Here is a 230686-nt window from a genome sequence, read left to right on the forward strand (position 1 = left end):
GGTGGATGGGCAGGTCCCTGATCGGGACGTACACGTCGCGCGCGGACCCGGCTTGCAGCTCCCGCTCGCCCACACATCCCCACATGATCCGACCGCTGTGGAGCGCGATGGTGAGGCTCGGCCCCACAGGAGCGCCCTCGACGACGACCGGCTCGTCCGGACCGCCGTGCGCCACGAGCGCACCGATGGGCGCCTGGGGCGCTGCGGTTGCGAGCTCCTCGCATGTGGACTCGGCGACAACGCTCGCGGTCCAGCTCTTCGCGACGCGCGTGCCCTGGTAAACCGGGATGACGCGCAGCGTGCCGAAGCCCTCCGCGCTCACCGACACGCCGAGTTCGGCGGCCGGGCCATCCTTCGTGGCGGCGCGGAGTCGAAACGTGCTCCCCAGGTTCGAGGCGTGGAGCTGGACCGAGGCCCTGCCGTTGGCGTCCGCGATGGCCGTGGTGCGGTCGACCCACGCGCCCGCGGCCTCGCCGAGGAGGGTGAAGCTGATCTCGTAGGGCGCGGGCGGCTTGCCCCGGATCCAGAGCGTGCGCAGCTCCCCCGGCACGAGCTGAAGCGTCCCTTGCTGCTCGAACGCCAGCGTTCCCGGCCGAGGGACATCCGTGGGAACATCGGCGTCCTCTGCCGACCCGTCGGTCAGACGAAGCGAGCAGGACGCCAGTCCGACCATAAAAATCCGGAGCGCCCAGTGTTTCGAAGGCAAGTTCACCCGTGGAGTGTACCTCGCACCTCCCCCGGCGGAAAGCCGAGGGCCGAGCGCATGGCGGCTCACCCGGCGAGCCGTGGCCAGCGACGCTGCCGAGCGTCGGCGCGCGAGGTCAGCGGGCGCACACCGGACGAGCCCGCGAGCAACGCCGCGACGCCAGGGGCTCGCGAGGCGCGAACGGCGGCGCCGCGCGGGGCCGCGGGATGCGTGGCAGGCGGCGTCGAGCCGCGGGATGCGGCTACTTCACGTAGATCTGGGCGACGGCGAGGCCGCTGCCCCGGACGGTCATGACGGCCTTCGCAGGGCCGCCGACGGGGAGCGGGTTCTTGAAGCACTGCCCCTTGCCGCCGAGCGTGGCGTTCGGTCCGGTGGTGTTGTCCTGCGAGAGCACCACCGGCGGCAGCATCGGCGCGGGCTGCGCGACGATCTGCAGGTTGAGCTCCTGGATGCCGAGGCCCACGCCGATGACCGAGTAGCACTTGCCCGGCTGGATGTTGAACGGCTGCTCGAGCGTCTGGCCGTCCTGGAACTGCCCGGCAAAAGCGCCGCCTTCCGGTTGCATGCCCTGGACCTCGGAGGCCGCCATGGCCGTGAGCACCGGGGTCGCGGCGCTTACCGCCGCGGGCGCGATCGGGGTCGCCTGCCCGGTGCTCGTGCCCGTCTGCGTCGGGGCGGGGGTCGTCGTGGGGGTCGTGGGGGCAGGCTGCGTGTATCCCGGCTGGGGGGGCGTCTGACCGTACTGGCCCGGCTGCTGGGGGGTCGGAGCGTACTGCCCGGGGGGGTACTGGCCGGGCGGGGCCCCGTACTGGTTCTGCATCTGCGACGGGTTGTTCGGCTCCGGGTCGCTGCCTCCGCAGGCGAGGGGCGCGAGGCCGAGCAGGGCCGCAGGGATGAGGACGTACAAGCGCATACGAGGCTCCTTCAGGGTTGTGCGGGGTGAGGCCACGACATTGGGACGCTCGCCGCACCCGCGGCGGCTCACGGCCGCTGGTCACGGGCGGTAAGACGGTTGAGGTGGGGGCGTGTTCTACAACGACTTGGCGGCGCGAGGCCAGACGCTGAGGTGCGGCCAGGCTGAAGCGTGCAGAGCCAGGGGAGAGCGGAGGTCGCCGCGGCTGGGCCGCGGACCGAGGAGCACGTTGCCGACCGGCGTGCGTCTCCCGTGCCCACGGAGAGAGGAGGGCACCGCATCGCGTCGACGATGCCCCCCGGCCTCCCTGGCTGCGGCCGTTCGACCCTCGCCGGATGCGCTGAGCTCGCCTGGCGTCCCAGCGCGCCGCCGCTCATCGCCCCGCTGTGTTGAACGATAAGGAGGCACCCTGCCGTCGTCGCATCCGCCCGCGAGGCGCGCGCCGGCCCCCTATCTCACCGCACTGGAAGCCCTGCGGCGCTTTCGCCCAGTTGACGCGGGCGAAAGGCGACACCAAAAACCCGGTCCACAACTGCGCGTCCGGGGCGCGGCGGTCACGTGGTCCGCCTGGCGATCCAAGGCCGATACCGGCGCGAGCCCCGCCGGCCGGCCCATGCGCGGTCCGGCAGGCACGCGCCGCTTCCCTGTAGATTGAACAACGGGCGATCCCGCTCGCGGCGGGAGATCAGGAACGAGCCATGAGCGACATCCACCAGGCGATCAAGGATACCGTCGAGAGCAACCGCGTCGTCCTCTTCATGAAGGGCACCAAGACCTTCCCGCAATGCGGCTTCTCGGCCCGGGCCGTCGACATCCTGAAGAAGTGCGGCGTGGAGTTCAAAGACGTCAACGTTCTGAGCGACCCCTCGCTGCGCCAGGGAGTCAAGGACTACTCGCAGTGGCCGACGATCCCGCAGGTCTACGTGGACGGGAAGTTCGTGGGCGGCTCGGACATCCTGATGGAGATGTTCCAGTCGGGTGATCTGCAGAAGATCCTGTCGAAGCAGGGCTAGCCTCCGGATCGCTCCAGGGCACGCAGCCCCGCTGCCTCCAGGGCGCGGCGCAGGACCGCGTCGAACATGTCGCCGGTGAGCCGCCCGGTCTGGGTGTTCTGCTGGCTCACGTGGTAGCTGCCGAAGAGCCGCGCCTCCCCGGCGCCGCCGCGCGGGTCGGGGAGGCGCGCCTCCACGCCGTGCGCGAACGGAGGGAGGTGCGGGGCAGCGTCGGCGCCGCGCTGCGCGCCCTCACCGGCGGCGGACGCGCTGCGCGAACGGGCGAGCGCGCCGACGGCGTCGTAACCGATCTTGCCGAGCGCGAGGTAGACGCGCGCGCGCTGCAGGGCCGCGAGCTCTCGCTCGATCCAGCCGCGGCACGCCGCGAGCTCGGCGGGCATCGGCTTGTTGTCCGGGGGAGCGCAGTGGCAGGGGGCGGTGATGAACACGCCCTCCAGCGAGAGCCCATCGTCGCGCGCGGTGCTCGTCGGCTGCGAGGCGAGCCCCGCGCGAAAGAGCGCCGCGTAGAGGAAGTCACCCGAGCGATCGCCCGTGAACATCCGGCCGGTGCGGTTCGCGCCGTGCGCCGCCGGAGCCAGCCCGACGATCACGAGCGGCGCATCCGGATCGCCGAAGCCTGGCACGGGGCGACCCCAGTAGGTCTGGTCCCGGTAAGCGCGCCGCTTCTCCCGCGCGATGTCCTCGCGCCACGCCACGAGCCGCGGGCACCGACGGCACTCGACGAGCTCCGTCGCGATCTGCTCGAGCGCGCGCGCTGCGCCGCCGCCGCTCACGCGGCGGGCTCTCCGCTCGATCCCGTTGAGGCGCCGCCCTGCGCCATGTCCACCAGATCGCGCTCCACCACGCGCGTCTCCACGACCGGGCGCGGCGGCGCCGCCGCGCGCTCCGCGCTGCTCTGCTCGCCGGCCACCATCCCGGTCACGATCCGGTCGAGCACCGCGTCGAAGCGCAGGCGATTGAAGCGCGCGCCGCTCGCCAGCCAGTCGATGTGCCCGCCCTTGCCCGGAAAGTGGCCGACGATATCCAGGTGGTCGGCCTTGCCGGCCCAGATGAGGTCCCCCCAGACCTGCGAGGCGAGCGGGACCACGCCGTCGTTGGCGTCCGGCGGCGGCAGCTCGCCGAGGAGGCGCGCGAGCTTCTGCTCGATCGAGCCGTCATGCGAGCGACACGGGTAGTGCTCGTTCAGTCGCGCCGTGATGTTCGAGAGCGCAGTGAAGATGGCGGCCGACATCGCGCCCCACGGCGACCGGAGCGCCGACACCCAGTCGCGGACGGCGTTGCGCGGCGCGTACGTCGCGACGCTCTGGTAGCGCAGGCCCGCGCGGTCCACCAGGCCGGCGTGGAGCAGGTCCATCGCCTCGGGCATCAGCTGGACGATGGCGCCCTGGTCGTCGCGCAGGAGCTTCAACCAGGCGCGCAGATCGCGGCTCGAGGCGTCGTCGAGCACGCGGATGAAGCTCTCGATCGCGCGATCGATGAGCTCGATCTCGAAGAAGCCGAGCTGCGCCCGGCCGAACGCGGCGACGAGCGCAGACGCGGCCGCGAGCGGCGGCGCGCCGAGCTTGAGGCCCGCCACCGTGAGCGCCGTGATGGCGTAGAGGAGGCGCTGGCCGCTCACCGTGGCGAAGAACGCGGCGAGCGGCGTGCCGAAGTGAGGCGTGTTGATCGTGGTGACGGACCGCAGCCGGATCGTCCAACCGAGCCGGCGGTGCGCGTTGCCGGGCAGGCGCACCGTGGGTGAGGCGACGAGGCGGGCGTCGAGGCCTCCCGTCGAGTGGCCGACGATGTGGATCGGGCCATCGTCGTCCCCGGCGCTCTCGTCCACGAGGCGGGCGAGCTTCGCGGCGCGGCGGAGGATGGAGGCCGTCGGATGCACCTCGCAGACGTGGATCTCGACGATGCGGCCGCGATCACGGAAGCGCTCCTCGAGCGCTCGGATGAAATGCTCGAAGTACTCGAGGGAGGCGAGGGTCGCGAAGCCGAACATGCCTGGCGATAGGTAGACGCGCGTCTTCTGCACGCGCGAGAATGTGCCATTTTCATCGCCCCTCCGCGGCATTTCCCGCGCTGCCCGGCCGCCGGCCGCGTCCGCGTCCGCGTCCGCGTCCGCGCCCTCCGCGAAGAAGCGGCGGCATGCCGGCCGCAAATCCGGGTAACCTGCGATCGTGGACGACTCCAGCGCGCGGGAAATCGAAGCGGCTGTACAGGAGGCCTTGGGCCTGTTCGGAACCTCGGGCGCGGTGAGCGTCCAGGGAAGGCAGATCGCGCTGCATGGGCGCGGGGCGCCGGTGGCGATCGATCTGGAGCAGCTGGTCGAGCAGTGGCCGCTCCTGCCGCGGGACCTGCGCACGCGCAAGGCGTCCGACCTGGCGCGGCGGCTCGCGCAGGCGCACCGCGCGGTCAGCTCGCTGGCCCCGCCGGCGCCGACCGTGCCGATCCGGCCGGTGCGGCACGTCGTGATCCCGATCGGCGCGGTGCTGCTCGCGGTCGTCGGCGTGCTCGTCGCGGTGCGCCTGCTTCGATCGCGGGAGACGCCGGCCACGCTGCCGGCGGCGCCGGAGACGGACGTCGGCGAGGACGCGGCGCGGAACGCGCGCACCTGTGAGGCGGCGCGCAAGCGCATCTACTCGGGCGCGTCGATGGGACCGTTCGAGCTCGCTGGCTGGGTCGCCGAGCTCTGGCTGGCGACGCCCCGCGGCGGCGCGGCGCAGGCCGCCGCCGGTGCCGCGGGGCAGGATGCCCTGTCCGCCGAGTCCGTGGGGCTGGGCGCGTTCATCTCCCAGGGGAAGCTGACAGCGGCCGCCGACGCCGAGCTCGCGGCGGTCACCGACGGGCTCGTCGAGATCGTCCCCGGGTTCGACGAGGAGGAGGCGGGGCGCTCGCCGTCGTGGCGCGCGATCACCGCGCGGTTCTCCAGCGGGTACGCGCGAGCATACTTCGATCCCGCGCTCCGGGCGCGCTTCGTCGCGCTCGCCGACCGCATGGCCGATGGCGCGTCCGCTGAGCTCGGCGCCCTGTACGCGCGCTGCGCGCACCTGCCTTATCACGACGCGGGCGCCTGGTTCCGCGGCCCGGATCCGGCCGCTGCGGCGACGGCGCTCGTCTATGCGTCCGGCGTCTTCGCCGAGATGCCGGCGGTCGATCGAGGGGCGCTGGCCGCGCTGCGAGGGGCGGGGCCGATCGACGCGCTGCGAGGCGCCGGCGCCTCGCTCGACGCGGCGAGCCTGGGTAAGCTCGTGGGGGCGCACGGCGGCGGCATCACGAAGGGCGGGGCGGGCGCCGTCGTCATCACGTTCCCTGTCGGCGGGCCGACCCGGGCGACCAGCGCGAGCCGCATCGTCGCGCGCAAGCTGCAGGTCGGCGTGGGGCAGGACTGAACGATCACTCGCCCGCGGCGAAGTGCACGATCGAGTAGACCCGGGCCGCGTCGCCGGCGCGCTGCGCGAGGAGCGCCCGGCCGCCGAGGAAGTCGAGCTCGACGACGAAGGCGAAGCCGGCGACCTCGCCGCCCTGATTGCGCGCGAGCTCCGCGGCGGCCGAGGCCGTGCCGCCGGTCGCGAGCAGGTCGTCCACGATGAGGACCCTGGCCCCGGGCTTGATCGACCCCTTGTGCATCTCCAGCTCCGCCGTGCCGTACTCGAGCGCGTACGCCACCCGATCGGCCGCGGCCGGGAGCTTGCCGGGCTTGCGCACGGGCACGAAGCTCGCGTTGAGCCGGGCCGACAGCGCGCCGCCGAAGATGAAGCCCCGGGACTCGACGCCGACCACGACGTCGACGTGCTCGCCGATGTAACCCTGGGCCAGGAGATCCAGCGTGATGTGGAGCGCCCGCGGGTCGGCGAGGAGCGGCGTGATGTCCTTGAAGAGGATGCCCGGCTTCGGAAAATCCGGGACGTTGCGGAGGCGGGCCTTGAGGTAGCGGAGCGCGTGCTCGGAGGGCAGGGCGTCGTGGTTGAACATGGCGCCGAGCGTAGGCGAGCGCACCCGAGCCGGAAAGCGCTGCCAGGGCGACGCGCGCGCCGTCAGTCGGTGCGACCGTCGTTGAGCTCCGCGGCGAGCTGGAGCGCGACGCCCTCGTGCTGCGCCGCGAACAGGTCGAGCGTCAGCGGGGTGACGCTGACGGCGCCCTCGTCGTAGGCCTCGGTGTCCGAGCCGGGGACGAGGTCGTGGCGCACGCCTGCGCCGCCGATCCAGAGGTACTCGTGCCCGCGGGGATCCCGGCGAAAGATCACCTCTTCGGTGTAGAGGCGCGCGCCGATGCGCGTGGCGCGCACGGGCCAGCTGCTGCCCGCGGGGATGTTGACGTTGAGCAGCGGCGCCGGCCGGCGCCCCTCCGGCCTGGCGGCGCGGTGGAGGGCGAGGGCTAGCTTCACGCCGAGCGCCGCCGCGGCCGGGCGCGACGCGCCCGCGTCGGCGGAGAGCGCGATCGAGGGGATGCCGCGGAGCGCTCCTTCGCGCGCTGCGGCCACGGTGCCCGAGTAGAAGATGTCCGAGCCCAGGTTGAGCCCGTGGTTCATGCCCGACACGACCAGATCCGGGCGGCGCGGCAGCACGCGCGTGCCGGCGTGGAGGGCGACATAGATGCAGTCGGCGGGCGTCCCGTCGACCGCGAACACGCCGGGCGCGGCCTCCTGCAGCCGGAGGACGCGGTGCAGGCTCAGGGAGTGGCTCGTCGCGCTCTGGTTGACCGCGGGGGCGCACACGACCACGTCGGCGTGCAGGGCGAGCTCGTCGCGTACCGCGATCAGACCCGGGGCCGAGTAGCCGTCGTCGTTGGAGAGGAGGATCAGTGGGCGCATGCGTTTCGCTCGATGGCCCCCGCATCAGCTGCCGAGCAGGCGCCTCGCGAACGCGGCGACGAGCTCGACCAGGGCGCTCATGCGGCCGAAGAAGCCGGCTCCACCTCGCGCCCGCGCCATCGCGAAGGCGACGGTCCGGAGCGCCGGAGTATAAGGATACCACCACAGCTCGCTCTTCGCTCTGCTGCGGTCCTCGAGGAAGAAGCGCGGCCGCGTCAGGCCCGAGAGCGCGTGCGGGCTGCTCGTGATACCGGAGCCGCTGTCGCCCGTCCCCGTCCACGGAGCGGCCGGGAGCGCGCCCGTGAAGCCGTGATTGTTGATCGTCACCACGCCCGAGCGCAGCCGCCGCGCGAGCGCATGGGCTCGCTCGTAGCCGCGGGTCCAGAGGCTCGTCGTGAGCGCGAAGCGGGACGCGTTGGTGCGGGCGATCGCCTCCTCGGCGTTCTTCACGACCATGACGGGGAGGATGGGGCCGAACGTCTCGTCCTGGAGCAGCGGTGTGTCCTCGCGCTCGATCTTGACGACCGTCGGCGGGAAGGCGAGCGATCCTGCTGCCGGCGCGCCGCCGGCGAGGACCTCCGCCCCGCTCTCGACGGCCGCGTCGAGCTGATGCCGCACGATCTCGGCCTGCCGCGCGGTCGTCATCGCCCCGACGTCGACGCCGGCCCGGAGCTGCCCGGTGAGCGCGACGACGCGCGCGATGAAGCGATCCGCGATCGCCTGTTCGACGTAGACGCGCTCGATGGAAGCGCAGTTCTGTCCGGCGTTCGTGAAGGCACCCCAGACGACGCCGCGCGCGGCGCGCTCCAGGTCGCAGTCGTCCAGCACGATGGCGCTGTCCTTGCCACCGAGCTCCAGCGACGTCGGGACGAGGCGCTCGGCGCACGCGACGGCGATCTTCTTGCCGGTGGCGACGCTGCCGGTGAAGACGACGAGATCGACGCCGGCCTCGATGAGCGCGGCGCCGACGTCGCTGCCGCCCTGCGCGACGCCGAGGACACCCTCCGGGAGCAGCCCGTCGAACAGCGACGCCACGAGCGCGCCGGCGCGCGGCGTGACCTCGCTCGGCTTGAAGACCACGGCGTTGCCCGCGAGCAGCGCTGGCACGATCGTGCGCAGCGGGATCGCGACGGGGTAGTTCCAGGGCGTGATGAGCGCGACGACGCCGCGCGGGTCCCTCCGGATGCGCCCGACTTTGCCGGGGTAGGCGAGCGCGTCGAGATCGACGGGGGACTCGTCGAGCAGCTCCTCGATGGACAGGGTCCAGTAGTCGACGAGATCGGCGTTCGGCAGCACCTCGGCCAGCGCGGCTTCCTCGATCGGCTTGCCGCACTCGCGATGCAGGAGCGCTGCGATCTCTTCGGCCCGCGCGAGCAGGCGCTGCTTGACCCTCGCGATGAGCTCCGCCCGCTCCCGGATCGGGATCTCGGCCCAGGTGACCTGCGCCGCCCGCGCCCTCTCGACGATCATCGCGACGGCGCTGGGCTCTGTCCCCGCGACGGCGTCGAGGGGCTCTCCTCCTGCCGGGCTGCGCGTCGGGAAAGGTCCAGCGCTCGCCGTCCTGCCGGACGCCGGCGAGGCCGCCGCTTCGCTCGCTGCCGCGCAACCCTCGCCGATGGCAGCTGTCTTGGATTCCATGGGGCGCCGAGCCTAGCACCGCGCTTCTGCCCCCCTGCAGGGCGTGTGGGCCGCCCTCGAGGGGGGCAGGGGTTCTCGAGCGGACCAGCGCGGGGGGCTGCTACGGGGCGGGGTCGGCCGTCGAGGCGGGAGGCGTGGCCTCTTCGGCGGGGGCCGGCGCCGAGCCCTCGTCGTCAGGAGCGGCGGTGCCGGCGGGGTTGGCTTTCCGCTTGGCCGGCGGGTCCGTCGACGGGGTTGCCATGGTGGCAGCGATCGACAGGACCGTCTTCTTGCGGCAGCCGACGATGACCGCCTGACCCGAGGAGAGCCACGCGGGGCTCGACACCTTCTCCGTCGTCAATTTGCCGAGCCGCACGTAACGCGTCCCGCAGGGCACGTCGAGCGTCTCTCCCGTATTTCCGGCGAGTGAGCCGTTCACGTACACGGATGCCTGCTGGGGCGAGTTGACCAAGAGATGACCACGGTTCGGCGGCAGATCCTCGGCGCTACCCGCAGCAGGCGCCGCGGTCTCGGCCGGCGCCGCGGTCTCGGCCGGCGCCGCGGTCTCGGCCGGCGCCGCGGTCTCGGCCGGCGCCGCGGTCTCGGCCGGCGCCGGTGCGGCCGCGGTCTCGGCCGGCGCTGCGGTCGGCGTCGGAGGCTGCGCCGTCACGTCCTGCGTTGCGCCCGGGGTGGTGTCGGGGACGACGTTCGGGAGGGGCGCGGGCTCGGAGCCGAACAACCCGAGGCGATGCGCAACCGCTGCGCCGCCCACGAGGAGCGCCACGGCCGCGATGAGGATGCCCACGCGGGAACGCGGGCGCGGAGGCGGGCGATCGGTGACGCTTGCGTCGGCGGGCGGACGCGCGGTGACGCGCTCGGACGGCTTCAGCCCCTTCTCCGTGGTGATGGGCGGGTCCTTGGTGATGACCTTCGGGAGGAGATCGCGATCGACCGGCTTCGACCTGGAGTTGCGATCCGCTTCCTCGCGCGCGTCCTTGGGCAGCACCCCCGGCGGCGCCTCGACGGTCTCTTGATCCTGGATCGAGCGAGCGATCGCCTGGGCCTCGGACCGCGCGGATCGCACGGCCGTCTCCTCGTCTTCAAGGCCTTCGGGGCGAGAGCGAATGACGGTGGCCTCGTCCTCGAGCATGCCGCGGATCACGGTCGGCTCGTCGTCGACCATATCGCGGCTGAGCTCGCGCTCGGTGGCAGGCTCTCCGAACGCGCGCCGTGTGGCCGCGGTGACCTGCTCCGCCTTGGGGGTGACCGGTTCCGCGGTGGACGCCACGTGGGCCGTGACCGCGTCCAGCGCGAAGGCGCCTTCCTTCCCGACAGGCGTGGTCGTGGCGGGCGCCTCGGCGCGGTCGGGCAACGACCTGCGCTCGGCGCGCGCCTCGTGCGCTGCGGCTTCCGGCGTCTGCCTGCGCTCGACGGGGATCTTCAGCGCTGCAGCCGACCTCTGCGCGGGCTCCGGCTCGTCGGGGAGGAGCCCCGCGAACGAGAGCTCGCTGTCGCTCTCCGCCACCATCTTCCTTCCCGCGGTGTCCTCGTGCGGGAAGAACGGCTTCGTTTCTGCGCGCGGACTGGAGCCGCGGGCGGGGGGCACTGCCGGACCGGCAGAGAGCGCGTCCCTGCCCTGGCCTGACCTGGCGGCCGGCGCCGTGACCTTGGCCGCGGGTCGGGTCGCCTCTCTCGGCCTGGGCTCGGCGGGCTCCGCGGGCGGGCGGAAGGTCTCCTGGGGGCCGGCGTCACGGGCTTCGCCCCGCGGGAGATCGAGGGAGGCCCCGGGCCTCGCGGCCGGCTTCCCGGGGTAGCTGGGAGGCGGCGCCGGAATCCGCGCCGGGGTCGCGGCCGCCGGCTTGCCGGCCGGCGTCTTGGCTGCGCTCGCGGCGGGCGTGGCCGCTGCGGCCGTCCTCACCGCAGGCTGTGGCGGCGTCTTCGCGGCAGGCTGCTGCGGCGCCTTCGCGGCCGCGGAAGGATGCCTCGCGACCCCGCCGGCCGCGGTCTGCGGCGCCTGAGCGGCGGGCGGCGCGGCAGCCTGGCGCGCATCGCCGGGCAGGCCCGAACCGTCGATGCTGCCGACGTCGTCCAGGAACGGCTCGGGGGCGCGCGGCGCGGACGGCCCGCCCAGGGCGACCGCGCTGGCCGCACCTGCCGGCCGTGCTTCGTTCGCCGGCGACGTTTCTGGCGCGATCAACCTGACGTTGGGCAAGGCCGCGCCCGCCGTGGCGATGGCGCCGGGCGCTTCGCCGCGGTGCGGGACGAGCTCCGCGGAGACCGGGAGCTGCGACCGGGTTCGAGGCGCAGCGGTGTTCCGCTGCACCCGCTGGAGGAGCGCTTCGAGGGTGGCGACTTTTTCGGCGACGTTCACGCCGCGTCAGCATATCGCGGCTCGGCGCTCGTTACATCATTCGCGGTGAGGGAGGCGCGATCGGGCAGATTCCCCGGCGAAAATCCAGCCGGGGGGCCGGTGGGGCGGGGGATCAGAGGGTCTCGAGGTAGGCGACCAGATCGTCGATCTGGTCCTCGGCGAGGTGGGACGTCTTGCCGTGCAGGTCGCCGCCGCCGCAGGCGGGGTTTGTGAACCGGTCCCTCAGCGACGTGGCGCATCCGTCGTGCATGAACGGCGCGCGCGTGCCGATGCGGACCAGCGACGGCACCTGGAAGGCCTTGCCCGTGCCGACGTCGAACGACTCGTTGCTCGTGAGCTGAGCGCCCGCGTGGCACCGCGCGCAATCCACGGTCTTGTCGTGGAAGACGGCTTCACCTCGCGCCACGGCGCCCTGGTCGGGCCCCAGCGACACCGGCGGAGCGGGGAGGCTGTCGATCCACCGGGCGAAGAGGTTCACCCGGCGCGGCCCCTGGTGCACGCCGCCCATGCGGCGCTCGAAGACCTCGTTCATGATGGCCTCGATGCCCGACATGTCGCCGTCCCAGTGGAACGGCGCGGTGTTGAGGATCCCGCCGCTCACGAACTGGGTGCGCCGGGGCCCGATGGGGTTGAAGACCCAGGTATGGCCGTCCTCGCCGCCTTCCGGATGGCACGACGCGCAGGCCATCGGACCGGCCGCGTTCCGATGGAACATCTCGTGGCCGGTGTCTCTCCGGCTCTCCCCGGGGAGCGTGATGACGCGGTTGCTGGAGATGCCGGGGATCCCGAGCACGTGGATGCCCGCCGGCTCGCGCGTCTGCACGATCACGGCGTCGCCGGCGAACGCGACGGCGGTGGGCTCGCCGTTCACCGCCATCCGCTGCTGCGCATCGATGCAGGTTCCCTCGCCCTCGAAGCCCATGTTCGCGTTCAAGGTCGTCGGGGTGGTGATGAGGATCTCGTTCGTGCCGGCCGCGACGACGGCGTACGATGCGCCGTCGGCCGACACCGCGAGGTCGACCGGGAGGGTCGCGGACGGGAGGGCAGGGGATGCTCTCGGCCCGTCGCCGGAATCGGGGGTCCCGACCTCTGACACCGTGCTGTGCACGATGCTCCCGTCGCATCCGCCGGAGCTGTAGCCCCCCTCGACGATCTCGACGGGCGCGATGAGGGCGCGCTGGTGCACCATCGCGACGCCGCCGGACGGCAGGCCGACCGTCCGCCAGGCGACGGTCGGAACGAACTCCTGTCCGAACAGGTTGAACTGCGGGATCTTCTGCCGCTCCGCGACGCTGCCGTCCGCGTCGACGGTGAGCAGCTCAGCCGCACGGAACTTGCTGACCAGGAGCCGCTCTCCATCCACGACGACATCGCGCAGGTCGCGATCGAGCTGCAGGCGGCGCGTCGCGTCTCCGGGGCCGGCCGGGAGCGTCACGAGCTCGCCGCCGAGGCAGGCGACGTGGAGCTCGTCGGTCCTCGCGTCGTAAGCGATCCCCCTCGGGGCCGGGCACGCCGCGCGCCGCTCGACGATCTTCCCGCTGTCCGCGTCGACCGTGACGATCGCGCCGCCACGGCGGAGCGCGACGTGGAACCGCCCCGCGTCGTCCTCGACGACCCGGCCCGGCTCATCGCCTTTCTCCAGCACGATCTCCGCGGTCAGCTTCTGCGCCTGCAGATCGACGATCCACACCCGGTCGCGATCCGGATCCGAGGCCACGGCCCTGACAGCGCTCCTGCTCACGGCGAGCGTCCCACCGCTGATGGCGGGCGGCGGCTCAGCCGCGATCGCGACGCTCCCGGGATCATCGACCTGGGGGGGCTCGTCCTCACCGAGATCCCAGGGAGCGCAGGCGGCCAACGATGATGCGCTCGCGAGGATGGCGAGCATCGGGGAGAAGCTGCAGCGCGATGCAAGCAGTCTATGCATTGAGGCCTCCGGTCAGCCGCCAAGCAAGATGGCGGCCACTTGATGAGATGTTCTTCCATTCGATCGAGCGCCGCAATAAGCGTTGCCTCCGAGTGAGCGACGGATTTCTGCCGTCCACGACGCGCGTGAACGGGTACGAACGCTGTCTTGGACGAGGGGCCCCCCTCCCGGGAGCCGGTCGTCATGTCCCGGCTGTCCTGGCCCAGTGCGGCACGGCATGACGAACACGTCAGACCATGGTGCCAGCGCGGTCTTGGACAGCGCGGGGCGCCATCACGCGTTCATGTGCGCCTGCGCCGCCACGGGCGTCGTGGGACGAGAGCGCAGGCTGCGCGGTCACGTTCGTGGGACGGTGGCGCGAGCGATCGCCGAGGCGCGATGGCGCGGGATCGCCTGCGATCTTGACGGGTGCTGTCACCGCCCATAAGTGACCGACCGGTCATGAAAAGCACCGCAATCCCGTCTCGACGCAGCCTCTCGCTCGCTTCGACGCTCGCCGGGCTGCTCGCCCTCGGGCTCATCGCACAGCCCGCCGCCGCGCAGCCGGTCGCCCCGCAGCCCGCGCCGGCGCCTTCCGCCCCGGGGGAGCCGCAGCCCCTGCAGGCTCCCGTCGCTGCGGCCCAGCCGGCGGCGCCGAAGGCCGATCCGCTCGCCACAGCGCTCGCGCCCCAGCCAGGAGGGCTGACGCCGGACGACGTCGCGAAGGCCGCGCTGCGGACGCGCGCGTCGCTCCGCGCCAAGCAGGCCGACCTCCGCGCGGCGTCGGCGAGGGTCGACCAGGCGATGGTCAATTTCTTTCCGCGGGTCACGGTAACGGCGACGTACACCCGGCTGTCCGAGGTCGAGAACCCGCTCGCCGACCTGTTCGCGAGCATTCCGGGGCCGGGCGGACAGCCTGCTATCGAACCCTACAACGCGGTGAACACGTACGCGCTCACGGCCAACCTCGCCGTGCCCATCTCGGATTACGTGCTCCGCCTCTCGCAGGCGTATGCATCGGCTTCGCACGCGGAGAGCGCGAAGAAGCTCGAGCTGCAGGCGGAGACGCTGCAGGCCGCCGCCGACGCGAAGCTCGCGTTCTTCAACTGGGTCCGCGTGAAGGGCCAGGTCGTCGTTGCAGGCGAGGCGGTGTCTCAGGCCAGAGCCCACGTCGAGGACGCGCGCCGCACCTTCGAGGTGGGGCTGCTCTCGCGCGCCGACGTGCTCCGGCTAGAGGCCCAGGTGGCCGGCGCGGAGCAGGTGCTCATCGAGGCCCAGGCCGCGCTCCTGGTCGCGGACGACCAGATCCGGATCGCGCTCGGGGCGGCGCAGGACAGGCCGCTCGCCCTCGGGATCGACGTGATGGGCAGCGCGCCCGCGAAGCCGCCCGCCGAGGCGCTCCCGGCGCTGTTCCAGGAGGCGCTCCAGAAGCGCCTCGAGATCCGCGCCCTCGACGAGACGCAGTACTCGCTCGAGAAGGCCGAGGCGGTCACGCGGGCCGGCTACTTCCCGCGCGTGGACGCGTTCGCCGACCTCACCTACGCGAACCCCAACCAGCGCGTCTTTCCGTCGCAGAACCAGTTCGACATGACGTGGGCCGCCGGCGTCCGCGCCACCTGGGTGCTCAACGACGTCTTCACCACCGCGGCCGCCTCCGCCGAGGCGAACGCCCGCACCACGCAGGTCGCCGAGCAGAAGGCCGTGCTGCGCGACGCCCTCCGGCTCGAGGTGGCGTCGGCGTACGCCGAGCTGAGCAAGGCCGCGAGCAGCATCGAGTCCGCCGAGCGCCAGCTCGCGGCGGCTGCGGAGTCGATGCGCGTCAGGTCCGAGCTGTTCCGGGCCGGGCGAGCCACGAGCGTCGACGTGGTCGACGCGGAGACCGAGGTCACGCGCGCGCGGCTGCAGCAGCTCAACGCGCGCGTCGGCGCGCTCGCCGCAAAGACCCGACTGGACCACGTGGTCGGACGCGATGCGAATGACGTGAAATGACCGAGCTGCGCGCGTCGTCTTCGCTTGCACGGCCCACCTGGCCGGAGTAGGGAAGGCGTGCGTCGCTGCACGCGTGGGTTCCTGCGGCGTTTCCGCGGGCACCGCCCGCACTATCCCTCACCGGCCGAGGTAGCGCGTCCACGGTGCGCGCCCGGTCCGCCCGTCATGACGGAGCTTGCGCTCATCCTCAGCGGCGGCCTGATCGGGCTCGCCTTTGCGGTCTACCTCGCTCGCTGGGTCATCGCGCGCCCCGCGGTCGAGCCCGAGATGCAGCGGGTGGCCGCGATCATCCAGGGGGTCGCCGAGGCGTACTTTCGCCGCCAGAGCAGCGTGATCGGCGCGGTCTCCGCGATGCTCGGCGGCGCCATTTTCCTCGCGTACGGCCTCCTCCGGCGCGCCGGGGAGAATAACCCGGTCCCGGCGCTGGAGCTCGGGGTCTGGCTGACGCTCTCCTTCGCGGTCGGCGCGGCCAGCGCGGTCGCGACGGGCCGGGTCGCCACCTGGATCGCGCCCCGCACCGGCGTGCGCGTGGCGAGCGGCGCCCGCCGCTCGCTCGACCTCGCGCTGCAGATCGCCCTCCGCGGGGGGGCCGTGTCGGGGCTCTTCGTCGTCAGCATGAGCCTGCTCGGCCTGGGCGGCCTGTTCGCCGCGGTCCTCGCGTTCCGCGGCGGCTTCGGGTCCGAGCCGGCCGAGGCGCTCGCGCTCGCGCCGACCATCCCCTGGGTCATCGCCGGCTACCCCCTCGGCGCCTCCTTCGCCGCCCTGATGGCGCAGCTCGGCGGCGGCACGTTCGCCAAGGCGGCCGACCTCGGCGCCGATCTCGCGGGCGCGGAGGTCGGCCTCGACGAGGACGACCTGCAGAACCCGGCCACGATCGTCGACCTGGCCGGCGACACCGTCGGCGACTGCGCCGGGCGCGCGGCGGGCGTCTTTGCCTCGACCGTCGCCGAGAACGCGGGCGCCATGGTGGTCGGAGCCATGCTCTTCCGCAGCAACGCCGGGCTCCCGAGCGCCCTCGCCGTCGTGCTCTTTCCGCTGGTCAGCCGCGCGTTCGGCCTCATCGCGACGCTCTTCGGCGTGATGGTCGTCAAGACCGACGACCGCGAGGACGCCTCCAACGCCCTCCTGCGGGGGCTCTACGTCACGGCCATCCTGCACGCCGTCGGCATCGCCGGGGCCGCCAAGTGGCTGCTCGGCGCCCACTGGGTGGTCTTCTTCGCGTGCGGCGTCATCGGCATCGTCACGGGCATCGGCGTGCTGCACGTGACGCAGTACTACACCGAGCAGCGGCACCGCCCGGTGCGCGAGCTCGCCGAGGCGGCCCGCAGCGGCTCCGCGATGGCGGTGCTGCGCGGGCTCGCCATCGGCCTCGAGAGCTCGGTGCTCCCGCTCCTCGTCGTCGTCGGCGCGACCTTCGGCTCCTACCTGCTCGGCGCCCGCTCCGGGCTCGCCTGGGGCGGCCTGTTCGGGACCGCGGTCGCCACGATGGGGATGCTGGGCACGGCGGGCTACGTCCTCGCCATGGACGCGTTCGGTCCCATCGTGGACAACGCGGGCGGCATCGTCGCCCTGACGGTCGCCCGCGAGCGGCCGGACGTGCGTGGACGCACCCTCGTCCTGGACGCGGTCGGCAACACGACCAAGGCGCTCACGAAGGCGTACACGGCCGGGGTGGCCGCGCTCGCCTCGCTGCTGCTCGTCGCTGGTTACCTCGACGAGTCCAGGCGGCGCGCGCTGACGTTGAGCGCGCCGAGCAGCGGCGAGACGACCGCGATGGTCGTGCGCCTCGACCGGCCCGAGGTCTACCTCGGCGCGCTGGTCGGGATCCTCCTGGTCTTCTGGCTGGCCGGCCGCTGCATCCGCAATGTGCTCCAGGCCGGCCGCCGCGTCCTTGATGAGGTGAGGCGTCAGACCCGGGCCCGGCCGCCGGGCTTCGTCGGCGATCACGAGCCCTGCGTCGAGATGGTCTCTCGGGCGGCGCTGCGCCATATGATCGTGCCGGCCCTCGTCTCGGCGGCGGTCCCCGTGGTCGTGGGACTTGCCTTGCGCTTTGCAAGGACGGAAGATAATCCTCTGGTCGCGGCGGATTCAGTCGCGGCCCTGCTCATGGCCGCGACGGTCGCAGGCGTCCTCGGGTCGCTCTTTTTGGGGAATACCGGGGCGATCTGGGACAATGCGAGGCAGTACATCGCTACCGGCGCGCACGGGGGGCGCTACCTCGTCGACGAGACCGGGGCGCGGGCGGACAACCCCACCTACGGCGCCGCCGTCGTGGGCGACACGATCGGCGATCCTCTCAAGGATGCGGCCGGCCCAGCGATCCACGTGCTCATCAAGATGCTCCCCGCCGTGACCATCGTGTTCTTGCCGTTCTTCATCTGATGACGGTTCTTCATCCAGCGGGATCCGCCAGGGATCCCGTCCACCCGACCCATCCCGGCGAATTGCCGCCGCACCCGTATCCCGAGCCCACGACGTGCCGCCTCCGATCTCCGACGCACTCTCCACCCTCAGCGATCGTGGCCTGCGAAGGCTCCTTGGCGCCCGCACTTTTCTCCGCGGGCTGGAGTACTTCCGCCGCCGCGTCGTCGAGGACATCTCCATCAACGAGACGATGGCGAGCGGCACCGTCCGCGCCGCCGACTCCGAGCCGTATCCGGTCAAGGTCGAGCTTTCACCCGATGGAATCCAGTCGCAGTGCTCCTGTCCGGCCTTCCAGAAGGCTGGCCAGCATTGCAAGCATGTCGCGGCGCTGCTCATCAGCATCCGCGATCAGGCGCGAGGCGCGCAGCCCCGGCGCGAGCCGCCGAGCCCGGCGCTCGTCCCGCAGACCGCCCACGCCGGCGGTGACGCCCTGAAGCGCGTGCGCCGGCGTGACCGCCGCGGGCGGCTGGCGATCACGCCGTCGGTGCCGGTCCCGACCGTCGTCGGCACCCACGGGCCGCCGGGCTCCGGCGTCGCCTTCACGGCGCCGATCCTGGACGCCACGGCCAAGCAGACCGGGATCGGCGCCTGGCTCCCGCCCGAAGGGGTCAGCGGAGCCCGGCGCGTGGAGTTCCGCCTCCACGTCCGGCAGGGGGCGCTGACCGTCACCGTCCTCGACGCCGAGGCGCGCGTCCCGGTGCTGCCCTCCGCGGCGCTCGCCTGGCAGGCGCTCTATCCGACGCCGGACCGGGACGCGCTCCGGCTGCTCGCCCGGTTCGAGAGCGGCAACCCGCGCCACCCGGCCGTCGACATCCGTGGCGAGGACGTGGCCGAGCTGCTCCCGCTGCTGGAAGGCCAGCGCGTGCTCCTCGAGCCGGCGCTGATGCAGCTCCGCTTCGGCGAGGACAGCCTGCGGCCGCGTTTCGACCTCGAGACCGTCGGCGGCGACACCATCATCGTCAAGGCGAGCTTCGAGCGGGGGAACGACAAGCGCCGCTTCTCGCTCTTGCAAGGCGGGTGGTTCGAGGGCTGGCCGGGCTGGCACATCGACACGCAGGAGGGGCTCGCGCGCCGCATCGACAAGCGCGTCTCCCCCGCGGCGATGCGCCGCCTGCTCCGCTCGCCCACCATTGGCGAGCCGATGAGCGAGCTGCCCCGCATCATCATGCAGGGGCTGCCCAAGATCGCGCTCGAGGTCGGCGCCGAGCTGCCCGACCTGAACCAGATCGCCGAGGTCGTCGACCTCGTTCCCACGTTCCGCATGCGCGCGGGCGGCTCGCTCATCGAGGCGCGCGTCACGCTGTTCGCCGCGTACGGCGACGCGGAGGTCGCCGTGCGCGCCGACGGCATGTCGCCCCCGGTCCTCGTGCAGCCGCCCGAGGAGGGGATGAAGCGCGCCCGCTGCATCCGCGTGGACATCGCCGCGCAGCAGGACGCGGCGAGCAAGCTGCTCGCCCTCGGGCTCAAGCCGGACGAGACAGGCCAGGGCTTCATCGCGAACGGCGATCAGGCGCTCACGTTCTGGACCGAGGGGCTCGCCGAGCTCCCCGACGACTGGGATCTCTTCGTCCCTGAGGATCTCGTCGACACGCAGGTGCGCGGCAGGCCGATCGGCGTGTTCGCCAAGGTCACCTCGGGGATGGACTGGCTGAACGTCAAGCTCAGCTTCGAGAGCGAGGGCGTGGGCGTCGATCGCGACGAGCTGCGCCGCTGTCTCGCCGAGGGCAAGCGTTACGTCCGCCTCGAGGACGGTTCGTTCGCCGCGTTCGACCCTGACGCCGTGCGCGCGATGCTCGATCGCGAGGTCGAGCTGATGATGGCGGCCGGCAAGAACGGCCGGCTGCCGCTCGCGCAGGCCGGGCGAGTGCACGAGCTGATCCAGCACGCGAGCGGCTCGAACGTGACCGCCTCCGCGCGCGAGCTCTTCCACAAGCTCAGCAATATCGACGAGATCGGCAGCACCAAGCGGCCCCGGAACCTGAAGGCGACGCTCCGTCCCTACCAGGAGGCCGGCCTGTCATGGCTCAAGTTCATCCATGACATCGGCTCGGGCGGCGTGCTCGCCGACGACATGGGCCTCGGCAAGACGGTCCAGACGATCGCCCTCCTGCTCGCCGTCAAGCAGGAGGAGAAGCACATGCGCGCGCTGATCGTCGCCCCGACGAGCGTCGTCACGAACTGGGAGCGCGAGCTCGCCCGGTTCTCGCCCTCGCTCTCGGTGGCCCTCTGGCACGGCGCGGATCGGAAGGACCAGATCGACGAGGTGAAGGCCGCCGAGGTCGTGATCACGAGCTACGCGCTCCTCCGCCGCGACGAGGACTTCCTCGCGCAGCTCGATCTGACCTACGCCATCCTCGACGAGGCGCAGCACATCAAGAACCCGATGAGCGCCACCGCCGCCGCGGCCAAGCGGCTCCGCGCGAAGCGCCGGCTCGCTCTGACGGGCACGCCCATCGAGAACCGGCTGTCGGAGATCTGGTCGATCTTCGACTTCGTCTCGCCGGGCCTGCTCGGCTCGCTCGACAAGTTCGAGGCGCGCTTCTCGCGGCCGATCGAGGCGGGCGACTACAAGACCGCGCAGCGGCTCCGCGCCGCGATCCACCCGTTCATCCTGCGCCGCACGAAGCAGGAGGTCGCCAAGGACCTGCCGGAGAAGATCGAGATGGACCAGATCTGCGATCTCACCGGCGAGCAGCGGGCGCTCTACATGCAGGTCGCGCGCGAGGTCCGGGCGCAGGTCCTCGGCGAGGTGGAGCGCGTCGGTCTCGCGAAGAGCCAGCTGCAGATCCTCGCGGGCCTCACCCGCCTGCGGCAGGCGGCCTGCGACCCGCGCCTGCTCGGCTTGCCGCGCGAGTTCGGCGACGACGACTCGGGCAAGCTCATCGCGGTCCGCGAGCTCATCGCGAACGCCGTCGAGGGCGGGCACAAGGTGCTCGTCTTTAGCCAGTTCGTGATGATGCTGAAGCTCATCGAGAAGGCGATGAAGGAGGATGGCGTCGCGTACGAGTACCTCGACGGGTCCACGAAGGACCGGCCGGAGCGCGTCGATCGCTTCCAGGGCGATCCGAGCGTGCCGGTCTTCCTCATCAGCCTCAAGGCAGGCGGCACCGGCCTGAACCTCACCGCGGCCGACACGGTGATCCACTTCGATCCGTGGTGGAACCCGGCCGTCGAGCAGCAGGCCACCGACCGTGCCCACCGCATCGGACAGACGAAGGTGGTCACCGCTTACCGGCTCATCGCCGCGGGCACGATCGAGGAGAAGATCCTGCTGCTCAAGGACAAGAAGCGCCAGCTCGTCTCCTCCGTCCTCAGCGAGGACGCAGGCGGCGCCAAGAAGCTCACAAAGGCCGACCTGGAAGAGCTGTTCGCGGTGGACTGACCGGACCACGGCGCGCGCCGGGGGGAGCGCGCCGCTCGCGGCTGCGGGGGCAGCCGGCAGGGCCGGCGGCGGCTACTGCTTGCTGCCGCCGCTCAGAACCATCAGGTGGTACTTGCCGAACTCGCTCTGCCCGAGGGTGAACAGGACCTCGATCAGCAGGCGGTACGGCGTGGTCGCGTCAGCCACGATGACCGCCTCGGACGACGACGGATCGAGCCCCTTCGCGGCGCGGATGGCCTTGTCCGTCTCGCGCGCGTGGGAGAGGGCGTTCGCGAGCGGCACGACGTAGAGATCGTTCGGCCCGCTGCGCTTGTATTTCGCGTCGACGCCGGACTGGGCGAGCTGCTCGCGGTTGGGCAGCACGACGATCGGGGTCGGATCCTCGCCGACCAGGATCTGCGACTTCGAGACGATGACGACCACGCCCTCCTGCGAGGGCTCGGACTGCATCACCGACTTCGGCAGGGTGAGATCCTTCGACTGCGGGATGGATGCCGCCGACGATCCCACGCTCTTCAGCAAGAAGACGAGGATGATCGTCATCAGATCGAGCATCGCCGTGATGTTCAGGAAGTCGATCTCCGGCTCCCGCCGGTTCCTGCGGATCGCCTTCCGGAGGGCCGCCTTGTAGCGGACGACGCTCGCCTTCGGCCGCGGCGGAGGGGGCAGCTCGGCGCTCATCGGGCGACTCCGAAGTGGACCTCCGGGAACAGCTCCTCCCCGTCGTCGCTTCGCAGCGCGTCCATCACGTCGATGATAGTCTTGTAGTCGATGCCCGGGTTCGCCGTGATCGTCACCTGCGTCTCCTCTTTGAACTCGGGGCGGGCGTTCTTGAGGCGCTTCGCGCACGCCATGAGGGCGGTATAGTCGTAGCTGTCGTTCGTCTTTGGCACCGTGACCCCGCTGCCGACGTCCTGGCAGCCGGTCGCGATGTTGCCGCTCGACGTCTTCAGCGAGATCCCCTGGCTGGTGATGAACGCCGAGAGGTTCAACGCCTTGCTGGACAGCTCGCTGCGCACCTTCCCCCCGCCGATGGATGGCGGCGTCGTGTCGATCGACGACACGAATGTCACCGAGACGCTGGCGAGCACGAAGATGAGGATGTTCATGATGATGTCGAGGTACGGAACGACGTTGAGCTCGCCGGCCTCCTCCCCGGCGTCGGGCTCCTTGGGCTGTGATAGGCGCCGGATCTTCGATCGCTGCGCCGAGCTGAGCGGGACGTCTTGCGGGTCCGCCATGGGCTAGTAGCCAGGCTTGCTGCTGATCGTGAGCAGGTTGAAGACGCGCTCCGTCGTCGCCTCCAGATCGTGCTGGATGTTCTTGGAGCGGGTGTGGAGGAGGACGTGCGCGATCATGCACACCACGGCGATGGCGAGGCCGAACGCCGTGTTGTACATGGCCTCCGCGATGCCGTTCGAGAGCATCCGCTGCTTGTCGGCCTGCGAGAGGCCCTGGGCGGCGATGGAGGCGAACGTGTTGATCAGGCCAGAGACCGTCCCGATGAGGCCGATCAGCGTCGCGATGTTCGCGAGCGACCAGAGGGCGCCGACCCGCTTCTCCACGGCGGGTTTGAGCTCGGACAGCTTCTCGCTGAGGGCGGCGTCGATCTCGTCCGCGCCCTTGTTCGCGTGCGTCAGGCCGGCCTTCACGAGCTGCAGGATCGGGTAATCGCTCGCGTCGCACAGCTTGATGGCGCGGTCGATGTTGCCGGCCGCCACCAGCTTCTTGACCTGCGCAAAGAACTCCTTGGAGTTCACGCGGTAGCGTCCCAGCTGGAACGCGGTCCGCTCGATGATGATCGTCACCACGACCGCCGAGACGACCAGGTTCGCGATCAGGAAGGTCGGATTGTGCTTGATGGCCTCCCACATCCCACCTTCGCCACCACCCTCGGCCGCCAACATCAGCAGATGACGCATCCTCGAAGTCCCTTTCTCAGCGTCGTCAGAAGCCCGACAATCTCCAGGCGCGGCGACTATAACTGCCGCCCGATCCCGTGCGCAAGCTCGGCGATGCGGCCACGCCGCGCGGCGAGAGGCCTGGATCGGCGAAAATCCCCGCCGAATCAGCGTGCCTCTCGCGGTGAGCGCCCTCGGGGTACGGCGAGGCAGCGCGGGAGCGGCCGACGCCGGAGGGGTACGGAGCCCCCTGAATCGCTCCGGTCGACGGCGCCCGACCAGGCCACCGTGCTCGGCCGTTCCCGCGTCCGCTTGCCTGCTGAGCCACTGCGCTCCCTCTGGCGTAATGTCGCTCGCACTGCCGCGGTGCGCTGTCGCCGGCGGACGTCGCGCCGGCGCCTCGCCTCCCGAGGTTTCGCGGGATGGGCTGCCGGTGCGCGCGGTGCGCCCGGCGGAACGTTACATAACCCTGCGATTGTTGTAAAGTTTTGCCCGTATCAGAGCGCTCACGTGTGGCCAAATCTCTCTTGACGGCGCCGGGTCTCAATCGCGAAGATGCGCGAGTCCCCCGAGCGCATCGGCGTAGCTCGGCCAGAAGGCGGCACGCTCTGCGGTGACGGGGAGCCGCGCCCAGAGCCATCACGGGCCCCGGGGGTGACGACGCGAAGTCAGTCTTGGACGACAGGTGAGAGAGCTGGGACGGCGCCGGGCGCCGGGACCAGGAGAGACGATCAGGACTCTTGCAGAGGTCAGCGCCGCTCGGCTAGCGTCCCGTGCGCATCTCGCCAGAGAGCGACAGGAGCACGCCGTCCACGGCCAGCGACGCCAAGCGAAATAGGCCTCTCATCCGTTCTTACGTGTGAGTGAAAGACTGCCGCCCCTCGGCAACACGAGTCTGACAAAGGGAACCGATCGAGTTGCGCGAAACCTCATCCCGGGGACGCGAGGCGAACTGGAGGACAGAAGCAATGCACGGAGCATATGAAGCTTTTCAAGAGGGTGGGTGGGCCATGTGGATCATCCTGTTCTGGTCGATCATCGAGATCGGCATCATTGTCGAGCGCGCCCTCTACCTGTTCGGCTCGTCGATCAACAAGGATGTCTTCCTGGCCACCATGCAGAAGTGCATCCTGGCGGGTGACGTTGCCAAGGCCGTGAAGATGTGTTCGGCGGCGAACGCCCCGCTCGCCCGCATCGTCCAGGCCGGCCTCGTCAAGGTGAACCGCCCCGACGAGGAGGTCCAGGCGGCGATGGACGAGGCGGCGCTCCGCGAGCTGCCGAAGATCTCCGCGCGCACCTCGTACCTCGCGCTGTGCGCGAACCTCGCGATGCTCTCCGGGCTGCTCGGGACCGTGCTGGGCCTCATCAAGTCGTTCGGCTCCGTCGGCGGCGAGTCGGTCGACCCGAGCCAGAAGGCGCGCGTGCTCGCGGCCGGCATCTCCGAGGCCATGAACTGCACCGCCTTCGGCCTCGGCGTGGCCATCATCGGCCTCGTCGGCTTCGCCGTGCTGAACGGCAAGACGCAGCAAGTCGAGGACGACATCAACGAGGCGTCGGTACAGATCCTCAACCTGGTCGTCACGAACCGACAAAAGGTGAATGTCGCGGCGGTCGGTCAAGCTGCCTGATGGTCCTCGGCGGGTCCAGGTTGCCGGGCGCTCTTCGTCCCACCTGGGCCCGCTCTCGCGTCACAAATCCTTGGACGGTCGCGTGCGCCGTTCGGGATCCCGGGAACTTCGGAAGGGCGACGAGGTCAGACCCAGCAACGTATCCCTCCGCGCGAGCAGCCGGCAGGGCGTCCCCCGGAACAACTTGAATCTGTGGGCCGAGGCTCACGTTGGGAAGGCATTATGGGCGGCGTAGACGTCGGCGATAATGGCAAGAAGCGGTCGACGAACAGCGAAATCAACATGGTTCCGTTCATCGACCTGCTGATGGTCACGATCTCATTCCTGTTGATCACGGCGGTCTGGGTCACCAACTCGCGCATGAACGCGGACGCGCAGGTCCCCGGCCCGCCGGACCCGAACAAGGAGCTCACCCCGCAGACGCCGGAGAAGGTGCTGAACCTGCACATCGGCGAGAGCGAGTTCGGGCTCGTGTGGAAGCAGGGCGCGACGGTGGTCAACGAGGTCAAGGTGCCGAAGACCCCGCTCGAGGCCGGCGACGGGAGCTCGAAGGTCATCCGCTACCCCGAGCTTGCGAAGCGGATCGAGGAGGAGTGGAAGCAGCACGGCGGCCACCGGGATCCGAGCGACAAGAAGCTCGACCAGGCCATCCTCCACACCGACAACCGGACTCCGTTCAAGGAGATCGTTGCGGTGCTCGACGCGCTCTACTCGCCGAAGCGCGAAATGAAGCTGCCCGAGGGGACGAAGCAGATCCCCGCGTTCAATATGACGTTCTCGGTCCGGTGAGGCAGGAGCGCGCACATGGATAGGTTCACTCGGAAGCACCACAAGGACCCGCACGCCCACGTGATCCACAAGCCGGGCCGCCGGCTGATGTTGGGGGTGCCGCTCCGGTTCGTGTGGAACAAGGTGTCGGGGCACGGCTCTCGCAGCCCGAACGCGGGGCTCAACCTCGTGAGCTTCATCGACTTCCTCGTCGTGACCGTGATCTTCCTCCTGATGTCCTTCTCGGCGTCGGGTGAGATCGCCGTCGACAAGAACGTCAGGCTACCGAAGGCGGAGAACGTCGAGGACATCATCGACGCGCCGATGGTCGCGGTGAACGGCAACCAGATCCTCGTCGACGGCGCCCTGGCCGGGTCGACCCGCGCGATCGAGGAGCTCGGGCGCCTCCAGAAGATCGACGAGCTCTTCAACCTGCTCAAGAACAAGCGCGAGCTGTGGAAGCAGGTGCAGCCGAACAAGCCGTTCCCGGGCGTGTGTATCCTCCAGGTCGATCAGGACGTGCCCGCGCTGGTCGTGAAGAGCGTGTTCCAGACCGCGGCATTCGCCGGTTACCCGAACGTCAGCTTCATGGTCAGCAAGCTCCCGAAGTCGCAGTGATCCTCGCTTCTTGACCTATCGAGCAGAGAAGGACGGGGCGCGCCCGGCGGTGCCTGGCGGCCCCGGCCACCATCGAACGAGGTGGCTCTAGCGGCGCGCTCGGCGCGGCCTTCCCCTCCGCGCAGCTCGTGTGGAGGAGGCTGTTCCGCGCGCCTGATCGGGCTGGTGCCTCCTGCGTGGAGCCTCTCCTATGTCCTCTGAACAGCCGCCCCGCGAACGCGGTTTGCCTTCGGTCTACAAGGCGCGGGAAGCGCGCTCGAGGATGCGCTGGCCCTCGGCGAAGTTCTGGGGTTACACCGCCCTCGTCCTCGCGGTCTCGGCGATCCTGCACTGGAAGTGGTCCCAGGGGCAGATCGAGAGCGCGCGCCAGAAGCTGATGGCGCGCCAGCGCGCCGTCGCCGTCGAGCTCGGCCCGCGCTGGTTCCCGATGCGCGAGCGCGTGGAGGGCTGGACCCTCGAGCTGTCGCAGAGCGCGGGGGCCGAGCTCGTGGATCGGGAGGCGCTCAAGGCGTGGAATTTCCGTGACCTTGCGGGCATTTACCTGCGCCTTCGGGTGGACGAGGCGACGAGCGTCGACGCCATCCGCAAGAACGCGCAGCAGTCGCTCCGCGACGCGTTCACCGCGTGTCTCCTGCGGGTGCCGAACCCGAACCCGCTGGCGGGCGCGGAGTGCAAGCGCACGCGGGATTGCCCTGCGGGCGACTACTGCAACGAGGCCGAGCGCTGCTCGCGTCCCGCGCAGCCGTTCAACCTGCGTGTCGCCTACCGGACGATGCACGTCCTCTCCGACGAGTGGGTGCGCGACGCGCAGGACGCCTCGAACGAGCTGCGGCTGCGGCTCCTGGAGTGGAGCTTCGAGGACACGATGCGCGACGACGTGCCGCTCGCGGCGGAGCTCCTGACGCGGGCACAGTACTACCTCCTCGTTCTCGACGAGCCGGTCGAGGGCGCGACGAGCACCGAGGCGTTGCTCGGGGTGCCGCACATGGCGCGGATCGGGGTGTGGCGGCTGTCGGACGGCAAGCCCATCCTGCGGGTCCGCCGCGAGGCGAGCGGCAATCTCATCGGCGGAACGCCGTCCGTCGAGGGGAGCGTGCTCGAGGCGCGACAGCGGCAGGCGAACAGCTGCGCGCTGGCCCTCGCGGTGCGCGAGGCGATGGGCGACACGACCGCGGCCGCCGTCGAGCCGCAGTGAGGCCGCGCCGGGCAGCGCGGTGAGCGGCGCGCGTGCCGCGGGGCAGCGCGCGCTGCAAGATCAGCGCGCACGCGCGCCGAGCGTGACGTCCCGCGCGACGATGTGCAGGTCCGTGAGGTTGTGGCCTGTCGGCCCGGTCTCGACGCGCGTGCCGAGGGCGCGGTGCGCGGCGGCGTCGTCGAAGCCCGCGAGCGCGGCCTCGATGCCCCGGTCGTCCATCGCGGCGGCCGCCGCGCGGGCGACCACCGCGCCCGCCGCACCGGAGCTGCCGTCGACGCCATCGGAGGCCACGCAGAGGAGCGCGACGTCCGGCGGCAAGTCGCGCACGGCGGCGAGCGCGATCCACCCCGCGCGGCCGCCGGCGCCGCGCTGGGCCGGCAGCGCCAGCGTCGGCTCGCACGGGATCACGACCGCGTCGCCCGGGGCGAGGCTGCGGGCGAGCGCGAGGCGACGCTCCACGAGCGCGCGCGCGTCGCCATCCTCGGCGGGGGCGGCGACCGCGCGCAGCCCTGTCCTGCCGGAGAGCGCGGCCGCCACGCGCTCGGCGAGCTTGTCCGGATCGGCGAGCAGGCGCGCCTCCAGGCGACGCGCGTCCGCTGGCTTCAGCGACTCGCTGAACGCGGGCGCGAGCCGCGCGAGCTGAGGGGCCCGGCGACCGAGCGCGGCGAGCGCCTCCTCCACGTGCGTCAAGTCCGGGACGGTGGGGCCCGAGCTGATGTCGTGCGGGAGCCCGCCCACGACGTCGCTCATGATCAGCGTCAGCACGCGCGCCGGAGCCGCCGCCGCCGCGAGCCGCCCGCCCTTGATCCGCGAGAGATGGCGGCGAACGAGGTTGACCTCCTGGATCGGGGCGCCTCCTTCCAGGAGCGCCGCCACGAGGGCCTGCTTGTCCGCGAGGGACACGCCTGCAGGCGGCGCCGCGAGGAGCGCCGAGGCGCCGCCGGAGATGAGGGCGAGCAGGAGATCGTCGGGTCCGAGCGTGGCCACCGCGGCGAGCGCCGCATCGGCCGCCTCCACGCTGCGCGCGTCGGGGATCGGGTGCGCCGCGCGCATCACGCGGAGCGGGTGCAGCGCGGCCTCCTCGGGATCGGCCGGCGTCATCTGGCGATCGCGCGCGGAGGTCGCGGCGTCCGCGACGGTGACGGCGAGCCCGCCGGTGATCCGGTCGCCCCAGCTGCGGAGCGCGCCCCGGGCCATCCCGAGCGCCGCCTTGCCCGCCGCGATCGCGAGCACGCTGCCGCGGAGCGCGCCTGCCTCGGCGTCGAGCGCGCGCTCGACGAGCCCCGCGGGATCGAGCTCCGCGAGCCCGGTGCGGAACGCGGACACCAGCTCCGCTCGCAGCGCGTCGAGCGCGCCGCTCAACGGCTCCTCGCGCCGGCCTCGCTGCGCCTCGTTGCCACCTGGGCGGGGGCGCGGTCGCCAGCGTCGACGATGTGCGCCGAGACGACGTGGTGCCAGCTCAGCGTGACCGACACGAGCGCCCGCTGCTCGTCGCGCGGGCTCACGCCCCCTGCGAGCTCCGAGCCGCGCCAGCGGAGCGCGCCCCGCACCCCGAGGAACGGGCCCGTGGCGTGGCCCAGCAACGGCACGTCGAGCGACAGCGAGAGCTCGACCCCGGGCTCCGGTGCGAGCCCGGCTCCCGGCGAAGACTCCCAGAACGAGCCCACGCCGAGCGCGACGGAATCGATGAACAGGTCGAGCCACGGCGTGCCGAGCTCGAGGTTGCGCGCGTACCGGGCGAGGAAGAGCGGCTGGATGAAGACGCCGCCCGCGATCGAGCGCGCGACGGTCGCCCCCTGAGCGCCGAGCGCGTCGGTGTAGTGCGCATACAGCCCGGCGGTCGAGAGGTAGGCCGCGGCGCCGTGCGCGCTGAGCGCCGGGCCCCCGTTCGCGAGCGAGGCGCCCGCGCCCGCGCGCAGAGCGAGATCTCCGTCCAGGCGGCCGTACGCGCCGTCGCCGTCCGCGCGCGCCGTGGACGCCGCAGCGATCGCCGCGATCGCCGCGGCGCCGGCGAGCGCCCTGGCGGCGGCGCGGCGCGCGCGCGCGGGCTCGAACGATCCCCGTGCTGGCTTGTTCGTGGTGATCATCAGCGTATCAGCGCCTCCCGCACCGCGTCCCGCAGCTCGGGCGCGAAGAGGATCCGGGTGCGCGTCATGGTCTCGTTGCGCAGCCGATCCAGCAAGAAGGACACCTCGGCGGGGCGTCGCGGGCGTCCTCTGGGGTAAACGACCAGGAGCGACTCGTCCTCGGCGTAGGGCGTGTCCTCGGCGATGTCGACGCCGACGTACACCTCCGGGTCGAGCCCGGCGCCCTGCGCGATCTCGCGCACGGTCTCCAGCGCCGCCGTGCGCCGCGCGTCGCACCCGGCCGGCGCCTCGCCGGGCTCGGGGAACAGCTCGACCGACTTGAAGAGCGAACGCACGCGCAGGCGGCGGGCGAGATCGGACAGCACGGGATCGGACGCCGCCTCCCAGGCGTGGATGGCCCCCAGCAGGACCTGATCGTCGAGCTCCAGGTACTGCTCCAGGGTGGGCATCTCGCCGACGGCCATCGCCTCGACGGCGGCGGGGACCTCGGGGATCCGATCGCCGGCGGCGAGGCGGGCGACGGCGCGCCGGAGGATGGCGCCGATCATCCACTCTGCGCTCCGGGTGGTCTTGTGGAAATAGACCTGCTGGAACATGAAGAAGCGGGCGAGCAGGAACGACTCGATCGCGCTCATCCCCTTCGTTCCGTCGATGGCGAGCGCCGGAGCGGGAGGGGCAGACGCGGCGCCGCCGCCGGGCATCTCCACCTGGACGTCGCTGAACCTGAGGCTGCGCAGCAGCCACGGCAGGTCGTACTCGCCGTACCTGACGCCTGTCGCGTGTGCGTCGCGCAGCAGGTAGTCGCAGCGATCGACGTCGAAGGTCCCGCTCACCGCTTTGGCGAGGTACGGCAGCTCGTGTCGTCCGCCGATGAGGTCGGCGACCCGCTGCGGCAGGTAGGGATCCTGGCGAACGAGCACCTGGTGCACGTCCGAGGCCGGGTCGAGCAGGATGCGCTCGGTCCAGCGCTCATGGTGGAGCGCGCCCGGCATGGCTTCCTCGAAGAGGTGGGACAGTGGGCCATGGCCGAGATCGTGCAGGAACGCTGCGGCGATCGCGTCGCGCGCGCGGTCGCTGGTCACTCTCTGCCAGAATGGAAGGTCGCGGTCGATCTGGCGCAGCCTCGCGATGAGGAGGCGCATCACGTGGGCGGCCCCGAGCGCGTGCGCGAAGCGGGTGTGCTCGGCGCCCGGGAACGCCAGTGACGTCAACCCGAGCTGACGGATGCGCCGCAGCCGCTGCACCTCGCGGGTGCCGAGCAGGCGCGAAACGATGGCCGCCTCGCCGCTCTCGAACTCGATCAGGCCGTGGACCGGGTCGCGCAGGATCAAGATGGATCTCCACGCGACCCCATGGGCGCAAACGGAGCCGGGTCACTCAGGAGTTGCCTGATGGCGTCCAGCTGCGGGCGTGTGCGCGGGGAGGAGGACGCGTCGCTCCGGGCGTGCGGCGTGGAGCACAGCATGATGCACGTCGAACAGGGGCGGGAAATCAAGGAGGTGCGCGACGTTCCCACGCGAGCCTACGGGAAGGCAAGCGCGGCTCGCGGCGGAGCGTTCCTCGTGAGCGAGCCAGCGATCTCCTTGGCTCCCCCGGCGACGAGACGTGCGCGTGAGATCGCGGCGTCCGGAGTGCGCGGCGCGCGACGGAAGCCCGCGGTGGGGGCCAGGCGCGCCGACGCGGAATGATGCAGGGACTTCGAGCGTAACGTTCGATCGTGACGTAAAAACGCGTCATGGCGCGCGTCGCGCAGCGCGGCACCGCGAACGCGCCGACGCATGCGCGCGTACGAGGGCGTGCGATTACGGCTGCGCCGTACGACACGACGCGAGACCGACGAGATCTCGAGACGCCTCAGGACGCCTCCGGTGGAGAGCGACGCGGCGATCGGAATCGGGAATCAGGAATCAGGAATCAGGGAGACCGGCGATGGCGGCGATGCGCGACGCGCGACGCGCGACGCGCGACGCAGACGATGCGCGCTGCCTGCGACCGAAATTGTGAACGGAGAAAATTGTGAACGGAGTAGGAAAGTGCTCGATTTCTTGAAGCTGGACGAGCATCCTGGTGTACGTTAGGAGGCTGGCTATTCCGCTGGTTAATGTGGGTCATCGGATATCCGGGAGATAGGTCGAGCGCATGACCACGACCAACGGACGACAGTCGGGGCGGGGGCATCCTGCAGGTGAGGAGCTAGGTCGGGTGACACGCGAATCGGGAGGCGTGGCGAGCCGTGGCGATGCTGAGCTCGACGAGTCGCCGAGGCGGCTCGACGCGATCCTCCGCGCCCTCCCGGAGTCGGAGCTCAAGGGCCTCATCACCCGCATGGGGATCCGCATCGACGCCGCGAAGCGCATCGACGCGCCTTCTCAGGCGGCGCGGGCTCTGGTCGGCCTCCCCGACGTGCGCGATCCGTCGCGGCTCCCGACCGCCAGCCGCGAGCTGCTCCACCGCATCGCGGAGGCGGGCGGCGTGCTCGTCGTCCCCTCGCTCCCGGCCGGGCTCGAGCCGCTCATCGCACGCGGCGTCGTCTACGCGCGCAAGACCGATGAGGGCATCGAGCTCGTGCTTCCGGCTGCGTTTCTCGTCCAGCTGAAGAGCTGGGAGAGCGAGGACCCCCGGGCGATCCGGGCGCTGCTCGCGCAGGCACCGTTCGAGACGATGAGCGCGATCGCGACGCACTATCTCGGCCGCCCTGCCACGCCACCCATCGCGCTGTCGCTCGAGATCGCGTGGGAGACGCTGAGCGATCCGGACCGGCTCCGCGAGGAGATCGATCGCCTCGCGCCGGTCGAGCGCCGTCTGCTCGAGGCCATCGAGTCGGTCGGCGGCGAGGTCGACACGCAGGAGCTGCTCGATCTGGAGCGGGAGCCGATGCGCCTTCGCAGCGCGAGCGGCGTGACCGCGAGCCGCCGTGGCGCGGGCTTCGCGCTCGAGCGCCGCGCCTTCCTCATCCCGATCCACCCGAACCGCCACGTCGTGCCGACCGAGGTGGCCGCCATCGTGGGCGCGGATCGCCGCCGGATGCGCGAGAAGCGGCGGGAGCAGATCCGGTCGTTCGTTCTCGAGGAGGACCACGCCCCACGGCGCGCCCGCTTCGCCTCGGATCCGGGGATGCTCGCGCTGGCGCTCGCGTACTGCGTGCGCGAGCCGGGGAGCGACGTGCGCCCCGGCGTCGGGACGCCACGGTCGCTGCTCGTCCGGCTGGCGCAGCGCTTCGGGCGTGACGTCGAGGGCGTCGCGCTCGTCGCCGCGCTGTCGCGCGCGGTCGGGCTCTGGGACGCTTCGGCCGCGTCGCCAGCCACGCCCCCCGGCTCGCTCCAGGTGCAGGAGCTGACGCCGCTCCTGTTCACGACGTGGCGCCGCGGCGGCGCGTGGGATGAAGCGCGAGCCGAGCGGGAGGTGCTCCGGGTCGCGTCCGACAACCGCGACGCGAGCCCGATCGGCGCGCTCCGCGAGATGGTGCTCGACGCGCTGCACGACCTCGGCGAGGGCCGCTGGGTGCCGTGGCAGTCGTTGCAGGGCTACCTGGCGGCCGACGAGCGGATCGCCGGGGTCGAGCGGCTGGTCCGTCGCTGGGCCGAGCGCGCCTCGGTCGAGGCGCCGGAGGTCCCCGACATCACGCGGCGGATCGCGCTGGAGTCACTGCCGGCGCTCGGGATCATCGATCTCGGCGGGGCCGAGGACGTGGCCAGCGCGGATCTGGCGCTCCGGCTGACGCCGCGCGGTCGGGCGCTGCTCGCGGGCTCCGCGCCGAGCTCGGACAACGGCAAGAGCAAGTTCGTGGAGGCGCATGCGCTGCGCGTCGGCGCCGGCGCCAAGGTCTCGGCCGTGCTCGGGCTCTCGGCGTTCGCCGAGATCGGCCGCGTCGGCGATCAGGTCGATCTCCTGCTCACTCCGCCCTCGATCGCGCGCGCGCTGTCGGTGGGGCTCGACAGCGACGCCTTGCGCACGCGCATCGAGGCGGTCGCGCCGCTGCCGGACACCATCTCGCGCATGCTCATCCAGGCGAGCGTCGTCATCGGCAAGGCGAGCTTCGTTGGCGCCTCCGGCTTCCTCTGGATCGAGGATCCCGAGATCCGCGAGCTGCTCCGTACGCGGAAGCCGGCGGCCGAGATGTTCGTCGATCCGTCGCCCCCCTCGGGCTTGCTGATCGAGGCGGGGGTCGATCTGGAGCGGCTCATCCGGCGCTGCCGCGCGCTCGGCATCGAGATCGAGGCCGATCTCGGCAACCTCAAGGCGACGCGGCAGACCCCGGCGCACGGCACCGAGGGGCCGCACCGGACCTCCTCGACGGCCAACATGCGCCGCTCCCGGACCCCGCCGGCGCGCACCCGCTGAGCTCGCTGTCAACCGGCATCGCGCGAGCGCGGGCCGATGCCGGGCCGAACGGGCGGCAGGGGACGTCCGCGCCTGCGGGCCGCGTGGAGCGCTGCGCCCGCGGTGCGTCACGAGAGCAGGCAGACCCTGAGCCGCGCTCGCTCCGCCTCCTCCGGACGCTCATCCCACCTCGGAGGCATTTTTTCGCAACACTTTGCATTCCTGCGGCGTGAGGGGAATCGCTTCGGAGAAGCGTGACGTGTATACCTTAGCTCGATGGCGCGCTCCTCTGGTGAGCCGGACTCGACCGAAGGAGTGGACTCCGTCGGTCCGGAGACGGCTGCGTTTCCGCTCGGCGCGGGGGAACCCAAGGCTGACAACGTCTACACGATCGCGCCCGGCACCGTCATTGCGCGCAAATACCGCGTAGAGCGCACGATCGGCCGCGGGGGCATGGGCCTCGTGGTCGAGGCGCTGCACCTCGACCTCGATACGCGCGTCGCCATCAAGTTCCTGCTCCCGGAGTTCATGTCGTACACCGAGGCGGCGGAGCGGTTCATGCGCGAGGCGCGCACCGTCGCCAAGCTGCAGACGCCCCACGTCGTGCGCGTGCTCGACGTCGCCGCGCTCGACAGCGGCGAGCCGTACATGGTGATGGAGCTCCTCGACGGCGAGGACCTCGCGTGCCACGCGGCCGAGACGGGCACGCTCGCGATCGGCGAGTGCATCGATCACATCGTCCAGGCGTGCGAGGCGCTCGCGGAGGCGCACGCGCTCGGCATCGTCCACCGCGATCTAAAGCCGGCGAACCTGTTCCTGACGAGGCGCCCCGACGGCGCGCCGCTCATCAAGGTGCTCGACTTCGGCGTCTCGAAGATCCTCACCGGCGACACGGGCAACGTCTCCCTCACGCAGACGACCACGATCCTCGGATCGGCGCTGTACATGTCGCCCGAGCAGATGCGCTCGTCGAAGAGCGTCGATCCCCGCACCGACATCTATGCGCTCGGCGTGTGCCTCTTCGAGATCATCGGCGGCAGGCCGCCGTACGTCGCCGACAGCTTCCCGGAGCTGTGCGCGAAGATCTACACGTCGCCGCCCGAGTCGCTCGAGGATCTCCGTCCCGAGGTGCCGGAGGGCCTCGTCGAGGTGATCGAGAAGGCGATCGCGCGCGAGCCGGAAGATCGCTTCCAGTCGATCTCGGAGTTCGTGCAGGCGCTGGCGCCGTTCGCCGCGCCGGGCACGCGCACGACCATCGCGGGGATCCTCCGCCTTCACGCCGCCGAGCTCGACTTGCCGCCGCCGGCCTCGCGCGCGGCCATGTCGCGGACCACGTCGCGCGCGCCGCGCGCGAGCAGCGGCGGCCCGTCGGTGAGCGACAAGGCGGCGCGCACCGACGGCTCTGCGCCGCCGGCGGAGGACGAGGCCCCGCGCCGCGGGCGCACGCTGCTCTATGTGGCGGTTGGGGCCGTCGCCGTCGCCGTGGGCGCGTGGGGGGCGCTCCAGTTCCAGAGCCGGTTCGCCAAGGGAACGGGCGACGCGGGCTCGCCGGCGGGCGCGCCTCCGCCGAACGACACCGCGGCTCCCGCCGATCTGGCGCCGCCGCAGCAGCAGGCGCCGGATACAGCGATCACCCTCCCGAAGGTCGTCCCCGCGGACGACCCGGGGGCCGCCGACGCGGGCGCGAGCGACGCGGGTGCAGCGGACGCGGGCGCAGCGGACGCGGCCGTCAGCGCGACCGGGGCGGCGGCGGATGGCGGGGCCGAGCCGTCCGCAGCAAGCACAGCGGCGCCGAGCGCTGGACCGGGCAAGCCGCAGCGCGGGAGCACGGGCGGGCGAGGGCGCTCGCGCGCGACGGGGGCGACAGGCCCGTCGCCCGCCAGCGACCCGGAGCCGGCGCGACCCGTCTCGACCGTGAACAGCGATCTCTCGATGGAGACGTGCACCGCGACGATGCCGGACGGCACCAAGAAGGTCGTCCCCTGCAAGTGACGCGCGTCCGCGCCCCGATCACGCCGGCATCGCAGCCGGATCGCTCAGGATGGCGCCGGTGAAGCCGGGGCGCAGGTAGAAGCCGCGCGGCAGCGCCGCGATCATCTCGCCGTCGCGCCCGAACGCGAGCGTCCGCGAGCGTCCACTCGCGGCCTTCGGTCGCACCTGGAGCCAGCGGCCCGCGTGCGCGGTGAGCGCCTCGATGGCGCCGATGCCGATGAGCCCCATGAGATCCTCGAAATCGGCGCGCAGGACGCGCTCCTGCGCCTCGGTCGGGCGCCAGAGCCGCGGGGCGCCCAGCCGCCGCTCCTCGCTCGGCCGGCCGGGAGCGGCGACGATCGGGACCCAGAGCACGTGGGCGAGCTTCGCGCGAGCGCGCGACGTCCCCCACTCCGCACGATCCGCGTCCGAGAGCGAGATCGAACAGACGAACGTCGACTCCTGCGGCGCCCCGGCCCCGTCGACGGGGATCGTCTTGAGCTCGATGCCGAGGTGGGGAAAATCGGGCCTCGACGTCGATCCGGCCGTCGCGCCGAGCGCGCGTTCGACGAGCGCGCCGGCGGCGCCCTTCGTGCGCACGCCGCCTCGGGGCACCGCGCGTCCGAGCGCGCGCGCGAGATCGGCGAGCGTCAGGCCGGCGAGCGCGGACGCCCGGCCTCGGAGCTCGGCTTCATCGCGAGGCGGTTCCAGCGCGGGGATCAACGACGCCGCCTTAGAGCATCGCGCGGCCCGACTCCAGCGTTCGGCCGCGATCGAGATAGGTTGGCCGCCGGGGTGCGCCGGAACGTCGATGGGAATCGAGCAGCGCTGACCCGGGGGCCATGGCGGCCTGATACACGCGGCCCCCCCGAACGCGCCGCCAAGAGAGAGCCTACTGCCTAAGTCCCCCCTTGCGCCCACAGGATTGAAAGGAAAAAAGCATCAGGAAATTCCTGTATAACCTCTCCGAGGTCCACCGGCGCCGTGCCTTGAGGCCCGCCCGTCGTCGAGCGGCCATCTCAGATCGGCGAGCTGACCGGTAATACGGAGCAGCATCTCGCGCAGGGAGGACGTCGTCGCGCGGTCCTGCGGGTTATGTCGTAGACATGCGTACATGAACGCCGCGATGTCGGCGGTCCTCGGATCGTCGGCGAGGCGCTTGACCGGCGTGGGGAGCCCGTCGTGCGTGATGTGCGCCGTGATGAGCGCGACCTCGGTGGGCGCGTCGAACAGCGTCTTGCCGGTGAGGATCTCGTAGGCGAGGCAGCCGAAGCTGTAGATGTCGGCCGTGAGCGGGGTCGCGGTGGCGCCGGGCGGAACGACGCCCCAGATCTCCGGGGCGCCATAGCAGCCGGTGGCGCAGCCGGGTCGGATGTGGCGACCGGCCAGGCCGAAGTCGACGAGCACGGGCTCCCGTCCCCCGCGCAGGATCACGTTGGTCGGCTTGATGTCGAGGTGCCCGACGCCGACCGCGTGCATGGCCTCGAGCCCGGCGAGGATGCCGTCGAGCAGCGCCACCGCGCTGCGCGAGGTGAGGCCTCGAGCGTCGAGCAGCTTGTCGCAGCGGATGCCCTCGATGAGCTCCATCACGAGGATCGGCTTGGGGCGCGCGCCGGCGTCGAACGTGACGAAGCGGGCGATGTTCGCGTGATCGGGCAACGAGAGGAGCGCGCCCGCCTCCTCCCGGAACAGGCGGAGGAAGTCCGCCTCCGAGACGCTCCGGGCCGCCGTGTGATCGTACTCCGGCACCTTGAGCGCGAAGCGCTCGGCCGACGGATCGTGCCGCTCCTCGGTGCGGGTGACGACGAACACCGTGCCCAGCGAGCCGCCGCCGAGCTGGCGGTGCACGTAGAAGCCGCCGAGCGTGCGGCGGCTCGGCAACCACGCGGGCAGCGGCTGCTCGGGCAGGGCGATCCCGCCCGGCGCGCTCGGCCGCCGGACCGGGAGCAGCATGACGCGCGGCACGACGAGGGCGACCACGTCGGCAAGCGCGCCCGGGATGCTCGCGCGCGCGGCCGAGACGAGCGCCTCGACGGGCGCGGCGACGCTCGGCTCCACGTCCTCTTCTTCCTCCTGCAGCGCGACCTCGATGGCGAGGCGCAGCGGCTCCGTCGCGCCAGAGGGCGCGGAGGGCGGGTGATCCCCGCAGCGCCGGCGGGCGCCGGCGGTCAGCTGCGCGAGCCGCGTCAGGGCGTCCTCCAGAGCGCTCAGCGGCGAGGCGTCCGCGTCGCCGTCGCCCGCGGCGGTCAGCGCGCTGAGCGCGCGGGCCGTGTTCACCACGCCGAGCGCGCGCGCGAGGCGGGCGAGCGCGCCGCGCACGATCTCCGTGCGCTGCGACGCGCCCGCCGGCAGCGCCGTGACGAGCGCGTCGAGGGCGGCGATGCGCTCGAGCGCCGCGCGCGCGCGCTCGGCCTCGGCGAGCTCCGCGTCCAGCGCCCCCTTCCGCGTCGACCGGAGCGACACCGCCGCGTCGTCGTCGTCCCGCGCGCGCGCGCCGCCCTCGCGCCCGCCGCGCGCGAACCGTGCGTACGCGCGCAGCAGCTGGGCGACGTCCGGGTGCATGCTCGCCTGGCCGAGCACGTCGAGGTCGTCGGGGTCGCCGCCGCGCATCGCGGCGTGCAGGAAGATGTCGGCCGCGTCGGCCGCCCCCTCCCGCACGAGCGCGTCGAGGCCCCGGGCGACAGACGCGGCGATGGCGCGGCGGAGCGACGACCCGCGGTCGGCGCGCAGCCGGTCGAGCAGCACGCCGATGGCGCCCGTCCAGCGGGCGAGCACGCGCGCCTTGAGCTCCGGCTCGCCGCCGAAGTCGGTGTTCTCGCCGTCGATCAGGTGGATGAGCGCGCGGAGGTTGCGCTGGTGCACGGTCACGTGCTGCGGCGGCGATGCGCTCGCCCGCGCCGCGGACCCCTCGGCGCGGAGCAGCCACCGCGCGAGCCGCTCATCGAGGTCGTCCAGGGAGGCGACGCCGGTCGAGTCCTCGCTCGGCCGGCGGTTCAGCAGCAAGAGGCCCTTCAGCAGACCGGAGCCGAGCAGCTCGGCGTCGAGCTCGCGCACGAGCCCCACCGCCGCCCTGCGCGCCGCGGTGCTCTGCGCGTCGTCGAGATCGCAGAGCTCGATCTCCTCGAGCGCGCCCACGACCTCGGCCGCCAGGGCGTACGCCTCGAGCGCGCGGCCGTGCGCCTCGCGCGGCCCCGTCTCGACGAACGCCGCCACGGCGCCGTCGAGCGCGCCGCGCAGCAGCGCGACCCCAGCGCCGTCCATCGAGAGGTCGCGGTGGACGACGCGCGCGAGCGCCGCGAGGCCGTCGTCGCGGACGTGCGCGCTGGGCGGCGCCTCGAGCGCGTCCTCCAGCGCGCGGGCGCACCGCGCCGCCGCGCGGGCGCCGAAGGGCTCGCCGCGGCTCATCACGCCGCGCTGGTCGCGCCGGAGCTCGACGATCGCCTCGGCCGTCGCCATCGGGGCCGCGCGCGCGATCTCGTCGAGCAGCGCGTCGGCCGCCTCGGGCTCCGCGTCGGCCGCGACGGGGAGCCCCCACACCATCGCCGTGGCGATGCCTGGATCGTGCGCGAGCAGCGGCCCCCGGAGGAGATCGACGGCGCGGCCGAGCGCGCCGTCCGGATCGACGGCGAGGCTCGCGGCGAGCGACGCCGCGCCGCGCCGCCACTCGGTGGGGGAGAGATCCTGGACGAGCAGGGCGCGCACCTCCTCGGCGAAGTCGGGCAGCGCCCCCGCGAGGAGGCCTCGCGCCGCGGCGATGTGGCGCCACACGAGCGGCTCGCGATCGGCGAGGAGCGTCTGCCAGGCGAGCGCGATCCCGTCGGCGCTGTGGTCGAGATCGCGCTGGCGCCCGTCGCTCACGTTGCGGAACAGCCGGAGCGGGAGGTCGTCGCCCTGCATGGCGCGGCGGGTCGCGTCGCGGGCGGCGCGCTCGAGGAGGCGCGCGGCGAGGCGCCGCTCCGGGAGAGAGCCGGTCGAGGGCGCCGCGATCCAGTCGCGCGACAGCTCGCGCCGCGAGGCGAGCAGGAGCGCGAGCGGATCGACCGGGATGTCGGTGCCCGCCGGGAGCCAGAGCGAGAGCATCACGCGCGCGCGGATCCCCGCCCCGGAGAGGCCCCGGGCCGAGCCGGCGGCCATGCGCGTGGCGAGGGCGACGAACGTCGCCGCGTTGCCGGCATAGAGCTGGTTGAGCACGCGCCGGCCGAGCTCGCGCCGCTCGGGCCCGAGCGGGAGCGCTCCGGCGATCTCGTAGAGCGCCACGCTCGCCGCGGCCGGCGCGAGCCAGCTCAGATCGTCGAGCAGGCCGTCGGCCATGGCGGTCTGGACGCTCCGGAGCAGGGCATCCGGGCTGAGGGAGTCGAGCGGGGTCGAGCCATCGAGCGCGTCGACGAGGGCGAGCGAGGCGATCGTCTGACGGAAGAGCGCGCGCCGGACGTTCGGGTCGTCGTGGGACGTGAGATCGACGAGCCCTTCGAGGTATTCCGCGCGCGGTCGCATCGACAGATGGCGCAGTCTAGCGCGACGGCGCGCCGGCCCCCCTCCCACGCCGCCGCAATCCTCGCGCGTCATGGAACCTCCCACATCGATCCGGAGCGCGAGCCGCTCCACCGGGCTCCGACAGAGCCACTTCCCCCTACGATGATCGGACCTGCCGGGGGCGCGCCCTCGCCGCGCTTTCCGCTGCCTCGCCCGGGTGACCACGTTGCGGACAAGGCCAACGTGCCAGCGCGGTCGTCGCTGGATGCGCGACCAGACTCGGATCCTCTCGCGTCCGGCCGCCTGGGCCGTCGGCGGACGCGACAGCGCGCTCCGGTCGCGCCGCGCGCGCGCCGAGGACGCAATCCGCGCCACGTGCGCGCGGGATGACACGGATCGAGCGGGTGGAAGTGAACGCCGAAGTGGGTTAAGCGGGAGCGCGCGCGGAGCCCTGCCGCCCTGCGCGTCCGTCGCGCGGGTACCGCACCGAAGAGCTGGAATGCAAGGAGACGTGGAACCGGGCCTCTCGTTCGACCTCGACGCGTTCCGTGCCGCATACTCGCGCTTCCTCGCGCCCGCCGAGGACGCGGCGCCGCGCATCCTGCTCACGGGGCACTCCCATCAGGCCTGGCCTGACGTGGCGCGCGACGCGGTCGCCGCGTGCTTCGACGACGCCGCCCGGCTCGTCGACGGCAAGTGGGACGATGCGGTGTTCCCGAGACGCTCGGCGGTCGGCGCGGCGATCCTGGAGCGGATGGGCTTCGAGCGCGGCGACGACATCGCTTTCGGCCAGAACACGCACGAGCTCGTCTACCGGCTGATCACCTCGCTCCCCCGTCGCGGTCGGCAGCGGATCGTCACCACCGAGGGCGAGTTCCACTCGCTCAGGCGCCAGCTCGCGCGTCTCGGCGAGGACGGCGTCGAGGTCGCGTGGGTGAGCGTCGAGCCGCGCGGCTCGCTTCCCGATCGGCTGCTCGCCGCGCTCCAGCCGGGCACCTCGATGCTCGCGATCTCGGCCGTGCTCTTCGAGAGCGCCACGGTGGTGCCGCGGCTCGACGAAATCGTCGCGCGCGCGGCCGAGATCGGCGCCGTCCCGCTCGTGGACGCCTACCACGCCTTCAACGTCGTCCCGATCGCGTGGGGCAGCGCGGCGCCTCACGTCTTCGCCGTCGCGGGCGGCTACAAGTACGCGGCGATGGGCGAGGGGATCTGCTGGATGCGCGTCCCGCGCGGCTGCGCGCTGCGCCCGGTCTTCACCGGCTGGTTCGCCGACTTCGACTCGCTCGCGGGAAGCGGCGGCGGCGTCGCGTACGCGCCTGGGGGCGCGCGCTTCGCGGGCTCCACGTTCGATCCGTCCGCGCTCTACCGCGCTGCCGCCGTGCTCGAGCACTGGGATCGCTTCGGCCTCACCGTCCCGCGGCTGCGCGCGATCTCGCTCCGGCAGACCGGGCGCATCCTCGGCCACCTCGACGCCGCGGGCCGCGGCGACGACGTCGTCTCGCCGCGCGAGCCCGAGCGCCGCGGCGGCTTCGTCGCCGTCCGCGCGGCGCAGGCGGGCGACGTCGTGCGGCGCCTCCGCGCCCGGCGCGTCCTCGTCGACGCGCGCTGCGATGTGCTCCGCGTCGGCCCTGCGCCGTACCTCACCGATGCCGAGATCGACGCGGGCGTGGCCGCCCTCCTCGAGGAGCTCAGCCGCTAGCGCCGTCCCCGACGGCGGCTCATGGTCCCGTTCTCCTTCCTCTCCGACGCCGGCCGCAGGGATCTCGCCTTCGTCGTCGCGGCGCCCGCGGCGACGTCCTCGCCGGGGCGCTCAGGGGTCGCTGTGGACGCGCGGCGCTTCGGGGTACAGCGATCGGAGCCCGCGCCACGCGACGTCGGTCGCGCTCTCCGCGGGCTCGGCGAGATCCCACTCCAGGTAGAGCTTGTCGCCGTCGTAGCAGCCGAAGCTCGTCGAGAGGCAGAGCATCGGCTCGCGCTCGATGGCGTACCCCGTGCGCGCGACGTCGTGCCCGTAGACCGCCACGCGAGCGTCCCGGTCGAGCGCGCGCAGAAAGGCATAGGCGCGCTCGCTCGAGGTGCTCCGCGCCCAGAGCAGCGCGCCGAGCGTCCCCTGCAGGCTCATCTCCGGGAGCGGTATGTCGAGGAACCCGTCGAGCGGGAGCCGCTCCAGGTCCTCCCGGCTCTGGATGCGCGCGTGCGGCGCCGCGTGGAGCATGACCAGCCGGGCCGCGCGTGCGACCGCGACGAACGGCCACCCGCGGAACCAGCTCCGCATCGCCAGCGTGTCCTCCGGACCGAGCAGCTCCTCGAGCCGATGCGCCTCGTCCGGAAAGAACTTCGCCACCACCGGACCCCCCACGTGCGCGTGTTCGTGGTTGCCAAGCAGGTAATGAACCCTGCCGGGGTGCCGTTCCGCGAGGCTCCTCGCCTTTTTCAACAAGGTCACGGAGTCGCCCCGGTAGAATGAGCCCAGGTAGTCGGGCCATTCATCCTCGTCGAGCTCGGGCCCGTGGACCAGGTCGCCCGTAATGACGAGCACCGCGCCGTCAGGGCCGGCCGCCGCCTGGTCGAAGATCTCGGCGATTCGCTCGAAATCCGCGACATTCCCCTGAAAGTCGGTGGCGACGATCAGTCTGCCCCGATCAGGGAGGTCGACGACACGGTGCACGTCTCCAGCATAGCCGAACGTCCCTGCGTTCGCCTCGCGCGAACTGAGCCCGAGCGGAGGCGCCGCGCCGGCCGGCTGCCGATTCACTTGCAATCTGCCAGATCGTCCATGTTTGCTGCAATTCTACAGCGTTACTGTCCCTTGGCGGGGCTTCTCGCCCGGGCTAGGCTCCCAGCTGTATGCAAAACCGGAATCTTTCAGCGTGGGTAGACGAGATCGCGCGCCAGACGCGGCCCGATCGGGTCGTCTTCTGCGACGGCTCGGAGGCGGAGAACCGGACGCTGATCCAGGGGATGCTGAGCGACGGCACGGTCATCGCGCTCAACGAGGAGAAGTACCCCAACTGCTATCTTCACCGGAGCGACCCGACCGACGTCGCCCGGACTGAGCACCTCACGTTCATCTGCACTCGCGATGAAGAGGATACGGGCCCGACGAACAACTGGATGTCGCCGGAGGAGGCCTCGCGGCGGGTCGGGCGGCTGTTCGACGGGGCGATGAAGGGGCGGACGATGTTCGTTGTTCCGTACCTGATGGGCCCCGTCGGGTCGCCCTCGGCGAAGGTTGGAGTCGAGATCACCGATAGTCCTTACGTCGTCGCGAGCATGAGGATCATGACCCGTATGGGCCGGGTCGCGCTCGAGGCGCTGGGCAGCTCCGAGGATTACTGCCGGGGGCTGCACTCGCTCGGAGACCTGAGCCCGGAGCGCCGCTTCGTGTGCCATTTCCCTGCAGAGCGGCTCATCTGGAGCATCGGCTCCGGGTACGGGGGCAACGCGTTGCTCGGGAAGAAGTGTTTCGCGCTGCGCATCGCGAGCACGATGGCGCGCGACGAGGGCTGGCTCGCGGAGCACATGCTCATCCTCGGCCTTGAGGACCCGGAGGGCCGCGTGACGTACGTCTGCGCGGCGTTCCCGAGCGCCTGCGGGAAGACGAACCTCGCCATGCTCGTGCCGCCGGCGTCGCAGAAGGGCTGGAAGGTATGGACGGTCGGCGACGACATTGCCTGGCTGCGGATCGGCCCGGACGGCCGGCTCTGGGCGATCAACCCCGAGGCCGGCTTCTTCGGCGTGGCGCCGGGGACGAGCTCAAGGACGAACCCGAACGCCCTGGCGACGCTGGCCAGGAACTCGATCTTCACGAACGTGGCGCTCACGCCGGAGCGGACGCCGTGGTGGGAGGGCTTCGACGGTCCTGCGCCGCCGGTCCTCACCGACTGGAGGGGCCGCCGGTGGACGCCGGACACAAAGGAGCCGGCGGCGCACCCGAACAGCCGTTTCACGTCGCCGGCCCGCCAGTGCCCATCCATCTCGCCGGCGTTCGAGGCGCCGGCGGGCGTGCCGATCTCGGCCATCATCTTCGGTGGCCGGCGCGCGCGGCTCGCGCCGCTCGTCTGCGAGGCGCGCGACTGGGCCCACGGGGTCTACCTGGGCGCGACGATGGCCTCCGAGACGACCGCCGCGGCCACGGGCCAGGTCGGGGTCGTCCGCCGCGATCCGATGGCGATGCGCCCCTTCTGTGGGTACAACATGGGCGATTACTTCCGGCACTGGATCGAGCTCGGCCAGGGTCGCGCGGCGTTCCCGAAGATCTTCCACGTGAACTGGTTCCGGCAGGGCGAGTCGGGCAAGTTCCTCTGGCCCGGCTTCGGCGAGAATCTCCGCGTCCTCCGCTGGATCCACGCGCGCGTGAACGGGAAGGCGCAGGGACGCGAGACGCCGGTCGGGATCATGCCCACGGACGGCGAGCTCGATACGAGCGGCCTCGACCTGAACGACGAGGTGATGCGCGAGCTCTTCGCCATCGACCGCGACGGGTGGCTGGAGGAAGCGCGCGATCGCGAGGCGTTCCTGGAGTCGTTCGGCGCGCGCATTCCCGAGGCGCTGCTCCGGGAGAACCGGGATCTCGTGGCCCGGATGCAGGCGTGAGCTAGCGCCGTCCCCCCGGGCGACGCATCCGACCCACGCCACCCGCGAGGCCTCGAGCGGCATCGCGCCTGAGGCCGGCCGCCCCCGACCGGAGCGGCCGCCGCCGCGGCGAGCACGTTCTATCCGAGGCGAGCGCGCTCTGTTCGACGCGAGCGCGCCGCGCCGGGAGTCCAGAGAAAGCGGCCTCGCGGTCAGAAGCTTACTGAAAGCCGTCGCGGCCGCGCTCGTCCGTTCTCTGATGAGGACGGTCGGGAATGTCTTGACGCCGGCACAGGTTGGCCCACACAGTTCTTTCAAAGAATTTTGAAACTTTAATGAGCCCTCCCAACGACATCCAGCGCCAGGCGGAGCTGCTCGCTGCGGACGCGATCGGCGACGTCATCGAGCACTGGGGCTTCCGCCGCGTGCTCGGGCGGATCTGGACCGTCCTGTTCATCGCCGGCGGCGCCCTGTCCGCCGCCGAAATCGGTGAACGGCTGCAGGTTTCGTCCGGCGCGATGAGTATGTCGCTGACAGAACTGCAGAGGTGGGGTGTAGTACGAAGGGTATGGAAACCGGGAGAGCGGAAGGAGTTCTTCGAGGCCGAGACGGACTTCTGGAAGATGATTTCCAAAGTGTTCGCCGAGCGCGAGCGGCTCATCGCCGACTCCGTGAGGCAACGCCTCGAGCGGGCGTCCGCGCTGCTCGAGAGCCTGCCTGCCACCGACGCCACCCGGTTCAGCCTCGATCGGGTGGAGCGGCTCCTCTCGTTCGTGATCGTCGCGCAGACGGCGCTCGACGGGTTCATCAAGAGCAGGACCGTGGATTTCTCGCGGTTCGGGGACCTTGTCCGGTTCCCGATCCGGGCCGTTCGGTCCCGGCGAGGCGCCTAGCGGGCTCGTGATTTGGGAGAGCTCGGCCGCTCGTGGGCCCCGCGCGGTGCGGGGAGCGCGTGCGCTCGTGCTTCCAGGTGGAGATGGGATGACTGCGACAACTACGTTTACTGGGACGGTCCAGCGGAGCGATGTCGTCTCGAGCCTCGGAGGCATGTGCGCTGGGCGAGGGCTCGAACCGCTCGCCGCGCGCCTCGCGGAGCTCAGGCGCCTGCTCGACGGGGACCTCGACGACGTCGAGCGCGAGATCGCGAAGGTCGGGCTGGACGGCGAGACGCCGGCGCACCGGAGCGCGCGGCACCTGCTCGGGCTGAACGGCAAGCGGCTGCGGCCGATCTGTGTCGCGCTGGCCTCCCACATCGGGGGCGGCTTCAACGAGGCCGCGCGGACCTTCGCCGTGGCGGTCGAGCTCGTCCACAACGCGACGCTGCTCCACGACGACGTCGTCGACCTCGGCGACCGCCGGCGCGGCGCGGACGCGGCGCGCGTCATCTACGGCAACGCCGCGTCGATCTTCGGCGGCGACTACCTCCTGCTCGAGGCGCTCAGCAAGATCCAGGCGGTGGGCATGCCCGACGTGCTCGAGCGGGTGCTCCAGGTGATTAAGGAGATGGTCGTCGCCGAGGCGCTCCAGCTCGCGTCGCGGGGCCGCGTGCGCACGAGCACGAGCGAGTACTTCCAGATCGTCGACGGCAAGACGGCCTCGCTGTTCCGCTGGGCGATGTTCGCCGGCGCGCGGGCGGGCGGGGTGAGCGAGCCGCTCTGCAAGGCGCTCGAGAGCTTCGGCACGAGCCTCGGCGTCGCGTTCCAGCTCGTCGACGACGTGCTCGACTTCGCGGGCGATCCGGACGCGACCGGCAAGGCGCTGCTCACGGACCTGCGCGAAGGCAAGATGACGTACCCGCTGCTCCTCGCGATGGAGCGCGACCGCGAGCTGACGCCCGCCCTCGAGGCGCACTGCGCGTCGGAGGAGACGGTGGCCCCGCCGGAGCTCGGCCGGCGCATCGCGAAGGTCATGGTCGAGCAGCGCGTCGTGGACGACTGTCTGGAGCTCGCGTCGCGGCTCTGCGGGGACGCGGTGCGGAGCATCGAGCCGCTCCCGGAGAGCCCGGCGAAGGCGGCGCTGGAGGGGGTCGCGATGTCGACGCCCCGGCGGAGGCGGTGAGCGGCGATGACGGATTTCCCGGTACAAGGCGGAGGGCGCGCGCCGCCCTCGCGAGCGCGCGCGGCGCGCGGAGGCGGCCGATGAGCCAGAACGTGTCCAGCCGGATCAGCGGCTTCTACAAGCGGTGCGTCGAGGAGCGGCTCAGCGCGATCCAGGCGCTCGGGCTGCTCGACGAGGACGCGATCGCGCACCTCGCGAGCGGGGGCGGGCTGCCGACGGCGGTGGCCGACCGGATGTGCGAGAACGTCATCGCGACGCACGCGCTCCCGCTCGGTCTGGCGCTGAACTTCCGCGTGAACCAGCGCGACGTGCTGGTGCCGATGGCGGTGGAGGAGCCGAGCGTCATCGCCGCGGCGTCGAACGCGGCGCGCATGGTCCGCCTGTCGGGCGGCTTCTCCGGCGAGGCGGACCCGCCGATCATGACCGCCCAGGTCCAGCTCGACGACGTGCCGGACGCGGAGGCCGCCGCGGGCCGGCTGGAGGCCGCGCGCGCGAGCCTGCTCGCGGCCGGCGACGCGGCGATCCCGAGGATGGTGGCGCGCGGCGGCGGCTGCCGCGATCTCGAGGTGCGCGTCCTGTCGGCGGAGCTCGGCGTGCTCGTGGTGCACCTCTACGTCGAGGTCGGCGACGCCATGGGCGCCAACCTGGTCGACACCGTGGCCGAGGCGGTGGCGCCGCTCGTGCAGCGCATCGCCGGCGGGACGATCGGCCTCCGGATCCTCTCGAACCTGAGCGTCCGCCGCCTCGTGCGCGTGACGGCCGCCGTCGGCGACGACGCGCTCGGCGGCGCGGACGTGGCGAGCGGCATCGCGCGGGCGAGCCGCTTCGCGGAGCTCGATCCGTACCGCGCGACGACCCACAACAAGGGCTTCATGAACGGGCTCGACGCGGCCGCGGTCGCGCTCGGCCAGGACTTCCGAGCGATCGAGGCGGGCGCGCACGCGTACGCATCCCTGAGCGGTCGGTACCGGCCGCTCAGCACGTGGGAGCGCGTCCCCGGCGGGCTCGTGGGCCGCGCGGAGCTGCCGCTCGCCGTCGGGACGGTGGGCGGCTCGACGGTGGTGCACGCCGGCGTGCGCGCCGCGCTGCAGCTCGTGGGCGCGAAGAGCGCGCGCGAGCTCGCGGTGGTGCTGGCCTCCGTCGGGCTCGCCTCGAACCTGGCGGCCCTGCGCGCGCTCGCGAGCGAGGGCATCCAGCGAGGCCACATGCGGCTCCACGAGCGGAAGCGCGCGCTCGCCGTCACGGGGACGGGGAGCGACGAGGCCACCGCGCCGCCGTCCGGCGAGGGCAAGCGGTTCGCGCCCGAGCGGGCCGATGGGTCGCGCGCGGTGCAGCAGGCGGAGGGCGGGACATGAGCCAGACGGATCACGGCGAGGCGCCGCGCGGCGGGCGCCGGTTCGGCACCGGGGAGATGTTCGACGGCATCGCCGAGCGGTACGACCTCTTGAACCGGGTCATCTCGCTGGGGCTCGATCAGGGCTGGCGGCGGCGCGCGGTGCGCTCGCTCGAGCTCGCGCCGGGCGCCACGGTGCTCGACCTGGCGACCGGCACCGCCGACCTCGCCATCGAGATCGCCCGGACGCACGACGTGAAGGTCGTCGGGGTCGACCCGTCGCAGGGGATGCTCGGCGTCGGCCGCCGGAAGGTGGAGGCCGCGGGGCTCGCCGGGCGGATCGAGCTCGAGGTCGGCGACGCGGAGCAGCTGCGGTTCGGCGACGCGAGCCTCGACGGCATCTCGATGGCGTTCGGGATCCGCAACGTCCCCGACCGGGCGCGGGCGCTCCGCGAGATGGCGCGCGTCACGCGGCCCGGCGGGCGCATCGCGATCCTGGAGCTCAGCGAGCCGCGCGGGGGGATCATGGGCAAGCTCGCGCGCTTCCATATCCACACGGTCGTCCCGTACGTCGGCGGCGCGATCTCCGGGCGGGACGAGTACCGGTACCTGCAGGACTCGATCGCGAGGTTCCCCCCTCCGGACGAGTTCGCGGAGCTGATGCGGGGCGCGGGGCTGCGCGTGCTGCGGGTGGAGCCGCTGACGATGGGCGTCGTGTGCCTGTTCGTCGCGACGCCCGAGGGGGCCTGAGGTGCGCGCGGTCGAGGGCAACCGGGGACGGTGATGAGCGGCTCGAACCTCCACTCGGCCTGGGCGCAGCTGTTCGTCCGCGCGCTGGCGCAGGCCGGGGTGCGCGACGTGGTCCTCTGCCCGGGGTCGCGCTCGACGCCGCTCGCGATCGCGGCGGTGGAGAGCGTGGAGGTGCGCTGCCACAGCGTCGTCGACGAGCGCGCCGCGGCGTTCTTCGCGCTCGGGCAGGCGCGCGTCACCGGCCGGCCCAGCGTGTTCGTCTGCACCTCGGGCACCGCCGGCGCCCACGCGCTGCCGGCGATCATCGAGGCGCACCACAGCTTCACCCCGCTCGTCGCGATCACGGCTGACCGCCCGTGGGAGCTCGCCGACGCCGCGGCCTCGCAGACCATCGATCAGACGAAGCTCTTCGGGGACCATGTGCGTCACTTCGCCGAGCTCGGGCTGCCGGATCCGTCGTCCCTCGCGATGCGCGCCGTGGCGCGCATCGCGGCGCAGGCGGTCTCGCGCGCGCTCGCCCCGACACCTGGCCCGGTCCACATCAACGCGCGCTTCCGCAAGCCGCTCGAGCCGGTCGACGCGGCGGGGCCCGAGGCCTGGCAGGCCGAGTGGGAGGCGCAGATGCGCCGCGCCGGGCCGCGGGTCGTGGCGGCGCGCGCCGGGGTCGACGCGCGCGCGACCGAGGAGATCGCGGCGCGGTGCGCGCGCGCCGAGCGGGGGCTCATCGTCTGCGGTCCCGCCCCGAGCCGCGAGGACGACGCGCGCGCGCGCGGCGCGGTGCTCGCGCTGTCGCGGGCGACCGGCTTCCCGGTGCTCGCCGAGGGCACGAGCCAGATCTACTTCGGCGGCCTGGCCGAGGGCGTCGTGATGCCCGCCTCGTTCGATTCGTTCCTCCGCGCGCCCGAGTTCCGCGCGGCGAACGCGCCCGATCTCATCCTCGAACTCGGCGCCCCGCCGACGTCGGGCGGGTACGCGACCTACATCGCCGAGCACGCGGGCTGCCGCCGGTTCGTCGTGGCCGCGCACGGCTGGAACGATCCAACGAGCGCCGCGGCCGCCCTCGTCATGGCCGAGCCTGCCGAGCTGTGCGAGGCGCTCGCGGTCCGCTTCGCCGGGGCGGCGCTGGACCTCGGGCGCGGGCGGCGGGACTGGGCCGCGACGTTCGCGCGCGCCGGCGACGTCGCGGCGGCGCAGTCGGCGCGCGCGTGCGCCGGGGACGAGCTCACCGAGGGCGCGGTCGCCCGGGCGGTGGCGAGCGCGTGCCCGGAGGGCTCGCTGCTCGCGATCGGCAACAGCATGCCGGTGCGCGATCTCGACACGTACTGCCCGCCGTCGGCGCGCGCGCTGCGCGTCCTGCACCAGCGCGGCGCGAGCGGGATCGACGGCCTCGTGTCGGGGGCGGCCGGCGCCCGCGCGGTCGCGGCCGCGCCGCTCACGCTGCTGCTCGGCGATCTCAGCCTGCTGCACGACCTGACCGGGCTGCTGCTCGCCGCGAGGGCAGCGGGAGACGGCGGTGCGCCGCTCGTCATCGTGGTGGTCCAGAACGACGGCGGCCGCATCTTCGAGCACCTCCCCGTCGCCAAGCGCGGCGCCGATCTGCTCGATCGGTGCTTCACCATGCCGCAGCACCTCGACTTCGCGCCCGCGGCGGCGATGTTCGGGCTCGCCTACGAGCGCGCCGGCACCTCCAGCGGGCTCGCCGGCGCCCTCGCGGCCGCGTACCAGCGACCCGGCGCGACGCTGATCGAGGCGGTGGTGCCGCCCCACGACGGCGCCGCCCGCGTCGCGCGGCTCTGGTCCGACGTCCGCCGCGAGGTCGCCGTCCTGAGCAGCGCGCCGGCGGCGGCAGGGGCGGCCGCCGATCTCGAGCCTTCATGAGCGGCGCGCGCGCCGAGAACCCCGAGCTTGCCGAGAGGGATCCACGGTCATGAGCCAGGTCAACGCGAACAGAAGCCCCGGACCCGAGTCCCCGACACCGGCGGCGTCAGGCGAGGAGTCCGCGCGGCGGCGCGATCGCGCCGCCGCGCGCGGGCGCGGCGTCCGCAAGCAGGGGAGGCGCTCGTGAGCGCGGCGGCGGCCTCGCAGGCGGCCGGAGCAGCGGCAGCGGGCGGCGTGCGCCCTGGCTCGTTCCGAGCGTGGCTCCTCGCGTGCCGGCCGGCGACGCTCACGGCCGCGCTCGCGCCGGTGATGGTCGGGACGGCGGTCGCCTACGCGCTCGGCGGCATGCGGCTCGGCCCGGCGCTCTCTGCGCTGGCGGGCGCGATGCTCATCCAGATCGCCACGAACTTCGCGAACGACGTCTTCGATCACGAGAAGGGCGCCGACACGCACGAGCGGCTCGGTCCCACGCGCGCCGTGCAGGCGGGGCTGCTCACGCCGCGTCAGGTGCGCGTCGGGCTCCTCGTCACGATCGCCCTCGCGGCGCCGTTCGGGGTGCACCTTGCGCTCGTGGGCGGGTGGCCCATCGTCGTGATCGGCGTCGCCTCGATCCTCTCCGGCGTCGCGTACACCGGCGGCCCGTACCCGCTTGGCTACCACGGCCTCGGCGATGTGTTCGTGTTCGTGTTCTTCGGCCTCGTCGCCGTCTGCGGGACGGCGTTCGTCCAGCTCGGCTCGGTGCCGCCGCTCGCCTGGGCGGCGGCCGTGCCGGTCGGCGCCATCGCCACCGCCGTGCTCGTCGTCAACAATGTCCGCGATCGCGACACGGACGTCGTCGCCGGCAAGCGCACGCTCGCCGTTCGCTTTGGCCGCAGGGCGGGCGTCCTCGAATACGCGATGCTCCTCGCGGTCGCCTACGCGGTGCCTGTCGCCCTCGCCGTCGGCGAGGGCCGGCGGTGGACGCTCCTCGTCCTCGCGACGTTCCCGCGCGCGGTGCGCCTGCTCCGGGTGCTGGCGACCACCGACGGCCGGCCGCTCAACGACTGCCTCGCCGGGACGGCGAAGCTGCTGCTCGCCTACGCGCTGATCTTCTCGCTGGGCCTCGCGGCCCGGCTGTAGGAACGATGCGCGTCGTCGCCGCCAGCCTTGCGCCACGGGACATCGAGGGCGCGCGCCGGGGCCTCGTGCTGTCGCTCACCGACGACGAGGGGCGCGTCGGCCTGGGCGAGGCCACGCCGCTCCCCGGTTTTTCACCCGACACGGCCGATGAGGACGAGCGCGCGCTCGCCGCGCTGCCCGGGGCGCTCGGCGCGATCGACCTGCCGCTCGAGGACGTGACGTCGACGGCGTCCGCGATCCAGCGCGCGATCGCTCCGCTGTCGCCGCAGCTGCGCGGCCTGCCGGCGGCGCGCTTCGCCCTGGAGACGGCGCTGCTCGATCTGCTCGGCCAGCGCCTCGGCCTCCCGGTGTCGGCGTGCCTCGGCGGACACCGGCGCCATGCCGAGGTCCGGGTCAACGGGCTGCTCACGACCTCGGTCGCCCTGCCGGAGCTGCGCTCGCGCGCTCGCGCGCTCGTCGCGCGAGGCGTCCGGGCGATCAAGGTGAAGCTCCGCTCGCGCGGAGAAGAGGGGTTCGCGCGCGACCTCGAGGCGCTGCGCGCGCTGCGGCAGGAGCACCCGGCCATCGAGCTCCGGCTCGACGCGAACGCGGCCTGGTCGCTGGAGGACGCGCCCCGCCGGCTCGCCCTGCTCGCGCCGCTCGGTCCCCGCTTCGTCGAGCAGCCGGTCGCGCCGGAGCTCCTCCACCTCCTCGGCGCGCGCGAGGTCCCGTGGGCGGCCGACGAGTCGCTCGCCGTCGAGGGCATGCCGGAGCGCCTGCTCGAGGCGGAGGGCTGCGCCGCGTTCATCCTGAAGCCGGCGATGCTCGGCCTCCTGCGCGCGCACGAGCTCGGCCAGAGGGCGCAGGAGCGCGGCCTCGGCGCCGTGGTGACGCACCTCTTCGACGGCCCCGTCGCGCTCGCCGCCTCGTGCGAGCTCGCGCTCGCGCTGCCGCGCCCGCCGCTCGCGTGCGGCCTCGACGCGCACGCCGGCCTGGAGGCGTGGCCCGAGATCTCGATCCCGCAGCTCCGCGAGGGCGGCCTGGTCGTCGCCAGCGAGCAGCCTGGCCTCGGCATCCGACCCTGGACATGGACGGCCTGAGCCTCCTCGAGGCCGTGCGCGATCCTGCGATCGCCGCGCGGACGGCGCTCGTCCATGGCGGCGCCGAGGCCGACGCTCCGCGCGAGATCGACGTCCCCGGCCTCGGCGTCGGCCCCGGCGGCGCCCTCCGCTTCGGCGACTTTGCGCCCGCGGTCGCGGCCGTGTGCGCCCGGCTCGCCCGCGCGGGGGTAGGGCGGGGGGCTCGCGTGGCGCTCGTCGCGCCGAACGCGCTCGGGACCGTCGTCGTCCTCCATGCGCTGCTCGCGCTCGGCGCCGTCCTCGTCCCGATTCACCCGCGGCTCACCGCCGGCGAGGCGGGCGTTCTGATCGACGACGCGCGGCCCGACCTCGTGCTGCGCGAGCCCGCGCTCGCTGCCCTGCTCCATGAGGCCGGACCGGAGATCGCCGCGCTCCGCGATCGCGGGCCGCGCGCCGTCGAGGTCCGGGCGCCGGACCCTTCCGGTGATCTCGCGATCGTCTACACCTCGGGCACCACCGGGCGCCCCAAGGGCGCGGTGCTGCCGCGCCGTGCGTTCCTCGCCGCCGCCGCGGGGAGCGCGGCCAACCTCGGCATGCGCGACGACGATCGCTGGCTGCTCTGCCTGCCGCTCTGCCACGTCGGGGGCCTCTCGATCGTGACGCGCTGCCTGCTCGCGCGGCGCGCCGTCATCCTCGCGCCCCGCTTCGATCCCGCGTCGGTGCTCGCCTCGATCGTCCGCGACCGCGCGACGCTGCTCTCCGTCGTGCCGACCATGCTGCTCGCGCTGCTGGAGGCCGATCGCGACAACGTCCTCGCCCGGCTCCGCGCGGTGCTCGTCGGCGGCGCGGGCGCTCCGGAGCGGGCGCTCGACGAGTGCGCGCGCCGCGGGGTCCCCGCGCTCACCACCTACGGCCTCACCGAGGCGTGCTCGCAGGTCACGGTGCAGCGCCCGCGCGATCCGCGCGCCCGCGAGCCGGGCTCCGGCGCGCCGATCGCCGGCATCGATCTTCGCATCGAGGGCGCCGGCGGCGACGGCGTGGGCCGCATCGAGATCCGCGGCCCGGCGCTGTTCCGCGGCTACTACCGCGGCCCCGCGCGCGCGCCGGAGCTCCAGGTCGACGGCGCCGGATGGTTCAGCACCGGCGATCTCGGCGCGCTCGACGCCGCCGGGCGGCTCCACGTCGCGGCGCGCCGGAGCGACCTCATCGTGACCGGCGGCGAGAACGTCTATCCCGCCGAGGTGGAGCAGGTCCTCGCTTCCTGCGCGGGCGTCGCCGGCGCCGTGGTGTTCGGCGTGCCGGACGCGCGGTGGGGCCACGTCGTCGCGGCGGCGATCGTCCCCGACCAGACCGCGCCCGGCGCGCCGGTCGGCTCCGCGCTCTCGCCCGCGCTGCTCGACGACCTCGCGGCCCTCGTCGCGGCGCGGCTCGCCCCGCACAAGCGCCCGCGGCGTCTCTGCGGCGTCGCGGCGCTCCCGCTGACCTCAGCGGGCAAGCTCGATCGCGCCGGCGCGGCGGCGCAGCTCGCGGCCGCGCTCGCGCCGTTCCCGGCGCGCTAGCGCGCGGCGCCGGCCGCCGGCGCTCGCCGCGGTCATCCGAGCGCGGTGCGCAGCCCGTCCGGGAGCGGACACGGGATGAAGCGCGCCCCGTCGATGCACACGTGCACCGTCTGCCCGATCGCGGCGATCCCGCCCGCGGTCGTCACGCGGTAGCCCACCGTGAACGATGTGTCGCCGAGCTTCGGCGCGAGCACCTCGACCTCGATCGCGTCGCCGAACCGGAGCGGCAGCAGGTAATCGGCCTCGGCGTGGACGAGCGGCAGCTTGATCGCGCCGCCCGCGAGGAGGGCGGGCAGGTCGATGCCCCGCTCCTTCAGCGCGATCATGTACGCGTCGCTGAAGTACTCGAGGACGCGCGGGTAGAAGACGATCCCGGCCGCGTCGACGTCCTGGAAGCGCACGGCGCGGCGCTCCACGGCGAGGCGGGGCGCGGTCTGCTTGAGCTCATCGATGCTGAAGGCGCGCTTCATCGCGCTGCAAGCTAGCGCAGGAGGCGCCGCGCGCGTCACGAGGAGCGCGGCGCGCCGCCGGGAGCGGAGCCCCGCGCTGCCGCACCTCCACGCGCCGGCGCGGCCGGTTTCGCCGGGCAGCCGGCCCGGTGTCACGTGGCCGTTCCGTCCCTTTCTGCTCGCCGCCGTCGCTTTCGCGGTCCATGCTCGCCCCTGATGGCTGACCGATGTCCCGGGGGCCTCGGGCCCGGGTCCCGCAGCCTGGGCCGCGCCACCGGGAAGGACCACGACAGGTGCGCAACGCGACACCTCGGGACCGCCGCGCCGCGCTCCCGCGGCGTGGCCTGCGTGCTCGCTTGCCTCCTGGCAGCGGGCCTCGCGGCGGCGTGCGAGCCTGCGTCGACGTCGCCCCCGACGCCCACGCCCTCCCACAGCCCGCCCATCGCGCCGCTCGCGGCGCTGCCGCGTCCCGCGGTCGCGGAGACCCGAGCGCCGACGGGCGCGGCGCAGGCGTCGAACCCGCTCGGCCTCCCCGCGCACCCGGTCAAGCTCGATCTAGGCCGCCGTGTGTTCACCTTCTCGGACCGGATGCTCGCCGGGGCCAAGCTCGGATCGACGCTCGTGCTCTACGCGGCGACCGTGGTCGGCTTCGAGGGCGACGACCTCATCATCGAGGGGAGGGGGGGACCGTCGTACAAGGTCCACCCGGGCTACGTCGTCCCCGTGCCCGACGCGCCGCGCCTCCGGCCGCACGAGCCGGTGCTCACGGAGTGGAGCGGCGTGATGAAGCACGCCGTCATCACCCGCTTCGTGAAGGACAAGATGGAGGTCCGCTACACCGACATGGACCCGCGGACCCCGCTCGCGCAGCTCAAGGGGGTCCGCTTCGTCGTGCAGACCGAGGGGCTCGCCCCCGGCAACTTCGCCGCATGGAAGGATGGCGAGACGTGGCGCCACGTGCTCCTCGTGTCGCGGCTCGGCAACTCCCCGGCGGAGCCGGGCGCAGTCTTGACATCGCTGCCGAGCAGCTCGGCGCGGTGGTTCGCCCTCGGTTACGGCGGCGCCGCCCTGCTCGCCGACGAATCGGCGCTGCGCCCGCTCCCGGTCAAGCCGCGGCTCAAGATCGGGGCGAGCGTCTGGGCCGAGTGGGTCGGCGCGCTGCGCCCCGCGGTCGTGCAGAGCGCCGAGGAGACGGGGCTGTACACCGTCAAGTTCGAGCGCGCAGGGCGGCCCGTCACGGTCGGCTGGGGGCTGCTCACGCCGCCGCTCGAGCCATAGCCGCGCGCGACGCAGGTGCGCAAGGTGCTACGCGTTTTCGCCCGACATAGAGAGTGGTAAGCGCTGTAGTATGGATCTCAAGAGCGCCTGGCTGATAACGCGCCAGTGGGTTCCTTTCACCCTGAGGACCATGGCCTATGGCACCGTATCGCTGACGCTGGGGCCTCTCACGCCGCAGCGCTCTGCGAGCCTCTGGGCGATGCGGCGCTGGTGCCAGGCGAGCGCACGCGGGCTCGATATCGACCTCCAGGTGAGCGGCCTCGAGAACGTCCCTCCTGGGGTCTTTATCTACTGCTCCAACCATCAGAGCGTGCTCGACATCCTGGCGCTCGGCGCGGTGCTGCCGGGCGACTTCAAGTGGGCAGCGAAGCGCTCTCTCATGAAGATCCCGTTCCTTGGCTGGCACCTCCAGCTCGCGGGCCATGTGCCGGTGGATCGCACGGTCGGCTCCCGCGCCGCGGTCGAGGCGATCTCGCGGTTCGAGCAGGTGCTCCGGAGGGGCAAGCCGCTGCTCGTGTTCCCGGAGGGGACGCGGAGCGAGGACGGCGTGCTCCGGCAGTTCAAGAACGGCGGCTTCTATGCCGCCGTCCGCGCCGGCGTGCCCGTGGTGCCGGTCGCCATCGAGGGCACGCACCTGCTCATGAAGAAGGGGGCGATCGACTCGGGCGACGGCACCCTGCGGCTCGTTCAGGTGCGGGTCGGCGCGCCGATCTCCGTGTGCCCGGACGGCCGCGAGGCAGCGCGGGTGAACGACCTCCGCGAGCGCGCCCAGGCCGCGGTGAGCCAGCTCCTCCGGTCGATCGGCGGTCGCGTCGAGGCACCGGCCGGCGCCGGGGCCGCCTCGGAGCCGCCGGCGAGCGGCGCCCGGACCGAGCAGGCGTCCGGCTGACGCGCCGGCGCGCCCGGATCAATCGCAGAAGCTGGGGAGCTCGTCGATCTCGGCGAGCAGCTCGGCGTAGTCCTCGATACGTCGGCCCCCGCGGGCGTCGTCGTCGAACTTGTAGAGCACGCGCCGCGTGAGGGGTACGCCGGCGTTTTCGTAAGCCTCCGCGTCGGTCGCCGTGTTGCCGAAGGCCCACGCGGGCAGCATCTCCCTCCTGTCGAAGAGCTGCTGCAGCTCCGCTGTCTTGTACTCCGCAGCGGCCTTACCCGTCGCGCCGGTCAGGCCGAGCGTTGTGTGCACGATGCCGGACGGGAAGCCGTAGGCGTCGAGGAAATCGCGCGTTCGCTGGACGAGCCACTCCGGCCGCGCGGTCAGGTACATCGGGCGGTAGCCCTTGGCGACGAGCCGGTGGAACGCCGCCGCGGCGTGCGGCTGAACGCCGGGCAGCTTGCCGACGAGGAGGGAGGTGAACTCCTCGGTCTCCGTGCCGGTCAGCGTCCCATCGACGTCGCTCACGAACATCGGGGCGCCCCGGGGGACGACCTCGAGGAAGAGGTCGGCGCTCGACAGGTCGCCGCGGACGACCATGTGGACCCGGTGCCTGCCCACACCGAGCCGCTGCGCCGCAGGGATCTCGAAGTAGACGCGGCCGCCGTCGTCGCTCACGCCCTCGACCTCGGCGTGCGTCGCGTCCGCTTCCGTCGTGGTCGCCGAGCCGAGGCGCTCCCACTCGCCACCGCAGCCGCGGAGCACATAGATGTCGACCCGCTCACCCTTCAGATCCTTGTCGGTGAGCCCGTAGGCGAACTTCCCGATGATCCACTGTGGCTCATCCAGGGTCAGGTAGAGATCGCGCCCGCGGTGGTTGGGGAACCCAGCAGCGGTGATGATGTACGAAGACGTGTGATTCCATGAGAGCTCCTCGCCCGGATCCGGCGGCGCGGAATCGCACCCGCGAACCAGGTCGCACAGGGGGCCCGGTGGCCCGCCGCCACTCGAGAGGTCGCCGCCCCCACCGCTCGACGGGTCGTCGCCGCTGCCGTCCTGGCCATCACCGCTGCCGTCCTGGCCATCACCGCTGCCGCCCTGGCCATCGCCGGCTCCCTGGCTCGATGAGCCGCCGCCCGGCGGCTCATCGACCGGCGCCCACCCGAGCGTCGCGTCGGCCGATCCGCAGCCGATCGTGAGCATTGTTGTCGCCATGACAAGAAGTATCCTGGTCTGCATCGCGCGCGAGTGTGACGAGTCGACCCCGTCCGAACAACGGCCTTTCCGGTGGATCGACGACCTCGCACGACCTCGCGGCAGATCGCGCTCGCCCCTTGCGCGCGGAGCTGACTCCGGGCAATCGTAGCTGCCCCGACGATGCCCAAGCCCAACCCGAAGGTGCTGCTCCGCCAGGCCGGTGACTACCTCAAGGCTCACCCGGAGGAGATCGTGAGGGCGCTGCGCGGCGCGCTCGGCCTGCGCTTCGGCGTCCCGATCGATGCGCTGCGCTACCTGGCGCGGGAGCTCAGCGGCGGAAAGCGCGCACCCAAGGACATCGTGATCGAGGCCGCGCCCCCCGGCCTGCGCCTCGCGCTCACCGTGAAGGTGATGGGCGCCCCGATCCGGGCCTCGTTCGCCGTCTACGCCGAGGAGCTCGACGTGCGCGCCGACGCCATCCAGGTCGGCCTGCGGATCGCCGACCTCAAGCTCCACGTGATGGGCGACGAGAGCTCGCCGATCGCCGGGCTCATTAACTCGGGGACGATCGATCTCGACAAGCCGGGCAACCTCGTTTCCTTCATGCCGAAGCGGCCCGCCGCGCTGATCGACGCGAAGGATGACAGGATCACCCTGGATCTGCTCAAAATTCCCGCCGTCGGCGGGAATCCGGCGGTCGCGCGGGCGCTGCGCATCTGTGCGCCGGTGCTCGGTGTTCGTGCGCTGAAGACCAAGGATGACCACCTGGACGTGCACCTCAAGGCCACCCCCTCCGGAGTCGCCGCCGCGATCGCCGCGGCGCGCGCGGGCGTCTGAGGGTCTTTCCGGTAGGGGTTGTCGCCCGCTAGACTTCATCGCGCATGTCTCGGCTCCCCGAGCCCTCGCCGGCTGCGCTCTCGCTTCAGTTCCTTGCCGAGATCGCGTCCGGAGCGACCACCCGCGTTGATCTCTGCAGGTCGGTAGGTCCGCACCGGCCCGGGGAGCTGCTCGCCGTCAAGCGTCTGCACCCGCACTTCGCCGAGGACCCGACGGTGTCCACCCGGTTCTTCGACGAGGTGCGCACGACCGCGGCGCTCAAGCACCCGAACGTCGTCGAGGTCGCCGGCTGGGGGACGGACGACCAGGGCTCGTACTTCGCCGTCGAGCTCGTGCAGGGCGTGAGCCTCGCGCGGCTCATGAAGACCGTCTTCGACACGGGCGAGGTCTTCTCCGAGCGGCTCGTCGTCCACATCGGCGCGACGCTCTGCCGCGGGCTCGGCGCGGCGCACGAGCTCCGCTCGCCGAGCGGCGAGCTGCTCAACCTGGTGCACCGCGATCTCACGCCGGGCAACGTGCTCGTCGGGTTCCAGGGCGAGGTGAAGGTCGCCGATTTCGGGCTCGCCAAATCGTCGCTCCGCGTGATGACCACGGCCGTCGGGGCGCGCCGGCGCGTGACGACCTACATGGCGCCGGAGCAGGCCCGCGGGGGCCCCGCCGACAGGCGCTCCGACCTGTTCTCGCTCGGCGTCGTGCTGTTCGAGCTCTTCTCGGGCAAGCACCCGTGGCCGTCGTCGAGCGACTACGAGCTCCTGCGGAACATGACGACGCAGCCCGCGGCCGATCTGCGGGAGCTCCGGCCGAAGATCGACAAGGAGCTCGTCGCGATCGTGATGCGCTGTCTCGAGCGGGACGCGCCCTCGCGCTTCCAGAGCGCGGACGAGATCCTCGCGCGGCTCGAGGGCTGGCTGCACAGCCACGGGTACCTCGAGGGGAACGAGGAGGCGCTCGGCCGGTTCGTGCGGCGCAACGCGATGAGGCAGATGCGCTGGTTCGAGCGCGCCGTCTCCGGCGGCTTCGCCGGGGTCGCCAAGGCGCCGCGCCCCTCGCTTTCGGCCACGACGACGACGCACCCGCGCCGGCCCTCCGCCGACGCCGCGCGAGACAGGGGAGCGAACGCCGCCGACCGGCTCCGCCGGAACGGCGCGGCGCGCGGCCCTGACGACGATGCGACCGACCTCGAGACGCGCGGCGGCGGCACGTCATCGCCGCTGCCGTCGGGCCCCGGCTCGCGCGGAACGGACACGGCGGACGGCAGCTCGCGCCGGCGCGGGACGCTGCCCTCCGAGACGGCCGACGAGAAGACCGTCATCGTCGGGAGCAGCGGCCGCGGGCGCGGCGACCCCGCGTCCAGCAGCTCGGGCGGCGGGCGGCAGCGCGGCAGCCTGCCTTCGTACGGCTCCATCACCGCGCAGGACGCCGAGCCGCGCTCGACGTCCGCGACGACGCCGACGTACGCCGAGCCGCCTCCCTCGATCACCGCCGCGGCCGCGTTCTCCCCGGAGCACGACGCCGGGGCTGCTCCCCTGGCGCAGGGCGCGCCGGAGAGCGCGCAGCAGCTCCACGCGGAGGTCGACCGGCTCACGACCGAGGCGATCCGGAGCCGCGAGGAGGCGCGCTTCGCGGTCGCGCACGCCGAGCGCAAGCTGGCGCTGGCCAAGGTGGCGGCGCACATCTCCGAGATGGCCGCCGAGGTGCTGCGCCTCTCCGCGAGCGCCGGCGCGGAGAGCGCGCAGCGCCGCCTCGACGAGGCGCTCGCGCTCGAGCGGGCGATGCACAAGGTCATGTCGGCGCCGCTCACGCTCGCGCCCGAGACGACCGCGCTGCCTGTCGCGTGGGGCAACGAGCGGCAAGTCATCCTCGCCCAGCTCGGCCTCGAGCACCTCGCGCCCCCCGCGCCGCCGTCGCCCCCCGCCCTCGGCGCCCCCTCGCCTGGGCTCCCTCCGGGGCCTCGGGACGCCGGCGCGGCCCCGCAGATCGCGGCAGCGGCCGGCGCGAACGGGGGCGCTGCGGGCACACCGACCGCTGCGTTCGCCGTCCAGGGCGACGCGTCCGGCCCCGACACGCGGGCCAACCCGCCGAGCTCCGTGGAGGCGGTCGCGTTCCAGGCCAGCCTCCGGCCGATGCTCCTCGGGGTACCGCGCGCGCTCGCCCTCGCGGTCGCGGCGGCGGCCTTCATGGCGTTCGTCCTGCTGGCCTGGCTCTATTCCTGACGCGCCGGCGCGCCGCGCCGAGGAGCCCGCCTCGCGCGGGCGTGCACGTCGAGAGCCCGCTCTTGCGCGGGCGCGCAGCGCCGAGACGTCGCTTGATCCTGGCGGGGCACGGCGGTTACCGTCCTAGGATCATGAGCGAGCAAGGCGACTGGGTGCTGATCGGCCTGGACGAGAACATGGCGCGCCGGCAGGGGATCCCCGCGCGCATGCCGGTGCCTCGGGGCGAGTTCGAGGGGTTGGCCGACAAGGGCCTCAGCATCGACGCCGCCCGCAAGTGGATCAAGGACTTCCTCACGAGCTCCGAGCCCGGCAAGAGCGGTGTCTGGCGCAAGCAGAACAGCACGCTCGTCTCGCAGTTCGAGGCCTTCCTCGACAAGACGCCGGTCTGGGAGCGCGCGCAGAAGGCCTTCGGCGAGCGCGACTACGAGAAGGCGATCTCGGCGCTCAAGCGCATCGTCACCATGGACCCCGACGACCACGCCGCGCGGCTGAACCTCGCCTCGGCGCAGGCCAACATGGGCGACCACCCCGCGGCGCTGAAGAGCTTCCAGGCGATCCGGAAGACGTTCCAGGGGGACGCCGACTATCACGTGGCGGTCGGGCAGGTGCACCTGGCCATGCAGAAGAAGGACGCCGCCCTCGACGAGATGGTGCTCGCGCTCGAGGCGAAGCCCGACTGCCAGCCGGCGCTCGACGCGATGGTGCAGCTCGGGGTCCTCGTGCCGATCTACGAGAACCCGCGCGACGCGGCCTCGCTTGTCTACGTGCGCTCCGACGCGGTGCTCGACTACCTCACGGGCCAGTGGGACGCAGCGCCGCGCGACAGCGCCTTCTATCTCGAGCAGCTCGCCTACCACGAGCGCGAGCTCCGCCACGACGTCGCGCTGGCCGCCGCCGACCGCGCCGTCTCTGGCGAGGGCGAGGGCGAGGGCGTCGAGCGAGCGCACCTCGCGCGGATCGCCGCCCTCCGATCGCTCGGGCGCATCGACGAGGCGCTCGCCGCGGCCGAGGCGCTCGTGAAGACGGCGCCGTCCTCGTCCGGCGCGTGGGTCGAGCTCGCGAAGTGCCTCTCCCAGGCCGGCCGCGGCGAGGAGGCGCCCGCCGCGATCGAGCGCGCGCTCGAGAGCGACCCCGGCGACCTCGCCGCGCTCTCGCTCCGGTTCTGGCCGAGCGACCCCGCGGACATCCAGAAGGTCAACGCGGCGATCCCCGCGCTCGCCGCCTTCGTCGCCGCGCACCCCGACAGCGCCGGCGCGCGCCGCTCGCTCGCCCGCGCCGAGCTCGTCGCGGGCCGGATCGACGACGCGCTCGCCGGCTTCGCCGCGGCCGTCGCGCTCGCGCCCGAGGACGACGATCTCAGGGCCGAGTACTGGAGCGAGCTCGGAAAGCAGCAGCGGTACCAGGAGATCATCGCCGACGCCGGGAGGCTCTCGGATCTCGCGAAGCGCGACTGGAAGCTGCGCTGGAACGAGGCCGAGGCCTACGCCGCCCTCGGCAAGAACATCGAGGCGCGGGCGGCGTTCTCGGCCATCAACTTCGACGAGTCGCTGCACGTCGACGTGCGCCGCAGGGCCAAGCGCGCCGTCAAGACGATGGACGAGACGCCGCCGGTCGTGACGTGACGCGAGGGCCCCGGTCGTGACGTGACGCCGGGGCGCCGGCGGCGCGCGCTCAGAGCGAGCCGGAGACGCCGAGGCCGAGGGTGTCGCCGGTGACGATCGGCTTCACGGAGAGGGCGACGTCGTTGCGGACGAGCTTCTTCTGCGGCGCGGCGAGGCCGCCGATGAACATGGCAGCGCCGGCGACCTGAGCCAGCCCGTCGACCATGAGGACGAAGACGCCGCCGCCCTTCGCGTCGGACGTGCCGATCGTGATGAAGGGGCCGGCGAGGGGGATGTAGAGCGGGATGTAGCTCTCTCCGGTGCCGCCGCTCGCGCGATCCGCGCTCTCCGCGACGAGCCCGACCATCGCCGAGAGGATGTACGTGACGCCGAACGTCACGGCGCCGCCGATGATCAGGCCGCGGCGCGCCCTCTCCTCGACGCGGTAGCCCTCGGGGACCGCCTGCCCTTCCTCGTAGTTCATGATCCTCGGGCCGACGGGATACGTGCTGGAAGGCTGGGCGTATCCGGGCGGCGGGGCATACCCAGGAGGGGGGGCGTATCCGGGCGGCGGGTAGTAGCCGGGCTGCTGCCCGTAGGCGGCGCCGTACGTCGGAGGAGCTCCATAGGGCGCGGCCTGCGGCTGCGCTCCGGCAGGAGCGGGCTCAACCGGAGGGGGCGCCTGCGCGAAGGCGGAGGAGGCGCCGAGCAGGAGTGCGGCGAGAGATGCTGCGCTGGCGAAGAGGGCTCGCGATGGGTGCGCCGAGGCGCCCTGTCCGGGATAGATGTGCATGGTCTACGACGCTAACGCAGCTCGCGCGCAAAGGTCCAGACGAGCGCAGGATCCCGCTCTGCCGCATGTGTGCTCTCGGGCGCCGCGCGGCCTCCATCCCGGGCCCGGTCCGAGCGACGCCGCGAGCGACGCCCGGGCCCGCGGTGGTCGAGCGAGGCGCGCCGCCGTGCCTTGCGCGCGGTCGACCGGCGGAACGGGCCGCGCAGCGGCGTGTCCGGCGGCGCCTAGACGCGCGTGCGCGCGTGCTCCAGCGGCTGGCTCGCGAGCGCGCCGTCGTCCTTGCGCGGCTCGAGCGCCGGCGCGTGGTGGTCCTCCACGAGCTGCGGGGTCTCTCCCGTGATCAGGCGCGAGGCGCGCTGGTAGGTCAGGTACGACAGGGCCCACGAGAACAGCACGAGGAACCGGCTGCGGAAGCCGATCAGGAACACGATGTGGACGAAGAGCCACGCGAGCCACGCCGGGAACCCGGAGAGCTTCACCTTGCCGAAGTCGGCGACCGCAGCGGCCCGCCCGATCGTCGCCATCGCGCCCTTGTCGCGGTACCGGAACGGCAGCCGCGGCAGCCCCCGCACGGTGCGCGCGATGTTGCGCGCGGCGTGGCGGCCTGCCTGGATCGCCGCGGGCGCCACGCCCGGCACGGGCGTCCCGTCCTCCTGCTTCAGCGACGCGAGATCGCCGACGACGTAGACGTCCTCGTGGCCGGGCACGGTCAGGTCCGGCGCAACCAGCACGCGCCCTGCCCGGTCGAGCGGCACGCCGAGGCTGCGGGCGAGGGGTGACGCTGCGACGCCGGCCCCCCAGAGCACGGTCTTGGCCTCGATCCGTTTGTCGCCGATCGAGACCCCCTCGTCGTCGATCTCGGTGACGAGGCAGCGCGTATGCACCTCCACGTTGAGCGCCGCCAGCTGCTCTCGCGCCTTCTCGCCCAGCTCCGGGACGTACGATGGCAGGACCTGCCCTGCGCCCTCCACGAGGAGGATGCGCGCTTCGCGCGGGTTGATGCGCCGGAAGTCGTGCAGGAGCGTGTGCCGCGCGAGCTCCGAGAGGGCCCCGGCGAGCTCGACGCCCGTCGGGCCCCCGCCGACCACCACGAACGTCATCCAGGCGCGCCGCCGCGCCGGATCGGGCTCGCGCTCGGCCGCCTCGAAGGCGAGGAGGACGCGCCGCCGTATCTGGAGCGCATCCTCGATGGTCTTCAGCCCGGGCGCGAACGGCGCCCACTCATCGTGCCCGAAGTAGGAGTGCGACGCCCCGGCCGCCACGATCAGCTTGTCGTAGCCGAGCTCGCCGTCCTCCAAGATCACCCGCTTCTGCGCCGGGTCGATCGCCGTCGCCTCGGCGAGGAGCACGCTCGTGTTCTTCTGCTTGCGGAGCACGCGCCGGATGGGCGCGGCGATGTCGCTCGGGTTCAGGCCTGCGGTGGCGACCTGATACAGGAGGGGCTGGAACGTGTGGTGGTTGCGCCGGTCGATCACGGTCACCCGCACCGGCTCGCGCCGGAGCGCCTTCGCCGCGTAGAGACCGCCGAAGCCGGCGCCGAGGATGACCACGTGCTCCATGCCGTGGCCCTGTTACCTGTGAGCTATCTCAGCAAGCGGGGTTACATAAAATCGCGCGCTTTGACCTTGGACGTGCGGGTCGCGTTCTTCAACCGGGCGAGGGATGGGCGGAGAGACGTCGCTCGCGTTCCTCGCCCGGCGGCGTCGCCCGCCATGCGTCTGGCGGCGCTCGCTTCCGCCTGCCTGGTGGCAGGCAAGCGGGGCCCGGCCGACCGGCGGATGCCTGGGCGGCTAGACCGCTCGGCCCTGGGCGATCCACTTGTTCATGAAGACGGCGCTTTCCTCCCATCCTTGCCGCAGCTCCTTCTCGGCGCTGCTCTCGAGCAAGCCGCCGATACCGAACACCTTCGCTTCGATGATGAGCTCGGCGATCCGACGCACCTTGTTGTCGCCGATCGCCTCGACGCGCACCACGCCCTCGTTGCGCATCTTGTCGGCCAGGGTGCTGGGCGTCAGCTTGAAGCTCCACACCTTCGTGGCTTTGTTCAGCCTGCCCTCCTCGGTATAGCGGAAGCCCGAGCCGAGCAGCTTCTCCACGGGGCCGGGCAGGTTCATCTTCGGCTTCCCGGCCGACTTCCGGAGGATCTCCGTCTCCGTCTCGACCTGCTCCGTGATGGTGTACTCGGGAAAACCGAGCTCCTTCCGGTAGAGCTCCTCGTTGAAGGTCTTGTCCAGGAACAGCTTCCAAAAGGTGTCGACGTTGCAGTTGATCTCGTTCGTGAGGGTGAACTTGCCCATGGATCGTTCCTTTGCGGTGCGGATGAGGTCTTGCTCCGCGTCTACCGCAGCCCGTCCGTGGCGTCCACGTCTCGCCCGGGGCCACTGAACACAGGATCTGCGATGACGAGGCGTCCGTCTTCGCTGTGCGGACCTCGCGCTCACTGCGTCGAGCGCGAGGTCCGGCCGAGCGTTTTCCTGCGAGCGAAGGCGCGAAGCGGACGCGGGATCACGGTTGGGCCGAGGCGACGTCGGCGACGTCCCGAGATGGAGATCCGCGGCGCGCGGCCTTGTGGACGCTCGCTCCGCGCGATGCGGAGACGGGCGGCGGGCTTCCAGCGCTTCCGTATCCATGCAAACATCGTCATGCTGTGACGTGCATCCTCGTCATCGATGATGACACCGCGATCCGAGGCATGTTTGGACGCGCGCTCCGTACGCTCGGGGACATCGAGGAGGCGAACGGCGGGGCGCCGGCGCTGCGCCGGCTCGCCGCGCGCAAATTCGATCTCGTGGTGCTCGACCTGCACATGCCGCTGGTCGACGGCTTCAGCGTGCTCGACTCGCTCTCGGCCAAGGGGGCGCTGAACCGGGACACGCCCGTCTTCGTCGTGACCGCCGATGAGTCGCAGCAGGCCCGCATCCGCGCGCTGTGGCGGCATGCGATCTTCCTGCTCTCGAAGCCGGTGAACCTCGCAATGCTGGTGTCGCTCGCGGAGTCGTCCCTGAAGAAAGCCGCGTCTCGCGCCACCCCGCTGCCCGAGAAGCCGCAGACCGAGAAGCCGCAGACCGAGAAGCCGCAGACCGAGAAGCCGCAGGCCGAGAAGCCGCAGAAGGACTGAGCGCGCCCGCGGCGGCGAAGCTCGCGGCGATGCACCGGTACGCGGAGGGCTGCGGAGGCCGCCGCCGCACCCGGTCCGACGGCGCTCGCTACCGCGGCGCCAGGTCGAGGGGGGGCGGCGAGGCAGGCCCGGGCGAGCGCCGTGGAGCCTGGCCGGGCGCGGGGGCGCGCGGCGGAGGCGGCGTGGGGCGGGGCGGGTTCGACGGCCATCCAGGCCGCAGCACGGGCGCGCCGGTGACAGGCGGCGCCGGCAAGGGCCCCGGGACGCGCGGCGCGGGGGCGGCGCCGCCGGGCACATACGCCGGCTGTCCGCTCGGGAGAGGTGCGGCTGCGTCGGCGGGGACCGCGGCGTCGGCGTCTGCGTCGGCCGGGGTGGCCGCGTCGGCGGCCAGCTCAGCCGCGGCTGCGTCGGCCGAGGCTGCGGCGTCAGCGATGGCGTCGAGCGCGGCCGTCACGGCCGCGTCCTGCGCCGCGGCTGCGTCCTGCGCCGCGGCTGCGTCCTGCGCCGCGGCTGCGTCCTGCGTCACCCCGGCGTCGGGCGGAGCCAGCGTCGGCCCGGACGCGCTTGGACGCGCGAAGGGCAACACCAGCGAGCCGAACGACAGGCCGCCGGAACGCCGGACCAGCAGGAACGCTGCCGCCGCGGCCAGACCCAGAACGATCAGCGTGATCAGCGCCACGCGGACGAACGACCCCCTCGCCCAGCCCGGGCGCGCGCGCTGCTCGGGCGTCGACGTGACCGCGCTCGTGGGCCCGTTCGCGTGCACCGCTGGACCCGCGTGCGCCGCCCCGACGTGCAGCGGACCGACGTGCGCCGCCGGTCGGCCCGCGGGCAGCGGCGGCGGGCCCATCGGCAGGGGCGGCAGCCCTGCCGCGAACTCGAGCGGCGAGCTCGTCGCGTCCGGATGCGACTTGCGGGTCGCGTCCGGGTTCGACTTGCGCATCGGATCCGGGTTCGAGCGGCGCGAGCTGGTCGGCCCCGACATGCGCGAGCTCGCGGGGCCCGACATGCGCGAGCTCGCGGGGCCCGACATGCGCGAGCTGGCCGGCCCCGACATGCGCGAGCTCGCGGGGCCCGCCCCGGCGGAGGGCGGCGCCGCGTCGGCCGGGTCCTCCGGCGCCTCCGGCCCGTCCTGCAGGATCGGCAGCATGGAGATGCGCCGGAGCATCACCTCGGTCGCGTCCTCGGGGCGCGCTGCCTGCGGCCTGTGCGGGTGGGCGCGCTCGGCGAGGATCCGATCGAGCTCGTCGATCGCCTGGTCGATCCGCTCCTTGCGCGCCTCGGCGACCCCGGGGAGCAGCTCGCGGACGAGCTGGCCCACCTGCTTGTCGTTGTAGCTGTCGCGGATGGCGATGCTCACCTGCTCGAGATCGCGGCGCAGCTCCGCGGCCGTCTGGTACCGCTCGTTCGGGTTCTTGGCGAGCGCCCGCATGATGATGCGATCGAGCTCCGGGTGGACCTCGGGCATGATCTCGCGCGGCGGCTGCGGGTTGCGGTTGGCGATCTGCTGCATCGCCTCGAGCGGGCCCTTGCCGCGGAACGGCGTGTGACCCGTCACGAGCAGGTAGAGCAGCACGCCCATGGAGAACAGATCGCTGCGGCGATCGAGCGCGCCGCCCATCACCTGCTCGGGCGAGAAGTACCCCGTCTTGCCCTTGATCGCGCCGACGCGGCTGACCTGCGCGCGCGCCCGCGTCTTCGCGACGCCGAAGTCGACGACCTTCACCATGCCGTCGAAGGTCACCATCACGTTCTCGGGCGTGACGTCGCGGTGGATGAGGTTGAGCAGCTCCCCCGTGTCGTCGCGGACCTCGTGCGCCGCGTGCAGGCCGGCGCACGCGTCGATCATCACGTGGAGCACCCAGCTGAGCGGCAGGAGCGCGCGCTTCGCCTTCTGGTTCGAGAAGATCTTCGCGATCGGGGCGCCGTCGATCCACTCCATCGCGAGGTACGGCCGATCGCGGACCTCGCCGTACGCGAGGATGTGCACCACGTTCGGGTGGAGGATGCGCGACGCGGTGCACGCCTCGTCGAGGAACATCGCGCGCGCGTCGTCGTCCCCGCGCATCGCGTCCGACAGCAGCTTGACGGCGACGATCTGGACGGTGCCGTTGGGCCGCCTGAGCCGCGCGGCCCACACGGCGGCCATGCCGCCCACGGCCGCAGGAAACAGCAGCTCGTAGGGGCCGATGGTATCCCCCGGCTGGAAGTTACCGGGGTCGTCGTCGTTCCAATCACTCCACGGATCTTTGGCCACGCGCTCCCCCACCATGTCGGAAGACGTGCAGCGCGACAAGACCTGGCGCTCGGCCCCGTCTTCCCGCTCCGCTGCGCGGCGCCTCCGGTGTCAGGCCCGGCGACGCTCGCCTACCATGCGCTCGAGCCGCCCGAGCGCCCGGACGAGGACCTCCTCGCTCGGGCCGAACGAAAAGCGGACGTGGTGACGGAACCGTGACGGCCGGCCCGCCCGGCGCTTGCCCGGGTTGACGTCGAAGAATTCGCCCGGCACGACGATGATCCGCTCCCCGAGCGCCGCCCGGAAGAAGCCGTGGCCGTCCGAGAGCCCCGGCGGCAGGTCGGCGACCGAGCCCCAGACGTAGAACGTGCCCTCGGGCGCCACGTCGATGGTAACGCCGATCTTGCGCAGCCCCGCGAGCAAGAGCTCGCGCTTGCGCGAGAACGCGCGGTGGATGGCCGTCGTCTCGGCGCGGGTGTGCTCGATGGTGAGCAACTCTGCCGCGGCGCGCTGCATCGGCTTCGAGCCGCCGCCGTCGAGGAAGCTGCCGGCGCTCGCCACCGCCTCGATGACCTCGCGCGGCCCCAGGGTCCAGGTGACGCGCCAGCCGGGGTAGCGCCAGTTCTTCGTCAGGCCGTCGAAGATCACCACCGGATCGCGGTCGACCTCCTCGACGTAGCGCGCGGCGCTCTCCATCGGGGCGACGTCGCCCATCCCGTAGACGTAGTGCGAGTAGAACTCGTCGAGCAAGAGCGCGCAATCGAGCTCCTTTGCGGTGCGGACCCAGGCGGCGAGCTCCTCGCCCCGCACGTGCTTTCCGGTCGGGTTGCATGGATTCGAGGCGAGGATCGCGCTCAGGCCGCGGCCGAGGATCTCGCGGCGGAGATCGCCGACCGAGAACGAGTAGCCCCGCTCGCCCTCGAGCAGGATCGGGATCGGCGAGAACAGCCGGAAGACGTCGAGCAGCTCCTCATACGCGGTGTAGTCGGGCAGGAAGTGGCCGAGGTTGATCTGCCCGAGCGCCGCCGCGGCGCGGGTGAGGGCGATGCGGCCCCCGCCCGACACGGCGACGTTCTCGGCCGTGTAGCGCGACGGCATGCCACGCCGGTACGCACGGTTGTACAGCGAGGCGATCGCCTCGCGCAGCTCCCACAGGCCGGCCACCGGCGCGTACTCCTGGTCGTCGCCGGCGATCGGCACCGCCGAGCAGCGCTCGGGCGCGCCGGGGAGCGGCCCCGTCTCCGGCTGACCTTGCCCGAGGTTGCACCAGCCGTCCGCCCCCTCGTCGGCGCCCGGATTGAACCCGAGGCGCGCGGCCTCGGTCGTAACGTAGATGACGCCCGTCCGCGGGACCTTCCGGAAGGCGTGGACCGCGCGCTCGTCGCCGCGCTGGGGGGGGCTGTGCTCCCGTTCCGCCGGCGCCCCGGGGTAGCTCGGGCGGGCCTCGTCTCCCTGGAGGTCTCCGGGCTCTTCAGGATGCTCTCGCTCTACGTCCGTCATCGTTCGCTTCCAGGCGTCTCCAGGCGTTCTTGGGGGGGCGGTGTCGCGGGGGGCCAGCGCGGACGCGCGGCGCCTCAGGCCTTCTGGGCCGTTGGCTTCGCCTCCTCGGCGCTCGCCGGCTCGTGGCGCCGCGCCCACGGCATCGGCTTACCCGAGAAGAGGCAGAGCAGGTAATAGCAGAAGGCGAGTGAGACCACGGTGAGCGCCGTGTACTTGTCGTCGTTATAGTGGAACGTGATCCAGATGAACTGGCTGAGCGCCGCCAGGCCGAACAGGGGCACCTCGATCTGCCGTTTCAGCCGGGTGAGCGGCGCGCTCAGGATCATGAACGAATAGTAATAACAGGTGAGCTGCGAGAGCAGAATGACGAAGATCTGGGCCAGGCACTGGGCCACCCACAGCGAGCGGATCCGCCGGCACACGTAGACGAAGCCGGCGAAGCTGGCGGCGATGATCCCGTAGGCGATCCACCGGTATTTCGCGTAGCGCTCGTTGCGCATCCGCTTCCAGACCTCGAACGGATCGACGAGCTTCGTGTCCTTCGTGTACTTCATCCGGCCGGACTCGACGCCGGTCCCGGGCTTGTGGCCGACGAGGACGCGGAGGCCCATGTGGTTCGTCAGCGGCGTCTGGTCGTGCACCTTGAGCGTGTGCTCGTAGAACTGCACGTACGAGTCCTTGCCGGAGACCTTCATGCTCACCGGGATGAGCACGGCGGCCGCGAGGACGCCGCCGATCAGGACCTGCACGTGCGATCGCGCCATCCGCTTGTGGCGGACGAGGTAAATCCCCGCGACGGTCAGCCAGCCGATCACCGGCAGGCCCGGGAAGATGCGCAGGAGGCCGGCGTAGACCATGCTCGCGCCGGCGAGCTTGAAGTAGCGCTTGCGGATGAGGCAGGCCGAGAGGACGAGGTAGAAGAGCCAGTCCTGCCGGAGGAACGCGCCGCCGGTCCAGTAGAACGGCGCCGACGACTGGCAGCCCCAGAAGATCGCCGCGACGGCGAAGACCCGCCATCCGAAGGCCCAGTAGATGGCGGCGAACATGCCGAGCAGATAGAAAATATCGAAGCTGGCGAGGAACTGGAGGTAGCCGGTGCTGGCCGGCTGGAGGTCCCCCCAGAATTTGCCCATGATCGTCCAGACCGGCGGCGGGTTGTAGCCGTGGTCCTTCTGCATGTCCTCCCAGTAGCCCTTGTCGGAGGACGTCCGGAAGAACTGCACGTCGGCCTTGAACTTCTCCCAGCGCTCCGGGGCGAAGTGCGCCTTGCAGATCTCGGGTTTGTCGAGCACCTCGCTCGCCGGCATGAGGAGGTTGTCGCCGCCGAGGTTCCGGATCTTCTTGTCCGGGTGGCGGACCTCCTTCGCCATGTCCAGCTTGATGGACCGCCCGGTGTCCTCGTTCGTGTACGTGACGAGCCCGAGCTCGTCCTGCGCGATCAGCGCGCACTTGTAGAGGCCGTCGTACCCCATCTCGGGGAAGTACTTGGCCCCCATGTAGTAGTGGAACTGATCCCATCGATGGTAATACTTGGGATAGCCGAAGCGGAAGCCGTTGAAGTAGGCGACGATGGCGGCGACCCCGAGGGCCACGCCGACGTACCGCTTCCAGCGCTCCGCGATCGGCCGGCGCATCCCCTCGCGCTGCGTCTCGTAGAAGACGCAGAGCGCGGCGCCCATCGCGATCAGCACCTTCGCCAGGTCCACGGCGCGGGCGTGCTCGTCGATGTACCGGTGCAGGCCATAGAAGAACAGCACGGCGCCCGCGGCGACCGTGCCGTACCGCGCGAGCACGCGAAGGCGAGGGGGGGCGAAGGCGTTGAGCGCGTACGCGGCGCCGAAGTAGGCGCAGAACGCGGCGACGATCTCGATGATTTCTTGCGACGTGAGCTTCATTGCCTGCGGTTCGGGATCGGGATCGAGGTGACGTGGGGGGCGCGCCGGCGGCCTCTGCGCCGGCTGCCGCGACAGCGCGCCCGGCGACGAGCGCTGCTGCCGCCGCCCCGACCCGCCGCTGCGGGCTGGAGCCCGTCGGCCGGGGCGACGCCGTAGGTGCAGAACGCACCCCGTCCCGGACGGGCTCCACGGGGGAGGCGGGGGCCACCTTAGCCGAAATCCAGGGAGTGTGGCGTTCTCGTTGTGGGAACCGTGCCAGGGGAGGGAAGCGCAGGAATCCGACGGGGAAGCACGGGAAGCACGGGAGGCACGGGAGGCACGGGAGGCACGGAGGCACGGGAGGCACGGGAGGCGACGGGAGGCGACGGGAAGCCAAGGGAGGCGGCGAGCGCACCCAGGCACCCTGTGTGACCTGGGCGGAGCCTTGGCGGTTCGACGTGCTGCGCAATCGAGCGGGCTTCCTCCGCCGAGCAGAGCTCGTGTATCGTCTCCCTTCGTGTCGAACGACAGTTTCTCTTCCGCTTCTTCGGGGGGCTCCGAGCGAGAGGGGGCTCGCGGTCCCTGCGGTTTCCTCGTCCGGGTCGACGGCGCGCCGCCGCTCTGGTGCCGGGAGGTGCGGGGCTTCCACCGCGCCGCGGTGGCCGCGGCCGATCCCGACGCCATGCCCCCCGCTCAGCTCGTGCTCGTCGGCCTCGACGAAGCGACGCGTGTGTGGCTCGCGTCGTGGGCCGAGGACAGCGAGCGCGTGCGGCGCACGATGACGATCCGCAGGCTGCTCGACGACCGGGAAGCCACGGCGGTCGTGACGCTGGCGTCCTACGGCTACGGGGTCGAGACGGCGCTCGCCGTCGAGTCGGTCGTGGTGCCGGCGGGCGAGGGGCCCGCGGCCATCCTGCGCAGCGGCGTGCATACGAAGGAAGAGATCGACGCGATGCTCGCGGTCCTCGCCACGGCGCTGCCGGAGGCCGAGGAGCCGAGCTGGTTCATGCACGTGTAGCCGGCGCGCGCTGGCGCCACGCGCGCCGCGGCGCCTCCGCGAGCTCGCCGCGCCCCGGCCGCCGCTGCCGTCCGCGCTGCTGTTCCGCTCCGCCGGACACATTCCGTCGGATGTGCTCCCGTGTCCGGACGCGCTCCGTCCGCTGCTCGCCCGCGCTCTGCGCGCAGCCCCTCTGAACCGCGCTGTGCGCCGTGCGCTGTGCGGCCGTGCGCTGTGCGACCGACGGGCGCTGCGCCCTGTCCGGCCTGGTCGCTCCGAGCGGCTCTGGGCGCTGCGCCGGCGCGCGAGGTGAGGAATGAATGGAAGCGAGTTGCTTTCGATGTTTCAGTGCGTGAGCCCCTTGCTCGCCTGAACAGCGGTGATAGGCTGGTCCTCGGCCTCGGACGGAGCATCAGCTCCAGGATGGTCCTGCCGTGGAGCACCACGGTGCCGGGGTCGACACCAGATCGGCGGGCTCTCCGCTGATCCGCAATCGAACACCCTTGCCATGCCGGACGATCTCTTTCGATCCGGCGCGGGGTGCCGGCACGCCGGAGGAGGGATGGACACCATGCACAGTACCAGTGGCTCTTCTATACCGGAGGCTGGGAACAGCTGACCCTCGTGGAGCGTGACGCAGGGTCATCGGGGCCTTGCGAGACGCCTCCGCGCTCGGCCAGGTCCGGTGCCTAACAACCTGTTGATTGCCATCGCGACCTCCGCGAGACCGGCAGAGAGGGAATCGAGGGAGACTCAGGTCTTCCGGAAACGATTCTCACCGGTTCTACGGGGTCGATCGCTCGTCGCGATGGGGCAGGGGAGGCGCCGCACAGGCGGGATCATGCGGGGTCCAGAAGGCCTCCGGTAGAGGCCCACGGGACGGGTCGGGTGCAAGCGAAGCACCCGACCCGTTTTTTATTTTCATTGCCTGGGGTGCTTTTTTGTCCCTCGCCGGGCCGGTCTGGTAGGCGGGCTCGATGCGGATGCTGCTGCTCGCGTTGCTGTCGGCTGTGCTCCCGGCGTGCGTCGACGCCTTCGGCGACGAGACCGCGGCGCAGGGGACCGCGCTCGGCACCTTCCACGTGGTCGGGACGCAGACGGCGAACACGTGCGGTGAGGGGGCGCTCGGGGCGACGCGCCTGTGGGAGTTCGATGTCGAGCTCGCGCGCGGCGAGGGCGCGCTGTTCTGGGACAACGGCGCCAGCGTCATCGAGGGCGTCCTCGCCGAGGACAACGTGAGCTTCTCGATCGAGGGGCGCGTGATCGCGGACATGCGCACCGGCGACGCGCCGCCAGGGCCGCCGTGCTCCGTCGAGCGGCGCGACCGGGCGAGCGGGGAGCTCGGCGACGCCGGCGACGACGTCGCGCGGTTCAAGGCGCGGATGTCCTACGCGTTCACGCCCACGGCGGGATCGCACTGCGAGAACCTCGTGGCCGGCGAGCTCAGCTTCGCGCCGGTGTTCGCGGCGCTGCCGTGCGGGATGGACTACGACCTCACGGCCAAGAGGGGCGCGTCTCCGGCCGAGTAGCGCCGGGTGGGCGTGGACCTCCGGGCGCGCGCCGCGGTAGGGTGCCGCGAGCGTGATGCACGTCATCCATCATCTGGGCGGGCGCGGAGGGGAGCGATCCATCCTGGTGCACGGCGGCGCGGGGAACGTCGCCCCCAAGCGGCGGCCGCTGCACGCGGCGGGGTGTCTCTGCGCGGCGCGCGAGGGGGCGCGCGTGCTCGCCGAGGGCGGGAGCGCGCTCGACGCCGTCGAGCGCGCGGTGCGCGTCCTCGAGGACGATCCGCTCTTCAACGCGGGCACGGGGGCGGTCCTCAACGAGGAGGGCCACGTCGAGCTCGACGCGTCGATCATGGAGGGCCGCGGGCTGCGGGCCGGCGCGGTCTGCGCGCTCTCGGATTTCGCCGAGCCGATCGCGATCGCGCGCGCGGCGCTGGAGGACGGCAGGCATGTGCTCTACGCCGCCCAGGGCGCCGCGAGGTTCGCGCGACGGATGGGGTTCTCGCCCGTGGGCGAGGCGGCGCTCATCACCGAGGCCGCGCGGGAGGCGCTCGCCGCGGTCCAGCAGGGCGCGGGCCGCGCGACCTCCTGGGCGGGCAGCACGGTCGGCGCTGTCGCGCGGGACGCGAGCGGGCTCACCGCCGCGGCCACGAGCACGGGCGGCACGGTGAACAAGCGGGTCGGGCGGGTGGGGGACTCGCCGCTCATCGGGGCCGGGACGTACGCCGACGACGAGGCCGGGGCCGTGTCGACGACCGGCTACGGAGAGGGGATGATCCGGCTCGCGTCGGCGCACTCCGCCGTGGAGCGGATGCGCGCCGGCTGCAGCGCCGTCGACGCCGCACGGGGGATCATCGCGCACCTGGCAGAGCGGCTCGACGTGACCGGGGGCGTCATCGCCATCGACCGGTGCGGGCGGTTCGGGCTGGCGCGGTCGACAGAGACGATGTCGTGGGCGGCGGCCGGGGACTGGGGTGAAGAGAGCGGTGTGTAAAAGGTCTTTGCAAAGTGCATTCCGCCTTGTTGATTCGATGATCATCGCGTGACGCCGTGGGCGCGCTCGAAGCTCGCCGCAGCGTGGAGCCATCTCTTCGGCAGCGAGCGCGCGGGGGCGCCCGGCGCGGTCACGCCGTCATCTGCGGCGCCGGCGCAGCGCCGCCGAGACGGCGGCGAGCGTCAGCAGGCCGAGCTCCGCGGGCACGCGCGTCCCCGGCCCCGCGGCCGTCGCGATGGCGAGGTGGCAGCCGCCCTTGTCGAGGAACCCGCCGCTCTGCGGCGGCAGGACGCACTCGCCCTCGACATCGCAGACGAAGCCCTCAGCGCAGTGGTGGACCGACTTGCAGGGCCTCGTTTGTTCCCCGGTCTGCGGCGAGCAGGCGAAGGGCAGGTAATCGGGGTGCAGCGACGTGCAAACGCCGTCGGCGGAGGCGCCCCGGAGCGCCGAGCACGCTTCGCAGAGATAGATGTCGCAGACCCGCTCGCAACAGACGCCGTCGGTGCAGTGGCCGCTGCCGCACTCGACGTCCGCCGCGCAGGGGCTGCCGTCCGCCATCGGGTGGAAGATTGTCACGCTGTCGAGCGGTCCTTCATCGCCGCCGCCGGCCACGAGCACCCGGCCATCCTTCAGCCGCGTGGTGCTGTGCCAATACCGGCCCAAGGGCAGGGGCTCGAGACGGAACCACGTCCCGGAGGACGGGTCGAACGCCTCGACGGTGTGGGGCTGCAGGGTAGAAGCCTGGATATTGGCGCCGCCCACGACGAGCACCCGCCCGTCCGGCAGCAGCGTGGCGGTGTGATCGATGCGGGCGGTGTGCATGGACCCGAGCGGCAGCCACCTGCCGGAGTCCGGGATGAACACCTCGGCGCTGTCGAGCGAGCCCGCCGACTCGAAACCGCCGGCGACGAGCACTCGTCCGTCCGGCAGCAGCGTCGCCGTGTGCATCGAACGCGCAGAGATCATGGGCCCGAGGGGCAGCCACCCGCCTGACCCCGGGTCGAACACCTCGGCGCCGTCGAGCGTTCCATCAGGGCCATAGCCGCCGGCGACGAGCACCTGTCCGTTCAGCAGCAGCGTCGCCGTGTGCGACTGTCGCGGAGCGAGCATGGGCCCGAGGGGCAACCACCTGCCTGAAGCTGGGTCGAACAGCTCGGCGCTGTCCAGATAACCGTCCTGATTGCGGCCGCCGGCGACGACCACTTTTCCGTTCTCCAGCAGCGTCGCGGTATGCTTATGCCGGGCGGTGTTCATGGGGATGACGGGCTGCCAGGTACCGGAGATGGGGTCGAACAGCTCGGCGTGTTTCAGCGATCGTATCTCGCTCGATTGGCCATCGAGGTACGCGTAACCGCCGGCGACGAGCACCCGCCCGTCCGGCAGCAACGTTGCCGTGTGCCCGATCCGGACCTGGCCGATGGGGCCGACGACGCGCCATGTGCCGGAGTCCGGGTCGAACACCTCGGTGATGTCGACGAACCCTCCGGGGTGTGCGGCGCCATCGCCGCCGTCTCCGGCGGCGACGAGCACCCGCCCGTCCTGCAGCAGCGTCGCGGTATGCGAGTGCCGCGCGGTCCGCAGTGGGTCGACGGACCGCCACATGCCCGCGTCCGGGTCGAGCAGCTCGGCGTCGTCGATCGTTCCATGCACGGAGCCGCCGGCGACGAGCACCCGCCCGTCCTGCAGCAGCGTCGCCGTGTGCTCGGCCCGGGACATCTGCGTGGATTGGAGCGATAGCCACCTGCCGGAGCCCGGGTCGAACACCTCGACGCCATCGAGCGACCCTTCAGGCCCGTCGCCGCCGGTGATGAGGACCCGCCCGTCCGGCAGCAGCGTCGCCGTGTGCGCGGTGCGGGCGGCGGCCATGCGCCTGACGGTGAGCCATGTCCCCGTGCCCGGGTCGAACAGCTCGGCGTCGTTGGGCGCGCCGTCTGGATCGGCGCCGCCGACGACGAGGACCCGCCCGTCCGGCAGCAGCGTCGCCGTGTGCGCGGCGCGGGCGGCGCTCATGGGAGGCAGCGGGGACCATACGCCGGAGACCGGGGCGAACAGCTCGGCGCTGTCGACCAAGCCGTCAGGCCCGTCGCCGCCGGTGATGAGGACCCGCCCGTCCTGCAGCAGCGTCGCCGTGTGAGCGGTGCGGGCGGTGCCCATGGGAGGCAGCGGGGACCATACGCCGAAGACCGGGTCGAACAGCTCGGCGCTGTCGAGCGCTCCTTCAGGGCCGTAGCCGCCGGCGACGAGGATCCGTCCGTCCGACAGCAGCGTGGCCGTGTGATCGGCGCGGGCAGCGTTCATGGGATCTCCGGTGGACCACCCGCTTGCTTGGCCGGAGTCCGGGTCGAACACCTCGATGCTGTCGAGCGCTCCTTCGAGATCCGGGGCGGCGGTATCGCCCTCGGTGCCGCCGGTATCGCCGCCGATGACGAGGACCCGCCCGTCCGGCAGCAGCGTGGCCGTGTGATCGGCGCGGGCGGCGCTCATCGACCCCTGGACCGACCATTCGCCCGAGGCCGGGTCGAACAGCTCAGCGCTGTCGTGCGCGTCCCAGCGATGATAGCCGCCGACGACGAGGACCCGCCCGTCCGGCAGCGGCGTCGCCGTATGCCGGTAGCGGGGGGAGTTCATCTCTCTGACGGGCCTCCACCGCGGATCCACCAGCACGGTCTCGCCCTCGGCCTCCACCCACAGCTCGATCCGCTCCGCCCGCGCGATGAGCCGCGCGCCGACGGGCCTCCCCCCCGCCGCGTAGGCCTCGGGCGCGGTCACGCGGATCTGCGTCGCGCCGCGCGCGTCCGCCACCTCCACGGCCTCGCCGTCCTGGCGCAGCGCGGCCCCGTCGACCTGCCAGGAGGCCACGGGCGCGTCACGCCGCACCGCGCGCGGCTCGAGCAGCAGCCACTCCTCGTAGCCGTCGTCGAGGGCGGTCCAGAACGATGCTCCGCCCGCCCGCGCATAGGTCACCGCGCCCTCCGCGAGCTCGCCGGCGCCGGTGGCGCCGAGCTCCCTGACCAGCGCCTCGGCGCCGTCCGGCAGGGGGAAACGGACGGCGCCGTCGCCGCGCCGCGGGAACCGGGAGCGCAGCCCGCCAGCGCCGGCGCGGGCGGGGGGCACATCGAGCGGCCGCGGGGCCTCGAACCCATCGTCCGCCGGGGCGAAGGCAAAGGGCCCTTGAAGGATGGCGTCGGCCTGCTCGGGGAACTGCCGCCTGAGGAGGCGCGCATCCATCGGATCGGCCACCTCGCTGCAGCCGAGCAGCAAGGCCAGGGTCACCATCCAGACGAACGCCAGCGTCCACCGGGCAGGTCGGCGCCTCGAACCAGCAATGGGCATATCGAATCCCTCTGTCCTTGTCCGCAGGGCTCGCACGAGCGTCTCTGTCAGTGGAACTCGTAACGAGCGCCGATCCCGGGAGCGACCGTGAGGAGCACGGGGCCGGCGAGCCTCTCGACCGGGAACGTGCCACGGCCGTCTCCCCCCGCGAGCACGGCCTGGGCCGCGTCCCACGTGGGCCGCTCCAGGTCGACGAGCACGGGAAAGGCGATGCCCGCGCTCAGCTGGACCACCCGGCCGATCGGCAGGCCGATCCGCACCTCGGGGGTCACGTGGAAGAAGAACGCCGGGTGCTTCTGGACGAAGGGGGCGAGCTCGTACGGCGCCCCGTCGCCCGTCCGGAACGCGCCGTTCGTGCGCTCCTCCAGGAGCGCGCCGGCGGCGGCGCCGGCGCCGAGGCGGAAGTGCAGCGGGACGCGCTCGCCCAGCGGCAGCGCGAAGCTGATCCACCCGCCGAGGAGCGCGCTGCGCAGCGCCAGCCGATCATCGACGGTGCCCCGGTTGGGCGGCAGGCCCATCGGGATCACCTCCGTGGCGCGGCCCTGGAGGCGCTGCGACACCGCGAGGTAGCCGACGCTGACGCCGAGCCCGAGGCCCATGCCGAGCTCGTAACCCGCATGGATCACGGCGGAGCCGCCCGTGCCGAGCGCCGCCTCGCAGCCGCGGATGCAGGTGCCCGCGACCTCGCCGCCGAAGCTGGGAACGAGCACGGCGCCCGTGACCCCCTCGACGACGAACCGCGCCGGGCGCGCGGGCTTGCGCCAGAAGGGCGAGCGCGGGTCGCGTTCCAGCGTCACGCGCGCGACCTCCGTGTGATCGCGCCCGAGGAGTACGCGGTGCGACTCCGGCAGGAACCCAGGCGCGGCGATCTCCACCCGGTGCGCGCCCGCGCGCAGCCGCCCCTCCCAGACGCCGCGGCCCACGGTCACGCCGTCGACGGCCACGGTGGCGTTGACCGGCACCGGCTCGATCCGCAGCGCCGACGCGAGCTCCTCGGCCGAGAGCGTCAGCGGCACGGTCCTGTCGACCTCGACGTCGACCTGCACCGGCGGCGAGCCGAGGCGGCCCTCGCCGCGCAGCGCGACCGTGTGCACGCCGGGCGCGAGCAGCCCCTCCCAGGGCGCTCTCGCCATGACGCTGCCGTCCACCACGACCTCGAGCGGCCGGCCCTCCCTCTCCATGACCCGCAAGCGCCCCATGCGCGCGAGCGGCCGTAGCCGCGCCCTGACGCGCACCAGCCGGTCGCCCGCGATCTCGATGCGCTGCTCGAAGGGCTCGAACCCCTCCTTGAACACGCGCACCCAGTGGCTGCCGGAGGTGAGCCGGAGCGGCCCGGAGAGCGGCGCCTCGCCGCGGTGCCGCCCGTCGACCGCGATGAGCGCGCCCGGCTCGGCGGCGTCGACCTCGAGGATGCCGACCAGCTGGCGCAGCTCGTCGAGCTGGCGCTGCGCCGCCTCCTTCGCCGCGTCGGGCAGCCGGTGGCTGAACTCGCGCAGCAGCTCCTCGAACATCTCCAGCGCCTCGTCGTGGCGCCCGAGCTGCTTCAGGCACACCGCGGCGCCGGAGGTCGCGGCCCAGCTCGAGTAGAGCTGCCGCGCGGCGAGGTACTCGGCGAGCGCCCGGGACCACTCGCGCCGCTCGTAGAACGCCCGGGCCTTTCCATAGTGCTCGGCCGCCATCTCCCGCGCCGATGGGGCGGCAGGCTGCGCCGGCTCGACCGCGAGATGCGCCAGCTCGACCGCGGGCGGCGCTGGCCCAGCGGCGGGCTGCGGCGGCTCGGCGGGCGCGGCGATCGCGGCGTTCGCCACGGCGAGCAGGAGCCCCGTCACGACGACGAGGCGGCGGCAGCGGGCGCTGCGGTGGCGTTCGGGCTGGGCCCGGCGAGGAAGCAAGAGAGGCATCGTGGCAGGGACTCGGTTCGTGTGGCCCCGTCGAGGGAGCGGCGAGGGGTGGTCGTGACGATTGGGGTTCTTCACGCTGCGATGCGCGCCGGAGCAGCGACGTTCAGAGCAGTACAGCGGCGACGCGTGCGCGGCACGTGCCAGGGAACCCCAGGGCCGTGCTGCCGCACGTAGCCAGCGCTGCCACGAAGATCTAGTCTGCCGGCCCCATGATCCCTGCCGGTCCCTTGCCCATCGTCCCGCTCTCCTCGCCGCCTGAGCTGATCTGGCGTGTCCCCGGCTCGAAGAGCATCACGAACCGCGCGCTCGTGCTGGCGGCGCTGGCCGACGGCGAGAGCACGCTGGAGGGGGTGCTCCACAGCGACGACACGCGGCACATGCGGTCCGCCCTGGAAGCGATGGGGATCGGGATCCAGGACGCCGGGCCCGAGACGCTCGTGGTGCAGGGGGGGCGGCGCCGGCTGCGCGCGCCGGAGCGCGAGCTGTTCATCGGGAACAGCGGCACCACGGTGCGCTTCCTGGCGGCGCTCGCGTGCCTGGTGCCCGGCGAGGTGGTGCTGGTCGGCGACGAGCACATGGCCAAGCGCCCGATCGCCGATCTCGTCGACGGGCTGAGGCAGCTCGGGGTGGACGTGGCGTGCGCGACCGGATGCCCGCCGCTCCGGATCCGGGGCGGCCGGCTGAAGGGCGGCACCCTGACGATGCGCGGGGACCGCTCCAGCCAGTACTTCTCGGCGGTGATGATGGCCGGCCCCCTCGCCGAATCCGCCATCGATCTGCGCATCGCCGGCGAGCTGGTGAGCCGCCCGTACGTCGAGATCACGCGCCGCATGGTCGCGGATTTCGGCGGTCGAATCGACGAGGTCACGGGCGGGTTCACCGTCCATCCCGAAGGAGGGTACCGCCCGCGGAGATACCCGATCGAGCCCGACGCGTCGTCCGCGAGCTACCCGTTCGCGCTCGCCGCGGCCGCGGGCGGCGCCATCACCGTGCCCGGCCTCGGGGAGGGGGCGCTGCAAGGGGACTACCGGTTCGTCGAGCTCCTGGAGCAGGCCGGCGCGCGCGTGAGCCAGCAGGGGGATGCCACCACGGTGCGCAGCGACGGGCGCCTGCGCGGCATCGACGTCGACATGCACCACATCTCGGACACGGTGATGACGCTGGCGGCGATCGCGCCGCTCTTCGAGGGGCCGACGACGATCCGGAACGTGGCGAACATCCGGATCAAGGAGACGGACCGCCTCGCCGCCACGGTCGCGGAGCTCCGCCGCCTGGGGCAGGAGGTGACCCACGGCGACGACTGGCTCCGCATCGAGCCGCGCCCGCTGACGCCCGCGCTTGTGCACAGCTACAGCGACCACCGCATGGCGATGAGCTTCGCGATCCTGGGGCTGTGCCGGCCGGGGATCACGATCGAGAACCCGGCCTGCGTCGCGAAGACGTACCCGACGTTCTGGGAGGACGTCGAGCGGTGCCGCGGCGCGAGCGGCGGCGCGGCGCCGCAGGGGTGACCGCGGGCGGCAGCGCACCGGCCGCTCCCGCCGGTGCCGCGGTCCCCGACCGCCGTGCCCGCCGGTGCCGCGGCTCCCGACCTCACCCTACTGGCACTCGTTCATGTGACAGCGGCCGTTGCAGCACTGGACGTCGAGCGTGCCCAATGGAGTCACCTGATGACCAGTGATCTCCCCATCTTCATGTGAAACCTCTCTGGGCAGATCACAGCACCACCCGACCGAGGGAGGGTGGGTCGCCCAGGAGATGGTCGCTTACTCGGCGGAGCGAGGGTCGACCCTGGGCAAATGGAGGGTCGGCTATGGGCGAATGGAGGGTCGGCTATGGGCGAATGGAGGGTCGGCTATGGGCGAATGGAGGGTCGGCTATGGGCGAATGGAGGGTCGACCCTGGGCGAGCGGAGGGTCGACCCTCCTGCTTGGGTGGGTGCGTGGCGGAGCCTCGGGTGGGGCAGGATCGAGTCCCTGGCTGGGACGTGCCGAGATCTCGGCAGACGGGTGACCCTGCCCTGCCCGCACATCCTTGCGCAATCATGCAACGGTTTGCCGCAACCCGTTGCGCCTCCACGATCGCCCGCGCCTTCGATCGGCCTTGTCGCCAGGCGTGCGCCGGCTGGCATCGTCCTTGACAATCCGCTGCGGAGACCTGCGCGCCGCGCGAGCCATGACGGCGCGGCGGCGCGCGCCCCGCAAGAGGAGATCATGACATCGCGCAAGAAGACGACGACCACGCCGAGCCCCGTGACGCCCGCCAGCGCCGAGCCCGCGCCCGGCGGCGGGCACGCGGAGGCCGACTTCGACGACACCATCGCGAAGAACCGCGCGCTTCCCATCCTCGATCCGGCGAGCGTGCCAAGGCCGCCGGCCGGCTTCCGGCCGACGGATCCGGCTACGCGCAACCGCCGCCTGCGCAAGGTGCCGTCCGAGCTGCGCGCCGAGGCACTCGACGCGCTGCAGGAGGCCGCCGGCCTGGATCTCATGGCGGACCTGGGCAAATACGCGCCCGATCCGCAACGGGCGCCCGCGCTGGCCGAGCGGCTCGAGCGGGTGGGGCGGCTGCTGGCCGCGGTCCAGGGGCTCGCGCTGTATGCCCGCGAGATGGAGCAGATCGCGCTGAGCGACGCGCTGGTGTTCCTGGAGGCGGAGAACAAGCAGCTCACCAACGCGCTGGATCACGCGCCCGAGCTGGCCGAGCGCTACACGGCGCTGCGCACGCTCTTCGAGACGCGGGCGGCGTCCATCGTGGCGGGGCGAGCGCGGGCCGCGAAGGGAGCGGCCGCCGCCGCGCAGCCGGCGGGGGCACGGCCGGCGGGGGCGCAGCCGGCGGGGGCGCAGCCGGCGGGGGCGCAGCCGGCGGGGGCGCAGCCGGCGGGGGCGCAGCCGGCGGGGGCGCGGCCGCTTCAGGAACCGCCGCAGGTAGCGTGATGTGACGCAAAGAGGGCCCCCGACACGGGGCCCTCGTCCTCACCCGGCTCGACCGAGGAAGCCCAGCGTGCGCGCCCCCTGCGGCTCGACCGTCACGCTCCGGCGCCGGCCTCCGCCGGCGGCGCCGGCTCCTTCTGAAACATCCCGGCGAGGATCCGCTCGGCCGCGTCGGCCAGGATGTCGCGCGTGAGCCGGGTCTCCTCGCCGAAGAAGCGCGTGGCCACGCCGGCGTCGAGCGCGTGCGTGGCGAGGAGCGCGAACGCCTCCGCCTCGTCGAACGTCGCCTCGGCGGTCAGCACGCGCTTCCCCGGCCGGAAGCCCTCCTGGTCGAAGCGACCTTGCCAGGTCTCTCCCAGGGTGACCGAGAAGTACTGCGCGGCCACGTTCCCCGGGCGGGCCATGTGCGAGACCGCGACCACGGCCCGGAGCCGCTCGCGCTCCTCGGCGGTCATGTCCCGCTTCCAGGCCTCGACCGTGGCGTGCATCGTCTCGATCTGGTCGCGCGCCGCGTCCTCGGCGTTGAGGAGGACGTCCGGGGTCTGCGCGCGGGTGAAGGCGGACAGCGTCTCGGGCGCGACGCTGCCGGCCGCGCTCGCCTCGTCGAGGAGCGCGAGCGACGCGTCCAGGATCCGGCGCTGGCGGGCGAGCTGCTCCGGGGTGAAGCCGCGGCCGTCGAGGTCGGCCGCGGCCGCGGCGATGCGCTGCCGGAGCTCGGCCAGCCGGCCCTGCGCGTCGCCGTCGAGCGCGCCTCGCCGGCCCGAGAGGAGCGTGTGGACGGCGAGCGGGGCGTGGGCGACCACCTTGAGCTCATGGTAGCGCCGGGTGCGCGCGGGGCCCTCGATCCGCCGGCCGCCGCGCCGCAGGATGAGGCTGTCGTCGATCTGGGCGATGATCGGCTCGATGCTGGCGAGGACGGCCTCCCGGCGCGCGGCGTAGGCGTCGAGGAAGGCCTGGTTGAGGGCGCCGAGCGGGTCGGTGGGGGCCAGCGCCGCGCTCACCTCCCGCGGCGCCCCGGAGGACGCGCGCTCGACCATTGCGCGAGCTCCATAGCACGCGCACGGGCCCGATCTCAGGGGCGCGGCCGCGCGTTCGCGTCGAGCGCGTCCAGCCAGTCGAGCGCCTCATCCATGACCCGCTCGGCGTCCGCATCTCTCCGTGGCGCGCTCCGGGCATCTCCCGAAGTAGCCGATGACGACGAGGTCCTCCGCCTCGCCCCCGCACGCCGCCAGCGCGCTCCGGATGCGCCGGTCCTGCGCCTCGGGGTCGGGCGAGTACTTGCTGAACACGCCGTCGCCTCCGCAGGGCACGTCGCCCTGGAGCCCGAGCACCCCGCCGTGCTCGCGCGCCGCCCCCTGGCACTTCACGACGGGAAATTTCCGTTCCTGCGCTATTTGTTTTCGTTGTGAGCCGGTTCGAGGGCGCGCCGCTACTGCCTGACAGACGTGCGCTTGGCTGGCTGGGTCGAAGCACCCACCGAGGTCCTTGCGACCTCCGCGGACATCCGGGGTGGTCGCCGTGCCGGGCATCCGGGCAACGCAGCTCGGGAGCGTCCGATGCAATGTCGACTCCACTCAAGGTCATCTGGGGGGCCGTTGCCGCAGTCCGGGTGTACAGGGACCTCGCTGCCGGCTGCCTCGCGCGGCTCGCGAGCTCTACCGCGCGAGCCGCGCGCTGGAGGGGTTGAGGCGGTGCTCGCACCGCCGTCGCAGCGCAGATATCTCCGGAACTCGCCGGCCTGGGCGCCCTGGTGCCCCACCGCGCCGATAGCCGCTCTCACCCTGGTTGCCGGAGCGACCTCCCCGGCCGTGCGCGCTGACCGCCTTGCGCCGGGAACCTCGGCTCGGTACTGTGCTCGCTCATCACGACCGATCTGCGAAGTCACGAGCCCTCGGAGCGATGACGTTGTGCGTAGAGCCAGCCTTGCCATCGCTCCGTCAGCGCGTGGCGGTACTGACGAAAGTGACGTGGTGCGCGCGCTCATGGCAGGAGAGCCGTGGGCGGCAGCCGCGGTGTGGAACGCGCATGCGCCCAAGGTGTTCCGGATCGTCGCGCGCGTGCTCGGGCCCGGCGCCGACGCAGAGGACGTCACCCAGGAGGTCTTCGTTCGCGTGTTCTCCAGAGTATCGGGGCTGAGAGACCCCGATGCGCTGGGGAGCTTCGTGTTCTCGGTGACCGTTCGACTCCTGAAGTGGGAGCTCCGCCGCAGGCGCGTGAGGCGCATCCTTCAGCTCGCGGACACGGCCGAGCTCCCGGAGCAGGCGGTCGAGCCGGCGGACAGCGAGGCGCGCGAGGCGCTGGGCCGCCTCTATGCGATCCTCGACACGCTGAGCGCAGACGACCGGACCGCGTTCGTGCTCCGCCACATGGAGGGGATGAGCCTGCCGGAGATCGCGGAGGCAACCGGGATATCGCTGGCCACCGTGAAGCGCAGGCTCAGCCGGGCAACGGAGCGCGTGTCGTCCCAGGTCGAGAAGGACATGTCCCTCGCCGCTTACTGCATGAGAGGGGAGGTGCGGGATGACGCTTGACGACGAGAAGGACCTGGCGCTCAGCCCGAAGGCCGCGCGCGCGGTCGAGCTCGCTCGCCTGTCGCTCGGCATGATGTCTCCCCAGCAGCGTGTCCAGGGGCTGCTCCGCCTGACGGAGCGGACGGCGAGGCGCCCGGGCTTCCGGCTGTCGCCCCTCCGGGTCGGAGCGCTCGCGCTCGCCGTGGCCGCCGCGGTTCTGCTCGGCGTCAACGGGTGGCAGCGAGGAACGCGCTCCGATCGGCCCTCCTACGAGCTCTCCTACGAGGTGGAGGGCGGCGCCGTGCAGCAGGACGGCTCCGTCCAGGCGGACACATCGAGCCGTCCGAAGGTCCGGTTCTCCGACGGCACCGAGGTTCAACTCGCCGAGATGGCGCGCGCGCACATCGTGTCGGTGAACGAGCAGGGCGCCAGGGTCGCCCTCGACCGGGGAGAGGTCCACGCGCGCGTGGTCCATCGGTCGGAGGCGCAGTGGCTGTTCGATGCGGGGCCGTTCCTCGTGACCGTGACCGGGACAGCCTTCGCGCTCTCCTGGGCGCCGGAGGACGAGCGCCTCGATCTGCGGCTCGAGAGTGGCGCCGTCGTCGTCAGCGGGCCGCTGTCCGGCGAGCCGATCGCGGTGCGCGCCGGGCAATGGCTGACCCTGCGGCAGCGCACGGGAGAGGTGCTCCTGCGCGATCTCGATCTTCAGCAGGGCGCCGCGGCGTCGCCGGCGCCTGCCCCGTCGTCGTCCGACCACGCCGAGGAGCCCAGCGCTGCGCCGGTTCCGGACCCGCCCGGGGCGCCCGCGGCGGCGCCCGCGGCGGCGCCCGCGGCCGAGCCGAGGCGCGACTGGGCCGGGAAGCTCGCGGCCGGGAAGCTCGACGTCATCGTCGACGAGGCGCAGCGCCGCGGGCTCGACGCCTCGTTCGCGGAGAGCAGCAACGAGGAGCTCTCGGCCCTCGCGGACGCGGCGCGTTACACGCGGCGGAACGACATCGCGCGGCGGGCGCTCCTCGCCCAGCGCCGGCGCTTTCCGGCGACGCAACGGGGCAAGGAGGCGGCGTTCTTGCTCGGCCGCCTCGCGGAGACCCAGGAGGGAGGCGCCGCGGCGCTCGCCTGGTTCGAGACCTATCTGAAGGAGGCTCCGCAGGGGGCTTACGCCTCCGAAGCGCTCGGGCGCAAGATGGTGATCGTGCAGCGGCTCCATGGCGACGCGCAGGCCGAGACCGTCGCGCGGGCGTACCTGCGCCGGTTCCCGGGCGGAACCTACACGCAGGCAGCGCGGGCCCTCGCTCGGACGCCGTGAGGTTCGCGCGGGCGCAGGCGCTGGCCGGGGCCCTCACGCTCCTCCTCCTCTGCGCGGCGAGCCCCGCGGCGTCGGGGGAGCCTGCGCGTGTGGTCCTCGTGCGGCCCGGCGCCGCCGAGCCGTCGATCTCCGAGGCGCTGATCCGCATCCGCGGGGAGCTCGTCGCCGATGGATTCGACGTGGAGCTCCTCGACGCGCAGTCGGCCTCCGCCCCCCGGCCGACGATGGACGACGCCGGGCAGCAGGCCGGCTCCGCGGCCCTGATCGGGCTGTTCCTGGCGCCGGATGGTCAGGCCGCCGAGCTCTGGGTTGTCGACCCGCGGACGAACGAGACGCTCGTGCGGCAGATCGACACGCGCGGCGAGGCGCGGGAGCATATCGTCGAGGTGCTCGCGGTGCGCGCCGTCGAGCTGCTCCGCGCGAGCCTGCTCGAGCTCCTGATGTCCTCGCGGCGCTCCGCGGCACCCGCTGCCGCGCCGCCCCCGAGCGAGGTGAGCCGGCAGGTGGCTCGACGGGCAGAGCGGCCGCTCGACCCGCCGCCCCGATCGATGTGGGGCGTCGAGCTGGGGGGCGGGCTCCTCGCGAGCCCGGGTGGCATCGGCCCGGCGCTGCTCCTCATCGCGCGTCTGCGTGTCGCGCCGCCCGGTCCGATCGAGGGGCGCCTCTCGCTCGCCGGGCTCGGGACGGCGCCGCGCGTCGCTGCGCCGCAGGGCAGCGCGACCGTGCAGCAGCGGTTCGGGCTCGTCGAGCTCGCGGCGCTCCCCTGGCCCGAGTTGCGCTTACGCCCGAGGTTCTCGGTGGGCCTCGGGGCGCTCCACGTCGCCGTCGACGGCGAGGCATCGTGGCCGTACCGGGGGGTCCACAGCGCGCAGTGGGCGTTCGCCGCGGACGCCGGCGCCGGCGTCGAGCTCGGGATCGTGAAGCGGATCGACGTCGTCGTCGAGGCGCACGCGCTCGTCGCGCACCCCTATCCGGTGGTCCGCTTCGTCGAGACCGAGGCGGCGCGCGGCGCGCGCCCGGCGCTGCTCGGCAGCCTCAGCCTCGTGGGGTGGCTGTGATCGGAGGACGAGCGGCGTCGCGCCGCGCGCCCGGCGGGAGATCTTCCAGGGCGTTGTCGTCCGCGCCGCCCGCCGCCGCGCGCACAGGCTGTCGATGTAGCCGAGCAGGTTTCACGCCTGCGGAGAGGCGCCGGGCGTCACGGCTCCGGGCCGCTGGTGGCGCCCGTGCCGGTGTCGGTTCCGACCGGGTTCAGCCTGAACTGCTGGCTGGTGCCGCCGTTGAAAGGCCGCTGGACGAGGGCGGTGCCGTCGGCGGGCGGGGAGCCGTAAGCGTCGATGACCTTGCCGCTGAGGCGCGATGTGATGCGGACGGCGCCGCCGCTGAGATAGGTGACGGACCATTGCTGGTTGGGGTTGCCGTGGCAGGTGTACTGGACGATGGCGGCGCCGTCGGCGGTCGACCCGCCGCGGAGGTCGAGGCACTTGTCGCTGCTGACGTTGCGGATCCGGTAATACCCGCCGTCCACCGCCTCGAAGCGAAACTGCTGGTTGGTGCCGCCGTTGCAATCCCAGAGATGCAGGACCACGTCGTCGGCCGTGGATACGGCGGCGTCGACGTCCACGCAGCGCCCGCTCTGGACGCCGACCAGGGTGTAGGTGGTGCTCGTCGAGATGTCCGCCTCGACCTCCGCCGGGACGGCGTGCTGCGAGAGCTCGGCGATCTCCGCCGGAACGAGCGCTCGGCTGTAGATCGCGATGTCGTCGACGTCCCCGACAAGGAGCCGACCCTCCTGCGGCCATCGACCGACGTAGAGGCTGGTAGGGCCGGGCGAGATCGTCCTCTCGATGGGCTCGGTGCGGTAGAGGCGCCCATCGATGTAGAGGCTCATGGAGAGCCCCTCGCCGTCGACGACCCCGGCGGCGTGCGTCCACCGCTGGAGCTCCAGGCAGGAACACAGGATGTGGTGGTAGTCGCTGATTTCGGGCCCCTTCCAGAACCCGAAGCGGATGCCCCGCGCCTCGCCGTCGTAGTCGACGTTGAGCTCCCATCCGCCGGTGTTCTCCGTGCTGATCACGGTCCTCAGGGGGCCGTCGGCAGGGGGCTCGTCGGTCAGCACGCGGACCCACGCCGAGACGGTCCAGCTCGAGGTGGCGTTCGGGAATTCGCCCACCGTCATGAACTCGCCCTCATCGAGGTGCAGCGCCCGCCCAAAGCGGCCGTCCTCCACCCACGTGCCGCCGGTGAGCTCGCCGTCGCGCCGGTTGCCGGACCGATCGGTCACGACCGTCCCTTCGCCCTCGTCGAACGTCCAGTATGCGACCATGCCCTGGGTCAACGTCGTCGGCGTCAGCTCGACGGCGTCGATCGGCCTCTGCTCGCAGGCCGCGAGCCCGAGCGACGCGACCGCGGCCAGGCAGCGGGGCGCGGCGCGTCCGCCCGCCATTGCCGTTGCGCTGAGCGTCCTGGTGATGGCGCGGTGCGGCGTGCGCGACGGCTGCATGTCAGGCCCTCTTGCGTACCCTAAACTTCTACGGTTCACCATAAAACTCCGCTGGCATGCCAATTGGCCCCGCGGTGTTGCTCGGAGCACAGCCGCGTTCTCGCGAGGGATATTCAAATTTCCAGCCCACCGAGAAAACGCATGACCTGAGCGTTCGAGGTGATTGAGTTTGCGCTGATGTCACAACCTAGGCCAGCAACCAAATCATCATGCCGCTCACGGCCTGGAGGCGAACCGCCGCCCGGAGGAGGAGCGGCAACGCGAGGTAATTTATGAGGCGCCCTGTTCTCTTGATCTGTTTCTCGCTCGCTGCCGGGCTCGTGGCATGCGGGTCGGGCGATACCGGCGCGGGCGGCGCCGGTGGCGGCGATACGGGCACGGGCGGCGGCGGCGCGACCGGCACGGCGTCCGGAGGCGGCGCGACCGGCACGGCGTCCGGAGGCGGCGCGACCGGCACGGCGTCCGGAGGCGGCGCTGCGTCGGGCAGCGGCGGCGCGGGCGCAGGCCCCGGCACGGGCGTCGGCGGGGGCGCGCCCCCGCCGACGGGGTTCGCGCAGATGGAGGATCTCGACCGCGGCGTCGTGGCCGTTCCCACGGACGGCGGCATCTACGTGGGCTTTCGCCTCTTCGGCTACGATCCCGACGACATCGCCTTCAACGTCTACCGGGATGGCACCAAGGTCAACGACGCGCCGATCGCGGATTCCACCAACTTCGTCGACCGCGGCGGCTCTCCGAGCTCGGTCTACACGGTGCGTCCGGTCGTCGACGGCGTCGAGCAAGGCGAGTCGGAGGCCGCGCCGGTGTGGAAGGATGGATACCTCTCCATCCCAACGATGGCGCCGCCCGCGGGGGACGGAACCACGTACTCGAGCGGCGACGGCAGCGTGGGAGACCTGGACGGCGACGGGCGGTACGAGATCGTCGTCAAGTGGGATCCGTCGAACCTCCAGGACAACTCGAAGGCTGGCCGCACCGGCAAGACCTACCTGGACGCCTACACGCTCGACGGCGAGCGGCTCTGGCGCATCGATCTCGGCGTGAACATCCGGGCCGGGGCGCACTATTCGCCGTTCCTCGTCTACGATCTCGACGGCGACGGAAAGGCGGAGGTGGTCGTCAAGACCGCGCCGGGGACGCGCGATGGGAGGGGCGAGCCGCTGAGCCTTGGGCCCGCGGCGAACGACGACGATTCCAGGGATTACCGCAACAACGACGGCTACATCCTCACCGGCCCGGAGTATCTCACCGTGTTCTCCGGAGAGACCGGCACCGAGCTCGCCACGACGGAGTTCCAGGTGGGGCGCAGCGACCCGTGCAGCTGGGGCAACAACGAGTGTTACGGCAACCGCGTCGACCGCTTCGTCGGCACGATCGCGTTCCTCGATGACACCGGCCGCCCGAGCGCGGTGTTCGGTCGGGGCTACTACGCGCGCACCACGCTCTCGGCCTGGAACTACCGCGACGGCAAGCTCACGAACCACTGGACGTTCGACTCCAGCTCGAGCCGCGACAACGGGGCGTACGGCGGCAAGGGCGCCCACTCCATCAGCGTCGCGAACGTGGACGACGACCCGCAGCAGGAGATCATCAACGGCGGCGCCACGTTCGACAACGACGGCAAGGGCCTATGCACGGTGGACTTCTACGCTCACGGCGACGCGCTGCACGTCACGGATCACATCCCTTCGCGCCCCGGCCTCGAGGTGTTCATGCCGTACGAGAGCGGGGACGCGCCTGCTTACGCCATGCGCGACGCCCGCACGTGCGAGATCATCTGGAAGGGGCCGGACAACGGCGGCGAGGAGGGCCCCGGCAGGGGCGTGGCGGCCGACATCGACCCGCGCAACCCCGGGAGCGAGGCGTGGGTCAACAGCAGCCAGCTGCTGAGCGGCGCGGACGGCAAGAACGTCGGGAGCCGCCCCTCGTCGTCCAACTTCCTCATCTGGTGGGACGCGGATCTCAGCCGGGAGCTCCTCGACGGCAACGCCATCCGCCAGTACGACGGCGAGGGCGCCAATTTCACGGCCGACGGGTGCGCCGCGAACAACGGCACGAAGAGCAGCCCGACCCTCAGCGCCGATATCCTGGGCGACTGGCGCGAAGAGGTGATCTTCCGCTGCGGCAACTCGATCCGTATCTTCACGACGAACCAGGTCGCGAAGAACCGGATCCACACCCTGATGCACGATCCGCAGTACCGCGTCGCCATCTCGTGGCAGAACGGCGCCTACAACCAGCCGCCCCACCCGAGCTTCCACATCGGAGAGGGGATGGTCCCGGTGCCGAAGCCGGACATCCACGTCCGTTGAGGCACCTAGGTCGTCCAGCATCACCAGACCGGTCGGCACCCGCGTCGGTCCGCGGCGGCGTCGCACCCTAGCGTGACGCGGGCGCCCTGCGGAGGCCTGCGCCTTTCCTGAGCAGCTGCCAGCGTCACGGAGCGCGATCAGGGCTGCGCGATCTCGACGGACTGCACGTCGAGCTGTATGAACTGACCGACATAAGGCTCGGGCGCCAGGCAAGAGCGACCATCATCGCCGGGATCGTAAGAAGATATACTCGCGTATCATACCACTCCGGCGTGAGCGCCGGTGTAGAAGCTGGAACTGCCGGACGTCGTCTCGTTCCTATCGAAGCAGCCGGTGTCCCGCCTGGGATGGCTACGTCAGGTTCGTGAGCGGCCCGGTGCAGTAGCGCGGGTCGCCGAACGCGGTCCGGGTGTCTCCGAACAGGTTCAAGATCGAGACGAGCAGATCGTTGTGCGGGCGGTTGGGGTACCGGACCCAGCGTCCGGTGCGCAGGCCTCCGCCGCCGCCGGCCAGCAGGAACGGCATGTTCGTTTTTGTGTGACTCGGCGGATCCGAGAGCTCGGACCCGAAGAAGACGACGCTCTCGTCAAGCAGCGAGTGTCCACCCATGTCGACCTTCTCCATCTCCTGCAGGAGGTAGAGGTGCTGCTTCGAATACCAGTTGCAAATGCGCTCGCACTCGTCCGGCCTGAAGCCGCCGTCGTGCTGGTAGAAATGGTGGTGCTCGGTCAAGTTGAGCCAGGGGAAGGTGTGCTTCGCCTCGGTGTCGCTCCACTGCAGCGTGCCGACCGCGGTGATGTCGCAGGCGAGCGACATCACCAGCATGTCCATCATGAGCTTGCCGACCTTGGGGATCGCCGCGTCGGTCGAGGTGTCCTTGATCGAGCCGGTGTCGGAGGAGTTGAGCCCCGTGCGCGGGTTGTAGTCGGACGTGTCGACCCTGTCCGGCGCCTTGCACGCGCTCGTCTCGACCGGCACGTTGGCGAGGCTCATCTCGATCTCGCGGATCTTCGTCAGGTGCTGGTCGATCTTCTGCCTGTCGGCGGCGCCGAGCCGCGCGGACAGGGCGGAGTAGCGCCCATCGAGGAAGTCGAGGATCGATCTCTTCCGCGCGAGGCGGCGGGCGGCTTCGTTGCCGGCGCTGGGATCCAGCGAGCCGAAGAGCTCGGTGAAGATCTCCATCGGATCGAGGCGCGGCGGGATCGGCTTGAACGGCGCGGCGTTCTCGAAGTTCGCGGCGTTCATCGGCGACAGCAGGCCGTGGGACTTGCCCGTCGCCCAGCGCACCGCGATCTGGATGCTCGCCTTCGCCTTGATACCGGCGGAGATCTGGGAGGCGATCACCTGATCGACCGACGGCCCGTTCCCGTAACCGCCGTTCGGGGAGCCCTCCTGAGCGCTGCCCGTGAGCCAGGCGATGATGCCGCTCTGGTGCTGCTCACCGCGCGCGCTCTTCATGTCGAGGCCGTCGACGACGAGCAGCCGGTCCTGCACCGGCGCGAGCGGCGACAGGATGGGGCCCAGGGTGAAGCTCGCCTCGCTGCCGGTCGGCCGCCAGCGATTGATCACGGTCCCGCCCGGCGTGTAGACGGCGAGGAAACGCTTGGCGGGGGCGGGGGCCGCGCGCGCCGTGCGTTCGGGGCCCATGATCTCCAGCCAGGGGAGCGCGATGGCGATGGCGCCAGCACCGCGCAGCATGGCACGTCGGCTCAAACGAAATTTGGACATGACCATCACTCCTAGCGGGCAACCGTGATGTAGTGGAAAGCATCCGTCTGTGTGAGCTCGATGAGGAGCTGCTTCACGTTGTACCCGGACGCCTTGAACGCGGTCGATATCGCCTGCTTTGTGCAAGCGTCCTCGGCGCGCAGGGTGAGGCCGTAGCCGTACTCGGCCCAGCGCGTCGCGAAGCAGCCATGCACCTGTTCCGCCTCGGCGAGCTTCTTCACGAGCTCGGTCGGACCGCTCACCGCGCCCGGCGTGCCCGGGAGCGAGCCGCTCGCGTCGATCGTGACGTCGTTCTCTGTCGTGCGGAACAGCCCGACAGCGTCGTAGTTCTCGAACGTGAAGCCTACCGGGTCCATGTACTGGTGGCACGTCACGCAGACCGGATCCTGGCTGTGCTGGCTGAAGCGCTCCCGCGCCGTCGCGCCGGTGTACGGATCCGGCGGCTTCACCCGCTCCAGGATGTCGCCGGTGGGGAGCGGGATCTTCTCACACATCAGCTTCTGGAGCACGAACGAGCCGCGGACCACGGGGTTCGTCGTGTTCGAGTGCGTCGTCCCGGCCATCACCCCCGCCTGGGTGAGGAGCCCGAGGCGCTGGGTCGTGTCGAGCTGCACCTGCTGGAACTCGTCGCCCGTCACGCCGGAGACGCCGTAGAACGCCGCGAGCGGTCCATTCATGAACGTGTACGGGGCCGTCAGGATGGATGCCCAGGTGCCGGTCCCCTCGAAGATCTCGTGCTCGAGGAACCGCTGCGTCTCCTCCCGCATGAGCGCGCCGATCGCTCGAGAGAAGGTCGGGAACGCCTCCGCGTTCCGCTCGAGATCCGCGAGGTTGCTGATGGGGAGCAGGTTGTCGAAGAAGAACCGGATGGTGGTCCGAGCCCGAGGGTCTTCGAGCATGCGCTCGGCTTGCGCGCGCACGCCTTGCTTCGTCGAGAGCTCGCCTGCCTGCGCGGCCAGGCGTAGCTCCTCGTCCGGCATCGTGCCCCAGAACAGGTACGAGAGCCGCGTCGCCATCTCGTCGCCCGTGGGCCGACGGAGCTCGGGGCGCTCCGGGTCGGATGTGCCCCATTCGATGCGGTAGAGAAAATCCGGCGATTGAAGCAGCCCCTCGATCATCGTCGCGACGCCGACATCGAACGCCGCATCCATCCGCCCGACGCTGTACAGCGCGAGGAGCTCGTCCGCCTCGCCGGCGGCGAGCGGCCTTCGATAAGCGAGCGGCGCGATGCGCTCGACGATGGTGCGCGCGCACGCTTCCTCGCTCTCCGCGCTCACATCGCTCGCGCAAGGGGCGAGCTTCGCGAGCGCCTCCCGGGTGGCGGTCGCGCGCCGGGCGACGCCCTCCGCGACGGTGCTCAGCTGCTCGGCCAGCAGGCTCGAGACCGACAGCGCGTCGGCGTCATTGCCAAAGCCGTTTCCGACATCCTCGCTCGGCAGCGAAAAGGCTGGCTCGGTCGTGTCACCGAAGAGGTCGCGAACCGTCTTGTTGTACTCGAAGCGCGTCAGCCGCCGCAGCGGCGCTCGCCCGGGGTGCACCGCGCCGTCCTCGCAAGCGCGCGGGTCCACCGTGGTGGGATCCTCTGCGCCAGGCTCGCCCGCGTTGCCCGCGTTGCCCGCGTTGCCCACGTTTCCAGTGCAACCGCTGGCCACGATCAACGCGATCGGGACAGCTGACCGAAGGCCTCTGAGAGGACGCGCCTGATCATGGTTCAAGGATTTGTACATCGATGTCGCTCTTCGCCCGCTCTGGGCGCGCTGAAGTCCCATTGTCGAACAACAGTATTTGTTCTATAATTATAAATTATCGTGCAGCCTCAGGAGGGGTCCTGCTACTGTGTAGGACGTGCCGGAGCTGTGCTGGTTGATCCATGCTCCAGTGAAAAAATTAGGGAATCATCTCGATGGACGTGCTGTGTTTCGGCGGGCGCGCCATCGCCGATCTGCCCTCAACGAACTGGGACGCGCCGCCCCCTGGCGGCGGACTGATGGGGAGGGATCAGCGAAAGCAAGATCCAGCGAAGCACCCGTCAGGCAGTAGCGGATCGCCCTCGGATCGGCTCACCGCGAGAGCGAATATCGCAGAGATGAATTTTTGCTTTGGGAGCGTAACCCTGCTGCCGCGCCGTTGACGCTCAGGTTGGAACCTGGTTCGCGGCGTAGCCGACCCACAGGATCGCATCGAGTTCGTCCCTGGTTCCGGAAGAGGGTAGGCCCGAGCAGCTCGGGGAGACCTCCCGCCCAACCAGGGGCGAATTGGGGCGACGCAGTACTTCAGGGCCCGGGAGGTGGGTACCCGGTCCCCTCCTTCATGCCCAGGATCCAGCTCGTGACCAGCTGCACGCCGGCATTGTCGACCTTGCGGGTCCCGATGCGCGGCATCTGCCCCTCGAAGTCGCGGAGCTCCTGGCGGGCGACAAGCAGGCTGCGCGCCGGGTCCCCTGGACGGATGGCGTACCAGTTGGCGGGGTCGGGGTTCGTCAACCCCTCGTACTTCGCGTTCTCCGCCGGGCGCTTGTTGATGCCCGTCCGGACGGCGTCCGTCGCGGCCACGCTGCCGAGCTCGCTCGCTTCGAGCCTGAGGTACAGGCCCGTCTCCTGGGCCGCCGCCTCGGGGTGATCGTTGTGGCAGCTCACGCCGCAGTTCGCGTGCAGGTAGCCGAGCGCCTGGCGCTCCACGTCATCGCCCGGAATCGACAGCGCGAGCGCGCTCCCGTCCTCGATCACCCCGAGCGCGACGAGCGACTCGCGCGTGACGCCCTCGGCGCCCGGGCCGAGCATCAGCGCGTCCCAGCCGAGGACGAAATCGACGCGCCCGACGTGGCACTCCTTGCATTGATCGCGCGTCGGCACCGCGTGGCCGGTGCCGTGGAGATCGGGCACGCCGAAGTCGTTCTGCATCTGGATCGCCTGCCGCTCGTCCTCGGACCAGACATAGCTCGTGTAGACCCAGCCGGCGGCCGTCTTGCGCAGGAGGCGCGTCTCGCCGAGGCGCGACGCGCCGCCTGCGCCGTGCACGCGGAACTCCTTCCAGAACTGTGTCCCCTCGGGGTACACGAAGGAGTCCGGATTGCTCACGTCCACCCGCTGTCCCTTCGGGATCGAGACGAAGCGCCGCTTCTCGGCGCCGTCGCTCCAGAGCTCCATGGCAGGCTTGTACTCGAGCACGCCGCACGCGAGCTCGCGCTTGTCGAAATCCCCGTAAAGGCCTGTGCAGCGCAGGTCCACCGGCAGCACGCCATCGATCGGCGCGGCGCAGTCCGCGTCGGTGGGCATCGCGAACTCCACGCACCCCGGCTCCACCGGGCCGTCCGGCTGCGCGTCCGGCCCGGCGTCGGGGATCGACGCGTCCGGTCCCGGCTGGACGTCGGGCGGCCCCTCGCCGCCGCCAGAGCTACACCCCGACGCCAACAGCAGCGCACCGACGACACGACCTCTCCTCACGACATGATGAAGCATGCGCGCATGGTGCCACAGGAAATGAGCGCAGGGGAGCGAGGTTTCACCCGCTCCATGCCGCATCGCATCGCCCCGCGAGCCTCATCCGGCCACCGGAAAATGCGCGCGCCGACCGATGAAGCGAACTGCGCAGCGCCGGCGCCAGCGGCGGCCGCCGGATGGGTACTTGACGGCGGGGATCGCGTGCGCTTCATCTGCGGCGGAGGAATGCCCCGTGAGTGAAACCGGCAAGCGCGATGACGCTCCAAACGGAGAGCAGAACACGGCCCACGTCGTGGTGATCATGCTGATCGTGGCCTTCGGCGTGCTCGCGTTGCCGTGGATGGTCCTGCGGAAGCTGGACGCCCGGAACCAGACCCGCAGCGAGGTGGCCTCCGGCGTCACGGACGCGGATCTCGCGCAGGGCGGCAAGATCTATTACCGCTCGTGCACAAGCTGTCATCAGGCGAGGGGGGAGGGGAAGCCCGGGCGGTATCCGCCGCTCGTCGGCACGTCATGGCTGCTCGAGGACAAGGAGACGCCGATCCGGCTCACGCTGCTCGGCGCCGCTGGCCCGATGGAGGTGAACGGCGTGATGTACAACGACGTGATGCCCAACCTCGGCGTGACGCTGTCGGACGAGGAGATCGCGCTGGTGCTCACCTATGTGCGGTCGAGCTGGGGGAACAGCGCGCCCGCCATCACGAAGGACGAGGTGGCGAAGGTGCGCGCCTCGCTGGGAGACCGGGTGGAGCCGTGGGCCGGCGGCGCGGCGCTCGTCGAGGCCCGGGCGACGCGCGTCCTGCACTGAGGCGCGCAGTCCGCTTCGCGACCTGCGCCGCGCTGGTCACTCCCGCACCGGCTCCTGCAGGTCCACCCCGAAGTGCTCGCGGTATCCCCGCCGCGCGGCCTCGCGCAGCTCGTCGTCGCCGCGGCTCACCTGCTCCTCGAACGCCCGCGCGTACGCCTCCGGATCGACCTCGCGCGCGCCGAGCCGCAGCTTCTTCCCGGAGAGCGTCTCCAGGAGGAGCGTGGCGACCCGGTGCTCGGCGCCGCCGCGCGCGACGACCCCGAACGGGAACAGGTGCACGAGCGTGAGCTGCGGCGGCGCGTCCCCGGCCGTCATCTCGGCGAGGTACGCCGAGAGCTCGCGGCCCACGCGGTCCTGCGCGTCGTCGGCGTAGCCGGCGAGCAGCTCGGTCACCGCGGGCGGGAGGGGCAGGTGAGGGCCGTCGATCTGGTGCTGGAGCTCGTGCCGCTCGGTGCCGGAGAGCACGGCCCGCTCCAGCGCCGCGCCGAGGCGCTCGCGCAGCCTCGCGAGCGCCGCGTCGCACCGCGACAGGGCGCCGGCGTGAGGGCCGGCCGCGCCGCCCGCGGCCGCGTGGCAGGGCTCGCCCTCCTGGCCGATGCGCTCGGCATAGGTCCGGATCTCGGAGCCGATGACGAGCGCAAAGGGGTCCTTGTCGCGCGAGAAGCCGAGGTGGACGCGGCGCTCGGCCGTCATCGGCTCGACGAGGAGCGTCGCGAAGCGGTCGCCGTCGACGCGGAAGGCGCGGACCTCCTTCACGCGGTAGGGCGTGGTGTAGAACCGCCGCGTGGCCCCCTCGGCCGAGACGCCGAGGTTGATGGAGGCGTCGAGGTAATACGCCAGCCCGGCGCGTCGCGCCGCGTCGTTCACCTCGGCGACGAGACGGCCGAACGCGCGGCCGGAGAGCTCGAGATCGTCCACCTGGCTGGCCAGCGCCGCCAGCGCCGCGGCGAAGTCCTTGCCGTCGGGCTGCGCCCTCGCGGTCGCGAGCAGCTCGCGGCTGCGCGCCCTGGTCAGCACCTGCGCCTCGGCGCCCGTGCCCTGCGCGCCCCGCGCGAGCGCGTCGCGCGTGATGCGCGCCCGCTCCCAGCTCGGCAAGAGCTCGCCGAACACCTTGTCCCACTCGGCCGTGGGCGCGCCGAGCGCCCAGTCGACGCCCTTCGGCGCGGGGCGGCCGAGCACGAGCAGCGCGCCGAGCAGCACGGTGACGGCGGCCGCGGCGGCGCTGGCCGCCACGATCGGCCGCGCGCCGGCCGCGCCGGCCGGGCCGGGATCCAGCTCGGCGTCGGGCACCGTCACGCCGAGCACGAGCACCTCGATCGCGGAGGCGAGCACCGCCACGACCGCGGCGAGCAGGAGCGCGAAGAACGCGACCGTGGCCGCCTCCACGCCCCAGCCGCCCGCGAGGAACGCGCGGTACACGAAGAGCAGCATGAGGCCGGGCATGGTCCACACGGCCGCGATCGCGAGGCCCGGGTGCTCGCGCCTGGGCACGCGGCGCACGTGCTCGAGGCCGAGGAGCGCGATCGCGAGCGGCCCGAGCACGAAGAGCAGGACCATGCCGTACCCGAGCTGGAAGCGCACGTCGGGTAGCGTGGCCACGAGCACGGCCGCGCGCGCGATCGTCTGCGCGGGGAGCTCGCCGCGGGACGGCCACAGGTAGAAGACGAGCGCCGCGGCGACCGACGCGACGAGCAGGGCGCTGCCGCTCCTGCGCGCCCGCGCGTGGAAGCGCAGCACCACGCCCGCCGCGGTGAACGCGAAGACGGCGAGGAACGGGGCCGGCCGCGTGATCAGGCTGTCCGGCAGCGGCAGCATGTCCCACGCCGAGCTCCGGCGGCCGAGCCACACAGCGACGTTCACGGCCACGAACGCGGCGAGCACGGCGATCGCGCGCGACGTCGGCCGCTCGATGAAGAGGCCCGCGCGGCGCTCCGTGCGCGCGCCGAGGAAGAGCAGCCACAGGCCGGCGATCGCCGGCGCGAGCGCGGCGATCTGCGCTGCGGGCGCGAGCTCGGGGAGCACGCTCCACACGAAGATGCCGTGCCCGAAGGCGACCTCGTACGGGACGAGCGCCGACAGCGCGAGCGCGAGGCCGCCGAGGAGGCAGCGCGCGCGCAGGCGCTCGGCCGACATCCGATAGAACATCGCGGTCGCGGCGCTCTCTTCCTGGGAAGGAGCGCCGGCGCCGCGTGGTGGAGGCGCGCCGGTGCGTGCTGCCGGAGCGGCGGCGCCGGCCTGCGGCGGCTCGCCCGCGCCGTCCTGCGGAGGGAGGAGGGGCGCGCTCACGGCTCGACCGCCGCGCTCGCGATGCGCGAGAGCGACCGCTTCTGCGGGAACACCGGGTCGCGGTACCGCACCTCGAACAGCACGCGCTTGCCGTCCTCGGAGAACCACGGCGTCCGCTCCTGGGCGGAGCCCACCGTCAGCTTCTTCACCTCGCCCGTGGCGAGCGCCAGCACCGCGATGTCCGTGCCGCCGGCGCCCCGCGCCTCGAACGCGACGCGCGCGGCGTCGGGCGAGAACGTGGGCCACGACGCCCCGCCCGGGGCGGCGTACACCTTCCGGCGCCACGTCGTCGCGTCGATGACCGCGATGCCCGGCTCGTCGCCGTCGACGACGCACACGATCTTCGTGCCGTCCTTCGACGCCGCCGGGTTGCGCAGGTCCTCACCGGGCTTCGCGCGGAACGGGCGCTCGATCGAGAGCGGCTGCTTGCTGACGTCGACCACCGCGAGGTGCCGCACGTCGTCCTTCGAGGCGTCGGGCACGTAGATGAACATGAGCCTCGTCCCGTCGAGCCACGCGAACCCGCCGAGCGACTCGTTCTCGGTGTGGAGGCCGAACACCTCCTTGCCGCTGTCCGCGTCGAGCACCATCAGATCGGCCTGCGCGCCGGCCTCCGGGCGATCGTAGACCGCCACGAACCTGCCGCCCGGGGCGAGCTTCGGATCGACGAAGCGGTGCTCCGGGTCGACGCGCACGCGCTTGCTCTGCCCGGATCGGTCGACGATCGTGATCGTCTTCGCCCAGCCGAAGAAGTCCTCCACCAGCGCGACCCGGTCGCCGTCGCGCTGCGACGACGGGTACGAGTACACGTGATAGCCCCTCCACATCGGCTTGCCCGCGCCGGGGTCCGCCGTCGGGGCCGCCTGCTGATCGAGCGGCCGCCACTCCACCGTCTCCAGCGCCTCGCTGCGGGCGAGGTCCTTCGACCTCGCCGAGTGGAACACCGACACGTCCGCCGTCTTCACGAAGTAGCCGCCCTCGGCGGTGCCCACGAGCAGGTCCTCCGCCGCGGCGTGCGAGAGGAACGTCACGCGCCCCTGCTCCTCGGCCTCGACCTCCTTCGCGCGGGCGGCGTACGCGCCCGCGGCCCGGTCGAGGTTCGCTGCGCGGTCCTTCACGAACCTCCGCGCCGACGCGAGCCGCTCCAGCAGCTTGATGTCCGAGCCCTCCGTGATCTCGCGCACCGAGGGGTGGTCCATGAGCTGCGCGATCACCGCGTCGAGCGCCTGGGAGGCCATGGAGTTCGCGAGCAGGGCCATGGCCCGGTCCTTCTTCGTCGCCCCGGCGTAGCCGCGGATCCGCCCCTCGGTCGACGTGCCCTTGTCGAGGAACGTGAGCGTCACCGGCGCGTCGGCCCGGAGCTCGAAGTACCCCTCCTTGACCGGGTGCTCCACGATCTCGGGCGCGAGGCGCGCCTCGATGATGAAGCCGGCGCCGAGCGCTTTCGCGGCCTCCCTCGGGTCCCTGGCGCTCTCCAGCGCCTTCATCACCTCCGGGTCGCCGCCCTTCACCGGATCGAACCCGAGCTCGGCGAGGTGCGCGCTGAGCTCGTCGGCGAGCCGCGCCGCCGGCTGCGAGCCCTCCCACCAGTACCCGTCGAGATCGATCGCCACGAGGATGCGCAGCGGATCCGTCGCCGTGAGCGAGCGGAAGGCGAGGACCCCCGCCGCCGCGAGCGCGAGGCCGAGCACCGCGAACACCGGCCAGAGCCTGCGCTTCGCGACGAGCGCGTCGAGCGACTCCGGCGGATCGGCCTCGGGGGCGAGGGGCTGCGCGTCGGTCGGGGTTCGGGGGGCCTCCATCATGGAAGAGGAAATGCCCTGTCCGCGTGGCCGCGTAAAGTTGCAGAATCGATGCCTGGGCGGGGGCTGCCGCCAAGGCAGGATGTCGAGCCGCGTCCCGGTAAAGCGCGCTGGCGACCAGGCGCGCAGAGAGAAGGACCGTCGCGACTGACAAGCTCGTATCCATGGCAGAAGATGGGCCGGGGCGGGCGGCGGGCGAGGATCCTGAGGAGGGCGGGCGCTCGGGAGCAACATCGACACCGTCTTTGCGACCGCCGCCGCGCCCGCGTTGCGCGGCGACGCGCCGCGCAGCTAGATTGGCCGCAATGTCCGACCTGCTCGTCAACATCGATGTGCCGGAGATCGAGCCCGCCATCGCGTTCTACACCCGGGCGTTCGGCCTGCGCGTCGGGCGGCGCTTCGGCGCTTCGTTCGTCGAGCTCCTCGGCGCCGCGGCCCCCATCTATCTCTTGCAGAAGCCGGCCGGCAGCGCGCCCGCCGCCGGCGCGCCCTCGCGCGACTACCGGCGCCACTGGACGCCGGTCCACCTCGACTTCGTCGTCGACGATCTCGAGGCCGCTGCGCGCCTCGCGCAGGAGGCGGGCGCTGTCCCCGAAGCGGATATCGAGGTGGCCGCGTGGGGGCGCATGCTCCGCCTGGCCGATCCCTTCGGCCACGGCGTCTGCCTGCTTCAATTCAGCGGTCGCGGCTACGACGACATCGCTACCGCCGGTTGAGCGCGGATCGAGCTCCTCCACGACCCGCGCCCGCGCGGCCGCGAGCTCATCCGCTGCCAGGTCTGCAAGCGGCGATCTCAGGATCGAAAGCCTCGGGGTGTTCCCGACAGGTAAATGCACGAAATGAGTACAGCAATCCCCTGGCCCGTGTCCTGCTAGAGATGCAGGGCAGAGCGCCCGTGACGGCTTCCCCCCCCCGCCGTCGAATGGGCGCTCTGCTTTTTGTGCTCCTGCGCGGCGCCCCGTACGGCGATCTCCTCCGCGCCGCCGGCTTCACGCCGGAGACGCTCGCCGCGCAACGACGCGAACGCGATGAGCGCGGCAGGCATGGATGCGAAGACGAGTTCGCCGTCGGACATGGTGTGCGCCGAGGATAGCGCACGCGCTCGACGGCCTGCGCGGCTCGCGTGAACGCGCGACGCGCGCGATCGCCGCCAGCGCTCCGCCCCTCGGTGGAGCGATGAGGGAGAGGCTTCACCTTTCTCCGGTGCCGCTCGGACAGGGCGCCACCCGATCCGCGCCCCCGAAGAACTCGCCCGCGAGCAGCGACCACGCCCGCGCGTTCTCCGGCGGCCCGCACTTGAACGGCGCCTTCCCGAGCCGCTCGCCGCGGATCGCCGCCCGCTGCTCGCGGTAGTACCGGATCGCGAGCTCGGCGGCGTACTCCCCCACGCCGTTGCCGGGCTGGAACGCGTAGTACGTACCGCCCTTCACGATCGTCTCGTTGGGCGAGTACGCCGCGAGGCACGGGATCCTCGTCCCGCAGCGCGCGACGATCCCGTCATAGATCGGCGAGAGCGCCGCCTGGGACCAACCGCCGTGCGCGCTGTCGTTCAGGTGGAAGATCTCGTGGAAGAGCGTCTCTCGCACCGCGTCTGCGGAGCGATGGAGCGAGCCGGCGAGGTTGTACGCGACCGTCCAGCCCGAGGCGTAGGCGGAGGGCGTCCGTGCGCGCACGGAGCGGAAGTACCGCAGCGCGAGGGCGCGGTGGCGGTAGCGCAGGGGCGAGCTGGCCGCGGCCGCGAGATCCGCGAAGAACGCGTCGAAGTCGGCGAGCGCCGCGGCCGTCCACTCCAGGTGGCGGCGCTCTGCGCTCACGGGCAGCTCGGGGACGAGGTGGAGCGTGCCGCGGTAGCCGCCGTCCATCAGGTGTTCCCGCTCCAGCCCGGCGATGCTGCCCGTTTGCTCGAAGAGCGCGGTCGCGCTCGCGGCGGCCTGCGGATCGCCATGATAGCGGAGCGCGAGCAGGCAGCGGACGCGCTCGTGCCCCGGCCGGGAGGCGGCCGCCCCGGCGATCCCGCGCCGGCAGGCGTCGATGCCGTCCTGGTGCGCGGCGGCGTCTTCCGGGAACAGGAGCGCGTCGGCGTCGTCGGCCGAGATGGAGGGCGCCGGCCGGGGCGCAGCCGGGAAGGGGACATCGCCCGTCGCGCCGCCTGCCGGCGCTGCCCCCGCGGACGCCGCGCTGGCAGGCACAGGGCCGCCCGCGCCGGAGGACACGCCGGGCGCCGCGGGCACCGGTAGGGCCGGAGGCGCCGCAGCCTTGCCAGCGGGGGTCGGGCTGCCCGGGCTGGAGGGCGCACACGCGGCCGCGAGCGCCGGGAGCGCGAGGAGCAACGCGGCGATGAGCGGCAACGCGGGGCGGGGGCGCATTCAGCCCAGGATGCCAAAATAGGCCGCGCCGATCACCAGCTCTCCTTCTCCTCCGCGGCGACGCCCTACGGCACCACCACCGTATCGTTCGTCTGCAGCGGCAGATCCCCGCGGAGATCGCCTTTCTCGACGACCTGCTCGAACACGAACGGAATCCTGCGCTCGCCGAGCGCGTCGCGCCGGACGATCACCACGTCGTCGGGATCGGCGAAGCGCGTGAAGCCGCCGGCGAGGGCGAGCGCCTGGAGCACGGTGATCTGCGCCCGCGGCGTGAACTCGCCAGGACGCGACACCTCGCCCATCACATAGACCCGGTAGCTGTGGAGCTCCGCCACCTCCACGCTGACGACCGGCTTCTCATGATAGAACTTGGCCACCTGGGTCGCGATCTCCTCGGCGATGCCCATGACGGTGCGCCCCGACACAAGGATATCGCCGACGAGCGGTATCGTGATGAACCCGTCTGGCCGCACCGTGACGCGGTGGCTCAGCGCCTCGTTCTTCCAGGCGCGCACCTCCAGCACGTCGCCGGGGCCGACCGCATAGGCGCTCGTCGCCCGGCGCTCCGCCTCGAAATCGACGCGCGGGGCGCTCGCGCCGCAGCTCGAGAGCGCCACGAGGACCATGAGCGCGGAGCAGAGCAGGGCAATCCGGACACAGCGGGAGCACATGCGGTTTCCAGCCTCCTTGATGTGACCGCGCACCAGCAAGCGCCGAGCCCGCGGCCGCGCGCCGCGCCTGATCCTCGCGCGCGCACCGGCGCGCTTCCCGCGTGCCGGTCGAGCCCACGGTGCTAGATCCGTCGCGCGGAAGGGGGGAATGCGCGCCTCGCGCCCGCGCAGGGCGCCTCTCGGCGGCCGTCACGAGGACGCCGCGCGGGCGGCCCGCGCGCGGCGCTCGCGGCGCGCCACATCATGGCAGCGTGGGTCGTGTGCGCGCTCTGCGCGCTCGTCATCATCAAGCCGCAGGAGTTCATCCCCGCGCTCTCGGGGATTCCGCTCGTTCACGCGGCGTTCGGGCTCACCCTGCTCTGCGTCGCCCTCGACGTCGTGTGGCGGCGGCTGAGACCGACGCTCGCCCCTCAGGTCGTCTATGTGCTCGCGTTCCTCGCCTGGGCGGCCCTGACCACCGCGCTCAAGCGCCCGGACGCGCTCGAGGAGCGCGGCCTGCAGCTCGCGACCGTCGCGGGCGTCTTCCTCGCCGTCTCGATCGCCGCGGCCTCGCCGCGCGGGCTGCGCGCGCTGGCGATCACGCTCGTCGGCTGCGCCGTCCTCACCACCGCGGTCGCGATCGTGCAGGCGTTCCGGCCCTACGGCTGCATGCTCGCCGCGCCCGACGACTGGGGAGGCAAGGGCGAGCTCGAGCCCGATGGACGCCCGTGCGAGACCAACCTCGACTGCCGCAGGGACCCGCCGGTGCCCGACGGCAACTACCGTTGCGAGCGCCCGGGGCCGCTCGGCACGTCGACCATCGACGGCCGCGTCCGCTACCGCGGCTCGCTCGCCGATCCGAACGAGCTCTCCCTGATGGCCGGCATGTCGATCCCGCTCGTGATCGCGCTCGCGGAGCGGCGCGGCGGCCCGCGCCCGTCGCGCCCGCCCGGCGGCGCTGGCCCGCGCCCGTCGCGCCCGCAGGGCGGCGCTGGCCCGCGCGCGCCGGCGCCGCCCTGCGGGGCGCGCCTCGCGCCTGCGTTGCCCCTCCTGCTCACCGATCGGCTGCTCTCGAGCGCGGCCGCGGCGCTGCGCGCGCTCCCCGTGGCGGCCGTCCTCGTGGCGATCGGCGTGATGGTCGTCATGTCGCGCTCGCGCGGGGGGATCATCGTGTACCTGGCGGTCCTCGGCCTCACGTTCATCCGGCGGAGCGGGACGCTGGGCGTCATCGCCGCCTGCTTCATCGGGCCGCCCATGCTCCTGCTCGGCGGCCGGAGCGGCGACGAGGCGAGCGAGAGCTCGGAGGAGCGCGTCGAGCTGCTCCGGGAGGCGTTCGAGATGATCCGGCGGACCCGGGGGATCGGCGTCGGCGCAGGGCAGTTCGGCGACGAGTCATCGCTCGGCCTGACTGCCCACAACGCCTACCTGCTCGCCGCGTCCGAGACGGGCCTGCTCGGGATGTGCCTGTTCGCGCTCGTCCTCTACGCGTCGATCAAAGTACCGCTCTCGATCTGGCTGGGCGACGTCGAGGTCGGCCCCGCAGCGAGGCGGTTCGCGCCGGCGATCTTCGTGAGCCTGTGCGGCGCGCTGATAGGCATCTTCTTCCTGTCGTGGGCTTACAAGGACGTTCTCTACATGACGCTCGGCGCCTCCGCTGCGCTGTACGGCGCGGCGCGGGCCGAGGACGGCCGCGTCTCGGTGCGCGTGTCCGCCAGGGAGGTCGCGCTCGTGTGCGGCGGGATGTTCGCTGTGCTCGTGCTGCTCAACGTCCTGCTCCGGTTCCTCGGGTGATCGCGTCCCGGGGTGGTATGCTGGTCGGTATGTCGGCTTCCATCCGCAAGCCCGGCGATCCCACCGCGGCGCCGATCCCGGCCGAAGCGCCGCGGGCCCCCACCGAGGCCCAGTGGGCGGCGATGTCGCCCGCTCAGCGAGAGCAGGCCGTTGCAGCGCTCATCGGCTCCGAGTCCCAGGAAGAGATCGACGAGCGCGAGGCCATGGCCGAAGGGGATCCGCACCTCGACGCCAAGATGGAGGCGCGCGACACGCTCCGCGCCTGGTTCGGCCGGCGCGGGCGGCGCATCTACATCGGCGCCGAGATCAAGGGTGGGCAAGCTGGAGAGGATGATCGAGGCCGCCGAGGCCCGGATCGAGCAGGAGCAGGCGCGGGCGGAGCTGGCGTTGGGGCGGCTGTCGGCGGCGATCTTGATGATTCTGGGCGCGCGCGGCGTCCCGGCAAGCGAGGAGGCAAGAGGCCGGATTTTGGGAGAGACGGACCTCGGCGTCCTGGAACGATGGCTCCAGCGGGCGGCGACCGCGACCGCAGTGGAAGAGCTGTTCCGGGAGACGGCTGGCCGCTGATCGCAAGCTGGTGGCCTGCATGGAGCGAATGTACGACCGCCCGCATGCGGCTCGGCGATCGCCCAGGCGTTCGCCAGCCCCAAGGCCAAGGCTTGACGGGGCAGCGGCCAACAGAAGAGCTCGTCCCTCGTCGATGCCCGAGCTCGGCATCTCCAGATGGCCATCAGGGAACAGCTTGCGATGCCTTCAGCCCGGCCCGGACACCGGTCGCGCGCGCCGGGGAACGACGCCGGTGACAGGCTCGCTCGGCGCCTGAGCCGCTGCCCGATGGATGCCGTTGCCTCCCGCCGCGCATCGTGCTTCTTGAAGATACCATGTCTTCTTCCCTCGCTCAGCAGATCGCCGCGCTCCCTGCCCCTCTGCTCGCTCGCCTCCGGGCTCGCGGGTTCGACCCCGAGCGCGTCGTCCGGTGGGCCGCGTCCATCGGCAAGGATCGGGACGCCCGCAACCGCCTCCCCGGCGCGGTCGAGCCGCCGGCGCCCGGCGACGTTGTCGATCTGCCGGCCGAGGGCACGCCCGAGCACGCCCGTTGCCGCGAGGCGGGCCTGGCCGCGCTCCGCCGCGGCGAGGTCGCGCTCTGCGTCCTCGCGGGCGGGATGGCCACCCGGATGGGCGGTGTGGTCAAGGCGCTCGTGGAGGTGCTGCCCGGCCGGACCTTCCTCGACCTGCGCCTCGCCGAGAGCGATCACCTCCGGCGCACGACGGGCGTCCCGGTGCCGCTGTGGCTGATGACCAGCGAGGCGACGAACGGCCCGATCCGCGAGGCGCTCGGCGCGCGCCTCGACGAGCCGGGCGAGCTCTGCACCACGTTCGAGCAGCATGTCTCCCTGCGTCTGACCCCGGAAGGTGGGCTGTTCCTGGACGAGGACGGCGAGCCGAGCGTCCACGCCACCGGTCACGGCGACCTGCCGGATGCCCTCCGGGAGAGCGGCGTCCTCGGCCGCTTCATCGCCCGCGGCGGCAAGACCGTGTGGATCGCCAACCTCGACAACCTCGGCGCGACGGTGGATCCGGTCATCCTCGGCTGGCACCTCGGCCACGGCGGGCCCCTCACGGTCGAGGTGGTCGACAAGGGCGGCGACAAGGGGGGCGGCCCGATGCGATGGAACGGCCGCCCGGTGATCGCGGAGGACTTCCGGCTGCCGGTCGGCTTCGATCCGGAGGTCGTGCCCGTCTTCAACACAAATACTTTTCTGGCCAGCGCCGAGGCGCTCGGCGCGCTCGCGATGGACTGGGTCTATGTGGAGGTCGAGAAGAAGGTGGGTGATCGCAAGGCGATCCAGTTCGAGCGCATCCTGAACGAGATCACCTTCGGCCTCCCGGCCAGGTTCCTGCGCGTGCCTCGAGAGGGCCTCGCGGCCCGGTTCCTCCCCGTCAAGGATGTCGGCGAGCTGGAGCGGCGGCGGCCGTCGATCGAGGCGATCGCCCGGGCGCGGGGGTTCCTGGGCTGAATTGAAGGAGGGCCATGCCGGTGCGCTGTGCCACGCTGTGCCGGTCATTCAGGCACGGAAGCTGTGAGTTCCGCGAATCTTGCGCTGGCATGCATGCTGCTTCGTGGTGATCGCATGATCATCACACCTTATTCTTCATCTCAATTTCGAAGCGCGCTGGCTCGCCGGTTGACTCGCGCCGTTCTCGCGACCGCGACACTCGGTCTGGCGGTTGAAGGCGTCGCCTGCGGCGGGAGCGTCATGCAGGGCGGCGCGTCGAGCGAGGGTGGCGGCGGCGCCGCGAGCGACGAGAGCTCGGGAACGCGTGGAGGGATGGGCGGGAACGGCGGCGACGACGTCGAGGATGCCGCCTCGTCGGTCCAGGCAGGCGGCAGCTACGATTCGCCCGACACGACGAGGGTCTGTGTCGCGTGGGCGCCCCAGGGGGACGGCGGACACGGCGGCTCGGGGGGCTCCGGCGGCGCGCACGGGGGGGCGTGCCCTCCTCTCGATCTCTCGGACCCGAACATCCCTTTCGAGCCCGCCGGGTGCTGGCCCGACACCCTCGGTGATGGCTTCCTCCTCGACGGCCAGTGGTGCTGCTACGAGTTCACCGCGAACTGCAGCGCCGGCGCGGGCCGCCCCTTCCTCGTGGGCGAGCGCGCCCGCACCGCCCGAGCGCAGCGGAGGACGGAGGGCGGGTGGGGTGCTGCGGCGCGTCCGGATCTCGCGGAGCTGGCGCAGGCGACCCGCGCCGCGCTGGCCGAGGCGTGGCTCCGCGACGCCTTGCTCGAGCACGCGTCGGTCGCCTCGTTCTCGCGGTTCGCGCTGGAGATGATGGCGGTCGGCGCCCCCGCCGAGCTGCTCGCGGCCGCGCACGAGGCCGCGCGCGACGAGGTGCGCCACGCAGCGCTCTGCTTCGGGCTGGCGAGCGCGTACGCCGGCGCGGCGCTCGAGCCGGCGCCGTTCGCGTTCGGCGGCCTCGTCGAGGTCACCTCGGATCTCGGGGAGCTCGCGGCGCGCGCCGTCCGTGAAGGGTGCATCGGCGAGACGCTCGCCGCGGTGCAGGCCAGCGAGCAGCTCGCGCACGCCACCGATGGCGCGGTCCGGAGCGTCCTCGCCACGATCGCCGACGATGAGGCCCGGCACGCGGAGCTCGCGTGGCGCTTCGTGGCCTGGGCGCTTCAGACGGGCGGGGACGCGGTGCGCCGGGCGGTCGCGGCGGCCTTCGAGGCGGGCCTGGACACGCATCCGCCGGCCGCCACGGCGGCGGAGACCGCTGCCGTGGCGGCCGGCGCCGCGCATGGGCGCCCCGACGGCGCCGTGCTGGTCGGCTCCAGGCGCCGCGCGATCGCGGACGTCGTCACCCCGGCGATGCGCGCGCTGCTGTCCGCCTAGGCGCGATCCGCGCAGCGACCCAGCGACCCGACCCAGGTTGAGCCGACCCAGGTTGAGCCGACCCAGGTTGAGCCGACCCAGGTTGAGCCGACCCGGGTTGACCCGACCCGGGTTGGACCTGGGTTGACCCAACCACGGTCAGGTCGGGCCGGGTTGACCCGACCTGGGTTGGACCTGGGTTGACCCAACCACGGTCAGGTCGGGCCGCGCCACGTCGGGCCGCGCAACCTCGGTCGGGGGCCGCTCGCGAAATTTCTTGACGATTACAGCTGTACCACCGTACATTTATTGAAAATGAAGATCATTATCAATTCAATGCGCGCTCTGGTGGGATCCGAAAGCGGGCTGGTCGCCGGCGCCATCTGGCGGCAGCTTTCGTTTCGCGGCGCTGGTTGCCGTGCATTTCGCGGCGTCGCATGCGGTGGGGGAAGGCGGTCGTGAAGGGCCCGGCGGCGCCGGGATCGATCGGCCGCGATCGCGCGGCAGCTCTTCGGAGCTGGGGGAGCGACGACCTGCGGCTCGGCGCAGCGCGCGAGGGCTCGCTCATGGGGGGGAGGAGACCGCTCGCGCTGGCCGGCTCGCCCCCTTGGCACTGCTCGCCGCGCGTTCTTCGGCTGATCGTCGCGCTCGCGCTCTCGTGCGAAGAGATCGGCGCCGTGGTGAGCGCCGTGGCGGGAGCGGAGGTCCGTGAGGCCGCGGACGAGCCGTCCGGCGAGGCGCTGCGCGTCCTCATCGACCGCGTGCTGACGAACGCTCGCGCGGCGCGTCGGCTTGCGCGCGCGCTCGACGCCGCCCTCGTGAGCGAGGCGTGCAGCTACCGCGGGCTCTGCGTCTCGGAGCTCGCGGCGCGCTGGGCGAGAGCGCGCGCGGCAGCGTCGGCGAGGGAGGCGGCGGCGATCCTGTGGACGAGCGCGCGAGCACCAGGCTCGCCGATGCGCTTCCTCGAAGAGCGCATCGCCGACGATGTCGAGCTACGCGCGCTCCGGGCCATGGCAACTTCGATGAGGACGGCCGGCGCGTCGCGTTGGACCCGTCCGACGCGTCTGGCGCGCAGCGGGGGTGAACGACGGGGCGAACGAGGCCTCGGTGCGGTCGCCCTTGCTGGGAGGGGGCGGTAGCGGCGGCCCCACCGTGGTCGGCGTGTCGTCCCGGTGGCTGGCACCTTGAGGGCCAACCTGGGTGAGGTTGCGGGGGGTGCCGAGGGCCAACCTGGGCGAGGGCCAACCTGGGTGAGGTCGCGGCGGGGTGCCAACCTGGGCGAGGGCCAACCTGGGTGAGGTCGCGAGGGCCAACCTGGGTGGGCCACGTCTCCGGGGTGGGCCACGTCTCCGTCTCCGCCCTCCGCTTGACGTAGGACGCAGGAATGTGTCATGAAAATGAAAATGATTTTCAGTATCGACGCCGCCCCTTCCTTTGCCCGGCGCGAGCTCGCGGGGGTCGCCGCGTGCGCCTATGCAACCGAGGCTTTTCCAGACCTCGGGTTCCACGACGACGAAGCGCGCCATCTCGCCCGCGTGCTCGACGTCGAGCGCGCGGGCTTCACCGAACAGGAGCTCCGCCCGCTCGCCGCTCGCACGCGGCTGGTGGACGACGTCGTGCACGACTTCTTCCGCCGCCACCCGGACGGGTTGGCCATCGGGCTCTTCTCCGGGCCGTGCACCCGATTCTCGCGCGTTGACAACGGGCTGCTCCACTGGGTCGAACTCGACGTCCCCCGCGTCATCGCATGGAAGCTCCGCCGCGCCCCCAGGACGTCGCGGTACGCGCTGACCGCCGCGTCCCCTGGCTGCGATCACTGGATCGATCAGCTCTCCAAGGCGCAGGGCTTCCCCACGTTGATCATCGGCCTCGGCCTCTTCTCCCAGCTCGGTCCCGAGCGGATCTCCGCCTTCTTGACCCAGGCCTCCTTGCGCCTCGCGAAGGACGTGGAGCTCCTGCTCGACGCGACCCCGTGCCTCCAGCTTCGCCCCGCCACGGCGAGGGGCGCGCGTCACGCGGAGCTCCGCCGACCTGGCGGGGGCGTCGAGACCTTCCCGTGGTTACGCGTCCTCGATGAAGACGACTACCCCGAGCCGCTCAACGCCCGCGTCCGGGCCACGAACGGGCTCGCGCGCGTCCTTCGCAGATCGCACTTACCGATCCTCCGCCACCTCCGGCGCGTGTGAGCCCTCAAAAACAGGACCAGGAAAGAAGACAAAGGAGCTCGATGAACATTCAGGAACATGCTGACGCACCGGCGCCGGACGGCGCCGGGCTCGCTCCTCACGCCGCGCGTGCGTCCCGGGGGAGGGCCCGGACATGAGCCGTTACACCGGACCTCGCGTCAAGGTCATGCGCGCGCTCGGGGTCGAGCTCCCCGGGCTATCGGCGAAGAAGACCGAGCGCCGACCCTACCCCCCCGGGCAGCACGGCCAGGCCCGCAAGAAGCACAGCGAGTACGCCCTGCGGCTCCGCGAGAAGCAGAAGGTCCGGCTCAACTACGGCCTCACCGACACGCAGCTCCGAGCGCTCATGCTCGAGGCGCGCAGGAGCAAGCTGGCCGCCGGGACGAAGCTCATCGAGCTGCTCGAGCGCCGGCTCGACAACGTCATCTTCCGCGCGGGCTTCGCGCGCACCATCCCGGCCGCGCGGCAGCTGGTGGCGCACGGGCACGTGCTCATCGGCGGAAAGCGCGTCGACATCCCCTCCTACCGCGTCAGCGCCGGAGAGACGGTGAGCGTGCGCGAGCAGCGCCGTGACCACCAGACCGTCGTGGCCGGCCTCGCGAGAGCGGATCTGGAAGCCCCCGCGTGGCTCGCGGTCGACAAGGACACCCGGCAGGCGCGTATGACGAGCCTGCCGGACGAGACGAGCATCCCGTTCCCGATCGAGGTTCAGCTCATCATCGAGTTCTACTCGCAGCGACTGTGACGGAGAGCAGGTCTCACCGCGCCGGCGAGCGCTGACGTCGCGGAGGATCTTCGCCTGTCAGCGCGAGGGCTGCTCCCGCGCTTTCGGTCCCGCTCTCAGGTGCGGTCGAGGTGCTCGACCATGAACGGGTACACGTCGGTCGCCGCGGTCTTGCCGAAGATGCAGTCGATATAGCCGTACGCGGGGATGACGTTCCGCGAATAGAGGCCTGCGCCGTTCCTCGCCGAGAGCGCCTCGCCGGTCTTCTCGGTGCTCGCCGGCAGGAAACACTGCAAGGGAGAGCGCCGGGGCCCCCGCGCCTGTCCGCGAAGTACTTCGCGCTCCCCTGACGCGAAATGTCCACGGCGCTCGTTACTCCTCACCCCTCCTCGCGGCCTCGCGCCATCTCCTCGCGCGGGTGCGTCCTTGGGTGACGCGCCCGCGAGCACGCGCCTTGCCGTGTGGGCCCGGAGCGCCCCCGCGCGCGCGCGTCGCGCCGCGCGGCGCTGCCCACGGGGAGGGGAGCATCATGTCCAGCCTGAGCACGGAGAGCACACCCCGGGAGCGCCTGGATCGCGCGATCAGCGTCCTCGGTCGGGTCCGGATGTACTGGCGCGGGGTGGCCGCGATGATCGCCGTCGGGCTCTCGATCTCCCTCGCGCTGGCGCTCGCCACGAAGCGGGTGTGGCGGAGCGAGGCCACAATCCTCTACCGCGAGACCATCCAGACCGGCCGCGATCCCCAGAGCAGCACCGCGCGCGCGGCGCGCCTCGGGCCGAAGCTCAAGGACACGCTCATCGCGCGCGGGACGCTCGCCGGCGTCATCGAGGCGTTCGGGCTGTACCCGGAGAAATCCGCCCGCTCGATGGTCGAGGCGGTCGAGGAGATGAAGGACCACGTCGGGTTCCGCGCGCAGAGCAGCGACACGTACGTCATCTCGTTCACCCACGACGACCCGCTCATCGCGCAGCAGGTCGCCGCCCGCCTCACGCAGATCCTGATCGACGACTACCGCCGCGACAGCCTCGGCGCGGCGACGATGACCCGCGACTTCCTGCGGCGGGAGCTCGACGAGGCCAGCGCCAAGGTCGAGGAGGCGAGCCGCGCGCTGGCGACGTTCCTCGCCAGGAACCCGCAGTTCCAGTGGGGTCTCAACGACTCGCCGTACGCGCCGGTGCCCCAGCCGCTCGGCCCCCCCGGCGCCCCCGCGCCGGCGGCGGCCCGGGCCGCGCCCGCGCAGCCGGCCCGCCCTGCGGACCCGCAGCTCGCCGCGCTGGAGCGCCAGCTCGCCCGGGTCGAGGCGCTGCTCGGGGCCGCGCGCTCGCCCGCGGCGCCGGGGCGGCCGCTGCCGCCGAGCGTCCTCGAGGCGCAGCGGGCCCGCGACGCGGCCGCCGCGGCGGTCGTGTCGGCCGAGGCGGCGCTCGCCGAGAAGCTGGCGACCGTGACCCCGATCCACCCGGACGCCATCGGCGCGAAGCGCCGCGTCGAGGCGGCCAGGAGCCAGCTCGCGGCCGCCGAGAGCGCGCTCCGGCTTGTGCGCGCGGGCCTCACCGAGGCGTCGAGCGGCGAGGTGCGCGCGCTCACGCCGCCGCGGCGCGCGGCGCTGGCGGCCGAGCGGAGCGCGTTGCTCCGGCAGATCGCGGGCCTGCGCGCGCGCCATGGCGGCGGCGGGACGGCGGTGGTGGACGAGGCGCGGCGGGCGCCGGCGGGGCCGGATGGGGGCGCGGAAGAGCGCGTGATCGAGCTCGAGACCGAGTGGCACCGGCTCCGCCTCGATCTAGAGCGGGCGCGCGAGTACCTGAAGACCGTCCAGGCCAACGAGCGCGCCGCGAACCTCTCCGCGGACGCCGCCGAGAACAAGAGCGAGACGGAGCTCGACGTCCTCGATCCGGCGTACCTGCCGAGCCGCCCGGATCGCGGGCGGGGCCGTGTCTTCTTCGCGGGCGCCGCGGTGACGTTCTTCTTCGCGCTCGGCGTCGCCGGGGCCCGGGTGCTGCTCAACGACACGGTGTACGACGGGGGCGACATCCACGCGCTCGGCGGCCCCGCCCTACTCGCCGCGATGCCGGAGCTCCCGGCGCGCCCGCCGCTCCGCGAGCGCGCGATCGTGCCGGCGTACAGCGCTGCGCCGATCGGCGCGCCGGGAACCAGCGGCGAGCCGACCGGCGCGCCCGACGACGACGCAGAGCGGCCCGGCGCGCCCGGAGACGGCGCGGAGCCGCCGGCCGTGCCCGGGGACAGCATCGCGGGGCCCAGCGCCCCGGCGGAGCCAGCGTCCGCCCGACCCGGGTTCACCCTGGAGGACACGCTCCCGGACGGCCTGGAGCTCGACGACGGCGACGTCGGCCCCGCCTGGAGCGCGCCCGAGCCGTCGTGGAGCGCGCCGGGCGGGTCGCTCGCCTGCGTGGGCCCGCGCCACCTCGCGTACGTCGGGGGCGCTGGGTTTCGCGAGCCCGAGGTGGAGATCCTCGGCGCCGACGTCGACCCCGAGGGGTGCGGCGTGTTCGAGCTGCTCAGGGATGCTCCCGCGCCGGCGCTCGCGGCGCTCCGGGTCCTCCGGCACCGGCTCGATCAGCGGCGGGGGGGCGAGCCGCTCGCGATCGCGGTGGTGAGCCCCGGCCGGGCCGAGGGCAAGACCGCGCTCGCGGCGCGCCTCGCGATGACCCTCGCCGAGGCCGAGCGCGCGCGGGTCCTGCTCGTCGAGGGCCACCTCGCGCGCCCCCGCGTCGCGGCGCTCCTCGGCCTCCGGCTTCCCCCGCACGCGGGCTTCTCGGAGCAGCTCCGCCGGCGGATGGCCGGCGAGGCCCGTCCTCTCGGCGTCATCGCCCTCAGCCCCTCGCTGTCGGTGCTCGCGGAGCCGTCGCTCGAGGCGAGCTATCCAGCGGCGCTCCACTCGGTCCACTTCGAGGCCGCGATGCGCACCCTCCGGCGCTACTTCGACTACGTGGTGATTGACGGCCCGCCCGTCCTCGGGTCGGGCGACGCCAACGTCATCGAGGACGCCTCCGACGGCATCGTCCTGGTCGCTCGCGCCTCGCTGACCCGGGCCTCATCGCTCACCAGGGCCGCCGAGCAGCTCGGCGAGCGCCGCATCCTCGGCGTGGTCCTCAACGACATCGCGGCGAGGCCGGTCGCGAGGAAGCGGATCTGCATCGAGGGGGAGCCGGCGCAGCGGTCGTGTTGATGAGAGGAGAATAAAACGCCAAGGCGCCAAGGGAGAAGAGAGGAAGAGTGTACAGAAGAGAGAGGGGTCATGGCATTACTTGGACCCTTGATTTCTTCTCAGGTGAACTCTCTCTCCGGGCACCAGCTGGGTCTTTGCAGGTCAGAACGTGATCTCGATCGCGTCCGCCGACCTGTTCGCCGGGCCGTGATGGACGACCTCGATGTTGTTTCCGTCGGGATCGAGCACGAACGCCGCGTAGTAGCCGGGATGGTACGGTCGCTCGCCTGGAGCGCCCTGGTCCTTGCCGCCCGCGGCGAGCGCGGCGGTGTGGAAGCGCTCGACCGTGGCGCGGTCGTTCGCCTGGAAGGCGAGGTGCGTCCGGCCGGTGAGGACGCCCGCAGCGGCCTTTGAGCTCGCGCTCGATACGAAGAGCTCGTCGGCCCAGAAGTAATCGTCGGCCTCGCCGCCCATCGGAATACCGACGGCGTCGAAGACTGCCTGGTAAAATTTCTTGCTCGCCGCAATGTCCGCCACGACGAGCTGGATGTGATCGATGAGACGCCCACGGTAGATCTGTTGGGTTTCCATACTATCGGATATCCCCACGACCCATGGCGCATGGCAAGCCCGAACGACGACGACCCCCGCTGCGCGCTCGTCGAACCGGGCGCCGGGCGCGGGCGCCCCGCAGCGCGCCGGCGCCGCGCGATCCGGCCCTCAGCCGATCTTGAAGTTGATCGACTTCGGCCGCGTCAGGTGCAGGAACCCGAGCGTCGAGAGCGTCGCGCCCTTGCCGCTGTTCTTCGCGCCCGTCCACGGGAGCGCCGGATCCAGGGTGTCGCACTGGTTCATGAAGACCGTGCCGACCTCGAGCTCGCGCGCGAGCCGCGCCGCGCGCTCGCGATCCCGCGTCCAGACCGACGCGGTGAGGCCGAGATCGCTGTCGTTCATCAGCGCCAGCGCCTCCTCGTCCGACGAGACGGGCACGATCGGCAGCACCGGCCCGAACGACTCGATGCGCATCACGTCGAGATCCGGCGCCGCGTCGACAAGCAGCGTCGGCTGGAAAAAGCGCCCGCGCCCGTCGACCTGCGTCGCCCGGCCGCCGCAGAGCGCCCGCGCGCCCCGCGACAGCGCCTGCTTCACCTGCGCCTCCAGGAACGCCGGCGCGTGCGGCTGCGCCATCGGACCCAGGTTCGTGCGCTCGTCGGTCGGATCGCCGAGGACGTAGCCCTTCATCAGCTCCAGCGCGGCCTCCACGAACCTCGGATAGAGATCGCGGTGAACATACGCGCGCTCGACCGCACAGCAGCTCTGTCCGGCGTTGTAGCAGGCGCCGTCGACGATCCCGTCCACGGCCTTCTCGAGGTCCGCGTCGGCTGCGACATAGGCGCCGTCCTTCCCACCGAGCTCCAGGCCGGCGTCGACGGCCACCTTCTTCGACGTGGCCGCGTAGATCCTCCGTCCGCCTTCGACGGAACCGGTGAACGCCACGAAGCTCACGCGCGGGTCGGACGCGATGCGCTCGGACGTGGCGTGATCGCAGTGGAAGGCCTGGACGAGGCCGGGCGGGGCGCCGGCCTCGGCGAACGCGGCCGCGAAGTGCTCCCCGCAGAGCGGCGAGCGCGGCGAGTGCTTGAGCAGCACGACATTGCCCGAGAGCACCGCGGGGATGACCACGTTCACGGCCGTGAGGAGCGGGTAATTCCAGGCAGGGAGGTTGAACACCACACCGAGCGGCGCCCGCACGATCCGCCGCTCCAGCCCCGGGAGCTCCGGGAGGACCACGTCGGCGAGCGCGCCCTCCGCGATCGAGATCACGTGCCGGGCTCGCTTGGCCATCCCCGCGATTTCGTTGCGGGATTGACGCAGGGGCTTGCCCATCATGCGGGTGATGTCGGCGGCGATCGAGGGCGCGCTGGCCTCGATGCGCTCGACCGCGCGCAGGCACAGGGCGGCGCGCTCGGCGAGGGATGTGCGCGAGAAGCTCCGCGCGGCGGCGGTCGCGGCGTCGAGGAGCCGGTCGACCTCGGTCTCGCCGGCGAGAGGCCGGCGGACGGCTTCTTCGAGGGTATACGGGTTGTCGATCACCAGGTCGGGCATGGCGGGGGAGATTAACCCAGTTCCCTGGGAGGCCAAGTGTCGTCTAGACTCGGGGCGAATGCGCGCCACCGCGGCAGGGCTATCGGACGTCGGCAGGGAGCGGATCCACAACGAGGACCGATACATCCTCCTCCCCGAGTTCAACGTCTACGTCGTCGCGGATGGCATGGGCGGGCACGAGGCCGGCGAGGTCGCGAGCCGCATCGCCGCCAGCGCCATCGCCGGCTACTTCCGCGAGGCGAACGGCAAGCGCCGCAAGGCGTCGACCGGCGACAGGCTCCGCGCCGCCGTGACGTACGCGAACGCGCGCATCTTCGCGCACGCCGACGACTCGCGGTTCTACCGCGGCATGGGCACCACGGTCGTCGCCGCGGCGTTCGCGCCGCGGGAGCGGAAGCTCTACGTCGCGCACGCCGGCGACAGCCGCTGCTACCTGCTCCGCGGGGGCGAGTTCGCGCAGCTGACCCGCGACCACTCGCTCATCGCGGACGCGCTCCTCGAGCGGCCCGACCTCACCGAGAGCGACCTCGCGTACCTGCCCCGCAACGTGATCACGCGCGCGCTCGGCATCAGCCCCAGCGTCGACGTCGACCTGCGCGCCGAGAGCGTCGAGGCCGGCGACGTGTTCCTCCTCTGCTCCGACGGCCTCCACGGGCTCGTCGACGACCACGAGATCGCGCGCATCATCGAGGAGAACGCCGTGCTCGCCGAGGCGTGCTGCAAGCTCATCGACTGCGCCAACGAGAACGGCGGCCGCGACAACATCACCGCCGTCCTCGTCCGGATCGAGGAGACCGCCTCGGCGTCGCAGAGCCAGCGCCAGGGCGCGAAGAGCCGCAACGCGCGGTAATATCCGGAGACGGTCGGAGGAGGCGAGGAAGGGCGACGCTCCGCGAGGGGGCGCGCCGCAGCGGCGCTGCGCTCAGCGCACGCCGGCGCTGCGCCGCTGGGCTCCGCCGCGGACCGGGCTCAGAGCACGCCGGCGTGCGCGCGGTCGAGCAGCTCGTCCATCACCTCGAACAGCCGCCGGTTGCCGTCCTGGGAGTAGCCCGCGAGCTTCTCCTCGCAGCCGGGGATGGCCTTCACGAAGTCCGCGATGACCGCCGGGTCGTCGAGCGAATCGGCGGCGCGGCCGAACCCCTCGCGCTCGAGGTAGCGGGCGTTGAGCACCTGCTCGAACTGGCGGCCGAGGGGGACGGCGAGCATCGGCTTGCGCAGGTAGACCGCCTCGCCCATCAGCGTGAACCCTCCGCCGGCGATGACGGCGCGGCACGAGGCGAGGTCGTCGATGAAGCCCTCCTCGCTGAAGGGGCGGTAGCGCAGGTTCCCCTCGACCTGCTCCTCGGTGATGCTCCGGCGCATCCCGTAGATGCGGCACTCGAGCCCCGTCCTGGCGAGCGCCTCGGCGAGCGCCTCGTTCCCCTCGGCGGTCTGGTAGATGAGCAGGTGCTCCCCGGGGCGGCGGTTCGCGGCGACGACCTCGGGGCGGAGGATCGGCGGCACGAGCGTCGTCTCCTGCTTGCGGACCGGGGGGCGGAAGAACGTGGCGATGACGTAGTGGCTGCAGAACGGCAGCTTGCTCTTCACGAACGCGCGCGTGAGCTGGAAGCCCGCCTCGTGGCCGGCGACGATCTCGGGGTCGTGGGTGCACCGGTTGATGATCTGCATGTTGTCGATCGAGAGGATCGGCAGCCGGTGGAGCTTGGCGTAGAGGTACGTCCACGACTCGAAGTCGCTGATCGTGAGCTCGGGGCGAAAGTCCTTGATGAGCTCGAAGTACGCGGCGATGTTCTTCGGCGTGCCCGTCGCGCCGGAGAGCACGTTGGACCAGAGCGTCTTGCCGCGGCGGACCCGGTTCTCCTCGTAGATCATGTGGAGCCCGTGAATGCGGTTCACCCCCGCGAAGCGCTTCGACAGGAAGTCGGTCGCCCGGCCGGACGCCATGATCTCGATCTCGTGTCCCAGCTCGAGCAGGCGCTCGATCACGACGCGCGAGCGCATGGCGTGCCCCATCCCTTCGCCGACGACGCCGTAGAGGATCTTCATGAAGCGCGACTGTAGCGGCGGCCGCCGGGGGTTCGGAAGGAAACGGCGTCGCCGGGGCGGGGGCGGCGCAGGCGTCGCGGGCGTCCAGCCGCCGCCGCGCCGCGGGCGGCGGGTGTGACGCCGCGCCGCCGGATCTGGAGCGAGCTCCTGCCGCTCGAGGCGGTGCGTGCGCCTGGCACGCTCGCGCTCCTCCGGCGGTACGCGCTGGAGCTCGCGATCGCCGTGCGGCCGGAGACGGCCGCGGGCCTGCCGGATCTCGCGGCGGCGTGCGCGGACGCGGGGGTGGCGGTCGCTGTGTGGCCGATGATCGCGGACGAGGACGGGCGGTGGGCGAGCGCCGGCAACGCGGCGGCGTTCGGCGGGTTCGTCGCGCGGCTGCTCGACGCGCTCGACGCCCGCGGCCTCGCGGCGGCGGAGGTCGCGGTCGATCTGGAGCCGCCGATCCAGCAGGTGCGCCGGGCGCTCGGGGGCGGCCGCGGCGCGCTCGCTCTGCTCGGCGGCGGCCCCCGCGGAGCGCGGGAGAGCCCGGGGGAGCGGGGTGCGCGGTGGCGCGACGCGCAGCGCGCGTACGTCGAGGTGGCGGGCGCGATCCACGCGCGCGGGGTGGCGACCTCGGCCGCGATCGTGCCGCTCGTCCTGGCCGACGGGCCGGCGGGCGGCTGGGAGCGGATCCTCGGGACGCCCGTGTCGGCGCCGCCGTGGGGGCGGGTCAGCGCGATGCTGTACACCTCGCTGATCGAGGGCTACTCGCGCGGCGCGCTCGGCCGGGACGACGCTGTCGCGCTGCTCGGCTGGGCGTGCCGCGCCGCCGCCGGGCGGTTCGGTCCGAGGGCGGGTGTCTCGGTGGGCGCGGTGGGGAAGGGGGCGCTCGGCGACGAGCCGGTCTACCGCTCTGTCGCCGAGCTCCGCGAGGACGTGGCCGTCGCGGAGGCGGCCGGCGTCCAGGATCTCTCGCTGTTCGACCTCGGCGGGGTGCTGGCGCGGCCGCCGGCCGAGGCCTGGCTGGAGGCCTTCGTGGCGCCGCCGCTCGAGCCGCGCCTGCCCCGGACGACGCTGCGGGCGCGCGGCGTGGTGGCGGCCGCCGCGCTCGTGGGACGGGCGGCGGGCGCATGGGGGAGCTGGTCGCGGTCGTGGGGGGACCGGGGGGCGCGCAGGGGCGAGGGATGCGCCGTCGCCGCGGGCGAGTCGCGGAGCTCGCCGGAGCTCGCCGGAGCGGCTACCCGTGATGCGACTTGCCCTGGCCGCGGTAGCGCTTCCAGTGGTGTCGTTTGTTCTTGTTCTTCGGCCTGCTGTTGCTGGAGAGGCCGATAGACGTCTTCTTCGTCGGCAATGACATGGGCCGATCCGTGGCGCCGTCGCGGGCCGGGTGACAGGGGGCCGGCGTCGATTGCGCCGAGCTGGCCTCCATCGACGCGAGTCCGCGCGCGACAACCGATGAGCGAGCTCGCATGGATGGCCCGTCAGGGCGCGTGACGCACGGGAGCGATCTCAAGCAGAGCTTTGCCGTCCGGTCATGGCGATTCGCCCGCCGGCCGTGCTCTGGTACAGTGTCGCCCAAGGACGAATTTGCCATAGCGAACCGGGGCGATCCGTGCGATTCGGCGCGATTTCGGGGAGGCGTGACGACGGATCGCAGCCCCTCGGACGGCGTGGGCCCAACGCGGGCCCAACCGCCGAGCCTCGGGCCTGGGGAGATCGCGAGCGCCAACCCGGCACATCGGGCCGTCGTGGTCGCCTCGCTCGCCGAGGCGCTTACGCACGCCGTCGCGCTCGGGGATGAAGAGGCGGCCCGTGTCGTGCACGAGGCGATCGGGCGGCTGCTCGGGCCGCCGGTGGCACCGGAGAGGCGCGCAAGCTCACGCCGATAGTCTAGCCCGCCGTTCGCCTCGCCGCCGGAACGCCACCTCCGGTATTGGGACGCATGTCGGCCCCGGGCCAGCGCATGAAAACGTCTCATGACAGAAACCATTCACCGAATGGCATGAGCCTTTCCCAGCGAGAAAGAACAGCACAAGCACAGATGTGCCGGCGTTTATGAACGCCGCATCGACACGTCCACACGGCGGATACTCATCGGTACCAGGTCCAGCTCACGCGCGGAGGGGAGTCCGCCGGCCGCAGCCGAGGGCGAGGTGCTCCCGGAGGTGGTGGAGGTGCCGCCGGCCCCCGCGGGAGGAAGCGGATGAGGCCGCGGCGGACCCGGGGGCTCCCGCTCTCCCGCTGGTGCGCCTAGGACGCTTTAGGCGATACTCTCCAGCCATGGCGCGCACCGCTCCGGTCCCGAACATCCCTGCGATCCCTGGCATGAATCCAGGCGTCTTTATCCTGGGCGGCGGCGGCGCCGGCGGGGGCGACAACGGACGAGGCGGCAGCGGCAGCGGCGCGGGCCAGGGCGCCGGCGGGAACAACGGCGGCAACGGCGCGAATGGCGGGGGGCCAGGCGCGAACGGGTGCGGACCAGGTAGCGGCGGCGGCTGCATGAACCCGGCACACGGAGGCAACGGCGGCACGCACGCCGGCGACCCGGTCGACCCGGTGACGGGGCGGGTCTACACGCTCCCGCAGACGGACCTGGTGCTGACAGGCCCCATGGTCTTCGAGCTGCGCCGCAGTTACTCGTCCTTCGCCCGCGAGCACGACGTCGGGCTGGGCGCGGGATGGACACACTCGCTCGCATGGGAGATCGCGCTCCGGCGGCGCACCCTGGTCGTCCACGCGCCGAGCGGCGCCGCGTCTCTCCGCGATATCCCGCCGCCAGGCGGCGAGGTCGCGCTCAACAGCGGCGGCCGCCTTCGTCGCGACGAGAACGGATTCCTCGTCACCGGCGAGGACGGCCTCGTTTACCTCTTCGAGCCTTTCGCGGCGTCCCGCGAGCGCCACCGGCTCGCCACGATCGTCGACCGGGCCGGCAACCGGGTCGACCTCGCCTACCAGGGCGATCTGCTCGAATCGCTGCGCGACAGCGCCGGCCGCACCGTGCGCGTCCGCCGCTACCGGGACGGGCGGATCGAAGCGTTCGAGCTCGTCACCGCGCGGGGACGCACCGTGCGCTGCCGGACCTACGCCTACGACGATCGAGGCGACCTCGTCGCGGCCACGGACGCCGCCGGCCGGAGCGTGCGCTACGCCTACGACGAGCATCGCCTGGTCGAGCAAGCCTCCCCTTCGGGGCTGCGCGTCTTCTACCGCTACGACGGGAAGGGCCGCTGCACCGAGACCTGGTGCGCACACCCCGGCGAACGCGACCCGGCCCTGGCCGAAGGGAGCCCGACGGTCCTCGCCGACGGGCAGACGCCCGCGCGGGGCATGCTCCACTGCCGCCTGGAGTACGCCGACGGTTTCACCATGGTGTACGACTCCCGGCAGGCGCGGCGATTTGACAGCAACGCCTTCGGCAAGATCGACCTCGCTGCCGGCTTGTGGGTCGAGGGCGCCGCGTACGACGCGCGCGGCGATCTCGTCGCGTACAGCGACCCGACCGGCGCGCGCACGCTCTACGAGCGGGACGCGGCGGGCCGGGTCGTCGCGATCGTCGATCCGACGGGCGCGCGCATCGAGCATCGCCACGATCCGCAGGGCAACGTGGTCGAGGCCACCGATGCGCTCGGCGCTGCGTGCCATTACAGCTACGATGACGCAGCGAACCTGCTGGGGGTCCGGGACGCGCTCGGCGAGCTTCTGCGCTTCACCTACGACGAGCGGGGGTTGCGCATAACCGCCGTCCTGCCCGATGGGGGCGTCACCCTCTTCCGCCATGACGCCGAGGGGAACCTCATCGAGCTCGTGGAGCCGCACGGCAAGCCGCGCCGCATGGAGTACGACGATGTGGGCCGGGTGCTCGCCGTCACTGACGAGGAGGGGCACAGGACCAGCTTCCACTACGACGAGCGCGGCGCCCTCTGGGGGCTGCGCTTCCCGGGCGGCGCCGAGGTCGCGATCGAGCGCGACGAGGACGGGCGGATCACGCGGTACCGCGGGCCAGACGGGGCGTACGATCTCGCGTGGGGCGGGTACAACCTCGTTCACGAGCTCCGCAAGCCGAACGGCGAGACCATCCGCTTCCGGTATGACCGGGAGTGCCAGCTCGTCGAGGTGGAGAATGAGCGCGGGGAGGTGCACCGCATCGAGCGCGATGCGGCGGGACGGATCGTGGCCGAGCGTTTCTTCGATGGGCGCGAGCTCCGCTACCGGCTGGACGCGGCGGGCCGCGTCCAGCACATCCGGGACGCGGCCGCGCACACGACCGAGATCGAGCGCGACCCGTGCGGCAGGGTGGTCCGGCGCGGGTACGCCGACGACACCTTCGACGCGTTCGACTATGACCCGGTGGGCCGCCTGATCCACGCGGAGACCGAGGCCACCTGCTGCGAGTTCACGTACGACCAGCGCGGCAACCTCGTGCGCGAGGTGCAGACCTGCGCTGGTCGGAGGGTCGTGATCGAGAGCGCGTACGACGCTGCCGGGCGCCGCACGGCGCTCCGGACCTCGACAGGGCACGAGGCGCGCTACGAGCGCGATCGAATGGGCCGCGCCCGGCGCGTTGTGACCTCCGGCGCTGCCATCGAGCGCACCTACGACACCTTCGGGCGGGAGCTCCTGCGCGAGCTCCCGGGCGGTGGCCGCGTACTCTGTCGCTACGATGGCGTCGGCGCGCTGGTGGAGCGCCGCGTGCTCGGGCGGTCGAACGCGCGCGAGGCAGAGCCAGACTGGGTGGGCCCGCTGCCGCCGGGCACAACGTACGCCGAAGGCTTCGCGCACTCGCCGGGAGGTGACCTGGTGGAGCATGTCGCGACGGGCGGCGAGCGAACGCGCTTCGAGCACGATGCGGCGGGGCGCATCCTCGCGCAGCTGTCGACGCACACCCCGGCCGAGCGGTTCTCGCACGGCGGCGGCGGGCGCCTGCAGGAGGCAGGGGACGACGCGCCGGCCCGCCGCTACGGCCCAGGCGGGGTGCTGCTCTCGCGTGGCGACATCTCGTACGAGCACGACGCCGAGGCGCGCCGCACGGCGCGCGTCGACAGGACCACGGGTGAGCGCGTCAGGTACGCGTGGAGCGGCCGTGGGCTGCTCGCCGCGGTGGTGCTGCCGGACGGGACCCGGGCCGAGAACGTCTATGACGCGTCTGCGCGCCGCCTGCTCAAGCGCGTGAGCCGCGCGGACGGGGCCTTGCTCGAGACCCACTTCGTCTGGAGCGGGGACGACCTGCTCCAGGAAATCACAGAAGAGGTCGTTGCGGGACAGCGGCGCGTTATCCGCGTGCGCGACTATCTCTGGGGCGAGCAGGGCGAGGGCCCGCTCGCGCACCGGGAGCATGTGCCGGGGGGCGAGCCGGAGGTCAGCCGGTGGGTGCACTATGTGCTCGGCGCAGGCGGCGCGCCCTCGCTGCTGCTCTCGGACACGGGCGAGGTGCTCGCGCGCCTCCGGCTCCGCGTGTGGGGCGCGCTCGATACCCCGCCTTTCGGGCCGGCCCCGACCCCCTGGCGCTACCCCGGCCAGTACCACGACGACGAGACCGGGCTCGCATACAACCGCTACCGCTTCTACGACGCTGCTGTCGGCCTATATCTGAGCCCCGATCCGCTGGGGATCGCCGGCGGACTGAACGCATTCGAGTACGCCCGAGGGCAGCCCTTCCGCGTCGTCGATCCGGAGGGGCTCACGCCGGTGCTGTGCACCGTCTCGGGGCACGGCGTCAGGGGCCGCGGTGCCAGTGCCGCCGGCCGGAGCAGCGACCCGGCGCTACACCCGGTCGTCGTCGCGGCGATGCCGCCGCCGGTCGATCTCCGCGGCGAGCCCTTCTATCCGGCCGAACGACGGAGCCCGGAGACCTGCGCGGAGCCCGGCGCGCTGAGCGAATACATCCGCAACTGGGAGCGCCAGAACAACAACGGCCGCCCGCTCGATCCGAACAACCCGCGCGATCGCCGGCGGATACAGCGCTGCCTGGGCGACATCACCTCGATACAGGCGCAGCACCCCGACGGGACGGCGCGGGCGCCTTGCCCGAACTGTTCGCAGCTCCTGCAGAACCTGCGCGACCGCTGGGGCGCGCCGCGGGAGCGCGTGGTGCAGCCAGGCGCCAGCAGCGAGACCGGGACAGACTCGCTTCGCAGCACGCCGCCCGACCCGCGATGGGCGCAGGGAATGCGGCAGCAGCGCCGCAGGGAGCGACGGAGATGAGCAAGGCACGCAGTGGTAGTGACCGTCCGATCCGGCTCGCCGACAGCGCGCGCAGGCGGCTGAGCCGGCACGCGGTCGAGGTCTTCCAGGAGCTCGACCTCCTCCGCGACCCGGCGCACACCACGTCGCCCGACGCGCTGCGGGCTCTGCTGGAAGCGCGCGGGCTGCCCGTCTACGAGGGCGCGCTCGAGCTCGAGGGCCTCGCCGGGGGCACGCCGCTCCCGCCGGACAAGCGGCTCGGCGTGTTCGCCTCGCTGAAGGCGCTCGAAGGCGCGCGACCGCTCGGGCCGGAGAAGCTGCCGCGCGCGGGGAGAGAGGTGCTGCTGCCGGTGGTGGCGAAGGGGTACCCCTCGGTCTGGATCGGCGAGGGCGGCCAGGTGTACCTGGTCGACACCGAGGCCGCGGGCGTGTCGCCGGCGTTCGACGGGCCGGCGCAGTACCTTGAGGCGCTCGCCATCGAGCTGGAGACGGAGCCCTGGCCGCCCGAGCCGGAGCGCCTGCAGTGGCATCACATCAGCGTCGCCGGCCTGGTCGGCGCCGCGGTCGCGGAGGTCTTCTACGCGCCGCCGTTCGCCCCGGCGTCGGGAGCGCACGGGGCCGCGTGGTTGCGCGAGCACCTCCACATCGTGGAGCAGAACACCCCCGGCTTCTTTGTCGGCACCCGGGTCACGACCACCGACGCCGACGAGGCCGTCGCCGCCCTGGAGGCGGCGCTCGCCACGAACCTGGAGGTGCGCTGGTCGGGGCCCCAGCGGCGGCCGCGCGCGGGGCAGCGGCCTGTCCTGTCGTTCACGTTCGCCATGGGGCCCAACGCGCCCGACAGGGAGGCGGCGGTGTGGGGCGAGTCCGGCGACTACCGCATCGCCTCGCGGAGCGTCGGCGAGCCGTGGCCGTTCCGGTGAGAGCGTCATCCCGCGCGCCCGCGGGCGCGCGGGCAGGGCACGACGCCGACGATGGATCAACTTCGGGGACGGTCCCGAGGCGCGCCGCCCCCGCGCCTTGCGCCGTTCCGTACAGGCGTCGGCCGGAGCGCCACTGCCGCGCCCCCCTTCATGGTGGACGCTGAGGCTACGAAGACGGCCGATTGGGCCCGCGTTGGGCCACACTGGACGAGGAACCAGACGCTCCCGTCCCTTGGAGCTATCGATAATTGTTGACCTTTCCGTCGCCCGCTCCTCCGCACCAGCGACGAGGCCCAAGTTCCTCCCTGGTTCCGTGAGGGGGAGAACTTGAACCACAGAGCGGCACAGAGGTGCCCGCCTGGTGGCCGGCGGGAGCGCACCTCGAGGGGACGCTCGGGCCTCGCTATGCCGTGATCGGTTCCGCGGTCGGCGTCTCCGATGAGAACGGCATCGGCCGCCCCGAGGACGGATCCATCGGCTGGTTGGGCGGCTTTGCGACGGGGGCACTGGGGCGTCGCTCGGAGTCTGGCGTGCACGCTCTGCCGAAGCTCGCTGAGCTGATGGTCCGGGTCGCTCCGAAGAGCGATGAGTCGTTCGAGTGCCATGCTCAGTGCTTCGAGGATGTAGCGCTCGGATTCCGAGAGGGGTTCGGTTTCGTCAAGTGTGTATTTCAGGTCGAGGGACCTGAATCGTCGACAACTGACAAGCTCTGTCGCTCGTACAGGGTCCAGAGGCATCGGTGCTGAGCTTACCAGACGCGCCTGGGGAGAAGGAGGTTCAAACCCGAGGCGACGCCGCGTCGCTGGACGATGCCCGCGGATACGGCTAGCTCCAATCCATGAACCTCACCCACGTCATGCGGGACCTCGGCGCGCTGTGCAACGAGAAGATGCGCGAGGTCAACGCCCGCGCCGGAGACGCCCACGGCGTGAACCTCACCCAGCTCCGCGCGCTCGCGAAGCAGCTGAAGACGGACCACGCCCTGGCCGGCGAGCTGTGGCGCACCGGGGATCCCGACGCCCGCCTCCTGGCGACGCTCGTGTTCAAGCCGAAGGCCTTCTCGGCGGACGAGCTGGACGCGATGGTCCGGGAGATCGGCTACCCCAAGCTGCTCGACTGGTTCATCGTCAACGTGGTGAAGGCGTCGCGCCATGTCGAGGAGCTGCGTGTCCGCTGGAAGGACTCCGCGAGCGAGCTGGTCGGGCGCGCTGGCTGGAGCCTGACGACGGACCGCGTCGTGAAGAGCCCTGCCGGCCTCGATCTCCCCGCGTTGCTCGACCAGATCGAGGCGGAGATGAAGGCGGCGCCGGGCCCGAAGCAGTGGTCGATGAACCACTGCCTCGCCGAGATCGGCATCCGCAACCCCGGGTTGCGCGCCCGCGCAATCGCCATGGGCGAGCGGCTCGAGGTGCTCAAGGACTACCCGGCATCGCCGGGCTGCACGCCGCCGTTCGCGCCGGTCTGGATCGCGGAGATGGTGCGGCGGCAAAAGGCCGAGAAGACGCGGGGCCGGTGAGCGGGTCGGCGCGCGATGAAGTACACGGCCCCCGCGCTGGAGCCGACGGGGACGGCAACCCCTCCGCTCGGCGTCCGCCTCGCTGGCCAGTGCGCTAGAAAGCGCGGAAGGCATGCGACACGGAACATCGGAGATGGGTTGAGGTGACAGCGCTGGATGTTTCTGTCGATCGCCCCAAATAGGCCCTGCTTCCGCTGCGTGCATCGACGATCATCGCGCAGCGTGTGATAGGCTGGTGCGGTCCGAACATTTTATCTTGCGGCTTTGGCTTGAGTGTACGGAGGTGCCTGTGAATCGAAGGAAGCGGTGGGTCCTTCACGCGACGTTGGCGACGTCCGTCACGGCAGCGCGTGCCAGGACGGGGGTCGTGCTCGGCGTGGCGCTCGCGGCCGCTGCGTGCTCCAGCGGGGACGCGGGGACGGGCGTGGATGGCGGCGACCGGGGCGATCCCTTCACGGAGAGCGGCGCGTCGGGGACGGGCGGCGCGCTCGCGACAGGCGGAGGCTCCGAGACGGGCGCCGGGGCCGGCGGCGCGGGGAGCACCGCGAGCGGCAGCGCACCGGGGGACGGCGGTGCGCCGGGGGAGGGCGGCGCGCCGGGAGAGGGCGGCGGCGGCCCGGGCGCGGGCGCGGGCGGCGCGGGCGGCGCGCCCGACACGTGCAGCAGGGCGGCGGCCTGCGGCACGCACAAGTGGGCGTGCTGGCCGATGCCCAATCCGGCGGGCAGCGGCCTGCCCAACCCCGCGAGCTACACCGATGTGGGGGGCGGCGTTGTGCGCGACAACGTCACGTGCCTCGAGTGGCAGCAGAGCCCTCCCGCCGAGGCGTACACGTGGGACCAGGCGATCAGCTATTGCGACAACCTGACGCTCGGTGGCTTCTCCGACTGGCGCCTGCCGACGCGCATCGAGATGACGTCCATCGTGGACTTCACCCGGAGCCCGGCCATCGACAGGGCCGCATTTCCGGGGGCGCGGGGGGGGCTTCCACAAGACGTCCTCCGACTGGATCCTCACGATCCGACAGGCAGGCGCCGGCGCCGGTCGCGACTATGCGTGGGCCTTCAACATGAGCGACGGGATCGTCAGCAACGCCTACTCCAAGGCGACCGCGGCGAGCCTGCGCTGCGTGCGGGGCAACGGCGAGGGGGAGGCGCCGAGCAGCCCGGCCGTGCCTCCGCCCGACCAGTACACCGTCGGGTCGCCCGGTGAGGTGATGGACAAGTACACAGGCCTCGTCTGGCAGCAGGGCTCCTGGCCGGCCACGATGACCTGGGCCGAGGCGGAGAGCTACTGCGCGACGCTCGGCCTCAACGACCACACCTGGCGCTTGCCGAGCATCCGGGAGCTCGCGACCCTGGTCGATGAAGCCCAGGTGGCGCCCTCGATCAACCGCACGATGTTCCCGGACACGCAGTACGGCGCCCGCAGCAACGACTGGTACTGGGGCTCCCATGCGGCCGTGAGCAACGCTCCGGCGGCCTGGGCGCTCAACTTCGACGATGGGTTCACCGGGTTCAACGCCGGAGCCAGCGGCAAGTGGAACCACTTCACGGCGGCATGGGTGAAGTGCGTGCGCTGAGGGCGCCGGCCCGGCCGCCGCGCGCCCCGGGCGGCCAGGGCCGAGCCGCGGCGGCCGGCGCGCCTCGTTTCGGTGGCGCGCCGCCGCCGGCGTCGGCTAGCGTGCCCGGGTGAGCCCGAGCACGCTGCCGGCGCGCCCTCGCCTCGCCGCGCACGTGCTCGCGCGGCGCCACCTGGTCGGCGAGGAGGAGCGCGTCATCCTGCACGACCTCCGCTCCGGGCAGCTGCTCCAGCTCGGCCAGCGGGAGTGGGTCCTGGTCTCTGCGGCCGACGGGACGCGCGACGTCGAGGGCATCGCGATCGCGGCCGCCCGCGAGGGCGCGCACGCGCGCGTGCCCGCGGTGCAGGCCTTCCTGGCGCAGCTCCACGCCGCGGGCCTGCTCGAGGCCGACGACACCGGCGAGGATGCGGCGCGGGCGCCCGCGTCGGGAGCGCCCGCAGGCGGAGCGCCCGCAGGCGGAGCGCCCGCGTCGGGAGCGCCCGCGGGCGGAGCGCCCGCGTCACCCGTGCCCGCGCCGGAGGAGCGCGATGCCCGCGAGCGCCCGCTGGAGGTGCTGCCCGATTTCTCCCTGCACTGCGACGGCCGCGGGAGCTGCTGCCGGATCTACGCCTCGATCCTCTTCGACCCCGAGGAGGCGGCCCGGGCGCGGGCGCTGCGGCCCGACGTGATGAGCGGCGGCGCCCGGCACGAGCTGGCCTTCATGCCGGAGCGCGGGACGTGGCCGTGCGCGGCGTCGGTGGTGGCGATGCGGGACGGCCGGTGCGCCTACCTGGAGGGCGAGGGGCGCTGCGCGCTCCACGCGCTCGGCGGCCCCGAGGCCAAGCCGCTCGGGTGCCGGACCTTCCCGGCCAGCTTCGTCGACGACGGCGAGTCGGTGCGGGTCTCCGTCGCCGTGGAGTGCGCCTGCGTGCTGGCCAGCGCGGGCCGCCCCGGCGGCGCCCCGCTGCTCGATCCGCGGCTGCGGGTGCGGGGCGATCTGGACGGGCGCATCGACGTCGCGCGGCTGCCGGATCGCGCCGCGGTGGCGCCCGGCGCGACCGCGGCGCGGGCCGAGCTCGTCGCGTGGTCGCGGCGGCTCGCCGCGGCGGCGCCGCCGCCCGACGTGGCCGCGGGCCTCTTTGCGCTCGCCGACGCCGTCGAGGCCGAGGGGCTCACGGGTGGGGCCATCGCGCGCTTCGAGCGGCCCGAGGCGCTGGCTCCGGCGGCGCTCGGGCCGTGGCTCGCCGCGCTCCACGGGCGCGCGGCGCGGCGGGCGCGCGAGGACGCCGCCTGGCGCAGCGAGCGGGACCTCGCCCGGCGCGCCACCCGGTGGATCGCGGCCGCGACCCTCGCGCTGGCCGAGCCCGACCTGCTCGGCGCGCTGCTCCTCGCGCCCGTGCGCGCCCCCGACCGCGAGCGCTTCTACCTCCGCGCGGCGCTGCACGGCCACCGCCTGCTCGGGGCGCTGCCGCTCTCGCTCGCGCTGCGCGATCGCGCGGCGCGGCTCGTCGTGGCGCGGGCGCTGCCGGTGATCGTCGCCGGGGCGGACGCGGACGATCCGGCCTGCGCCGAGCCGCTCGCCCTCGTCGAAGCCATGCTGCGCGGCCACGGGCTCGACGCCTACGCCGTCGAGATGGCCGGGGCGCGGTGAGCGCGCCGCTGGAGAGACACGGCCGCCGAACTTGTCGATAATGCGCCAGCGATGGACCAGCCCCCGCTCGACAACAAGACGGACTTCGCCGCGCACCCGCAGCTCCTCGTCGATCGGGACGGCGAGAAGCTCGTCGCCATCGTCAAGGCGAGCTTCGAGCTCCAGGAAGACGGCGGCTTCGAGCTGTCGCCGCCCGAGCGCGCGCGCGGGGTCCGCTTCGCCGATCTGCCCTGGGAGGAGGACAAGCCGGAGAGCATCGCGTACCCGGCGGACGTGTGCCTCTTCAAGCCGGCCACCGACGTGATCTTCGTGGCCCGGGCGTACGCGCCGAGCGGCAGGGCGGTGCCTTCGTTCGACGTGCGCGTCGAGGTCGGCCCGCTCCGGAAGTCGCTCGTCGTGTTCGGCAGGCGGCTCTGGGTGGACAGGGGCGCCGGCCTCACCGCGCCGGCGCCGATCGAGGAGATCGACATGCGCTACGACCACGCCTGGGGCGGGAGGGACGACGAGGATCCCGCGGCGCTCGTCGAGGAGCCGCGCAACCCCATCGGCATGGGCGTCACGCGCGCGCCGGCATCGCTCACCCATCAGCCGGCGCCGAACATCGAGGACCCCGCGTACCCGATCCGGACCGCGAAGACCGCGCCGCCGCCCGCCGGGATCGGGGTCGTCGGCCGGCACTGGGAGCCGCGCCGCCGGTACGCCGGGACCTACGACGCGACCTGGCGAGAGCTCCGCGCGCCGCTGCTGCCCGAGGACTTCGACCCTCGCTACAACCTCTGCGCCTCGCCGGGCCTGATCGCGGATCCGCCGCTCGCGGGCGGCGAGCCGGTGCGGGTGCTCAACCTGACGCCCGACGGGGCGCTCAGCTTCGAGCTCCCGCGGGTGCAGGTGGAGATCGAGTTCCAGGTGAAGGACCGCGCGCCGGTCGGCTTCGCGCCCCACCTCGACACGGTGCTCGTCGATCTCTACGCCACCGGCCCGCAGAAGCCGGTGGCCGTCGAGATGGTCTGGCGCGCGCACGTCAAGGCGCCGCGGCGGATGAAGGACGCGCGCGTGATCGTGCGCGAGCGGGGGCGAGCGTGAGGCCCCTCGCCGTCATGGTGGCCGCGGGCGCGGTCACGCCCGTCGGGCTGCGCTCGATCGACACCGCCTTCTCGCACCGCGCCGCGGCCGCGGCGATGCGCGAGGCGCCGCTCGTGGACGGGACCGGCGAGCCGGTCACGATGTGCTTCCTCCCCACGCTCGATCCGCTCGTCACGGGGGCGCCGCGCGCCGCCCTGCTCGCGGCGCGCGCGCTCGGCGAGGCGCTCGAGAAGCTCGGCCCCGCGGCGCGGGGGCTGCGGATGCAGATGACCCTGTGCCTGGACGAGCACCTCGGGCAGCGGCCGCCCGGGGGTGAGGCCCCGGCGCAGTGGCTCGCCGCCGAGCTCGCCGCGCGGGCGCAGGCGCACGCGCCGGAGCTCGCGGTCAAGGTCTCGACGCGCGGCCCCGCCGCGGCGGGGCTCGTGCTGCCGGAGCTGTGCGACGCGCTCGGGCGTGGCGCGATCGACGCGGCGCTGCTCGGCGGCGTGCACACCGACTACGATCCCGCGCGCATCGCCGCGCTCGACGCCGCGGGCCGGATCTTCCGGCCGGACAACCTCGACGCGCTGATCCCCGGGGAGTGCGCGGCGTTCGTGGTGCTCATGCGCCCCGACGTCGCGCGCCGCGCGCTCCTCCGCGAGCAGGGGCAGATCGTCGGCGTGGCGACAGCGCACGAGCGGGCGCGCCCGGACAACGATGAGTCCGCGTTCCAGGCCGCGGGCCTCACCGCCGCGCTCCGCTCCGCGCTCGCGCCGCTGTCCGAGCGCGGGCTGCGCGCCGGCTGGATGCTCACCGACCTGACGTTCGAGACGTTCCGCCATTTCGAGCTCCAGGCGGCCTCGGTGCGCACACAGCACCTCTTCTGCGACCCGCAGCAGGTGGAGAGCCCCGCCCAGCGGATAGGCTACCTCGGCGCCGCGGCCATGCCGCTGCACCTCGCCATCGCGTCGGAGGCGTTCACGCGCGGGTTCGCGCCGCACCCGTGCGCGGTCTCCGTCGCGGGGAGCGACGGCGGGGACCGCGCGGCGCTGGTGGTCGTGGCGCCGGGGTGAGGGCGAGGGCGGCGGGGGGCGCGCGGGCCGGGGGCGATGCGCCACGGAGGGACGGCAGGAATCGGCGCTCATCCTCCGGCACGGCATGTTGGAAAATCTATTCTTGCTGTGGGGCTGAGGCGATCCTCGGCAGCCCGACGCTGATCTTCCGTTCTTCTCGCGCCCCGAGATCTTCGACGAAGCCGTGCTGACAGGCCAGACCGACGCCTTCTGACCCGCCCAGGCGTGCATGGCGCCGAGGCGCCAGGCCTTCGTACCAGTCCAGGGCTACCGCAGCTCCTCAAGCTCAGGGCGAGCAGGTGCCGGTGCTGTTGTTCTCCTCGAACACGCTGGAAGGCGGCCAGTCGAGGCGCTTTACGAACGCCTCGACTTCGCAGCTCGGTAAGCTCTCATTGTTGACGATATCATCGAAGAGCTGACCGCTCGAGCTCCCAGACCGCGGAGCGTCGCGAGCGACGCGTTCCCCTTGATCCAGAGACTCTCGATCTCAGTTATGTCCTCGAGTCCGGTCAGCCTGAGCAAAGCTCGCGGCGCTCACCGACGTCGCCCTGTCGAAGTCCAGCCGACTGCACTGTCGCGCACTCCAGCGGCTCGCCACACCACGGCGGCATCTGCCCCTGCGAGCAGGCCCGCCGAACCGTCGGGCCTCGGGCTCGACGAGCTCGCGCCTACCAATCCCTTCCCTCGGCACCCCCTGGTCGCGCCGCTCGCCGAGACCCTGACCCGCGCCGTCGCGCTCGGTGATGAGGAGGCAGCCCGGATTATTCACGAGGCGATCGGTCGGCTGCTCGGCTTGGCGCCAGCACCGGAGGGACGAGCAAGCTCGCGCCGACAGTAGCTCGCCGCATCGGGACGCCCAGTCTCCACGCCGCTGGGGACGCTGAGGCCTCGGTCGCCGTGCTCCAGTGCGGGCGACAGCGGTGCGAGTTGTGCGCCCGCCCGATGAGATGAGGGGCAGCTGTCCGTCGCGGATGCGCTGGCCCACAACGCCGCCAGGAGCGGGCGCCCCCGTCCATGGCGAGGCCCAGGCGCGCGCCCTGCTGCAACTGCTCTGGATTTAAAAGGCGCTCTGCGGCGGGTGGACGGTACGGAAGACAGAGAATGCTGGTTAAATCGAGCGGGTTGACGAAGGTTCGGCACTGTTGCCTCCGGCAGCTGGTCATTCTGGAGCGCCTACTGGTCATTCGATAGGCGTGGGCGGGCCCGCCGCAGATCGGCCGCACGATGGCGTGCTGGAGGTGCCCCGGTCGCCGCGCACCGATCTCCTCGCTCACATTGTTTGCACCACGCTGGATTTCCATTGCGCATTTGAATCGTTTTTCTTTTGCTTTCCCCTCACCCTAGCCTAGCGTAGCCGGCTGGCATCGGCTTCGAAGCGGCGGCGGGCACGGCGGGTTGCTCAGGTGACGGCGCAGCATCGGGTCGAGGCCATCTCTCTTTCAATGCACCAGCGCGCAGCACCGCGCGCGAATCGATGGAGCACTCATGGCAGACGATGGGACGATCAGCCTCTACCGCGTGGACCGGCTCTGCAAGCCCGACATCGACGTCTCGCAGCTCACGTTGACGTCGCAGGTCGATCGCAGCGAGAGCGTCTACACCTCCAAGTACGTCAAGCTCTCCAACGCATCGCTCCCGGGAGCCGCGCTGGTCGACGAAGGCGAGGCCGAGCTCTTCGACTGGGATTTGTTCCTGGTCCTAAAATACGAACAGAAGTGGACGCCCGCAGGCTACGGCCTCGGCGAGCTGCTCTACACGATCTCGCTCCTCCCGGACGAGGAGCTCACGCTGGAGTTGAAAACCTGGGAGACCTCGAAGACCCAGCAGGACCGCGAGGAGACCGTGGACCAGCGGAACGTCAGCGACATCAAAGACTCGATCTCCACTTCGAGCGACGTCTCCGAATCACGCGAGATGACCACCAACACCAGCGTGAACGGCAAGGCCAGCTACAGCGGCTTCGGCTTCTCGGCCTCGATCGAGGCGGGCTGGTCGGAAAACGTGAAGGACATGCAGGCGCAGAGCGCGAAAGAGACGCGCGACCGCTCGCAGCAGGCCACGAACGAGTACAAATCCAGCCACAAGGTGCGGCTGGCGGTCTCGCGCGAAGAGGGCTCGGAGTCGAAGACCACCCGCAAGATCAAGAATATCAACCAGACCCGCACCCTCAACGTGAACTACTACGAGGTGCTCAAGACCTTTGACGTGAGCCTCGCGCTCAGCGGCGTGCCGCTGGCGATGCTGGGACCGGAAGCGGACCTCGCGGCGGACATCGTGGTGGACGGGGCGCAGGTGCCGTCGAACATCAGCATCATGATGAAGCCGGCCTCCTCGACGCCGGACCCGTCGCAGCCCAAGTTTGGTTTTCCCACCTATGTCGGCGACCGCGATCGTGCCGCCGATTCCGTCATATATGATCCCAATCCCTCGACGCCGCCTCAACCCGTGCCCGAAACCCTCACGCTCGGCAGGCTGATCCGCTACAGCCAATCGCAGCACTGGGTTGCGGCGTTCATCGACTACAACGGCTTCAGCCCGATCAAGCTGCTGTACGAGCTGTGGAGCGAGCAGCTGTTCATGGGCGCGGTGCCGCCGGGCCACGTCTTCGGCTCGCAAAGCACGATCAGTCAGGAAGATCGCACTCGGTTCCGCGACGCCATCCTGCGCTTCGTGCGCCCGATCAGCGGCTGGGTGGCATCCGACGAGAAGGGCGCGATCCGCTGGGGCTATGAGGTGGTCGACGGTCAGGAGACCAAGTTCCTGGACTACCTGTATTCGCTGTTGCCGTTCTCCGCGAGCGAGCTGAAGGCGCAGGTCACACAGGGCGGCGTTGACGCCAGCACCGCCGCCGAGCTCGTCGCCGATCGTTTTGCGGCGGTGTCCGAGCGGTCCGCAGCGCAAAAGGGAACCCGACTCACCAAAGCCCGCCGCATCTCACGCAAGGCGCCGGGCGTAGAGCCGCCGCGCCCGTCCGGAAAGACGCTGGCCGCCGAAGGCCCCTTCAAGGGCAAGACCATCGAACAATTCGCCGCCGAGCTGCCGGACTGGATCCGCGATATCCAAGCCACACTGGTCGACCTCCGCGATGTCAAGAACCCGGTGGCGTCATGGAAGGCCACGCTGCCGACCCAGGGTGTTTACTCCGACCTCACGCTTGGAGTCTGCTCGGGGGCGGAGGACTACTACGAGATCCAGCGCCAGTTCGATCTCGAGTCGCGCAAGCTGGAGGTCGAGAAGCTCAAGCTGCAGATCGAAAAGCTGCGCCTGGAAAACCAGCGGCTGCAGGCGGGGGAGCCGTCGATCATCATCGGCTCCGACGCGAGCGAAACCTCGCTCAAGCTGAACATCACTGCGGGCGAGCAGGCACCGAGCGTCAAGGTGCAGTCTCCGGGCCCCTGACACGCTGCCAGCACCTATAGGAATGCATGAGCGACCCGCTGATCGATCTCTATAAGAAGTCGCTGCTCTCACCCCATCCGTGGCGCACTAGCCGAGCGCCGTTCCTGCTGCCGGATTCCGTGCTCAAGATAATGAGCCAGGAGATCCAGCAGTTCGGACGTCCACTCGACTGGCCGCCGGACGACGAGGGCGGCGCCAAAACCCAGGCCAAGGCGAAAGGCGTGCGCCCCGGCGAGGGGCTAACGGTGCTGCGTCGCCTGCTCGCGCAGCTGCCTGCCGATGCCTTTCCGCCGGCGGCCGCGGCGCCGATCCCGCCGGCGCCGGCGTCGGGGATGGAGGATCTGAGGCTGGCCATGAGGGCGTCCAGGAAGCCATTCACAGAGCGCTGGCAGCCCGCGCGCGCTGAAGTCGATTTCCTGTGGCGCCTCTACGAACAGATGGTTGCGGACGAGTACGCTCAGCTGAAGAACGTCCGCAAGCCGCACGATTGGTGGCCGGCGCTCCAGGAATTCGAGCAACGCGGAGGCGCCACCCTCTATGCGGATCTCAGGCCCGTCTACTTTCGCAGCAAGGTCACCCGACCTCACAAGCTGATCATGATGATGCAACCCGGCGGCGTGCGGGTCGCGGGCGTCCCGGTGCAGCAGGGCATCCATCCCGAGTTCGTTAAGCTGCTGAGAAAGGCCGATGGCTTCATCAAGCGTAGCGTCGCCAGTCAGTTCGGCAGCGCACCCGTCAAGTACATCGGCTGCTTTCGGCCGGATCCGCTGGGCGTCGGCGACGCGCGGCACGTCAGCAATCATATGCTCGGCGCCGCCGTCGACATCGACGCCACCCGCGACAAGGTGGCTCGCAACCCGCACCTCCAAAAAGACCAGATCAAGGCCGTCGACCGCGTGCTGGCGTTCCACGCCAAAACCACGATCGGTCACGGTCCGGCGCTCGTCGCCTCCGGTTCCTGGCTCGCGGATTTCCCAGCGGCCGGCACCCCCGAAGACCGCGCCCAGCACCTGTACACCGAGATGCTCAACGTCTCGCTGGACGTTCGCGCCTTCCTCGACGCCTGGCTCGACCGCTGGATCGTGTTCACGAACGTGCCCCAGAGCACACTGGCCTCGCCCGCCCAAGCCACGCGCGACGAAGCCTTCCAGGTCGTCACCGAATTGGTCCGCACCTTCGGTGGCATGAAGCGAAGTGCCAGAGCACCGCTCGAAGATGCTCCTGGCGTCAAAGCCTTGCGCAACGTCCAGAAGAACGGCTTCGTCTCGATTCCCGCCGACATCTTCATCGCCATGCTCAAGGCCGGCCTGCGCTCTGGCCTCGAATACGGCGCGGCCAAAGACACCATGCACTTCGAAATCAAGAGTCCCTCCGCGCTGATCGCCGCCTCGGGCTTCCCGTAGCCCTGTAGATGATCTCGGCGACCCGCGGGAATTCGGCGAAGTTCACCGGTGAAATCCGCAGCCGACGCCGGTGAAGACCACGCCGGATGCCGATGAAGTTCACCGGTGAAATCCGCGGCCGATGCCGGTGAAGTTCACCGGTGAAGAGGCCGCTCAGTGCTTCGTGGTGCGGCGCTGCTTGGTGCGGGTCGCGTTGAGCTCCTTGGCTTCCTTCAGCCGGTAGCTCTCGGCCTCGATCTCGATCACCTCGGCGCGGTGCACGAGCCGGTCGACGAGCGTGGCGGCCGCGTGGATCTGCTCCCCGATCGGCGCAGCCTCGCCGCCTGGTCCGAGGAGGCGGGCTCCCTCGACGGTGCGACCGCGGGCGGCGTGCTCGAGCGCTGGGCGGGGTCAGCCGAGGGGGCGAGCGCGGTGGGGCCGCGCCGGCGCACCGCCCTGAGCTCCGTAAGATTCCCACGCTCGTCTCCCCGCGTCGGTTCCGCGCCGCGGCCCAGCGCGGGGCTTGGCGCCGCCCGCCGATCGCCTAGCATGGCCCCGATGGCCGCCACCTTCGCCACCTTCTCCCTCGAGGGCGACAAGATCCCCGCGGACACCGCCGTGACCGGCTTCGAGGCCGTCGAGGCCGTCTCGACCCCCTACACGGTCGAGGTGCGCTTCGCGACGATGGACGCCGCCTTCCGGGTCGAGGACTGCCTGCGCAGCCGCCTCTGCCTGCGCGTCGTCGACACCGCCGGCAACGAGCGCCTGTTCGACGGCATCGTCGACCGCGCCGGCTTCGCGCGCATCGTGGGCGAGGCCCGCCAGTTCGACGTCCGCCTGCGGCCCGCCCTCGCGGCCCTCGCGCACCGCGAGGGGTGCCGCATCTTCCAGGAGAAGAGCGTCGTCCAGGTCGTGCAGACGGTCCTCGAGGAGGCGGGCTTCGGCGACAAGGTCGCGTGGCGGAACGCCAAGGAGTACGAGCCGCGCGAGTTCATCGTCCAGTACCGCGAGTCGCACCTCAACTTCGTCTCACGCCTCCTCGAGGACAACGGCTTCTTCTACTATTTCCGGCACGAGGCCGACGGGCACACGATGATCATCACCGACGACCCCGCCTCCTTCGCGGTCGAGGAGGGCACGCCGGTGCTCTTCCGGATGGCGCAGGGCGGCCTCCCCGGGAGCCTGCCGCTCGCCAGGCTCACGAGGACGCGCGCGCTGCGCACGAATCGCGTGGTTCTCCGGGACTACGATTTCGAGAAGCCCGACGTGAAGCCCGAGTCCTCGCTGCCCCGCAAGGAGGCCCTCGACCTGCCCTATTTCGAGTACCCCGGCGGCTTCACCAAGGGGAGCGTGGGCGCGCGCCGCGCCGACGCCCGCATGCGCGAGCTCTCCGCCGACGCCGACGTGTGCGAGGGCGAGAGCCGCGCCTCCGGGCTCAAGGTGGGCGAGCCGTTCCTCGTCGAGGGCGCCGCGGAGCCGTGCCTGAACGGCGAGTTCGTGGTCACCCACCTGCGCTCGCGCGGCAACCAGACGCTCACCGGCGGAGACACGAACTACGACGTCGAGAACCATTTCCGCGGCGTCCCCAAGGGCGCGCCCTTCGCGGCCGAGCGCCGCGCGCGGAGGCCGCGTATCCGCGGCATCCAGACCGCGGTCGTCACGGGGTCGAGCACCCAGGAGCAGGCGATCCACGTCGACAGATACGGCCGCATCAAGGTCCGCTTCTTCTGGGACCGGCAAGGCCAGCAGGACCACACGGCGAGCTGCTGGCTGCGCGTCTCGCAGGTCGCGATGGGCGGCTCGATGGTCCTCCCCCGCGTCGGCTGGGAGGTCTCCGTCGCCTTCCTCGACGGCGACCCGGACCGGCCGCTCGCCCTCGGGCGCACCTACAACGCCGAGAAGACGCCCCCGCAGTCGCTCCCCGCCGCCAAGGCCTCCGGGACGCTCAAGAGCATGTCGTCGCCGGGCGCGGGCGGCCATAACGAGATCGGCATGTCCGACAGCTCGGGGAGCCAGGGCTTCGGCGTCCACGCCCAGAAGGACCTCAACGTCACCGTCAAGAATGACAGGGTCGACGAGGTCGCGGTCAACGAGGAGCAGCACATCAGCGTGAACGGCTCCCGGTCGGTCAAGGTCGATGAGTCGATCTCCGTGGCCGGCGATCAATCGCTCGACGTCGGCGCGGTGCTCTCGCACAAGATCACGGGCAACCAGAGCATCTCGATCGGCGGCAACGACACGACCAACGCGATCAGCAACTACGTCGAGAAGATCACCGGCAACCGCGCCTACACGGTGAGCGGGAACCAGATCACGATCTCGAACGGCATCGAGCAGTCGATCACCGGCGACATGAGCCGCAAGGTCGGCGCGCTGCAGCTCTCGGGCAGCCTGGCCTCCATCAACGACAACGTCCTCGGCGGCATGACCGAGACCGTGGGCGCCGTGAAGGTGCAGCTCATCAACGGCAGCCACGGAGAGCAGATCTCGGCGAACAAGGACCAGACGTCGCTCGCGGCCGAGCTCCACCTCACGAAGGGCTCCCTCTCCCATGTGGCGGCCGGCGTCACGAACCTCGTGGGCGGTCTCCATTACCAGAAGCTGAATGGCGATTTCGTGGTGCAGGCGCCGCTCATCACGCTCCTCGGCGCGGTCGGCTCCTTCAAGGGCGGCGGCAGCGAGCTCAAGCTCGGCGGCGGACCCATCGTGATCAAGGGGGCCAAGATCGCGGTCAAGGGCGCGCTGGTGGTCAAGATGGGCGCGTCGATGAAGCTCGGCTCGTGAGGTCCAGGGGCGCCTGTGAGGTGAAGAGTGGCTGATCATCATATCCTCGCCATCCCCTCCGTCAGCGTGGAGGGCAAGATCTACCGGGTGCTGCGCTTCGAGCTCACCGAGCAGCTCTCGGAGCTCACCCGCCTGGAATGCGAGCTGCTCGACGACGAGGCGGCGCTCCCGCGGCCGAAGGAGGTCCTCGGCAAGCGCGCGGTGTTCACGCTGTCGCGCAGCGACGACACGCAGACCCGCACCTTCGCGGGGACCATCGTCCTCGCCGAGCTCCTGCCCGACCCCGACGACGTGCCCACGCTGCGGGTCCACGTCGCGCCGGCGCTATGGAACCTGGCGCAGCGCGCCGACTGCCGGATCTTCCAGGAGAAGAGCGCTGTCGACATCGCGAAGGAGGTCCTGGAGGGCGCGGGCGTGCCCGCGAGCCAGCAGGACTGGCGCCTGACCGAGCCGCACCCCGCGCGGGTCTACACGGTCCAGTACCGCGAGCGGGACCTCGATTTCGTCCACCGCCTCCTCGCCGAGGAGGGGATCTACTTCGCGATCCACACGAAGGACGAGTCGGACGTGGCCGTCTTCGGCGATTCGCCGACCGGCCTCGAGGACATCGAGGGCGCGACCTCGCTGCCGTTCTCCCAGGACTTCGGCGTGGAGGGCTCGGCGGATCGCGTGGTGCGCCTCTCCCGCGAGGTCTCGGTGCGGAGCGACAAGGTGTTCGTCCGCGATTACAACCCGGAGAAGCCGTCGCTCAAGCTGGAGGCGTCGGCCGAGGGGAGCGACCCCGGGGAGCACGTGCTCGAGATCTACGACTATCCGGCGCGCACCGCCGACGTGAGCGGGGCGGAGCGGCTCGCCAGGGTGCTGCTCGACGCCGTGCAGGCCGAGCGCGACGTCGTGCACGGCGAGACCGGCTCGCTCGCGCTGCTCCCGGGCCGGCGCTTCTCGGTGGGCGGCCACCCCTACGACCCGCTCAACCAGGAGTACCTCGTGGTCCGCTCGCGCATCGCCGGCAGCCGGCCGCGGAGCTTCGAGCTCTCCGGCGGCGCCGGCGCGCAGGAGGGCGCGCGCGACCTGCGCTTCGTCTGCGAGTTCTGGGGCGTGCCGACCGGGACCACGCGCTACAGCCCCCCGCGGCGCGCCCGCGAGCAGGTCATCCCGGGCGCGCAGACCGCGATGACGACCGGGCCCTCGGGGCAGGAGATCCACACGGACGCGAGCGGGCAGGTGAAGGTCTCCTTCCACTGGGATCGATCCGGCAAGAAGGACGACACGTCGAGCCGCTGGATCCGCACGAGCCAGGTGCCGATCGGCGGCTCCATGCTGCTGCCGCGCGTCGGCTGGGAGGTCACGGTGCGCCACGTCGAGGGCGACGCGGACCGGCCCTTCGTGATGGGCCGGATGTACAACGCGCTCACGCCGCCGCCCTACGCGCTGCCGAAGGAGGCGGGGAAGAGCTCCCTCCAGACGGCGACGACGCCGGGCGGGGGCAGCAGCAACGAGCTCCGCATGTCCGATACGAAGGGCGGCGAGGAGATGTTCATCAACGCCTCGAAGGACATGTCCACCGAGGTGAAGAACAACGCCACCGAGTCGATCGGCAACAACCACACGAAGACGATCGGCGCGGACCAGACGACGAACGTCACGAACAGCATGACGAGCAGCGTCGGGGCCAACCAGAAGATCTCGGTCTCGGGCAACCAGTCGATGAAGGTGGAGACCTTCCACGTGGACGACATCGGCGGCGACCATACGCTCTCGATCGGCGGCAACCGCGACATGAAGGTCGGCGGAGATCACAAGCGCGACGTCACCGGCGACAGCACGCTCGACGTCTCCGGCAACCAGATCGACCTCGTGGTCGGCTCGGTCACGGACCAGACCCTGGCCGCCTTCAACCACGAGGTCGGCGCGGCGCTCGTCGAGCTCGCGCTGGGCCACCGCTCCGTGACGGTGCAGGGCGACCGGAGCGAGACGGCGACGGGCGCCAAGGTGATCGCGGTCAAGGCCGGGCGCGGCGTCCAGGTCGGCGGATCGATGAACGTGAAGGTCGGCGGCGCGATCGTCAACGTCGCCAACGGGGATCGCGTGGAGAGCTCGCTCGGCGCCTACACCGAGCTCGCGGGGGGCGCGCAGATCGTCAAGGCGAACAACGTCGTCTTCGAGGCGACCGGCGCGCTCACGCTGGTCATGGGCGCGTCGATCGTGTCGCTGACGCCCGCGAGCGTCGCGATCCTCGGCCTGTCGGCGAAGCTCGACGGCGACGTCGCCGACACCGCCGCGCTGGTGCTCGACAACTGAGGAGCAGGAGGCGAACGTGGCACGCGAGACGATTGCGCACTTCACGATCGAGGAGGTCCCCGCCGCCCGGGTGCTCCGCTTCGAGTCGATCCACGAGGCGGGCAGGCCGCTCGTGCTCGACGTCGAGGTGATCCTCCACATGTTCCAGGAGCTCGACGCGATGATCGGGAAGGGCGCGGTGCTCTCCTTCGGCGCGCCCGGCGAGGCACCGCGCGTCATCGCCGGCACGGTGGAGGCGGCGACCTCGATCGGCTCCACCGAGCTCGGCATGGCGGCGATCGGCGCGCGCTACACCGTGCGCGTCGTCTCCTCCCTCGCGCTCCTCGCGCGCAGCGTCGACTCGCGCATCTTCCAGGAGATGAGCGCCAAGGAGATCGCCCAGCAGGTCCTCGAGGACCACGGGGTCGCGCGGGTCGCGTGGCGGCTCAGCGGCGACTGCCCGAAGCGCGAGTACTGCGTGCAGTACCAGGAGAGCGCGCTCGCGTTCATCTCGCGGCTCATGGAGCACGAGGGCATCTACAGCTTCGTCGAGGTGGACTCCGACGGGGAGCTCCTTGTCTTCGACGACGACAGCACCGTGGCCGCGCCGGTCCCCGGCGACCCCGCGCTGCCGCTCCGGCGGCGCACCGGCCTGAGCGCGGCCGACGAGCGCGACGCGATCTACGCGATCCGCGAGCTCGAGCGGGTGCGCTCCGGCGAGTTCGTGCTCCGCGACTTCGACTTCGAGCGGCCGCAGCTCGACCTCACGGCGACAGCGGCGTCGAGCGAGCACGCCGAGCTGTCGCGCTACGACTATCCGGGCGGCTATTTCGAGCCGAGCGAGGGGCAGCGGCTCGCGCAGATCCGGCTCGAGGAGGAGCAGGTCGAGCGGCGCACGCTCGAGATCGACGCGGTCTGCCCGCGCCTCGCGGTCGGCCAGAAGCTCACGATCACGGACGCCGGTGAGCTCGACGGCGAGTACTTCCTCTTCGAGGTGACGCACACCTTCGTCCACGACGCCGGCGAGGGCGCCGCGCCGCGATCGAGGTCGCGGGCGCGCCTCGTGCCGGCCGACGTGAAGTACAGGCCGCGGCGCATCACGCCGAGCCCGGTCATCGAGGGGCCGCAGACCGCGACGGTGGTGGCGCCGGCCGGCGCGCAGCCCGAGGCGATCCACACCGACGAGCACGGCCGCTGCAAGGTCAAGTTCCACTGGGATCGCGGCGAGGCGACCGACGACAAGGCCTCGTGCTGGATGCGGGTCGCGCAGCTCCAGACCTCGGGCTCGATGATGCTCCCGCGCATCGGCTGGGAGGTGATCGTCGAGTTCCTCGAGGGGAACCCCGACCGTCCGATCGTCACCGGCCGGCTCTACAACGGCGTCTATATGCCGCCGTACGCGCTGCCGGAGGGCAAGACCCGCACGGCGATCCGGACCGCGAGCACGCCGGGCGGCGGCGGTGCCAACGAGGTCCGCTTCGAGGACAAGGCGGGCGCCGAGGAGATCATGATGCATGCCCAGCACGACATGAAGACGGCCGCCGCGAACAACGCCAAGAAGAACATCGGCAACAACGAGACCACGGTGATCGGGAACAACGCGTCCCTCGAGGTCGGCGGCAACCAGACGACGAAGATCACGAAGGGCTCGTCGAACACGGTGGGCGCGGATCAGACGATCAGCGTGGGCGGCAACCGCACCGTCGAGGTGAACGCGGTGTCGGCGGTGACGGCGAAGGGCAACGCGACGACCACGGTGGGCGGGAACCAGCTCGAGATGGACGGCAACCCGCTCGAGGCGATGCTCGCGCTCGCGGCGCAGGCGGCTGTGCAGTTCGCGAGCGTCATGGCCAACAACGCGATCTCGGCGATCCAGGGGCAGGTCGACGGCGCCATCCACCAGGTGATGGGGCCGATCAACGCGTTGACCCAGAAGGCGCAGGGGGTCGCGGGCGCGATGAGCGCCGTCGCCGGCGGGGACATGAGCCGCATGCCCGCGATGATCGCGGGCGCGTCGGGCATCCCCGGCGCGGGCCAGCTCGCGGCCTCGATGGGCGGCGGCGGCGGCGGCGGCGGCGGCGGCGCGCCGGGTGGGTCCGGCCCTCCCAACATGCTCGCGTCCATCGCCGCGAACGCGGCGCACAGCAGCCTCGCCGGTCGGGTCTTCGTCAAGCCGGAGGCGATCGCCTCGGCGCTCGGGATGGACTCGAGCGGCGGCGGAGGCGAGTCGATGGCGAACGCCGCCGGACCGGAGGGCAACGTCGATGGCGTCGACGCGACAGATCGCGAGAAGGGGCCCGGGCACTCGACAGCGAAGGTCGCGGGCACCCACAAGGAGGACGTGGGGTCGATGAAGGTCCTCGGCGCGATCAAGGACATCGACAACAACGTGACCGGCAAGAAGACGATCGACGTCGGCGCCGCGACGGTGCAGGTCGCGTTCGGCAGCTACGCGGAGAGCGTCACCGGCTCGAAGAACGAGAAGGCGACGGGGCTCGTGGTCCTCAGCAACGCGGGCGAGAGCGAGACGATCACGGGCTCGCGCACCGCGATGGTGGGCGGCGCGGTCGTCGACAAGCTCAAGGGGTCGCACGTCGTGCAGGCCGTGGGACCTGCGACGTTCATCGGGGCCTTCCACAAGGTGGAGGCGAAGGGCGCGATCGTCTTCAAGTGCGGCGCCAGCGAGGTGGTGATCGACGGCGGCGGCGTCACCATCAGCTCGCCGCTCGTGACCCTCCTGGCGCCGAAGATCCAGCTGCCGAAGAAGGTCTCGGAGGTGTGATGGCGGCTCGATTCGACGGTGGCTCGCGGGAGGCCGGCGCGTCGCGCCTGCTCGAGGAGCCGGACGCCGGGACCCCGGTGGAGGAGGCGTCCGAGTCGCCGCGCGTGACCCTGGACGACGTGCTCGCCGAGCCGGCCGTGGCGCCGCTCCCGGCGCGGAGCGCGCAGCTGCTCGGCGCCGCGATGCGGACCGCGCGCGTCGCCGCGATCGCGGGGCGGGGGGCGCGGATCGTCGTGCGGGGCGCGGCGGAGCCGGTCGAGGCGCTCGTCGCGCCCGAGGTCGATCCCGAGGTGATCGCCGACGCGCACGCCCGCGGCGACGCGGTGCTCGTCGAGCTCTGCGAGGGCGCGCCGCCGCTGATCGTCGGGGCCCTGACGACGCAGCGGCCGAAGGCGCTCCACCTCAAGGCGGCGACCATCACCATCGAGGGCGAGCAGGAGCTGCTGCTGCGCTCCGGCCGGGGCGCGGTCCGCATCCGCGAGGACGGCGACATCGAGGTGGTGGGCAGTCGGATCAGCGCCGCGTCACGAGGGCTGTTCCGGATCGTGGGGAGGCTCTTGCGCCTGAACTGACCAGGATGCGCAGGGCAGCTTCAGGCGACCGGACAAGCCGCCGCCGCCGCCGGAACCGAAGTTCGTGCCGCCCGAGAACGACAGCGGAGAAAGCCCTGGCGTCAGGAGACTGTCAGCATGGACTGTGCCACCGATGGGGAGGTGCGCTGGCGATCCTCGCCGGTTGCGCGGAGGCAGCTGGCAGCCTCCCCGGGACCGTGTCCGGTTGCGCGGAGGCTGCCAGCAGCGTCCCCGGGACCGTGTCCGGTTGCGCGGAGGCTGCCAGCAGCCTTCCCGGGACCGTGTCCGGTTGCGCGGAGGCAGCTGGCAGCCTTCCCGGGACCGTGTCCGGTTGCGCGGAGGCTGCCAGCAGCCTCCCCGGGACCGTGTCCGGTTGCGCGGAGGCTGCCAGCAGCCTCTCCGGGACCGTGTCCGGTTGCGCGGAGGCTGCCAGCAGCCTTCCCGGGACCGTGTCCGGTTGCGCGGAGGCTGCCAGCAGCCCCCCCCGGGACCGTGTCCGGTTGCGCGGAGGCTGCCAGCTGCCCCCCGGACCGTGTCCGGTTCGTGCGAGCGGACCGCATGTGCCGTCAGCGCTGCGCGCTCTGCTCGACGAGCGCCTGCCACCGCGCCTTGAGCGCCGGATCGGACCGGAAGCGCTCGTGCCACATCGCGTGGAGCGCGGACCAGCCCTGCGGGCTGAGCCTGTAATGGCTCTGGATCTGCTGGATGTGTCTTGAACGGTCTCGCGCGTCAGCGCAGATGCGCGCGTACTCTCCGAGGGTGATCAGCTCCACGCGCCGCATCTCCTGCGCATCGACGCCGGGCTGCGCCTGCACGGCGGGTTCGGAGGTCGACGCGCGCGCGGGCGATCCGGAGGCGGAGCTCGGCTGCTGGAAGGGCAGGGCCCAGCTCCCCTGCGAGCGCTGAGGTGGTAGCGGTGCGGTCTCGTCCTTGACGGGGCCCGAAGAGGTGGGACGCGAGAACGGCAGGGCCTTGTCGGCCGGTGGCGAAGAGGTAGGGCGTGAGAACGGCAGGGCCTTGTCGGCCTGAGGCGAAGGGGTAGGGCGCGAGAAGGGCAGGGCCTTGTCGGCCTGAGGCGAAGGGGTAGGGCGCGAGAAGGGCAGGGCCTTGTCGGTCGGAAGCACAGGAGCCGTGCGAGAGAAGGGCAGGGCTCTGTCGGTCGGAAGCACAGGAGCCGTGCGCGAGAACGGCAGGGCCCTGTCGGTCGGCAGCGCGCCGATCGTGCCAATGCGCGTGGCACCCATCCTCTCTGCGGCCGGGATCGCGGCGCTCTCGGCCCGGGGTGTGCTCGAGGCGCCCTGACGGAAGGGCAGCGCTTCGCGCGGCGCGACAGCCTGCATGCCGACGAGCGTCACGAGGCCCGTCGGCGCCGGGTCCGGGAACGGGGTGGGCGTGACTGCAGGCACTGGTGGCTGCATGGCCGGCGGAGGCGGCGACTGCATGGCCGGCAAGGGCGGCCCCTGCACGGCCGGCGGCAGCGACGACTGCATGGCCGGCGGCACCGGCGCCGGCGGCACCGGCGCCGGCTCCACGAGGCCCGGCCCCTGCGGCGCGACCGCGACCAGCCTGGCCCACGGCGATCGCGCAGCCGCCTCGCCGCCCGCGCCGGCGACGGGCAGCGGCGTCGCCCGGTCTCGTGGCGCCCCCTGCAACGGGGAGAGGTGCGCCGCAGGCGCCACCGGGATCGGCCCCTCCGGCTTCCGGCGCGCCTGTCGCGCCCTCGCCTCGGCGCGGCCCTTCTGCTCGGCGACGAGCTCCAGGTAACGCTGGCTCGAGCGCAGCTGCCCCCGCGCGGCCCGCGCGGCGAGCCTCGACATCCAGCCCTCCCGCGCCGCCTCCCACCCCTCGACCGAGAGCCCCGCCCCGGCGAGCACCTCGTCCCGCGGCAAGCCCGCCTCCAGGGCCCCGGTGATCGCGGCGAGCTCCTCGAGCGTGATCGATCGGACCGTCCCCTCACCCTCCACCATGCCTCCCCGAACCTACGCCTCTCTGCCGCTCAGCGGTGCGGCGCCTGCTCCGACCGAGCCCACCGCGCGGCCATCCCCGCTACCTCCCCGCTACCTCATCGCCCGCTGAAACTGCGCCATGAGCTCGTCGTCCTCCAGCATCGCCGCGGTCCATCGCTGCTGCGCGCTCAGGTAATCCTCCAGCGTCAGGTCCAGCCGGCTCAGCACCGTCGCCATGTCGGTGCCCCGCTTCATCGCGCGCGCCGCCTCGAGGAACCGCTCGAAAGACAGCTCGCGCTTCGCGCGGCCGCGCTGGACCCGGGCGAACGTCTCGGCGAACGCGGCGACGAGCGGCGGCACCCCCACCTCCTCGCCATCATCCTCGTCCGCCTCGTCGATGCGCGCCTGCCAGGCGTCGTCGAGCGCCTCCCAGCTCGCCTCGTCGAGCCCGTGCTCGGCGAGGAGCGCCGCGCGGTCGGCGCCCGGGTCCGCGAGCCGGGCGGCCAGCGTCGCGTAGACCTCGACGTCCTGCGAAGGATCCTTCATCGCGCGGCCAGGCTACCGCAGCGCGCGGCTTGGGGCCTCTTCCGCGCAGGTGTATCCATGAAGCGTGTCCTTCTCGTACCTGCCTTTCGTCGCGCCCGGCGGTCAGGACGGGCAGCCCTCCGCGCCCGTCGGCTTGGACCTGCTCGCCCACGACACGCTCGAGAGCGCGCACGCCGCGCTCCGCCGCGCAGCGCTGTCGCTCGAGCACGACGTCGAGCCCGTCACCGACCTGACCGGGCCCGCGCGCGCCCTGGAGCGAGCCCTCGGCGCGATCTACGACGCCTTCGACGGCCGCGCCGATCGCATCGCCGCCGTGCGCGCCGCCATGGCGGAGATCGACGGCATCGCCGTCGCCGTCGGCGGGGCGGCGGGGCTCGACGCGGGCCTTACGGCGGTGGGCGAGCGGCTCCGGAGCGCGCGGGGCTGGCTCGAGCGCGCCGAGGCGCGGCTCGCCACCGTGCCGCCGGCGCCGCCGCTCGACCCGCCGCCGATCCTGGCGAGCCGCGATCGGCCGCGGCTCCACGCGGTCCCGCGCGCGTCGCTCGCGCCGAGGATCAAGGTCCCGGAGCCGCCCCCGGCCGAGCTCGTCGCGAAGCCGCCGCCGCCGATCGCGCGGCCGAAGACGTTCGAGGAGCTCAAGGCCGCCGTCGAGGCGCTGAGGAAGCAGGCGCCCGCGCCGGGCGCGCTCCCCGGAGCGGCGGAGGCGCGGCCGCTCCCGGAGCGCCGTGACGAGCCCGCCGCGCCCCAGGCGCCGCCGGGGTTCGCGCGGGAGATCGGCGCCGCGATCGACGACCTCGCCTTCCTCCGCGCCCGCACCCGCGAGTGCTTCGAGGAGGTCGCGATGGTCGGCATGCAGCGGGCCCCGCTGCTCGGCGATCCCTTCCGCGAGGCGCTGATCCTCGAGCGGCGCATGCTCGCGGCCATCGACGTGATCGCGGCCATCGGGGCGCCGGCGCTGGAGCACGTGCCGCGGCTCGTGGCCGAGGCCCCCGTGAAGGATCCGAGCCTCGCCTTCGCGAGCGCGATGGTGCTCGGCTGCTTCGCGGGCCGCGACGCGCTCGCCGCGGCCGAGCACGCGCTGCTCCGGTGCGACCGCGACAGGGCGTTCATCGACGCGCTCGGCGCCGCCCTGAAGCTCGCCCCGCACGAGCTCTTGCCGCTCGCGCTCCGCGGCCTGCTCCGCGAGCCCGAGCCGCTGGTCCGCGCGATGGCGATCGACGTCCTCGCCTACCGCGGCCTCGCCACGGAGGACGAGCTCGTCGCGGCGGCCTCGGACGAGGCGGCCCCCGTCGCGGCGCGCGCGCTCCATCACCTCGCCTGCGGGCCGAGCCAGCGCTTGCCCGAGCTGATCCAGCGGGCCGTCGCGGCGGAGGACCCGGCGCTCCGCGAGGCCGCCTGGACGGCCATGGCGCTCTCGGACCACCCGCACGCCTCGATCACGCTGCGCGGCGCGCTGGAGGGGACCGAGGGCGGCGACGCGGCGGCGCTCCTGCTCGCGATCGCGGGCGACGAGGCGGACGCGCGGCACCTGGTCGCGCGCGCCTTCGAGGCGCCGCGCCGCGGCCTGATCGCCGCCGCGGGCTGGACGGGCGCGGCCTCGGCCGTGCCCCTGCTCATCGATCGGCTCGAGCGCGACGGGGACAAGGCGGTGAAGCTCACCGCTGCCTACGCGCTGGAGCGGATCACCGGCGCGGAGATGTGGGAAGAGGTCGCGGTGGAGGACGAGGAGATCGCCGTCGCCGATCCGCCCGACCCCGACGTGGGCGAGCCCCGCGAGCTCAAGCTCGCGCAGCTGGTCAGCGATCCCCGCGACCTGCCCGCGGCTCCGGCGCCCGAGGTGGTGGAGCAGCCCACGGTGGACGCCGCGCGCTGGCGGGCCTTCTGGATGGAGCGCTGCCAGGGCTGGGACCTCGGCGCGCGGTACCGGCGCGGGCGCCCGTACACCCCGGAGGTCGTGCTCGACGAGCTCGACGCGGGCCGGGTCACCCCGGCCGAGCGCCGGCACCTCCAGCGCGAGCTCATCGTCCGCACCGGGCGCTTCGTGCGCTTCGATCCGCACGACTTCGTCGTGGTGCAAGAGGAGGCCATCGCGGCGTGGCGGCCGATCGCCGCGCGCGCCTCGGGCACCCCGGGCCGCTGGACGCGCCGGCGCGCGGGGTGAGCGCGAGGCGGCAGCGACGCCGCGCTCACGCGCGCGCCGCCGCCCGCTGCTTCCGCCGCGGGCCGGCGCGAGGTGATTCGGCTACTTCTTGGCGGGTGCGGCCGGCTTGGGCGCCGGGCCGGCCGGCTTCGCAGGCGCCGCGCCCTTGGCCGGCGGCGCGCCCTTCGCGGGCCCTGCCTCGCCGCCCTGTCCGCTGTTGTACATCTGGATGGCGCGATCGGTGAGCTCGAGATCGGCGCGGTAATAGGGCGCTGCCGACTTGTCGAGGATGAGGTCGTAACCCTCCTGCGCGGCGAGGCGGCGGAGCAGGCCGAGGACCTTTTGCAGGATCGGCGTGGTCATCTCGCTCTCCTTGCGCTGCATCTCGCGCTGGTAGTCGACCATCGTCGACTGGAGCTCGGCGGCCTGACGCTGCCAGGTCTCGAACCTGCGCTGCAGCGCGTCCTTCGGCGTCTTGCCCGCCTGGGCCTCCTTGTCGAGCTTGTCGCGCTCGTCGGCGAGCGCGCGCTGCTTCGTGTCGAGCTCCACCTGGCGGCTGTCGAACAGCTTCTTGAGCGTCGCCTGGACGCGGAGCCCCTCCTCGGTCTCCAGCATGGCGCGGCGCACGTCGACGACCGCGATCTTCGACTGCGCCGACGCCGGCGCGGACGACAGCAGCGCCGCCCCGCCCAGCGCCGCTGCCGCGAGCAGCGGCAGGAAGCGCGCCGCGAAGCGCCGGCCCGCGATCGGCCGGGCCCGGAGCGCGGCGCCCCGGCTCGCGTCGGCCGAACGCACAGAGCCGGAGATCGTGGAGCAGCGCGCGAAGGGCCGCTCAGGAGCGTTGTCTTGCATCGCGGATGGCCTTAGCTACCCGGCCACCCAACGTCAAGAACGTGGCGCGCCCTTCTCGCGCGCCGGAGCCGCCGCGCCCTCGGCGTGAGCATCGTTGCCCTGCGCGGGCCCCGCGGGATCGTCGCCCGGCGCCTCGGCGCGATCCCTCCGCGACGCGGTGCCGCTGGCGGTCCTCGCGCCCTTGCTCGGCGACGGCGCCGCAACGGCCTGCCTGGCGGATGGATCCGCGCCGTGCGGAGTCTGCAGCGCCGAGGGCGCGGGCAGCGACCGGCCGAGGCGCTCGTGGGCGAGGGAGATGAGCCGCCCGACGTCGTCGCTCCCGCGCAGGAACGCCTCGCGGTGGCGGGGATCCCGGAGCGCCTCGACGCGCGCGGCCAGGGAGGTGAACGCGGCGTCGAGCGCGGCGTCCGCCTCCCGCTCCTCCCCGGTCGCGAGGAGGGACTCCACGAGCGTGACGCGGATCGCGTCGTCCCACGCCTCGATGGGCCCGCCCTCCAGGTGGCGCGCGGCCTCGCGCGCCGCGTCGACCGCGGCCCGGAGCTCGCGCCGCGCCAGCTGGACGCGGGCGAGCGCGAAGCTCGCCATCGCCTGCAGCGCCGTCGCGTGGCGCGCGGTCTCCTCGCAGAGCCAGCGCGCGATGGCGTGGGCGGTTCCATAGTCGCCGGGCGCGCCGCGCCAGACGAGGAAGATCGCCTCGTACAGCCGGCCGACGATCCTGAGGCGCGCGAGGTGGCAGTCGTCGGCGATCCGGCCCGCCTGGCGCTCGTGCGCGATGCCCTCCTCGATGTTGCCGAGCCGCGCGTACGACATGCCGAGGTTGTGGAGCGCGAAGCCCTCGATCGCCCGGATCTTCCGGCTCCGCGCGCCCTGCAGCGCGCGCTCGAGCAGCGCCTGCGCCTCCTCGAACAGGCCGAGGTGGTTCAGGACCGAGCCGGTGTTCAGGCGGGCCTTCGCCGCGATGATCGCGTCGCCGGCGGCGTCGGCGTCGGCGATGAGCGACGCGCCCGCAGAGGCCGCGGCGGACAGGTCGCCGACGTGCATCAGCGCGGCGAGGTGCGCCTCCCGGGTGTGGAGGAGCGCGGCCGTCGAGCCGCTCGCGCGCGCGACCTCCATCGCCGCCTCGGCGGCGCACCGCGCCTCGGCGGGCCGGCTCAGGTCCACGAGGCCGCGGACGCGCGACGCGAGCAGCCTCGCGCGGATCGACGGGGAGAGCGCCGCCGCGAACTGCGGCGAGAGCGCCGAGGCGGCGCGCGCGTCCCCCTCGGCGCTCTCGCCGGCCGCGATCATGCACGTCACCGCGAGGAGCTGCGCCTCGCCCCACAGATCCGAGCCGGGCAGCGCGAGGCGCGCGGCCTCCTCCGCGGCGTCGAGCCCCTCGGGGATGCGGCCCATCAGCTCGCAGACCTCGCCCCGGTGGACAAGGAGCGTCGCGCGCGTGGTCCCCTCGGCCCCGCAGGCGAGCCCGCGCGTCGCGAGATCGAGCGCCGCGTCGAGCTCGGCGCCGCTCGCCACCGCGCCCCGGGCCGCCCGCGCGTAGAGCAGCGCGGCCCGCGTCTTCTCGCCGCCGGCCTCCGCGTGGCGCGCGATGAGCCCCGGATCGACGTCGCCCGCGGACTCGATCCAGGCGGCCGCGGCGCGGTGGAGCGCGGCGCGGTCCTCCTCGAGGATCGAGGCGTACCCCGCGTCGCGCACGAGCGCCTGGCGGAACGTCCACTGCACCTGCCCCGCGACGCGAGGCTCCAGCTGGCGCGCGATGATCTCGCCCGCCTCCAGCTCGGCGAGCTCCGCGCCCACGGCGCGCTCGAGCAGCGCCTCGACGCCCGCGGTCCAGAAGACCTGGCCGAAGACGGACGCGGCGCGCAGCACCTCGCGCACCCCGCTCGACATGCGGTCGACGCGGAGCTGCACGAGCGCCTGCACGCTGAGCGGCACGTCGTCGCGCCCCTCCGCGGCGTGCCGGATGAGCTCCTCCAGGAACAGCGCGTAGCCGCCGGCGCGCTGCACGATGGCGCTGCGCGTGGCCGGGTCGGCCTGGGGGAGGGCGGTCGCCACGAGGCGATCCGCGGCCTGCGGCGACAGCGGCGAGAGCGTCAAGCGGGTCACGTTGCGCTGCTGCCACAGCGACGGGAAGCGGCTCGCGAGCTCGGGGCGCGCGAAGGCGAACACGCCGAAGCGGAGGTCGGTGCAGCCGAGCAGCCAGTCGACGAGCTCGACGGTGGTGCTGTCCGCCCAGTGCATGTCCTCGATGACCAGGATCTGCGGCGTGCTCTCGGACTTCGAGCGGAAGAACGCCTCGATCGCCATCCGCATGCGCGATTCCATGAGCTGCGGGGCCTCGCGGGCGGCGCGCAGCGGCTCGTTGCCCTCGTTGGGGAAGGGCACGCCGGCGAGCTCCCCGATGAAGCCCGCGAGGAAGCGCAGCGGGCGGGCCAGGCGCACCGCCACGTGGGCGTTCACCTTCTGCACCTGGTCCTCGAGGCGCTCGCCGTCGTGGATGCCCATGAGCGCGCGCAGGGCGCGGCCGAGGCCGGAGAGCCCCGACCCCTGGCTCATCGGATCGCCGCGACAGAGCAGGATGACCGGCGCGTGCGGCGCCATGTCGAGGCGCTGGATCAGCTCGGCGCGGACGCGGCTCTTGCCGATGCCGGCCGGGCCGGTCACGAGCGCGGCGCGCGGGATCGCGTCCTCGGCGACGTCGCTGAAGATGCCCTGGAGCCGCGCGATCTCGTGCTCGCGCCCGATGGTCGGCGTGGGGTGCCCGAGGAGCTTCCGCGCGTCGAAGCCGGCCGCGTCCTCGTGGAGGAGCACGCCGCCGCGCGCGTCCTCCTGGACCACGAACCGCCCCTCGAGCGCCGCGGTCGCGTACCCGTCGATCCGGACCGCGCCGGGCACGGCGGACTCGAGCTGCTGCGCCGCGCGCTCGAGCGCCTCGCCCGCGAGGTTCGTGCGGCCGCGGACGGCGTGCCCGACCGCGACCGAGACCCGCGCGCCCGGCGTCGACCTGGCGACGGTCAGCGCCGCCCGCGCGGCGCGCATCGCCTCGTCCCCGCGCGAGCGCTCCACCCCGAGCACCGCGACCATCTTCCCGCTGAGGAGCGGCTCGAGCCGCGCGTCGTCGCCGAGGACCTCGCGGAGCGCGGCGTCCACCTCGGGGCGGAGCGGCCCGGCGCCCAGCTCGAAGAGCACGCAGGCGACAACGCGCCGCTCGCTCGTGGCGAGCCGCACCTGCGGCCGCTCGTCGACCGGCCCGGCGGGGCTCGCCGGGCCCGACCGGATCTCCGGCGCCGCCGCGCGGCGGATCGCCGAGGCGGACCTGTCGGTCGCGGGGGGGTCGTTGTTGAGCTCCCCGACCCGCGCGAGCGCGCGCGCGAGCTCGCCGCCGTTCTCGTACCGCACCTCGCGATCGCGGGCGATGGCGCGCGTGATCACCTCGTCGAGCGCCTCCGGCACGTCGAAGCGGACCTGCGCCGCGCGCGGCGGGTCCTCGAGGACGAGGCGGCCGAGCAGGGCGATCGCGTGCTCGGTCTCGAAGACGTTCCTGCCGGTGACCAGGCGGAACAGGACGGAGCCCAGCGAGTAGACGTCGGCCCGCGCGTCCACGTGCTCGCCGCGCGCCTGCTCGGGCGCCATGAAGTGCGGGGTGCCGATGATCGTGCCGCGCTCGGTGGGGCAGTCGTCCGGGACCGCGAGCTTCACGACGCCGAAGTCGATCAGCTTGATCGCGGTGCCCTTGCCGCGGACGAGGAAGATGTTGGAGAGCTTGAGGTCGCGGTGGACGACGTCGCGGGCGTGGATGGCCGCCATGGCGGCCGCGCTGCGCCGGACGACCTCCACCGAGTCGCGCAGGCCGAGCGGCGCGCGCCGCTGGCGCTGCCCGAGGTCCTCGCCGTCGAGCCACTCCATCGCGAAGAAGAGGCGCCCGTCGAGCCAGGTGCCGTGCGCGATGTACTGCACGATGTTCGGGTGCCGTAGATCGGCCAGGATGGCGATCTCGCGCGCGAAGCGGGCGCGCTCCTGGGGCGACGCGGCGGCGCGCAGGACCTTGATCGCGACCGGGGCGCCGGTGGACTGATCGGTGCCCTTGAAAATATCGCCCATGCCGCCGCTTCGGCTGCGGGCTTCGATCATGAAGCGGTCGTTCGGATCGGTGAACTCCGGGAGCACCGTCAGGAAAGGCTACGCGAATTCCGCGGCTTCATGCCAGCGAGAAGGCGCTCCGCGCCACGAGGGGCGCCGGCGGGCGGCCTGGGCCGAAGCGCGTCTCGCGCCGCGCGGCGCCCGGCTCAAGCGGGTCCCGCGCGCCGCGCGGCGCCCGATGGAGCCGGGCTGGTCCTCGAAAATTCCAGCCACGATCCACGTCGCCGCGCCGTCCTCACCACCATCCATCCCGCGCGTGGCTCCTGCGCGCTCAGAACGCCGCGATCACGCCGGCGCCGACGGACGCGCTGAGATGAGGAGCCCGCAGGACGTCGACGTGCGGGCGCTCCTGGAGCCCGACGGCCGTGAGGAGATCGAGGTGGGTGGTGAACGAGAGCCAGTCGTTCAGCGCGAGCTCGACCCCGGTGCGGAACCCGAGGGCCACGAACACCAAGAGCAGCGCGCTGTCGCTGCCGCGCTGCCCGGTGAGCGTCAGCAGGCCGAACTCCACGAGGGCGCAGGTGGCGAGCACGTCGTTCGTGTGAAGGCACGGAACGAGGGCGTTCGTGACGAGGATGCGGGTGTTCATCGGCTCCCCGCCCGGGCTCGATGTGTCCAGGCTCCACCCCCGGCCGCTCGCGCCTGAGCTCAGGGGGAGGAACGCGCTGCGGCCCTCCAGCGCGAAGGAGAGGCGGTTCGACCAGTGCGCCCTGCAGAACCAGGAGGCGCCGCCGATCAGCTGATCGGTCAGCCCGATCTGCGCGAACACGCCGGTGCCTGCCCGGAGCGTGCTCAAGATCCCGGCGGGCTCGCTCGCGGGGGCCGGGCGCGCCGGCGGCGGTCGTGACCGCGGCGGAGCCGGGGGCGGCGCGAGCTCGGGGCGCGGCGGCGCCGCTGCGGGAGCCTGTGCATCGCTGCCGAACGGCGTCAGCGCGAAGGCGATCGAGAGCGCGATGTAGCTGGTGAGCAGCTCGCAGCCGGCGTCGCTGTCAGGAGCGCTGAAATAGCGCGGGGCGGAGGCCGTGCCGCCCTCGTCCCGGTACCGGAGGGTCGCGACCAGCATCGCGTCACGCTTCCCGAGCGCGACGTCGACCTCCTCGGGCGCGTCCTCGCGGAAAGGGTCGTAACCCGTGCGCAGACGGACCTGCTCGCGCAGCGCGCCCTCGACAGAGCACGACGTCGCTCGCGCATCCTCGCTGTAGTGCATCCGCAGCATGCGGCGTGTCGGCTCTGCTGCAAGCGCGGGCGCGCTGAGCAGGAGAGAGGCGAAAACAATCTTGCAGAGAAAGGATCGTGGCATTCCGGTTCAATGGCTCCGCCGAGGAGCTGCTCGCGGCAGCCATTGAGAGCTCTCGAGGCATAGCGCGTCAAGAGCTCATGACGCTTCTTTTGATGCAGGCTCGAGCCCAGCAAGCCAGTCATGGTGTGATAATCGAAGATGGCGAACCGTAATGGGTGCGTCAGCGCGATTACGCGTGAGCGTGAGACGAATCTGTGACGATTCTGGCCAGTGGCCCGTATTCGGCTGTCGAGCGGCCCATCGAGCGAGTGTGTCTGTGTTCGTGGCAATCGAAGCGCGCTGTCCGTAAAGGCGCGCAACCATGGCGTGCGAACAGCGCGTGGCGACCGCGGGCGCGCGGCGGACGAGCGCGCTCCGCCGACACAGCGCGGACCGCTCGGTCGGCGCTGCGCGGGGTCGGGCTCGATGGAGATGGCGGGAGAGGGGGAGAGGAGGGAGAGAGGACGTCGAGCGATCAGCCCGCGCCGGCGCCGGCGCTGGCGCGGGAGGCGAGCCGCGCGAGGTCCTTGGGGTCGCTGACCCGGACGAGGATCACGGTGATGTTGTCGCGCCCGCCGCCTGCGTTCGCCTTCTCGATGAGCGCCTGGGACGCCTTCTCGGGATCGGGCTCGGCGAGGAGGATGTCGCGGATGGCCTCGTGCGGCGTCATCTTCGACAGGCCGTCGGAGCAGAGGAGGTAGACGTCGCCGGGGTGGGGGCGAGCGATGATCAGGTCGACCTTGACCGCGGGGGAGATCCCGATCGCCCGGCTCAGGTGGTTCGCCATCGGTCCGGTGATCCCCGCGGCGCCCATCGTGTGATCGGTGGTGAGCTGCGTCAGCTCGTTGTCGCGGAGGCGATAACAGCGGCTGTCGCCCACGTGGCCGATGTAGAGGCGCTGCTTGTTGGGGGAGAACCGGGCGCTGACGAGGGTCGTGCCCATGCCGTTGAGGCTCCGCTCGGCGTGGGCCCGGTCGTAGATGGCCTGGTTCGCCCGCTGGATCGCGACCGCGAGCTCGCCGCCGCGACGCGGGACGTCGGGGTAGGGGCTCTCGGCGTCGCTGTCCACGAACGACTGGTCCTTGAACGACCGCGCGATCGTGTCGACCGCGAGGCGGCTGGCGACGTCGCCGCCCGCGTGGCCGCCCATGCCGTCCGCCACGGCGAACAGGTAGTGCTCGTCCAGGCAGAGATAGCAGTCCTCGTTCTTCTTGCGCTTCTGGCCGGGGTCCGTCTGCCCGACGGCGCTGATGAGCAGGAGCGGCGACGAGCTGGTCGGCTCGTCGACGGCTGCATCGTCGTCGTAGATGATCGGGACGGCGGAGGGCTCCTCGCGCTCGTTGTCGTCGTCGTCGTCGTCATCGTCGTCGCCGCCGTACGACGGAGCGCTCGCGCGCCTGATCGTGCTCAGCACCTCCGGCGGCGCCAGCGTGATCAGCGTCAGGTCGTCGTCGTCGAAGGCGTCGTCGTCGTCGAGGCGCGCTGGCCCGTTCGGTCGTCTCCAGTCAGCGCCCGAGATCCGCTCCGCGCGGCCATGTCCACCCGTGGTCTTCGCGTGCGAGCTCTCGCCTGCGGGCACACGCGCGCCGTCCTGCGTGCCGGTTGCGTCCGGCCTCGTCGTTGTATCTTCGAGATCTGCCTCCCCCTCGTCGAGGGCATGGGCTCCTGGGCCACCCAGCGCCGGCGTCGTCGCCGCGCGGGGCCGGGCCCGGTCGCCGTTGTTTGAACGAAAATACCAATAGATTAGCCCGAGAAGGGCGATTCCCATGACAAGGGCGGCTGCGAGATCGGCCATGTCCCGGCGACCAACGTAGCAAAGGCGCGCCGCGTCTCCGAGATCAACATGCAGGGGGACGGACGACGGCGATCGATCTTGCGCCGGCTTCGGCCGGCGGCCCCGCGCCGGAAGGGCCCACCTTGGGTACCCATCAGCGCAGGAGAGCGACGTTGCGTCCCGTCGTGGGGCACGCTGCCGCAGGCCACGGCGCGCTCTGACGGCGCGCTCTAAAGGAGGCGGCCCCGCCCTGCTGTGTGCGCTCGCCAGGGGTCGGCCACGGCCGTGCTGCGTTGCGGCACGCTGCGCGGCACGCTGCGCGCTCCCCGGCGCCGGCTTCGTGAGCCGACGCTCGCGCCGGCGTGTTCGGCGTGCGTCCGCCGCAAACGAACTCGTGGAGCGGGTTGCCAGTGCTCGTGACGCTGACTAGTCTCCGCGCCCGCATGAAGCTAGCCCGCGCACTTCTCCAGACACCTCGCGTCGTCGGTGTGGGCCTCGTCGCCTCGATCCTGGGCGGGCTCGGGGTTGCCGGCTGCTTCGTTGACAGCGAGGGGCTCCCGCCGCCGGCCGAGGGGTTCTACTTCCCGACAGGCCTGGCGACGTCTCCGGGCGGCCGGGTCCTCTACGTCGCGAACTCGGACTTCGATCTCCGGTACAACGGCGGCACGGTCCAGGCGCTGGATCTCCAGCGGCTGCGCAAGAGGGCGCTCGCTCTCCAGGGGGCGCTCACCCCGCGCGAGGCGGGCGAGGGCGCCGGCGGCGCCGTGAGCGCGGCGTGCCAGGCCGTGGGCCTCTCGACAAACCCTGCGCCGCTGCTCCACCCGGGGCCGTGCGCGCCCCTCGACCTCTCCGCCCTCGAGGGCGACGAGGAGGTCGTGCGGGGCTCGGCCGTGCTCGGGGCGTTTGCGTCGAACGTCCTCCTCGTGCACCGGCCGCTCGTCGGCGAGCTCGCCGACAGCGCCGCGGACGCGCCTCTGGCGCGGCTGTTCGTGCCCGTCCGGGGCGACCCCTCGGTGACCTTCTTCGACCTCGCCGACGATCGGCTCGACGCCCCCGACGCGCAGCGCTGCAGCGGGGACTCCTGCTTTCGGCTGGACTGCGGCGCTGCCGCGGCGGGCGGGCGCTGCGGCAGGGACCACCGCATCGGGGAGGATCCGGGCCAGGGGCTCATCCGGCGCAAGCTGCCGCTCGAGCCGCTCGGGATCGCCGCCGGCCCGGACGGGACGAGCGTCGTCGTCTCGCACCAGACGGAAGACATCGTGAGCGTCATCGCGAACCCCTGGGAGCAAGGGAAGAGACCGCAGCTGGCCGCGGTCCTCCCGGATCTCGCCCTCGGGCCCACGGAGCTCGCGGCCGTGCCGCGCCCGCGCCTCATCACCGAGGTGAAGGCAGCCAAGCAGGAGATCGACTACCAGCCCGCGTTCGCGCTCACGTTCATCGCGGCGCCGCAGCTCGACCTGATCCGTTACCAGGAACCTCTCGAGGGCGCGCCGGCGCTCCTCTACCAGTCGACAACGACCCCGATCACCGCGCTCACGAGCGGCACCGACAACCGCGGGATCGCGGTCGACGCGCGGGAGCGCCAGGCGTGCGAGGTGGGTTGCGGGGCGTGCGAGGGGGACTGCGGGGAGGTCGAGGAACGCGAGCGCCACTACGCGTGCCTCGCGCAGTGCGCGGCGATCCCGCTCCAGGTGTTCGTGGCGCATCGCTTCCCGAACTCGCTGCTCATCGGCGAGGTGACGACGACGCTGGTCGAGAACGATGCAGCCGATCCCGCGAAGCCCGAGACCACGTGGGCCGCGGCGTACGAGACGCTCTCGATCCGCGACGCCGTGTCGCTCGCGGCCTACCCGTCGCGGGTCGAGGTGGGCGAGGTGATCGGGGCGGACAGCGAGCGCCATCGGAGGATCTTCGCGATCGCGTTCGACTCCGGCCGCGTGTTCTCCTACGACCCGGAAGCGCGCGGCTTCGACCCCGTCATCTCCACCGGGCGCGGACCGCAGGCGCTCGCGTTCGACACGGGCCACACCTGCGGCGACGAGAAGGAACGCTGCGACTGCGCGCCGGGCAGCGACGGCTGCGAGCCCTATTCCTTGATGTACATCGCACATTTCACCGACTCGTACCTCGGCGTCGTCGATCTCGACATGCGCAAGAACACGTCCGGAACGATGATCCTCACGGTGGGCACTCCCGTCCCGCCCCGGGAGTCCCAATGAAGCTGCGCGTTGCGCTCATCGCCCCCGCCTCGGTCCTGGCGCTCGCCGGGTGCGGCGAGGAGCCCGAGCCGGTCGCCGTCGAGGCCCTGGCGCAGTCCGGCCGGAGCGCCTTCGTCTGCCTCGCCGTCGATCGGCCGGACCCGAAGGCGCCGGGCGTTGTGCGCTCGCTGCCGATCACGGATTGCTCGAGCCGCACGGTCGAATCGCCCGGCGACTTCGGCATCGAGGAGGGCAGCGGGGGCAAGGCCACGCTGCCGCACCTCTACGCGCTCGTGACGCAGACGTTGCGCGGCGAGATCGCGGTCGTCGACATGACAACCGAGAGCTCGCCGATCCTCGATCAGGACACGGGCACGCCCGGCGCGAGCTTCCTCCCGGTCGGCGCGCAGCCGGTCGACATCGCCGCGACGCCCGGGGGCACCGCGTCGTTCGTCGCCGTCGCGGAGCCGGGGCGCGCGGGGATCTTCGCGCTCCCGTCGGCGAAGGTGCTGCCGCGCGGCGGCTGTCCGGTCCCGTCGCTCGTCTCGTGGCCGGCGTGCTCGCTCCCGTCGCCGCCCGGCGAGCTGCTGCTCGTCTCCGATCCGCCCGGACCTGACGGCAAGCTGCGGGCCTCGTGCTCGAGCGACTACGACGTCGAGCCGACGAGCCCCGGCGAGGCCGAGGCCGGCGGCGACGCCTGCGGCAGCGGGAGCGGCGACCTGAGCCAGGAGGGGCTCGGGCGGCAGAAGCTCCTCGTGACCCTGCCCGAGCTCGGCGGCTTCGCCGTGATCGACGCGCAGGCGCTCCTCCAGGACGAGCGGTACCAGGACGGCGGGTTCGCGCCGTGCGAGGTGGAGCGGTGGGTCCCCCTCCAGGCCTCGCTGCCGCTCTCGCCGCCGGCCGCGCCGCCCGATGAGGCGCCGGACGGCCCGGCGGCGTGCGTCCAGCCGGCGGCCGCGGCCAGCCCGGCGCAGGCGCTCGCGACGCCGCGGCCCCGGGGGCTCGCGCTCGCCGACGACCGGCTGTTCATCGCCGATCTCGACGCCCCGGTGATCCACGTCGTCGACCTCCCGACGCCCTGCGAGCCGACCGAGCTGCCCCCGCTCCTGCCCGCGTCGACGCTCGACCCCGAGCGCGTCGTCACCACGAGCCGCCTCGCGGTGAGCCAGGCGTTGCCGCCCGATTTCCGCCGCTACCTCTACGCGGTCGACGCGGGCGACGGCAGCGTGATGGTCTTCGACGTCAGCGACGGCGCGTCCGGCCAGTCGCCGCTCGCGCGCCCGAATCCGGAGTGGAACCCGTTCCAGCCCCCCGACCGGATCCGCCTGGCGGCGCCGGTCCGCGATCTCGTGGTCGTGCAGCGCGACGCCCCCGCCATCCTCCCCGCGACGGGCGTGGCCCCGGAGGGGCTCCGGTGCGATCCCGATCCGAGCCTCAAGCCGTGCGACAGCAACGTCGCCTCGTGCGACCTCGAGACGCTGTTCCGCACGTCGGCGAACCGCGACGCCGGCGCCGGCCCGCTGAAGCTCCGCGGCTCGTTCGCGTACCTGGTGCTCACGAACGGCCAGGTCGCCGTCGTCGACGTCGACGACCTCGACGCGGCCTGCCGCGGGCCCGAGCAGCGGAGCCTCCGCGCCGGCTGCGCCGAGGGCGCATCGGAGGGCGACCCGCGGCTCAAGACGAGCGGCGAGGCCTCCTGCAACGTCGTCCTCCCGCACGCGCTCCGCTCGCGGAGCTACGTCGCGACGAGCGACGCCGTCGGTGTGCGCGAGCCCGGCGTGCAGGGCCTGCCGATCCTCTACGATCGCAGCGGCACGGTCGTGCAGCTCTCCGCGGCGAGCCCGAAGATGCGCGCCACGTTCCCGTCCGACGCGGCGGACGCGCCGGCGCTCACGCTCGCGGTGGGGGTCGAGCCCCTGACGATCGAGTCGGTCGACAGCGCCGACAGCGCGCTCGACGAGCAGGGGCTCGTGCTGAGGTCCGGCGAGCCGCATCACGCGCTGACGATGAACGTCGAGGACCCCCGCGTGCACCTCGTCAACGAGACGTGGACCGTGACCTACGAGGGGGTGCTCCCCGGGTTCACGAAGACCTTCGTCCACTTCGACGGGGACGGCCACCTCCGGAGCGGCGACGCCCGCTTCTGCCGTCGCGGCGTGCAGAGCCTGAACAGCGTCAAGGACCAGCCGGTCCCCGCGGGCGTCGACGCCGCGCAGCTCGCCGACTTCGTGCAGATCACGTCCGAGCTCCCGGGCGAGGACACCCGGTACTGGACCGACGTCGACGAGGCCGTGTGCTCGTTCGACAGCTGCAACGCGAAATACGGCAACGTCATCACGTCGCGCCCGGGGCTCCGCGTCGTGGAGGCCTACGACGATCACCTCGAGCTCGATCAGGGCGACCCCGAGGTCGCGTTCGCGGCGTGCTGCTTCCCCGGAGAGATGCAGATCGGCGTCCGCGCCGGAGGCCAGTGGGTCGTCCGGAGCAACGCGGCCGGCTTCCTGCACCACGTCATCGCCGATCCGGCCACGGGCGCGTGCCGCAACTCGTGCGACGCGCGCCTCGGGCGGCTCAACGGGCGCGCCGTGCACACGCCCGGCGACGGGCGGGTCACCGACGGCGATCCGGGCGCGTTCGTCAACCCGATGTTCCGCTTCGCGATCACGGGCGGCGCGCCCGAGCCCGAGCAGGACATGCAGTTCCGCTTCACCACCCAGGGGGCGTTCAACCCCCTGCTCGTCGAGCTCGTGAACGAGGCGGAGCTCCAGCCGCAGGCCATCCGGTTCGTCCCGGCGACCGGAGAGCTCGCCATCACCGACGGCTCGCTCCAGGGCCTGATCCTGCTGGGCGGGAGCGGCGCCGAGGTCGTGCGCCGGTTCCACTGAGGCGCTCGCCCAGCCCGCGCGCCATTCCGATCTCCTCGCCAATTTTTCCACGAAAACGTGGCAAAAACGTGGGGCGAACGCTGAAAGAACGCTCGAATCCCGCGTAGACCTCATCGGGCGTCGCGGCTAATACGCCGGCGATGCATCCGTCCGAGCAGCCTGCGGCCAGGAAGAAGCTGACCCCGGTGATGCGCCAGTACGAGGACGCGAAGGCGCTCCACCCGGACGCCGTCCTCTTCTTCCGGATGGGCGACTTCTACGAGATGTTCAACGACGACGCGGTCCTCGTGTCGCGCGCGCTGAACCTGACGCTCACGAGCCGCAACAAGGGGGAGCCCGAGGAGTCCCCCATGGCCGGCGTCCCGCACCACGCCGCGCACGGGTACATCGCGCGGCTCCTCGCGCTCGGCCACAAGGTGGCGATCTGCGAGCAGATCGGGGACCCGTCGAAGATCAAGGGGCTCGTGCCGCGGCAGGTGGTGCGCGTCGTCACGCCGGGGCTCGTGACCGAGACAGATCAGCTCGACGCGCGCGCCAACCACTACCTGGCGGCCGTCGACGGCGGCGGCGCGCCGCGGGGCGACGGCGGCGCCGCGGGGGGGCCGTACGGCCTCTCGCTGCTCGATCTCTCCACGGGCGAGCTCTCGGCCACCTCGCTCCCGGACGCCACGGCGCTGCTCGCGGAGCTCGCCCGCGCGGATCCGCGCGAGGCGCTGATCGCCCGGGACCTGCCGGACATCCGCGCGGCCGCGACCTCGCTCTCCTGCCGCGCGGCGCTGCGCGACGACGACGAGCTCGACAGCGCGCAGGTCGCGTCGATCCTCGACGACGCCGCGATCGAGCCGATCTCGGCGGCGGCGCTGGCCGAGCACCCGCTCCCGGCGGTGCGCGCGGCGGCGCGGGCGCTGCGCTTCGCGCGCCGCTGCAGCCCCGGCGCGCGCATCCCGGTGCGCCGCATCGCCCCGCACGACACCTCGGGCACGCTGCGCATCGACGAGACCGCCCAGGCGCACCTGGAGCTCGCGCGGGCCGCCGACGGCGGCCGCCGCGGCTCGCTGCTCGACGTCATCGACGGCACGGTCACCCCGGGCGGCGCCCGGCTCCTGCGCCGCCGCTTGCTCACGCCGCTCGCGGACGTCGCGGCCATCCGCCGGCGCCTCGACGAGGTGGAGCTCTTCGTCGCGCACCCGCGCGCCCGGGGCGAGCTGCGGGAGGCGCTCGGCGGCGTCGGCGACCTCGAGCGCCTCAGCGTCCGCGCGCTCCTCGGCGAGGCCACCCCGCGCGACCTCGGCTGCCTGCGCGACGGCCTCACGGCGGCCCCGGGAGCCGTCGCCGCGGTCCGGTCGATCCCCGACCTCGGCGACGCGGGCGCCGAGCCGCTGCTCGCCGAGGCGGCGGCGGTGGATGTCGTCGCCGACGTCCGCGCCGAGCTCGCCGCCGCGCTGATCGAGCGGCCGCCGCCGAACGCGCGCGAGGGCGGCATCTTCCGCGAGGGCTACGACGAGGAGCTCGACGAGGCGCGCGCCGTCGAGAAGAACGCGACGGAGCTCATCCTCGCGCTCGAGGCGAAGCTGCGCGCGCAGACGGGCGCGCCGTCGCTCCGGGTCAAGTACACGCGCGTGTTCGGCTGGTACATCGAGGTGACGCGCGCGCACGTCGCCAAGGTCCCGGAGACCTTCCGCCGCAAGCAGACCGTCGCGACCGGCGAGCGGTACACGAGCGACGAGCTCGACGAGCTCGCCGACAAGATCGAGCACGCCGGCGCGCGCGCGCTGGAGCGCGAGGCGGCGCTCTTCGAGCGCCTGCGGGGCCTCGTGGCGAAGAGCGAGGGCCGCCTCCGCGCCCTCGCGCGGAAGGTCGCGTCGTGGGACGTCGCCGCCGCCCTCGCCGACGTCGCCCACCGCAACGACTACGTGCGGCCGCACGTCACGTCGGGCGAGGCGATCGCGATCCGCGACGGCCGCCACCCCGTGGTTGAGCGCTACGCGGCCGCGGGGCACTTCGTGCCGAACGACACCCGCCTCGATCTCGCGGGCGAGCGGCTCTGGCTGATCACGGGCCCCAACATGGCCGGCAAGTCGACGCTCATGCGCCAGGTCGCGCTCATCGTCGTGCTCGCGCAGATGGGCAGCTACGTGCCGGCGCGCGAGGCGGAGATCGGCCTCGTCGACCGGATCCTCTCGCGCGTGGGCGCGAGCGACAACGTCGCGCGGGGCGAGAGCACGTTCATGGTCGAGATGCGGGAGACGGCCGAGATCCTCCGCGACGCAACGCGAAGATCGCTGGTGATCCTCGACGAGATCGGCCGGGGCACGAGCACGTACGACGGCCTCGCGATCGCCTGGGCGGTGGCCGAGCACCTGCTCGACGCGATCGGCTGTCGCGCCCTGTTCGCGACGCACTACCACGAGCTGACGGAGCTCTCGTCGCGCGCGCCGGGCATCGCGAACTACTCGGTCGCCGCGCGCGAGCACGGCGACGACGTGATCTTCCTGCACAAGCTCGAGGCGGGCCCCGCGAGCCGCAGCTACGGCGTGGCGGTCGCGCGGCTCGCGGGCGTCCCCGAGGGGGTGCTCGCGCGCGCCCGCGCGATCCTCGCGACGCTGGAGTCGGGCGCCGCGCTGCCGGGCGGCAAGCACGCCTCGCTCCGCGGCCGCACGCGCGGCGGCGCCGCGCAGCTCGACCTGTTCGTCCCCGCGCAGGCGGCGGTGGCGCCGGAGCAGGCGGCCGTCATCGAGACCCTGCGCTCGGTGGACGTCGATCGGCTCGCGCCGCTCGACGCGCTGAGGCTCGTGGCGAAGCTGAAGGGCCTGCTCGGCGGCGCCGGCAAGTGACGGCGGCCATCGCGCCGGCCGCGGCCGGCGCGGCTCAATCCGGCGGCGCGATCTCCCGGAGCTCGGTGCCGCCCGCGTACGCGTAGCTCACGAACGAGTCGAACCCCGTGACGAGCAGCCCCACGGGCGCGGAGGCCGCGATCCGGTGCACGCCGTCGCGCTGCCGCCCGGGCAGCACGTTGTCCGGCGCCGGCTGCGCCGGATCGATCGTCGCGAAGCTCAGCTGGCAGCGATAGACGACGAACGGCGGCGCGCGGCGCCCGCGCTCCTCGTCGGTGAGCCCGTCGGCGGGCGCGATCTCGCACTCCTCCGGCCCGAGCGCCACGCCGTCGAGCCGCACGACGGCGGACGGCGGCGCGATCACCGAGATGAAGTCGAACGCGTACTTGTCCGGCGTCAGGAACACGTAATCCGGCCGGAACTGCTCGATCGGCGGCAGGATCACGAGGCTCGGGTCTCCGCCCGGCAGCCCTTGCCTGACCCCGGTCGCGTTCTGGCTGGCCATGATCTGCCACACGATGACCGGCTCGGAGCTCTCGATCAGGAAGTCGCCCCAGGCCATCACCTCGTGGAACTGGCCCTGCGACGACAGCGTGATCTGGTCGTCCGGCGGCGGCAGGGTCGTCTTGATCACGGCGCCCTGGCCGGTGGCGGCCATGATCCTGACGTACTCCGGCTCGGGCACGACCTCGATCTGCGCGCCGGCCTCCTTCACCGTCTGCGACCGGTTCGGCGTGTGCGGAACGGCGAACCGCTTGCCGGTCGCGCGGATCGGATCGAGCTGGTCCTCCAGGTGGTCGGCGCAGCAGCGCCGATCCGCGAGCGTGGCGAAGTGGGGCGCGTCCGAGGCCTCGCTGCCGGTGAAGACCGCGATCGGCTGATCGGCCCTGACGATCGAGCCGGTGAAATCCGCGTTGAACCCGCCGGTCTCCAGGTTGAGCACGTCGAACGCGCCGAGCTTGACCTCGATCGACCCGCCCGCCGGCGTCTCCGGGACCGGCCCGCCGCCGACGACCTTCGCCGTCGTCTTCACCTGCACGGTGGTCTCCTCGCGCGTCCCGACGATGGTCAAGAACGCCCGCAGATCGATCGGGTTCAGCGGATCGAAGTTCGTGTCCGGATCGTCCGTGCTCGCGATGGTCTGCGGCCACCCGGCGACGACGTACGCCGTCGACATCGCGCCCGGGTTGTACGTCAGCGCCTCGCGCGGCTTCAGCAGCGAGGCGTCGTTGGAGAACACGTTGGCGTTCTCCAGCGGGTTGAACTGGTAGGCGACCACGGGAAACTTCGACGTGATCTTGTACGCGTGCCGCGTGAGCGCCGTGTGCGTGCCCGTGTTGTACTTGCCCTCCGGGCTGCCATCGACCTCGCGCGGCCCGAGCTTGAACACCTGGAGGTAGAGCGGCGCGATCAGCGCGCTCGCGATCTCCACGGGGGCGGGCGCGTCGCCGGGCGCGCCGTCGTCCCGGAAGATGTGGACCTCGTTGGGCACGTCCGGCTGCGGGTTCGACACCACCACCGCGAACTGCTGCGCCGCCGCGTTGCTCGTCGCGTCGATCCGCGCGTTGTCCAGATCGACCGCCCAGTACTCGCACCCCACGTTGCTCCGCTCGACCTCGGCGACGGCGCAGAGCGGGAGGCAGCTGCCGCCGCGGCACGCCTCGGCGGCGTCCGTGTCGCACGTGTCGAGCACGTCGCCGAAGCTGCCGTCCGGCTCGCAGGTCACGACGTCCTGCCCTCGGCACGACGTCACGCCGGGCACGCACGGCCTGCACCCGAGCGCGATCGACGCGCACACGAGCCCCCGGGCGGCGCAGTCGTCGAGCGTGACCCAGGCCGGCCCCGCCGCCGTCTCCTCGCAGCGCGTGAGCTCCGCGCCGCAGCGGGTCTCGCCGGTCGTGCAGGCCGGCGGCTCCTCCGGGCGATCGCCCCACCGCACGCCGCTGTCGAAGCAGCTCGGCGACAGCGCGAGCCCCGCGGCGGTGGCGAGGAGGGCGGCGGCCGCCGCGGGCCGCGGGCGGGCGCGGCGTCGTGACCTGCGGGCGCGCGTCGGGGGGAGCGGCTCGCTCATCACAGGTGCGCGCTGAAGCTGTCGAGGGAGTAGGCCGCCATCCCTTGCGGCTTGAGCTGCCGGTAGACGAGCTTGCCGTAATCGAAGGCGCCGTACCGCGCCCCGTACACGCCGATCGTGACCGGCCCCGGCGGCAGCGCGCCGTGCTCGAGCCCGAGCTGCCGGAGGTCCGGCAGCTCGACGGCGTGCGACCCTGCCGGCACGGCCACGGTCCACCGGATGAGCCCGCTGCCGCTCGCGATGTCGTAGACGCTGAGGTCGACGGGCGCGCCCGCGCTGAACGAGGTCGCGAGGTGCGCGCCGTCCCAGGCGGTGTTCTGCGCCGGCGTCTCCACGGTCGGTACGCCCACGAAATCGCCGATGCGCACCGGCGCGCTCGTGCTCGTCGAGAGCACCCGCCCGACGACCGACAGCGGCGCGAGCCCGGCCTGGCCGGTGACGGCGCGCGCCGAGGAGTGGTAGCTCGCCCCGAACAGATCGCGGTTGAGCGGCGGGACGCCCACGAACGTCAGCCGCCCGTCGAACGGGATCAGCGGGCTCTGCGCGCCGATGGGCAGCGTGGCGAACCCGTCGTTGCCGACCATCAAGGACACGTTCGCCTGGATCCGATCCGGCCCCTTCGGCCCCTTCGCGGGCGCGATGACGTCCATCGAGAGGGCGTGGTCGAGCGGCTGGTCGATCCGCACGAACACGTCCCTCGTCACCCGGTTCGGGAGCAGCGGGATCCCGCGGACGACCCCCATGGCGTAGGCGGTGAACCGCGGCGGCGTCGTCGATCGATCCTCGAGCCCTGCCAGCGCGTAGATCGAGCGGTTGCCGGGCGCGAGGTACATCGTGAACCCGTGCCCGAGCTCTCCCGACGTGTCCGGGGTGATCGCCTGGTACTCGGGCGGCAGCCTGAAGGTCGCGAGCGGATCGACCCCCGTCGTGAACACGTACGCCGCCTGGCGCTCTGTCGCGCGCCTCGGGCTCGGGATGTTGCCCCACGCGGCGCTCCCCGGGTCGAGCGACTTATCCCAGACGAGCTCGCCTTCGAGCGCGCCCGCGTTGCCCACCTTGCCGCCGACCGGCGGGGGCGGATCGCCGGAGGCGCCGCAGGCGGGGGTGAGCACCGGGTCCAGGTACACGGTCACCGTGTCGACCGGCACGTCGACGAACGAGATCGGGCTGTGGCACGTCGCGGCGACGGTGACGGTCCGCGGGGCGTCGAGCGAGGGGTTCTCGAACACGACGACGCCGGACGCGTCCGCAACGCCGTCGAGCGCGGACGACACGTCGTTGCCCACGAGGACGCGCGCCCCCGGGATCGGGTCGCCCGTGAAGTTGTTGTAGGCGAGGACCTTGAGCCGCCCGGCGAGGGGGGCGCCGCTGAGACCGCCCTTGTAGCCGTTCTGGCTGTCCTCGTAGGTGTAGCCGTCGAGCACGAGGATCGTGTCGTCGCCGGTCGTCACCGAGATCGTCTTCGCGCCCGGCGTGCCCTGGGGCACGGTGCAGACGAGCCGGGTCGGCCCGTCGACGGCGAGCGACGTGCACGGCTTCTGATCGATCCTGGCGACGGTCGCCGCGTCCCAGCGCGTGCTCTGCCCGATGAGCTCGATCGTCGTCCCGCCGGAGATCGGCCCGCTCGATGGAGACGCATAGAGCGCGTCGTAGACGTAGCCGCCCGGCAGCGATCTCCGGGTCGAGGTGTCGTCGCCGTTCTGCGCCGCGAGCTCCACCGGCCCTGCTTCGCCCGGCGGCGCCGCCACCTGGACCCGGCTGGGATCGATCGGCACGATCGCGGACGGATCGACCTCGACGTCGCCGAACCAGACGCGGACCTTGGAGCTGAAGCCGTTGCCATGGAGCAGGACGCGCTGGCCTCCGTTGAACGGACCGTGCGTCGGGTCCGCGCCGAGCAGGGCGTGGGGATCGGCGTCTGGCAGCCCCGTGCTGGTGGTGGACGACGTTGTCTGCGGGTCCACCCCGAAGTCGCCGCCGCCGTCGCCGTCGGTCTGCCGGCGGATGCCCTCGGGGGCCGAGGCGATGCAGGCGGAGACGACCCCGAGGCTTGCGCAAATCGGGGCGAAGCGTGCAGTAAGAAAGCGTCGTGACGCGGTTCGCACGGAACCGAGTCTACGCCATCGTGGGTGCCGGGCCACGGCGCGCGCGCAGGAGCGGCGCGCGGCGCGGGGCGCCGCGCTCCCGCTTCCCGAACCCTGCGGAACCACGTGATAATGTCGCCCGCTGGCGCCCCGGCGCCGCCGCTTGACAAGCGCGGCGCATCGGGGTAGCAAACCGCCCCCTTCTCGCGGCTCGTGACGAGGGGGACAGCGGAGGTTGAATCCTCGCTTTCGCTGTCGCAGCGCCCAAATCCACACGCTCTCCTGGCACCCACGGCATTCCGCGACCCGGTGCCCCTCGACACGGACGTTTTTTCCATGTCCGCGCGAGGGGTTGGTGGCGGGAGGGGGAGCGGCGGACCAACCGAAAGGACAAAGCCGTGACCGATACAAGCTTCTCCGAATCCGTTCCCGCGGCCGACACCATGCAGGCCGTTGCCCCCCAGCCCGGGGAGTTCCCGCTCCCGCTCCGCTCGCTGCTCGACGCGGGCGTGCACTTCGGCCACCAGACCAAGCGCTGGAACCCGAAGATGCGGCCGTTCATCTACGGCGCGCGCAACGGCATCCACATCATCGATCTCGACCAGACGACGCGGCTCTTCAAGCGCGCGTACGACTTCCTGACCGACGCCGTCGGCCGCGGCGGCCACGTGCTGTTCGTCGGCACGAAGCGCCAGGCGCAGGACATCGTGCAGGAGGAGGCCCGGCGGTCGGGCATGTACTTCGTCACGAACCGCTGGCTCGGCGGCACGCTGACGAACTTCCGGACCATCAAGCAGGGCCTCGATCGCCTCCGCACCCTCGAGCGCATGAAGGAGGACGGGACCTACGAGCAGCTGCTCAAGAAGGAGGTCGTCCGGCTCGAGAAGGAGCGCGATCGGCTCGAGAAGTACCTGGGCGGCCTCAAGGGCATGGGCGGCCTCCCGGCGGCGATCTTCGTGATCGATCCGCACCAGGAGTCGATCGCGATCAGCGAGGCGCGCAAGCTGAACGTCCCGGTCGTGGCCATCACGGACACGAACTGCGACCCGGATCTCGTCGACTTCGTGATCCCTGGCAACGACGACGCCATCCGCTCGATCCGGCTGATCACGGCGCGCGTCGCGGACGCGTGCGTCGAGGGCGCGCAGCGCCGCCGGGATCACGGCGACGGCTCGCAGCCTCCGGCCGGCGGCCGCGGCCAGCGCGACGAGATCAACGTGTACCAGGGCGGCCGCGGCGGCCGCGGCGGTCCGCGCCAGCAGGCGTCGTAGCGCGGCGCGAGCCGCGTCGGAGCGGCCCAGCGCTCGGGCGGCGGGGGTGACGGCGTCGCCTCCGCCCGGGAGACGCGGCGATCGCAGGAGCGCAGGGGGCGCGGGGACAGAAATGAAAATTTCGCGCCTCTGCGCCTTCTGTGCCTCTGCGGTTCGGCCGGCTCGTCGCGCGGGCCCTCGGGGTCATCAGTCTGAAGTGCGATGAAGAGGGGCCGCTCGGCGCGGCCTCTTCCTATCTAGGTTGTGAAGGAGAAAGAGCCATGGCCGGCATCAATGCTCAGGCGATCAAGGAGCTTCGTGAGCGTACCCAGGCGGGGATGAGCGACTGCAAGGGCGCCCTCACCGAGGCCGAGGGCGACATGGAGAAGGCGGTCGAGATCATCCTGAAGAAGGGTCTCGCGAAGAGCGCCAAGCGGGCCGGCGCGTCCGCCACCGAGGGTGAGGTTCGCGCGGCGGTCGCGGCCGATCGGCGCAGCGCGACGATGGTCGAGGTCAACATCCAGACCGATTTCGCCGCCCGCAACGACGCGTTCCGGCAGTTCGTCGGCGAGGTGCTCGCCGCGGCCGAGAAGGCGCCCGGGGGCTCGGACGCGAGCCAGCTCTCGATCGGCGGCAAGTCGGTCGCCGACGCCGCGACGGAGCTGACCGCGCGCATCGGCGAGAAGGTCGCTGTGCGCCGCTGGGATCGCGTGTCGATCCCCGAGGGCAAGCACGGCGTCGCGCACGCGTACGTGCACCTCGGCGGCAAGATCGGCGTGCTCGTGGCGGTCGAGGCGTCGAGCCAGGCGGTGGCGGAGCACCCCGAGGTGCAGAAGTTCATCGACGAGACGGCGATGCAGGCCGCCGCGATGAGCCCGCTCGTCCTCCGTCGCGACGAGGTCTCGGCGGACCTGAAGGCCAAGCAGCAGGAGATCTTCGAGGCGCAGCTGCGCGAGGATCCGAAGCCGAAGCCCGAGGCGGCGTGGCCGAAGATCATCGAGGGCAAGTTCAACAAGTGGTACTCGGAGGTCGCGCTCCTCGAGCAGGAGTCGGTCGAGGCGGCGTCGCGCGGCGTGGCGGGCCAGACGATCGACAAGCTGCGCCAGGCGGCGGAGAAGGCGGCCGGCGGCGAGCTCACGCTCACGCGCTTCGTGCGGTACGAGCGCGGCGAGGGCATCGCCAAGAAAGAGGACGACTTCGCCGCCGAGGTGGCGAAGATGGCCGCGAGCTGACGCGGTCCGATGCGGGGGCGCCTCGCCGCCGTCTCGATCGACCTCGACGAGGTCCCGAACTATTTTGCCATTCACGGGCTCGCCGTCCCGGAGCGCTCCGGGGCGGCGGTCTCGCTGAGCGCCGTCTATGACACGGCGCTGCCGCGCATCGCGGCCTTCGCCGCGTCCCACGGCATCCCTGTCACGCTGTTCGCGATCGGCCGCGACCTCGCCCGCCCCGAGAGCGCGGCGGCGTTGCGCGCGCTGAGCGACGCGGGTCACGCGGTCGAGAACCACTCGTTCGGGCACCGTTACGACCTCTCGCAGCTCCCGCGCGCCGCGATCGCGTGGGACGTCCTGCTCGGCGCCGAGGCGATCGCCGAGGCGGTCGGCCGGCGTCCGACGGGCTTCCGCGCGCCGGGGTACACGGTGAGCGACGCGCTGTTCGACGCGCTCGATGCGGTCGGGGTCGCGTTCGACTCCTCGGTGTTCCCGTGCCCGCCGTACTACGCTGCCAAGGCGCTCGCGATGGGGGTGCAGCGCGTGAAGGGGAGGGGATCGTCGGCGATCCTGGACACCCCGCGCGTGCTCGCGGCGCCGCGCCGGCCTTACCGGCCTGGGCGGCCGTGGTACGCGCGGGGCGGGCGGCGCTTCGTCGAGCTGCCGATCCAGGTGACGCCGGGGTTGCGGCTGCCGGTCATCGGGACGAGCGTGGCGCTTTCGGGCGCCGCCGGTGCGCGGCTCCTGGCGCGCGCGTGCGCGGGGGAGGCGCTCGTCAACCTGGAGCTGCACGGGATGGATTTCCTCGACCGGGGCGACGGCCTCGAGGCGCTCGCGCCGTACCAGCCGGAGCTCCGTGTGCCGCTCGGCAGGCGGCTCGCGGCGCTGGAGGCGTTCGTGGAGGAGGTTGCTCGGGGAGGGGCGACGTTCGTGCGGCTGGACGAGGCGGCCAGCGAGCGCGGGCTCATCGTGTGACGGGGAGTCGACGTCGGCTGGCGGCGCGAATTGCCTGACGAGCAGGGGGCCGTCAGCCCCTAGAGCACCGATCAGCTTGAAATGCCCGGGAATGAAGAGATTTGAACCACAGAGGCACAGAGGACACAGAGGGACAACAAAAAAACTCTGTGCCCTCTGTGCCTCTGTGGTTCATTTTCTCGGGGTTTCAACCTGTTCGGTGTCCTAGGCGGCCTCGGCGTGTCCGTGTGGGACGAGCTGCGCCGCGCCGCAGAGCGTTCGCTCTGAGCCTCGCAGTCGGCGGCAGGCCTGCGGCGCGGCTGTTGCCGGCTGGAGGCTAGGGAAGGCGATGATGCGATGCGTCGTGCGCGCGTCCCCGGCGCGTCGTGCGCGCATCCCCGGCGCGTCGTGCGCGTTCCCGAGGTCTCCGGCGCGCGGGGGCGACAGGCTTCCCGCGCGCCACTCCCGCCTCGTGCGCGCGTTCGACCCGCCTGCGCGCGCGTCTCGCCATGCTGCGCGCGCGCCTCGGCCCGCTTGTGCGCTGGCCTGACCGGGGTTGCGCGCGGCTCTGCGCCGGTCTCACGCGCGCCGTCCGCCGTCGTGGCGCCGTCCACCCCGCGTCGCGCGCGCGCGGCGCCCCGCCGTGCGCCCCCTCGCCGCCCTCGTGCGCCATCCCGGCGCGGTGTGTCCCGCCGGCCGGGACGGATCGCCGCGACGTGATCTTGCTCAGCGGAGATGCCCGCTTTTCTTCCATCGACGCGTTCCCCTAGATTTTCCTCTCATGACCACTTCCAAGATCAAGAAGCCCGCGCCGGCCACCTCGCCGGCGGAGGTACCGACCGTTTCATCCACCACCGTCACCCTCGACTCGCTCGCTCGCGAGCTCGGTCCCGCGGACGGCGCGTTCGCCGCGCGGACGTACGCGGGGATCCCCGAGGAGGATCTCGTCGCGGAGGGGACGCGCATCGATTCGCAGAGCCTCATCGACGATGTCCCGCATTTCGTCGCCTCGGCGCGGCGGATCCTTGGCTCGCTGTCGGAGGCGCAGCGCGGCAAGGTGCGCATGCCCGCGGCGCTCTTGCCGCTGCTCGTCGCCGAGGCGGGCAGGCTCCAGGCGATGAAGCGGTCGCACGAGGCCGCGGCGACCGAGGTCGCCGGCGCGAGGGCCGCGCTCGAGGTGCAGGGGCGGAGCGCGATGCGCGACGGCATCGGCGAGCGCGATCTCTGCTACGACGGCCTGCGCAACGCGCTCGGCGCGCGCCGCATGGCGCGGGTCGACGCCGTGGTGGGGCGCGCGGATTCCCCCGAGAGCCTCGCCAAGGGCCTCGAGGCGCTCGCGAGCTTCATCGACGAGACCCGGAGGGCCGATCCGGCGCAGGACGCGGAGGTCCTCGAGGACTACGGCGTCGGCGCCGAGTGCGCGGCCGCGCTCCGCGTCGCGGCGCAGCGGGTGCGCGGCATCGGCGGCGTCCAGATCGCCGCAGGGCGCCGGGTGACGCAGCGGGCGCTCGATCTGCAGGACGGGAGGGTCGCGATCGTGATCGAGAAGATCCTCCGCGCCTTCAGGGCGGCGCGCCGGGTCGATGGAACGATCCTGGTCCCCGAGCTGAACAAGGCCGCCTGGATGTTCGAGGCCCGCTCGGGCAGCTCCGCCAAGAAGCCCTCGCCCGGCGGAGAGAAGCCCCCGCCCGGCGGAGAAAAGCCCTCGCCCGGCGGAGAAAAGCCCCCGCCCGGCGGAGGCGGAGCGCAGGGCGATGTCCCCGCGGCGCAGGAAGAGACGACGCCGATCCTCGGCGCCGGTGGCTGATCCTCGTCCCCGGCCCCCCTGGGCGGCGCATGCCGCGCGCGATCGTACGAGGCCCCCTCCGCGCCTCAGCTCGCGACGAGCCGCCGCGCGAACGCCATCCCGAGCACACCGGCGAGCAGGCACCCGACGACGGTGACCACGACATTCACCGCGCCCGTCATCCACGCGCGACCCTCGAAGAGCTTGAGCGTCTCGTGGTTGAAGCTCGAGTACGTCGTGAACCCCCCCATCACGCCCGCGCCCAACCCGAGGCGGAGCGTCGGCGACAGCAGCTCCGTCGTCGCGGCGACCTGCAGGATGACGCCGAGCAAGAACGACCCGATCACGTTGACCGCGAGCGTCCCATACGGAAACCCGGCGCCGAAGCGCTGCTGGCACCACGTCGATAGACCGTAGCGGGCGAGGGTCCCCGCCGCGCCGCCGAGCCCGATCCAGAACCACCGATCCATTCGCTTCACTCTATCGCGCCCGTCGCGCCCGTTGCGCCCGGCGGCTGCTCCCTTGCTTCTTCCCGGCCGATGTCCCAAGGCTCGCCGGGTGAAGCGCCGCTTCAACACGACCGGCCCCTGCCGCCCCGATCTGCACTACATGATCCCGGCGGACAGCCGGCTGCCCGAGGCCCCGGGCCTCGTCGAGCAGATGGGCTATTTCGTCGTCCACGCCCCCCGGCAGACGGGCAAGACCACGGCCCTGCGCGCCGTCGCCGAGCGGCTCACCGCTTCGGGCCGCCATGCCGCCGTCCTCTTCTCCTGCGAGGAGGGCAGCGCCGCCGGCGACGACTACGGCTCCGCCCAGCGCGCCATCCTGCGCGAGCTCACGCGCGCGGCCCAGATCGCGCTCCCGCCCGAGCTCCAGCCGCCCCCGTTCTCGCTCGAGGGCGACGAGGGGCTCCTCTCCGCGGCGCTCACCGGCTGGGCGCGCGCTTGCCCGCGCCCGCTCGCCCTCATCTTCGACGAGATCGACTCCCTGCGCGGCCAGGGCCTCCTCAGCGTCCTGCGCCAGCTCCGCGCCGGTTTCCCGAGCCGTCCCGAGCATTTCCCCGCGTCGGTCATCCTCTGCGGTCTGCGCGACGTGCGCGATTACAAGGCCGCGAGCGGCGGTGATCCCGAGCGCCTCGGCACCGCGAGCCCGTTCAACATCAAGGTCGATTCCTTGCGGCTCGGAGACTTCTCCGAGGAAGAGCTGCGTGCGCTGTACGCCCAGCACACCGAGGACACCGGCCAGGTCTTCGTCGATGCGGCGCTCGGCCGGGCCTTCGAGCTCACGGCCGGCCAACCCTGGCTGGTCAATGCCCTCGGCCGCGAGATCGTCGAGAAGATGGCCGTCCCCCTCGACGAGCCCATCACCCTGGCGCACGTCGAGCAGGCCAAGGAGCGGCTCATCCTCGAGCGCGCCACCCATCTCGACTCGCTCGTCAGCAAGCTCGCCGAGCCCCGCGTCCGGCGCGTGCTCGAGCCCATGCTGGCGGGAACGTACGAGGGCGGCGGCGACACGTACGACGACGACGCCTCCTACGTCCGCGATCTCGGGCTCGTGGCCCAGGGCAAGCCGCTGCGCGTGGCGAACCCCATCTACCGCGAGGTGATCGCCCGCGTCCTCGCCTCGTCGGCCGAGGAGCGGATCGACGCACCGCCCGAGCGCTTCCTCCTGCCCGACGGCCGCCTCGCCTTCCGGCGCCTGCTCCGCGCGTTCGCCGCCTTCTGGCACGAGCACGGCGAGGTGCTCGCCTCCGGGATGCCGTACCCCGAGGTCGCCCCGCAGCTCGTCCTGATGGCCTTCCTCCAGCGCGCGGTGAATGGCGGCGGCTTCATCGATCGCGAGTACGGCGTCGGCCGGGGGCGCATCGATCTGCTCGTCCGCTTTCCCTACCGCAAGCCCGACGGCTCCCGGGCCGTCCAGCGGCGCGCGCTCGAGCTCAAGGTGTGGCGCAAGGGCCAGAAGGACCCGCTCCGCGAGGGCCTCGCCCAGCTCGACGACTACCTCGCGCACCTGCGTCAAAGGCGCGGGACGCTCGTGATCTTCGACGCCCGCGGGCCGCTCGCCCGCAACGCACCTCGGTTCGACGAGGCCACGACGCCCCGCGGCCGCCGCGCCTCGGTGCTCCGCCTGTAGCGGCGCCGCCGCGGCGGGCAGCGCCTCGTGCATCGCAGCGTGCAGCGCAGCGAACAGCGCCTCGCGCGCCGCAGCCGGCCGCGCGTCGCAGCCGGCCGCGCCGCCGCGCCCTACTCCGCCGCCTTCCTGAACTCGATCACCCGGCCGCCCTCGCTGTCCGCCAGCGCCGGCCGGTTCACCCGGGAGATGTGATCCGGCGCGACCCCCGCCGCCGCGATGAACTGGCGCGCCTGCTCGTTCTCGCCGGACGCCAGCTCGTCCGGCGTCCCCGACGCGACGACCCGCCCCTGGATCACGAGGAACGCCTTGTGCGCGATGCGGAACGTGCTCGCCATGTCGTGCGAGATCACCACGCTCGTCACCTTGTGGCGCGACCGCGTCTCCTCGATCAGATCGTCGACCATCCGGCTCGTCAGCGGATCGAGCCCGCTGGTCGGCTCGTCGTAGATCAGGATCTCGGGCTCGAGCATCAGCGCGCGCGCCAGACCCACGCGCTTGCGCTGCCCGCCCGAGAGCTCCGACGGCATCCGGTCCTCCTTGTTCTCGAGGCCGAGCGAGTTCAGCATCCCCACGACCTTCTCGCGGATGTCCCGCTTCGACATGTGCTTCCGGTGCTCGCGCAGCGGGAACGCCACGTTGTCGAAGATCGTGAGCGAGTCGAGCAGCGCCGCGTACTGGAACACCATGCCGAACCGCTGGCGCATCCGGTTCATCTCGTAGTCGTCGAGCACGCCCATATCCACGCCGTCGACCCAGATGTGCCCGCTGGTCGGCCGCTCCAGGCCGATGAGCAGCCGGAGCAGCGTGGTCTTGCCCGCGCCCGATCCGCCGATGATCACCGCCGTCTCGGTCCGCCGGAGGTGCATGGTGATGCCGTGCAGCACCTTCGTCGCCCCGAACGACTTCTTGATGTCGTCGACGAAGAGATGATCCCCCGGCTCCCACCCCGCCGGCATCGCGACCCCCGGCTGCGCCCCGGAGGCGGCCCCGCTCCGGGGGGGCTGGCTGGGCGGCCTTCTCGACATCGGCGCGGCACGGTACCACGGAGGGGGCCCCGCAGGACGCCGATCGCCTTGCATTGCCGTAAGGGCGAGCACGCGCTTGACGCGGCCGGGCGCGGGACGGAAACGTTGCTCATGACCGACGACCTACTCAAGGCAGCCCTCGACACGGCCGAGGCCAAGACCGACAAAGACGGCTGGGCCGAGCTCCCCGAAGGGCGCGCGCTCACGCTCTACGCAGCCCACGAGGGCGTGTCGCTCCCGGTGACAAAGATCGATGCCGTGCTCAGCGTGGGCGGGCTCCTCAAGGCGCGCAGCACCAAGGGCGAGACCTTCGTGCTCGCGCTGAAGGATGTGTTCGCCATCGCCCTCGACGGCGGCGGCGGCAAGGGATCCCAGGCCCGGAAGGCCGGCTTCCTCGGCTGACCGCGGCGCCCTTTCATGGCCAGATCGCCGAGAGCGGGAGGAGGTCCTGCGGCACGCTCCGCCGAGCGGGCGGTCGACCTCGCGCTCGCCGAGCTGGAGCGCCGCTTCGGCCTGGGCCGCAGCCTCGCCGCCCCGGGATGGGTGCGCGAGCGGGTCCTCGCCGTCCTGAGCGCCGTGGCCGCGCGCCAGGGCGTGTCCCCGCTCGCGTCCGCCGAGCGGCTGCACGAGGACAGGGACGCCATCGAGGACATCGTCAGCGCCCTCCGCGTCGGCGAGACGCGCTTCTACCGCGATCCGATCATCTGGGAGGCCATCGCCACCTCGGTGCTGCCCAGGATCCCGCCCGACGTCCCCATCGCCGGCCTCTCCGCCGGCTGCAGCACCGGCGAGGAGGCCTATACCCTGGGGATGGTCCTCGCCAGCGCCGGCCGCCGCTTCAGCGTGCTCGGGGTCGATCGCGCCGCCCCGGCGATCGACGCGGCGCGCGAGGCCGCCTACTCGGCCGAGGCCGCCGACCAGCTCCCCCCGGCCTTCGCTCAGCGCTACTGTGAGCAGAAGGGGGGCGCGCTGCACGTCGGCCAGAAGCTCCGTGACGTCGTCTCCTTCGAGGTCTGCGATCTGGTCCACGCCGTGCCGAGCGGCGGCTTCCAGATCATCTTCTTCAAGAACGTCCTCCTGTACCTCGCGGAGCCCGCGGGCGACGCGGTCGCCCGCCGCCTCGCCGCCGAGCTCGGCCCCGGCGGGCTCCTCTTCTCGGCCGCGAGCGAGGCGCCGCGGCTGTGCGGCGCCGGCCTCACCGCGGTCAGGGTGAACGCGCACGTCACCGCCTTCCGCGCCCCGGGCGCCTGAGAAAGCGACAACCCATCGCATGAGCGTCGACCTCTCCCCCATGTCCAGGCCCAGCGGGCTCGCCGAGCTCCGCGCCGCCTACGCGCGCGAGCGCGCTGAGCTCGATCGCACCGCGCCGAGCGGCCCCACCCCGGCCGCCGATCCGTCCTCGCTCGGGGTCGCCCTCGGCCGGCGCCACGCGCGCCTGCTCGACGAGCTCCTGGCGCGCCTCTTCCACCTGCTGCGCGAGTCCGGCTCCCCGAGCCGCGCCGCGTGGGACGCGGTCGCCATCGCCGGGGTCGGCGGCTACGGCCGCGGCGCCGCCGCCCTGCGGAGCGACCTCGACGTGCGCATCCTCGCCCACGACGCCCAGCGCGCCAGCGCCATCGCGGACGCGCTGCTCTACCCGCTCTGGGACATGGGGGTCACCGTGGGACACCAGGTCGTCACCATCGACGACCTCGTCGAGGGCGCGCGCGAGGATCTGCCCACCGCGACGAGCCTGCTCGACTGGCGGCACGTCGTCGGCGACGCGTCGATGTCCGAGTCGCTCTGGCAGCGCGCCGCCGCGGGCCTCTTCGCGCACTCGGAGCTCCCCCGCTTCATCGAGCGGCTCGGGAAGGAGATCTCGCAGCGGCACGAGCGCTTCGGCGGCTCGGTCTACCTGCTGGAGCCGGACGTGAAGAACGGCGCGGGCGGGCTGCGCGACCTCGACGTCGCCCGCTGGGCGGCGAAGGCGCGCTACGGCGTCGGCGAGTTCGGCGCGCTGGTCCGCTTCGGCGCGCTCGTCGCCCGCGAGGCCGAGGAGATCCGCAACGCCGCGGAGATGCTCTGGCGCATCCGCAACCTCCTCCACGCCCACTCCGGGCGGCGGACCGACCGGCTGACGTTCGACGAGCAGGAGCTCTGCGCGGGCGTGCTCGGCTACAACAAGGCCGCCGAGGCGGCCGGGAGCGGCCGGGAGGGCGCGCCACCGCCCGACGAGCCCGCCGTGTCGCCCGAGGCGATCGAGCGGATGATGAGCGACTACTACCGGAGCGCCCGGACCATCTCGCGGGCCCTCGACATGATCGTCTCGCGCGCCACGCCGACGCTCACGAAGCGCCGCCGCCGCGACGAGGACCTCGGCGGCGGCATCCGCCTCTTCGACGGCTGCATCACGATGAGCGATCCGGATCTGCTCCGGACCGATCCGCCGATCGCGCTGCGGCTCGTCGCCGCGGCCGTCGAGCGCGGCGTCCCGCTCCTGCCCTACGCGCGCGGGGCGATCGTCCGCGCCGCCGGCGACCCGGCGTTCTGCGCGGTGCTCCGCGAGAGCCCCGAGGCGGCCGAGCTGTTCCGGACCCTCGTCGCCACGTGCAAGGAGACGGCGCTCCAGAGCGGCTCCGTCGTCCGCGAGCTGCACGACCTCGGCCTCCTGCTCGCCATGATCCCCGAGTTCTTGCCGGTCGTCGGGCGCGTCCACCACGACGTCTACCACGTGTACACGGTGGACGTGCACTCGGTCGCCGCGGTCGATCGGCTGGCGTCGCTCGTGCGGGGCGAGCTCGCGGGCGAGTTCGGGCTCCCGTGCCGGCTCGCCGCCGAGGCGACGCGGCCGACGATGCTGTTCTTCGCCACGCTCCTGCACGACGTGGGCAAGGCGATCGGGGGGACCGATCACAGCCGGCGCGGCGCCGAGATGGCGCGGAAGATCCTGGAGCGGCTCGGCTTCCCTCCGGAGGACATCGACGAGGCGTGCCACCTCATCCTGAAGCACCTCGTGATGTACCTCATCGCGACCCGGCGCGATCTCGACGACCCCGCGACGATCTCGGAGTTCTGCCAGGAGGTGCACGGCCGCGAGGGGCTGCGCGATCTCTACCTGCTCACGGTCGCCGATCTGTCGACAACGAGCCCCACGTCGATGACGTCGTGGAAGGCGCGGATGCTCGACGAGCTCTACCTCTCGGCGGACGCGGCCCTGCGCGGCGCGCGGGGGGAGGGCGGGCCGCTCGGCGTCGACGATCAGCGCATGGCCCGCGCGATCAGCGAGACCGTGGGCGCGCTCGAGGATCTCCCGGCCGCGAGCGAGGCGGAGCGGCGCGCGCAGCGGGACTTCCTGGCCCGATACCTCGCGTCGATGCCCGAGCGCTACCTCCTCGCGAACAGCCCGGCCGCGATCGCGGCGCACTCCGAGCTCGCGCGGCAGCAGGAGGGCGGCGGGAACAGCGTCTCGGTCGCGCTCGTGCCGTCGCGCCACCCGGAGGCCGCGGAGCTCTGCATGGTCGCGCCGGATCGACCCGGCTTGCTCGCGGCGATCACGGCGGCGCTCGCCTCCTCGCGCCTCGAGGTGCACGCCGCGCAGATCCACTCGCGCGCGAGCGACGACCCGGGCGCCGACGAGAGCGGCGCGCTCCGCGCGAGGACGGGCTCGTTTCCGCCCGCGGGCGTGCGCCTGCAGGCCGTCGACCTGTTCTGGGTGCGCGATCGCAGCGAGGGGGTAGCGGGGGTGGCCCGCGCCATCCCGAAGCTCGTGGCCGACATCCAGGCGGCGCTCTCGGGCCAGATCTCCGGCGCCGAGCTCGCCAGGAAGCGCCGGGGCGGCGGGCTGCGCGAGCGCCCGACGCCGAAGGTCAAGACGCAGATATCCATCGACGACCGCGCGTCCCATCACACGGTGATCGAGGTCCTCACGCGCGACCGCCCCGGCCTCCTGTTCGCGATCTCGGACGCGCTCTACCAGCTCGGCCTCTCGATCTCGGTCGCCAAGATCAACACCGAGGGGACGCGCGTGGCCGACGTGTTCTATGTGAGCGAGGCGGACGGGACGAAGGTCGCGAACGGCAAACGGCTGCACGAGGTCGAGGAGCGGCTGCACGCGGTGCTCCAGGGCCTGGACGGCGAAGGGAGTGTCGGATGAACAAGAGATGGCTTTCGCGCGCGGGGCGGGCGGCGCTCGCCGCGCGTCGCGGCGGTGTGTGTGTGGCGCTCGCGGCGTGCGTCGCGGCGTGCGGGGGGGCGCAGGAGCCCCCGCGCGAGCAGTTCGCGGATCCGCTGCTCGCCGATCCGCCCGACGGCAGCGACGCGGCGACCTCGAAGGGGACGTCGACGAGCGCGCTGGACCGGGGCGTCGCTTACATCAAGAACGAGAAGTACGAGGAGGCGAAGGAGCACCTCCTCCGGGCGATCGAGCACGAGCCGAGCAGCGCCGAGGCGCACTACTACCTCGGGCTCGCGCGCGAGAAGACGAGCGACCGCGCCGGCGCCGAGGCGTCGTACAAGAAGGCGCTCGCGAGCGATCCCAAGCTGGAGGCCGCCGCGCTGAACCTGGCGGCGCTCTACCTGGACGAGCCGCCCCGGCCCGACGAGGCGATCGCGGTGCTCTCGAAGGCGATCGAGCAGGCGCCGGGCCGCTCCGCGCTCCACCAGAACCTGGGCTACGCGTACGGCCTGAAGCGCGACGTCGCGAGCGCGAGCAAGCACTACGAGGCGGCGCTCAAGGCCGAGGACACGGCCGCCACGCGCTTCGCCTACGGCGCGATGCTGTTCGAGGCGAAGGAGCTCGACCGGGCCGCGGCCGAGCTCAAGAAGGCGCTCGCCGCGACCGGCGACGACGTGGCGACGATCGCGACGATCGGGCGGATGCTCGGGCCGGCCAGGGCGTACGCCGACTGCGTGGCCGCGTTCGACCGCGCCATCAAGCTGAAGCCGGAGGCGGAGTTCCATGTGCGCCGCGGCACGTGCCGGCACGAGCTCGGCGATGAGCCGGGGGCGCGCGCGGACTTCCAGGCGGCGATCAAGGTGGACCCGCGGTTCGCGGCCGCGCACTACTACCTCGGCCTGTCGTTCCTGGCCGAGCGCAGGCCGCAGAGCGCGCTCGCGGCGCTCACCGAGGCCGGCAAGCACGGGGGCGACACCGAGATCGGCAAGCGCGCCCGCGCCAGGGTGAAGGAGCTCAGCGCCAGGGTGAAGTAGCGCGGCCTTCCGCCGATCCCGCTCGCCGGAGCGGGGCGGCGGTGCGTCCGGCGCGGGGCGGCGGTGCGTCCGGCGCGGGGCGGCGGCTCACGCGCCGAGCAGCGCGATGATCCTGTCGAGCTCGTCGAGCGAGCCGTACGTGACGCCGAGCTCGCCGCGGCCGCCCTCGTCGCGCACCTCGACGCGCGTCCCGAGCCTCCGCGTGAGGCGCGCCTCCAGGTCCTTGATCGCGGGCGACTTCCCCTCGGGCTTCTTCTCGCCAGGGTCCTCCGCGCCGTTCGCGGCCCGGCTCTCCTTCTCCTTCGCCGCCTTGATCAGCGCCTCGACCTTGCGGACCGGGAGCTTGCCGTGGACGGTCCGCTCGGCGACGTCGGCCATCACCTTGTCGCTCGGCGCCCCGAGCAGCGCGCGCGCGTGGCCCTCGCTGAGCTCGCGCGAGATCACCATGCTGCGGATCCGCTGCGGCAGCCGGAGGAGCCGGAGCGAGTTGACGATCGTCGTGCGGTCCTTGCCGACGCGCTCCGCCAGGGTCTGGTGCGTGTAGCTGTGCTCGCGCAGCAGCCGGTCGAACGCCTCGGCGATCTCGATCGCGTTCAGATCGGCCCGCTGCACGTTCTCGACCAGCGCCAGCTCGAACGCCTCCTTGGGGGAGACGTCCTTGACGACGACGAGCACCTCCCTGAGCCCCGCGCGCTGCGCGGCGCGCCACCGCCGCTCGCCCGCGATGAGCTCGAAGCTGTCCTTTCCGGCCTGCGTCCTGCGCACGATGAGCGGCTCGATGAGCCCGTGCTCGCGGATGCTCCCGGTGAGCTCCTCCAGCTCGGCCTCGTCGAAGTGCTGCCGCGGCTGCCCCTTCTGCGGGACGATCTTCTCGATCGCGCAGACGAACACGCTGCGCCCCTCGGCAGCCGTCGACGTCGCCGGCGGCGGCGCCGGGAGCAGGGCGTCGAGCCCCCGTCCGAGCGCGCGTCGCGCCCCTTTCTGATCGGCATTCATGATCTGGGTCGTGCGTCCCTCGCGCGCGCTCCGGTGGTGGGCGGGGGCTCGGCCTGCGGCTCCGCCTCGTCGTCCCCGCGCTGCGCCTTCTTCGGAGCTGCCGCGGCGGCGGGCGGGCCGTCCAGGATCTCGCGCGCGAGGCTCAGGTAGCCCTGCGCCCCCTTCGACTGCGCGTCGTAGAGCAGCGCCGGCTTGCCGTGCGACGGCGCCTCGCTGAGCTTCACGTTGCGCGGGATGATCGCGTCGAAGACGCGGAAGTGCGCCCTCACCTCGTCGGCCACCTGGTGGGTGAGCGAGTTGCGCCCGTCGAACATCGTCAGGACGACGCCCTCGACCGTGAGCTCCGGGTTGAAGGCGCTCCTCACCCGGTCGATCGTCGCCATGAGGTGCGTCAGCCCCTCGAGCGCGTAGTACTCGCACTGGAGCGGCACGAGCACGCGGTGCGCCGCGGTGAGCGCGTTCAAGGTGAGCAGCCCGAGCGACGGCGGGCAGTCGAGGACGACGAACGCGTACCCGTCGAGCTGCGGGCGCAGCGCCTGGCGCAGCCGCGTCGCGCGGTCGTCCGCGTCGACAAGCTCGAGCTCCGCCGCGACGAGGTCCTGCGTCGCGGGCACCACGTCGAGCAAGGGCACCTCGGTCGCGACGATCGCCTGCTTCAGCGCTGCCTGACCGATCAGGACGTCGTAGAGGGACAGCTCGAAGCTCCCCCGCCGCACGCCGACGCCGCTCGACGCGTTCCCCTGAGGATCGCAGTCGACGAGCAGCGTCCGGTACTCCGCCGCGGCGAAGCTCGCGGCCAGGTTGACCGAGGTCGTGGTCTTGCCGACGCCCCCCTTCTGGTTGGCGACGGCGAAGATGACAGGCGAAGGCTTGGGAGCGGAACCGGGCTTGCCGGGCGCGCCCCCCTGGTTGAGCGATGGCATCGTGCTGTGTCGCGTCCGACCCGGCTGCTTACACGACCCCCACCGGCACGTCGAGAGATGCAGGTGTCTCCGCTGCATGTTCGAACGGACGCGCAGGTCCGGCCCGGCCTGGCCCGGGCTCCGGGCTCTCGTTTCAACGCCCCGGGAGCACCCCTCCGGGCGGCTCCGCGGCGCTCGGGCAGGACCCGGACGCTGGACGGCGCCCGCCTGCTCGCCGTTCCCCCACCGTTCGCTCGTCGGATTGTTGGCCTGAACGGCAGTGGTGTCTACAGTGGCCCACATGTCGCTTGGTGTGGTCAAAGGTGACCGAACGACGAGGCCGTTGGTCCGCGGGCGAGCCCCGGGGCGAGGTCGTTGCTTCGGCCTCGGGGGGGCGCTGCTGTCCGGCGGCGACTCCGGCCCGGTCGATCGGATCCTTGCCCACGCGTTCTGGTGCGACGGGGGCGAGCCTGCGTTGCTCGCTCCTGCGCAGGTCCTCGTGCTTTCGCCTTCGCTTCAACGCAGGTCGGCGCTCGGCTCGCGCCGTCGTCTGCCCTCGACGCGCGTCGAGGGTCGGCGCTGACCGCTCCTTGATCACGGACGTGGTGCCCAGCTTCGCCGAGCAGATCGACGCCACGACGTCGCCTCGGCACATGTGAGGAGGACAGATGCCGCTTCCCAGGTCGTATCAGAACTTTGCAGAGTTCGAGCGCGAGATTCTCCGCCCGAACCGTGTGGGCTTCTCGCTCGAAGACATCGTCGAGGAGGGCCCCTTCGATGCCGAGCTCGATTTCGAGAAGGACCCCTTCGACGCCTCGGACAACGACTGAGCGCGACGGAGCGGCGCGCGAGACCCGACGGCCCCGCGCTCGGCCCGGTGCGGGCGCCGCGCAGCCCATCAGCTTGCACGATCCCTCCCGGGATCCCCGAGCCTCGGCGGCCGCCTCTCCGCCGGGGCTCCTTTTTTTAAAGCAGCGTCCTGTCGGTCGTCTTGACCCCCCCAGCGACGCGTGGCACGAGTGCCGCCCTTCGAAAAAAACGCCATGCAAGTCAACGTCGAAAAGCTTTCTCCCGTGCTGATGGAGTTTCAGGTGGAGGTCCCCGCGGACCGGGTCCGGAGCGAGGTCGACAAGGCCTATTCGGCGCTCCAGCGGACGGCCCGGGTCCGGGGCTACCGGCCTGGCAAGGCGCCGCGCCAGGTGCTCGCGCACCTCTACGGCGGCCGCATCCACGCCGATGTCGCCCAGCGGCTCGTCGACTCCACGCTGAACCAGGCGCTCGCCGACAAGCAGGTGCAGCCCCTGTCCCAGCCCGCGATCGCGCCCGCCGAGCTGCGCCCCGACGACGCGTTCTCCTACAAGGCCCGCTTCGAGGTCCGCCCCGACATCGCCGAGGTGACGTGGGAGGGCTTCGAGGTGAAGCGCCCCTCGACCACGCCGACGGAGGAGATGATCGACGCCGAGCTCACCGCCCTTCGGCGCGAGCACTCGACGCTGCAGGCGCCGGAGCCGGAGCGCCCGGGCGCCAAGGGGGACATGGCGACGCTCTCGTTCACCCTCGAGGTCGCCGGCGCCCTCCGCGACGCGAAGCAGCAGGAGATCGAGACCGAGCTCGGCAGCGGCCAGATCTTCAAGGAGATCGAGGACGCGCTCCTCGGGATGACGCCCGGCCAGTCGAAGGACGTCCCGGTCACGTTCTCCGAGCAGCACTCGAACGCGGATCTGCGGGGCAAGCAGGCGCTCTTCCACATCACGCTGAAGGACCTGCGCGAGCGCATCTTCCCGGAGGTCGACGACGAGTTCGCGAAGGACTGCGGCGAGGAGAGCCTGACCGCGCTCCGCGAGTCGGTCCGCAAGAAGATCGAGAAGGAGCTGACCCAGCGCGCGAGCGACGCGGTCGCCGAGCAGCTCGTGATCGAGCTCTGCAAGGCGAACCCGATCCCGGTCCCGCCGTCGCTCGTCGATCAGCAGGCGCAGCTCGCCGAGCGCGAGCTGCTCGCGACGGCCCGGCGGCAGGGGCAGCGCGTCGATCCGACGCCGGAGTTCCGCGCCCGCGTGCGGCTCGACGCCGAGATGAAGGTGCGCGCGGGCCTGGCCATGGCCGAGATCGCGAAGGCGAAGGCGGTCAGGATCACCGAGGCCGATCTCGAGAAGGGCTACCAGGAGCTCGCCGAGCAGAGCGGCAAGAACGTCGCGAAGATCAAGGCGGAGTACCGCGAGCCCCAGAAGCGCGAGCTCTTCGCCGGGATGATCCTCGAGGACAAGATCCTCGACATCATCGAGGCCGCCGCGAAGGTCACGGACGCGAGCTAGCCGCGGCGCCGCGCCGCCGGATCGGCTCCGGCGGCGCAGTTCGTCCGGGTCGTGTCGCGCGTCGCCGCGCGGCGCCCTCATCGAGCCACATCACGTGCGTCGAGCGTGCGTCGCGCGTGCCAACCGGCGGCGCGCCGGCGCTCCGCGTGTCCCGCGCAATCCGTGCGGAGCGCGGGGGCGCCGAGGCGCGGATTGCGCGGAAGTCAACGAGCGGCCGATATTTCCGGTAACCTCGGGCGCGTTCGGTCTTGCGATCGGACGCAGTCTGGCCCAGGAGTAGAACCCCTGCCGCGCGGCAGGAAACCCCCCGGAGCACCGGATGACCCGACGAGTCGAAACCCGCACCCAAGCCATCGAGTTTCTCGAACGCGAGAAGGCCTACATCCTCCCGACGGTCACGGAAGTGACCCACCGCGGCGAGCGGGAGTGGAACATCTTCAGCCGCCTCCTCAAGGATCGCATCGTCTTCATCGGCACGGAGATCGACGACTTCGTCGCGAACGCCGTGATCGCGCAGTTCCTCTTCCTGGAGAGCGAGGATCCCGAGAAGGAGATCCAGGTCTACATCAACAGCCCGGGCGGCGTGGTGACGTCGGGGCTCGCCATGTACGACACGATGCAGTACGTGCGGTGCCCCGTGTCGACGATGTGCATCGGCCAGGCCGCGTCGATGGGCGCGGTGCTGCTCGGCGCGGGTCGCAAGGGCCGGCGCTTCGCGCTGCCGCACGCCCGGATGATGATCCACCAGCCGCTCGGCGGCGCGCGCGGTCAGGCGACGGACATCGAGATCCAGGCGCGCGAGATCAAGAAGATCAAGGAGACGCTGATCGACATCCTCGTCGACGCGACCGGCAAGAACCGGGACGAGCTGGCGAAGGACATCGAGCGCGACTTCTACCTGAGCGCGACGCAGGCCAAGGAGTATGGCCTCATCGACGAGGTCTTCCCGAAGCGGAACAAGTAGGTGCCAGCGCCCCCTCGTCCGGCGGGCGTGCCCTGGCGGAGGGCCGGCGCGAGCGGCGTCGGCCGGCGGCGCGCAGCCTCATCGAGCGCTCGCGCCGCGGCGCCATCGGGCGATTCCCTGACTTCGGCCACAGGCTGGAGACCACCCCCGTTAGCTTGCGACGGTACGGGCACCGGACTAGAATCCGGGCGCGGCGTTTGGCTGCGCATCGCTGAAAATACAGGGAACGGTGGAAGCCGTTCCCGTCCCAAGTTGGAGGGGCCGCCGCGGCGGGACCCTACCTCTCATCGAAGCGGACGCGTCGGCAGGCCGCACTGAGGGTCGAAGTGGAGCGAAGGCGGGACGATCACTCGAATGGCAATTTAAGCTGCTCTTTCTGCGGTAAATCGCAGAAAGAGGTGAAGAAGCTCATCGCGGGCCCCACGGTGTACATCTGTGATGAGTGCATCGGGCTCTGCAATGACATCATCGCGGAGGAGGTCGAGAAGGACGAGCCGTACGCGGGGTCGACCCCGGTTCCCAAGCCCGCCGACATCAAAGCAACGCTGGATGAGTACGTCGTCGGCCAGCACCGCGCCAAGAAGATCCTCGCTGTAGCGGTTCACAACCACTACAAGCGCATCGACAGCCGGGTCGCCTCGGACGACGTGGAGCTGTCCAAGTCGAACATCCTCCTGCTGGGCCCGACGGGCTCCGGCAAGACGCTGCTCGCGCAGACGCTCGCCAAGATCATCAACGTCCCGTTCGCGATCGCGGACGCGACGACGCTGACCGAGGCCGGCTACGTGGGCGAGGACGTCGAGAACATCATCGTCCAGCTCCTCCAGAACGCGGATCACGACGTCGAGCGCGCGCAGCGCGGCATCGTCTACATCGACGAGATCGACAAGATCAGCCGGAAGAGCGACAACCCGAGCATCACGCGCGACGTCTCCGGCGAGGGCGTGCAGCAGGCGCTGCTCAAGATCATCGAGGGGACGATCGCCAACGTCCCCCCGAAGGGCGGACGCAAGCACCCGCAGCAGGACTTCCTCCAGGTCGACACGACGAACATCCTGTTCATCTGCGGCGGTGCGTTCGTCGGCCTGGACCAGATCATCCAGCGGCGCATCGGCCAGAACACGCTCGGCTTCGGCGCAGAGATCAAGGCGAAGAAGGACTTCAAGCTGGGCGATCTGCTCAGCGTCGTCCAGCCGGAGGACCTCCTCAAGTTCGGGCTCATCCCCGAGTTCATCGGCCGCCTTCCGATCATCGCGACGCTGCACGAGCTCAACGAGGAGGCGCTGATCGACATCCTCACGAAGCCGAAGAACAGCCTGGTCAAGCAGTACCAGAAGCTCTTCGAGATGGACGGGGTGAAGCTCAAGTTCACCCGGGGCGCGCTCGTCGCGGTGGCCCGCCAGGCCCTCGAGAGGAACAGCGGCGCCCGCGGCCTGCGCGCGATCCTCGAGTCGGCGATGCTCGACATCATGTACGACGTCCCGTCCCGCACGGGGATCAAGGAGGTCGTCGTCAGCGAGGACGTGATCGTCAAGCACGAGGCGCCGCTCATCGTGTACACGAAGGAGGCGGAGCTCGCGTAGCGCTCGCCCCGAGGGGGTTCGTGGGCCAGGGCGCGCGGCGCGAGCGCGCGCCCTGGTGGAAGGCGCGCGTGCGGCGCGCCCTCGCCTCGATCGCCTGGATCGCCCCCCTCGATGATCCGGCATCGCGCGCGTCCCCGGGGGGACGCGCGCGGCTCCGGTGGAAATTCAGCAGTAGATCAAGCCACGTGTGACAACCGAGGTGGGGGCTGCCCCGGCCTCCCGATACTCCCGGAAAGACGGCGGATGTTCTTCAAGAACGACAGTGATCGCGGCAAGAACGCACCCGAGCGCGGGATCGTCCCGTTGCTCCCGCTACGCGACATCATCGTCTTTCCACACATGGTCTCACAGCTGTTCGTCGGGCGTGAGCGCAGCATCGCCGCGCTCGACGAGGCGATGAACCGCGGCAAGGAGATCTTCCTGGCCGCGCAGCGGAACGCGAAGACGAACGACCCGACGCCGGACGACATCTTCGGCGTCGGCTCGGTCGGCGCGATCATGCAGCTGCTCCGCCTGCCGGACGGGACGGTCAAGGTCCTCATCGAGGGCAAGCGCCGGGCGCGCATCCGCCGCTACGTCCAGAGCGATGCGTACTTTCTGATCGAGTACGACGAGATCGTCGAGAGCTCGGTCGCGAGCGTCGAGGTCGAGGCGCTGATGCGCTCGGTCCAGTCGACGTTCGAGATGTACGTCAAGCTCAACAAGAAGATCCAGCCCGAGGTCCTGATGGCGGTGCAGGCGATCGACGAGGCCTCGAGGCTCGCCGACACCATCATCGCCAACCTGCCGACCATCAAGCTGACGGACCGGCAGGCGCTGCTCGAGATGGAGGAGCCGCAGAAGCGGCTCGAGCGTCTCATCGAGCTGATGCAGTCCGAGATCGAGATTCTCCAGGTGGAGAAGAAGATCCGGAGTCGCGTCAAGAAGCAGATGGAGAAGACGCAGAAGGAATACTACCTCAACGAGCAGATGCAGGCCATCCAGAAGGAGCTGGGCGGCGGCGAGCGCGACGAGTTCAAGAACGAGATCCAGGAGATCGAGGAGGCCCTCAAGACCAAGCGGATGAGCAAGGAGGCCGCCGCCAAGGTCAAGAAGGAGCTCAAGAAGCTCAAGATGATGCACCCCACGAGCGCCGAGGCGACCGTGGTGCGCAACTACATCGACTGGATCCTGGAGCTCCCCTGGTACGACAAGAGCGAGGAGCGCTATGACCTCGTCGAGGCCGAGCGGATCCTCGATGAGGACCATTACGGCCTGAAGAAGATCAAGGAGCGGATCCTCGAGTACCTGGCGGTCCAGGCGCTGACGAAGAAGCTCAAGGGGCCGGTGCTCTGCTTCGTGGGCCCGCCCGGCGTCGGCAAGACGAGCCTGGCGAAGTCGATCGCGCGCGCGACGGGGCGCAAGTTCGTGCGGCTGTCGCTCGGCGGCGTGCGCGACGAGGCGGAGATCCGCGGCCACCGGCGGACGTACATCGGCGCGCTGCCTGGCAAGCTGATCCAGTCGCTCAAGAAGGTCGGGACGAACAACCCCGTTTTCCTGCTCGACGAGGTCGACAAGATGTCGACCGACTTCCGCGGGGATCCGGCGGCGGCGCTGCTCGAGGTGCTCGATCCGGAGCAGAACCACACCTTCAACGATCACTATCTGGATCTCGATTACGACCTCTCCGACGTGATGTTCATCACGACGGCGAACACGCTGTCCGGCATCCCGGTGCCTCTCCAGGACCGCATGGAGGTCATTCAGCTCTCGGGTTACACGGAGTTCGAGAAGCTGAACATCGCGGTGAAGTACCTCGTGCCCCGGCAGCGGAAGGAGTGCGGCCTCGAGGACGTGTCGCTCGACTTCACCGAGGGGGCGCTCCGGACGATCATCCACCACTACACGAAGGAGAGCGGCGTGCGCTCGCTGGAGCGCGAGATCGCGAGCGTGTGCCGCAAGGTGGCCCGGAAGGTCGTGTCGGACGGCAAGGACAAGCCGATCGAGGTCGTCGCGAAGAGCATCCCGAAGTACCTCGGCGTGCCGAAGTTCCGGCTCGGCAGGCGCGAGGAGCGCGACGAGGTCGGCCTCGTGAACGGCCTGGCCGTGACCAACGTCGGCGGCGATCTGCTCCCGGCCGAGGCGACGGTGGTCCCGGGCAAGGGCAAGCTCGTCATCACCGGGCTGCTCGAGAAGGGGATGGAGGAGAGCGGGCACGCGGCGATGAGCTACGTGCGCTCGCGCCTGGATCGCCTCGGACTCGAGGCGGACGTCTATCAGAAGGTCGACGTCCACATTCACTTCCCCGATTTCGTCAGGAAGGACGGGCCCAGCGCCGGCGTCACCATGGTGACCGCGCTCGTGAGCGCGCTGATGAAGGTGCCCGTCCGGCGGGATCTCGCGATGACGGGCGAGATCACCCTGCGCGGCCGGGTGATGCCGATCGGCGGGCTCAAGGAGAAGCTGCTCGCCGCCCATCGCGGCGGCATCACGACCGTGATCCTGCCGAAGGAGAACCGGAAGGATCTGCGGGACGTGCCCCGGCGTGTGCTGAAGTCGCTGCGGCTCGTGCTCGTGGAGCACGTGGACGACGTGCTCCGCGAGGCGCTCGTCCTGCCCGACGCCTACGCGATCTTCGGGCCGCCCAAGGGCATCCTGGAGTACCGGGACGGCGAGCTCGTGACCGAGGAGGCGCCGGTCAAGGCGCCGCCGGCCGCGGCCGGCGAGCCGACGCCGGCCGCCCCGCCCGGCGCGTGAGCGGCGGGAGCGCGGCGACGGACGGATAGGCTGGCGGCGCGCGCCGAGACGCACTAGCTGGCGTCGCGATGATTCGACGCGCATTGATCTCGGTATCCGACAAGACGGGGCTGCTCCCGCTGGCCCGGCGGCTCGCGGAAAAGGGCGTGGAGATCCTCTCGACCGGGGGGACGCAGCGGGCGCTCAAGGACGCCAACGTGCCGGTCGTCGGCGTGGAGGCCTATACCGGCTCGCCCGAGGTGATGGATGGCCGGGTGAAGACGCTCCATCCCCGGGTGCACGGCGGCATCCTGATGCGCGGCGCGATCGACGAGGACGATCTCGCGCGGCTCGGGGGCCAGCCGATCGATCTCGTCGTGTGCAATCTCTATCCGTTCGAGGCGACGGTCCGGAAGCCGGGGGTCACGCACCCCGAGATCATCGAGAACATCGATATCGGCGGGCCGTCGATGGTGCGGAGCGCGGCCAAGAACCACGCGCGCGTGGCGGTGGTGGTCGATCCGGCCGACTACGACGCCGTGCTCGCCGAGATCGACAGGGCGGGTGAGGTGTCGAGCGCCACGCGCCGCCGGCTGGCCACGAAGGCGTTCGCGCATACGGCGGCTTACGACGGGATGGTGTCCGGCTACCTGTCGTCGCTGCCGGAGGAGGGCGAGCCGAACGCCGACGAGCGCGAGGCCTATCCGCGCTTCCTGACGCTCGCCCTCGAGCGGGCCTACCCGCTCCGGTACGGCGAGAACCCGCACCAGTCGGGCGCCTTCTACCGCGAGCGCGGCGCGGCCGCGGGGTCGCTCGCGCTGGCCGAGTCGCTGGGGGCGGGCGGCAAGGAGCTCTCCTTCAACAACCTCGTCGACGTGGACGCGGCGTTCGAGGCGGTGCGTGAGCTCACCCAGCCCGCCGCGGTCGTCGTGAAGCACACGAACCCGTGCGGCGTCGCGATCGGCAACGATCTCGCGACCGCCTACCGGACGGCGCGCGAGGCGGACCCGGTGAGCGCCTTTGGCGGGATCGTCGCGCTGAACCGCGAGGTCGACCGGGCGGCTGCGGAGGTGCTTGTCGAGACGTTCCTGGAGTGCGTGATCGCGCCTGCGTACGCCCCCGAGGCGCTGGAGGTGCTCCGGACGAAGAAGAACCTCCGGGTGCTCGCGACCGGCGCGCTCCTGCCCGCGGATCACCCGGAGCTGACGTTCAAGCGCGTCGGCGGGGGCCTCGTGGTCCAGGATCGGGACGCGACCGCGGGGGGCGAGGTGCGCGGCGGCAAGGTCGTGACGAAGCGGGCGCCCACGGCGCAGGAGATCGACGCGCTCGAGCTCGGCTGGCGCGTTTGCAAGCATGTGAAATCAAACGCGATTGTGCTCACGGTGGCCGGGAGCACGGTCGGGGTCGGTGCCGGACAGATGTCGCGGGTCGAGAGCGTGCGCATCGCCTGCAGCAAGGCGGGTGAGCGGGCTCGCGGGAGCGTCCTCGCGTCGGACGCTTACTTCCCGTTCCCGGACGGCCTGGTGCTCGCCGCCGAGCACGGGATCACGGCGGTCGCGCAGCCGGGAGGCAGCGTGAGGGACCCGGAGGTCATCGCGGCGGCGGACGCGGCGGGGGTTGCGATGGTGTTCACCGGAGTCCGGCACTTCCGTCACTGAGCCGGCCCGCCCCGGCCCCGCCCCGGCCCCGCCCCGATCGGCCCGCCTCGGTCCCGGCCCCGCCCCGGGGTGCGCGATCTCCCCTTGCGCTGGAAGGGTGCGCCGCGTTCGCAGAAAAGTTGACCTTTGTTGCTTGACTGTGATGATGGTCAACGCTGCGCCTGGGCAAAGCGCTGTGCGCGGCGCGAAGGAGCGAGCTGTGGGCGGAATCAGCGAGACGTGCAGCGTGTGCGGGACCGGATTCGAGGTCCAGTTCCGGTACCAGATGGAGGAGAAGGACGGCGGCTTCTCCTTCTTCTGCTCGCAGAAATGCCTGGAGAAGAGCCAGCTCGGCGGGGAGAGCGGCGTCTCGCTCGCCACATGCGACGCGTGCGCGAAGCGCTTTCCTCCGGATCTCGTGTCGCAGGTGCTCTACGTCGCCGGGCGGCGGCACTACGCGTGCTCGCTCGGGTGCCGGACGCAGCTGGTCCGCGAGGCGAAGGGGGTGCGGCTCGGAGACATCGCGGCGGCGGCCGCGGCGCCGGCCGAGGGGCTGCCGTCGACCCGCCGCGATGTGCCGTTGTCGGGGAGCGGCTCCCGCGCCGTCGCGGAGGCCAGTGAGCCGGCGTCCCCGGAGCGTTCGGGGCGGGCTGGCGCGCAGGCAGCGGCGTCGGCCGTTGCGCCGGGCGCGTCGGCTGCGCGCCCGGCGGAGCCCAGGGGGCAGGGGGCGGTCGCGGTGCCCGTGTCGCCGGCGGGGAGCGCGAAGCGGGCGCCGCAGCGCCCGGCCGGGATGCCCCGGTATCTGGCCGTGTTCAACCACAAGGGCGGCACGGGCAAGACGACGACGGCCGTGAGCGTGGCGGCCGGGCTCGCGGCGCGCGACAAGCGGGTGCTGCTCGTCGACACCGACGCGCAGGGGAACGTCTCCGTCTCGCTCGGCGCGGGCGCGGAGCGCTCGCTCTATCACGTGCTCGTGATGGGGCTCCGGGTCGCGGACGCGACGAGGGCGGTGCGGCCGAACCTGGATCTCCTCCCATCCAACGAGACCCTGGCCGCGGCCGAGCTCTACCTGGCGGGGCGCCAGAACCGGGATCGCGTGCTCTCGGATCGCCTCTCCGCGGCTGCGGCCGACTACGACTACGTGGTGCTCGACTGCTCGCCGAGCCTGTCGCTGATGAACCAGAACGCGCTTGTGTTCGCCGACAGCGTGCTCGTCCCGGTCGCGTGCGATTACCTGTCGCTGGTCGGCGTCCGGCAGGTGATCAAGACGGTGAAGAACGTGAACGCGTTGCTGCACCATCCGGTGCAGATCTGGGGCGTGCTGCCGACCTTCTTCGACGGTCGCGCGAAGATCGCGCGCGAGGCGGTCAGCACGATGAAGCAGCACTTCGGGGAGCGCTGCCTCGCGCCGATCCGGCAGGCGATCAAGGTCAAGGAGGCGCCTGCGCAGGGGCAGACGATCTTCGAGTATGCGCCGGGGACGCCGGCGGCCGACGATTATCTGGCGGTGGTCGATCGCATCATCGAGAGTCGCGAGCGCGGCGCGGCCGGCTCGGAGGCAGGGGCGGTGCGCGATCCGGGATCGTGGGGCACCGACCGGGCGGATGGGGCGGCAGAGCGGCCGGGCGCTGCGGCGGCCGGCGCATGAGGGGACCCGCGGCAGCGGGGCCCGCTGGATGAAGGGACCTGCGGCAGCGGGGCCCGCCTGGATGAAGGGACCTGCGGCAGCGGGGCCCGCTGGATGAAGGGACCTGTGGCAAGCGGGTCTCGTGGCTGAAGGGCCCGCGCTCGCGGAGCCCCGACCGGGCAGAGAGCTGGAGGACGCAATGAAGAGCGAAGGCGATCTCGGGGGAGCCGCGCGGGCGCTGCTCGATCGCGACGAGGTGGAAGGTGTTCTGTCCGGGGCGTTCTATGCACCCACGGAAGCGCCGCGTTCACGCGCGAAGACCCGGACGACCGGCGCTGCATCCGAGCCAGGTGCTGCGCCGCCGCCCGAGAGACCACAGCACTACAAGGTCATCTGTATCTCGATGTACACCGAGGATCTCGGGAGGCTGGATGAGATGGTCAGCGCCCTCAAGGCGCGCGGCATGACGAAGGCCAACCGAAGCGCGCTGATCCGGCATGCGCTCTCCCAGGTGGACCTCGACAAGATCCCCAAGGGGATCTAGGTCGGCTTTCCAGGGAGACCTCGACCGGGCGACGGGATCGAGGCCAGCTTTTCCACCATCGCCCCACGGGCACCGCGCGAGCCGCGGCGGCCTCCAGCGGCACCGGTGGGGCAGAGGCAGCCCGGCTCCCTGGGCTCCGGCGAGCGGTGGAGGGGCGGGGCACCGGCGCCGCCGCTCGCGGTGTGAGGGCGATGCGCGTCCTCGCGCGGCGTGCCCTCGCCCGGCAGCAGCGCCGCGGGGATGCCGCGTGCTAGTGTCGGTAATCAGGAACCGGGGAGCCACGAGCCGACAACCGAGGCGTACCCAGAGAGGGAACATGGACCAGAACTTCGCAGGATACGGGACCCGCTCTTCGGCGCTCCGTGCCGCCGCGGATTCGCGCGAGCGCTTCCTCGTGCGAACGTACAATCACCTGTTCGGGGCGATCGTGCTCTTCGCGGCGATCGAGGTCGCGCTGTTCAAGACCGGCGTCGCCTCGGTCATCGCCAGGGCGATGATGGGCACGAGCTGGCTGGTGGTGCTCGGAGCGTTCATGCTCGTGAGCTGGCTCGCCAGCCGCGCGGCGCACACGTCGATGTCGAAGCCGGTGCAGTACGCCGCGCTCGGCGGCTACGTGGTCGCCCAGGCGATCATCTTCGTGCCGCTCCTCTACATCGCGGACATGGTCGCGCCCGGCGCGATCCAGAGCGCCGCGCTCGCCACGATGGCGGGCTTCGCCGGGCTCACCGGGATCGCGTTCGTGACCCGCAAGGATTTCTCGTTCCTGGGCGGTCTCCTGCGCTGGGGCGGCATCTGCGCGCTCGTCCTCATCGGGGCCGGTCTTTTGTTCGGCTTCCAGCTCGGCACGTTCTTCAGCGTCGCCATGGTCGCCTTCGCCGGCGCCGCCATCCTCTACGACACGTCGAACATCCTGCACCACTTCCCCGAGGACCGGTACGTCGGCGCCGCGCTCGAGCTCTTCGCGTCCGTCGCCCTGCTGTTCTGGTACGTCCTCCGCCTCTTCACCTCCTCCCGCAACTGAGCGGTGCGCGCCCGCTGCGGATACGGGCCCACCTCGGCGTTTTCGGTGCTCGGCGTACTTTGAGTACGCCTGCGCGCCGAAAACGCCGATCTGGGCCCGTCTCCTGTGCGGGCGCGCGCCGCTCGGACGGCGGGGGGGACGGGCGGGGCGACGGGGGCGGGGGTTTAGGGGGCGAGGAGGGCTTGTAGCGCTCTGGTCAGGGAGAAAAGTAGGAGGGCGGCCAGCGCCAGGAGGGACACGAGCGCTGCGGCCAGGCCGGCGTAGAAGCCTCGATCAGAGGGGCGGGCGCCGCTCTGCGCGCGCGCGACGAGGTGCGCCCGCAGGAGGTCGAGGTTGCGCACGTTCGCCTTGTAGGCCGCGTCGAACAGGTCGCCCAGCAAAGGAACCGCGCCGAACAACGTATCGAGACCCACGTTGAGCATCATCCGAAGCACCGTCGAGACGGGGAGACGATAACGCGCCGCCGAAAGCACGATGTACATCGAAAGGCCAAAGCCGATGAGATCCCCGACCCCCGGGACCAACCCGATCAGCGCGTCGTAACCGACCCGATAGCCGACGCCAGGGATGCGGATCGCATTGTCCAGAAAGTGGCCGAGCGCGCTCAGGCGCTTCAGCCGCTCCTCCTCAAGGTCGACGGTCTTCAGCGTGGTGAGGGGTGTCACAGGCATGACGGACCGGTCTGGGCCGGGTGAGCTGTCCCTCGTAGTGTACGTCGCGCGCTCCAGACCAACCAGGGCATATGCGTTGCTTCTGGGACCACCATGGAGACGGTAAGGGCTGTGGGAAGCGCCCGGCAGTCGCGCCACTCGGAGATTCTTCTCCTGGGGCAGGCAGCAGGGCTCGGAATGGTGACAGGAATGCGTTCCATGCTGGGCGTCAGGATCCTCGCGGCCAGCGCCCGGCGCGGCGCGTTCGGCGGGCAACGCGGGAGCTTCTGGCGCACGCTTCGCTCGCCCGGAGCGCAGCGCGCGCTCAGCGTGCTCGCGGGCGGAGAGCTGTTGATGGACAAGCTGCCCTCCGCGCCGAGCCGCCTCGCGAGAGGTCCGCTCGGCGCGCGGCTCCTGATCGGGGCGCTCCTGGGCGCCGCCGTCGGCACGCAAAGCCCCGGGAGGAACATGCGCTTCGCAGGCGCCGTGGTCGGGGCAGCGGCGGCCGCCATCGGCGCGCTCGTCGGGAATCGCGCCCGCGTGTGGCTGGACCGCGAGACGCGCATTCCCGCCCCGATCGCAGCCGTCGTCGAGGACGCCATCGCCTTCGGCCTGGGGGCGCTGGCGGCGCGCCGCTAGTGTCGAGCGCCGGTGCGCCCGCCAGGGCCCCAGCCCCGGCACCGCCGCAAGCAGCGCGCAGCCCCGGAGGCGAGGGAGGGGCGAAGACGATGCGCGCCGTCGCGCCCAGGGACGTCCCGTCGCGCCCAGGGACGTCCCGTCGCGCGCACGTCTCCCGGCGCACGCACGTCGCGTCCTGCCACAGCGGGGCACCGCTGCCGCCGCGGTCACGGCGACACGAGCCCTGCTGGCGCCGGACTTGCCGCCGAGCCCGCACGCCCGCGTCCTTCGCTCCGGAGCGCGCGGAGCGCTGGCTGGCATCGCCGGCGCGCTCCTCGGGACGCTCGATGGATCCGCGGCGCACGCGCAAGGACGGTACGAGTCCGCGCTCCTCGGCGGGCGCTCGGCGCTCCTCGGAGGCACAGGGGTCGTGCTGGGCGTCGACGGCGCCGCGCCCTTCCTGAACCCGGCCACCATCATCCGCATCGAGGACCGGAACATCGCGTTCTCGGCGGCGTTCTTTCGCTACGCGCATCGCACGCTGGAGGCGTGGCATCAGCCAGGTCCGGTCGACTCCGCCCTGTACGGCGACCTCCGGCTCGATCACACGACGGTGAGCGATCACGGCCTGGACTCCCTCCCTGACGCGATGTGCTATTGCACCGTCGAGGGCGCGGCGCGCGAGATCGGGGACGCCGTGGAGGGCTCGGCCGCGGCTCCCCCTAAGCGCACCACGCCGAGAGAGCCGATGCGGGCGCCTGCGCAGGAGGACTGAGCCGCGGCGCGCCGCCGGTCAGGAGCCGCCCTCGTCCGGCTCGATGCGCACCCGCTCCTCGTAGAGCGCGCCGCCCTCGCCGATGTCCGTGGTGCGGGCGCGGATCAGCGCGTTGGCGCAGCGGCCGTCGCGGAGGTGGCCGCCCTTCGGGATGAGCGCGACGTCGCGGCGCTGCGCGGGATCGTGGCGGAGCTGCACCGTCATCGCGCCGACGCGCGACACGATCCGGCAGAGGCCGCCGTCGGCCACGCCGCTCGCCGCGTCGGGGTGGACCGTCACGACGGCGGGGCCTCGCTGGGGCCTTGCCCACTGCGACGACTGGGACTTCTCGGTGGACAGCGCCATGAGGAGCAGCGGGAGCTCGCGCGCGTCGGGATCCGCGCGCTCCTCCGGCCCCTCGGTGATGAGGTTGACCCGCCCGGTCGGGGTCGGGAACTTGCGGTCCTCGAACAGCACCTTCGGCGCCAGCGGATTGCGCACCGGCCCGCGCTCCAGCGCCTCGAGGGGGATGCCGAACGGCGCGAGCCTGGGCTCGGCGACCCGCCGCTTCCAGTCGCGGGCGCTGCCGTCGAGCGCGTCGCCGAGGCCCACGCGCCGCGCGAGCGCCTGCATGATCTCGAGATCGCTCTTCACCCCGTCCGGGGGCGGGACCACGGGCGTGGCGACGCCGAGGTAATGGTGGCCGTAGGCGCCGAGCACGTCGTCCGCCTCGAGCAGCGTCGTCGTGGGCAGCACGAGGTGGGCGAGCCGCGCCGTGTCCGTGAGGAAGGCGTCGGCGACGACGACGAGCTCGCGCGTCGCGAGCGCCTCCGCGACGACGTCCGACGCGGGCAGCATCGCGACCGGGTTGGCGGCGGTCACCCAGACGGCGCGGATCGGCGGGTCGCTCATCCGGAGCACCTCCTGCCCGAACAGCGGCTCGCAGACGGTGCGGGGCGCGGGGCGATCGCCCCCGAACGGCGAGAGGTCGAACGCGCCGCGCCGCTTGAAATAGAACGAGACGCCGCCGCCGGGGATGCCGAGGTTCCCGCTCACCGCCGAGAGCGCGTCGAGCGCGCGCACGATCGCCCCGCCCGTGGTGCGCCGGCCCATGCCCCAGCCGACGAGGATCGCCGCGGGCCTGTCGGCGAGGCGGCGCGCGAGATCCAGCGCGGCGCCCTCGGGCACGTCGGCCTCGCCGCACCACGCCGCGACGGAGCGGCCCCGCGCGAGCGCGCGGAAGGCGTCGAGGTGATCGCAGTAGTCCGCGGCGCGCGGATCGGTCCACCCCTCGTCGAAGAGCACGCGGGCGACGGCCATGGCGAGCGCGAAGTCGCCGCCCGGGCGCGGCTGGTAGAACGCCGCGCACAGGGAGGCGGTCCTGTGGTGCACGGGATCGACGAGCACGAGCTCCGCGCCGCGCGCCCTCGCCTCGCGCAGCACCGGCAGGGTGTGCGGGCTCGACGTGAAGACGTTCTTGCCCCAGAGGAGGATCTGCCGGGCGTTCTTCAGGTCGGCGAGGTCGTGGCTGTCCTCCTCGCCGAAATCGGCGAGCTGCGCGGCGTCGCCCGCGCCGGAGCAGATGTCGCCGCGCTTGACGGTGACCGGCCCGAACCGCGCGAAGAAGGCGTCGGTGAGCCCCGTGAGCATCCCGAGCGAGCCGCCGCTCCGGTAATGGAAGATCGCGGCCGGGCCCGACTCGCGCCGGATCGCGAGCAGCCGCTCGGCCGCGGTGTCGAGCGCTTCGTCCCAGGAGACCGGGACGAGCTCGCCGCCCTTGCGGAGCAGCGGCGTGGTCAGGCGCTCGGGCGAATACTGGGTCTCCAGGAAGCGCGACGTCCGGTAGCAGAGAAAGCCCCTCGTGACCGGGTGGTCCGGGTCGCCGGCGAGGCGCACGACGCGGCCGTCCTTCACGGTGGCCACGATGCTGCAAGCGTCGGGGCAGTCGCGGTTGCAGACCGTCTTGCGGATCTCCTGCACGGCGGCAGCGTAGATCACGCGCGCGCGGCGGTACACCGCGCCGCGCGGGGCTAGTCGGCCGCGAGCCGCTCGGGGGCGTAGTCTCGCGAGTCGTCGCCGGAGACCTCCTGGGCGATGACGCGGAGCTGCTCGTAGCGCTCACGCAGGAGCGACCACAGCCGATCGCGGATGTCGCGCGAGTCGAGCCGCTCGGTCGGGCGGGTGTTGCTGAGCAGCCACTTCGCGGTGCTGTTCACCCGGGTCACCTCGTCCCTCGTGAGGGAGATCCGGCCTTGCACGTGGTTCCACCGGTCCAGGATGAGGTTGGTGATGCTGGCCGCCGCGCTCGCGGGATCTCCAGCGACGAGCGCGCGCCGGACGATGCCGTAGGTCTCCGGGACGATCCCGCGCGGGAAGCACACCTCGGCCGCGGCGAGCGTCGGGCGCAGCGCCTCGTAGAGCACGTCGAGCCGCTCGGCCACCTCGGGCGGCGGCGCGCTCTCGGGCTGCATGCGCGCCACCGCATGGTCGAGCGCCATCGCGAGCTCCGGCAGGCTGCGGATGGCGTCGAAGCGGGACTTCGGCAGCCGGCGCCGGTGGCGCGCCGGATCGCGCGTCACGGACTGCACGGCGCGCCGGACGATCGCGAGCACCCCGCCCGCGTCCCCGCGGAAGGCCTGCACGTTGGCCGCCGGGAGGTCGCTCGCGGGCATCGCGTACCGCTCGTAGCGCTCGCGATCCAGGCTCTCGTCGCCCCGGGGGCGCGGGTCGGCCTGGGACGGCGCGACGCCGGCGGAAGAGGCCGGCTCCGACCGCTCCGAGCTCGCCCGCTGCGGCCCGTCCGCGTCGGGGCGCTCGCCGTTCGCGCCGGGAAGCTCCCCTGGAGAGGGCGCCTCGGCGGCCTGTGTTGTCTCTTCCGGACCGGGCTCCACCGGCCCGGCTGCCGTGCTCTCGGCCTCGAGCGGTGTGGACCAAAGCGCTGGATCCCGCAGCGCCTCGAGGTCGTCTCGCGCACGCGTCATCCGGGCCATCGTACGTAAGTCGGCGCGACGGTACAAGATCCGCGGCCCCTCGCGCGCGCCGCCGGCGGGGCCGCCGCGGCGGGGGCGCCGCCCGCGGGGCGTCTCGACCTCGCCCGCGGGGCGTCGTCCACCTCGCCCACGGGGACCATGGCGCCTGCCGGCGTCGCCTCGCACACAGAGGCCACGAGGGGCGGGCCGCGAGGCGGCCCCGTCCTCGGGCGCGGATCAAGCGTCGAGCGCGTCCCAGAAGAAGCGCAGATCGTCCGAGAGCGGCGCCTCGATGCTCACGCGTCCGCCCGTCGCCGGGTGCGTGAGCTCCAGGAGCGCGGCGTGGAGGGCGTGGCGGTCGAGCTCGAGCGCGCGGCGGTCCTCGTCGGTGAGCTCGCCGTCGGCGCCGCGCGCGAACATGCCCTCGTCCGGCCCGTAGAGCTTGTCGCCCACGAGCGGCAGGCCGCTCGTCGCGAGGTGGACCCGGATCTGGTGCTGCCGGCCGGTCTCGAGCGTGCAGCGGATCAGCGCGTAGCGCCGGCCGGTGAGGGGGTCGGCGCGGCGGCCCAGCACCTCGCACGCCGTGGCCGACGAGAGGCCGCGGCCCGGCGGCGCCACCCGCATCTTCACCTTGTAGCGGCTCGCGGTGTCGAGCTCGAGCGGCAGCTCGACCCGGAAGGCGTCGTGCTCGGGCCAGCCCCAGGTGATCGCGACGTAGCGCTTGAGGACGCCCGTGCGCTCCTCGAACTGCGCCTTCACCCTCCGATCGGCCTCGGGCGTTCGGCAGAGGAGGAGCACGCCGCTCGTCTCCCTGTCGATCCGGTGCGCCAGGAACAGCCGCTCGCCGGGGCGCGCGGCCTCCATCATCTTGATGACGGTGCTCTTGTGGTACCGCGCCGTGGGGTGCACGGGCAGGCCCGGCGGCTTGTTGACGGCGAGCAGCGCTTCGTCCTCGTGGAGCACCGGGATCGCCGTGTCGGGCGCCTGCTCGTCCCACGGCGCCCGCCAGAGGAGGATGCACTGCTCCGGCCGGACGCGATCGCTGCCGCGCAGGCGCCGCGCCTCGGGCGAGTAGGCGCCGCGGGAGACGATCTCGGCGGCGCGCGTGCGGCTCGTCCGCTTGAGCTGCGACTGCACGAACCGGTCGAGCCGCATGCCCGCCGACTCGGGCGGCACGCGGAGCACGGTGACGACCGACCCTTCCGGCACCTCCTCCGGCCGCACCACCTGTGTGCCGCGGCCGAAGGGGCCGCTCGTGCCGGCGAGCTCCCGCGCGCTGATCCTGGTCATGGGTCGAGGTTGCCGTGGGGCTTTAGCAAAGGCGCCGGCCGGGTGCGCGGAAAAGGAAGCCGCCCGCGGGCGCCTCGACGCGGCGCCCGCGGAAGGCGCGCCGGCCCGCCGCTCACAGGGGCCTCACAGGGGGTCGATGATCTCGCAGGGGAAGTCGAACGAGATCCCCTGCGTCGCGCTCTTGAGCTGCGCGCAGGCGTCGCCGGTGAGCACGAGCTGGGTCGGGCTCTCCATGGTCCAGCCGTTCTGCGCGTCGTAGGGCACGGGCGTGCCGTCGATGAGCACCTGGCCTTCGGACGCGTGCGCGAGATCGACCGCGATCGAGCCCTGGAGGTCGAACGTGCAGCTCTTGGCGCCGGAGATGGCCGCGTTGAGCTCGTTCTCCAGGGCGGTCGCGTTGGTCGGGTCCGGCGTGTAGTACATCGCCGAGCCGCCGGCGTCGGCGTACGTGCCCGCGCCGGTGAAGCAGGCCTGCTGGGTGTTCTGGGGTCGCCGGACCGGCTGGCCGACGCCGGCGTTCGCCAGATCCTGGAGGTGCTCCGCGAAATCACCGTCGCCGAGGCCGAAGACGAACGTCCCGATGCCCTGCGTGTACGCGGACTGCACCGCGCCTACCACGTCGTCGCGCGCGCACACGGAGGGCCCGTCGTCGCAGCGATCGGGCTCGCCGTCGGTGACGAAGAGGATGTACTTGGGGCCGGGCTCTCCGAAGGCGACGAGATCGGGGATGACCGTCTCGTTGAACGTCATGCCGGTGGGCGTCTCGAGCTTCTGAGCCGGCCTCGTGGAGGCCTCCTCGTAGGCGGCCGCGATGTCGGCGTGGCTGTTGAGGGCGATGACGTCGGTCCCGGTGAGCAGCGGGCACTGCGCCGGAGCGACCCCCGTGAACGTGAGGAAGCCGAAGCGCACCTTCGCCTGCAGGCTCTCGACGACGTTGAGCACGGCCGTCTGCAGCGGAACCCAGAAGCCGCTGTCGTACATGCTGCCGGAGCGATCGACGACGATCATCACGGTCGGCGTCTGCGGCTCGAACGCGATGTCGAGCTGCTGGCAAGCGCCGCCGGCGCCGCCGCCTCCGCTCGTGGCGATCAGGCCGCCGCCGCTGCCGACGAAGATCGGCTCCTCGCCGCCGCCCGTGGAGCCGACGCCGCCGGCCGCGCCGCCGCTGCCGCTCACGGCGCTGGAGCCGGAGCCCTGGGGCGATGGATCGCCGTCGTTCGTGCCGCTGCAGCTCACCGCGATGCCGGTGGCGAGAAGCGCGAGGTACCAAGAGAGCCTGGGAAAGATAAGGGTGCTGCTCACGAGGTAAAGATACACAGGCCGGGACGGCGTGTCTCCGCCGTGCACGTCCCCGGCGGTGGATGCGGCGTGGGTGGAAAGTTGCTCCAGATGGCGCATGCCGCGCCACCTCTGCGGCGACGGGCAGTGAAGGTGTGACGCCGTGAGTCGATCCGCTCGATATTGCCAGTCCATCATCACGGCTGCGTGAGCGACAGCCACACGCTCGGGATGAACGTGCTCCGGATCGACCGGAGCTCGGGCCGGAGCCGCCCGCCCCCGCCGAACGGCCGCAGCCGTCCCGGGATCTTCCCCCCGAGCCTCCCGCCCGGGTGTGCGGAAGCCGCCCCGTACGCCCCCCGGTTCGTGCTACACACCGCGCCCGCATGGACATTCTCTTCGCTGCTTCCGAGATCGCGCCCATCGTCAAGGTCGGCGGGCTGGCTGACGTCGTGTCGTCGCTCTCGAAGGCGCTCCGGCTGCTCGGCCACAAGGTGACGATCGCGCTGCCGCGCTACCGGGCCCTCGATTCGAGCGGGCTGATGATGGCGCGCCGCCTCACCCCGATGCCGCTCGAGGTCGACCCGCAGGTGTCGCCGGGCGGGCCCATCCAGGTGACGCTCCTGGACGGGCGGCTCAGCACGGGCGTGGAGCTCATCGTCCTCGACGTGCCCGGCTTCCACGATCGGCCCGGCATCTACGGCGAGGAGGGGCGCGACTACGAGGACAACGCGCGCCGGTTCTCGCTGTTCTCCCGCGCCGTCGTGGAGCTCGTCCGCCAGCGGGCACGGTCCGGCTCGCCGTTCGACATCGTGCACGCCCACGACTGGCCCACCGCCATGGTGGCGTACCTGCTCCGGCACCAGCAGCCGCCCGTGCCCGGCCGGAGCGTGCTGACCCTCCACAACGTGGCCCACCAGGGCCTCTTCCCGAAGGACACGCTCCCGTACCTCGGCCTCGACGGCGACCACTTCCGGCCAGACCGGCTCGAGTTCTACGGCCAGCTCAACTTCCTGAAGGGCGGCATCCTGGCCGCGGACGCGCTCACCACCGTCTCGACCACCTACGCGAACGAGATCCTCACGCCCAAGCAAGGCGAGCGGCTCGACGGCGTGCTCCGCACCCGGGCGAACCAGCTGACCGGCATCGTGAACGGCATCGACTACGCCGTCTGGAACCCGATGACCGACCCGGCCATCATCGCGCGCTACGACGCCGAGGACGTGAGCAACAAGGGCCGCTGCAAGAGCGCGCTCCTCCAGGAGATCGGGCTCGAGATCCGGCCGGACCGCCCGCTGCTCGTGTCCATCGGCAGGGTGGTCGCGCAGAAGGGCAGCGACCTGCTCGCGAACGCCATGCCGAAGATCCTGAAGGGCGACGTCAGCGTCGTCGTGGCCGGCGAGGGCGACCCCGAGCTCATGGCGAAGCTCACCGCCGCCGCGGCCAAGGCGCCCGAGCGGGCGAAGTTCCTCGGCGGCGTGAGCGAGGCCGTCGTGCACCGGCTCATGGCCGCGGCCGACCTCGTGGTCGTGCCGTCGCGCTTCGAGCCGTGCGGCCTCGTGCAGCTGTACGCGCAGCGCTACGGCGCTGCCCCGGTGGCGTGCAGGACCGGAGGCCTCGTCGACACGATCGTCGATCTCGACGCCGCCCTGGAGACGGGCACGGGGTTCCTGTTCGACAAGCCGACGGCCACCTCGCTGCTCGGCGGCGTGCAGCGAGCCCTCGCGGCCCTGACGTCGCCCCGCTGGCCCGCCGTCCAGCGCCGCATCATGCGCCTCGACCTCGGCTGGGACCGACCCGCACGCCGCTACGTCCAGGTCTACCGGCAGACGCTCGCCAGCTGATCACCGCGCGCCGGAGCGGAGCACGCGGCGCCGGACGGAGCGCCGGAGGGGCCCGCCGCAAGGGGCGACCCGACCGCGATACGGCGCCTCCCCGCGCGACAACATGACGCATGTCACCGGGGAGCCGCGTCGCCTATAGCAGCGTCCGTGCTGCCCAGAGCCCTCGCCGGCGCCGCGATCCTCCTCTCGCTCGCGGCGTCTCCGGGTGTCGCGCGCGCGTCCGCCTGCTGCGGGGCGGGCCACGGGATCGCCCAGTGGCTCGCGCCCTCGGAGCGCGCCGCGGCGAGCTTCTCGCTCCGGTTCACCGAGCAGCTCGGGACGTGGACGCCGGAGCGGGACTTCGACGCCTACGGCGAGGGCGTTTACCACCGCGAGCTGAGGGCCGACGTCGGGTGGATGGTGCGGATCAAAGAGCGCCTCCAGCTCGGCATCTCCCTCCCGCTGCGGCACACCTGGATCGGGGCGGGCCTCGACGACACGCTATCCGGCGGCGACGTGGGAGACATCAGCGCGGCAGGCCGCATCGCGCTGATCGAGGGCGCCATGTCCCCGTGGATCCCGTCCGCCGCGTTCACGCTGGGCGTCACGCTCCCGACCGGGTACGGCGAGGACCCCGTGTTCGAGCCCGTCGGCGTCAGCGCTGCCGGCGTGGACACGGGCGGCGCCAGCGCGATCGACGTCGGCGCGAACGGCGCCGACACGACCCGCCTCGGCGTGGCCGAATTCCGGCCGGGGATGGTCTTCGAGAAGTCGTGGGACTCGGTCCATGCGCTGCTCGCCGCGTCGATCAGCGTCCGTACGAGCTACCACGCCGCGGGCGGCGAGGAGGTGCAGCCCGCGCGCCGCCTGCAGGTCCTCGCCGCGGCGGGGCCCGTGTGGGCCTCCGGCACCTCGCTCAGCGTGGGCGGCCTCTACGAGCGCGAGGGATACCCGCGCGTGGCCGGCGGCCGCCCCACGCGGGGCGGAGCGCGTGAGCGGACGGCGCTGCTCGCGGTGCTCGCCCACGACGTCGACGCGCGCTGGACCGCCGTCGGCAACCTCCAGGTGGACGTGCCGATCTCCGGGATCGGCCGCAGCGAGGGCGCCTTCGCCGCCCTGTCGGCAGGCCTCCGTTACGTGTGGGGACGACATGATTGAACCGCGTGATCGGCTGCTCACCAGGTCATCTCGGGAGCGCCGCGGGGCGCGGGCCCGCCGCGCGGCGCTCGCGGCGCTCGCCGTCCTCTTGCTCCAGGGCTGCGGATCCTCGGACCGGGAGCCGGATCCCGGGGACCGGCAGGACGTCGGCGTCAACGGGCGCATCGAGTTCGCCGTGCAATCGACCGAGCCGATCAAGCGGGGCCCGAACACCTTCAACGTGCGGCTCACCTGGACCGACTCGGGGAACCCGGTGAAGCGGATCAAGCTCCGCGTGTACGCCAGGATGCTCTCGATGGGGCACGGGTCCGGGCACGACGGCGTGGAGATCGAGCCCGGCCTGTACCAGGTGGCCAACGTGCCCTTGTCGATGCAGGGCGCCTGGGATGTGGAATGCCGCGCCCTGGCCGCGTCCCTCATCGACGAGGCGGGATTCACGTTCGAGGTGCAGTAGGCTTCCGCCCCGTGCACACCTTCGCAAAGGCGACGTCTCGCCCGAGGCCGAGCGCGCCGCGGCGCGGCCGCCTGGCCCTCTCCGCCGCGGCGCTGCTCGCGATCGCGTCGCTCGCCGCGCCGGCCTCGGCCAACGGGCGCTTCCCGGCCGCAGGCCTGATCGCGAGCCACCCGAGCGATCCGTCGCGCCTGATGGTGCGCGCGACCTACGGCCTGCTCTCCACGCACGACGGCGGCGAGACGTGGCGCTGGATCTGCGAGCCGGTCGTCGGCTTCGGCGGGAACGAGGACCCGATGCTGGCCTTCCTCGCCGACGGGACGATCCTCGCCGGGGTCTTCGACGGGCTCAGCGCATCGAAGAACGGCGGCTGCGACTGGTCGTTCGCCCAGGGCGAGCTGCTGGACCGCTACGTCATCGACCTCTCGGCCGATCGCGAGGACCCCGCGCGGGCCGTGCTCGTCGTCAGCACGGGGCTCGGGGCAGGGCGGTTCCTGACCCAGCTCTGGGAGACGGGCGACAACGCGAACCGCTGGACGAAGGCGGGCGCCGATCTGCCCGAGGACTTCCTCGCCCACACGGTCGACGCAGCCCCGTCGAACCGCGATCGCGTCTACGTGAGCGGCCGCTTCGGCGCGCCCGAGTACACAGGGGCCCTGCAGCGGACCGACGACCGCGGCGCGACCTGGGAGCGGCTCGACATCCCGGGGAGCGACGACATGCACCTGCCGTACATCGGCGCGATCGATCCCGCCGACCCCGATACGCTCTACGTGCGGCTCGACGGCGATCCGAGCGACGCGCTGATCGTCTCGCACGACGGTGGCGAGAGCTTCACCACGGTCTTCGAGAGCCAGGGCGACCTCCTCGGCTTCGCGCTGTCGCCGGACGGAGCGAGCGTGATCGTGAGCGGCCCCCGGGACGGGATCTTGCGCGCGCCCACGAGCTCGCTCGAGTTCGAGAAGATCTCGGACGTCGGCGCGCGCTGCCTGACCTGGACCGCCGCGGCGCTCTTCGCCTGCGGCGACGAGTTCGCCGACGGCTTCACCGTCGGTCGCTCCGTCGACGAGGGAGAGAGCTTCGAGGCCCTCCTGCACCGCGACGGGCTCTGCGGTCCGATCGAGTGCGCGAAGGAGAGCGACGCGGCCTCGACCTGCTCCGACCTCTGGGGCGCGACGGCGCTCACCATCGGCTCCCGTCAGTGCGGCGGCGACGCCGGCACCGGCAGCGGGGGATCGGCGCCGCCGCCCGTCGAGGAGCCGGCCGGGTGCGGGTGCAAGATCGGCGCGCCCGGCGCCGCGAACGTCGGCGCCGCCGCGCTGCCCGGTGGCAGGAGCGTGATCTGGCTCGCGCTCTCGGCCGCCGGGGCGCTCGCGCTGGCGCGCCGGCGGGCGCACGCGAGCGCCGGTCGGAGCGACCGGACGGAGCGATCGTGACCGACGCCACGCCGTCCGTGCGAGAGCCGGGTGGGCCGGAGGCCCGCCGGTTCGTTTCTGGATCTACGCCATCGCGGGCTGACGTAGACTGGGGGGGCCTCGGCTACGGCCAGCGCGTGAATGGCCCCTAGAGATCTCCCCAAGTCGCCGCTCGCCGCCTTCCTCCGCGCCCACGGCGCGGAGATCCTGGCGGCGTGGGAGCGCGCCGAGAGACGCCGCGCGCCGGGCGAGCAGTCCCCGGGCTACGTCGCGCTGCGCGACGAGCTGCCCTCCGTCTTCGAGCGCATCGCCGAGCGCCTCGACGCGGCCGTGTCCGCGGCGGTGGTGCCGCAGGGCGACGAGGCGCGCGACTCGTGGACCGGCGTCGAGTCGCTGTCGGCCGAGTTCCCCGAGCCGCTGCTCGGCTTCCGCGTGCTCGACAGGCTGCGCGACGGGTTCGAGCTGGAGGACGTGACGGCCCAGTACTCGGTGCTGCGCCGCTGCGTGCTCCGGCTCCTGGAGCGGACCGGCACGCAGCCGTCGTGGCTCGAGATGACCGTCCTGCACGAGGCGCTCGATCAGGTGATCATCGATCCGGCCACGCGGAGCGCCGCGGCCCGGGAGCGCGCGCTCGGGGCGCTCGATCGCGTCTCGGCCGAGGGCATGGGCAGCGTGCACATCGACCGGCTCCTGCGGCGGCTGATCGAGGTGCTGCTCGAGTCGGCGCGCTCGGTCGACTGGGCGGTGATGCTGCTGATCGAGGGCGAGGTGCTGCGGATCCGCGCGGCCATCGGCGTCGACGAGGCGCTGTGGGGCCTGCGCGCCTACCGGCTGGCCGAGGGGTTCGTGGGCCGCGTGGTCCGCGAGCGGCGCCCGGTGGCGCTGCGCTCGGCGGCGCCGGATCCGCTCGCCACCGACGCCGGGGGCGGCGCGGCGGGGCCCGAGTCGGGCGCGCAGAGCGAGCGCCCGAGCGACGCGCTGCACGCGCTCTACGGCGTGCCGATGCTCTCGGAGGGCCGCCTCGTCGGCGTCGCGGTCGTGAGCTCCCGGCGCGTGGCCGAGTTCTCCGAGGGGGACCGGTTGCTCTTCAGGAAGGCGGCCGAGCGCGCGGCCGCGCTCGCGACGCAGGCCCAGCTGCGCGAGCAGCTCGCCTCGGAGCGCAGCCGGTTCGAGACGGCGATCCAGCGGCTCCCGGTCGGCGTGGCCGTGGCGGAGGGGGCGGCGGGCACCGTCGCGCTCAGCAACCGGCGGTTCGCGGAGATCGTCCGCGGCCCCGAGGAGACCCCGAGCAACGCGCCGATGCGCACGCTGCTCAGCGAGGCGGACGACGACCAGCGCGCGCGCTGGCTGCTCTTCCGGGCGCTGCACGGCGGCGAGACGGTCGTGCGCGAGGAGCTCGAGTTCATCCGCGGCGACGGGGAGCGCCGCCTCGGGAGCTTCAGCGCGACCCCTGTGCGCGACGCCGACGGGCGGATCTCGGCGGCCGTGATGACCGTCGAGGACATGACGGAGCTCCGGAAGGCCGAGCGCGGCCGCGAGATCGTGATCGAGGCGAGCGCGCTGCTGGCGGAGTCGCACGACCACGACGCGACGGTCGAGCAGCTGGTGCGGCTCGGCGGCGAGCGCTTCGCGGACCTCTGCGCGCTCGACCATGACGACGGCGGCCTCCCGCGGCTCGTCGCGTCCGCGCGCCTCGCCGATGCGCGGGCGCTCCTGCCGCGGCTCATCAAGCACCCGCCGCTGCTGCTCGGCGAGGCCGGCCCGCTGGCCGAGGCGGTGGCCCGCCGGGAGCCCACGCTCGTCCCGCTGGTCACCGATCCGTGGCTGCAGCGGGTCGCCCGCGGGCCGGAGCACCTCGCGGCGCTGCGGGAGCTCGGGGCCCGCTCGGCGATCCTCGTGCCGCTCGCGGCGCGCGGCCGCAAGCTCGGCCTCCTGAGCCTCTGGACGGTGGAGCGCGAGCTCCGGCACGACGACACGGGCGTCGCCGCGGAGCTCGGGCGCCTCGCGTCGCTGGCCATCGAGAGCGCGCGGCTGCACCGCGAGGCGGCGCGAGCGCGGTGAGCCGGCGCGAGCGCGGCGGCGTCGCGCGGAGCGCGGCGGGCGGGCGCTCGACGGAGGTGACGGCCTGCCGGCGGCGTCGGGGCGGCCCTGCACGGCCGTGGTCCGCGCCGGGATAAGCCCAGGGGACGCCCCGAGGGCGGTCTTTCGCGTGCGCCGGGAGAGCGCGCGGCTTGCGTCGCGGGGGTGGATATGGCGAAGCTCCCGCCCTCGCACACCATCGTATGACCACGACCCAAACGGAACGTCCTCTCGCTGTGCTTGTCGGGGTGCAGCTCCCCGGCGTCGACGATGTCGAGCACGCCGCTGATCTGGCCGAGCTGGGCCGCCTCGTTCACACGCTCGGCTTCGACGTGATCGCGACCGTGTCACAGCGGCGCAGCGCGCTCGCGGCGGCCGCGGTGCTCGGGGAGGGCAAGCTCAAGGAGCTCGCGGAGCTCACGGGCGGCAGCGGCGTCGTGCCCTCGGGCGCGCCCGAGCGGAAGAACAAGGCACGCGCGCGCCGGGCCGCGGAGAGCGGCGAGGGCGACGAGGCCGACGGCGAGCTCGGCGATGACGCCGACGACGCAGACGACGACGGCGAGGATGGCGGCGTCGCGGCGACGGGCGCGGGCGGCGCCCGGCGGGAGGCGCGCACGGCGACGGTCGTGGCGGTCGATCACGACATCTCGCCGAGCCAGGCGCGCAACCTGGAGCGCGCGACGGGCGCGCAGGTGCTCGATCGGGCGGGCGTGATCATCGAGATCTTCCACCGCCACGCGCGGAGCCGCGAGGCGAAGCTCGAGGTGGAGATCGCGCGGCTCAACTACGTCGCGCCGCGGATGCGCGAGACGGGCGGCGGCGGGGACCGGCAGCGCGGCGGCATCGGCGGCAAGGGCGCCGGCGAGAGCGCGCTCGAGCTCGATCGGCGCAAGATCCGCGACCGCATCGCGGAGCTGAAGCACGAGCTCGGCGCGGTCCAGCGCGAGCAGTCGACGCGCCGCGCGCTCCGGCAGGGGCAGCGCCGCGTCGCGCTGGTCGGCTACACGAACGCCGGCAAGTCCTCGCTGATGCGGGCGCTGACGGGGAGCGAGGTGCTCGTCGCGGACAAGCTGTTCGCGACGCTCGACACGACGGTGCGCGCGCTCCACCCGGAGGTGCGCCCGCGGATCCTCGTCTCGGACACGGTCGGCTTCATCAAGAAGCTGCCGCACGATCTCGTGGCGAGCTTCCGGTCGACGCTGGACGAGGCGCTCGAGGCGTCGCTCCTGCTCTACGTGGCCGACGCGTCGGACCCGACGTTCCGCGATCAGCTCGGGGTGACGCGCGGCGTGCTCTCGGAGATCGGCGCGAGCGAGGTGCCGAGCCGGCTCCTGCTCAACAAGGTGGACCGGCTGCCGGAGGAGGAGCGCGACGCGCTGCGCCTCGAGTTCCCCGAGGCGACGCTGCTCTCGGCGAAGACCCCGGCCGACGTGGCGGCGCTGCGCGAGGCGATCATCGTCTTCTTCGAGCAGTCGATGGTGGAGGCCGAGCTCCTCCTGCCGTACGCGAAGCAGAGCCTCATCGGGGAGATCTACGACAACGCGCGCGTGCTCTCGGAGGAGTACGACGACGCCGGCGGCCGGCTCTCGGTGCGGGCGCACCCGGTGGCGCTCGAGCGGCTGCGCAGCCTGCTCGCGCGCTGAGCGCGCCGCGGCGGCGGGCGGCGGAGGCGCGTGCGGCGTCAGCGCGGCGGGGGCGTGTGCCGCGTCAGCGCGGCGGGCGGCGGGCGGCGGAGGCGCGTGCGGCGTCAGCGCGGCGGGCGGCGGCGGGAGGAGGCGCGTGCCGCGCTGACGCGGCGGAGGGCAGCGGGCGGCGCCGGAGCCGGTAGCGGCGCAGGAACAGGCCGATCCCGAACGCCACGAGGTGGAGCCCAACGATCACCCCGACGAGGATCCACCGCTGCACGCGCCGAGCGTAGCACCGCAGGGGCGGAGCGCGGGCGCGCCGGGGCGCATGCTATCGTTCCTCGTCTTCCGCTCGTCTTCTGCATCTGCTCGCCTCTGCCGCCGGTCCGCGCCATGAACACCCCCGACGCCGAGCTCGAAGCGATCGTCCTGCGCGGGCTGGGAGCCTACCGCGCCGGGCTGTTCTACGAGGCGCACGAGCTGTGGGAGGCCGGGTGGCGCGACGAGCCGGATCCGGTGCGGAAAGCGCTCCTCCAGGGGCTCATCCTCGTCGCAGCGGCCCTGCACAAGCTCACGCGGATGCGAAGCCCGTCGGGGGCGGTGCGCCTGCTCGACAAGGCGCACGCGCGGCTCGCGGGCGTGCCAGAGGGCATGGGCGGCGTCGCGGTCGATCTCCTGTCCGGCGACATCGCCCGCGCAGCGCGCGCGATCGAACAACGCGCGAGCGAGGGGAGGACAGAGCTCGATGCGTCGCTTCTGCCCAGGATGGAGATCGCGGGCGAGATCGCGGCGTCCTCACCGGCCGGCGCGCGTCCGCGGGCGTGAACTTCTGCCCAGAACGGGCTCCGCAGTCGAGATTGCGCTTGTCACGTGCGACGTGGGACGCCGGCGTGACATCGTTTGCCTGGGTGGAGATCGCACGGGGCCGCCCGTGTGGGGGGGACGCGTGGCAGACGGAACCTGTGGAACCGGGATGGAGGGGCAGGCGAGCATCGCGCCTCGAGCCAAGCTGCAAACCGAAAGGAGCCGCGTGAAACGGCGCAAGCAGATCCTGATCGTGGACGACGATCAGGAGATCCGGGAGATGCTCGAGATCACGCTGGTGGAGGAGGGCTACGACGTCCTCTCGGCCAGCGACGGAGAGGCTGCGCTGGCGCTGCTCGAGCGCAACAGGCCGAACCTCATCCTGCTCGACATGCGCATGCCGGTGATGGACGGCTGGGGGTTCGCGCGGGCGTACGCGTCGTGTCCCGGTCCGCGCGCGCCGATCCTGGTCATGACGGCGGCGGTGGACGCCGGCAGCTGGGCCCGCGAGGTCGGCGCGTGCGCGTCGGTCGCGAAGCCGTTCGATCTGAACCGCCTGCTCGACTCGATCGCGGTGCACGCCGGCTCGGCGCCCGGCCCGAGCTCCGCCTCCGCCTGAGCGGGGTCAGGCCGGGCGCGATCCGGGCCCGAGGTGCTCGGCGGTGGAGGGGCCGCTCGGCGGCGTGGAGGGGCCGCCGCCGAGCGACGCGGATCCGTCGCTCGGCGGCGCATGGGTCGCTTCTGCCGCGGTGGATCAGCCGCCGGTCGCGCGGCGCATGGCGCACATCAGGTCACCGCGGCACGGGTCGGCGGGAGCGCGGCGGTCGGTCGTGCCCGGCGCCGCGGGGTCGGCCTTGCCGTGCGGCGGAGCGGCTGCCCCGGTGGCCCGCGCGCGGCCCGCGGGCGCGCGCGGCGAGGTCGTGGTGCCGGGCTCGTCGGCAGGGACGGCGCCGTCGACGCGAGGCGCGGTGGGCGCGCGCTCCGCAGGCGCGGCAGCGGTCGCATCGACGGTGATCGCATCGACGCGCGGGAGCCGCGCCTCGATCGAGCGCGCCGCGGCCGCGAGCCCAGCCGTCGCGGGAGGCCCGGGGGCAGCGTCCGGGGCCGAGACGCCCGCGGTGAGGGCCGCAACCGCGGCGGCGGCCGCGAGCAGGGCGGCGGCCGAGCGGCCGCGCCACGCGCGCCCCGGCGCGTCGAGCGACGGCGCCGCGGGCGTGCGGGCGGACGCGGGGCCGCGCGCGGATGCAGGGCCGCGCGCGGATGCAGGGCCGCGGATGGACGCAGGCGGCTCGCCGAACGGGAAGATCGGCAAGAGGTCGAGGACCTGGGGGGGAGCGCCTTCCGCGTCGGCGCCCAGCGCGGTGAGGTCGATCTGCCCCGAGGGCACGTCGCGATCTTCGCCCGCGGCCCGCTCCACGGACGCGGGCGAGGGCGCCGCGGCAGCGGTCTCGCCGGCCGCCGGCGCGTCGATCGCGAACGTGACCGAGGTGTCATCTGCGGGGCCGGTGACAGCCGATCGGTGTTCGTTCCTCCACTCCTTGTGCTGCGTGCTCTTCATGGTTGCTTCTGCTTCAGCCGTATCGGTCGAACGCTGGAGTCGTGACGCTCCCCCGGCCGGTCGGCGTGTCCTTTCGTGGTTTGGACATGCGCGCGAGCGCGCGCTTGGGCCAGGGGCGCGCGCGCCGGATCGCCTTGCACGACGGCCAGCGCACATCGCCGCCCTCCATTCCGCCCCGCGCGCGCGGCGACGGACGCGCCTGCAGGCGCGGTCGGGGCGCACCTGAGGCGTGCCCGTCGGCGGCGTTCGCGATCTTGCGAGGGGGCTTGCGACGCCCATACTTCGACCGCTCGGAGCGCCGAGGGCGTGCGGTCGGCGGGGCTCATGACCGCGTGCGCTCGGGGAAGTTGGTTACGATCGGGGCGTCCCTCGTCGAACAGAAGTTCCCACGCAAACGCGAATCGGATACTTGAGGCGAGATGAAACCTACACGGCTCTTCACGGTTCTGGGGGCGCTGACGTTCCCCCTCGCGGTGGCTCTGGTCAGCAACGGGTGCAAGAAGGAGGAAGAGGAGCTGCCGCCGGTGCCGGCGCCGACCGTCGAGACGCCGGCCCCGACGCCGACGCCCACGACGCAGATCGTGCCTGAAGAGGACGCCGGGGCGGACGCGGCGGACGTCGACGCGGCGGACGCGGACGCCGGAAAGAAGGTGGTCACCGGCGACTCCAGCGGGATCCGCAAGTGCTGCGCGGCGCTGCGCCAGAACGCGAAGTCGGCGCCGCCCGAGCAGCAGGGCGGCTACCTCGCGGCGGCCTCGGCGTGCGACGGCCTCGCGAACTCGCCGCAGGGCCGGCAGGCGCTCTCGACGCTGCGCGGCCTCCTGCTCGGCGCGCAGATGCCGGCGTCCTGCCAGTAACAGGGACGGGAGAGCCAGCAGCGCACCGGCGGTGAGCTGGCTTCGCGCGCGAGGCATCGGCCGCCTCGCGCAGCGACGCCAGCTCAGCCGTGCACGTACACGAGCGTGCCGCCGCCCTCGATGTTGAGGGCTCCGTGCCACTCGGGCGGGACGGCGGGCTCGGTCCACTCGAAGAGCCAGGCCGCGTCGGCAGGGGCCAGGTTGATGCAGCCGTGGCTGCGCGCCTTGCCGAACTCGTCGTGCCAGTAGGCGCCGTGCAGCGCGTACCCGCCGTGGAAGTACTGGGTGTACGGCACGTCGCGCAGATCGAACGCCTCGGTCGCCTCGTCGTCGCCATCCATCGTGGTCGAGACGTGCTTCGCGTGGATGTAGAACGAGCCGCGGACGGTGGCGTCGGTCTCCCCGGGATCCGCCATGCCGCTGCGACCACTGGAGATGAGCGACGCGAACACGGGGCGCGTGCCCTCGTAGGCGACGAGCATCTGGCGGCGGATCGAGATGTCGATCCACTTCTTGCCGTCGCGCGCGAACCCCTGAGGGTCCTTGCGCAGCTCGGCGATGACGAGGTGGCTCCCGGCAAGCCATGAGCCCTCCGTGGTCTCGACGAGCCCCTTGGCGCCGCCGCGCGTGCGGCCGGTGAGCACCCAGCCCGACCGGAACGGCGCAGCGCCCGCGCCGACGAGCGCGCGGCCCGAGGCGGACAGGCGCTGCCGCGTCGCCCCGTGGACGCGGACGAAGGCCGGGGCGCCCTTCAGGCTGGGATCGACGCGAGGGTCGGTGCCAGGCGGCGCGGGCGGCAGCTCGTCGGCAGGGGGCTCGGCGATGGAGAAGCTCGCGGCGTCCGGGGCGGCGCTCGCGGGGGCGTCGGCGCCGCCGACGTCGAGATCCTTGATGATCACGCCGCGCAGCTCGCTGAGGCGCGCGGGACGCGTGCGATCGAGCGGGATGAGGTCGAGCTCGGTCGTGAGGCCGAAGCGGCGGTTTGTCCACTCGAAGGTCGTGATCAGGCCGAACGCGGAGCTCTCCTTGGCGCGGCCCGTGTGCACGGAGTAGTGGAGCTTCTCCTCGGCGCCGTACGGCTTGGGGAGATCCCGGCCGGCGAGCAGGAAGGCCGGCACGGGGTCGAGCGGCAACGACGACGGCGCAACAGCCGCGCGAGCGAGGTGGACGCCGAGCGTGGAGCCCTCGACGCGGCGCTGATCCTCGGCGGTCGGGAGCCGGAAGTAGAGGTGCGGCGGGCGCGAGCGCGACATGACGTAGTGGTAAGGCACGGGCGCTCCACGGCGCGGGCCGCGCACGGCAGCGGCGACCACTTGGTGCTCGAGCGCGAGCGAGGCGCCCTTGCCAACGCAGACGTAACCGCGCGGCGCGATCCGGTACCAGCCGCCGGCACAGCCGTCGGTGCCCGCCGGGAGCTCGGCCCGGTCGACCACCGCACCAGCGCGCAGGTAGCCGAGCCTCGTCGCGCGTTCGTCGGGGGCGACGTAGATCCAGGTGCGCATCGCGATGCTGGCGATCTTCGCGCCCTGGCCCGGAAGGGTGGCCTCCTTCGCGGACGAGGAGGAGGCGGCAGACGACGTGAGGGACGCAGGGAACGCGGCGCCGGGCGAGGGGGAGCCAGGAGAGGGGGAGCCAGGAGAGGGCGCCTGGCCCGCGAGCGCGGACGACAGCGGGTGAGGCGAGGGCGAGAGAGAGGCAGCGGAGGGCGCTGCCGGGTCGAGCGAGGGGAGACCCGGGTTGGCGGAAGCGGCAGAGAAGGCGAGCGGAGCGGGCGCTTCCGGGGAGCCGGCGAGGGGATCGTCGGTCGCCCTGCCGGGAGGATCCTGGGCCGGAGCGCAGGCTGCGGTCAGCAAGGCGAGGATGGGGGCGGAGGCGACGGAGGCGAGCGAGAAAGGGAGCGAGCCGGCGCCGGCAAGGGAGCCGGTGAGCGCCGTGGGGCGGGAGCGGGAGCCAGAGCGGGAGCGCGAGGCGCGCGGGGAGCGCTGCGATGGGGGCAGCGACGCGGGGGCGGAGGCTCGAGCGAAGGGAAGCATCGGCGCGAAGGCGAAGGCAGAGAGAGCAGGGCCGCGGGGGCGAGCGCGAGCGCGAGACCGGCGGGCGAGAGAAGCTGAAACCGGGGCCGTAAGGGGCTCAGCGGGCGAGGTGTACGCTCAACCGAGGGGGAGATGCAATCTCCTGCCGGCGGGATGGGGGGCCGAGCGAGACGTCAGCGAGAGGGAGAGGGGAGGGAGATTGGAGAGGGAGAAGGCGCGCTAGCGCTTGACCTTCTTCGCGAGCAGGTCGCCCAGCGTGCCGAAGTTGCGAGGGGCAGGCTTGGCGCCCTTGTCGCCGGCACCGCCGGGGCGGTCGCTCTTGGCGTACGATTCGAACTGGCCGCGCTCCTCGTCGACGCGGAGGGCGGAGATCGACAGACGGATCTTGCCGGACTCGTCCACGTTGAGGATCTTCGCCTCGATCTCCTGCCCCACGGTGAAGTGCTTCTTCAGGTCGGCCGCGCGAGGCGTCGCCGTCTCGACCGTCGGGACGAGCCCACGACCCGAGCGACCCGACGTGCCGGCGATCTGGACGAAAATGCCGTACCGCTCGATGCCCGTCACCTTGCCCTTGACCCGCGCCCCCTCGACGAGCAACGGCGCGCCGCCCGCAGCAGGCGCGGAGACCGCGAGCGACGTCGAACCGTCGCCGTCGTCGCTCGCGCGCACGACGACCGGCGAGAGGCGCACCTGGCCGGTGCCCGAGTCGACGCCGGAGACCACCGCCGAAACGCGCGAGCCGACCGCCACCCGGAGCTTGCCGTCGCCGTCGCTGAGGGCCGGGCGCTCGAACATGCCCTCCTGCTTGCCACCGAGATCCGCGAAGACCGCCTCGCGCGCGATCGCGACCACCGTCACCTCGACGGTCTCACCCGTGTGGTACTGACGGCGACGCTGCTTGCCAGCTCCTTCCGACTGCTCGAAGAGCGAAGCGAACGATTCGTTGGAGGCGGCGGAAGGGCGTGACGGCGACATGGCGCGACCTCATAGCGCGAGGCGAGGGCGTGAGGAAGGCGGCGGTGAGGCGGAAGCGAGGGACGGGGTGGAAAGCGGGGAGGTGAGGCGAGCGGGGGGAAAGGGAGGGGAGGTGGGAAGGGGAGGATGGGCGGGGGAGAGGGACGGGGGCAGAGGCGGGCGCGGGACGCGGAGGGATGCGGCTGGGCGCGCGGGGGAGGCGAGGTCGCGAGGGGAGTAGGAGGCGGATGAGCCGAGCCGGAGCCGCCGGCGGCGGGCTGGCCGGAGCGACGGGCCGGGTGGATGGGCGACGACGCGGCTGGAAAGGAAAGGTGGAACCTGCCAGGGGCTTCTGCTAGCTTCGCCCGCCGCTGAATCGGGTCGATAGCTCAGTCGGTAGAGCTGCGGACTTTTAATCCGTAGGTCCAGGGTTCGAGTCCCTGTCGACCCACTGAATGATTCCGAGGGGTTAGACGCGAAACCTCAGGTGGAATCGAGGCGGAGGTGGGCAGCAGCGGCGCCCACCCGGGCGTCTGGCGGACGGCGCCCTTGATGGCCGTCTCGCTCAGGTGCGCGTAGCGGTGCGTCGAGGCGATCGACGTATGGCCGAGGTGCTCGCGGACCTCCTCGAGCGTCCAGCGACGGCCCCACCAGTCGGCGACGAGCGAGCTGGCGCAGGTGTGGCGGAGGTCGTGCCAGCGGACCGGGCGGGTGATGCCGGTCGCGGCGATGTAGCGGTCGAAGCGGTCGGCCTTCTTCTGCTTCCGGCGGCCGGTCGGGAGGGGGACCATCTCGCTGCCGATGAGCGGGGTCTTGCCCTTGGAGACGCGGCCGCCCCGGGCGCCGGGGAAGACCAAGGCCTCGGGGTTGTGCCTGGTGGTGTACATTCGCCGGGATCGCACGGCGAAGGCCGCACGAGATCCGGGAGAAGACCATGGCCCGCACTGCGCCTGTACCGAACATTCCCGCCATCCCTGGAATGAACCCGGGCGTCTTCATCATGGGAGGGGGTGGGGCCGGAGGCGGGGGCGGCGGCGCTGGCGGTAACGGCTCTGGAGGTAAGCAGGGCGGCAATGGAGCCAACGGCGGCAAGGAAGCCAGCGGCGGCGGGAAGTCCGCGTGTGGCAGCGCAGGCGGCGACGGCGCCGGCTGCCCGAACCACCATGGCGGCAAGAAATCTGGAATGGCTGCGAAGGGCGACCCGGTCGATGTGGTGACGGGCCGGGTGTTCACGATTCCCGCCGTCGACCTCGAGCTTCCGGGACCGCTGCCGCTCTCGATCGTGCGGGCGTACACCACCGCGGCGCACGAGCGCGACGTCGGGCTGGGGTTCGGGTGGAGCCACTCGCTGGCGTGGGAGATCGAGGTGCGCCGGCGCATCATCCGCGTCTGGACCGACGATGGGCCGGTCGATCTCGAGGCGATGCCCGTGGGCGCCGGCGCGGCGGGCCCTCACGGCTGGGTCCTCGCGCGGGAGGAGCGCGGCTTTGTCCTCGATACCGGCGATGACCGCTGGTACGTGTTCGCCGAAGCGGCGGGGAAGCGGTACCGGCTCACCGCGATCAAGGACCGATACAACAACGAAATCAGGCTCTCGTACCGCGAGGGCGTGCTCGCCGAGATCACCGACAGCGTCGGCCGGACCGTCCGAGTCCGGCGGGCGCCCGACGGGCGCATCGGCGCCTTCGAGATCAAGAACGCGCAGGAGCGTGGTGTCTGGGTGGCTTTCGCGCGGTACACGTACGACGAAGCCGGGGATCTCACGTCCGCGACCGACGCTGACGGATACACGACGCGCTACACCTACCAGGAACACCTCCTCACCTCACATACGAGCCCCATCGGGCTCACGTCACGTCGTTCAGGACCGCTCCCTCGAGCACGCCGCCCTTCGCCGAGCCATGATCCCTCCTTCGCGAGCACCGGATGCGCCGGCCATGGGCCCGGCGGCGGCGGAGCGCGGCGTCCTCGCCTTCTGGCGCGAGGTCGAGCGCTGCCGCAGCACCCCGCTCGGCGGGAAGGCGCGCACCGGCGCCGTGGCGGGCCTCGAAGGGTGGCTGGAGCATGGTGGTGCGCGCGTGGCGCTGCTCGGGCCGAGCGGGCGCGGAAAGTCAGCGCTGCTGGGCACCTGGGCCCTGGAGCTGGCCCGCGCGGGCCGGCACGAGGTCGCGTTCGTCCCCGTGAGCCGCCGGTTCGGTACGGCGCTGGAGCCTACGGCGCTGAACCTCCTTTACGCGCGCGTGGCTCCGTTCCTCAGGTCGCCGCGGCGCACCGGCGAACGGCCGCACGGGGTCGAGGAGACGCGGCGCGACCTTGCGAGCATGCTTGAGGAGGGCCGCCCGCCCGGAAGCAGGCCGCTCGTCTTGATCCTCGACGGGTTCGACGAGGCCGTCACCTGGACCCCCGATGCAGCGCAGCGCTTCCTGCGAGAGCTCGGCCCCGGCGTGCGCGCCGTGCTGTCGGCGCGCTCGCTTGAGGCGCAGGGAGGCATTCGGGAGGAGACGGAGGTGGTCGCGTTGCCACCGATCGCGGCCGACGAGGTCGTGGAGGCCATCGGGCGAAGGCGCGGCGATCTGCCGGCCAGCGTGAAGGATGATGTTGCACGGGTGAGCGGCGGCGAGCCGCTGCTCGTGGAGGCGCTCATCGAGGCCCTCTCGCGGGATCTCGCGGCTGTGGGAACGGCGCTCGCGGGCGCTCCCGTCGGAGCTTCGGGGGTCCTCGAGCTCTGCGCCGGCGGCTCGATCCTCTCCGCGCTGCCATGGCTTGCAGGCGCGCTCGGGCCGATCGAGGGGGAGGAGCTCTTCGCGATCTCGACGGTGAGCGCCGGAGCCTGGAACGAGCTGATCGGACCGCTCGTCGCCGCCGGAGAGACCGGCCTCGCGCTTCGTCACCCGGCCTGGGCGGAGGCCGCCCTAGCGCGGATCGCGCCGCACCAGCGCGCGGCGATCGATCACCGGTTCGCCGACCACGGGAAGCGCGCATTCGCCTCGGGCACGGTCTCCGAGTACGTATGCCGGAACTGGCGCGCTCACCTGGAGCGGGTCGACGCGAGCCTCGCAGAGCGGCTCGAGCTGGTCTCGAGTGCGTGGCTCGATGTGTGGAGGACGCGCCCGGATGGGTCGTCCGGGTTCATCGCCGACGTGGACGCGACGGCAGCCTGCGCGGCGAGCCTTCTGATCGATGCCGCCGCCGGGGGCGATGTCGTGGCGGCGCTGGCCGCGCGGGTCCGCTGCCTGCTCGTCACGAGCTCCGTGCGGACGATCCTTGGCTTCGAGGAAGCGCGGCGCGCGCTCGCCGCGCAGAACGAGGAGGAGGAAGGGGAAGGGGCCGAGGGCGGCGAGGGCTCCGCCGGACCGCGCATCGAGATGCCGCGCGTCGGCGAGGACGTCTTCGACGCCGTCCGGCCGATCGCCGATGCCGGGGAGCGCGCCGGCGCCCTGATCCGGCTGGCGCGCGAGCTGCCCGACGCCGAGCGCGCCGTTGTGTTCGGCTGGGCGATCGAGGCCGCCAGCGAGGAGCACGCCGGCGGGGCCGCGCTCGCCGCCGCGGTGTGCGAGCTCGACGGGCAGACGCGCGTGACGGCTGCGCGCGCGGCGGCGGCGCGGCTCGGTCGCGAGCGGACCGAGGAGAGCCGGATCGCGCGCGTGTCCCTGGCGGCGCTGCTGCCCGACTCCGAGGCGCTCGACCTCGGTCGCGCCGCGTTCGCCGAGGTCCCGGCCGACGCGAGGAGCGACGAGCTGCGGCGGCTCTCGGAGGCCGCCGCGCGATTGTCTCCCTCGGTGGTGCGCGGGCTCTGGGCATGGTCCGAGGCGCTGCCCCCCTCGGAGCGGCACCTGGTGCTCGCGCGCCTTGCTGCGGGTCTGCCCGCGGCGGAGCGGGAAGCGGGCGCGTCGGAGGCGCTGGGGCTCGCGCTGTCGCTGCTGGCGGACGACGCGCTGCCGGCGGACGCGTGCTGGAGCATCTGCGTGCTTGCGCCGCACGCACCTGCCGGCGCCGCGCCCGCGCTGGTCCAGGCGTGCGCGGCTGCGGCCGGCTTCCGGCGCCCGGTGGTGACGGCCGTCGCCGCGCGCCTCTGCGATCTGGGCCGCGTGGATGATGCGCTCGCGCTCGTGGCGACGCTGCCCGACGCATCGGACCGGATCGAGGTACGGTCCGCGCTGCTCGCGCATCTCCCCGCCGCGATCCGCGAGGCCGCCTGGGCCCAGCTGTCGAGCGAGCTGCGAGCGAGCGACGGCGCGCGCACGCTTCTCGAGCGGAACGCCGCTGCGTGGACCCGGGCTCTCGGGGCGGATGCGGTCCTCGACCTGTCACGCGAGCTCGGCGCCACGTGGCCAGCCCTGGTCGCGATCGCCGGGGCCTCGCCAGACCATGCGCCGGCGATCACGCGCGATCTGCTCGCGCGCGCCCTCGAGCTGCCGAGCGACGAGGACGAGGCGCTCTTTGCGCTGGTCCCGCTGGCCGCCTCGATGACCGATCCGCACGCGCGTCGCCTCTGCCAGCGCCTCCTGAACGACCTCGACTGGAAGCGGCGGCCTGATCTCCTCGACGACTGGACGAAGGACGACCTCGGGCACCTGGCGCCCTTGTTCGCCCGCGTCGCTGGATCGCAGGGCGTCGCCGAGGTGGCCCGGGAGATCGCCGACGTCGCGCGGTGGATGCCCTGAGCGTCCGCGGAGAGATCTCTCGCACCGAGCCCTTCCCCTGGCCCTGAGTCTCAATACTGCCGAACCGCACCGCCTCCTCGACCTAGTCCTCGATCAAGCGCTTGATTGAGGTCTATAATGACCCACCCTGACCGGCGCTGACCAGAGGGTGCCTCGTTGACCCGAGCGTGACCCGAAGTGGGATCGTGATTGACCGGGTTGGCCCAACCTGCCCGGAGGGGCGGGAGGTCGGACCAGGCAGGCTCGTCCTTGACGTGGCCAGGGGCCGGGCTCCACGTGCTCCTCGGGGGGGCACATGAGACCGCTGCTGCGTGTGCTGGGTCTTCTCGGAGCCACAGGTCTGGCGATGACGATGGGATGTGGAGCATCGCCAGAGGTGGACGAACCTGAAGCGGCCAGCGGCGAGGTCGAACTGCCTGACTCCCTGGACGAGTGCAACCGGGCATGTCGGAACGGACAGCAGGCGATGGAGCAGTTTTGCGCCCAGCTACCACCGGATCCTCGCTTGAGGGCCGGTTGTTGGGCGGCGGCGAAGGGTAGCTTGGTCGCGTGCCTCGGCTGGTGCTACTGGCACTACGGTACGTGAAGAGAACGTCCGCTTGACACCCTGCGGGAAGGGGCCGCAAGGTGCGTCCTGATGCAGGACGACACCCCGCTCGAACCCATCGCAGAACGCCGCCTCTCGGTCGTAGGCGAGCCCGGCCGGGTGGTGACCGTCACCATCGGCAAGCCCATGCGGAAGCCGTCCGGCGACTGGGCGTGCCCGGTCGATATTCAGGGACTTCAGGAAGCGGTGCGAGATTCCGCCTACGGTGTGGACGCCGTGCAAGCTCTACAGCTCGCCTTCGAGACGGCTCGTCAGTCCCTCAAGAACTCTGGGCTTCCGGTCACCTGGTGCGACGGAGAGCCCGGAGAGATGGGATTCCCCGTCGCCGTGCCGTACATCTTTGGCCGCGCTTTCGAGGACAGGATGGAGCGTCTGATCGAGGATGAGATCGAGAAGGCCGTGGAGGCGAAGAAGAAGGGGGCGCCCGGCTGACCCCCCTCCCGAGGGCACCATGCTCCGAGAGGGGGCGTGGCTGGGCGGGGACGCCGCTCGCGGCGGAGATAAGGCGGGCGCTGCTGCAGTAGCAGCGGGCTTCCCAGGTTCGTCGCTGGATCGCGGGAGGAGGGCCCGGGGGCCCCGGGCTCTCTTCATCCCCTATTCGTCAGGCGCCGCTGCCCGATCGCCTCCCTCGGGAGAGGCGGCAATCCACGGATTGTCGAGATCCAGCCGCGGGAAGTTTCCACTCTGGAACTCGGCGATCCGCTCCTCGCCGAAGGCCTCCAGGCTCTCCTGGAGCTCGCGGTAGGTCACGCATCGCACCTCGAGCCTTCCGCAGATCTCGCTGGCGAAGCGCTTGAGGGCGTTCCAGTAGGCGCCCTGGTTCCAGAGCGAGAAATGGTGGCCGATGTGAAGAGGCGCCCGGTTGCCGCTGTAATTGCCGTGGAAGTAGTCGAGGTACGTCTCGTAGGTCTGATCCTCGAACTGCTTGCACTTGACGGGATCGCTCACCGGCCGCGCGCTGGACTGGGCGTAGTAGAAGTTGTAATCCATCGAGAGGGTCTTCTTGCCGGTGCCCGCGATCCTCAGCTCGGCCAGCGGGAAGTTCCACACGCCATCGAGCTTCTCTGGCCAGTAATCCGCCGGCGCCGTGCGGCTCGCATCGTACTTGAAGCCGAACTTCCTCAGAGCAGGCCAGAGACCGGGGGTCACCGCGAGGTAGGGAGCGCGGAGGCCGATCACGTCCGCCTTGATCCCGGGGCGCCAGGCATGTTCGCCGGCCTCGGCGGCCGTGAAGCCGTTGTTCCTGAAGACCTCATCGAAGGTGAGCAGGTTGAACTGCCTGAGCTCACTCTCCCAGTCCTCCTCTGTCCAGCCCTCCGCCTTGGCCTGGAAATGCCCGTTCGCGTGCGAGGCGATCTCGTTCCCTTCCGCGTCGGCCTGATTGACGTAATCGATGCGCTCGAGGATGTCGGCCCTGCTGCGGCTGAAGCCGATGTCCGATTGGCCGGGGCGGTGCCTGGGCCCGTGATAGATCGTCTTGTTCTCGGGCGCGAGGAAATAGACCCCGCTGATGAAGTAGGTGAAGCCGAAGCTCGGCGCCTGTCTCGCCCTGAGCTCGCGCGCGAAGCGGAGGGTGTCTTCCCAGCGGTCCAGCGCGAGCGACCCATCGAAGGAGAACACGACGAACTGCGGGGGGCGGCGCTCCGCCGCAAAGGCGGCAGCGGGGAGGGCGATGGCGATGGCGATGGCAATCGCCAGGGCGCGGCCCTTGGAAAACAGCGGATTCATGGCGAGGTCCTCCTCCTCGGCGCCGCGGCCGGCGGTTGACGCATTCGTGCCCTCGACGGGGGCGACCGGCGCCAACCTTGTACATTCATTGGTGCTCCCGCCAGAAGCCGTCAATCACGCGGCGTGCCGCAGGGGGCTCGTGGCCGGGAGGTATCCCGCCGCTATGGCGCGCGTCATGGGCTCCGCCAATGCAGCGTTATCCGCTTCCGCCCCGCCCCCCCGTCTCCGCCCCCGCGCTCTCGCCCTCAGCGCCGCCATCGCCAGCTCTCGCCCCCCGCCTGCACCCGCACCACCCCCTCCTCCCGTCTGCCCACCTTCCTGCCCACTTTGCCCCTTCCTGGCGCCCTCGACGAGCCGGTCGAGCTCGTCGAACTCGAATCCCGCTCGGCTTCTGCCGGTTCGCCTCCGCGTAGCCCTCGATGAACCGCGGGGCGAACTCGCTGAGCGTGGGCACCTCCTTCGTCGTGGTCTCACAGCGCGGAGCTCTTCGAAGCGCC

General features: G+C 72.3%; 165 protein-coding genes, 1 tRNA gene and 3 pseudogenes (1 of these 169 only partly in view). 100 read left to right on the forward strand and 69 right to left on the reverse strand.

Annotated features, from left to right (window positions below):
* Together WMF28_RS14515 and WMF28_RS14520 are read right to left on the reverse strand one after the other, a co-directional pair.
* Positions 1 to 712: the 5' end (the start) of a hypothetical protein gene (locus tag WMF28_RS14515; RefSeq protein ID WP_437602814.1), read on the reverse strand. 863 nt of this gene lie to the left of the window's left edge; 712 of the gene's 1575 nt are visible here — the first part of the coding sequence; the start codon lies at positions 710 to 712; the stop codon falls past the left edge of the window.
* 235 nt (positions 713 to 947) lie between these two features.
* Entirely contained in the window at positions 948 to 1619 is a 672-nt protein-coding gene (locus tag WMF28_RS14520) for a hypothetical protein (RefSeq protein ID WP_437602815.1), read from the reverse strand.
* A 698-nt stretch (positions 1620 to 2317) separates the two neighbouring features.
* On the opposite strand from WMF28_RS14520, the gene grxD reads away from it, so the two are divergent.
* On the forward strand, positions 2318 to 2632 hold the full coding sequence (gene grxD, locus WMF28_RS14525) for a Grx4 family monothiol glutaredoxin (RefSeq protein WP_437602816.1): 315 nt from the start codon (positions 2318 to 2320) through the stop codon (positions 2630 to 2632).
* Here grxD and WMF28_RS14530 read toward each other — a convergent pair.
* Complete coding sequence (locus WMF28_RS14530; RefSeq protein ID WP_437602817.1) at positions 2629 to 3405, reverse strand: uracil-DNA glycosylase; 777 nt, start codon at positions 3403 to 3405, stop codon at positions 2629 to 2631. The genes grxD and WMF28_RS14530 overlap by 4 nt on opposite strands.
* The gene (locus WMF28_RS14535) at positions 3402 to 4619 is read right to left on the reverse strand and encodes an esterase/lipase family protein (protein WP_437602818.1); all 1218 of its coding nucleotides are present in this window, start codon (positions 4617 to 4619) and stop codon (positions 3402 to 3404) included. The genes WMF28_RS14530 and WMF28_RS14535 overlap by 4 nt, the downstream gene beginning before the upstream one ends.
* A gap of 226 nt (positions 4620 to 4845) precedes the next feature.
* On the opposite strand from WMF28_RS14535, the gene WMF28_RS14540 reads away from it, so the two are divergent.
* Positions 4846 to 6009 carry a hypothetical protein gene (locus WMF28_RS14540; RefSeq protein WP_437602819.1) on the forward strand — a complete coding sequence of 388 codons (1164 nt, stop codon included), beginning with the start codon at positions 4846 to 4848 and terminating at the stop codon, positions 6007 to 6009.
* Between the two features lie 4 nt (positions 6010 to 6013).
* On the opposite strand, the gene WMF28_RS14545 is transcribed toward WMF28_RS14540, so the two are convergent.
* The 5 genes from WMF28_RS14545 to WMF28_RS14565 form a co-directional block, all read right to left on the reverse strand.
* Positions 6014 to 6616 carry an adenine phosphoribosyltransferase gene (locus tag WMF28_RS14545; protein WP_437602820.1) on the reverse strand — a complete coding sequence of 201 codons (603 nt, stop codon included), beginning with the start codon at positions 6614 to 6616 and terminating at the stop codon, positions 6014 to 6016.
* 38 nt (positions 6617 to 6654) lie between these two features.
* Positions 6655 to 7431: a 5'/3'-nucleotidase SurE gene (gene surE, locus WMF28_RS14550; RefSeq protein ID WP_437602821.1), complete on the reverse strand. Its 777-nt coding sequence runs from the start codon at positions 7429 to 7431 to the stop codon at positions 6655 to 6657.
* Positions 7432 to 7455: 24 nt separating this feature from the next.
* Positions 7456 to 9069, reverse strand: coding sequence for an aldehyde dehydrogenase family protein (locus WMF28_RS14555; RefSeq protein WP_437602822.1), 1614 nt, complete (start codon positions 9067 to 9069; stop codon positions 7456 to 7458).
* A gap of 100 nt (positions 9070 to 9169) precedes the next feature.
* Positions 9170 to 11419, reverse strand: coding sequence for a hypothetical protein (locus WMF28_RS14560; RefSeq protein WP_437602823.1), 2250 nt, complete (start codon positions 11417 to 11419; stop codon positions 9170 to 9172).
* 112 nt (positions 11420 to 11531) lie between these two features.
* The gene (locus tag WMF28_RS14565; protein ID WP_437602824.1) at positions 11532 to 13346 is read right to left on the reverse strand and encodes a cytochrome-c peroxidase; all 1815 of its coding nucleotides are present in this window, start codon (positions 13344 to 13346) and stop codon (positions 11532 to 11534) included.
* Between the two features lie 441 nt (positions 13347 to 13787).
* Here WMF28_RS14565 and WMF28_RS14570 point away from each other — a divergent pair, with 441 nt between their 5' ends.
* From WMF28_RS14570 to WMF28_RS14580, 3 genes are all read left to right on the forward strand, one after another.
* On the forward strand, positions 13788 to 15314 hold the full coding sequence (locus tag WMF28_RS14570; protein ID WP_437602826.1) for a TolC family protein: 1527 nt from the start codon (positions 13788 to 13790) through the stop codon (positions 15312 to 15314).
* Positions 15315 to 15479: 165 nt separating this feature from the next.
* Positions 15480 to 17696, forward strand: a complete 2217-nt coding sequence (locus WMF28_RS14575; protein ID WP_437602827.1) for a sodium-translocating pyrophosphatase — start codon at positions 15480 to 15482, stop codon at positions 17694 to 17696.
* A 94-nt stretch (positions 17697 to 17790) separates the two neighbouring features.
* Positions 17791 to 21120, forward strand: a complete 3330-nt coding sequence (locus tag WMF28_RS14580) for an SNF2-related protein (protein ID WP_437602828.1) — start codon at positions 17791 to 17793, stop codon at positions 21118 to 21120.
* A 72-nt stretch (positions 21121 to 21192) separates the two neighbouring features.
* Here the strand turns inward: WMF28_RS14580 and WMF28_RS14585 are convergent, their stop codons facing one another.
* Genes WMF28_RS14585 through WMF28_RS14595 form a run of 3 tightly spaced genes read right to left on the reverse strand, consistent with a single transcriptional unit; the run spans position 21193 to position 23042 of the window.
* On the reverse strand, positions 21193 to 21801 hold the full coding sequence (locus WMF28_RS14585; protein ID WP_437491313.1) for an ExbD/TolR family protein: 609 nt from the start codon (positions 21799 to 21801) through the stop codon (positions 21193 to 21195).
* The gene (locus WMF28_RS14590) at positions 21798 to 22361 is read right to left on the reverse strand and encodes an ExbD/TolR family protein (protein ID WP_437602830.1); all 564 of its coding nucleotides are present in this window, start codon (positions 22359 to 22361) and stop codon (positions 21798 to 21800) included. Before WMF28_RS14590 ends, WMF28_RS14585 begins: the two co-directional genes overlap by 4 nt.
* Before the next feature lie 3 nt (positions 22362 to 22364).
* Positions 22365 to 23042 carry a MotA/TolQ/ExbB proton channel family protein gene (locus WMF28_RS14595; protein ID WP_061605615.1) on the reverse strand — a complete coding sequence of 226 codons (678 nt, stop codon included), beginning with the start codon at positions 23040 to 23042 and terminating at the stop codon, positions 22365 to 22367.
* Between the two features lie 989 nt (positions 23043 to 24031).
* On the opposite strand from WMF28_RS14595, the gene WMF28_RS14600 reads away from it, so the two are divergent.
* From WMF28_RS14600 to WMF28_RS14615, 4 genes are all read left to right on the forward strand, one after another.
* Entirely contained in the window at positions 24032 to 24649 is a 618-nt protein-coding gene (locus tag WMF28_RS14600) for a MotA/TolQ/ExbB proton channel family protein (RefSeq protein ID WP_437602832.1), read from the forward strand.
* 222 nt (positions 24650 to 24871) lie between these two features.
* A complete protein-coding gene (locus WMF28_RS14605; RefSeq protein WP_437602833.1) occupies positions 24872 to 25438 on the forward strand; it encodes an ExbD/TolR family protein in 567 nt (188 codons plus the stop codon).
* Positions 25439 to 25453: 15 nt separating this feature from the next.
* Entirely contained in the window at positions 25454 to 26035 is a 582-nt protein-coding gene (locus WMF28_RS14610; RefSeq protein WP_437602834.1) for an ExbD/TolR family protein, read from the forward strand.
* Positions 26036 to 26297: 262 nt separating this feature from the next.
* Positions 26298 to 27230, forward strand: coding sequence for a hypothetical protein (locus WMF28_RS14615; RefSeq protein ID WP_437602835.1), 933 nt, complete (start codon positions 26298 to 26300; stop codon positions 27228 to 27230).
* Positions 27231 to 27290: 60 nt separating this feature from the next.
* Here the strand turns inward: WMF28_RS14615 and WMF28_RS14620 are convergent, their stop codons facing one another.
* The 3 genes from WMF28_RS14620 to WMF28_RS14630 are packed head-to-tail and all read right to left on the reverse strand — an operon-like array spanning position 27291 to position 30648.
* Positions 27291 to 28592 carry a DUF4147 domain-containing protein gene (locus WMF28_RS14620; protein ID WP_437602836.1) on the reverse strand — a complete coding sequence of 434 codons (1302 nt, stop codon included), beginning with the start codon at positions 28590 to 28592 and terminating at the stop codon, positions 27291 to 27293.
* Positions 28589 to 29317: a hypothetical protein gene (locus WMF28_RS14625; protein ID WP_437602837.1), complete on the reverse strand. Its 729-nt coding sequence runs from the start codon at positions 29315 to 29317 to the stop codon at positions 28589 to 28591. Before WMF28_RS14625 ends, WMF28_RS14620 begins: the two co-directional genes overlap by 4 nt.
* Positions 29317 to 30648 (reverse strand): HD domain-containing protein, encoded by a 1332-nt coding sequence (locus tag WMF28_RS14630; protein ID WP_437602838.1) that lies wholly within the window; start codon positions 30646 to 30648, stop codon positions 29317 to 29319. Before WMF28_RS14630 ends, WMF28_RS14625 begins: the two co-directional genes overlap by 1 nt.
* 871 nt (positions 30649 to 31519) lie before the next feature.
* Here WMF28_RS14630 and WMF28_RS14635 point away from each other — a divergent pair.
* Both WMF28_RS14635 and WMF28_RS14640 read left to right on the forward strand, forming a co-directional pair.
* Positions 31520 to 33658 (forward strand): hypothetical protein, encoded by a 2139-nt coding sequence (locus tag WMF28_RS14635; RefSeq protein WP_437602839.1) that lies wholly within the window; start codon positions 31520 to 31522, stop codon positions 33656 to 33658.
* A 255-nt stretch (positions 33659 to 33913) separates the two neighbouring features.
* Positions 33914 to 35629, forward strand: a complete 1716-nt coding sequence (locus tag WMF28_RS14640) for a serine/threonine-protein kinase (protein ID WP_437602840.1) — start codon at positions 33914 to 33916, stop codon at positions 35627 to 35629.
* Positions 35630 to 35647: 18 nt separating this feature from the next.
* On the opposite strand, the gene mutH is transcribed toward WMF28_RS14640, so the two are convergent.
* The gene (gene mutH / locus WMF28_RS14645; protein WP_437602841.1) at positions 35648 to 36331 is read right to left on the reverse strand and encodes a DNA mismatch repair endonuclease MutH; all 684 of its coding nucleotides are present in this window, start codon (positions 36329 to 36331) and stop codon (positions 35648 to 35650) included.
* Between the two features lie 219 nt (positions 36332 to 36550).
* Positions 36551 to 40174, reverse strand: coding sequence for a protein kinase domain-containing protein (locus WMF28_RS14650; protein ID WP_437602842.1), 3624 nt, complete (start codon positions 40172 to 40174; stop codon positions 36551 to 36553).
* A 418-nt stretch (positions 40175 to 40592) separates the two neighbouring features.
* Between WMF28_RS14650 and WMF28_RS14655 the strand changes: the two genes are divergently transcribed.
* Positions 40593 to 41780 carry an aminotransferase class V-fold PLP-dependent enzyme gene (locus tag WMF28_RS14655; protein ID WP_437602843.1) on the forward strand — a complete coding sequence of 396 codons (1188 nt, stop codon included), beginning with the start codon at positions 40593 to 40595 and terminating at the stop codon, positions 41778 to 41780.
* 111 nt (positions 41781 to 41891) lie between these two features.
* Here WMF28_RS14655 and WMF28_RS14660 read toward each other — a convergent pair whose 3' ends face one another.
* The gene (locus WMF28_RS14660) at positions 41892 to 42749 is read right to left on the reverse strand and encodes a metallophosphoesterase (protein WP_437602844.1); all 858 of its coding nucleotides are present in this window, start codon (positions 42747 to 42749) and stop codon (positions 41892 to 41894) included.
* A 179-nt stretch (positions 42750 to 42928) separates the two neighbouring features.
* Between WMF28_RS14660 and WMF28_RS14665 the strand changes: the two genes are divergently transcribed.
* The 9 genes from WMF28_RS14665 (at position 42929) to WMF28_RS14705 (ending at position 54411) form a co-directional block, all read left to right on the forward strand.
* A complete protein-coding gene (locus WMF28_RS14665; RefSeq protein ID WP_437602846.1) occupies positions 42929 to 44677 on the forward strand; it encodes a phosphoenolpyruvate carboxykinase (GTP) in 1749 nt (582 codons plus the stop codon).
* Between the two features lie 275 nt (positions 44678 to 44952).
* Positions 44953 to 45549 carry a GbsR/MarR family transcriptional regulator gene (locus WMF28_RS14670; protein WP_437602847.1) on the forward strand — a complete coding sequence of 199 codons (597 nt, stop codon included), beginning with the start codon at positions 44953 to 44955 and terminating at the stop codon, positions 45547 to 45549.
* An 88-nt stretch (positions 45550 to 45637) separates the two neighbouring features.
* Entirely contained in the window at positions 45638 to 46714 is a 1077-nt protein-coding gene (locus WMF28_RS14675; RefSeq protein ID WP_437602848.1) for a polyprenyl synthetase family protein, read from the forward strand.
* Positions 46715 to 46794: 80 nt separating this feature from the next.
* The gene (locus WMF28_RS14680) at positions 46795 to 48069 is read left to right on the forward strand and encodes a hydroxymethylglutaryl-CoA reductase, degradative (protein ID WP_437602849.1); all 1275 of its coding nucleotides are present in this window, start codon (positions 46795 to 46797) and stop codon (positions 48067 to 48069) included.
* Entirely contained in the window at positions 48066 to 48797 is a 732-nt protein-coding gene (gene ubiE, locus WMF28_RS14685) for a bifunctional demethylmenaquinone methyltransferase/2-methoxy-6-polyprenyl-1,4-benzoquinol methylase UbiE (protein WP_437602850.1), read from the forward strand. The genes WMF28_RS14680 and ubiE overlap by 4 nt, the downstream gene beginning before the upstream one ends.
* A gap of 33 nt (positions 48798 to 48830) precedes the next feature.
* Positions 48831 to 50675: a 2-succinyl-5-enolpyruvyl-6-hydroxy-3-cyclohexene-1-carboxylic-acid synthase gene (gene menD / locus WMF28_RS14690; RefSeq protein WP_437602851.1), complete on the forward strand. Its 1845-nt coding sequence runs from the start codon at positions 48831 to 48833 to the stop codon at positions 50673 to 50675.
* Positions 50676 to 50858: 183 nt separating this feature from the next.
* Complete coding sequence (locus tag WMF28_RS14695) at positions 50859 to 51794, forward strand: 1,4-dihydroxy-2-naphthoate polyprenyltransferase (protein WP_437602852.1); 936 nt, start codon at positions 50859 to 50861, stop codon at positions 51792 to 51794.
* 5 nt (positions 51795 to 51799) lie between these two features.
* Positions 51800 to 52873: a mandelate racemase/muconate lactonizing enzyme family protein gene (locus WMF28_RS14700; protein WP_437602853.1), complete on the forward strand. Its 1074-nt coding sequence runs from the start codon at positions 51800 to 51802 to the stop codon at positions 52871 to 52873.
* Positions 52861 to 54411, forward strand: a complete 1551-nt coding sequence (locus WMF28_RS14705; protein ID WP_437602854.1) for an AMP-binding protein — start codon at positions 52861 to 52863, stop codon at positions 54409 to 54411. The genes WMF28_RS14700 and WMF28_RS14705 overlap by 13 nt, the downstream gene beginning before the upstream one ends.
* Positions 54412 to 54443: 32 nt before the next feature.
* On the opposite strand, the gene WMF28_RS14710 is transcribed toward WMF28_RS14705, so the two are convergent.
* A complete protein-coding gene (locus tag WMF28_RS14710) occupies positions 54444 to 54881 on the reverse strand; it encodes an acyl-CoA thioesterase (protein ID WP_437602855.1) in 438 nt (145 codons plus the stop codon).
* Between the two features lie 327 nt (positions 54882 to 55208).
* Between WMF28_RS14710 and WMF28_RS14715 the strand changes: the two genes are divergently transcribed.
* Positions 55209 to 56138, forward strand: a complete 930-nt coding sequence (locus WMF28_RS14715) for a hypothetical protein (RefSeq protein ID WP_437602856.1) — start codon at positions 55209 to 55211, stop codon at positions 56136 to 56138.
* Positions 56139 to 56208: 70 nt separating this feature from the next.
* Positions 56209 to 57027, forward strand: coding sequence for a lysophospholipid acyltransferase family protein (locus WMF28_RS14720; protein WP_437602857.1), 819 nt, complete (start codon positions 56209 to 56211; stop codon positions 57025 to 57027).
* An 18-nt stretch (positions 57028 to 57045) separates the two neighbouring features.
* On the opposite strand, the gene WMF28_RS14725 is transcribed toward WMF28_RS14720, so the two are convergent.
* Positions 57046 to 58224, reverse strand: coding sequence for a lipin/Ned1/Smp2 family protein (locus WMF28_RS14725; RefSeq protein WP_437602858.1), 1179 nt, complete (start codon positions 58222 to 58224; stop codon positions 57046 to 57048).
* 162 nt (positions 58225 to 58386) lie between these two features.
* On the opposite strand from WMF28_RS14725, the gene WMF28_RS14730 reads away from it, so the two are divergent.
* The 3 genes from WMF28_RS14730 (at position 58387) to WMF28_RS14740 (ending at position 62878) form a co-directional block, all read left to right on the forward strand.
* Positions 58387 to 59043: a hypothetical protein gene (locus WMF28_RS14730; protein WP_437491385.1), complete on the forward strand. Its 657-nt coding sequence runs from the start codon at positions 58387 to 58389 to the stop codon at positions 59041 to 59043.
* A gap of 44 nt (positions 59044 to 59087) precedes the next feature.
* Positions 59088 to 61256, forward strand: coding sequence for a serine/threonine protein kinase (locus WMF28_RS14735; protein ID WP_437602859.1), 2169 nt, complete (start codon positions 59088 to 59090; stop codon positions 61254 to 61256).
* Positions 61257 to 61387: 131 nt separating this feature from the next.
* Complete coding sequence (locus WMF28_RS14740) at positions 61388 to 62878, forward strand: tetratricopeptide repeat protein (RefSeq protein WP_437602861.1); 1491 nt, start codon at positions 61388 to 61390, stop codon at positions 62876 to 62878.
* 49 nt (positions 62879 to 62927) lie between these two features.
* Here WMF28_RS14740 and WMF28_RS14745 read toward each other — a convergent pair whose 3' ends face one another.
* The 3 genes from WMF28_RS14745 to WMF28_RS14755 all read right to left on the reverse strand — a co-directional run bounded on the left by WMF28_RS14745 (position 62928) and on the right by WMF28_RS14755 (position 65947).
* Positions 62928 to 63650, reverse strand: coding sequence for a hypothetical protein (locus WMF28_RS14745; RefSeq protein ID WP_437602862.1), 723 nt, complete (start codon positions 63648 to 63650; stop codon positions 62928 to 62930).
* A 224-nt stretch (positions 63651 to 63874) separates the two neighbouring features.
* Positions 63875 to 65209, reverse strand: coding sequence for an NAD(P)/FAD-dependent oxidoreductase (locus WMF28_RS14750; RefSeq protein ID WP_437602863.1), 1335 nt, complete (start codon positions 65207 to 65209; stop codon positions 63875 to 63877).
* A 231-nt stretch (positions 65210 to 65440) separates the two neighbouring features.
* Positions 65441 to 65947 carry a DUF2505 domain-containing protein gene (locus WMF28_RS14755; protein ID WP_437602864.1) on the reverse strand — a complete coding sequence of 169 codons (507 nt, stop codon included), beginning with the start codon at positions 65945 to 65947 and terminating at the stop codon, positions 65441 to 65443.
* A gap of 350 nt (positions 65948 to 66297) precedes the next feature.
* Here WMF28_RS14755 and WMF28_RS14760 point away from each other — a divergent pair, with 350 nt between their 5' ends.
* Positions 66298 to 66768, forward strand: a complete 471-nt coding sequence (locus WMF28_RS14760; protein WP_437602865.1) for a response regulator — start codon at positions 66298 to 66300, stop codon at positions 66766 to 66768.
* A gap of 88 nt (positions 66769 to 66856) precedes the next feature.
* Here the strand turns inward: WMF28_RS14760 and WMF28_RS14765 are convergent, their stop codons facing one another.
* The 3 genes from WMF28_RS14765 to WMF28_RS14775 all read right to left on the reverse strand — a co-directional run bounded on the left by WMF28_RS14765 (position 66857) and on the right by WMF28_RS14775 (position 72399).
* Positions 66857 to 69025 (reverse strand): protein kinase domain-containing protein, encoded by a 2169-nt coding sequence (locus tag WMF28_RS14765; protein WP_437602866.1) that lies wholly within the window; start codon positions 69023 to 69025, stop codon positions 66857 to 66859.
* Between the two features lie 90 nt (positions 69026 to 69115).
* Positions 69116 to 70504, reverse strand: a complete 1389-nt coding sequence (locus WMF28_RS14770) for a pyridoxal phosphate-dependent aminotransferase (RefSeq protein ID WP_437602867.1) — start codon at positions 70502 to 70504, stop codon at positions 69116 to 69118.
* Between the two features lie 74 nt (positions 70505 to 70578).
* Positions 70579 to 72399 (reverse strand): hypothetical protein, encoded by a 1821-nt coding sequence (locus WMF28_RS14775; protein WP_437602868.1) that lies wholly within the window; start codon positions 72397 to 72399, stop codon positions 70579 to 70581.
* Between the two features lie 496 nt (positions 72400 to 72895).
* Between WMF28_RS14775 and WMF28_RS14780 the strand changes: the two genes are divergently transcribed.
* The 3 genes from WMF28_RS14780 to WMF28_RS14790 all read left to right on the forward strand — a co-directional run bounded on the left by WMF28_RS14780 (position 72896) and on the right by WMF28_RS14790 (position 75874).
* Positions 72896 to 73396 (forward strand): hypothetical protein, encoded by a 501-nt coding sequence (locus WMF28_RS14780; RefSeq protein WP_437602869.1) that lies wholly within the window; start codon positions 72896 to 72898, stop codon positions 73394 to 73396.
* 956 nt (positions 73397 to 74352) lie between these two features.
* Positions 74353 to 74904 (forward strand): hypothetical protein, encoded by a 552-nt coding sequence (locus tag WMF28_RS14785; protein WP_437602870.1) that lies wholly within the window; start codon positions 74353 to 74355, stop codon positions 74902 to 74904.
* A 55-nt stretch (positions 74905 to 74959) separates the two neighbouring features.
* On the forward strand, positions 74960 to 75874 hold the full coding sequence (locus WMF28_RS14790; protein WP_437604258.1) for an isoaspartyl peptidase/L-asparaginase: 915 nt from the start codon (positions 74960 to 74962) through the stop codon (positions 75872 to 75874).
* Between the two features lie 138 nt (positions 75875 to 76012).
* Here the strand turns inward: WMF28_RS14790 and WMF28_RS14795 are convergent, their stop codons facing one another.
* Both WMF28_RS14795 and WMF28_RS14800 read right to left on the reverse strand, forming a co-directional pair.
* Positions 76013 to 79207 carry a kelch repeat-containing protein gene (locus tag WMF28_RS14795; RefSeq protein ID WP_437602871.1) on the reverse strand — a complete coding sequence of 1065 codons (3195 nt, stop codon included), beginning with the start codon at positions 79205 to 79207 and terminating at the stop codon, positions 76013 to 76015.
* Between the two features lie 47 nt (positions 79208 to 79254).
* On the reverse strand, positions 79255 to 81108 hold the full coding sequence (locus WMF28_RS14800; RefSeq protein ID WP_437602872.1) for a PEGA domain-containing protein: 1854 nt from the start codon (positions 81106 to 81108) through the stop codon (positions 79255 to 79257).
* Positions 81109 to 81317: 209 nt separating this feature from the next.
* Between WMF28_RS14800 and aroA the strand changes: the two genes are divergently transcribed.
* Positions 81318 to 82619 carry a 3-phosphoshikimate 1-carboxyvinyltransferase gene (aroA, locus tag WMF28_RS14805; protein WP_437602873.1) on the forward strand — a complete coding sequence of 434 codons (1302 nt, stop codon included), beginning with the start codon at positions 81318 to 81320 and terminating at the stop codon, positions 82617 to 82619.
* A gap of 702 nt (positions 82620 to 83321) precedes the next feature.
* Positions 83322 to 84044 (forward strand): hypothetical protein, encoded by a 723-nt coding sequence (locus WMF28_RS14810; RefSeq protein ID WP_437602874.1) that lies wholly within the window; start codon positions 83322 to 83324, stop codon positions 84042 to 84044.
* A 92-nt stretch (positions 84045 to 84136) separates the two neighbouring features.
* On the opposite strand, the gene WMF28_RS14815 is transcribed toward WMF28_RS14810, so the two are convergent.
* On the reverse strand, positions 84137 to 85078 hold the full coding sequence (locus tag WMF28_RS14815; RefSeq protein WP_437602876.1) for a hypothetical protein: 942 nt from the start codon (positions 85076 to 85078) through the stop codon (positions 84137 to 84139).
* Positions 85079 to 85165: 87 nt separating this feature from the next.
* On the reverse strand, positions 85166 to 85408 hold the full coding sequence (locus tag WMF28_RS14820) for a hypothetical protein (protein WP_437602878.1): 243 nt from the start codon (positions 85406 to 85408) through the stop codon (positions 85166 to 85168).
* A gap of 600 nt (positions 85409 to 86008) precedes the next feature.
* On the opposite strand from WMF28_RS14820, the gene WMF28_RS14825 reads away from it, so the two are divergent.
* From WMF28_RS14825 to WMF28_RS14835, 3 genes are read left to right on the forward strand one after another with little or no spacing between them, the layout of a single operon-like run.
* Positions 86009 to 86572: an RNA polymerase sigma factor gene (locus WMF28_RS14825; protein ID WP_437602879.1), complete on the forward strand. Its 564-nt coding sequence runs from the start codon at positions 86009 to 86011 to the stop codon at positions 86570 to 86572.
* Positions 86562 to 87857, forward strand: coding sequence for a FecR domain-containing protein (locus tag WMF28_RS14830; RefSeq protein ID WP_437602880.1), 1296 nt, complete (start codon positions 86562 to 86564; stop codon positions 87855 to 87857). The genes WMF28_RS14825 and WMF28_RS14830 overlap by 11 nt, the downstream gene beginning before the upstream one ends.
* Positions 87854 to 88915 carry a hypothetical protein gene (locus WMF28_RS14835; RefSeq protein ID WP_437602881.1) on the forward strand — a complete coding sequence of 354 codons (1062 nt, stop codon included), beginning with the start codon at positions 87854 to 87856 and terminating at the stop codon, positions 88913 to 88915. Before WMF28_RS14830 ends, WMF28_RS14835 begins: the two co-directional genes overlap by 4 nt.
* 137 nt (positions 88916 to 89052) lie before the next feature.
* Here the strand turns inward: WMF28_RS14835 and WMF28_RS14840 are convergent, their stop codons facing one another.
* Positions 89053 to 90357 carry an RICIN domain-containing protein gene (locus WMF28_RS14840; protein WP_437602882.1) on the reverse strand — a complete coding sequence of 435 codons (1305 nt, stop codon included), beginning with the start codon at positions 90355 to 90357 and terminating at the stop codon, positions 89053 to 89055.
* A 272-nt stretch (positions 90358 to 90629) separates the two neighbouring features.
* On the opposite strand from WMF28_RS14840, the gene WMF28_RS14845 reads away from it, so the two are divergent.
* On the forward strand, positions 90630 to 92669 hold the full coding sequence (locus WMF28_RS14845) for a rhamnogalacturonan lyase (protein ID WP_437602883.1): 2040 nt from the start codon (positions 90630 to 90632) through the stop codon (positions 92667 to 92669).
* 351 nt (positions 92670 to 93020) lie between these two features.
* On the opposite strand, the gene WMF28_RS14850 is transcribed toward WMF28_RS14845, so the two are convergent.
* The 3 genes from WMF28_RS14850 to WMF28_RS14860 all read right to left on the reverse strand — a co-directional run bounded on the left by WMF28_RS14850 (position 93021) and on the right by WMF28_RS14860 (position 97855).
* A complete protein-coding gene (locus WMF28_RS14850) occupies positions 93021 to 94367 on the reverse strand; it encodes a DUF1552 domain-containing protein (protein WP_437604259.1) in 1347 nt (448 codons plus the stop codon).
* A 41-nt stretch (positions 94368 to 94408) separates the two neighbouring features.
* Positions 94409 to 96025, reverse strand: coding sequence for a DUF1592 domain-containing protein (locus tag WMF28_RS14855; protein ID WP_437602884.1), 1617 nt, complete (start codon positions 96023 to 96025; stop codon positions 94409 to 94411).
* 645 nt (positions 96026 to 96670) lie between these two features.
* Positions 96671 to 97855, reverse strand: a complete 1185-nt coding sequence (locus WMF28_RS14860) for a hypothetical protein (RefSeq protein WP_437602886.1) — start codon at positions 97853 to 97855, stop codon at positions 96671 to 96673.
* Positions 97856 to 98069: 214 nt separating this feature from the next.
* On the opposite strand from WMF28_RS14860, the gene WMF28_RS14865 reads away from it, so the two are divergent.
* Complete coding sequence (locus tag WMF28_RS14865; protein WP_437602887.1) at positions 98070 to 98645, forward strand: c-type cytochrome; 576 nt, start codon at positions 98070 to 98072, stop codon at positions 98643 to 98645.
* Positions 98646 to 98681: 36 nt separating this feature from the next.
* Here WMF28_RS14865 and WMF28_RS14870 read toward each other — a convergent pair whose 3' ends face one another.
* On the reverse strand, positions 98682 to 100931 hold the full coding sequence (locus tag WMF28_RS14870) for a hypothetical protein (protein ID WP_437602888.1): 2250 nt from the start codon (positions 100929 to 100931) through the stop codon (positions 98682 to 98684).
* Positions 100928 to 102736, reverse strand: coding sequence for a hypothetical protein (locus tag WMF28_RS14875; protein WP_437602889.1), 1809 nt, complete (start codon positions 102734 to 102736; stop codon positions 100928 to 100930). Before WMF28_RS14875 ends, WMF28_RS14870 begins: the two co-directional genes overlap by 4 nt.
* Before the next feature lie 302 nt (positions 102737 to 103038).
* Between WMF28_RS14875 and WMF28_RS14880 the strand changes: the two genes are divergently transcribed.
* Positions 103039 to 103449 (forward strand): VOC family protein, encoded by a 411-nt coding sequence (locus tag WMF28_RS14880; protein ID WP_437602891.1) that lies wholly within the window; start codon positions 103039 to 103041, stop codon positions 103447 to 103449.
* A 155-nt stretch (positions 103450 to 103604) separates the two neighbouring features.
* On the opposite strand, the gene WMF28_RS14885 is transcribed toward WMF28_RS14880, so the two are convergent.
* The 3 genes from WMF28_RS14885 to WMF28_RS14895 all read right to left on the reverse strand — a co-directional run bounded on the left by WMF28_RS14885 (position 103605) and on the right by WMF28_RS14895 (position 105770).
* Positions 103605 to 103808, reverse strand: coding sequence for a hypothetical protein (locus tag WMF28_RS14885; RefSeq protein WP_437602893.1), 204 nt, complete (start codon positions 103806 to 103808; stop codon positions 103605 to 103607).
* A gap of 115 nt (positions 103809 to 103923) precedes the next feature.
* A complete protein-coding gene (locus WMF28_RS14890; RefSeq protein WP_437602894.1) occupies positions 103924 to 105099 on the reverse strand; it encodes a hypothetical protein in 1176 nt (391 codons plus the stop codon).
* A gap of 65 nt (positions 105100 to 105164) precedes the next feature.
* A complete protein-coding gene (locus WMF28_RS14895) occupies positions 105165 to 105770 on the reverse strand; it encodes a polysaccharide biosynthesis/export family protein (RefSeq protein ID WP_437602895.1) in 606 nt (201 codons plus the stop codon).
* Between the two features lie 243 nt (positions 105771 to 106013).
* Here WMF28_RS14895 and WMF28_RS14900 point away from each other — a divergent pair, with 243 nt between their 5' ends.
* The 7 genes from WMF28_RS14900 to rpsD all read left to right on the forward strand — a co-directional run bounded on the left by WMF28_RS14900 (position 106014) and on the right by rpsD (position 113845).
* The gene (locus WMF28_RS14900; RefSeq protein WP_437602896.1) at positions 106014 to 107540 is read left to right on the forward strand and encodes an O-antigen ligase family protein; all 1527 of its coding nucleotides are present in this window, start codon (positions 106014 to 106016) and stop codon (positions 107538 to 107540) included.
* A 312-nt stretch (positions 107541 to 107852) separates the two neighbouring features.
* Positions 107853 to 108107 (forward strand): hypothetical protein, encoded by a 255-nt coding sequence (locus WMF28_RS14905; RefSeq protein WP_437602897.1) that lies wholly within the window; start codon positions 107853 to 107855, stop codon positions 108105 to 108107.
* A 314-nt stretch (positions 108108 to 108421) separates the two neighbouring features.
* Positions 108422 to 109558: a UTP--glucose-1-phosphate uridylyltransferase gene (locus WMF28_RS14910; protein WP_437602898.1), complete on the forward strand. Its 1137-nt coding sequence runs from the start codon at positions 108422 to 108424 to the stop codon at positions 109556 to 109558.
* A gap of 240 nt (positions 109559 to 109798) precedes the next feature.
* Positions 109799 to 110935 (forward strand): ferritin-like domain-containing protein, encoded by a 1137-nt coding sequence (locus tag WMF28_RS14915; RefSeq protein ID WP_437602900.1) that lies wholly within the window; start codon positions 109799 to 109801, stop codon positions 110933 to 110935.
* Between the two features lie 416 nt (positions 110936 to 111351).
* Entirely contained in the window at positions 111352 to 112053 is a 702-nt protein-coding gene (locus WMF28_RS14920; protein ID WP_437602901.1) for a hypothetical protein, read from the forward strand.
* A 252-nt stretch (positions 112054 to 112305) separates the two neighbouring features.
* On the forward strand, positions 112306 to 113100 hold the full coding sequence (locus tag WMF28_RS14925) for a class I SAM-dependent methyltransferase (protein WP_437602902.1): 795 nt from the start codon (positions 112306 to 112308) through the stop codon (positions 113098 to 113100).
* Between the two features lie 133 nt (positions 113101 to 113233).
* The gene (gene rpsD / locus WMF28_RS14930) at positions 113234 to 113845 is read left to right on the forward strand and encodes a 30S ribosomal protein S4 (protein WP_437602903.1); all 612 of its coding nucleotides are present in this window, start codon (positions 113234 to 113236) and stop codon (positions 113843 to 113845) included.
* 95 nt (positions 113846 to 113940) lie between these two features.
* Here rpsD and WMF28_RS14935 read toward each other — a convergent pair whose 3' ends face one another.
* A complete protein-coding gene (locus WMF28_RS14935) occupies positions 113941 to 114120 on the reverse strand; it encodes a hypothetical protein (protein WP_437602904.1) in 180 nt (59 codons plus the stop codon).
* 233 nt (positions 114121 to 114353) lie between these two features.
* Here WMF28_RS14935 and WMF28_RS14940 point away from each other — a divergent pair, with 233 nt between their 5' ends.
* The gene (locus WMF28_RS14940) at positions 114354 to 117008 is read left to right on the forward strand and encodes a hypothetical protein (RefSeq protein WP_437602905.1); all 2655 of its coding nucleotides are present in this window, start codon (positions 114354 to 114356) and stop codon (positions 117006 to 117008) included.
* Between the two features lie 141 nt (positions 117009 to 117149).
* Here WMF28_RS14940 and WMF28_RS14945 read toward each other — a convergent pair whose 3' ends face one another.
* On the reverse strand, positions 117150 to 117578 hold the full coding sequence (locus tag WMF28_RS14945) for a VOC family protein (RefSeq protein ID WP_437602906.1): 429 nt from the start codon (positions 117576 to 117578) through the stop codon (positions 117150 to 117152).
* 129 nt (positions 117579 to 117707) lie between these two features.
* Positions 117708 to 119093 carry an aldehyde dehydrogenase family protein gene (locus WMF28_RS14950; protein ID WP_437602907.1) on the reverse strand — a complete coding sequence of 462 codons (1386 nt, stop codon included), beginning with the start codon at positions 119091 to 119093 and terminating at the stop codon, positions 117708 to 117710.
* Positions 119094 to 119151: 58 nt separating this feature from the next.
* Between WMF28_RS14950 and WMF28_RS14955 the strand changes: the two genes are divergently transcribed.
* Positions 119152 to 119943, forward strand: coding sequence for a Stp1/IreP family PP2C-type Ser/Thr phosphatase (locus WMF28_RS14955; RefSeq protein ID WP_437602908.1), 792 nt, complete (start codon positions 119152 to 119154; stop codon positions 119941 to 119943).
* A 119-nt stretch (positions 119944 to 120062) separates the two neighbouring features.
* Here the strand turns inward: WMF28_RS14955 and WMF28_RS14960 are convergent, their stop codons facing one another.
* Entirely contained in the window at positions 120063 to 121139 is a 1077-nt protein-coding gene (locus WMF28_RS14960; RefSeq protein ID WP_437602909.1) for an MJ1255/VC2487 family glycosyltransferase, read from the reverse strand.
* Positions 121140 to 121253: 114 nt separating this feature from the next.
* Here WMF28_RS14960 and WMF28_RS14965 point away from each other — a divergent pair, with 114 nt between their 5' ends.
* From WMF28_RS14965 to WMF28_RS14980, 4 genes are all read left to right on the forward strand, one after another.
* Positions 121254 to 122450: a hypothetical protein gene (locus WMF28_RS14965; protein ID WP_437602910.1), complete on the forward strand. Its 1197-nt coding sequence runs from the start codon at positions 121254 to 121256 to the stop codon at positions 122448 to 122450.
* A gap of 948 nt (positions 122451 to 123398) precedes the next feature.
* Positions 123399 to 127319, forward strand: a complete 3921-nt coding sequence (locus WMF28_RS14970; RefSeq protein WP_437602912.1) for an RHS repeat-associated core domain-containing protein — start codon at positions 123399 to 123401, stop codon at positions 127317 to 127319.
* Positions 127316 to 128221, forward strand: a complete 906-nt coding sequence (locus WMF28_RS14975; protein WP_437602913.1) for a hypothetical protein — start codon at positions 127316 to 127318, stop codon at positions 128219 to 128221. Before WMF28_RS14970 ends, WMF28_RS14975 begins: the two co-directional genes overlap by 4 nt.
* Before the next feature lie 838 nt (positions 128222 to 129059).
* Positions 129060 to 129737, forward strand: a complete 678-nt coding sequence (locus tag WMF28_RS14980) for a DNA alkylation repair protein (protein ID WP_437602915.1) — start codon at positions 129060 to 129062, stop codon at positions 129735 to 129737.
* Positions 129738 to 130052: 315 nt separating this feature from the next.
* Here the strand turns inward: WMF28_RS14980 and WMF28_RS14985 are convergent, their stop codons facing one another.
* A complete protein-coding gene (locus WMF28_RS14985; RefSeq protein WP_437604399.1) occupies positions 130053 to 130475 on the reverse strand; it encodes a hypothetical protein in 423 nt (140 codons plus the stop codon).
* Here WMF28_RS14985 and WMF28_RS14990 point away from each other — a divergent pair.
* From WMF28_RS14990 to WMF28_RS15020, 7 genes and pseudogenes are all read left to right on the forward strand, one after another.
* A pseudogene (locus WMF28_RS14990) lies at positions 130444 to 130650 on the forward strand (DUF1566 domain-containing protein); the annotation flags it as partial. The gene WMF28_RS14985 and the pseudogene WMF28_RS14990 sit on opposite strands and share 32 nt — an antisense overlap.
* A gap of 154 nt (positions 130651 to 130804) precedes the next feature.
* On the forward strand, positions 130805 to 131317 hold the full coding sequence (locus tag WMF28_RS14995; protein ID WP_437602916.1) for a DUF1566 domain-containing protein: 513 nt from the start codon (positions 130805 to 130807) through the stop codon (positions 131315 to 131317).
* Positions 131318 to 131426: 109 nt separating this feature from the next.
* Positions 131427 to 132947, forward strand: a complete 1521-nt coding sequence (locus WMF28_RS15000; RefSeq protein WP_437602917.1) for a YkgJ family cysteine cluster protein — start codon at positions 131427 to 131429, stop codon at positions 132945 to 132947.
* A gap of 51 nt (positions 132948 to 132998) precedes the next feature.
* Positions 132999 to 134030, forward strand: coding sequence for a DUF2169 family type VI secretion system accessory protein (locus tag WMF28_RS15005; RefSeq protein WP_437602918.1), 1032 nt, complete (start codon positions 132999 to 133001; stop codon positions 134028 to 134030).
* On the forward strand, positions 134027 to 135082 hold the full coding sequence (locus WMF28_RS15010) for a beta-ketoacyl synthase N-terminal-like domain-containing protein (protein ID WP_437602919.1): 1056 nt from the start codon (positions 134027 to 134029) through the stop codon (positions 135080 to 135082). The genes WMF28_RS15005 and WMF28_RS15010 overlap by 4 nt, the downstream gene beginning before the upstream one ends.
* A gap of 1485 nt (positions 135083 to 136567) precedes the next feature.
* Positions 136568 to 138481: a hypothetical protein gene (locus WMF28_RS15015; RefSeq protein WP_437602920.1), complete on the forward strand. Its 1914-nt coding sequence runs from the start codon at positions 136568 to 136570 to the stop codon at positions 138479 to 138481.
* A gap of 26 nt (positions 138482 to 138507) precedes the next feature.
* Positions 138508 to 139884 (forward strand): hypothetical protein, encoded by a 1377-nt coding sequence (locus WMF28_RS15020; RefSeq protein WP_437602922.1) that lies wholly within the window; start codon positions 138508 to 138510, stop codon positions 139882 to 139884.
* Positions 139885 to 140037: 153 nt separating this feature from the next.
* Here WMF28_RS15020 and WMF28_RS15025 read toward each other — a convergent pair whose 3' ends face one another.
* Positions 140038 to 140190 (reverse strand): ATP-binding protein, encoded by a 153-nt coding sequence (locus tag WMF28_RS15025; RefSeq protein WP_437604260.1) that lies wholly within the window; start codon positions 140188 to 140190, stop codon positions 140038 to 140040.
* A gap of 231 nt (positions 140191 to 140421) precedes the next feature.
* Here WMF28_RS15025 and WMF28_RS15030 point away from each other — a divergent pair, with 231 nt between their 5' ends.
* Genes WMF28_RS15030 through WMF28_RS15045 form a run of 4 tightly spaced genes read left to right on the forward strand, consistent with a single transcriptional unit; the run spans position 140422 to position 148281 of the window.
* Entirely contained in the window at positions 140422 to 142647 is a 2226-nt protein-coding gene (locus tag WMF28_RS15030) for a type VI secretion system Vgr family protein (protein WP_437602923.1), read from the forward strand.
* A gap of 27 nt (positions 142648 to 142674) precedes the next feature.
* Positions 142675 to 144948: a type VI secretion system Vgr family protein gene (locus tag WMF28_RS15035; RefSeq protein WP_437602924.1), complete on the forward strand. Its 2274-nt coding sequence runs from the start codon at positions 142675 to 142677 to the stop codon at positions 144946 to 144948.
* A 16-nt stretch (positions 144949 to 144964) separates the two neighbouring features.
* The gene (locus WMF28_RS15040; RefSeq protein ID WP_437602925.1) at positions 144965 to 147709 is read left to right on the forward strand and encodes a type VI secretion system Vgr family protein; all 2745 of its coding nucleotides are present in this window, start codon (positions 144965 to 144967) and stop codon (positions 147707 to 147709) included.
* Positions 147709 to 148281, forward strand: a complete 573-nt coding sequence (locus WMF28_RS15045; protein WP_437602926.1) for a hypothetical protein — start codon at positions 147709 to 147711, stop codon at positions 148279 to 148281. The genes WMF28_RS15040 and WMF28_RS15045 overlap by 1 nt, the downstream gene beginning before the upstream one ends.
* Positions 148282 to 148847: 566 nt before the next feature.
* Here WMF28_RS15045 and WMF28_RS15050 read toward each other — a convergent pair.
* Both WMF28_RS15050 and WMF28_RS15055 read right to left on the reverse strand, forming a co-directional pair.
* Complete coding sequence (locus WMF28_RS15050) at positions 148848 to 150248, reverse strand: hypothetical protein (protein ID WP_437602927.1); 1401 nt, start codon at positions 150246 to 150248, stop codon at positions 148848 to 148850.
* A 90-nt stretch (positions 150249 to 150338) separates the two neighbouring features.
* Positions 150339 to 150773: a hypothetical protein gene (locus WMF28_RS15055; RefSeq protein WP_437602928.1), complete on the reverse strand. Its 435-nt coding sequence runs from the start codon at positions 150771 to 150773 to the stop codon at positions 150339 to 150341.
* A gap of 64 nt (positions 150774 to 150837) precedes the next feature.
* Between WMF28_RS15055 and WMF28_RS15060 the strand changes: the two genes are divergently transcribed.
* On the forward strand, positions 150838 to 152934 hold the full coding sequence (locus tag WMF28_RS15060; protein ID WP_437602929.1) for a hypothetical protein: 2097 nt from the start codon (positions 150838 to 150840) through the stop codon (positions 152932 to 152934).
* 81 nt (positions 152935 to 153015) lie between these two features.
* Here the strand turns inward: WMF28_RS15060 and WMF28_RS15065 are convergent, their stop codons facing one another.
* The 4 genes from WMF28_RS15065 to WMF28_RS15080 all read right to left on the reverse strand — a co-directional run bounded on the left by WMF28_RS15065 (position 153016) and on the right by WMF28_RS15080 (position 160949).
* Positions 153016 to 153765 carry an OmpH family outer membrane protein gene (locus WMF28_RS15065; protein WP_437602930.1) on the reverse strand — a complete coding sequence of 250 codons (750 nt, stop codon included), beginning with the start codon at positions 153763 to 153765 and terminating at the stop codon, positions 153016 to 153018.
* A gap of 33 nt (positions 153766 to 153798) precedes the next feature.
* Positions 153799 to 157929 carry a serine/threonine-protein kinase gene (locus WMF28_RS15070; protein WP_437602931.1) on the reverse strand — a complete coding sequence of 1377 codons (4131 nt, stop codon included), beginning with the start codon at positions 157927 to 157929 and terminating at the stop codon, positions 153799 to 153801.
* A 244-nt stretch (positions 157930 to 158173) separates the two neighbouring features.
* Entirely contained in the window at positions 158174 to 159118 is a 945-nt protein-coding gene (locus tag WMF28_RS15075; protein WP_437602932.1) for a hypothetical protein, read from the reverse strand.
* A gap of 538 nt (positions 159119 to 159656) precedes the next feature.
* Positions 159657 to 160949, reverse strand: a complete 1293-nt coding sequence (locus WMF28_RS15080) for a PP2C family protein-serine/threonine phosphatase (protein WP_437602933.1) — start codon at positions 160947 to 160949, stop codon at positions 159657 to 159659.
* 449 nt (positions 160950 to 161398) lie between these two features.
* On the opposite strand from WMF28_RS15080, the gene WMF28_RS15085 reads away from it, so the two are divergent.
* The 3 genes from WMF28_RS15085 (at position 161399) to mutS (ending at position 168872) form a co-directional block, all read left to right on the forward strand.
* Positions 161399 to 163174, forward strand: a complete 1776-nt coding sequence (locus WMF28_RS15085) for a hypothetical protein (RefSeq protein WP_437602934.1) — start codon at positions 161399 to 161401, stop codon at positions 163172 to 163174.
* Entirely contained in the window at positions 163171 to 166038 is a 2868-nt protein-coding gene (locus WMF28_RS15090; protein ID WP_437602935.1) for a hypothetical protein, read from the forward strand. The genes WMF28_RS15085 and WMF28_RS15090 overlap by 4 nt, the downstream gene beginning before the upstream one ends.
* Positions 166039 to 166178: 140 nt before the next feature.
* Positions 166179 to 168872, forward strand: a complete 2694-nt coding sequence (gene mutS, locus WMF28_RS15095; RefSeq protein ID WP_437602936.1) for a DNA mismatch repair protein MutS — start codon at positions 166179 to 166181, stop codon at positions 168870 to 168872.
* Between the two features lie 34 nt (positions 168873 to 168906).
* On the opposite strand, the gene WMF28_RS15100 is transcribed toward mutS, so the two are convergent.
* Both WMF28_RS15100 and WMF28_RS15105 read right to left on the reverse strand, forming a co-directional pair.
* Positions 168907 to 170943, reverse strand: a complete 2037-nt coding sequence (locus WMF28_RS15100) for an IgGFc-binding protein (RefSeq protein ID WP_437602937.1) — start codon at positions 170941 to 170943, stop codon at positions 168907 to 168909.
* Positions 170943 to 173048 carry an IPT/TIG domain-containing protein gene (locus tag WMF28_RS15105; RefSeq protein WP_437602938.1) on the reverse strand — a complete coding sequence of 702 codons (2106 nt, stop codon included), beginning with the start codon at positions 173046 to 173048 and terminating at the stop codon, positions 170943 to 170945. Before WMF28_RS15105 ends, WMF28_RS15100 begins: the two co-directional genes overlap by 1 nt.
* Before the next feature lie 422 nt (positions 173049 to 173470).
* Between WMF28_RS15105 and rpsB the strand changes: the two genes are divergently transcribed.
* The 4 genes from rpsB (at position 173471) to WMF28_RS15125 (ending at position 178249) form a co-directional block, all read left to right on the forward strand.
* The gene (rpsB, locus tag WMF28_RS15110; protein ID WP_437604261.1) at positions 173471 to 174298 is read left to right on the forward strand and encodes a 30S ribosomal protein S2; all 828 of its coding nucleotides are present in this window, start codon (positions 173471 to 173473) and stop codon (positions 174296 to 174298) included.
* Positions 174299 to 174558: 260 nt separating this feature from the next.
* Complete coding sequence (tsf, locus tag WMF28_RS15115; RefSeq protein ID WP_437602939.1) at positions 174559 to 175509, forward strand: translation elongation factor Ts; 951 nt, start codon at positions 174559 to 174561, stop codon at positions 175507 to 175509.
* Between the two features lie 9 nt (positions 175510 to 175518).
* The gene (locus WMF28_RS15120; RefSeq protein WP_437602940.1) at positions 175519 to 176463 is read left to right on the forward strand and encodes a polysaccharide deacetylase family protein; all 945 of its coding nucleotides are present in this window, start codon (positions 175519 to 175521) and stop codon (positions 176461 to 176463) included.
* 760 nt (positions 176464 to 177223) lie between these two features.
* Complete coding sequence (locus WMF28_RS15125) at positions 177224 to 178249, forward strand: hypothetical protein (RefSeq protein WP_437602941.1); 1026 nt, start codon at positions 177224 to 177226, stop codon at positions 178247 to 178249.
* Between the two features lie 65 nt (positions 178250 to 178314).
* Here WMF28_RS15125 and crcB read toward each other — a convergent pair whose 3' ends face one another.
* On the reverse strand, positions 178315 to 178698 hold the full coding sequence (gene crcB, locus WMF28_RS15130; protein WP_437602942.1) for a fluoride efflux transporter CrcB: 384 nt from the start codon (positions 178696 to 178698) through the stop codon (positions 178315 to 178317).
* 88 nt (positions 178699 to 178786) lie between these two features.
* Here crcB and WMF28_RS15135 point away from each other — a divergent pair, with 88 nt between their 5' ends.
* Positions 178787 to 180361 carry an ATP-binding protein gene (locus WMF28_RS15135; protein ID WP_437602943.1) on the forward strand — a complete coding sequence of 525 codons (1575 nt, stop codon included), beginning with the start codon at positions 178787 to 178789 and terminating at the stop codon, positions 180359 to 180361.
* A gap of 110 nt (positions 180362 to 180471) precedes the next feature.
* Here the strand turns inward: WMF28_RS15135 and WMF28_RS15140 are convergent, their stop codons facing one another.
* Positions 180472 to 181386, reverse strand: coding sequence for an ABC transporter ATP-binding protein (locus tag WMF28_RS15140; protein ID WP_437602944.1), 915 nt, complete (start codon positions 181384 to 181386; stop codon positions 180472 to 180474).
* A gap of 111 nt (positions 181387 to 181497) precedes the next feature.
* Here WMF28_RS15140 and WMF28_RS15145 point away from each other — a divergent pair, with 111 nt between their 5' ends.
* From WMF28_RS15145 to WMF28_RS15160, 4 genes are read left to right on the forward strand one after another with little or no spacing between them, the layout of a single operon-like run.
* Positions 181498 to 181788 carry a hypothetical protein gene (locus WMF28_RS15145; protein ID WP_437602945.1) on the forward strand — a complete coding sequence of 97 codons (291 nt, stop codon included), beginning with the start codon at positions 181498 to 181500 and terminating at the stop codon, positions 181786 to 181788.
* A 15-nt stretch (positions 181789 to 181803) separates the two neighbouring features.
* A complete protein-coding gene (locus WMF28_RS15150) occupies positions 181804 to 182637 on the forward strand; it encodes a CheR family methyltransferase (protein WP_437602946.1) in 834 nt (277 codons plus the stop codon).
* A gap of 40 nt (positions 182638 to 182677) precedes the next feature.
* On the forward strand, positions 182678 to 185518 hold the full coding sequence (glnD, locus tag WMF28_RS15155) for a [protein-PII] uridylyltransferase (RefSeq protein ID WP_437602947.1): 2841 nt from the start codon (positions 182678 to 182680) through the stop codon (positions 185516 to 185518).
* The gene (locus WMF28_RS15160) at positions 185515 to 186573 is read left to right on the forward strand and encodes a tetratricopeptide repeat protein (protein ID WP_437602948.1); all 1059 of its coding nucleotides are present in this window, start codon (positions 185515 to 185517) and stop codon (positions 186571 to 186573) included. The genes glnD and WMF28_RS15160 overlap by 4 nt, the downstream gene beginning before the upstream one ends.
* Before the next feature lie 87 nt (positions 186574 to 186660).
* Here WMF28_RS15160 and WMF28_RS15165 read toward each other — a convergent pair whose 3' ends face one another.
* Complete coding sequence (locus tag WMF28_RS15165) at positions 186661 to 187569, reverse strand: ParB/RepB/Spo0J family partition protein (protein WP_437602949.1); 909 nt, start codon at positions 187567 to 187569, stop codon at positions 186661 to 186663.
* Entirely contained in the window at positions 187566 to 188492 is a 927-nt protein-coding gene (locus WMF28_RS15170; RefSeq protein WP_437602950.1) for a ParA family protein, read from the reverse strand. Before WMF28_RS15170 ends, WMF28_RS15165 begins: the two co-directional genes overlap by 4 nt.
* A gap of 647 nt (positions 188493 to 189139) precedes the next feature.
* On the opposite strand from WMF28_RS15170, the gene WMF28_RS15175 reads away from it, so the two are divergent.
* The 9 genes from WMF28_RS15175 to WMF28_RS15215 all read left to right on the forward strand — a co-directional run bounded on the left by WMF28_RS15175 (position 189140) and on the right by WMF28_RS15215 (position 200874).
* The gene (locus WMF28_RS15175; protein WP_437491693.1) at positions 189140 to 189301 is read left to right on the forward strand and encodes a transcriptional regulator; all 162 of its coding nucleotides are present in this window, start codon (positions 189140 to 189142) and stop codon (positions 189299 to 189301) included.
* 213 nt (positions 189302 to 189514) lie between these two features.
* The gene (gene tig / locus WMF28_RS15180) at positions 189515 to 190783 is read left to right on the forward strand and encodes a trigger factor (protein WP_437602951.1); all 1269 of its coding nucleotides are present in this window, start codon (positions 189515 to 189517) and stop codon (positions 190781 to 190783) included.
* Between the two features lie 319 nt (positions 190784 to 191102).
* Positions 191103 to 191747: an ATP-dependent Clp protease proteolytic subunit gene (locus WMF28_RS15185; RefSeq protein WP_012235778.1), complete on the forward strand. Its 645-nt coding sequence runs from the start codon at positions 191103 to 191105 to the stop codon at positions 191745 to 191747.
* A gap of 326 nt (positions 191748 to 192073) precedes the next feature.
* Positions 192074 to 193330 (forward strand): ATP-dependent Clp protease ATP-binding subunit ClpX, encoded by a 1257-nt coding sequence (clpX, locus tag WMF28_RS15190; RefSeq protein WP_437602952.1) that lies wholly within the window; start codon positions 192074 to 192076, stop codon positions 193328 to 193330.
* A 243-nt stretch (positions 193331 to 193573) separates the two neighbouring features.
* Positions 193574 to 196066 carry an endopeptidase La gene (gene lon, locus WMF28_RS15195; RefSeq protein WP_437602953.1) on the forward strand — a complete coding sequence of 831 codons (2493 nt, stop codon included), beginning with the start codon at positions 193574 to 193576 and terminating at the stop codon, positions 196064 to 196066.
* Positions 196067 to 196134: 68 nt separating this feature from the next.
* Positions 196135 to 197703, forward strand: coding sequence for a bifunctional phosphoribosylaminoimidazolecarboxamide formyltransferase/IMP cyclohydrolase (purH, locus tag WMF28_RS15200; RefSeq protein ID WP_437602954.1), 1569 nt, complete (start codon positions 196135 to 196137; stop codon positions 197701 to 197703).
* Between the two features lie 199 nt (positions 197704 to 197902).
* Positions 197903 to 199330 (forward strand): ParA family protein, encoded by a 1428-nt coding sequence (locus WMF28_RS15205; protein WP_437602955.1) that lies wholly within the window; start codon positions 197903 to 197905, stop codon positions 199328 to 199330.
* A gap of 178 nt (positions 199331 to 199508) precedes the next feature.
* Positions 199509 to 199853, forward strand: coding sequence for a hypothetical protein (locus tag WMF28_RS15210; protein WP_437602956.1), 345 nt, complete (start codon positions 199509 to 199511; stop codon positions 199851 to 199853).
* 316 nt (positions 199854 to 200169) lie between these two features.
* Entirely contained in the window at positions 200170 to 200874 is a 705-nt protein-coding gene (locus WMF28_RS15215; RefSeq protein ID WP_437602957.1) for a Bax inhibitor-1/YccA family protein, read from the forward strand.
* Between the two features lie 164 nt (positions 200875 to 201038).
* Here WMF28_RS15215 and WMF28_RS15220 read toward each other — a convergent pair whose 3' ends face one another.
* Complete coding sequence (locus WMF28_RS15220; protein ID WP_437602958.1) at positions 201039 to 201545, reverse strand: DUF4112 domain-containing protein; 507 nt, start codon at positions 201543 to 201545, stop codon at positions 201039 to 201041.
* Positions 201546 to 201638: 93 nt separating this feature from the next.
* On the opposite strand from WMF28_RS15220, the gene WMF28_RS15225 reads away from it, so the two are divergent.
* Positions 201639 to 202163 carry a DUF4126 family protein gene (locus WMF28_RS15225; protein WP_437602959.1) on the forward strand — a complete coding sequence of 175 codons (525 nt, stop codon included), beginning with the start codon at positions 201639 to 201641 and terminating at the stop codon, positions 202161 to 202163.
* Between the two features lie 238 nt (positions 202164 to 202401).
* Entirely contained in the window at positions 202402 to 202917 is a 516-nt protein-coding gene (locus WMF28_RS15230) for a hypothetical protein (protein ID WP_437602960.1), read from the forward strand.
* Between the two features lie 18 nt (positions 202918 to 202935).
* On the opposite strand, the gene WMF28_RS15235 is transcribed toward WMF28_RS15230, so the two are convergent.
* From WMF28_RS15235 to WMF28_RS15255, 5 genes are all read right to left on the reverse strand, one after another.
* On the reverse strand, positions 202936 to 204894 hold the full coding sequence (locus WMF28_RS15235; RefSeq protein ID WP_437602961.1) for a molybdopterin-containing oxidoreductase family protein: 1959 nt from the start codon (positions 204892 to 204894) through the stop codon (positions 202936 to 202938).
* A 32-nt stretch (positions 204895 to 204926) separates the two neighbouring features.
* Positions 204927 to 205877, reverse strand: coding sequence for a hypothetical protein (locus tag WMF28_RS15240; RefSeq protein WP_437602962.1), 951 nt, complete (start codon positions 205875 to 205877; stop codon positions 204927 to 204929).
* Positions 205878 to 206102: 225 nt separating this feature from the next.
* The gene (locus WMF28_RS15245; protein WP_437602963.1) at positions 206103 to 207155 is read right to left on the reverse strand and encodes an RluA family pseudouridine synthase; all 1053 of its coding nucleotides are present in this window, start codon (positions 207153 to 207155) and stop codon (positions 206103 to 206105) included.
* 123 nt (positions 207156 to 207278) lie between these two features.
* Positions 207279 to 208457 (reverse strand): vWA domain-containing protein, encoded by a 1179-nt coding sequence (locus WMF28_RS15250; protein ID WP_437602964.1) that lies wholly within the window; start codon positions 208455 to 208457, stop codon positions 207279 to 207281.
* 173 nt (positions 208458 to 208630) lie between these two features.
* Positions 208631 to 208810 carry a hypothetical protein gene (locus tag WMF28_RS15255; RefSeq protein WP_437602965.1) on the reverse strand — a complete coding sequence of 60 codons (180 nt, stop codon included), beginning with the start codon at positions 208808 to 208810 and terminating at the stop codon, positions 208631 to 208633.
* Positions 208811 to 208819: 9 nt separating this feature from the next.
* Between WMF28_RS15255 and glgA the strand changes: the two genes are divergently transcribed.
* From glgA to hflX, 6 genes are all read left to right on the forward strand, one after another.
* On the forward strand, positions 208820 to 210277 hold the full coding sequence (gene glgA, locus WMF28_RS15260) for a glycogen synthase GlgA (protein ID WP_437602966.1): 1458 nt from the start codon (positions 208820 to 208822) through the stop codon (positions 210275 to 210277).
* A gap of 147 nt (positions 210278 to 210424) precedes the next feature.
* Positions 210425 to 211414 carry a hypothetical protein gene (locus tag WMF28_RS15265; protein WP_437602967.1) on the forward strand — a complete coding sequence of 330 codons (990 nt, stop codon included), beginning with the start codon at positions 210425 to 210427 and terminating at the stop codon, positions 211412 to 211414.
* Complete coding sequence (locus WMF28_RS15270) at positions 211407 to 211868, forward strand: FixH family protein (protein ID WP_437602968.1); 462 nt, start codon at positions 211407 to 211409, stop codon at positions 211866 to 211868. The genes WMF28_RS15265 and WMF28_RS15270 overlap by 8 nt, the downstream gene beginning before the upstream one ends.
* Positions 211869 to 211879: 11 nt before the next feature.
* Positions 211880 to 213301: a WD40/YVTN/BNR-like repeat-containing protein gene (locus WMF28_RS15275; protein WP_437602969.1), complete on the forward strand. Its 1422-nt coding sequence runs from the start codon at positions 211880 to 211882 to the stop codon at positions 213299 to 213301.
* Positions 213302 to 213421: 120 nt separating this feature from the next.
* On the forward strand, positions 213422 to 215341 hold the full coding sequence (locus WMF28_RS15280; protein ID WP_437602970.1) for a GAF domain-containing protein: 1920 nt from the start codon (positions 213422 to 213424) through the stop codon (positions 215339 to 215341).
* Between the two features lie 221 nt (positions 215342 to 215562).
* Positions 215563 to 217002 (forward strand): GTPase HflX, encoded by a 1440-nt coding sequence (gene hflX / locus WMF28_RS15285; RefSeq protein WP_437602971.1) that lies wholly within the window; start codon positions 215563 to 215565, stop codon positions 217000 to 217002.
* 64 nt (positions 217003 to 217066) lie between these two features.
* Here the strand turns inward: hflX and WMF28_RS15290 are convergent, their stop codons facing one another.
* Positions 217067 to 217264, reverse strand: coding sequence for a hypothetical protein (locus tag WMF28_RS15290; protein ID WP_437602972.1), 198 nt, complete (start codon positions 217262 to 217264; stop codon positions 217067 to 217069).
* Between the two features lie 113 nt (positions 217265 to 217377).
* On the opposite strand from WMF28_RS15290, the gene WMF28_RS15295 reads away from it, so the two are divergent.
* Both WMF28_RS15295 and WMF28_RS15300 read left to right on the forward strand, forming a co-directional pair.
* A complete protein-coding gene (locus tag WMF28_RS15295) occupies positions 217378 to 217809 on the forward strand; it encodes a DUF309 domain-containing protein (RefSeq protein WP_437602973.1) in 432 nt (143 codons plus the stop codon).
* Positions 217810 to 218014: 205 nt separating this feature from the next.
* Positions 218015 to 218407, forward strand: a complete 393-nt coding sequence (locus tag WMF28_RS15300) for a response regulator (RefSeq protein WP_437602974.1) — start codon at positions 218015 to 218017, stop codon at positions 218405 to 218407.
* A 135-nt stretch (positions 218408 to 218542) separates the two neighbouring features.
* Here WMF28_RS15300 and WMF28_RS15305 read toward each other — a convergent pair whose 3' ends face one another.
* Positions 218543 to 219346: a hypothetical protein gene (locus WMF28_RS15305; protein WP_437602975.1), complete on the reverse strand. Its 804-nt coding sequence runs from the start codon at positions 219344 to 219346 to the stop codon at positions 218543 to 218545.
* Between the two features lie 419 nt (positions 219347 to 219765).
* Between WMF28_RS15305 and WMF28_RS15310 the strand changes: the two genes are divergently transcribed.
* Positions 219766 to 220203, forward strand: coding sequence for an acyltransferase (locus tag WMF28_RS15310; protein WP_437602976.1), 438 nt, complete (start codon positions 219766 to 219768; stop codon positions 220201 to 220203).
* Positions 220204 to 220286: 83 nt separating this feature from the next.
* On the opposite strand, the gene WMF28_RS15315 is transcribed toward WMF28_RS15310, so the two are convergent.
* On the reverse strand, positions 220287 to 221705 hold the full coding sequence (locus WMF28_RS15315) for a L,D-transpeptidase (protein ID WP_437602977.1): 1419 nt from the start codon (positions 221703 to 221705) through the stop codon (positions 220287 to 220289).
* Positions 221706 to 221709: 4 nt separating this feature from the next.
* On the opposite strand from WMF28_RS15315, the gene WMF28_RS15320 reads away from it, so the two are divergent.
* Positions 221710 to 221880 (forward strand): hypothetical protein, encoded by a 171-nt coding sequence (locus WMF28_RS15320; protein WP_437602978.1) that lies wholly within the window; start codon positions 221710 to 221712, stop codon positions 221878 to 221880.
* A 575-nt stretch (positions 221881 to 222455) separates the two neighbouring features.
* Here WMF28_RS15320 and WMF28_RS15325 read toward each other — a convergent pair.
* Complete coding sequence (locus tag WMF28_RS15325; RefSeq protein ID WP_437602979.1) at positions 222456 to 223211, reverse strand: S1 RNA-binding domain-containing protein; 756 nt, start codon at positions 223209 to 223211, stop codon at positions 222456 to 222458.
* A 357-nt stretch (positions 223212 to 223568) separates the two neighbouring features.
* On the opposite strand from WMF28_RS15325, the gene WMF28_RS15330 reads away from it, so the two are divergent.
* Positions 223569 to 223641, forward strand: a tRNA-Lys gene (locus WMF28_RS15330).
* 121 nt (positions 223642 to 223762) lie between these two features.
* On the opposite strand, the pseudogene WMF28_RS15335 reads toward WMF28_RS15330, so the two are convergent.
* Positions 223763 to 224077: pseudogene (locus tag WMF28_RS15335) on the reverse strand (tyrosine-type recombinase/integrase); the annotation flags it as partial.
* Positions 224078 to 224373: 296 nt separating this feature from the next.
* On the opposite strand from WMF28_RS15335, the pseudogene WMF28_RS15340 reads away from it, so the two are divergent.
* The 3 genes and pseudogenes from WMF28_RS15340 to WMF28_RS15350 all read left to right on the forward strand — a co-directional run.
* Positions 224374 to 224583, forward strand: a pseudogene (locus WMF28_RS15340) (DUF6531 domain-containing protein); the annotation flags it as partial.
* 508 nt (positions 224584 to 225091) lie between these two features.
* Positions 225092 to 227854, forward strand: a complete 2763-nt coding sequence (locus tag WMF28_RS15345) for a hypothetical protein (RefSeq protein WP_437604400.1) — start codon at positions 225092 to 225094, stop codon at positions 227852 to 227854.
* 637 nt (positions 227855 to 228491) lie between these two features.
* On the forward strand, positions 228492 to 228893 hold the full coding sequence (locus WMF28_RS15350; RefSeq protein WP_437602980.1) for a DUF6968 family protein: 402 nt from the start codon (positions 228492 to 228494) through the stop codon (positions 228891 to 228893).
* Positions 228894 to 229055: 162 nt separating this feature from the next.
* Here the strand turns inward: WMF28_RS15350 and WMF28_RS15355 are convergent, their stop codons facing one another.
* On the reverse strand, positions 229056 to 230189 hold the full coding sequence (locus WMF28_RS15355) for a hypothetical protein (protein WP_437602981.1): 1134 nt from the start codon (positions 230187 to 230189) through the stop codon (positions 229056 to 229058).
* Between the last annotated feature and the right edge of the window lie 497 nt (positions 230190 to 230686).

The organism is Sorangium sp. So ce590 (assembly GCF_051521365.1).
Classification (GTDB): Bacteria; Myxococcota_A; Polyangia; order Polyangiales; family Polyangiaceae; genus Sorangium.

Bases quoted from the DNA above. Each gene is read 5' to 3' on its own strand.
- WMF28_RS14520 (WP_437602815.1), bottom strand. From the start codon at position 1,619: ATGCGCTTGTACGTCCTCATCCCTGCGGCCCTGCTCGGCCTCGCGCCC.
- grxD (WP_437602816.1), top strand. From the start codon at position 2,318: ATGAGCGACATCCACCAGGCGATCAAGGATACCGTCGAGAGCAACCGC.
- WMF28_RS14535 (WP_437602818.1), bottom strand. From the start codon at position 4,619: ATGTTCGGCTTCGCGACCCTCGCCTCCCTCGAGTACTTCGAGCATTTC.
- surE (WP_437602821.1), bottom strand. From the start codon at position 7,431: ATGCGCCCACTGATCCTCCTCTCCAACGACGACGGCTACTCGGCCCCG.
- WMF28_RS14555 (WP_437602822.1), bottom strand. From the start codon at position 9,069: ATGGAATCCAAGACAGCTGCCATCGGCGAGGGTTGCGCGGCAGCGAGC.
- WMF28_RS14565 (WP_437602824.1), bottom strand. From the start codon at position 13,346: ATGCATAGACTGCTTGCATCGCGCTGCAGCTTCTCCCCGATGCTCGCC.
- WMF28_RS14570 (WP_437602826.1), top strand. From the start codon at position 13,788: ATGAAAAGCACCGCAATCCCGTCTCGACGCAGCCTCTCGCTCGCTTCG.
- WMF28_RS14575 (WP_437602827.1), top strand. From the start codon at position 15,480: ATGACGGAGCTTGCGCTCATCCTCAGCGGCGGCCTGATCGGGCTCGCC.
- WMF28_RS14585 (WP_437491313.1), bottom strand. From the start codon at position 21,801: ATGAGCGCCGAGCTGCCCCCTCCGCCGCGGCCGAAGGCGAGCGTCGTC.
- WMF28_RS14590 (WP_437602830.1), bottom strand. From the start codon at position 22,361: ATGGCGGACCCGCAAGACGTCCCGCTCAGCTCGGCGCAGCGATCGAAG.
- WMF28_RS14595 (WP_061605615.1), bottom strand. From the start codon at position 23,042: ATGCGTCATCTGCTGATGTTGGCGGCCGAGGGTGGTGGCGAAGGTGGG.
- WMF28_RS14600 (WP_437602832.1), top strand. From the start codon at position 24,032: ATGTGGATCATCCTGTTCTGGTCGATCATCGAGATCGGCATCATTGTC.
- WMF28_RS14605 (WP_437602833.1), top strand. From the start codon at position 24,872: ATGGGCGGCGTAGACGTCGGCGATAATGGCAAGAAGCGGTCGACGAAC.
- WMF28_RS14610 (WP_437602834.1), top strand. From the start codon at position 25,454: ATGGATAGGTTCACTCGGAAGCACCACAAGGACCCGCACGCCCACGTG.
- WMF28_RS14615 (WP_437602835.1), top strand. From the start codon at position 26,298: ATGCGCTGGCCCTCGGCGAAGTTCTGGGGTTACACCGCCCTCGTCCTC.
- WMF28_RS14625 (WP_437602837.1), bottom strand. From the start codon at position 29,317: ATGATCACCACGAACAAGCCAGCACGGGGATCGTTCGAGCCCGCGCGC.
- WMF28_RS14640 (WP_437602840.1), top strand. From the start codon at position 33,914: ATGGCGCGCTCCTCTGGTGAGCCGGACTCGACCGAAGGAGTGGACTCC.
- WMF28_RS14650 (WP_437602842.1), bottom strand. From the start codon at position 40,174: ATGACGCGCGAGGATTGCGGCGGCGTGGGAGGGGGGCCGGCGCGCCGT.
- WMF28_RS14665 (WP_437602846.1), top strand. From the start codon at position 42,929: ATGCAAAACCGGAATCTTTCAGCGTGGGTAGACGAGATCGCGCGCCAG.
- WMF28_RS14675 (WP_437602848.1), top strand. From the start codon at position 45,638: ATGACTGCGACAACTACGTTTACTGGGACGGTCCAGCGGAGCGATGTC.
- WMF28_RS14680 (WP_437602849.1), top strand. From the start codon at position 46,795: ATGAGCCAGAACGTGTCCAGCCGGATCAGCGGCTTCTACAAGCGGTGC.
- ubiE (WP_437602850.1), top strand. From the start codon at position 48,066: ATGAGCCAGACGGATCACGGCGAGGCGCCGCGCGGCGGGCGCCGGTTC.
- menD (WP_437602851.1), top strand. From the start codon at position 48,831: ATGAGCGGCTCGAACCTCCACTCGGCCTGGGCGCAGCTGTTCGTCCGC.
- WMF28_RS14700 (WP_437602853.1), top strand. From the start codon at position 51,800: ATGCGCGTCGTCGCCGCCAGCCTTGCGCCACGGGACATCGAGGGCGCG.
- WMF28_RS14705 (WP_437602854.1), top strand. From the start codon at position 52,861: ATGGACGGCCTGAGCCTCCTCGAGGCCGTGCGCGATCCTGCGATCGCC.
- WMF28_RS14710 (WP_437602855.1), bottom strand. From the start codon at position 54,881: ATGAAGCGCGCCTTCAGCATCGATGAGCTCAAGCAGACCGCGCCCCGC.
- WMF28_RS14720 (WP_437602857.1), top strand. From the start codon at position 56,209: ATGGATCTCAAGAGCGCCTGGCTGATAACGCGCCAGTGGGTTCCTTTC.
- WMF28_RS14725 (WP_437602858.1), bottom strand. From the start codon at position 58,224: ATGGCGACAACAATGCTCACGATCGGCTGCGGATCGGCCGACGCGACG.
- WMF28_RS14730 (WP_437491385.1), top strand. From the start codon at position 58,387: ATGCCCAAGCCCAACCCGAAGGTGCTGCTCCGCCAGGCCGGTGACTAC.
- WMF28_RS14735 (WP_437602859.1), top strand. From the start codon at position 59,088: ATGTCTCGGCTCCCCGAGCCCTCGCCGGCTGCGCTCTCGCTTCAGTTC.
- WMF28_RS14740 (WP_437602861.1), top strand. From the start codon at position 61,388: ATGAGCGAGCAAGGCGACTGGGTGCTGATCGGCCTGGACGAGAACATG.
- WMF28_RS14745 (WP_437602862.1), bottom strand. From the start codon at position 63,650: ATGCACATCTATCCCGGACAGGGCGCCTCGGCGCACCCATCGCGAGCC.
- WMF28_RS14750 (WP_437602863.1), bottom strand. From the start codon at position 65,209: ATGGAGCACGTGGTCATCCTCGGCGCCGGCTTCGGCGGTCTCTACGCG.
- WMF28_RS14755 (WP_437602864.1), bottom strand. From the start codon at position 65,947: ATGGGCAAGTTCACCCTCACGAACGAGATCAACTGCAACGTCGACACC.
- WMF28_RS14770 (WP_437602867.1), bottom strand. From the start codon at position 70,504: ATGACGGACGTAGAGCGAGAGCATCCTGAAGAGCCCGGAGACCTCCAG.
- WMF28_RS14775 (WP_437602868.1), bottom strand. From the start codon at position 72,399: ATGAAGCTCACGTCGCAAGAAATCATCGAGATCGTCGCCGCGTTCTGC.
- WMF28_RS14785 (WP_437602870.1), top strand. From the start codon at position 74,353: ATGCGGATGCTGCTGCTCGCGTTGCTGTCGGCTGTGCTCCCGGCGTGC.
- WMF28_RS14790 (WP_437604258.1), top strand. From the start codon at position 74,960: ATGCACGTCATCCATCATCTGGGCGGGCGCGGAGGGGAGCGATCCATC.
- WMF28_RS14795 (WP_437602871.1), bottom strand. From the start codon at position 79,207: ATGCCCATTGCTGGTTCGAGGCGCCGACCTGCCCGGTGGACGCTGGCG.
- WMF28_RS14800 (WP_437602872.1), bottom strand. From the start codon at position 81,108: ATGCCTCTCTTGCTTCCTCGCCGGGCCCAGCCCGAACGCCACCGCAGC.
- aroA (WP_437602873.1), top strand. From the start codon at position 81,318: ATGATCCCTGCCGGTCCCTTGCCCATCGTCCCGCTCTCCTCGCCGCCT.
- WMF28_RS14810 (WP_437602874.1), top strand. From the start codon at position 83,322: ATGACATCGCGCAAGAAGACGACGACCACGCCGAGCCCCGTGACGCCC.
- WMF28_RS14815 (WP_437602876.1), bottom strand. From the start codon at position 85,078: ATGGTCGAGCGCGCGTCCTCCGGGGCGCCGCGGGAGGTGAGCGCGGCG.
- WMF28_RS14830 (WP_437602880.1), top strand. From the start codon at position 86,562: ATGACGCTTGACGACGAGAAGGACCTGGCGCTCAGCCCGAAGGCCGCG.
- WMF28_RS14840 (WP_437602882.1), bottom strand. From the start codon at position 90,357: ATGCAGCCGTCGCGCACGCCGCACCGCGCCATCACCAGGACGCTCAGC.
- WMF28_RS14845 (WP_437602883.1), top strand. From the start codon at position 90,630: ATGAGGCGCCCTGTTCTCTTGATCTGTTTCTCGCTCGCTGCCGGGCTC.
- WMF28_RS14850 (WP_437604259.1), bottom strand. From the start codon at position 94,367: ATGCTGCGCGGTGCTGGCGCCATCGCCATCGCGCTCCCCTGGCTGGAG.
- WMF28_RS14860 (WP_437602886.1), bottom strand. From the start codon at position 97,855: ATGCTTCATCATGTCGTGAGGAGAGGTCGTGTCGTCGGTGCGCTGCTG.
- WMF28_RS14875 (WP_437602889.1), bottom strand. From the start codon at position 102,736: ATGATGGAGGCCCCCCGAACCCCGACCGACGCGCAGCCCCTCGCCCCC.
- WMF28_RS14880 (WP_437602891.1), top strand. From the start codon at position 103,039: ATGTCCGACCTGCTCGTCAACATCGATGTGCCGGAGATCGAGCCCGCC.
- WMF28_RS14885 (WP_437602893.1), bottom strand. From the start codon at position 103,808: ATGTCCGACGGCGAACTCGTCTTCGCATCCATGCCTGCCGCGCTCATC.
- WMF28_RS14890 (WP_437602894.1), bottom strand. From the start codon at position 105,099: ATGCGCCCCCGCCCCGCGTTGCCGCTCATCGCCGCGTTGCTCCTCGCG.
- WMF28_RS14895 (WP_437602895.1), bottom strand. From the start codon at position 105,770: ATGTGCTCCCGCTGTGTCCGGATTGCCCTGCTCTGCTCCGCGCTCATG.
- WMF28_RS14900 (WP_437602896.1), top strand. From the start codon at position 106,014: ATGGCAGCGTGGGTCGTGTGCGCGCTCTGCGCGCTCGTCATCATCAAG.
- WMF28_RS14910 (WP_437602898.1), top strand. From the start codon at position 108,422: ATGTCTTCTTCCCTCGCTCAGCAGATCGCCGCGCTCCCTGCCCCTCTG.
- WMF28_RS14915 (WP_437602900.1), top strand. From the start codon at position 109,799: ATGCAGGGCGGCGCGTCGAGCGAGGGTGGCGGCGGCGCCGCGAGCGAC.
- WMF28_RS14920 (WP_437602901.1), top strand. From the start codon at position 111,352: ATGCGGTGGGGGAAGGCGGTCGTGAAGGGCCCGGCGGCGCCGGGATCG.
- WMF28_RS14925 (WP_437602902.1), top strand. From the start codon at position 112,306: ATGAAAATGAAAATGATTTTCAGTATCGACGCCGCCCCTTCCTTTGCC.
- rpsD (WP_437602903.1), top strand. From the start codon at position 113,234: ATGAGCCGTTACACCGGACCTCGCGTCAAGGTCATGCGCGCGCTCGGG.
- WMF28_RS14940 (WP_437602905.1), top strand. From the start codon at position 114,354: ATGTCCAGCCTGAGCACGGAGAGCACACCCCGGGAGCGCCTGGATCGC.
- WMF28_RS14945 (WP_437602906.1), bottom strand. From the start codon at position 117,578: ATGGAAACCCAACAGATCTACCGTGGGCGTCTCATCGATCACATCCAG.
- WMF28_RS14950 (WP_437602907.1), bottom strand. From the start codon at position 119,093: ATGCCCGACCTGGTGATCGACAACCCGTATACCCTCGAAGAAGCCGTC.
- WMF28_RS14955 (WP_437602908.1), top strand. From the start codon at position 119,152: ATGCGCGCCACCGCGGCAGGGCTATCGGACGTCGGCAGGGAGCGGATC.
- WMF28_RS14960 (WP_437602909.1), bottom strand. From the start codon at position 121,139: ATGAAGATCCTCTACGGCGTCGTCGGCGAAGGGATGGGGCACGCCATG.
- WMF28_RS14970 (WP_437602912.1), top strand. From the start codon at position 123,399: ATGGCGCGCACCGCTCCGGTCCCGAACATCCCTGCGATCCCTGGCATG.
- WMF28_RS14975 (WP_437602913.1), top strand. From the start codon at position 127,316: ATGAGCAAGGCACGCAGTGGTAGTGACCGTCCGATCCGGCTCGCCGAC.
- WMF28_RS14980 (WP_437602915.1), top strand. From the start codon at position 129,060: ATGAACCTCACCCACGTCATGCGGGACCTCGGCGCGCTGTGCAACGAG.
- WMF28_RS14995 (WP_437602916.1), top strand. From the start codon at position 130,805: ATGAGCGACGGGATCGTCAGCAACGCCTACTCCAAGGCGACCGCGGCG.
- WMF28_RS15005 (WP_437602918.1), top strand. From the start codon at position 132,999: ATGGACCAGCCCCCGCTCGACAACAAGACGGACTTCGCCGCGCACCCG.
- WMF28_RS15015 (WP_437602920.1), top strand. From the start codon at position 136,568: ATGGCAGACGATGGGACGATCAGCCTCTACCGCGTGGACCGGCTCTGC.
- WMF28_RS15020 (WP_437602922.1), top strand. From the start codon at position 138,508: ATGAGCGACCCGCTGATCGATCTCTATAAGAAGTCGCTGCTCTCACCC.
- WMF28_RS15030 (WP_437602923.1), top strand. From the start codon at position 140,422: ATGGCCGCCACCTTCGCCACCTTCTCCCTCGAGGGCGACAAGATCCCC.
- WMF28_RS15045 (WP_437602926.1), top strand. From the start codon at position 147,709: ATGGCGGCTCGATTCGACGGTGGCTCGCGGGAGGCCGGCGCGTCGCGC.
- WMF28_RS15050 (WP_437602927.1), bottom strand. From the start codon at position 150,248: ATGGTGGAGGGTGAGGGGACGGTCCGATCGATCACGCTCGAGGAGCTC.
- WMF28_RS15055 (WP_437602928.1), bottom strand. From the start codon at position 150,773: ATGAAGGATCCTTCGCAGGACGTCGAGGTCTACGCGACGCTGGCCGCC.
- WMF28_RS15065 (WP_437602930.1), bottom strand. From the start codon at position 153,765: ATGCAAGACAACGCTCCTGAGCGGCCCTTCGCGCGCTGCTCCACGATC.
- WMF28_RS15075 (WP_437602932.1), bottom strand. From the start codon at position 159,118: ATGCTGCGGATGCACTACAGCGAGGATGCGCGAGCGACGTCGTGCTCT.
- WMF28_RS15080 (WP_437602933.1), bottom strand. From the start codon at position 160,949: ATGGGAATCGCCCTTCTCGGGCTAATCTATTGGTATTTTCGTTCAAAC.
- WMF28_RS15085 (WP_437602934.1), top strand. From the start codon at position 161,399: ATGAAGCTAGCCCGCGCACTTCTCCAGACACCTCGCGTCGTCGGTGTG.
- WMF28_RS15090 (WP_437602935.1), top strand. From the start codon at position 163,171: ATGAAGCTGCGCGTTGCGCTCATCGCCCCCGCCTCGGTCCTGGCGCTC.
- mutS (WP_437602936.1), top strand. From the start codon at position 166,179: ATGCATCCGTCCGAGCAGCCTGCGGCCAGGAAGAAGCTGACCCCGGTG.
- WMF28_RS15100 (WP_437602937.1), bottom strand. From the start codon at position 170,943: ATGAGCGAGCCGCTCCCCCCGACGCGCGCCCGCAGGTCACGACGCCGC.
- rpsB (WP_437604261.1), top strand. From the start codon at position 173,471: ATGCAGGCCGTTGCCCCCCAGCCCGGGGAGTTCCCGCTCCCGCTCCGC.
- tsf (WP_437602939.1), top strand. From the start codon at position 174,559: ATGGCCGGCATCAATGCTCAGGCGATCAAGGAGCTTCGTGAGCGTACC.
- WMF28_RS15120 (WP_437602940.1), top strand. From the start codon at position 175,519: ATGCGGGGGCGCCTCGCCGCCGTCTCGATCGACCTCGACGAGGTCCCG.
- WMF28_RS15125 (WP_437602941.1), top strand. From the start codon at position 177,224: ATGACCACTTCCAAGATCAAGAAGCCCGCGCCGGCCACCTCGCCGGCG.
- crcB (WP_437602942.1), bottom strand. From the start codon at position 178,698: ATGGATCGGTGGTTCTGGATCGGGCTCGGCGGCGCGGCGGGGACCCTC.
- WMF28_RS15140 (WP_437602944.1), bottom strand. From the start codon at position 181,386: ATGTCGAGAAGGCCGCCCAGCCAGCCCCCCCGGAGCGGGGCCGCCTCC.
- WMF28_RS15145 (WP_437602945.1), top strand. From the start codon at position 181,498: ATGACCGACGACCTACTCAAGGCAGCCCTCGACACGGCCGAGGCCAAG.
- WMF28_RS15150 (WP_437602946.1), top strand. From the start codon at position 181,804: ATGGCCAGATCGCCGAGAGCGGGAGGAGGTCCTGCGGCACGCTCCGCC.
- glnD (WP_437602947.1), top strand. From the start codon at position 182,678: ATGTCCAGGCCCAGCGGGCTCGCCGAGCTCCGCGCCGCCTACGCGCGC.
- WMF28_RS15160 (WP_437602948.1), top strand. From the start codon at position 185,515: ATGAACAAGAGATGGCTTTCGCGCGCGGGGCGGGCGGCGCTCGCCGCG.
- WMF28_RS15165 (WP_437602949.1), bottom strand. From the start codon at position 187,569: ATGAATGCCGATCAGAAAGGGGCGCGACGCGCGCTCGGACGGGGGCTC.
- WMF28_RS15170 (WP_437602950.1), bottom strand. From the start codon at position 188,492: ATGCCATCGCTCAACCAGGGGGGCGCGCCCGGCAAGCCCGGTTCCGCT.
- WMF28_RS15175 (WP_437491693.1), top strand. From the start codon at position 189,140: ATGCCGCTTCCCAGGTCGTATCAGAACTTTGCAGAGTTCGAGCGCGAG.
- tig (WP_437602951.1), top strand. From the start codon at position 189,515: ATGCAAGTCAACGTCGAAAAGCTTTCTCCCGTGCTGATGGAGTTTCAG.
- WMF28_RS15185 (WP_012235778.1), top strand. From the start codon at position 191,103: ATGACCCGACGAGTCGAAACCCGCACCCAAGCCATCGAGTTTCTCGAA.
- lon (WP_437602953.1), top strand. From the start codon at position 193,574: ATGTTCTTCAAGAACGACAGTGATCGCGGCAAGAACGCACCCGAGCGC.
- purH (WP_437602954.1), top strand. From the start codon at position 196,135: ATGATTCGACGCGCATTGATCTCGGTATCCGACAAGACGGGGCTGCTC.
- WMF28_RS15210 (WP_437602956.1), top strand. From the start codon at position 199,509: ATGAAGAGCGAAGGCGATCTCGGGGGAGCCGCGCGGGCGCTGCTCGAT.
- WMF28_RS15215 (WP_437602957.1), top strand. From the start codon at position 200,170: ATGGACCAGAACTTCGCAGGATACGGGACCCGCTCTTCGGCGCTCCGT.
- WMF28_RS15220 (WP_437602958.1), bottom strand. From the start codon at position 201,545: ATGCCTGTGACACCCCTCACCACGCTGAAGACCGTCGACCTTGAGGAG.
- WMF28_RS15225 (WP_437602959.1), top strand. From the start codon at position 201,639: ATGGAGACGGTAAGGGCTGTGGGAAGCGCCCGGCAGTCGCGCCACTCG.
- WMF28_RS15240 (WP_437602962.1), bottom strand. From the start codon at position 205,877: ATGACGCGTGCGCGAGACGACCTCGAGGCGCTGCGGGATCCAGCGCTT.
- WMF28_RS15245 (WP_437602963.1), bottom strand. From the start codon at position 207,155: ATGACCAGGATCAGCGCGCGGGAGCTCGCCGGCACGAGCGGCCCCTTC.
- glgA (WP_437602966.1), top strand. From the start codon at position 208,820: ATGGACATTCTCTTCGCTGCTTCCGAGATCGCGCCCATCGTCAAGGTC.
- WMF28_RS15270 (WP_437602968.1), top strand. From the start codon at position 211,407: ATGATTGAACCGCGTGATCGGCTGCTCACCAGGTCATCTCGGGAGCGC.
- WMF28_RS15280 (WP_437602970.1), top strand. From the start codon at position 213,422: ATGGCCCCTAGAGATCTCCCCAAGTCGCCGCTCGCCGCCTTCCTCCGC.
- hflX (WP_437602971.1), top strand. From the start codon at position 215,563: ATGACCACGACCCAAACGGAACGTCCTCTCGCTGTGCTTGTCGGGGTG.
- WMF28_RS15295 (WP_437602973.1), top strand. From the start codon at position 217,378: ATGAACACCCCCGACGCCGAGCTCGAAGCGATCGTCCTGCGCGGGCTG.
- WMF28_RS15305 (WP_437602975.1), bottom strand. From the start codon at position 219,346: ATGAAGAGCACGCAGCACAAGGAGTGGAGGAACGAACACCGATCGGCT.
- WMF28_RS15310 (WP_437602976.1), top strand. From the start codon at position 219,766: ATGAAACCTACACGGCTCTTCACGGTTCTGGGGGCGCTGACGTTCCCC.
- WMF28_RS15315 (WP_437602977.1), bottom strand. From the start codon at position 221,705: ATGCGCACCTGGATCTACGTCGCCCCCGACGAACGCGCGACGAGGCTC.
- WMF28_RS15320 (WP_437602978.1), top strand. From the start codon at position 221,710: ATGCTGGCGATCTTCGCGCCCTGGCCCGGAAGGGTGGCCTCCTTCGCG.
- WMF28_RS15325 (WP_437602979.1), bottom strand. From the start codon at position 223,211: ATGTCGCCGTCACGCCCTTCCGCCGCCTCCAACGAATCGTTCGCTTCG.
- WMF28_RS15345 (WP_437604400.1), top strand. From the start codon at position 225,092: ATGATCCCTCCTTCGCGAGCACCGGATGCGCCGGCCATGGGCCCGGCG.
- WMF28_RS15350 (WP_437602980.1), top strand. From the start codon at position 228,492: ATGCAGGACGACACCCCGCTCGAACCCATCGCAGAACGCCGCCTCTCG.
- WMF28_RS15355 (WP_437602981.1), bottom strand. From the start codon at position 230,189: ATGAATCCGCTGTTTTCCAAGGGCCGCGCCCTGGCGATTGCCATCGCC.